Annotated in this window: 194 protein-coding genes, 1 tRNA gene, 9 pseudogenes and 2 riboswitches; of the genes and pseudogenes, 79 read left to right on the top strand and 125 right to left on the bottom strand. The window is 61.7% G+C overall.

Going from position 1 to position 215,955, the window contains the following annotated elements:
* Positions 1-53: 53 nt before the first annotated feature.
* From istB to AB5Y70_RS14580, 5 genes and pseudogenes are all read right to left on the bottom strand, one after another.
* Positions 54-794: an IS21-like element helper ATPase IstB gene (gene istB / locus AB5Y70_RS14600; RefSeq protein WP_010675356.1), complete on the bottom strand. Its 741-nt coding sequence runs from the start codon at positions 792-794 to the stop codon at positions 54-56.
* Entirely contained in the window at positions 781-2,280 is a 1,500-nt protein-coding gene (gene istA / locus AB5Y70_RS14595) for an IS21 family transposase (RefSeq protein WP_368175977.1), read from the bottom strand. The genes istB and istA overlap by 14 nt, the downstream gene beginning before the upstream one ends.
* Before the next feature lie 822 nt (positions 2,281-3,102).
* Positions 3,103-3,882: an NUDIX domain-containing protein gene (locus AB5Y70_RS14590; RefSeq protein ID WP_010676149.1), complete on the bottom strand. Its 780-nt coding sequence runs from the start codon at positions 3,880-3,882 to the stop codon at positions 3,103-3,105.
* A gap of 49 nt (positions 3,883-3,931) precedes the next feature.
* Positions 3,932-4,855 (bottom strand): annotated as a pseudogene (locus AB5Y70_RS14585) (Tn3 family transposase); the annotation flags it as partial.
* A gap of 57 nt (positions 4,856-4,912) precedes the next feature.
* Entirely contained in the window at positions 4,913-6,529 is a 1,617-nt protein-coding gene (locus AB5Y70_RS14580; RefSeq protein WP_319882061.1) for an IS1634 family transposase, read from the bottom strand.
* 167 nt (positions 6,530-6,696) lie between these two features.
* Here AB5Y70_RS14580 and AB5Y70_RS14575 point away from each other — a divergent pair, with 167 nt between their 5' ends.
* Both AB5Y70_RS14575 and AB5Y70_RS14570 read left to right on the top strand, forming a co-directional pair.
* Positions 6,697-7,791, top strand: coding sequence for an efflux RND transporter periplasmic adaptor subunit (locus AB5Y70_RS14575; RefSeq protein ID WP_010676151.1), 1,095 nt, complete (start codon positions 6,697-6,699; stop codon positions 7,789-7,791).
* The gene (locus AB5Y70_RS14570) at positions 7,792-10,860 is read left to right on the top strand and encodes an efflux RND transporter permease subunit (RefSeq protein WP_010676152.1); all 3,069 of its coding nucleotides are present in this window, start codon (positions 7,792-7,794) and stop codon (positions 10,858-10,860) included.
* Between the two features lie 138 nt (positions 10,861-10,998).
* Here AB5Y70_RS14570 and AB5Y70_RS14565 read toward each other — a convergent pair whose 3' ends face one another.
* The 9 genes from AB5Y70_RS14565 to AB5Y70_RS14525 all read right to left on the bottom strand — a co-directional run bounded on the left by AB5Y70_RS14565 (position 10,999) and on the right by AB5Y70_RS14525 (position 15,366).
* The gene (locus AB5Y70_RS14565; RefSeq protein ID WP_003100847.1) at positions 10,999-11,556 is read right to left on the bottom strand and encodes a recombinase family protein; all 558 of its coding nucleotides are present in this window, start codon (positions 11,554-11,556) and stop codon (positions 10,999-11,001) included.
* A complete protein-coding gene (locus tag AB5Y70_RS14560) occupies positions 11,550-11,921 on the bottom strand; it encodes a hypothetical protein (protein WP_003100853.1) in 372 nt (123 codons plus the stop codon). Before AB5Y70_RS14560 ends, AB5Y70_RS14565 begins: the two co-directional genes overlap by 7 nt.
* On the bottom strand, positions 11,918-12,418 hold the full coding sequence (locus tag AB5Y70_RS14555; RefSeq protein ID WP_003100856.1) for a hypothetical protein: 501 nt from the start codon (positions 12,416-12,418) through the stop codon (positions 11,918-11,920). The genes AB5Y70_RS14560 and AB5Y70_RS14555 overlap by 4 nt, the downstream gene beginning before the upstream one ends.
* Positions 12,415-12,741, bottom strand: coding sequence for a hypothetical protein (locus AB5Y70_RS14550; protein WP_003100858.1), 327 nt, complete (start codon positions 12,739-12,741; stop codon positions 12,415-12,417). Before AB5Y70_RS14550 ends, AB5Y70_RS14555 begins: the two co-directional genes overlap by 4 nt.
* A gap of 254 nt (positions 12,742-12,995) precedes the next feature.
* Positions 12,996-13,352, bottom strand: a complete 357-nt coding sequence (locus AB5Y70_RS14545; RefSeq protein ID WP_003465043.1) for a cupin domain-containing protein — start codon at positions 13,350-13,352, stop codon at positions 12,996-12,998.
* A gap of 236 nt (positions 13,353-13,588) precedes the next feature.
* A complete protein-coding gene (locus AB5Y70_RS14540; RefSeq protein ID WP_003100872.1) occupies positions 13,589-13,975 on the bottom strand; it encodes a DUF86 domain-containing protein in 387 nt (128 codons plus the stop codon).
* The gene (locus AB5Y70_RS14535; RefSeq protein ID WP_001247892.1) at positions 13,972-14,262 is read right to left on the bottom strand and encodes a nucleotidyltransferase; all 291 of its coding nucleotides are present in this window, start codon (positions 14,260-14,262) and stop codon (positions 13,972-13,974) included. Before AB5Y70_RS14535 ends, AB5Y70_RS14540 begins: the two co-directional genes overlap by 4 nt.
* Positions 14,263-14,415: 153 nt before the next feature.
* The gene (locus tag AB5Y70_RS14530; RefSeq protein ID WP_001173919.1) at positions 14,416-14,991 is read right to left on the bottom strand and encodes a recombinase family protein; all 576 of its coding nucleotides are present in this window, start codon (positions 14,989-14,991) and stop codon (positions 14,416-14,418) included.
* Positions 14,992-15,117: 126 nt separating this feature from the next.
* Positions 15,118-15,366, bottom strand: coding sequence for a type II toxin-antitoxin system YafQ family toxin (locus AB5Y70_RS14525; protein ID WP_012585400.1), 249 nt, complete (start codon positions 15,364-15,366; stop codon positions 15,118-15,120).
* A gap of 220 nt (positions 15,367-15,586) precedes the next feature.
* Between AB5Y70_RS14525 and AB5Y70_RS14520 the strand changes: the two genes are divergently transcribed.
* Positions 15,587-17,164 (top strand): PAS domain-containing methyl-accepting chemotaxis protein, encoded by a 1,578-nt coding sequence (locus tag AB5Y70_RS14520; RefSeq protein WP_053288181.1) that lies wholly within the window; start codon positions 15,587-15,589, stop codon positions 17,162-17,164.
* A gap of 133 nt (positions 17,165-17,297) precedes the next feature.
* Here the strand turns inward: AB5Y70_RS14520 and AB5Y70_RS14515 are convergent, their stop codons facing one another.
* From AB5Y70_RS14515 to AB5Y70_RS14505, 3 genes are all read right to left on the bottom strand, one after another.
* Positions 17,298-17,741, bottom strand: coding sequence for a hypothetical protein (locus tag AB5Y70_RS14515; protein WP_010673533.1), 444 nt, complete (start codon positions 17,739-17,741; stop codon positions 17,298-17,300).
* Between the two features lie 28 nt (positions 17,742-17,769).
* Positions 17,770-18,165: a hypothetical protein gene (locus tag AB5Y70_RS14510; RefSeq protein ID WP_010673532.1), complete on the bottom strand. Its 396-nt coding sequence runs from the start codon at positions 18,163-18,165 to the stop codon at positions 17,770-17,772.
* Positions 18,166-18,426: 261 nt separating this feature from the next.
* A tRNA-Ser gene (locus AB5Y70_RS14505) sits at positions 18,427-18,516 on the bottom strand.
* Positions 18,517-18,856: 340 nt separating this feature from the next.
* Here AB5Y70_RS14505 and AB5Y70_RS14500 point away from each other — a divergent pair.
* Complete coding sequence (locus tag AB5Y70_RS14500; RefSeq protein ID WP_119197423.1) at positions 18,857-19,774, top strand: L,D-transpeptidase family protein; 918 nt, start codon at positions 18,857-18,859, stop codon at positions 19,772-19,774.
* Positions 19,775-19,796: 22 nt separating this feature from the next.
* Positions 19,797-20,780, top strand: a complete 984-nt coding sequence (locus tag AB5Y70_RS14495) for a DUF481 domain-containing protein (protein WP_202007641.1) — start codon at positions 19,797-19,799, stop codon at positions 20,778-20,780.
* 63 nt (positions 20,781-20,843) lie between these two features.
* Here AB5Y70_RS14495 and AB5Y70_RS14490 read toward each other — a convergent pair whose 3' ends face one another.
* The 3 genes from AB5Y70_RS14490 to AB5Y70_RS14480 form a co-directional block, all read right to left on the bottom strand.
* Positions 20,844-21,569 carry a MaoC family dehydratase gene (locus AB5Y70_RS14490; RefSeq protein WP_010673529.1) on the bottom strand — a complete coding sequence of 242 codons (726 nt, stop codon included), beginning with the start codon at positions 21,567-21,569 and terminating at the stop codon, positions 20,844-20,846.
* A gap of 236 nt (positions 21,570-21,805) precedes the next feature.
* Positions 21,806-22,759, bottom strand: a complete 954-nt coding sequence (gene rlmF / locus AB5Y70_RS14485; protein ID WP_198497318.1) for a 23S rRNA (adenine(1618)-N(6))-methyltransferase RlmF — start codon at positions 22,757-22,759, stop codon at positions 21,806-21,808.
* Positions 22,760-22,910: 151 nt separating this feature from the next.
* Positions 22,911-23,399 carry a C40 family peptidase gene (locus AB5Y70_RS14480; RefSeq protein ID WP_010673526.1) on the bottom strand — a complete coding sequence of 163 codons (489 nt, stop codon included), beginning with the start codon at positions 23,397-23,399 and terminating at the stop codon, positions 22,911-22,913.
* A 277-nt stretch (positions 23,400-23,676) separates the two neighbouring features.
* Here AB5Y70_RS14480 and AB5Y70_RS14475 point away from each other — a divergent pair, with 277 nt between their 5' ends.
* Positions 23,677-24,399, top strand: coding sequence for a 4'-phosphopantetheinyl transferase superfamily protein (locus AB5Y70_RS14475; protein ID WP_279988953.1), 723 nt, complete (start codon positions 23,677-23,679; stop codon positions 24,397-24,399).
* Positions 24,396-25,244: a tetratricopeptide repeat protein gene (locus tag AB5Y70_RS14470; protein ID WP_041214740.1), complete on the top strand. Its 849-nt coding sequence runs from the start codon at positions 24,396-24,398 to the stop codon at positions 25,242-25,244. The genes AB5Y70_RS14475 and AB5Y70_RS14470 overlap by 4 nt, the downstream gene beginning before the upstream one ends.
* A 142-nt stretch (positions 25,245-25,386) precedes the next feature.
* Here AB5Y70_RS14470 and AB5Y70_RS14465 read toward each other — a convergent pair whose 3' ends face one another.
* Positions 25,387-25,629 carry an Lpp/OprI family alanine-zipper lipoprotein gene (locus AB5Y70_RS14465; protein ID WP_010634682.1) on the bottom strand — a complete coding sequence of 81 codons (243 nt, stop codon included), beginning with the start codon at positions 25,627-25,629 and terminating at the stop codon, positions 25,387-25,389.
* 225 nt (positions 25,630-25,854) lie between these two features.
* Positions 25,855-26,508, bottom strand: a complete 654-nt coding sequence (gene ribB, locus AB5Y70_RS14460; RefSeq protein WP_010673523.1) for a 3,4-dihydroxy-2-butanone-4-phosphate synthase — start codon at positions 26,506-26,508, stop codon at positions 25,855-25,857.
* Positions 26,509-26,612: 104 nt separating this feature from the next.
* A riboswitch (FMN riboswitch) is annotated at positions 26,613-26,770 on the bottom strand.
* A gap of 209 nt (positions 26,771-26,979) precedes the next feature.
* On the opposite strand from ribB, the gene purU reads away from it, so the two are divergent.
* Positions 26,980-27,816: a formyltetrahydrofolate deformylase gene (purU, locus tag AB5Y70_RS14455; protein ID WP_029313992.1), complete on the top strand. Its 837-nt coding sequence runs from the start codon at positions 26,980-26,982 to the stop codon at positions 27,814-27,816.
* 58 nt (positions 27,817-27,874) lie between these two features.
* Here purU and AB5Y70_RS14450 read toward each other — a convergent pair whose 3' ends face one another.
* Together AB5Y70_RS14450 and cls are read right to left on the bottom strand one after the other, a co-directional pair.
* Complete coding sequence (locus tag AB5Y70_RS14450) at positions 27,875-29,143, bottom strand: DUF945 family protein (RefSeq protein WP_043152436.1); 1,269 nt, start codon at positions 29,141-29,143, stop codon at positions 27,875-27,877.
* A gap of 109 nt (positions 29,144-29,252) precedes the next feature.
* Positions 29,253-30,734 (bottom strand): cardiolipin synthase, encoded by a 1,482-nt coding sequence (gene cls, locus AB5Y70_RS14445; protein WP_010673520.1) that lies wholly within the window; start codon positions 30,732-30,734, stop codon positions 29,253-29,255.
* A 96-nt stretch (positions 30,735-30,830) separates the two neighbouring features.
* Between cls and AB5Y70_RS14440 the strand changes: the two genes are divergently transcribed.
* A complete protein-coding gene (locus AB5Y70_RS14440; RefSeq protein WP_029313991.1) occupies positions 30,831-31,373 on the top strand; it encodes a DUF1439 domain-containing protein in 543 nt (180 codons plus the stop codon).
* A gap of 4 nt (positions 31,374-31,377) precedes the next feature.
* On the opposite strand, the gene AB5Y70_RS14435 is transcribed toward AB5Y70_RS14440, so the two are convergent.
* Positions 31,378-31,836 (bottom strand): GNAT family N-acetyltransferase, encoded by a 459-nt coding sequence (locus AB5Y70_RS14435; RefSeq protein WP_029313989.1) that lies wholly within the window; start codon positions 31,834-31,836, stop codon positions 31,378-31,380.
* Between the two features lie 324 nt (positions 31,837-32,160).
* Here AB5Y70_RS14435 and AB5Y70_RS14430 point away from each other — a divergent pair, with 324 nt between their 5' ends.
* Positions 32,161-32,901 carry a lytic transglycosylase domain-containing protein gene (locus AB5Y70_RS14430; protein ID WP_069785440.1) on the top strand — a complete coding sequence of 247 codons (741 nt, stop codon included), beginning with the start codon at positions 32,161-32,163 and terminating at the stop codon, positions 32,899-32,901.
* 117 nt (positions 32,902-33,018) lie between these two features.
* Positions 33,019-33,141 (top strand): annotated as a pseudogene (locus AB5Y70_RS14425) (lytic transglycosylase domain-containing protein); the annotation flags it as partial.
* A 105-nt stretch (positions 33,142-33,246) separates the two neighbouring features.
* On the opposite strand, the pseudogene aqpZ reads toward AB5Y70_RS14425, so the two are convergent.
* From aqpZ to AB5Y70_RS14405, 4 genes and pseudogenes are all read right to left on the bottom strand, one after another.
* A pseudogene (aqpZ, locus tag AB5Y70_RS14420) lies at positions 33,247-33,932 on the bottom strand (aquaporin Z).
* Between the two features lie 294 nt (positions 33,933-34,226).
* Positions 34,227-34,748 (bottom strand): crossover junction endodeoxyribonuclease RuvC, encoded by a 522-nt coding sequence (gene ruvC / locus AB5Y70_RS14415; protein WP_010673515.1) that lies wholly within the window; start codon positions 34,746-34,748, stop codon positions 34,227-34,229.
* Positions 34,749-34,982: 234 nt separating this feature from the next.
* Positions 34,983-35,891 (bottom strand): Gfo/Idh/MocA family protein, encoded by a 909-nt coding sequence (locus AB5Y70_RS14410; RefSeq protein WP_049636691.1) that lies wholly within the window; start codon positions 35,889-35,891, stop codon positions 34,983-34,985.
* Positions 35,892-36,174: 283 nt separating this feature from the next.
* Positions 36,175-36,402, bottom strand: coding sequence for a hypothetical protein (locus tag AB5Y70_RS14405; RefSeq protein WP_010673513.1), 228 nt, complete (start codon positions 36,400-36,402; stop codon positions 36,175-36,177).
* A 634-nt stretch (positions 36,403-37,036) separates the two neighbouring features.
* Here AB5Y70_RS14405 and AB5Y70_RS14400 point away from each other — a divergent pair.
* Genes AB5Y70_RS14400 through AB5Y70_RS14390 form a run of 3 tightly spaced genes read left to right on the top strand, consistent with a single transcriptional unit; the run spans position 37,037 to position 41,024 of the window.
* Complete coding sequence (locus AB5Y70_RS14400) at positions 37,037-38,575, top strand: OmpA family protein (protein ID WP_049636690.1); 1,539 nt, start codon at positions 37,037-37,039, stop codon at positions 38,573-38,575.
* A gap of 17 nt (positions 38,576-38,592) precedes the next feature.
* Positions 38,593-40,188, top strand: a complete 1,596-nt coding sequence (locus AB5Y70_RS14395; RefSeq protein WP_049636689.1) for a hypothetical protein — start codon at positions 38,593-38,595, stop codon at positions 40,186-40,188.
* A gap of 2 nt (positions 40,189-40,190) precedes the next feature.
* Positions 40,191-41,024: a hypothetical protein gene (locus AB5Y70_RS14390; protein WP_042017295.1), complete on the top strand. Its 834-nt coding sequence runs from the start codon at positions 40,191-40,193 to the stop codon at positions 41,022-41,024.
* Positions 41,025-42,059: 1,035 nt separating this feature from the next.
* Here the strand turns inward: AB5Y70_RS14390 and AB5Y70_RS14385 are convergent.
* From AB5Y70_RS14385 to AB5Y70_RS14365, 5 genes and pseudogenes are all read right to left on the bottom strand, one after another.
* On the bottom strand, positions 42,060-43,010 hold the full coding sequence (locus AB5Y70_RS14385) for a transposase (protein ID WP_049636687.1): 951 nt from the start codon (positions 43,008-43,010) through the stop codon (positions 42,060-42,062).
* Positions 43,011-43,089: 79 nt separating this feature from the next.
* Positions 43,090-44,058 (bottom strand): annotated as a pseudogene (locus AB5Y70_RS14380) (ISAs1 family transposase); the annotation flags it as partial.
* 316 nt (positions 44,059-44,374) lie between these two features.
* On the bottom strand, positions 44,375-46,780 hold the full coding sequence (locus AB5Y70_RS14375; RefSeq protein ID WP_049636321.1) for a YgiQ family radical SAM protein: 2,406 nt from the start codon (positions 46,778-46,780) through the stop codon (positions 44,375-44,377).
* Between the two features lie 196 nt (positions 46,781-46,976).
* Positions 46,977-50,129, bottom strand: a complete 3,153-nt coding sequence (locus tag AB5Y70_RS14370) for an efflux RND transporter permease subunit (RefSeq protein WP_368176071.1) — start codon at positions 50,127-50,129, stop codon at positions 46,977-46,979.
* Positions 50,129-51,181, bottom strand: coding sequence for an efflux RND transporter periplasmic adaptor subunit (locus AB5Y70_RS14365; protein WP_180911143.1), 1,053 nt, complete (start codon positions 51,179-51,181; stop codon positions 50,129-50,131). The genes AB5Y70_RS14370 and AB5Y70_RS14365 overlap by 1 nt, the downstream gene beginning before the upstream one ends.
* Before the next feature lie 210 nt (positions 51,182-51,391).
* Between AB5Y70_RS14365 and AB5Y70_RS14360 the strand changes: the two genes are divergently transcribed.
* Positions 51,392-52,948: a sensor domain-containing diguanylate cyclase gene (locus tag AB5Y70_RS14360; RefSeq protein WP_049636316.1), complete on the top strand. Its 1,557-nt coding sequence runs from the start codon at positions 51,392-51,394 to the stop codon at positions 52,946-52,948.
* A gap of 34 nt (positions 52,949-52,982) precedes the next feature.
* Positions 52,983-53,852 (top strand): patatin-like phospholipase RssA, encoded by an 870-nt coding sequence (rssA, locus tag AB5Y70_RS14355; RefSeq protein WP_029313973.1) that lies wholly within the window; start codon positions 52,983-52,985, stop codon positions 53,850-53,852.
* Positions 53,853-53,917: 65 nt separating this feature from the next.
* Here rssA and AB5Y70_RS14350 read toward each other — a convergent pair whose 3' ends face one another.
* Together AB5Y70_RS14350 and AB5Y70_RS14345 are read right to left on the bottom strand one after the other, a co-directional pair.
* Positions 53,918-55,279: a sodium-dependent transporter gene (locus tag AB5Y70_RS14350; RefSeq protein ID WP_102948779.1), complete on the bottom strand. Its 1,362-nt coding sequence runs from the start codon at positions 55,277-55,279 to the stop codon at positions 53,918-53,920.
* A 195-nt stretch (positions 55,280-55,474) separates the two neighbouring features.
* Positions 55,475-55,741, bottom strand: coding sequence for a DNA-binding transcriptional regulator (locus AB5Y70_RS14345; RefSeq protein WP_010673503.1), 267 nt, complete (start codon positions 55,739-55,741; stop codon positions 55,475-55,477).
* A 258-nt stretch (positions 55,742-55,999) separates the two neighbouring features.
* On the opposite strand from AB5Y70_RS14345, the gene AB5Y70_RS14340 reads away from it, so the two are divergent.
* From AB5Y70_RS14340 to AB5Y70_RS14325, 4 genes are all read left to right on the top strand, one after another.
* Positions 56,000-56,587 (top strand): hypothetical protein, encoded by a 588-nt coding sequence (locus AB5Y70_RS14340; protein WP_103244459.1) that lies wholly within the window; start codon positions 56,000-56,002, stop codon positions 56,585-56,587.
* 305 nt (positions 56,588-56,892) lie between these two features.
* Entirely contained in the window at positions 56,893-57,912 is a 1,020-nt protein-coding gene (gene ompA, locus AB5Y70_RS14335; RefSeq protein ID WP_010673501.1) for a porin OmpA, read from the top strand.
* A 412-nt stretch (positions 57,913-58,324) separates the two neighbouring features.
* Positions 58,325-59,326 carry a porin OmpA gene (gene ompA / locus AB5Y70_RS14330; RefSeq protein ID WP_039039303.1) on the top strand — a complete coding sequence of 334 codons (1,002 nt, stop codon included), beginning with the start codon at positions 58,325-58,327 and terminating at the stop codon, positions 59,324-59,326.
* 219 nt (positions 59,327-59,545) lie between these two features.
* Positions 59,546-60,604, top strand: a complete 1,059-nt coding sequence (locus AB5Y70_RS14325) for an OmpA family protein (RefSeq protein WP_202006968.1) — start codon at positions 59,546-59,548, stop codon at positions 60,602-60,604.
* A 74-nt stretch (positions 60,605-60,678) separates the two neighbouring features.
* Here the strand turns inward: AB5Y70_RS14325 and AB5Y70_RS14320 are convergent, their stop codons facing one another.
* Positions 60,679-62,373, bottom strand: coding sequence for an NAD-dependent malic enzyme (locus tag AB5Y70_RS14320; protein WP_202006970.1), 1,695 nt, complete (start codon positions 62,371-62,373; stop codon positions 60,679-60,681).
* A gap of 55 nt (positions 62,374-62,428) precedes the next feature.
* Positions 62,429-63,286, bottom strand: a complete 858-nt coding sequence (locus tag AB5Y70_RS14315; RefSeq protein WP_041213342.1) for an AraC family transcriptional regulator — start codon at positions 63,284-63,286, stop codon at positions 62,429-62,431.
* A gap of 120 nt (positions 63,287-63,406) precedes the next feature.
* Here AB5Y70_RS14315 and AB5Y70_RS14310 point away from each other — a divergent pair, with 120 nt between their 5' ends.
* Both AB5Y70_RS14310 and AB5Y70_RS14305 read left to right on the top strand, forming a co-directional pair.
* A complete protein-coding gene (locus AB5Y70_RS14310; RefSeq protein WP_049636310.1) occupies positions 63,407-64,786 on the top strand; it encodes an MATE family efflux transporter in 1,380 nt (459 codons plus the stop codon).
* A 151-nt stretch (positions 64,787-64,937) separates the two neighbouring features.
* Positions 64,938-65,186, top strand: coding sequence for a YciN family protein (locus AB5Y70_RS14305; protein ID WP_010673495.1), 249 nt, complete (start codon positions 64,938-64,940; stop codon positions 65,184-65,186).
* A gap of 30 nt (positions 65,187-65,216) precedes the next feature.
* Here AB5Y70_RS14305 and AB5Y70_RS14300 read toward each other — a convergent pair whose 3' ends face one another.
* Positions 65,217-66,356: a diguanylate cyclase gene (locus tag AB5Y70_RS14300; protein ID WP_049636309.1), complete on the bottom strand. Its 1,140-nt coding sequence runs from the start codon at positions 66,354-66,356 to the stop codon at positions 65,217-65,219.
* A gap of 243 nt (positions 66,357-66,599) precedes the next feature.
* Between AB5Y70_RS14300 and AB5Y70_RS14295 the strand changes: the two genes are divergently transcribed.
* The gene (locus AB5Y70_RS14295; protein WP_041213345.1) at positions 66,600-67,997 is read left to right on the top strand and encodes a nucleobase:cation symporter-2 family protein; all 1,398 of its coding nucleotides are present in this window, start codon (positions 66,600-66,602) and stop codon (positions 67,995-67,997) included.
* Between the two features lie 100 nt (positions 67,998-68,097).
* Positions 68,098-68,811, top strand: a complete 714-nt coding sequence (locus AB5Y70_RS14290) for a protein ligase (protein WP_049636308.1) — start codon at positions 68,098-68,100, stop codon at positions 68,809-68,811.
* 201 nt (positions 68,812-69,012) lie between these two features.
* Here the strand turns inward: AB5Y70_RS14290 and AB5Y70_RS14285 are convergent, their stop codons facing one another.
* A complete protein-coding gene (locus tag AB5Y70_RS14285; protein WP_049636307.1) occupies positions 69,013-70,389 on the bottom strand; it encodes a sodium:alanine symporter family protein in 1,377 nt (458 codons plus the stop codon).
* A 250-nt stretch (positions 70,390-70,639) separates the two neighbouring features.
* Positions 70,640-70,750: riboswitch (glycine riboswitch) on the bottom strand.
* Between the two features lie 506 nt (positions 70,751-71,256).
* Here AB5Y70_RS14285 and AB5Y70_RS14280 point away from each other — a divergent pair.
* Positions 71,257-72,405, top strand: a complete 1,149-nt coding sequence (locus AB5Y70_RS14280) for a type III PLP-dependent enzyme (RefSeq protein ID WP_010673490.1) — start codon at positions 71,257-71,259, stop codon at positions 72,403-72,405.
* 65 nt (positions 72,406-72,470) lie between these two features.
* Here AB5Y70_RS14280 and AB5Y70_RS14275 read toward each other — a convergent pair whose 3' ends face one another.
* From AB5Y70_RS14275 to yfcD, 3 genes are all read right to left on the bottom strand, one after another.
* A complete protein-coding gene (locus tag AB5Y70_RS14275) occupies positions 72,471-73,439 on the bottom strand; it encodes a calcium/sodium antiporter (RefSeq protein ID WP_010673489.1) in 969 nt (322 codons plus the stop codon).
* Positions 73,440-73,563: 124 nt separating this feature from the next.
* Entirely contained in the window at positions 73,564-74,034 is a 471-nt protein-coding gene (locus AB5Y70_RS14270) for a peroxiredoxin (protein WP_049636306.1), read from the bottom strand.
* A gap of 112 nt (positions 74,035-74,146) precedes the next feature.
* Complete coding sequence (yfcD, locus tag AB5Y70_RS14265) at positions 74,147-74,677, bottom strand: NUDIX hydrolase YfcD (protein WP_080767893.1); 531 nt, start codon at positions 74,675-74,677, stop codon at positions 74,147-74,149.
* A gap of 177 nt (positions 74,678-74,854) precedes the next feature.
* On the opposite strand from yfcD, the gene AB5Y70_RS14260 reads away from it, so the two are divergent.
* On the top strand, positions 74,855-75,070 hold the full coding sequence (locus AB5Y70_RS14260; protein ID WP_010673486.1) for a DUF1107 family protein: 216 nt from the start codon (positions 74,855-74,857) through the stop codon (positions 75,068-75,070).
* A gap of 94 nt (positions 75,071-75,164) precedes the next feature.
* Here AB5Y70_RS14260 and AB5Y70_RS14255 read toward each other — a convergent pair whose 3' ends face one another.
* The 21 genes and pseudogenes from AB5Y70_RS14255 to AB5Y70_RS14155 form a co-directional block, all read right to left on the bottom strand.
* The gene (locus tag AB5Y70_RS14255; protein WP_049636305.1) at positions 75,165-75,908 is read right to left on the bottom strand and encodes an amino acid ABC transporter ATP-binding protein; all 744 of its coding nucleotides are present in this window, start codon (positions 75,906-75,908) and stop codon (positions 75,165-75,167) included.
* Between the two features lie 13 nt (positions 75,909-75,921).
* Positions 75,922-77,016, bottom strand: a complete 1,095-nt coding sequence (locus tag AB5Y70_RS14250; protein WP_010673484.1) for an amino acid ABC transporter permease — start codon at positions 77,014-77,016, stop codon at positions 75,922-75,924.
* A 9-nt stretch (positions 77,017-77,025) separates the two neighbouring features.
* The gene (locus tag AB5Y70_RS14245) at positions 77,026-78,213 is read right to left on the bottom strand and encodes an amino acid ABC transporter permease (protein ID WP_223953930.1); all 1,188 of its coding nucleotides are present in this window, start codon (positions 78,211-78,213) and stop codon (positions 77,026-77,028) included.
* Positions 78,214-78,275: 62 nt separating this feature from the next.
* Positions 78,276-79,295 (bottom strand): amino acid ABC transporter substrate-binding protein, encoded by a 1,020-nt coding sequence (locus tag AB5Y70_RS14240; protein ID WP_010673482.1) that lies wholly within the window; start codon positions 79,293-79,295, stop codon positions 78,276-78,278.
* 460 nt (positions 79,296-79,755) lie between these two features.
* Positions 79,756-80,067 (bottom strand): DUF2845 domain-containing protein, encoded by a 312-nt coding sequence (locus AB5Y70_RS14235; protein ID WP_182935988.1) that lies wholly within the window; start codon positions 80,065-80,067, stop codon positions 79,756-79,758.
* Complete coding sequence (locus AB5Y70_RS14230) at positions 80,052-81,065, bottom strand: ABC transporter permease (RefSeq protein WP_202006972.1); 1,014 nt, start codon at positions 81,063-81,065, stop codon at positions 80,052-80,054. The genes AB5Y70_RS14235 and AB5Y70_RS14230 overlap by 16 nt, the downstream gene beginning before the upstream one ends.
* Before the next feature lie 79 nt (positions 81,066-81,144).
* Entirely contained in the window at positions 81,145-82,026 is an 882-nt protein-coding gene (locus AB5Y70_RS14225; protein ID WP_202006974.1) for an ABC transporter ATP-binding protein, read from the bottom strand.
* 137 nt (positions 82,027-82,163) lie between these two features.
* Entirely contained in the window at positions 82,164-82,775 is a 612-nt protein-coding gene (locus tag AB5Y70_RS14220; protein ID WP_202006975.1) for an FKBP-type peptidyl-prolyl cis-trans isomerase, read from the bottom strand.
* A 183-nt stretch (positions 82,776-82,958) separates the two neighbouring features.
* A pseudogene (locus AB5Y70_RS14215) lies at positions 82,959-83,069 on the bottom strand (copper homeostasis protein CutC); the annotation flags it as partial.
* Between the two features lie 14 nt (positions 83,070-83,083).
* Positions 83,084-83,173 (bottom strand): annotated as a pseudogene (locus AB5Y70_RS14210) (copper homeostasis protein CutC); the annotation flags it as partial.
* Positions 83,174-83,211: 38 nt separating this feature from the next.
* A pseudogene (locus AB5Y70_RS14205) lies at positions 83,212-83,301 on the bottom strand (copper homeostasis protein CutC); the annotation flags it as partial.
* Between the two features lie 38 nt (positions 83,302-83,339).
* The gene (locus tag AB5Y70_RS14200; protein WP_049636301.1) at positions 83,340-84,065 is read right to left on the bottom strand and encodes a copper homeostasis protein CutC; all 726 of its coding nucleotides are present in this window, start codon (positions 84,063-84,065) and stop codon (positions 83,340-83,342) included.
* Between the two features lie 41 nt (positions 84,066-84,106).
* Positions 84,107-85,009 (bottom strand): ROK family protein, encoded by a 903-nt coding sequence (locus tag AB5Y70_RS14195; RefSeq protein WP_041214715.1) that lies wholly within the window; start codon positions 85,007-85,009, stop codon positions 84,107-84,109.
* 109 nt (positions 85,010-85,118) lie between these two features.
* On the bottom strand, positions 85,119-85,625 hold the full coding sequence (locus tag AB5Y70_RS14190) for a GNAT family N-acetyltransferase (RefSeq protein WP_223953931.1): 507 nt from the start codon (positions 85,623-85,625) through the stop codon (positions 85,119-85,121).
* Positions 85,613-86,428 carry a M48 family metallopeptidase gene (locus AB5Y70_RS14185; RefSeq protein WP_202006977.1) on the bottom strand — a complete coding sequence of 272 codons (816 nt, stop codon included), beginning with the start codon at positions 86,426-86,428 and terminating at the stop codon, positions 85,613-85,615. Before AB5Y70_RS14185 ends, AB5Y70_RS14190 begins: the two co-directional genes overlap by 13 nt.
* A gap of 152 nt (positions 86,429-86,580) precedes the next feature.
* The gene (locus tag AB5Y70_RS14180; RefSeq protein WP_039039286.1) at positions 86,581-87,555 is read right to left on the bottom strand and encodes a PstS family phosphate ABC transporter substrate-binding protein; all 975 of its coding nucleotides are present in this window, start codon (positions 87,553-87,555) and stop codon (positions 86,581-86,583) included.
* 273 nt (positions 87,556-87,828) lie between these two features.
* The gene (phoR, locus tag AB5Y70_RS14175) at positions 87,829-89,124 is read right to left on the bottom strand and encodes a phosphate regulon sensor histidine kinase PhoR (protein ID WP_042014623.1); all 1,296 of its coding nucleotides are present in this window, start codon (positions 89,122-89,124) and stop codon (positions 87,829-87,831) included.
* Positions 89,125-89,196: 72 nt separating this feature from the next.
* Positions 89,197-89,886, bottom strand: a complete 690-nt coding sequence (gene phoB / locus AB5Y70_RS14170; RefSeq protein ID WP_010673471.1) for a phosphate regulon transcriptional regulator PhoB — start codon at positions 89,884-89,886, stop codon at positions 89,197-89,199.
* 102 nt (positions 89,887-89,988) lie between these two features.
* Positions 89,989-90,399, bottom strand: coding sequence for a VOC family protein (locus AB5Y70_RS14165; RefSeq protein ID WP_049636300.1), 411 nt, complete (start codon positions 90,397-90,399; stop codon positions 89,989-89,991).
* Between the two features lie 68 nt (positions 90,400-90,467).
* Positions 90,468-91,754, bottom strand: coding sequence for a diguanylate cyclase (locus AB5Y70_RS14160; protein WP_049636299.1), 1,287 nt, complete (start codon positions 91,752-91,754; stop codon positions 90,468-90,470).
* 283 nt (positions 91,755-92,037) lie between these two features.
* Complete coding sequence (locus tag AB5Y70_RS14155; protein WP_049636298.1) at positions 92,038-93,714, bottom strand: sigma-54-dependent Fis family transcriptional regulator; 1,677 nt, start codon at positions 93,712-93,714, stop codon at positions 92,038-92,040.
* A 290-nt stretch (positions 93,715-94,004) separates the two neighbouring features.
* On the opposite strand from AB5Y70_RS14155, the gene AB5Y70_RS14150 reads away from it, so the two are divergent.
* Positions 94,005-95,522, top strand: a complete 1,518-nt coding sequence (locus AB5Y70_RS14150) for an aldehyde dehydrogenase family protein (protein ID WP_039039283.1) — start codon at positions 94,005-94,007, stop codon at positions 95,520-95,522.
* A gap of 51 nt (positions 95,523-95,573) precedes the next feature.
* On the opposite strand, the gene AB5Y70_RS14145 is transcribed toward AB5Y70_RS14150, so the two are convergent.
* Positions 95,574-96,368: a helix-turn-helix transcriptional regulator gene (locus AB5Y70_RS14145; protein WP_010673466.1), complete on the bottom strand. Its 795-nt coding sequence runs from the start codon at positions 96,366-96,368 to the stop codon at positions 95,574-95,576.
* Between the two features lie 96 nt (positions 96,369-96,464).
* Here AB5Y70_RS14145 and AB5Y70_RS14140 point away from each other — a divergent pair, with 96 nt between their 5' ends.
* A complete protein-coding gene (locus tag AB5Y70_RS14140; RefSeq protein WP_202006981.1) occupies positions 96,465-97,352 on the top strand; it encodes a DMT family transporter in 888 nt (295 codons plus the stop codon).
* A gap of 95 nt (positions 97,353-97,447) precedes the next feature.
* On the opposite strand, the gene AB5Y70_RS14135 is transcribed toward AB5Y70_RS14140, so the two are convergent.
* Positions 97,448-97,852, bottom strand: a complete 405-nt coding sequence (locus AB5Y70_RS14135) for a carboxymuconolactone decarboxylase family protein (RefSeq protein ID WP_039039282.1) — start codon at positions 97,850-97,852, stop codon at positions 97,448-97,450.
* Positions 97,849-98,832, bottom strand: a complete 984-nt coding sequence (locus AB5Y70_RS14130; protein ID WP_049636295.1) for an aldo/keto reductase — start codon at positions 98,830-98,832, stop codon at positions 97,849-97,851. The genes AB5Y70_RS14135 and AB5Y70_RS14130 overlap by 4 nt, the downstream gene beginning before the upstream one ends.
* Positions 98,833-98,931: 99 nt before the next feature.
* Between AB5Y70_RS14130 and AB5Y70_RS14125 the strand changes: the two genes are divergently transcribed.
* Complete coding sequence (locus AB5Y70_RS14125) at positions 98,932-99,840, top strand: LysR family transcriptional regulator (protein ID WP_049636294.1); 909 nt, start codon at positions 98,932-98,934, stop codon at positions 99,838-99,840.
* Positions 99,841-99,945: 105 nt separating this feature from the next.
* On the opposite strand, the gene AB5Y70_RS14120 is transcribed toward AB5Y70_RS14125, so the two are convergent.
* Positions 99,946-100,638: a response regulator gene (locus AB5Y70_RS14120; RefSeq protein ID WP_049636293.1), complete on the bottom strand. Its 693-nt coding sequence runs from the start codon at positions 100,636-100,638 to the stop codon at positions 99,946-99,948.
* A gap of 3 nt (positions 100,639-100,641) precedes the next feature.
* Positions 100,642-102,207 (bottom strand): sensor histidine kinase, encoded by a 1,566-nt coding sequence (locus AB5Y70_RS14115; RefSeq protein ID WP_041213369.1) that lies wholly within the window; start codon positions 102,205-102,207, stop codon positions 100,642-100,644.
* A 258-nt stretch (positions 102,208-102,465) separates the two neighbouring features.
* Here AB5Y70_RS14115 and slyA point away from each other — a divergent pair, with 258 nt between their 5' ends.
* From slyA to AB5Y70_RS14095, 4 genes are all read left to right on the top strand, one after another.
* Entirely contained in the window at positions 102,466-102,939 is a 474-nt protein-coding gene (gene slyA, locus AB5Y70_RS14110; protein WP_010673459.1) for a transcriptional regulator SlyA, read from the top strand.
* Between the two features lies 1 nt (position 102,940).
* Positions 102,941-103,996 carry an HlyD family secretion protein gene (locus AB5Y70_RS14105; RefSeq protein WP_010673458.1) on the top strand — a complete coding sequence of 352 codons (1,056 nt, stop codon included), beginning with the start codon at positions 102,941-102,943 and terminating at the stop codon, positions 103,994-103,996.
* 10 nt (positions 103,997-104,006) lie between these two features.
* A complete protein-coding gene (locus AB5Y70_RS14100; RefSeq protein ID WP_319872568.1) occupies positions 104,007-105,035 on the top strand; it encodes a DUF2955 domain-containing protein in 1,029 nt (342 codons plus the stop codon).
* A 183-nt stretch (positions 105,036-105,218) separates the two neighbouring features.
* Positions 105,219-105,578: an MliC family protein gene (locus AB5Y70_RS14095; protein WP_010673456.1), complete on the top strand. Its 360-nt coding sequence runs from the start codon at positions 105,219-105,221 to the stop codon at positions 105,576-105,578.
* Between the two features lie 58 nt (positions 105,579-105,636).
* Here the strand turns inward: AB5Y70_RS14095 and AB5Y70_RS14090 are convergent, their stop codons facing one another.
* The 4 genes from AB5Y70_RS14090 to nrdD form a co-directional block, all read right to left on the bottom strand.
* On the bottom strand, positions 105,637-106,029 hold the full coding sequence (locus tag AB5Y70_RS14090; RefSeq protein WP_080988584.1) for an energy transducer TonB: 393 nt from the start codon (positions 106,027-106,029) through the stop codon (positions 105,637-105,639).
* 133 nt (positions 106,030-106,162) lie between these two features.
* Positions 106,163-106,333, bottom strand: coding sequence for a YqaE/Pmp3 family membrane protein (locus tag AB5Y70_RS14085; RefSeq protein WP_010673454.1), 171 nt, complete (start codon positions 106,331-106,333; stop codon positions 106,163-106,165).
* A gap of 57 nt (positions 106,334-106,390) precedes the next feature.
* A complete protein-coding gene (gene nrdG, locus AB5Y70_RS14080; protein WP_010673453.1) occupies positions 106,391-106,900 on the bottom strand; it encodes an anaerobic ribonucleoside-triphosphate reductase-activating protein in 510 nt (169 codons plus the stop codon).
* A gap of 110 nt (positions 106,901-107,010) precedes the next feature.
* Positions 107,011-109,128: an anaerobic ribonucleoside-triphosphate reductase gene (gene nrdD / locus AB5Y70_RS14075; protein WP_010673452.1), complete on the bottom strand. Its 2,118-nt coding sequence runs from the start codon at positions 109,126-109,128 to the stop codon at positions 107,011-107,013.
* A gap of 439 nt (positions 109,129-109,567) precedes the next feature.
* On the opposite strand from nrdD, the gene AB5Y70_RS14070 reads away from it, so the two are divergent.
* Entirely contained in the window at positions 109,568-110,536 is a 969-nt protein-coding gene (locus tag AB5Y70_RS14070; protein WP_049636291.1) for an ABC transporter substrate-binding protein, read from the top strand.
* A gap of 57 nt (positions 110,537-110,593) precedes the next feature.
* On the opposite strand, the gene ligA is transcribed toward AB5Y70_RS14070, so the two are convergent.
* From ligA to AB5Y70_RS14055, 3 genes are all read right to left on the bottom strand, one after another.
* On the bottom strand, positions 110,594-112,600 hold the full coding sequence (gene ligA / locus AB5Y70_RS14065) for an NAD-dependent DNA ligase LigA (RefSeq protein ID WP_049636290.1): 2,007 nt from the start codon (positions 112,598-112,600) through the stop codon (positions 110,594-110,596).
* 99 nt (positions 112,601-112,699) lie between these two features.
* On the bottom strand, positions 112,700-113,830 hold the full coding sequence (gene zipA, locus AB5Y70_RS14060) for a cell division protein ZipA (RefSeq protein ID WP_042864248.1): 1,131 nt from the start codon (positions 113,828-113,830) through the stop codon (positions 112,700-112,702).
* Between the two features lie 15 nt (positions 113,831-113,845).
* Positions 113,846-117,220, bottom strand: a complete 3,375-nt coding sequence (locus AB5Y70_RS14055) for an AAA family ATPase (protein ID WP_202006983.1) — start codon at positions 117,218-117,220, stop codon at positions 113,846-113,848.
* Positions 117,221-117,330: 110 nt separating this feature from the next.
* Between AB5Y70_RS14055 and cysZ the strand changes: the two genes are divergently transcribed.
* Positions 117,331-118,095 carry a sulfate transporter CysZ gene (gene cysZ, locus AB5Y70_RS14050; protein WP_010673447.1) on the top strand — a complete coding sequence of 255 codons (765 nt, stop codon included), beginning with the start codon at positions 117,331-117,333 and terminating at the stop codon, positions 118,093-118,095.
* Positions 118,096-118,229: 134 nt separating this feature from the next.
* Positions 118,230-118,844: a trimeric intracellular cation channel family protein gene (locus AB5Y70_RS14045; protein ID WP_010673446.1), complete on the top strand. Its 615-nt coding sequence runs from the start codon at positions 118,230-118,232 to the stop codon at positions 118,842-118,844.
* A gap of 94 nt (positions 118,845-118,938) precedes the next feature.
* Here the strand turns inward: AB5Y70_RS14045 and AB5Y70_RS14040 are convergent, their stop codons facing one another.
* The 4 genes from AB5Y70_RS14040 to AB5Y70_RS14025 all read right to left on the bottom strand — a co-directional run bounded on the left by AB5Y70_RS14040 (position 118,939) and on the right by AB5Y70_RS14025 (position 122,328).
* Positions 118,939-119,190, bottom strand: coding sequence for a hypothetical protein (locus AB5Y70_RS14040; protein WP_010673445.1), 252 nt, complete (start codon positions 119,188-119,190; stop codon positions 118,939-118,941).
* Positions 119,191-119,293: 103 nt separating this feature from the next.
* Positions 119,294-119,839 carry a DUF882 domain-containing protein gene (locus tag AB5Y70_RS14035; RefSeq protein ID WP_039039271.1) on the bottom strand — a complete coding sequence of 182 codons (546 nt, stop codon included), beginning with the start codon at positions 119,837-119,839 and terminating at the stop codon, positions 119,294-119,296.
* A 148-nt stretch (positions 119,840-119,987) separates the two neighbouring features.
* Positions 119,988-121,469 carry a murein L,D-transpeptidase gene (locus tag AB5Y70_RS14030; RefSeq protein WP_045523555.1) on the bottom strand — a complete coding sequence of 494 codons (1,482 nt, stop codon included), beginning with the start codon at positions 121,467-121,469 and terminating at the stop codon, positions 119,988-119,990.
* A gap of 91 nt (positions 121,470-121,560) precedes the next feature.
* Positions 121,561-122,328, bottom strand: a complete 768-nt coding sequence (locus AB5Y70_RS14025; RefSeq protein WP_202006985.1) for an ABC transporter substrate-binding protein — start codon at positions 122,326-122,328, stop codon at positions 121,561-121,563.
* A gap of 309 nt (positions 122,329-122,637) precedes the next feature.
* Here AB5Y70_RS14025 and AB5Y70_RS14020 point away from each other — a divergent pair, with 309 nt between their 5' ends.
* From AB5Y70_RS14020 to AB5Y70_RS14000, 5 genes are all read left to right on the top strand, one after another.
* Positions 122,638-123,183, top strand: a complete 546-nt coding sequence (locus AB5Y70_RS14020) for a hypothetical protein (RefSeq protein ID WP_010673441.1) — start codon at positions 122,638-122,640, stop codon at positions 123,181-123,183.
* A gap of 57 nt (positions 123,184-123,240) precedes the next feature.
* Positions 123,241-124,299 carry a glycosyltransferase family 2 protein gene (locus tag AB5Y70_RS14015; protein ID WP_041214702.1) on the top strand — a complete coding sequence of 353 codons (1,059 nt, stop codon included), beginning with the start codon at positions 123,241-123,243 and terminating at the stop codon, positions 124,297-124,299.
* Entirely contained in the window at positions 124,296-124,667 is a 372-nt protein-coding gene (locus AB5Y70_RS14010) for a GtrA family protein (RefSeq protein WP_010673439.1), read from the top strand. Before AB5Y70_RS14015 ends, AB5Y70_RS14010 begins: the two co-directional genes overlap by 4 nt.
* Complete coding sequence (locus AB5Y70_RS14005) at positions 124,667-125,833, top strand: membrane protein (RefSeq protein ID WP_029313951.1); 1,167 nt, start codon at positions 124,667-124,669, stop codon at positions 125,831-125,833. The genes AB5Y70_RS14010 and AB5Y70_RS14005 overlap by 1 nt, the downstream gene beginning before the upstream one ends.
* Before the next feature lie 207 nt (positions 125,834-126,040).
* A complete protein-coding gene (locus tag AB5Y70_RS14000; RefSeq protein ID WP_049636286.1) occupies positions 126,041-128,164 on the top strand; it encodes an alpha-amylase in 2,124 nt (707 codons plus the stop codon).
* Between the two features lie 63 nt (positions 128,165-128,227).
* Here the strand turns inward: AB5Y70_RS14000 and AB5Y70_RS13995 are convergent, their stop codons facing one another.
* Positions 128,228-128,854, bottom strand: coding sequence for a glutathione S-transferase (locus AB5Y70_RS13995; RefSeq protein WP_049636285.1), 627 nt, complete (start codon positions 128,852-128,854; stop codon positions 128,228-128,230).
* 158 nt (positions 128,855-129,012) lie between these two features.
* Here AB5Y70_RS13995 and AB5Y70_RS13990 point away from each other — a divergent pair, with 158 nt between their 5' ends.
* The 5 genes and pseudogenes from AB5Y70_RS13990 (at position 129,013) to AB5Y70_RS13970 (ending at position 132,822) form a co-directional block, all read left to right on the top strand.
* The gene (locus AB5Y70_RS13990) at positions 129,013-129,657 is read left to right on the top strand and encodes a response regulator transcription factor (protein WP_041214700.1); all 645 of its coding nucleotides are present in this window, start codon (positions 129,013-129,015) and stop codon (positions 129,655-129,657) included.
* A gap of 30 nt (positions 129,658-129,687) precedes the next feature.
* Positions 129,688-129,768 (top strand): annotated as a pseudogene (locus AB5Y70_RS13985) (DNA-binding response regulator); the annotation flags it as partial.
* Between the two features lie 264 nt (positions 129,769-130,032).
* Complete coding sequence (locus tag AB5Y70_RS13980) at positions 130,033-130,614, top strand: TetR/AcrR family transcriptional regulator (protein WP_048208163.1); 582 nt, start codon at positions 130,033-130,035, stop codon at positions 130,612-130,614.
* Between the two features lie 72 nt (positions 130,615-130,686).
* Entirely contained in the window at positions 130,687-131,544 is an 858-nt protein-coding gene (locus AB5Y70_RS13975; protein ID WP_048208776.1) for an alpha/beta hydrolase, read from the top strand.
* A gap of 117 nt (positions 131,545-131,661) precedes the next feature.
* Complete coding sequence (locus AB5Y70_RS13970; RefSeq protein WP_049636284.1) at positions 131,662-132,822, top strand: patatin-like phospholipase family protein; 1,161 nt, start codon at positions 131,662-131,664, stop codon at positions 132,820-132,822.
* A gap of 27 nt (positions 132,823-132,849) precedes the next feature.
* On the opposite strand, the pseudogene AB5Y70_RS13965 reads toward AB5Y70_RS13970, so the two are convergent.
* Positions 132,850-134,802: pseudogene (locus tag AB5Y70_RS13965) on the bottom strand (cation:proton antiporter).
* A gap of 187 nt (positions 134,803-134,989) precedes the next feature.
* Here AB5Y70_RS13965 and AB5Y70_RS13960 point away from each other — a divergent pair.
* A complete protein-coding gene (locus AB5Y70_RS13960) occupies positions 134,990-135,916 on the top strand; it encodes a GGDEF domain-containing protein (RefSeq protein WP_039039444.1) in 927 nt (308 codons plus the stop codon).
* A 42-nt stretch (positions 135,917-135,958) separates the two neighbouring features.
* Here the strand turns inward: AB5Y70_RS13960 and tilS are convergent, their stop codons facing one another.
* The gene (gene tilS, locus AB5Y70_RS13955; RefSeq protein WP_113977723.1) at positions 135,959-137,293 is read right to left on the bottom strand and encodes a tRNA lysidine(34) synthetase TilS; all 1,335 of its coding nucleotides are present in this window, start codon (positions 137,291-137,293) and stop codon (positions 135,959-135,961) included.
* Between the two features lie 129 nt (positions 137,294-137,422).
* Between tilS and AB5Y70_RS13950 the strand changes: the two genes are divergently transcribed.
* The 4 genes from AB5Y70_RS13950 to AB5Y70_RS13935 all read left to right on the top strand — a co-directional run bounded on the left by AB5Y70_RS13950 (position 137,423) and on the right by AB5Y70_RS13935 (position 142,658).
* Positions 137,423-139,453, top strand: coding sequence for a M13 family metallopeptidase (locus tag AB5Y70_RS13950; protein WP_202006987.1), 2,031 nt, complete (start codon positions 137,423-137,425; stop codon positions 139,451-139,453).
* Between the two features lie 79 nt (positions 139,454-139,532).
* The gene (locus AB5Y70_RS13945) at positions 139,533-139,970 is read left to right on the top strand and encodes a PliI family lysozyme inhibitor of I-type lysozyme (protein ID WP_202006989.1); all 438 of its coding nucleotides are present in this window, start codon (positions 139,533-139,535) and stop codon (positions 139,968-139,970) included.
* 351 nt (positions 139,971-140,321) lie between these two features.
* Positions 140,322-142,049: an ABC-F family ATP-binding cassette domain-containing protein gene (locus tag AB5Y70_RS13940; protein ID WP_279988940.1), complete on the top strand. Its 1,728-nt coding sequence runs from the start codon at positions 140,322-140,324 to the stop codon at positions 142,047-142,049.
* A gap of 72 nt (positions 142,050-142,121) precedes the next feature.
* On the top strand, positions 142,122-142,658 hold the full coding sequence (locus AB5Y70_RS13935; RefSeq protein WP_279988939.1) for a GNAT family N-acetyltransferase: 537 nt from the start codon (positions 142,122-142,124) through the stop codon (positions 142,656-142,658).
* A gap of 43 nt (positions 142,659-142,701) precedes the next feature.
* On the opposite strand, the gene yjeH is transcribed toward AB5Y70_RS13935, so the two are convergent.
* Together yjeH and AB5Y70_RS13925 are read right to left on the bottom strand one after the other, a co-directional pair.
* Positions 142,702-143,982 (bottom strand): L-methionine/branched-chain amino acid transporter, encoded by a 1,281-nt coding sequence (gene yjeH, locus AB5Y70_RS13930; protein ID WP_279988938.1) that lies wholly within the window; start codon positions 143,980-143,982, stop codon positions 142,702-142,704.
* 124 nt (positions 143,983-144,106) lie between these two features.
* A complete protein-coding gene (locus AB5Y70_RS13925; protein WP_049636279.1) occupies positions 144,107-145,399 on the bottom strand; it encodes an HAAAP family serine/threonine permease in 1,293 nt (430 codons plus the stop codon).
* A gap of 496 nt (positions 145,400-145,895) precedes the next feature.
* Between AB5Y70_RS13925 and AB5Y70_RS13920 the strand changes: the two genes are divergently transcribed.
* Together AB5Y70_RS13920 and AB5Y70_RS13915 are read left to right on the top strand one after the other, a co-directional pair.
* Positions 145,896-146,801, top strand: coding sequence for a LysR family transcriptional regulator (locus AB5Y70_RS13920; protein WP_039039436.1), 906 nt, complete (start codon positions 145,896-145,898; stop codon positions 146,799-146,801).
* 106 nt (positions 146,802-146,907) lie between these two features.
* Positions 146,908-148,299, top strand: coding sequence for an MATE family efflux transporter (locus AB5Y70_RS13915; RefSeq protein WP_041211296.1), 1,392 nt, complete (start codon positions 146,908-146,910; stop codon positions 148,297-148,299).
* Between the two features lie 80 nt (positions 148,300-148,379).
* Here the strand turns inward: AB5Y70_RS13915 and accA are convergent, their stop codons facing one another.
* The 17 genes from accA to rpsB all read right to left on the bottom strand — a co-directional run bounded on the left by accA (position 148,380) and on the right by rpsB (position 167,702).
* Complete coding sequence (accA, locus tag AB5Y70_RS13910; protein ID WP_010673419.1) at positions 148,380-149,330, bottom strand: acetyl-CoA carboxylase carboxyl transferase subunit alpha; 951 nt, start codon at positions 149,328-149,330, stop codon at positions 148,380-148,382.
* Between the two features lie 16 nt (positions 149,331-149,346).
* The gene (gene dnaE, locus AB5Y70_RS13905) at positions 149,347-152,826 is read right to left on the bottom strand and encodes a DNA polymerase III subunit alpha (protein WP_039039451.1); all 3,480 of its coding nucleotides are present in this window, start codon (positions 152,824-152,826) and stop codon (positions 149,347-149,349) included.
* A gap of 53 nt (positions 152,827-152,879) precedes the next feature.
* Positions 152,880-153,470, bottom strand: a complete 591-nt coding sequence (gene rnhB / locus AB5Y70_RS13900) for a ribonuclease HII (protein WP_039039433.1) — start codon at positions 153,468-153,470, stop codon at positions 152,880-152,882.
* 78 nt (positions 153,471-153,548) lie between these two features.
* A complete protein-coding gene (gene lpxB, locus AB5Y70_RS13895; protein WP_279988935.1) occupies positions 153,549-154,688 on the bottom strand; it encodes a lipid-A-disaccharide synthase in 1,140 nt (379 codons plus the stop codon).
* Entirely contained in the window at positions 154,681-155,472 is a 792-nt protein-coding gene (gene lpxA / locus AB5Y70_RS13890) for an acyl-ACP--UDP-N-acetylglucosamine O-acyltransferase (RefSeq protein WP_080944202.1), read from the bottom strand. Before lpxA ends, lpxB begins: the two co-directional genes overlap by 8 nt.
* Before the next feature lie 2 nt (positions 155,473-155,474).
* Positions 155,475-155,936: a 3-hydroxyacyl-ACP dehydratase FabZ gene (gene fabZ, locus AB5Y70_RS13885; protein WP_010673414.1), complete on the bottom strand. Its 462-nt coding sequence runs from the start codon at positions 155,934-155,936 to the stop codon at positions 155,475-155,477.
* Positions 155,937-155,960: 24 nt separating this feature from the next.
* Positions 155,961-156,980: a UDP-3-O-(3-hydroxymyristoyl)glucosamine N-acyltransferase gene (lpxD, locus tag AB5Y70_RS13880; RefSeq protein WP_039039449.1), complete on the bottom strand. Its 1,020-nt coding sequence runs from the start codon at positions 156,978-156,980 to the stop codon at positions 155,961-155,963.
* A 3-nt stretch (positions 156,981-156,983) separates the two neighbouring features.
* Positions 156,984-157,496 (bottom strand): OmpH family outer membrane protein, encoded by a 513-nt coding sequence (locus AB5Y70_RS13875; RefSeq protein WP_029313943.1) that lies wholly within the window; start codon positions 157,494-157,496, stop codon positions 156,984-156,986.
* 147 nt (positions 157,497-157,643) lie between these two features.
* Complete coding sequence (gene bamA, locus AB5Y70_RS13870; RefSeq protein WP_029313941.1) at positions 157,644-160,067, bottom strand: outer membrane protein assembly factor BamA; 2,424 nt, start codon at positions 160,065-160,067, stop codon at positions 157,644-157,646.
* Positions 160,068-160,101: 34 nt separating this feature from the next.
* Positions 160,102-161,454, bottom strand: coding sequence for a sigma E protease regulator RseP (gene rseP, locus AB5Y70_RS13865; RefSeq protein WP_043152308.1), 1,353 nt, complete (start codon positions 161,452-161,454; stop codon positions 160,102-160,104).
* Between the two features lie 76 nt (positions 161,455-161,530).
* Complete coding sequence (ispC, locus tag AB5Y70_RS13860; protein ID WP_368176070.1) at positions 161,531-162,727, bottom strand: 1-deoxy-D-xylulose-5-phosphate reductoisomerase; 1,197 nt, start codon at positions 162,725-162,727, stop codon at positions 161,531-161,533.
* Between the two features lie 67 nt (positions 162,728-162,794).
* Positions 162,795-163,652, bottom strand: coding sequence for a phosphatidate cytidylyltransferase (locus AB5Y70_RS13855; protein WP_039039428.1), 858 nt, complete (start codon positions 163,650-163,652; stop codon positions 162,795-162,797).
* Positions 163,653-163,679: 27 nt separating this feature from the next.
* Entirely contained in the window at positions 163,680-164,456 is a 777-nt protein-coding gene (uppS, locus tag AB5Y70_RS13850; protein WP_039039427.1) for a polyprenyl diphosphate synthase, read from the bottom strand.
* A 72-nt stretch (positions 164,457-164,528) separates the two neighbouring features.
* On the bottom strand, positions 164,529-165,086 hold the full coding sequence (gene frr / locus AB5Y70_RS13845; RefSeq protein ID WP_010673406.1) for a ribosome recycling factor: 558 nt from the start codon (positions 165,084-165,086) through the stop codon (positions 164,529-164,531).
* A 95-nt stretch (positions 165,087-165,181) separates the two neighbouring features.
* Positions 165,182-165,916: a UMP kinase gene (pyrH, locus tag AB5Y70_RS13840; RefSeq protein WP_010673405.1), complete on the bottom strand. Its 735-nt coding sequence runs from the start codon at positions 165,914-165,916 to the stop codon at positions 165,182-165,184.
* 71 nt (positions 165,917-165,987) lie between these two features.
* Positions 165,988-166,869 carry a translation elongation factor Ts gene (gene tsf, locus AB5Y70_RS13835; RefSeq protein WP_010673404.1) on the bottom strand — a complete coding sequence of 294 codons (882 nt, stop codon included), beginning with the start codon at positions 166,867-166,869 and terminating at the stop codon, positions 165,988-165,990.
* Positions 166,870-166,973: 104 nt separating this feature from the next.
* On the bottom strand, positions 166,974-167,702 hold the full coding sequence (gene rpsB / locus AB5Y70_RS13830; protein WP_010673403.1) for a 30S ribosomal protein S2: 729 nt from the start codon (positions 167,700-167,702) through the stop codon (positions 166,974-166,976).
* A gap of 358 nt (positions 167,703-168,060) precedes the next feature.
* Here rpsB and map point away from each other — a divergent pair, with 358 nt between their 5' ends.
* The 4 genes from map to AB5Y70_RS13810 all read left to right on the top strand — a co-directional run bounded on the left by map (position 168,061) and on the right by AB5Y70_RS13810 (position 173,220).
* Positions 168,061-168,849: a type I methionyl aminopeptidase gene (map, locus tag AB5Y70_RS13825; protein WP_043152303.1), complete on the top strand. Its 789-nt coding sequence runs from the start codon at positions 168,061-168,063 to the stop codon at positions 168,847-168,849.
* Between the two features lie 64 nt (positions 168,850-168,913).
* Complete coding sequence (gene glnD, locus AB5Y70_RS13820; protein WP_043152301.1) at positions 168,914-171,556, top strand: bifunctional uridylyltransferase/uridylyl-removing protein GlnD; 2,643 nt, start codon at positions 168,914-168,916, stop codon at positions 171,554-171,556.
* A 178-nt stretch (positions 171,557-171,734) separates the two neighbouring features.
* A complete protein-coding gene (gene dapD, locus AB5Y70_RS13815) occupies positions 171,735-172,562 on the top strand; it encodes a 2,3,4,5-tetrahydropyridine-2,6-dicarboxylate N-succinyltransferase (RefSeq protein WP_010673400.1) in 828 nt (275 codons plus the stop codon).
* Between the two features lie 274 nt (positions 172,563-172,836).
* Positions 172,837-173,220 (top strand): DUF3461 family protein, encoded by a 384-nt coding sequence (locus AB5Y70_RS13810; protein ID WP_290433699.1) that lies wholly within the window; start codon positions 172,837-172,839, stop codon positions 173,218-173,220.
* Positions 173,221-173,384: 164 nt separating this feature from the next.
* Here the strand turns inward: AB5Y70_RS13810 and ptsG are convergent, their stop codons facing one another.
* From ptsG to AB5Y70_RS13795, 3 genes are all read right to left on the bottom strand, one after another.
* On the bottom strand, positions 173,385-174,818 hold the full coding sequence (gene ptsG, locus AB5Y70_RS13805; protein ID WP_290433700.1) for a PTS glucose transporter subunit IIBC: 1,434 nt from the start codon (positions 174,816-174,818) through the stop codon (positions 173,385-173,387).
* 428 nt (positions 174,819-175,246) lie between these two features.
* The gene (locus tag AB5Y70_RS13800) at positions 175,247-176,230 is read right to left on the bottom strand and encodes a MalM family protein (protein WP_235656264.1); all 984 of its coding nucleotides are present in this window, start codon (positions 176,228-176,230) and stop codon (positions 175,247-175,249) included.
* 77 nt (positions 176,231-176,307) lie between these two features.
* Positions 176,308-177,561 carry a maltoporin gene (locus AB5Y70_RS13795; protein ID WP_111896780.1) on the bottom strand — a complete coding sequence of 418 codons (1,254 nt, stop codon included), beginning with the start codon at positions 177,559-177,561 and terminating at the stop codon, positions 176,308-176,310.
* Between the two features lie 315 nt (positions 177,562-177,876).
* Between AB5Y70_RS13795 and AB5Y70_RS13790 the strand changes: the two genes are divergently transcribed.
* Positions 177,877-178,017 carry a hypothetical protein gene (locus tag AB5Y70_RS13790; RefSeq protein WP_010673395.1) on the top strand — a complete coding sequence of 47 codons (141 nt, stop codon included), beginning with the start codon at positions 177,877-177,879 and terminating at the stop codon, positions 178,015-178,017.
* Between the two features lie 71 nt (positions 178,018-178,088).
* On the opposite strand, the gene AB5Y70_RS13785 is transcribed toward AB5Y70_RS13790, so the two are convergent.
* The 3 genes from AB5Y70_RS13785 to AB5Y70_RS13775 all read right to left on the bottom strand — a co-directional run bounded on the left by AB5Y70_RS13785 (position 178,089) and on the right by AB5Y70_RS13775 (position 179,824).
* Positions 178,089-178,529: a flavodoxin gene (locus tag AB5Y70_RS13785; protein WP_368176069.1), complete on the bottom strand. Its 441-nt coding sequence runs from the start codon at positions 178,527-178,529 to the stop codon at positions 178,089-178,091.
* Positions 178,530-178,712: 183 nt separating this feature from the next.
* On the bottom strand, positions 178,713-179,492 hold the full coding sequence (truC, locus tag AB5Y70_RS13780; RefSeq protein ID WP_010673393.1) for a tRNA pseudouridine(65) synthase TruC: 780 nt from the start codon (positions 179,490-179,492) through the stop codon (positions 178,713-178,715).
* A complete protein-coding gene (locus tag AB5Y70_RS13775) occupies positions 179,489-179,824 on the bottom strand; it encodes a YqcC family protein (protein ID WP_010673392.1) in 336 nt (111 codons plus the stop codon). The genes truC and AB5Y70_RS13775 overlap by 4 nt, the downstream gene beginning before the upstream one ends.
* 197 nt (positions 179,825-180,021) lie before the next feature.
* Between AB5Y70_RS13775 and AB5Y70_RS13770 the strand changes: the two genes are divergently transcribed.
* The 5 genes from AB5Y70_RS13770 to AB5Y70_RS13750 all read left to right on the top strand — a co-directional run bounded on the left by AB5Y70_RS13770 (position 180,022) and on the right by AB5Y70_RS13750 (position 182,970).
* Positions 180,022-181,050 carry a DUF3549 family protein gene (locus AB5Y70_RS13770; protein ID WP_039039422.1) on the top strand — a complete coding sequence of 343 codons (1,029 nt, stop codon included), beginning with the start codon at positions 180,022-180,024 and terminating at the stop codon, positions 181,048-181,050.
* Positions 181,051-181,118: 68 nt separating this feature from the next.
* The gene (locus tag AB5Y70_RS13765) at positions 181,119-181,415 is read left to right on the top strand and encodes a DUF3301 domain-containing protein (protein WP_039039421.1); all 297 of its coding nucleotides are present in this window, start codon (positions 181,119-181,121) and stop codon (positions 181,413-181,415) included.
* Between the two features lie 59 nt (positions 181,416-181,474).
* Complete coding sequence (locus tag AB5Y70_RS13760) at positions 181,475-181,711, top strand: DUF2789 domain-containing protein (protein ID WP_042877865.1); 237 nt, start codon at positions 181,475-181,477, stop codon at positions 181,709-181,711.
* Positions 181,712-181,869: 158 nt separating this feature from the next.
* Positions 181,870-182,175 carry a DNA-binding protein gene (locus AB5Y70_RS13755; protein ID WP_045523590.1) on the top strand — a complete coding sequence of 102 codons (306 nt, stop codon included), beginning with the start codon at positions 181,870-181,872 and terminating at the stop codon, positions 182,173-182,175.
* Between the two features lie 9 nt (positions 182,176-182,184).
* Complete coding sequence (locus AB5Y70_RS13750; RefSeq protein ID WP_103261456.1) at positions 182,185-182,970, top strand: Zn-ribbon-containing protein; 786 nt, start codon at positions 182,185-182,187, stop codon at positions 182,968-182,970.
* A gap of 73 nt (positions 182,971-183,043) precedes the next feature.
* On the opposite strand, the gene syd is transcribed toward AB5Y70_RS13750, so the two are convergent.
* Positions 183,044-183,592, bottom strand: coding sequence for a SecY-interacting protein (gene syd, locus AB5Y70_RS13745; protein WP_010673386.1), 549 nt, complete (start codon positions 183,590-183,592; stop codon positions 183,044-183,046).
* Positions 183,593-183,697: 105 nt separating this feature from the next.
* On the opposite strand from syd, the gene queF reads away from it, so the two are divergent.
* From queF to AB5Y70_RS13710, 7 genes are all read left to right on the top strand, one after another.
* Positions 183,698-184,546, top strand: a complete 849-nt coding sequence (queF, locus tag AB5Y70_RS13740) for an NADPH-dependent 7-cyano-7-deazaguanine reductase QueF (RefSeq protein ID WP_043152474.1) — start codon at positions 183,698-183,700, stop codon at positions 184,544-184,546.
* Between the two features lie 116 nt (positions 184,547-184,662).
* Positions 184,663-186,933 (top strand): hypothetical protein, encoded by a 2,271-nt coding sequence (locus AB5Y70_RS13735; protein WP_290434019.1) that lies wholly within the window; start codon positions 184,663-184,665, stop codon positions 186,931-186,933.
* An 85-nt stretch (positions 186,934-187,018) separates the two neighbouring features.
* A complete protein-coding gene (locus AB5Y70_RS13730) occupies positions 187,019-188,620 on the top strand; it encodes a diguanylate cyclase (RefSeq protein ID WP_043152479.1) in 1,602 nt (533 codons plus the stop codon).
* Positions 188,621-188,778: 158 nt separating this feature from the next.
* Positions 188,779-190,134: a nucleotide 5'-monophosphate nucleosidase PpnN gene (ppnN, locus tag AB5Y70_RS13725; protein WP_010673382.1), complete on the top strand. Its 1,356-nt coding sequence runs from the start codon at positions 188,779-188,781 to the stop codon at positions 190,132-190,134.
* Between the two features lie 120 nt (positions 190,135-190,254).
* Positions 190,255-191,052, top strand: coding sequence for a flap endonuclease Xni (gene xni / locus AB5Y70_RS13720; protein ID WP_124813281.1), 798 nt, complete (start codon positions 190,255-190,257; stop codon positions 191,050-191,052).
* Between the two features lie 142 nt (positions 191,053-191,194).
* Positions 191,195-192,202 carry an isocitrate dehydrogenase gene (locus AB5Y70_RS13715; protein WP_010673380.1) on the top strand — a complete coding sequence of 336 codons (1,008 nt, stop codon included), beginning with the start codon at positions 191,195-191,197 and terminating at the stop codon, positions 192,200-192,202.
* A gap of 120 nt (positions 192,203-192,322) precedes the next feature.
* Entirely contained in the window at positions 192,323-192,766 is a 444-nt protein-coding gene (locus AB5Y70_RS13710; RefSeq protein WP_041211281.1) for a hypothetical protein, read from the top strand.
* 66 nt (positions 192,767-192,832) lie between these two features.
* Here AB5Y70_RS13710 and rlmM read toward each other — a convergent pair whose 3' ends face one another.
* From rlmM to dinB, 6 genes are all read right to left on the bottom strand, one after another.
* A complete protein-coding gene (rlmM, locus tag AB5Y70_RS13705) occupies positions 192,833-193,927 on the bottom strand; it encodes a 23S rRNA (cytidine(2498)-2'-O)-methyltransferase RlmM (protein ID WP_041211280.1) in 1,095 nt (364 codons plus the stop codon).
* On the bottom strand, positions 193,920-194,306 hold the full coding sequence (locus tag AB5Y70_RS13700; RefSeq protein WP_124813279.1) for a DUF423 domain-containing protein: 387 nt from the start codon (positions 194,304-194,306) through the stop codon (positions 193,920-193,922). Before AB5Y70_RS13700 ends, rlmM begins: the two co-directional genes overlap by 8 nt.
* Before the next feature lie 43 nt (positions 194,307-194,349).
* Positions 194,350-194,985 (bottom strand): alpha/beta fold hydrolase, encoded by a 636-nt coding sequence (locus tag AB5Y70_RS13695; RefSeq protein ID WP_279988932.1) that lies wholly within the window; start codon positions 194,983-194,985, stop codon positions 194,350-194,352.
* A gap of 12 nt (positions 194,986-194,997) precedes the next feature.
* Complete coding sequence (locus AB5Y70_RS13690; RefSeq protein ID WP_029313926.1) at positions 194,998-195,918, bottom strand: transcriptional regulator GcvA; 921 nt, start codon at positions 195,916-195,918, stop codon at positions 194,998-195,000.
* Between the two features lie 286 nt (positions 195,919-196,204).
* The gene (locus tag AB5Y70_RS13685; RefSeq protein ID WP_042015878.1) at positions 196,205-198,340 is read right to left on the bottom strand and encodes a methyl-accepting chemotaxis protein; all 2,136 of its coding nucleotides are present in this window, start codon (positions 198,338-198,340) and stop codon (positions 196,205-196,207) included.
* 67 nt (positions 198,341-198,407) lie between these two features.
* The gene (gene dinB, locus AB5Y70_RS13680; protein ID WP_103858145.1) at positions 198,408-199,460 is read right to left on the bottom strand and encodes a DNA polymerase IV; all 1,053 of its coding nucleotides are present in this window, start codon (positions 199,458-199,460) and stop codon (positions 198,408-198,410) included.
* Between the two features lie 192 nt (positions 199,461-199,652).
* On the opposite strand from dinB, the gene AB5Y70_RS13675 reads away from it, so the two are divergent.
* Complete coding sequence (locus AB5Y70_RS13675) at positions 199,653-199,865, top strand: hypothetical protein (RefSeq protein WP_128343629.1); 213 nt, start codon at positions 199,653-199,655, stop codon at positions 199,863-199,865.
* Positions 199,866-199,945: 80 nt separating this feature from the next.
* On the opposite strand, the gene nqrM is transcribed toward AB5Y70_RS13675, so the two are convergent.
* The 9 genes from nqrM to AB5Y70_RS13630 all read right to left on the bottom strand — a co-directional run bounded on the left by nqrM (position 199,946) and on the right by AB5Y70_RS13630 (position 207,777).
* A complete protein-coding gene (nqrM, locus tag AB5Y70_RS13670; protein ID WP_010673371.1) occupies positions 199,946-200,170 on the bottom strand; it encodes a (Na+)-NQR maturation NqrM in 225 nt (74 codons plus the stop codon).
* Between the two features lie 11 nt (positions 200,171-200,181).
* The gene (locus AB5Y70_RS13665; RefSeq protein WP_029313924.1) at positions 200,182-201,219 is read right to left on the bottom strand and encodes an FAD:protein FMN transferase; all 1,038 of its coding nucleotides are present in this window, start codon (positions 201,217-201,219) and stop codon (positions 200,182-200,184) included.
* A 3-nt stretch (positions 201,220-201,222) separates the two neighbouring features.
* A complete protein-coding gene (nqrF, locus tag AB5Y70_RS13660; RefSeq protein ID WP_010673369.1) occupies positions 201,223-202,446 on the bottom strand; it encodes an NADH:ubiquinone reductase (Na(+)-transporting) subunit F in 1,224 nt (407 codons plus the stop codon).
* Between the two features lie 17 nt (positions 202,447-202,463).
* Positions 202,464-203,060, bottom strand: a complete 597-nt coding sequence (nqrE, locus tag AB5Y70_RS13655; RefSeq protein WP_005303538.1) for an NADH:ubiquinone reductase (Na(+)-transporting) subunit E — start codon at positions 203,058-203,060, stop codon at positions 202,464-202,466.
* Between the two features lie 3 nt (positions 203,061-203,063).
* Positions 203,064-203,696 carry an NADH:ubiquinone reductase (Na(+)-transporting) subunit D gene (locus tag AB5Y70_RS13650; RefSeq protein ID WP_005303545.1) on the bottom strand — a complete coding sequence of 211 codons (633 nt, stop codon included), beginning with the start codon at positions 203,694-203,696 and terminating at the stop codon, positions 203,064-203,066.
* Entirely contained in the window at positions 203,689-204,477 is a 789-nt protein-coding gene (locus AB5Y70_RS13645) for a Na(+)-translocating NADH-quinone reductase subunit C (RefSeq protein WP_029313922.1), read from the bottom strand. Before AB5Y70_RS13645 ends, AB5Y70_RS13650 begins: the two co-directional genes overlap by 8 nt.
* Positions 204,467-205,696, bottom strand: a complete 1,230-nt coding sequence (locus AB5Y70_RS13640) for an NADH:ubiquinone reductase (Na(+)-transporting) subunit B (RefSeq protein ID WP_010673367.1) — start codon at positions 205,694-205,696, stop codon at positions 204,467-204,469. Before AB5Y70_RS13640 ends, AB5Y70_RS13645 begins: the two co-directional genes overlap by 11 nt.
* 3 nt (positions 205,697-205,699) lie before the next feature.
* Positions 205,700-207,043: a Na(+)-translocating NADH-quinone reductase subunit A gene (locus AB5Y70_RS13635; RefSeq protein ID WP_029313920.1), complete on the bottom strand. Its 1,344-nt coding sequence runs from the start codon at positions 207,041-207,043 to the stop codon at positions 205,700-205,702.
* Between the two features lie 419 nt (positions 207,044-207,462).
* Positions 207,463-207,777, bottom strand: a complete 315-nt coding sequence (locus AB5Y70_RS13630; RefSeq protein ID WP_279988930.1) for a BolA family transcriptional regulator — start codon at positions 207,775-207,777, stop codon at positions 207,463-207,465.
* A 201-nt stretch (positions 207,778-207,978) separates the two neighbouring features.
* Between AB5Y70_RS13630 and AB5Y70_RS13625 the strand changes: the two genes are divergently transcribed.
* From AB5Y70_RS13625 to AB5Y70_RS13600, 6 genes are all read left to right on the top strand, one after another.
* On the top strand, positions 207,979-209,112 hold the full coding sequence (locus tag AB5Y70_RS13625) for a methyltransferase (protein WP_049636261.1): 1,134 nt from the start codon (positions 207,979-207,981) through the stop codon (positions 209,110-209,112).
* 24 nt (positions 209,113-209,136) lie between these two features.
* Entirely contained in the window at positions 209,137-209,709 is a 573-nt protein-coding gene (locus AB5Y70_RS13620) for a YajG family lipoprotein (RefSeq protein WP_039040711.1), read from the top strand.
* A 14-nt stretch (positions 209,710-209,723) separates the two neighbouring features.
* Positions 209,724-210,275: a peptidylprolyl isomerase gene (locus AB5Y70_RS13615; RefSeq protein WP_041211273.1), complete on the top strand. Its 552-nt coding sequence runs from the start codon at positions 209,724-209,726 to the stop codon at positions 210,273-210,275.
* A 114-nt stretch (positions 210,276-210,389) separates the two neighbouring features.
* Positions 210,390-210,719: a hypothetical protein gene (locus AB5Y70_RS13610; RefSeq protein WP_103260660.1), complete on the top strand. Its 330-nt coding sequence runs from the start codon at positions 210,390-210,392 to the stop codon at positions 210,717-210,719.
* A gap of 187 nt (positions 210,720-210,906) precedes the next feature.
* Positions 210,907-212,208 (top strand): MFS transporter, encoded by a 1,302-nt coding sequence (locus AB5Y70_RS13605; protein WP_041215845.1) that lies wholly within the window; start codon positions 210,907-210,909, stop codon positions 212,206-212,208.
* A 156-nt stretch (positions 212,209-212,364) separates the two neighbouring features.
* Positions 212,365-213,207 carry an outer membrane protein OmpK gene (locus AB5Y70_RS13600; protein ID WP_041211271.1) on the top strand — a complete coding sequence of 281 codons (843 nt, stop codon included), beginning with the start codon at positions 212,365-212,367 and terminating at the stop codon, positions 213,205-213,207.
* Between the two features lie 102 nt (positions 213,208-213,309).
* Here AB5Y70_RS13600 and AB5Y70_RS13595 read toward each other — a convergent pair whose 3' ends face one another.
* Positions 213,310-213,792, bottom strand: coding sequence for a YajQ family cyclic di-GMP-binding protein (locus AB5Y70_RS13595; RefSeq protein ID WP_010673357.1), 483 nt, complete (start codon positions 213,790-213,792; stop codon positions 213,310-213,312).
* 358 nt (positions 213,793-214,150) lie between these two features.
* Here AB5Y70_RS13595 and AB5Y70_RS13590 point away from each other — a divergent pair, with 358 nt between their 5' ends.
* Positions 214,151-215,098: a ketopantoate reductase family protein gene (locus tag AB5Y70_RS13590; RefSeq protein ID WP_111896962.1), complete on the top strand. Its 948-nt coding sequence runs from the start codon at positions 214,151-214,153 to the stop codon at positions 215,096-215,098.
* Positions 215,099-215,125: 27 nt separating this feature from the next.
* On the top strand, positions 215,126-215,701 hold the full coding sequence (locus tag AB5Y70_RS13585; protein ID WP_279988926.1) for a DJ-1 family glyoxalase III: 576 nt from the start codon (positions 215,126-215,128) through the stop codon (positions 215,699-215,701).
* Positions 215,702-215,955: the final 254 nt, after the last annotated feature.

Genomic DNA, 215,955 nt, shown 5'->3' with positions numbered 1-215,955 from the left:
TGTCAATCAGCATCGAAAAATGACCAGGGTTCAGCGTCCAAAATTGACCAGGGTTAGCTGGCTGATTTCATCCTCTGTTTGAAGCGGTAGGAGTCGTTTCCTGTCTCGATGATCTCGCAGTGATGGGTGATCCTATCCAACATCGCCGTTGTCATCTTCTCATCCGTAAATACCTTGCTCCATTCGCTGAAGGCCAGGTTGGTGGTCAGGATCAGGCTGGTGCGCTCGTACAGCTTGCTGATCAGGTGAAATAGCAGGGCGCCACCGCTTTCGGCAAACGGCAAGTAGCCCAGTTCGTCCAGGATAACCGCATCGACATTGACCAGCCGGTTGGCAAGCTGCCCGGCTTTGCCTGCCGCCTTCTCCTGCTCCAGTTGGTTGACCAGATCCACCACGCCGTAGAAACGCACTCGCTTGCCCCGGCGCACGGCATTGCGCCCCAGGGCGATGGCCAGATGGGTTTTACCCGTCCCGGTTCCGCCTATCAGCAGCAGATTGCGCTTCTGCTCCAGGAAGTCATCTCTATCCAGCGCGGACAGGTGCACGGGGCTGACCGGGGTGTCTGCGGTCTCGAAGCTGTCCAGGTCCCTGGCCAGCGGGAACTTGGCGATGCCCATCTGATAGCGGATCGAGCGGCACTGACGTTCGGATTCTTCGGCTTCGATCATCCGTTTGAGCCACTGCTCCGGCGGTGGTAAGGGACGCTCCCGATGCGCCAGCAGCTCGTCGCACAGCGCCGCCATACCAAACAGTTTCAACCCCTGCAGGCGCTGGTAAATTTCATCGGCTGACATGCTGACCTCCCGGTAACAGGCTGTCATAGCGTTGGCAGTTGGCCTGCGGCGGCTGTGCAAGCGGCACCACCTGAGCATGGAGCTGTGGCACCTCGACGGGGCGGCGCAGCCGCTGCAGGTGGTTGAGTACCAGCTCGGCCGAGCTGCCGCCCAGCAGCAGTACCTGCTGGCAGGCTTGCTCCAACAGGTCGAGTCCGTCCTGCCGGGCAGCCAACAGTAGCTTGACCATGTCCCGGTCACCGCCCTTGCGGCTCAGCAGTTGCTGCTGTAAGCGGCTCAAAGCCGGCGGTAACACCCACTCCTTGAAGGGAGCACCGTGGCGCAGCGCGCCGGGTTTGTGCTCGAGCAGGCCGAGGTAATGCCAGGGGTCGAACTGGGTCTTGTCCCGGCCAAACTGGCGGGGATGCTCGGCAATAAGCTCGCTCTGGGCATACACCTGGAGCCGGTCAGCGAAGACCCGGGCTGTGACATGACGATGGGCGTAACGGCTGTCGACACTGTAGGTGTTGCGGTCGAAGTGGATGAGGCAGGTGCTGTCAACCCGCAGCTCCCGCTCCACATAGCCATTGAAGCGCGCAGCCAGGGGGCGCAGGGTGGTCCGTTCCTGCTCGAAGCGCTGCCACACTGTTTGCGAGGGGTCGTCCGGGTGGGGGCGTGTTTGTGCTGCCTGCTCCAGCTCCTGGATAAGCCGACGGTTGAGCTCGGCCAGGCTGTCGACCTTGCGCCGGGGTGTAAAGCAGCGCCGGCGCACATCCTGAACCTGTTTCTCAACCTGGCCCTTTTCCCAACCCGAGGCAGGGGTGCAGGCTACCGGCTCAATGACGTAATGGCTCATCAGCGCCAGGAAGCGGGGATTGAAGCGGCGCTCTTTCCCCTCAAGTACTTGGTCGATACAGGTCTTGAGGTTGTCGTAGATGCCCTGGCGTGGCACGCCGCCCCAGTAGTGAAAGGCCGCATCGTGAGCGGCAAACACCATCTCCTGGGTTTCGCGAGGAAACACCATGACGAAGGGCTGGCGGCTGTGGGTGAGGCGAAAATGGGCAGCCTTGACCCACTGCACCACGCCGCCGATCTCCACCTCTTCCTCGCTCCAGTCAAACTGATAGGCCTCACCAGCCGCGAACGTCAGGGGGACAAAGGCAGCCACTTTGGCTGACTGCTGTTTATAGTCACGGACGAAGCGCTGGACGCTGTCGTAGGCCCCCTGGTAGCCCAGGCGTTGTAGGTCTTCGAAGAGTTGCCTGGCACAGCGGCGTTGTCGCTTGGGCCGCTTGGCATCGAGGTCCAGCCACTGGGTCAGTGTCGACTCGAATTCACCGAGCTTGGGCCTGGCTGGCTGTGGACGGCGGTACTTGGGCGGTTCGGAGGGAGGTTGGCGAAGGTATTTGCGAACGGTATTGCGAGAGAGTCCTGTGACTTTAGCGATGGCGCTGATGGACTGGCCGTCCACCTGATGCATACGCCGGATCTTCAACACGGTTTCCATGATTAACACTCCAGGTTCTCCGATCCAAAGATCGGATAGTTGCACACACTCCGGGGTGGTCAAAATTGGACGCTGAAAACCCCGGAAACCTGGTCATTTTTGCGCGCTGATCAACAGCTAGTGAAAAGGTAACGCCAAAAACATCCTGCATGCCCACTTTCTGGCACAACGTAGCGAACACCAGTGGTGGTACCCATCAAGATTGGCCGCAACGAGCCGTGTCCCTTTGGCTGCGGCTAGAAGTACAAGCAGTGCTGTTTGCACTGACCAACAACATAGATAGCAAGAGAGGGCCATTGGCCCTCTCTTGCATTAGGCAACATGGGGAGGATAGGTACAGTTATGTGGTCAACGCTGTTCATCAGGCTAGTCCGAGTTGAGTCGTCGACAATGATAACTAGTCTTGTAGGTGTGGGTTCAAATGTGGGTTCAAAACTAAAAAAGCACTTCCATTAAAATGAAAGTGCTTTTGTTTTCAATGGCTTAGCTGCTACGGCTTAGTTCATGCATATTCCGGTCGAAAATGAACACCTATTCCGGTTTAAAATGAACGCTGATTCCGGCTTGCGTGTACACCATTTCCGGACACCTCAGAGCACGAACTCTGATGTCAGATGAACCGTCATGCTCCAATGACCTGGATCCACAACTGCCGCGCTGCGCTTGGCTGCTGGCTTGTTCGGTGAGTCGAAAAGATGCCTCCCCTCAAAGCTCAGCTTCTGCTCGCAGAATCCCTGGCCGCATACTTTCCGGAAATGGTGTTCACAGATTCCGGAATCACTGTTCAAATTCACCGGAATACGCAGTTCATGCCGTAACTGACTAGATGGGCTTCATGAGCAAAAGCAGCTCAAGGATTGTGTTCAATAAAGCCAAATCTTCGCTCTCATCTGATTCAGTGTACTGCCCTGGGTGTCGGTTGATTTCTACCTGGCGAGCCTGCCAACCCGTTGCAACGGGCTGGAAATATACCCGATAAATACAAATGCCTGTCCAGCTGCGGTGACAGTGCAAAACACCATCCTCATAGAAGATAAACCACTTGTCATCCTGACTTATCGGCAATGATCCGCAGACTATCGCGGCCATCTCCGAGGCTGAGTAACACGTATCCAGCGGCACGGCTATCCGGCTTGCGGGCATGGGCCGGCTGTGCCAGTCGGCACAACGCACCACGGGGCGAGTCAATGGCAACATCTTAGGAAGGCTATCTTGAGCGGCCTTGAGGATCGCAAGGTCACGCGCTCGGCCAATAGGGTTGCTGGTTTGTGCGATCAGGCGTTCTGCCTCTGCGGGTGTCGCCCAGCATAAGCGTTCGGTCTCATCGTTACCGTAACCGAGGTTTGGTGCCCCTCGCTCCACCACCATCAAGAAAAAGCGATTGAGCGTGGTGCCGCCTGCAAACTCCCCAGAAATGGGAATAAGGATGGTGGCATTGATACCCATCTCCTCCCAGACCTCCCGCAACGCGGTTTCTCTAGGACTTTCACCCTTGTCCTGCCGACCTTTGGCGAACGTCCAGACATAGCCGTCGAAGTGATTTTTCACTTCACGCATCAACAAATAACCATGGGGATCGATCACCACCCCGCCATAGGCCACTGCTTTGCTCTTAGTCGGGGTCGTCTCAGAAAACGGAAAATAAAGCACGCTAAGCCGGTGGCAGCGGTCGCAATGGCCTGAACTTCCCCGCACCGACCTTGGCACTGCTGCGCCATAGGTAATCGCCGGTCAGGTTGATATGCTCCCACCCCAGCGGGGACAGATATTGCAGCAACGTATCGTCCAGCGCCTTGCAGTGGGCACGCAAAGCACTGGTGGCACGCTCCAGATAGACCGTGTTCCACAACACGATGGCCGCCGTCACCAGATTGAGGCCGCTGGCCCGGTAGCGCTGCTGCTCAAAACTGCGGTCGCGGATTTCACCCAATCGGTAGAAGAAGACCGCCCTGGCCAGCGCGTGGCGCGCCTCGCCCTTATTCAGCCCCGCATGGACGCGGCGGCGCAGCTCCACGCTTTGCAGCCAATCCAGAATGAACAGCGTGCGCTCGATGCGCCCCAGCTCGCGCAGGGCGACGGCCAAGCCGTTTTGGCGCGGATAGCTGCCGAGCTTGCGCAGCATCAGCGAGGCCGTCACCGTGCCCTGCTTGATCGAAGTGGCCAGCCGTAGGATTTCATCCGAATGAGCGCGAATAGCCTTGATGTTCAGCCTGTCGCTGCTAATCATCGGCTTGAGTGCATCGTAGGCAGTATGGCCCTTGGGAATGAACAGCTTGGTGTCGCCCAGGTCGCGGATGCGCGGCGCGAACCGGAATCACAGAAAGTGCATCAGGCCGAACACATGATCGGTGAAGCCCGCCGTGTCGGTGTAGTGTTCCTCGATACGCAAGTCAGACTCGTGGTACAGCAGGCCATCGAGCACATAGGTCGAGTCGCGCAAGCCGACGTTGACCACCTTGGCGCTGAAGGGCGCGTATTGGTCGGAGATATGGGTATAGAACGTCCGCCCAGGGCTACTTCCATACTTCGGATTGATATGCCCGGTGCTCTCTGCCTTGCTGCCGGTTCGGAAGTTTGCGCATCTATTAGACCAATAGCAAATTACATATCAAACCGACATTCCGCACCCGCTTCATGAATAAATCTGCCGGTATCGAGGGCCGAGAACGTCGATGATGGTCTCCTGAACGGTGTTGATGTCGGTCACTTGGGCTGGTTCGCCCCCCAGGCTGTACTCGTGGATCCCGCCAAAGCACAGGAAGATCCAGCGGGCGGTTGGCTTCTGCGTCGGTTTCTTCTTCATGTCCGGCACGCTGCGGCCTTGGGCAACCAGCCCTTTGCGGATACGGTGCTCCAGCGCGGCGTAAATCATCAGGCTGCAGGTCATCACCATCAACAGGGCTTCAATGCGCTCCGGCTTTTTCAGATAGAGCGATGAGGTCAGAAACTCGGGGCTTTTGAGGAAACGAAAGCCGCGCTCAACCGTTTGCTGTGCCTTGTAGGTGGCCAGCAGTTCGGCCATGGTCAGGGTGCCGCTCAGGTCGTTGGTGGCCAGGATGAACACGCCCGTCTGGGCGTTGGCCTCCTCCACCCGTTCCAGGCAGGTAGCGGCCTGACCCTCGATGCGGTACTGATAGCTGTCGGGTTGCTGGCCGCTTTTGGGTCTGCCGGCGCTGGCGTAAACGGGCTCCGTCAGCACGTGGCCTTGCACAATCTCCAGTAGTTTCAGCCCGTTGGCAAAGCGCGCCAGCTCCGCTTCGGCATCGGCCTGACAGGCAAAGCGCCGCGCGCACAGTTTGGTGAACGCCTTGAGCTCGCGGGTGCTGTCGCCCAGCAGGTGCTTGGCCAGCGTTTTCTGCTCGGCATGGTTGGCCTTTTCGCTGCGCACCAGCAGCCAGCGCTGCGGCACATCCGCGTAATCGGCATCCAGCCAGCGCCCCTGGTAGCCATCGCCCAGCGCGGTCAGCGGCGCCTCACCAATGGCTGCCACAGCATTCCGTGCTTCCGTCAGGGTGCGCGGCACGCGGGTGATGAACAGCTGGCGCTGATGATGCAACAGGTGCAGGGTCTCGGCGCAGTACAGCGCTGCATCACCGACCAGATAGCGGCTCTCCTGCGCGGACTTGAGGCTGCGCAGGTGGCGATTAACCGTCTCGCGAAAGGCGCTGTTATCGTTGCTGTTGCCACTGAGCGCTTGCAGGTACACCGGCAAGCCGGTCTGATTCTCACAGATCAGCTCCAGGATCACCTGATTGAGCTCTGGCCGATGGTCACGGCTGTATCCCCGCACCAGTTGCAGCCGGCCGGTCTGTTCGCCATCGGCGCAGTCATAGGCGCCATCGACGTGAAAGCTGGTGATATCAAGATGCACCGCCGTGGGCTTGAGCCCCAGCTTGGCGACCACTTGCTCGGCCATCACCTGATAAAGCGTCGACACATCGGCCGCAAACAGCGCATCCAGACAGCGCCCGAGCACATCATCATTAAGGTCATCGGCGCAGAGCCCGGGGCCGATCAATCGCTCGACCGGCTTGTTGGCGAAGAACCGCGGGAACATGTGCAAGGTGCTGCTATGGAAGCCTAAGCCATTGATGATCATGGCCACCAACGCCTGACCATGAGAGACTTTGAAGGATTGGTTTTTGGGCAGCACCGCATCGATCATGCGGGCGATATCGAGCTCTTGGCACAGGCCGGCGACCAGGCCGAGGTGATCAAGGTTACGGATGGCGATGCGGGGAGCGGGCATGATGAGCGACCTCCAAAAAGCAGTAATAGATCAAAACAGCCGATCGCCGTCAAGCCGCGAAAAAGGGAAAATCAGGTGCGGAATGACGGATTAACGCCTAAACTCTCGGCCACAGGCCCGTAACGGGCTGCCTTTTTATTGATCTCGCCAGATTAGGGATAGCCGCCTTGAACCTTCGTCCCCTGCTTTTTCTGTGCCTGCCGGCCGCCCTGTTGCTAAGTGCCTGCGATCAGGCTCCAGCCCCCCAAGAACAGGCCCCGCGCCTGGTCAAACTCTTTACCGTGGAAGATCCGGCCGGGGCGCGCCTGCGCGAATTCCCCGCGCGCCTGAAGGCCACCGAGGAGGCCGAGCTGTCGTTCCGTATCGGCGGCCAGCTGAAGACCCTCAACGTGCTGCAGGGACAGCCGGTGAAACGCGGTCAGCTGATTGCCAGCCTGGATGACGCCGACCAGCGCCTGCGCCTGCGTGATCGCCAGGCCAGCTATGACTTGGCCAACGCCCAGTTCAAGCGTATTGCCCAGTTGCTGGAGCGGCAGATGATCTCCCGCGCTGAGTATGACCAGCGCAAGGCCACCCTGGATTCGGCCAGCGCAGCGCTCAGCCTGGCCCGTCAGGAGCTGGAATACACCAGCATTCTCGCGCCCTTCGACGCAGTGGTGGCCAGCACCCATGTGGACAACTTCCAGGTGGTGCAGGCCAAGCAGCCCGTGGTCACCCTGCAGAGCGGCAATCAGCTGGATGTGCTGTTTCAGATGCCGGAAAACCTGCTGACCAACCTGCGCAGCCGTGAAGAGAACCGCGACTATCACCCCAGCGTGATTCTCGACAGCCTGCCCGGCCGCGAATTCGAGGCGGTCTATAAGGAGCACAGCACCCAGCCTGATCCCAAGACCCTGACCTATCAGGTGACCCTGTCCATGCCGCGTCCCGAGGGTCTCAACCTGTTACCGGGGATGAGTGCCACGGTCAAGGTTGACTTGGCCCAGGTCAGCCGTGACCTGGGTAGCCGCCTGCTGGTGCCGGTGGAGGCGGTGTTCAGTCCGGACGACAGCGGCCCCGAGGTCAAGCAGGTGTGGGTGGCTCGCGAGCAGGACGGCGTGCTACGTCTGACGGCCCGCCAGGTCGAGGTGGGCCAGCTGAGCCGCAACAGCATCGAAGTACTCAGCGGCATCGAACCCGGCGAGCAGATCGTTGCCGTGGGTGGCGCCGAGCTGGAGGAAGGCCAGGCGGTAAGGCCCTGGGTACGCGAGCGAGGGCTGTAAATGGATATCGCCGGCTACTTTATCCAGCGTCGCGTCACCAGCTGGCTGGTCACTCTGGTGCTGGGCATCGGCGGGCTGCTGGCCTTTCTCGGAATCGGCCGCCTGGAAGACCCGTCCTTCACCCTGAAGAACGCCATGGTCATCACCAGCTATCCCGGCGCCTCGCCGCAGCAGGTGGAAGAAGAGGTCAGCTACCCGCTGGAGAACGCCATCCAGCAGCTGCCCTCGATCAAGAAGGTCACCTCCATCTCCAGTGCCGGGCTGTCGCAGATCAGCCTGGAACTGCACAGCCAATACAAGGCCGAGCAGATCCCGCAGATCTGGGATGAACTGCGGCGCAAGATCAACGACTTGCAGCCCAACCTGCCACCGGGGGTCAACCCGCCGCAGGTGCGGGATGATTTCAGCGATGTATTCGGCTTCTTCCTGCTGCTCACCGGCGAGGGCTACAGCGCCCAGGAACTGCGCGATTTCGCCGACTACCTGCGCCGTGAACTGGTGTTGCTGCCTGGCGTAGGCAAGGTCAGCCTGGCCGGCGCCCGCCAGGAGCAGGTGCAGGTGGAAATCTCGCGCAGCAAGATGAGCACCCTGGGTATCGCCCCGCAGCGCCTGGCCCAGGTGCTCAGCCAGCAGAACGTGGTGTCCAACGCCGGGCGCATTCTGGTCGGCAGCGAGTCGATCCGCCTGCACCCCACTGGCGAGCTGCAGGATGTGCGCGAGCTGGAGCGTCTGATCATCAGCGACCCGGGCAGCGCGCAGCAGGTCACTCTCGGCGATATCGCCCAGGTCAGCCGCGGCTTTAGCGAAACACCGGGCAACCTCTACCGCATGAACGGCCAGCCGGCCCTGACCCTGGGCGTTTCCTTCGCACCCAAGGTCAATGTGGTGGATGTCGGCGCGACGATCAACGCGCGCCTGGCTGAACTGGACGCCCAGCGCCCGGCCGGTATGCAGTTGCAGGTGTTCTACGACCAGGCCGCCGAAGTGCAGGCCTCGGTGCAGGGTTTCGTGATCAACTTCGTCGCCTCGGTGGCCATCGTGATCGTCGTGCTGCTGATCTTTATGGGCCTGCGCAGCGGCCTGCTGATCGGCCTGATCCTGGCCCTGACGGTGCTCGGCAGCTTTATCTTTATGCGCCTGCTGGGCATCGAGCTGCAGCGCATTTCCCTCGGCGCCCTGGTGATCGCCCTGGGCATGCTGGTGGACAACGCCATCGTTATCGTCGAAGGCATTCTGGTCGGCCGTCAGCGCGGCCAGAGCACCCTGGAGGCGGCGCGGGGCATTGTCCGCCAGACCAACCTGCCGCTGCTCGGCGCCACCCTGATCGCCATCATCGCCTTCGCCCCCATCGGCCTGTCGGACGACTCCACCGGCGAGTTCTGCCTGTCGCTGTTCCAGGTGCTGATGATCTCCCTGCTGCTCAGCTGGGTGACTGCCATCACCCTGACGCCGTTCTTCGCCAGCCTGTTCTTCCGCGATAACCAGACCCTGACCGGCCAGGATCAGGGCGACCCCTACGGCGGGGTGATCTTCACCAGCTACCGGCGCCTGCTCGACTTCGCCCTGCACCGCCGTAGCCTCACTCTGGGCGTGTTGGTGGTGCTGCTGGTGGTGGCCATTGCCGGCTTCGGCAAGGTGCGCCAGAGCTTCTTTCCGCCGTCCAATACGCCGATGTTCTTTATCGACCTGTGGCTACCCCAGGGCACTGATATCCGCTACACCGAGCAGCTGGTGGCCGAACTGGATCAGCATGTACTGGAGCAGGAAGGAGTGACCACGGTCAGCAGCACAATCGGTCAGGGCGCCCTGCGTTTTATCCTCACCTACTCACCGCAGAAGCAGTATCCCAACTACGCCCAGCTGCTGGTGCGCACCGACAACCTGGAACGCATCGAGCCGCTGATCAACCAGTTGGAACTGCATGTCGCCGAGCAGTACCCGCAGATCAAGCCCAAGTTCAAGCAGCTGATGCTCGGCCCCGGCAATGACAGCAAGATCGAGGCGCGCTTCAGCGGCCCCGACCCCGACGAACTGCGCCGCCTGGGTGGCGAAGTCAGCCGCCTGATGCGCCAGGATCCGGTAGCCAATGCAGTGATGCACGACTGGCATGAGCGCACCAAGCTGGTTCGTCCACAATTTGCCGAGGCCCGCGCCCGTGAACTGGGGGTGGACAAGAGTGCACTGGATGACCTGTTGCGCATGAGCTTCTCCGGCATGAACGTGGGCCTGTACCGCGACGGCACCCGCCTGCTGCCGATTGTCGCGCGCACCCCGGACAACGAGCGGCTGAATGCCGACAGCCTCAGTGACCTGCAGATCTGGAGCAGCGTGCGTGGCATCTACCTGCCCATCGAGCAGGTGCTGCAGGGCTTTTCCACCGAGTGGGAAGACCCGCTGATCATGCGTCTGGATCGCAAACGCACCCTCACCGTGCAGGCCGATCCAGCCCTGCTCAGCGGCGAAACAGCAGCCCAGCTGCTCCAGCGTATCAAGCCCGAGATCGAAGCCATCCCCCTGCCCGAGGGGTATCACCTGGAATGGGGCGGCGAATACGAAAGTTCGCGCAATGCCCAGGGCGCGGTGTTCGGCAGTCTGCCTCTGGGCTATCTGGTGATGTTTATGATCACCATCCTGCTGTTCGACTCGTTCAAGCGCGCCACCGTGATCTGGCTGACCGTGCCCCTGGCGATGATCGGCGTAACCCTGGGCTTTCTGCTCACCGGCATTCCCTTCGGCTTTATGGCCCTGCTCGGCCTGCTCAGCCTGAGCGGCATGCTGGTGAAGAACGGCATCGTTCTGGTGGATGAAATCCAGCTGCAGCTGGCCAGCGGCAAGGACGCCCTGCAGGCCGTGGAAGAGGCCTCCATCAGCCGCGTACGCCCGGTATCCATGGCTGCCCTGACCACCATCCTGGGCATGAGCCCGCTGTTGACCGACGCCTTCTTCCAGAGCATGGCGGTGGTGATCATGTTCGGCCTGGGCTTCGCCACCCTGCTCACCCTGGTGGTGCTGCCGGTGCTCTATTGCGTGTTCTACGGGATCAAGGCGCAGACCAAGGCAGAAGTCTGAGGGGCGGTTGTCCACCCTATGCTGGCGTGACGTGGCGTAGGGTGGACAACGCGCAGCTTGTCCACCCGCTGTTATTCCCTGCTAAATCTGGCGGGCGCGCCTAAAGGGGTCGTCTCAGAAAACGGAAAATAAAGCACGCTAAGCGTGCGTGGAGGCTGGCACCCAGCGGTACAGCGTCGGAATGGACACGCCGAGGTTCTTGGCCACGTCCTTGGGCGGCACCCCGCTGGCCAGCAGCTTCTTGGCCGACTCGATCTTGCTGTCGGTCATCTTCGGCTTGCGGCCGCCTTTGCGGCCGAGCTGCTTGGCGACTTCCAGCCCGGCGCGGGTGCGCTCGACGGTCAGCTCGCGCTCCATTTCGGCAAGGCTCGCCATGACGTGGAAGAAGAACCGCCCGGATGGTGTGCCGGTGTCGATGGAGTCGGTGAGGCTCCTGAACTGGACACCGTGCTTGTGCAGATCGCCGACCAGATCGACCAGTTGCTTGACCGACCGGCCCAGCCGGTCGAGCTTCCAGACGACCAAAGTATCGCCTTCGCGCAGCATTTCGAGCGTCTTGGCCAAGCCAGGCCGGTCTGCCCGCGTGCCACTCACCTTGTCCTCGAAGACCTTTTTACATCCGGCCTTGCTCAAGGCTTCGCGTTGCAGCTCCAGGTTCTGATCCTGCGTCGAGACGCGCGCATAGCCAATCAACATGGCTTGTCTCGCGCCCGGTCGATGCGTTCCTGCATCGCCTGCATCACTTCTTCGTGGGTGTACGATCTGGCGTTGGCGTCGGTGGCTTGCCGCAGGGCTTCCTCAACCTCGCGCGTCATCCGCTCGTAATCCTCCGGCCACAGCGCTTGCTCCATGCGCAGCGACGCCTGACCCAGCAGGTGCAGCAGGCTGAACAGCCGCATGTCGTTGGTGGCGACGATGCGCTCCCGAATCTGCTCCTGAATAGCTTCGCTAGCCCGATGCGCTTGTGGTGTGGCAGTCCCCTCGTAGTCAGCGGGGAATTCCGCTTCCTCGGCAATCCTTGCCCAGGCGCTGGCCAGCGCCTCGATGGTTGACGTGCTCATTTCCGCCGCTCCTGTGCTCTTTGGCGAATCAACCGGCCAAGGGGCCTCGACGCGAAAACCAGCAGCATCACGCCTATCGGATACCAGGTCGAGAAGACCACCAAGGCATCGAAGGCTGGCCGTCCGGTGTTGGTAGGCAGTACGGCGGTCACAGCCATCAACCCGCCGACCGTCCAGATGATGCGCCACACGTAGGGCATCACGCGGGGCACGTAGCCGTCATCGAAAGCGGTCTGGTAGTAGCGGCGCAGGCCGCGCTCGGCAAGCGCCTGGCGCTGCCGCTCCGACAGCGCATCCGTCCGGCCATACCAGCGCCGGAATGGTGGACAGCGCAGCAGCAAAGGGGTGAAGAGGATCATCACCGCCACGATCGCGACACCCCACGCCATGACGGCGCCGGCATCGGGCCGCTTGGCGTTCTCGATCACGGGCGCGAAGACGCCCGGAGCACCGATCATCCAGAACAGCGCAATGTGCTGATGGAAGGAGAGCTTCATTTGCTCATCCACTTGCGCAGCAGGCGCTTTTTCAGGGAGGCGCGTTCTTGCGGGTTGCGTCCCTTGTGATTGGCGATGCGATCCGCCGTGGCGGCCTGGCGCTTGACGGGCCAGTAGGAGCGGCCATCCTTGCCCATCGACCAGACGCTGCTGGCCTGGTTTTCCAGCAGGGGCAGATGGGCGCTCAGGGCTTCGGGCGACGCGCTGGTCAGCGCCGTGCGCTCACGGGTGCGCCAGCGCTGATGCCAGAGCTTCTTGTCCTCGCGCTCGCTGCCGCAGGTCGTGTGCCCGACGATGGGTGTTTTGCGGCGGCTGCGGCTCATAACGTAGTGGTCTCCAAGAACATTCAGGACTGATCCCAGGCGTCGATGGTCAAGACCTGATCGGCAGGACAGGCGGCTACGCGGTCGGGAACTGGATGGTGTTCAGTCTCATGCCGACCCCATTCGATTGATCGCGTCGCTTGCGGCACGCTGCGACGCAAGGAGGTTTGCGACCTGGTTTAGCAGCCGTGTCCGCTGCATGTCTGTTACCTATCTCCCCGACCGCTCATTGGACCAACTCCAGAGATTGGGCTCTATCGCTCAGCCAATACGAAACCGGCATTGGCTGATGCCACAACCGAGACGAACACAAATGGCTCGGTACCTGTATTTCGCGCCCCGTGCACTTGGCCCGGTCTTGCCACGGCTATCTCACCTTCCCTGAGGGCACGAACAATCCCATTGCCCTGAAAGTAATCAGCCATTCCCGACAAAACAGTCCACGTGTCTTGGCCGTGAGGATGAATGTGAGCCGCAATTTCCTGCCCGGGATGGACATGCCAAACCACGATAATTGAGTCTCGGGTTTCAAGCACAACGGAACGAATAGGCTCGCCTTCGGACGGCTGAACATACTCGGCTACAGAAAATATTCTCGATTCAACAGTCATCGGAGATCCCTCTTTCACAGTGCCCCCAGACAGGCTGGATATGAGTTCTAACTCGAATTTGAACGGGAGGCTGGTCGTGCGGTCGTGCAGTTGCCGATGAGCGTGTCGGCTGCTGCCTCCTTGCCCACCAGCGAACTCACGTCCGTTGCGGCCATCCAGAAGGTCTTGCCCGAGCGCGGCTCATAGGTCGCGGGATCGAACACGCCAGAGGGGCCGAACATCGGCGGCTTGATTGGTCATGGCTCCATGCCTTTGTCGTTACGGTCTTCATCGTCGGCATCCTGACGCACGGCGGGCAATTGCTGGAGCAACGCCGGCAGCCATTCCTGTACCGTCTCCCACACCACATCGAGGTTGATGTCGAAATAGCCGTGAGCCATGCGATTACGCATATTGCGCATGCTGCGCCACGGCACGTCGGCATGCGCCTGGGTGAACTCGACGTAGCCATCCATCACCTTTGTGGCCGCCTCGCCGATGACGATCAGGCTCATGATGACGGCCTGCTGGGTGCGCTTGTCGGCCAAGAAGTCGTCCTTGGCCATCCCTTCCACGAAGCTGCGCGCATCGGTTGCGGCCTGCTGAATGTGGTCGAGGTAATCGGGCAGGCGGTTCTCGCTCATATCGGTTGCGCCTCCGCGAGCACCTTGGCCCGGAACTTCGGCGGCAGGTCGCCGGGAGTCAGCAGATCGACGTCAACGCCGAGCAGCGATTTCAGTTCTTCTTCCAAATCGCCCAAGTCCAACAACGTGGCACCGGGCAGCGCATCGACCAACAGGTCGAGGTCGCTGCCATCCCGGTCGGTGCCATGCAGCACCGAGCCGAAGACGCGCGGGTTCGCGGCGCGAAAGCGGCCTACCGCTTCACGCACTGCGCTTCGCTTCATGTCAAGCACAACAGACGGTCGCATGCGCATCCTTTCTTATCGAAACTCGTTGAGATGATATGCAATCAAGAATAGAATTTCAAGAACTATTTTCGAGAATCGCAATGCCTTGATTCCCGTGCCGCGCTGTTGTCTTGATGTAGTCATGTCGTTTTCAGAAGGCGACTGCACGAAATATCAGGAGTCGGCTGCACTGCCAGAACTGGCCGCCTGCAAGGCAGCGTAGAGAGCGGTTTTTCCTACCTTGAGGCGTGCGGCGGCCTCGCGGACATTCAAGCCGTTGGCGACAAGCTCCCGCGCTCGTTGCAACTTGTCGGCAGTGACAACCGGCTTGCGTCCGCCTTTGCGCCCGCGTGCGGCGGCAGCGGTCAACCCGGCCTTGGTGCGCTCGCGGATCAGGTCGCGCTCGAACTGGCCCAGCGCACCGAACACATGGAAGATGAGCCGTCCGCCCGGCGTGGTGGTGTCGATGTTTTCAGTCAACGAGCGGAAGCCGACGCCCCGTGCTTCCAGCTTGCCGACCGTCTCAATCAGGTGCGGCAGGGAGCGGCCAAGCCGATCCAGCCGCCAGACGACCAGCACATCGCCATCGCGCAGATAAGCCAGCGCATCGGCCAAGCCGGGCCGGTCTGCCTTGGCCCCGGATGCCGTGTCCTCGAAAACCCGTTCGCAGCCTGCATTGCGCAGCGCATCCGTCTGCAAGGCGGTGTCCTGTTCCGCCGTCGATACCCGCGCATAGCCGATGAGTGCCATTTCCGCCAATTTGTCCGTTATACCGTCCGCCTATCTTATTGTCCGTCATCCCGTTGCGCAAGATGTTTTCGGACAGGCGTCCGGTTTGGCCGCCTAATGATCGTTTGGCGGACAAGGCGACTGGCATCAGCCGAACAGCTCGCTATGGGAGCCAAGCCGCGCCAGTCGCAGGGTGTCGGCGTCGGACTTGCGGTAGATCAGCAGCAGGTCGGGCTTGATGTGGCATTCGCGGTAGCCCGCCCAATCGCCGGAAAGATCGTGGTCGCGGTATCGCACATCCAGGGGCTGATCGGTCGCCAGCGCGACCAGAACCGGCTTGAGGTCATCATTCGTGCAGCGGACTCCTGATACTGTTCGTTCAATAGACGACTGCACAACAGCCTTCAAACCGCGTTGTCTGGTGCAGTCGTCTTCTGAAAATGACAGGCGCGGCCCTGCCTGACATCAAGTTAGGGTATAGCCTAGATTGACATGCGCGATGCAACCCTTAACTTGCTTGCACCTATCGTTTCCATGCTAGCTTTATCGTAACGCTCAAGAAATTGGGCTTAATGCCGAAAACAATAAAATAAAACAGCCAACCCTTGAGGTTCTTATGCGCCAGAATTTACCAGTGACGGGTCGAAACTTAGAACTCCCAAAAGATGCCAATATTCTTTCGACTACCTCCCCTCAAAGCCATATCACGTACGTTAATCCTGACTTCATTAAAATCAGTGGTTTCACTGAGGAAGAACTATTAGGCCAGCCTCACAACATCGTAAGACACCCAGATATGCCGCCTGCTGCATTTGAGCATATGTGGAGTACATTAAAATCTGGCCGCTCATGGATGGGGCTAGTAAAAAATCGCTGTAAAAATGGCGACCACTATTGGGTAAGTGCTTATGTAACGCCAATAGCTAAGAATGGTTCGATTGTTGAATACCAGTCTGTAAGGACCAAGCCTGAACCTGAGCAGGTTTTGGCTGCGGAAAAATTATATGCTCAATTGAGAAGCGGGAAGGCCGCGAGGCCGAAATTGGCTGCTAGCTTTTCCGTGAAAATACTCTTGCTCATATGGGGTAGTATTATATCAAGCGCAATGGCTGCCGGCATGCTTACTGATACATCAATAAGCAGCTTATTGTTAGCCACTTTAATGTCAGGAAGCTTAAGCTCTGTTAGTGTTTTGGCTATTCTCTCTCCTCTTGGAAGACTGGTTGAAAGAGCCAGGAATATTTCCAATAACCCATTAAGTCAATCCCTCTACACTGGGCGCACCGATGAGTTTGGCCAAATAGAGTTTGCTTTACGAATGATGCAAGCTGAAACAGGCGCCATAGTAGGTCGCATAGGTGATGCATCAAATCGGCTTAGCGAACACACCCGAGGCCTACTAAAGGATATTGAGTCAAGCAATGTACTTACAGTTGAGCAGCAGGCAGAGACAGATCAAATAGCAACGGCAGTAAACCAAATGGTGGCAAGCATTCAAGAGGTTGCGAGCAATGCACAGCATGCTGCAGATGCGGCCGGAAGAGCAGACACTGAGGCGGCATCTGGCCAGCGTCTGGTAGCCCACACAAGCCAGTCAATCACTGCCCTTGAAGGTGAAATTAGGCAAGCCGCTCAGGTTATTCATGAGCTTGAAGGTCAAAGTAACGAGATATCAAAAGTTCTTGACGTTATACGAGGGATCGCCGAGCAAACGAATTTGTTGGCACTCAACGCAGCAATTGAGGCCGCGCGTGCTGGTGAGCAGGGGCGTGGTTTTGCTGTTGTCGCCGATGAGGTTCGCAGTCTTGCTGCTCGCACACAGCAATCGACAACGGATATTCAAAGCATGATCAGCGCTCTACAAGAGCGAGCGCAATCCGCTGTTACAGTCATGGAGCAAAGTAGTCGGCAAGCGCACACGAGTGTAGCTCACGCAGAGGAAGCAGCTACAGCTCTTGATGGAATTGGCCAACGCGTTAACGAAATTACCGACATGAACGCGCAAATAGCGACTGCGGTCGAGCAGCAGGGAGCAGTAAGTGAAGACATAAACCGCAGTATTATCAATATACGCGATGCTGCTGATACCAATGTACAGACCGGGCAGAATAATTTGCAAAGTGCGAAATCTGTCGCTCAGTTAACTAGCGCTCTGAGCGAACTGGCAAAACAGTTTTGGGAAAAACGAGGATAACGCTTTTCAGTATCTCGACAGGGATAACTTACTTTACCATCGGTTATCCCTTTTAGCCGCACAAATTTTAGCCATGGCTTTTCAGGAAGTCAGGGCTATCAGAATGGCCTTAGAAAGCCTAGTCAAAGAGCTGTCACGAGAACACCGTTAGCTTAGCGTACGATTTTTTCCGAATTCTGCGGTTCCCCCTAGTCGAACTGGGGGACGACCAGGGTAACCCCTCGAAATCGGTCGCATGGGGTTCAAGTAGGTCTTCAGGCATGTCGTACATTGCTGACCAGACCTTACTGTAACGTTTGGCACGAGCATGGCCGGTGCTAAGCCCGACCTCGCTCTTGAAATTCGAGTAATCAATCTCTTGCACTATGGTGCTCATCGCCTCCTTCAGGGCCGCAGCGCTTGCGTTAGCCCGCCAGGGGTAGTCGGTTTCCGACTGTGCTCTGGAAGGGGATAGTGAAGGCAAGTAGTGATTACGCAGACGATCAAGATCGCCCTTGGTGTGACTGCGAATGGTGAGAGTGCCATCCTGATCTTTCTGAACGATGGAAAAAAAACCGAATTTGGTGAACAACCACATTGTCGAGTCCTTCCTTAGTTTTGAATCCTCATTTGGCCTGAAGCACAGTAGGAGGCGTGCGATTGCCATCACAGCGCAGCGTGCCCAGGGAGTCAGCACGACAGACGGTGCCATCAGAAGCACGGAGATTGCCGAGGCTATCCTTGCGCCAGGTAACCGTCTCGCCAGAGCCCGGATTGCTGACACGCACATTGCCCAAACTGTCTTTGCGGTAGGTAGTACCTTCGCTGCTGCGAACATTGCCGAGGGAGTCTTTGCGCCAAGTGGTGCCGCTTTGCGAGTCCCTGACGTTGCCGAGACTGTCCTTGCGCAGGGTACCACTCTTGCTATCGTCACACTGGTAGCGGGTATTGCCGAGGCTGTCCTTGCGATAGGTGCAGTCGGCTGCATGTACCGAACATGGGCAGAGGGCTATCAGTATCATGGACAATAGCCGTTGTGTGGATGTTGAGCGACGCGACATAGAGTCTCCGGCTCTCACTGGTGAGGGAACTGAGAACTTCAGACTAACATTACCCGTCCCACGATTCTTTATCTTATCGCAACAGGGACTTGCCCTTGCTCCTGTCCAAAGAAAGCCAGAGTTGTGTAACCTCAGCCAACATGTAATGGCATACCCAATGGCATACTGAAAACTGACATAAATTAAAAAACCCAACCTATTCAATAGGTTGGGCTTAGTATGTGGCGGAGAGACAGGGATTCGAACCCTGGGTGGCATTGCTGCCACAATTGATTTCGAGTCAATCCCGTTCGGCCACTCCGGCATCTCTCCACGGGCACTCATATTGACCCAACCCTAGCCGGGAAATCAATGTAAATCTCGTTGCAGATCAGACGACTGGCGATAAAACCGCCATCCGGCGATCCCGCCCCTCCCAACGCCAGTGACGTTCACCCGGCAGCGCCTCCTCGCTCACTGTCTCCACCCTGTACCCGGTTCCGGGCGGGCGAATACGGCGAGCCTGATGGGCCAGTGACACCCTGTGACGCGCTCGCCACCGCCCTCCCGGCAGTCATGGTGCCGGACTGGTAATCCCCGCGGGATTCGTTGACAATCTCTGCTCATTTTTTGGAAGGGAACCCGTCCCTCGCCCCAGCCGATAGGAACAACCATGCTCAACACTCGTATCGTCTCACTGCTGCTGGCCGCCGCCAGCCTCTGGGCCGCACCTGTCTGGTCCAACACCTATCCCCTGCCGCCAGCGGACAGCCGTCTCATCGGCGCCCTGGAAGATTACATCGTACAGCCTGGCGATCATCTGGAACTGGTCGGCAAGCATACCCGGACAGGCTTTCTGGCACTGCTCGAAGCCAATCCCGGCGTAGACCCCTATCTGCCCACCCCGGGCACCCGGCTCACTCTGCCGACCCAGATGCTGCTGCCCGACGTGCCGCGAGAAGGCATCGTCATCAACCTGCCTGAACTTCGCCTCTACTACTTCCCCAAGGGCAAGCAGGAGGTGATGGTGCTGCCCATCGGGATCGGTGACATCGGCCGCGAGACGCCGGAGATGACCACCACCGTCATCGCGAAAAATCCCAACCCGACCTGGGTGCCCGGCCCCATGGTCCGCAAGTCCTGGCTGGAGCAGAAGGGGATCGATCTGCCCGCCGTGGTCCCCCCCGGCCCCGACAACCCCCTCGGCAAGTTCGCCATGCGTCTTGGCTATGGCAACAAGGACTACCTCATCCACGGCACCAACAAGGATTTCGGGGTCGGTCTGCGAGTCAGCGCGGGTTGTATCCGGCTGCGCCCGGATGACATCGAAACCCTGTTTGGTCTTGTTCCCGTCGGCACCCCGGTCCGTGTCATCAACCAGCCGGTCAAGATGGCGGTGGAACCTGACGGTCGTCGCTGGCTGGAGGTACACTCTCCCCTCTCCCGCACCGAAGCGGAGATGGCACAGGGGGCGCCGCTGGTGCTCTCCCCCGAAGCCGAGCAGTTCATCGCTGCCTCCGACATCGACAGTGCCCGGGTGACCGCCCTGCTCGAGCACAAGAGCGGCCTGCCCAAGCCCGTGAGCGGCTGAAGGCCTGACCACCATGAACAGAATCAGTCATGTGGTTTGCCTGTTGTTTCTGCTGCCTGGCTCCGCGGCGATGGCGGACATCCTCTGGATGCGCAACGGCGATCGTCTGAGCGGGACCATAGAGGAGATCACGGACGAGCAGATCCGTATCAAGCCCGCCTACAGCCAGGCCATGACGGTCCCGCGCCACGCCATCAAACGCTGGCGTCTGGACAAGCAGGAGAAACCCAAGCCGCTCACCAAGACGGGGATCCCCCTGCTGGACTCTCCTGATGAGGCCAATGCCTGGCTGCTGACGGGGAACGGGGATCTCAACATCAAGCTCAAGGAGAACACCAAGAAGACCAACAACGTCAATCTCAAGGTCTCCACCGAGTTTGCCAATCTGGACTGGCGTTACAGCCTGGATGGCGAGTACATCTACGAAACGGTGAACAACATCACCGACAGCCACGAGTACAAGCTCAAACCCAAGCTCGACTTCTTCTTCGACGATCACTGGTTCCTGCGATCTTCCGTCGACATCGATTACAACATGATCGAGGCAGGCTATCTGGAGATTGACTATGCCTCCGGTCCCGGATACCGCTTCTGGAATGACAGGCAACGCCGGCTGGAGATCATCAGCCAGCTCGGCCTGGAGCGGGCCTATTTCAGGCCGGAGGTGTGGAGCAACTCAGACCTGTTTGACGACAGGATCATCAATTACCCCTTCGTCAGCCTGGGTTGGGACTACCGGCAACCCTTGGCACTCTGGGAAGAGAAGTTCGAGCTGTTTGGCAAGGGCAGTTATGAAAGGTTCGTCGACCAACCATCCCCCTATCTGACCAGAAAGCAGTCCGTCAGCGGCAGCCTGGGCCTCAGGTATTACTTCAGCGATCATTTGCGTCTCTCCTGGTCAAGCGAGCTGGATTGGGACGATGCCTGGCTCGACTACCATGGCCTGAACATGGATGTGAGCGAGAAGGAGTGGCGTCACCTCATCACCCTGGGGGCGAGTTTTTAACCCGCCAGAAACGGCACAGGCCCACCGAAGTGGGCCTGTGTTCATGGACGCAAGACGAGCGCGTCAGAAATAGATCCGGGTGACCGACTCGATGACGCAGCCAGGGCGACGGATCCCCTCGATCTCTATCTTGATCTCCTTGAGGAGCTCGATGCCTCCCTTGATGGGCGTGACACGCGACAGCTTGGTACGGGCGCGGATGTTGCTGTCCACCTTGATAGGATAAGGGAAGCGGACCTGTTCCAGACCGAAATTCACCACCATGCGAGCGGTCGGGAACTCCGGCGTGCTCTCGTCCACCGAACCGGTCAACTGGGGCAGCAGGGCCAGAGTCAGGAAGCCGTGGGCAATGGTGGTCTTGAAGGGAGACTCGGCTGCCGCACGCTCGGGATCGGTGTGGATCCACTGATGATCGCCGGTCACGGTCGCGAACTGGTTGATCAACGCCTGGGTGACCTGCAACCACTCACCTACATGGGTCTCTTCACCGATGCGGGTCTGCAACTCGGCATAGAGTGCCGCCGCTTCGCCTTCGAGCTCCACCACGGGATCCTGCGCCAAGGCAGGCTGGCCATTCGCGACCTGGGTGACTCTGGCAGCCTCTTGCTGGCGGGCATCCTGGGACTCCCCCTGCAGATCCAGCACTCTTCCCAGCAAGGGGTGAAGGTGTGCCTTTTGCTGAAACTCACGCCAGTAGTCGCGGATCGCCGGAGAGAGCCAATCCTTGAGCTCAAAGGGGTGTTGCGCCAGAATTTCGCGCTTGTGCTTCAGAAAATCGACAACTTTCATTTACCGATCCCTATTCGATTCAAAGCCTGTAAAGAGGTCTAACCAGTCCTATTTTATGAAAGTTTCATCAGCAAGTACAAAAAAATCTCGGCGTACACCTGTACCAGGCGCGACAGTGGTCACTAACATGCGAGCAAACACGGGCAGGAAAACGATTGAATGGAAGGCTGCAAACGAATCAACATCTGATCTGAAAAAGAGACAGGGCCCGTGTCGCCACTGAGCCCCGTCCTCGATCATCTCCCCTGGGCTGTCCACCAGGTCTTGCGCTGCCCATCGTCCAGGAAACTCCAGGCGAGGATCCGGCTCACCTTGTTGCCTTGCGCCATCTCGAGCACCCGCACTTCCCGTGCACCGACCCTGACCAGCGCCTTGCGGGCGGCCGGCAGATTTTCCTTTTTCGACACCAGCGAGCTGAACCAGAGGCATTGGCTGGCAAACTCCTTGCTCTGCTCTATCATGGCCGCCAGAAACGCCGCCTCGCCCCCTTCGCACCAGAGCTCGGCCTTCTGCCCGCCGAAATTGAGCACGGGCGCCCCCGTCACCGCCTTGCCCTCCCCCTTGCCCAGGTTGCGCAGCTTGCGCTCCGTCCCCTTGCTAGCCTCGGCCAGGGATGCATGAAACGGCGGGTTGCACAGGGTCAGGGCGAAGTGCTCCTTCGGCCCCAGAATGCCACGAAAGATGTGTTTCGGGTTGCCTTGATGGCGGCACGCAATCTGGCTCCCCAGGCCATTGCTGGCGGCCAGCAAGGTCGCCGCCTTGACCGACACCGGGTCGATGTCTGACCCCACAAAGCGCCAGCCATACTCGCGGGCTCCCAGCAGGGGGTAGATGCAGTTTGCCCCGACGCCGATATCCAGCACTCGAACCTGCTTGCCCGTCGGCACCTTGCCCGCGCTCTCCGCCAGCAGATCCGCGACGCGATGCAGATAATCGACCCGCCCCGGGATGGGCGGGCATAGGTAGCCGGGGGGCAGATCCCAATGCGCAATGCCATAGTGCAGCGCCAGCAGCGCCCGGTTGAGCGCCTTGACGGCGGCCGGATCGGCGAAATCCAGGGTCCGGGTGCCGTGCTCGTTGACGAACACGAAAGGCGACAGCGCCGGGGTGCGCTGGCAGAGCGCGTCAAAGTCGTAGGGGGCCTGATGGCGATTGCGCGGGTGCAATCCGGTTTTCTGCTGGGGTGTCATGCTGGACCTGCCGAGGATCAAGGGGGCCACACTATAGAGAGTCGGCCAGGGAAAGTCTAAAAGAGGGCCATAAAAAAACCGGACCCTGAGGGTCCGGTTCAAGTGAGGTTGGAAAAACAGTCCGTACTGCGAGCCGTTTGTCCAGCCTGACTCAGATATCGATCCGGCGTGCCTGCCAGAACTTGTTGCGCCAATACACATTGTCGAGCTTGGAGCGCGTGACGCCGGCACGGAAGGAGACGTGGATGAATTCACCGTTGCCGACATAGATGCCGACATGGTTCAGACGCGGGTTGATCTTGAAGAAGACCAGGTCCCCCTCGACCAGATCCTGCTTGGAGACGCGAGAGCCTTCGTGGACCTGGGAGCGGGTATCGCGGGGCAATTCGATGCCGATGGCATTGCGGAACACTTCACGGGTAAACGCCGAGCAATCGATGCCTCGTTCTGTGGTACCGCCATAACGATAGGGGGTACCACGCCACTCTTTGTATACGGTCAGGATTTCGTTGACATCCGGGGTAGGCGAAACTTCGGGTTCAATCACGGGTTCCATCATGGAAACCTCGATCTTACTCGCGACCTCGGGTTGGGGTGCCGAAGCACAACCTACCATTCCGAGCGCGACCAGCAGTAGCATCAGGTGGCGCAATCCTTTATCCCCACAAAAAAGAGTGAAACTTGTTAAAATGCAGCCCGACAGGGCAATTTATAAGGCAACAGCACCCGACTATATCCAAGAATTCTATCGAGGCAAGCGAAAATCCCAATCGAACTCACATTTTTGCAAGGAAATGCTCTGTTTAGCGCAATTTATGTGATCATGGCCAAACAATATACAATCTTGAAAGCATCGGTTTCGGCCTCTCCAAACTGATTGTTATCGCTACTTCGACCCCATTTTTAAGTGAAATATTATGCTTTCTGCGGATCTCTATTTGTTAAATACCGCGCTCGTCGATACTGAACAGCTGATCGGGCTGTCATCCGGGCTCTCCCCGGAGGAATACCGCCACTGGCACGAGATCCGCCAACCAGGCCGCCAGCGGGAGTACCTGCTGGGACGCGTGTTGCTTCGCCGCCTGCTGGCCGAACGCCTCCACTGCCCTGCCGGCGCTCTGGCCTTTCACATCGGCGAGCATGGCAAACCGACACTGCTCAGTCATCGCTGGCAGTTCAACCTCAGCCACAGCGGAGAGTGGCTGGTGATCGCCCTCTGTGAGGAGGGCCCCCTTGGGGTGGACATCGAGATGGGATTGCGTCACCGCCCCATACTGCCGCTGGCCAAACGCTTCTATGCGCCAAGCGAATACCAATGGTTGAACGCCCAGCCCCGAGAGGAGCAACATTCGGCCTTCTATCGGCTATGGTCTCGCAAGGAAGCTGTGCTCAAGGCGCATGGCGATGGTATTTCCGCCGGACTCGACAAAATCTGCTTCCTTCCGGAGCAGGCATGGCAGCTCAAAAATCATCTCGACAATCGCCACTATGAAATCCGCGACTGGCCCGCGGGCAGCGGATGGCTCAGCCTGGCTGCCCCGACTCGCCGGGTCGATGCCCATCTGCTGGATGCGCGCTTGAATTCCATCCCGCTGGACCCCATGTTGATCCACACCATTTTTCGAGAGTCAGCCTCATGATCGTCGACATCACTCCCCAGAACTTCCACGCAGAATTGCTCGATGCGTCCATGAAAAAGCCGGTCGTCATCTATTTCCACGCCCCCCAGATGCCGGAGTGCCAGGCCATGACCCCGCAAGTGGAAGCGCTGGTCGGCCCGGCCAATGCGGCGGTGACCCTGGCCAAAGTCGACATGAACGACCCCCAGTTGCAGCCTCTGGCCAGCCAGCTTGCCCTGCGCGCACTGCCCGCGCTGGTGCTGTTCCATCAGGGGCGCCCGGATGAACAGGCCATTCTGGAAGGGCCGCAGGATGAAGCCACATTGCGCCAGTATTTCGCCGCCTTTGCCCCCAAAGAGGAGGAGTTGCTGCTCGATCAGGCAAAGCAGGCGCTGGAGAACGGGCAAGCCGATGTGGCGCACACCCATCTTGGCCAGGCCCATCGCCTCGCCCCCGAGCGTCACGACATCACGCTCTGGCTGATACAGGCGGCGCTGGATCTCAATCTCCTTGACGAGGCGCAGAGCCTGCTCTCGACCATCCCCATGGTGGCACAGGATGATCATTACCAGACCCTGAGCTCCCGCCTCTCGCTGGCGCTGCAGGCCAGCGACAGTCCTGAGCTGCGCGCCCTGGAGCTGCGCCACGCTGAACAGCCTGATGACCATGCCCTCGCCCAGGAGCTGGCGGTGCTCTACAGCCAGGTTGGTAGACAAGAGGAGGCATTGGCCCTGTTGTTCACCATCCTCAAACGTGATCTCGCCTTTGGCGATGCCAAGAAGATCTATCTCGATGTGCTGGCAACCATGGGTGCGCACCCTGCAGCGCAGAGTTATCGTCGCAAGCTCTACAGCCTGCTCTATTGAGCGACAGGAAAATCAGATGAGGGGATGCCGATTCGTAGGCATTGCCTTGTCAGGCGGATATTTAGCGGGAAAAAAAGCGGGTATTTGACGAATTTCAGGCAAAAAAAATGGCGCATTGAAATGCGCCATTTTTTCGCATGGATTACTTCTTGTAGGAAGTAGCCATGTTGTCGATGCGCTGGTTAGCACGCATAGCTTCTTGCTTGGCTTCTGCAACATCAGCAGCGATCTTGGACTGATCAGCACGAACAGCGCTAACATCTTGAGCCAGTTGGTCAACTTTGTTAGACAGATTCTGAACGGAAGTTTCCAGTTCGCTGGTGTTTGCACAACCGCCCAGCAGAGCGGACAGACCAACAACACCTACCAACAACATTTTTTTCATTTTTAAAAGCTCCCTTTAACTCGCCAGACGTTTAGCAAGCGGCGTGATTATGGCACAAAAAAATCATAGTTTGGATAGGCCTCATCACAGATAAATGCGTTAAAACCCTCATTTTTTTTTAGTTGCACACTTTCCGTACAAACTTTAAGCAAAAATGAGTGTCCCTGGATGAGGTTCGCACAAAGCGTAACCAAAATTTGGGCTTATTACAATTTCGTATGAGGCTCAGGCTGAACGTTCTGACAGCAATTGACGATATTGCACCAGATCTTCGATGGTCAGGACCGGCATCCGGTGCTGGCGACCGAAGGCCACCAGGTCCGGCAGCCTGGCCATGGAGCCATCTTCCTTGGTCAACTCGCACAATACTCCGTAAGGTTTGAGCCCGGCGAGCTGCATCAGATCGACGGTCGCTTCGGTGTGACCACGGCGGGTCAGCACCCCACCCGTGCGGGCGCGCAGCGGGAAGACATGGCCGGGTCGATGCAGATCGGAGGGCCGGGCGCCGTCGGCGATGGCCGCGCGGATGGTGGTGATGCGATCGGCGGCGGACACCCCGGTAGTCACCCCCTGCGCCGCTTCGATGGTCACGGTGAAGGCAGTCTGATAGTGGCTGGAGTTGGCCTCCACCATCATCGGCAGCTCGAGCTGGCGAACCCGCTCGTCGGTCAGACAGAGGCAGACGATGCCGGAGCACTCGCGGATCATCATGGCCATCTGCTCGTTGGTCATGGTTTCTGCGGCAAAGATGAGATCGCCTTCGTTCTCGCGATCTTCATCATCGGCCACCAGCACACCCTGACCGGCACGCAGGGCGGCCAGCGCGGCTTCGACGCGAGCAATGGGATCACCGAATTCACTGAGTAGAGACTGATTCATGGTAAGACTCCTAAAAAAGACAAGGACCAGAATCAGGGCATGGAAAGGCAGACAGAAGTAGCCATGCGGCGGCCAACCCGGCAGGGTCTGGCCAGCAATATCTGTCTTATCCTCTTTCATCCGGACTATGACCGTCGGCTCCGGCATCTCACCGGATCTGCTGACCCCGTCCCGGATGAATGCCGGGTCGGGCGCTCGCGGGCTCCCCGAGTCACATCGGGATACCGCCGGTGGGGAATTTCGCCCCGCCCTGAGAATAAGCGCAGACAGCCTAAAGAAAAAAGACGCAGGATGCCAGCCAAAAACCCATCAAAGACAAACCGGGAGCTGGCTGCACTGCAATTTTCGCGCGAGCACCACCCGATACACGGCGCGCTGTCCTTTCTGATTTCGTTTGTGGCATAGTGCCAGCAAAAACGCGCGCGCCCGCGCAGACCGGGTGCCAACATCACAAACGGAATCATGACAGAGATGGAAAAGAAAATACTGCTGACCGATTGCCCCGACGCCAAGGGTCTCATCGCCAAGATCACCAACATCTGCTACAAGCACCAGCTCAACATCAACAAGAACGACGAGTTCGTGGATCACGAAAACGGCCGCTTCTTCATGCGCACCGAACTGGAAGGGCGCTTCAACGACGAGACCCTGCTGGCCGACCTCGATGATGCCCTGCCTGCCGGCGCCCAGCGTCGTCTCGTCAAGGCGGGCAAGAAGCGCATCGTCATTCTGGTGACCAAGGAGACTCACTGCCTCGGCGACATCCTGATGAAAAACTATGCCGGCGCCCTGGACATGGACATCGTCGCGGTCATCGGCAACTACGACACCCTCGCCGAGCTGACCGGCAAGTTCGACATCCCCTTCCACTGCGTGAGCCACGAGGATCTCAGCCGCACCGAGCATGAGGAGCAAGTGCGCACGCTCATCGATGGCTACCAGCCGGATTACGTCATCCTGGCCAAATACATGCGTGTGCTGACCCCAAGCTTCGTCGAAGCCTATCCGCGCAAGATCATCAATATCCACCACTCCTTCCTGCCTGCCTTCATCGGCGCCCGCCCCTATCGTCAGGCCTTCGACCGCGGGGTCAAGCTGATTGGTGCCACCGCCCACTTCGTCACCGACGATCTGGATGAAGGCCCCATCGTCGAGCAGGACGTGATCCACGTCGATCACACCTTCAGTGCCGATGACATGGCCAAGGCCGGACGCGACGTGGAGAAATCCGTGCTGAGCCGGGCGCTGGAACTGGTGCTGAACGAGCGGGTCTTCGTCTACGGCAACAAGACAGTCGTGTTCAAATAAGCGGCTGCGCGCCCCCAGAAAAAAGGCTCCCGAGGGAGCCTTTTTCATTGCGCGGCACTCACGGGTGCAGCGGCAGACCATTGACGGTCACGGCCCCTTTGTCGAGCTTGAGCTCGGCCTGAAGCTGTGACTCCTGCGCCTTCAGATATCCCATGGCAGTGAATTGCTCCAGCATGGGGGCCAACTGGGGAACGGCCTGGCCCAGCTTCTCCCCAAGGTGGGCATGAAGCAGACCGGAGAGTGCCTGCATCCCCTCCTCGCTGCCCATCAACTGTGCCAGGGTGGTGGACGCCAGCTTGGCCTCCCCTTGCAGGCTGACAGGCTCACCGTTCAATCGCGCACTCAGATCCGCCAGTTCCAGCGTGGCCCCTCTCTGGAGCATCTTGTCCAGCGCTTCCTGGATGGCCGCTTCGTCCACCCGTTTGCTGCTGGCCTCTTGCAGCGTCTGATACCCCTCGAGATCCAGCCCCTTGAGGGAGAGATCCAGATTTCCCTGGGTCAGCGCGAGCCGGTCTTCCTCGCTCTCCATGTTGAGGGTCGCCACCTTCATCTGATAGCGAGTGGAGAGCGTCTGAAGATCGTCCCCCGCCAGCTCGGTGGCCGTGGTCAGCCCCTCCAGCGTGATCTTGACGTTCCCCGGCTGGGTCAGGGTGAAGGCCGTGAGGGTCGCATCGCTGCGGGGAGAGAGCCAGAGCCCGCTGATCTCGGCCATGTCGGCACTGCCCTTGAGATCCGCCAAGGCCAGATCTGTCTTGCTCTGGGCATCGTGGACCGTCATCCCCAACCAGTGGGCGGTGAGATGGCCATTGCCGTCGAGATCCCCGCGATAGTCGCCGTTCAAGGGCAGGAAGGTGAACTCGTTGAGCCCCTCCTTGACCTTGAAGTCACTCACCCAGAAGCGGGAACTGTTGCTCATGGTCCAGAGGCTGCTCGCCGATTCGGCCCCCAGTTGCCACTGCTGCATCCCCAGAGAGGTCAGGATGGGCGCCAGCGTGCCCTGTGCGGTATCAAGCTGGAGGTGACTCTTGATATAGAGCGGCAACAGGCGGCTGTTGAACGCGAACTGCATCTCGATGGGTTCGCTTCCCGCCAGCTGGGGATCAAAACTCGCCAGCGTCTGGGGCGGCACCACCACCTTGAGCACGCCGTCGCGGGTGAACAGATTCTCCGTCTCCGGGCTCCAGGTGACTTCGATTCCGCTCTCCTGCTGCGCCCTGGCGATCTGCTCGGCCAGGATCCGGTCGAACGTATTGCCCGTGTACCAGCAGGCGCCAAGCCCTCCCACCACCAACACGGCTCCGACGGCCAAGGCCACTTTTTTCTTCATCAGTTCTGTTTCTCCACAATGGTTCAATGGCGGGTGCATGGGCGCACTCTACGGGGAGGATGGGCATCAACACAAGCCAGACAACGGCTTGGGGCCCACGCTCTGGCTGTCACAGCAGGGGGCTGAACAGGTAGAAGATGTTCTCAAGCAATTTTTTGTACCAGGGGCGGGCACGCCACCTGGTCAGTGACATGGGGGTCGCCTCCAGCATGTAGCCCTGCACCAGCTGGTTCATCTCGGCGACAAACACCGGGTTGTCGATGAGCAGGGTGATCTCGAAATTGAGCCAGAGACTGCGCCGGTCGAGGTTGACCGTGCCCACCAGGGCGAAATCATCGTCCACCAGCACGCTCTTGGTGTGCAGCAGTCCGGCATCATAGCGGTATATCTCCACTCCTGCCGCCAGCAGATCCTCCATGAAAGAGTTGCTGGCGTGGTTGGCCATCAGGGAGTCGTTGCGTGCAGGCAGAACTAACTGCACCAGCACGCCGCGGGCCGCCGCCGAAGAGAGGGCCGCAGCCAGCGGATCGTCCGGCACGAAATAGGGGGTGGTCAGCACCAGATGGTGACGAGCCTGGTAGATGGCGAGCAGCAGGCTCTGCTGGATGCAGTCACCGCCGACGAAGGGGCCTGAGGGAATGAGCTGGGCCCGATAGTTGGTCTGGGGCCAGGCTTCCGGCTCATGTTGCAGACTGTCGAGCAGCCGCTCGCCGGTCTCCATCTCCCAGTCCCAGACGAAGGTGGACCACATCAACGGCACCACGGGGCCCTGCACCCGGATCATGATGTCGACCCACTGGCCGACCCCGGCATCCTGCTTGAAGAAACGGGGATCCACCATGTTCATGGAGCCGGTGTAACCAACCTTGTCATCGATCACCACCAGCTTGCGGTGCATGCGCAAGTCCTGGCGCTGAAACGGGATGCGCCAGGCGCCGACCGGCAACACTTCCACGACTTTGACACCAGCGGCACGCAAGGTTTTGGGCCAGGAGGAGCGGAAGAAGGTCTTGCTGCCGATGGAGTCGAGCAAGACACGACAATCCACGCCGCGTGCCGCCACCTCCATCAACGCCTCGCACACCTCGTCCACATCCCCACCGGGGTGCCAGATGTAGAACTCCAGATAACAGGATTGGGAGGAGCCCCGGATGTCGCGCACTATCTCCTCTACGATGCTCTTGGGCTTGTGCAGCAGGGTCATCCGGTTGCCCGAGAGCATGGGCATGGCCAAGCGCCCCTGGATCAGATCGTGGAGCGGGCGTGCCTTGCTGCCCACCTCGCAGCAGTGCTGGGGGAAGAGGCGCGCGAGCTGGCGGATCCAGATGGCGTAAGGACGGTACATGGCCTGGGCCCGCTCCGCCCGCTTGCGACCGAGGCGTATCTCGCCAAACAGCACGTAGAAACCGACCCCGGCGAAGGGGATGGCATAGATGAGGGCCAACCAGGCAAGAGATACCCCGATGGGACGTCGCTTCATCACCACCCGCAGGGAGATCCCTGCCACGATCACGGTGTGAAACAACAGCAACAACCAGCCGAGAAAGCGGGAAAACAGCAACTGAATGTCGTATTCCAGACCGTCGAGCAAGGCGACTCCTTGGTGTATTGGACAGATGGCACGGGCAGACCCCACAGGGTCGGGATGGTATGCTATGGGGCACACCCATTCTATCAGGTCGTTAGCATGATCCTGCAATCTATGCTGCTGAGTCTGGCCATGCTAGGTCAAGGCTCATATGACATCAATGAGCAGCAGATAAATCAGTACCTGCAGTCACAGGTGCAAGTGGACAAACAGCTGGAATTGCCCGGCATCATCAAGGCCCATGTGCAACTCGAGCAGAGCGATGTGCAGATTGGTCGCCAGAGCCCGGATACCGCCAGGGTGTTTGGCAAAGGCAAGTTGAAAATCGCGCTCCCGGATCAGACCGAGTACGACGCGCGCCTCAACATGACCTATGAGGCGAGGCCCCGCTACGACAAGGCCAGGAGTGCGCTCTTCCTCGACAACATGAAGCTCATCGATTACAAGCTGGAGCCTGCCGCGGCGGAACAGAAGTTTGGTTTCATGCTGAGGATGCTGCTGCAGAGCATGGAGAAACGGCTGGAGACCCAGCCTGTCTACAAGCTGGATGACAAGGATCCCAATCAGGCCTGGCTCAAGGAAAATCTGCTGGGGCTGGAGCTGTCACCAGGCAAGATCCACCTGCTGACCAAACCCCAATAAGACGTCAGTTGAAAACAGGCGCCTTCGCCTGACGCACCAGCAGCTCGATCTGGTAACCCTGTTCGTGCTGCTGGTGATAGAGAGAGTGGAGGGGCCCGTCGAGTTCATGCAGGGGAAGGTGGTCAAATCCCGCCTTGAGGTAGAAGGGTTTCTCGAACGGCAGGGCGTGACAGATCACGGGCTTGTCGGAAAGATCGCGGCAGGCATGCTGCAGCAAGCGGGACCCCAGCCCCAGGGACTGGTAGTGAGGGAGCAGACGAAAGCCACACAAGTGGTAATAATCCTGTTCATCGCGCAGGCGCACCGCCCCCACCAACCAGTGCGCGTCACGGACCACAAAAATCCGTTCTGCCAAATCCGGCACATAGTGGGAAAACGTCGTCTCGTAATAGTCTCTGATGAGGGAAAGATCCGCATCACAGTACTCTTCGAATCTGAGCTCCATCGCTCGCCTGCTTGTCATGCCCATTTCGCTCTGGCCATACCGGCCCTCTCCTGCTCGCTCGCTGGCTCCACGAAGAGATCAGACCAGAGTGGAGCAACAGCAAGATAACACGCCTTTAACTTACAAAAAAGCCAATAACTCGATGGAAAAGACGAGGTTGCGATCATCCGTCCCTTGACGCCATGAGCCGCGCCCCTTGTCCTGAGTGAGCACACAGGCGGGACGTCCCTCTACCATCGCATTTCCAGCCTCCCCTGTTCACGGGCACTTGTTCTGCGCCATCCCGAATGCTTTACTCAACGTGGCTAACGAGGCTTAAGGAGCAAGCCGTTGAAAGCATGGATGTTGCTGGGCATGATGCCGCTGTTTTCCCACGCAGCCCCGGCTCAGATACCGCCACCGGCAGAGGTGGTGATCCTGACCCCGGAGACGGCTGTCTCCTCCCCGGTTCCCACGCCGCGTACCGTGGCACTCACCACGGCGCCGCTCCCCTCCCCTGAACCCGCTAAGTCTGCAAGCCGTCAGATCCAGGTCTACAAGTCGGTACAAAAGAACGGGGTCATACGCTATTCCGACATGATGCCGGAGCAGGGTCACTACGAACTGCTGCTGTTCAACGACTGCTATGCCTGCGATCCGGCGTCCAAGGTCAACTGGCGCACAACAGGCCTCTTCCTCTATGACTACGCCAGCACCATACAGGCGGCAGCCAAGGCTTATCAGGTCGAGCCTGCCCTCATCCGGGCGCTGATCCATGCCGAGTCCGCCTTCAATCCCCTGGCCGTCTCCCGCAAGGGCGCCATGGGACTGACCCAGCTGATGCCCGCCACGGCGCGCGAGCTCGGGGTCGGCAACGCCCTGCTGGCGGAGCAGAACATCTTTGGCGGGGTGAAATACCTGGCGGGGCTGCTCAAGCAGTATGACGGCAATGTGGCCCTGGCCACCGCCGCCTACAATGCAGGCGCCGGTGCGGTGCAAAAACACGGCGGCATACCGCCCTATGCCGAAACCCGGGCCTATGTGGAACGGGTCAAGCTGCTGCATCAGCGCTACAAAGAGATGCTGAGCGCCAAGGGGTTGTAGGACCGGTACGGTACAAGCACGGCGGCATCCCTCATTGGCCGAAACCCGGGCCTATGTGGAACGGGTCAAGCTGCTGTATCAGCGCTACAAGGAGATGCTGAGCGCCAAGGGGCTGTAGGACCGGTACAGTACAAGCACGGCGGCATCCCTCATTGATTGGCCGAAACCCGGGCCTATGTGGAACGAGTCAAGCTGCTGCATCAGCGCTACAAAGAGATGCTGAGCGCCAAGGGACTGTGATCATGCCGCACCCTATCGTCAGCATGGCGCCCTGCCCGGTATTCCTTCAGGCATAAAAAAACACGCCCGGGGGCGTGTCGATACCACACGTTAACTAGCAACACATCACTCTTTCGTGGCGATCACACGATAGGCCAATGCACCCAGAATGGCACCGACAATGGGGGCAACCCAGAACAGCCAGAGCTGGCCCACGGCCCAGTCACCGACAAAAAGCGCCACCCCAGTGCTGCGCGCCGGGTTGACCGAGGTGTTGGTCACCGGAATGCTGATGAGGTGAATGAGGGTCAGGCACAGACCGATGGCGATGGGAGCAAACCCGGCCGGCGCACGGCTGTCGGTGGCCCCCATGATGACAAACAGGAAGAAACCGGTCATCACCACTTCACACACCAGTGCGGCCAGCAGGCTGTAACCACCGGGGGAATGCTCGCCATAGCCGTTGGAAGCAAAGCCTGCGCTCACATCAAAACCCGCCTGTCCGCTGGCAATGACATAGAGCACGCCACCTGCCACGATCCCACCAAGCACCTGGGCCACGATGTAGGGCAGCACGTTGGAGGCCGGGAAGCGACCACCGGCCCAGAGCCCGACGGTCACGGCCGGGTTCAGGTGGCAACCCGAGATATGACCGATGGCATAGGCCATGGTCAGCACAGTCAGGCCGAACGCCAGGGCGACGCCCAGCAGGCCGATCCCCACATTGGGGAAGGCGGCAGCCAGCACGGCGCTCCCGCAGCCCCCAGCACCAGCCAGAAGGTTCCCATAAATTCAGCAGCAAAAGGTTTCACTCTTGTCTCTCCCATGATGACTAACACGCGAACCTGAAAGGCTCATACGGACACTGTTATTGAACAGGCGCCATATTATGGGAGTGTGGCGGAGCAAGACGAAACCGACCCGATTCATCGCGAATATGTGATGAATGTCACAAGTTATTGATAAAGTAGAAAGATATTCACCCGCTCGGTGCGCTTCTCCATGGGAGTCCCATCGAGGGACGCGACAGATTGTGACCCGACCAGCGATTTTGCCAGCAGCTCCCCGCGCTCCCCTGCCAACACCGGATAGCCCTCCTCCAGGGTTCAGCGATAACGGCCGCGCACCGATCCGCTGGCCCGCCCGGCCATGCGAATGAGGCTCTGACGGGTGTGGAAGTGGCAGAGCGCCACCCCTAGAGCATCCGCCGCGTCCGCCTGGGGGGTGGCAGAGAGCTTGAGCAGATGAGTCACCATGTGCTGCACCTGCTCCTTGGCGGCGCCACCGGTGCCCACCACCGCCTGCTTGATCTGGGTGGCCGAATACTCGCTCACCGGCAGCAGGGCATTGACCGCCGCGACGATGGCACTTCCCCTGGCCTGGCCGAGCTTCAGGGCCGAGTCCGCGTTGCGCGCCATGAAGACCCGCTCGATGGCGAACTCGTCCGGCTTGAACTGGGTGATGATCTCGCTCACCCCGTCATAGACCTGCTTCAGGCGAGACGGCAGCTCCCCCAGATCGGTGCGGATGCAGCCCGATCCCAGGTATTCCGCCTTGCCCGCGACGATGCGAATGACCCCGTAGCCGGTGATGCGCGAACCGGGATCGATCCCCAGAATGATGCTCATGAACGGAATACCCCACCCACTGCGGTCAGCCATCTCATCTTCGACACCTTCTTCATTGCGATCTCTTGCCCTGCTGCTCTTGATGGCCGCCAAGATAACAAACCCGCCTTCGCTTGGCTCGCTCGCTGGCACCTTTCCCGGCTGACTGCGCAAGGAGCCACCATCTCATACAGTGCTCTGCCGATTCTCTGGCCAGTGATGCCTGCCGGAGTCACCCAGCCCCTTGCCTCCGGGTCATCCCTTTGCCAGGGCGACGAGGCGCTCCGCCAGTCGATGGCTTTTCAGGTAGCTCTCGACCAGTGCCCCGTCTGCCCGCCCGGCGTCAATCTGCCCATACCAGTGCTCGAGCATGGCGACAAAACCTCGGCTCGCCAGCACGGGCTGCCAGTCGCCCGGAGCCAGAGTCTGCACTGTGTTGTCTCGCGCAAGCAGGCCACGGGTGCAGTTCTCGATATGCAACGAGAGGTTGTCGCCATAGGCATCGATGCGCTCCTCGGTCATGCCGGCGCTGCGATTCATGCTGCCGCTCACCGCCATCTGCCCACTCTGCCAGGCGACGCTCACCCCGGCCAGCAGCTCGGGCTGCTCACTGCTGCGTCGCAGCACCGCATGCAGCTCCCCGTCCGGCTCGCCGCCATAACAGCAGAGACTGTCGAGCACATGGATACAGTCGTCGAACAGAAACTGGCGAGGCACCCCTGGCAGGGCGTGCCTGTGCTTTTGCCAATGGAGCTCGGTCAGCGGCTGGCCACGTGCGGCGGCCATGGCGGGCAGATAGCGACGGTTGAAGCCGACAAACAGCGGGCAGTCCCTGGCGATGGCGAGATTGGCGAGCGCCTCCACCTCTCCTGCGTTGTCACACAGCGGCTTGTCCACAAAGGTGGGAATGCCGGCACGCAGGCACAGCTCCGCCAGTTTGCCGTGCACGGCGGTGGCAGCGTGGATCATCACCGCATCAGGTCGGCTCGCCAGCAGCGCATCGACCTCGGTAAAACACTCGCCAATCCGGTACTGGCGCGCCAGTTTGCCGAGCACCGAGGGACTCCGGGTACAGAGCAGCGGGGTGACTCGCTCGTCGTTTGCAAGCAGCGGCAGATAGGCCTTCCGGGCGATATCGCCAAGGCCAATCAGGGCAATGCGCATGGGCACTCCTCTCAAGGGGATAACCAGATAACTGCCTGCACGATCTCAGGATTTCCCTCGCAGATCCAGCCTTGGCGCCATCTCGCTCCAGGTGCCTTCTGATGCAATGCGGCACCACCCCGCGATATCCTGGCCACCTTCCTCCATCGAAGCGACCCCCGGCGGCGCGGCGCTTGAGCGGCAAACCGCGATAGCAAAACAGGCAGGGCGACAACTGTCGCCCTGCCTGTTACACCCGCACACACCGCCGCACTCGGGCGATTGGCGCTCTTCTCACGTCGAGTTACTCTGCCGATCCGGCCTGCTCTTTGGCATCCCGCCACTTGCCAATCCTGGCGCCCAGCTCGGCACAAAGCATGGCGCTGACCATGGCACCTATCATCCGGGTCATATCCGACATCTCTGTTGCAACCGGAAGCAGGGGCACGATCAGGTTAAAGGCGATGAGCCCCATCACCAGCCCGAGCCCGCTGCCTACCTTCTCTCTTCGGGATCGCGTTGTTATCGCCATCTGATTGCTCCTGACCAAACCCTTTCGACAATATTATCAAACAATGCGTTAAACAGAGGTCTTGCAATGCTTCGCACTGCCTGTGCCCCACTCTATAAACTGTTATCAGACATATTTATCGACAATTAATCCATTATATAAACGGGCTGCCAGACGTTATTCTGCCCATGAACATTATTTCGCCAGCACTGTCAGTGGGGGCAACCACATACTTCCCCCAACAGCCCTCATCCTCAGTAGCGATAATCGGCCTGCACCTTTCACAAATCACAAGAGCGTCACAATAACCCTCTTAGTGTTCAGCGTCGGTGAGATGGGCAAAGATATTGGAAAGTCGATGTTTTCCCTATGGTTGCATCACTTTTCCACTCGCATGATCAGGCTCGTTTGGCTTATCATAGTCACTCGATACCTATTGAACCGCATAGATAATTGCCTCTTCTGACACTCAGGACATATCAGACACAGCCGCTTGCGAGAATGAGCACGCCTGGCGCCGATATTAAACATCAGCCCGCGCTAATATCTTTTATGTCAGCAAGTGTCGATATTTCACTCCGCCCGAAGACGCTTTTCTCTGGCCTCACTGGCATGTCTGAATCTCGCTATTAAATATAAATGGCAAGGAATCGCTATGGATAAATCGTTTCGTCTTGCACCTCTCAGCTGTGTATTGATTGCCGCCGTGGGTTGCAGCTCTCAGCAGATGCAGAATTTCAAATCCACGGTCAATGATATCGGCAAGGATTACGGCATGCCGGTGCTTTGTGGGGCTGGCATGATTGCAGGAGGGGCTGCGGGCTACGCCATCAACGGGAAAAAAGGGGCTGTCGCGGGGGTTGCCCTCGGTGGGGCGCTGGGCTGCGCGGCAGGCTATATGTGGCAGTCCAGGCTACAAGAGCTTGACCGGATAGCAAAGGAAGAGAATCTCAACATCGCGACCGAGAAACTGACCGTTGCCGAGCCAGCCGCAGTGACCGATGTCCCTCAGGACGCCGGCCTTGTGGCCCAGATCCCCGATTCCGGCATGTTCTCGAGTGGTTCTGCCCAGCTCACAGAAAGCGGCCTGCGCGTGGTCACGAAACTGGCCCAGCTCTATGCCAAACCCGCAGCCGCAGACGCCTCGGATCAGCGCCGTATCCTTCTCGTCGGCCACAGTGACGCCACCGGCCCTGCAGAACTCAACCTGCGACTCTCCGAGCAACGTGCGCGAGCCGTCGGCAAGGTCCTGGTCGCATCGGGGATCCCGGCCTCTTCCATTTACTATCAAGGCGCGGGTTCGTCGCGTCCCATCGCAGACAACAGCGACCCCTTGCTTCGCGGTCAGAATCGCCGGGTCGAAATTGTAGAACTGGCGAACGAGCAGGCTCTGGTCATGCGGGCCCAATCCGAAGAGAACAACACCCGCTATCTGCGTTACGGGGCTTCCGATACCGCCAAACCGCGTGTGGCTGCGACCAAACCGGCGGCTCAGTCCGCAAGCGGTTCAAGCAAGGTGGCGGCCACATCGCAAACCGCCCCTCGCCAACCCGCCACCAAGCAGAGCGCCTCAAACACCAGCACGACCAAGGCCCTGCCCAATGCCAAGGCCGCAGTGGACTTCGGCGGCAAGCCTGCCGGCACCTATCAGTGGAACATGGCTCAGAACATCAAGCCCAAGGCGAGTGGTTTTGCACTGATCAGCAGCGCATACGCAAGCGACATGCCGATGTCGAGCTGTGAGGCAGATAAGCCACGCAGTGCAGGCCAGGTACTGAGCATGGCAGACGACAAGCCTCTCCCGCGCCATGCCACCAAGGAGTACATGCCCGGCTATAACAATCGCGTCTGGGCCAATACCGTCAACGGCCACCTGGTGACTGTCTCTCCGGTTTCCATCTTGCGTGATAACGCCCAGGTCGATCGTCAACCGATCCTGCAAGTCGTTCAGGGTTACAAATCCTCGAATCAGAAGAAGCCCCAGACCCTCAAGGCGGTGGCCAACACCTATGAGGGCGAGAGTGAGGTGCTGTACCGCGTCTTCACCAGCGATCCCAAGGCGTCGGTGTCCTGCATGGATCTCGTGTTCAGCAAAGGCAACGCCAAGGTAAGCCAGGGAGCCCTGTTCTACCCGGCAGGTTCCGAGGCTTATGTGGCTTCGTACCTGCCCATTCCCGCCACCCATTCCAAATAAGAAAACGGAGAAACTTAGTGGAAGACTTTTCTTTGGCAGCGCTCAAGACGCTGATCCTCGCCAACCAGATGCTGACCGTTGGCATTGTTTCATTCCTCGTCAGCGCCGTGGTGGTGTGGCGGCATTGGGAGCATGTCTCCTACTTCCTGATCCGGGTATGGCACAGCCTGCCGCTGATCGGCACAGTGGCCCGTCTCGCCCGCAAGCCGGCCTCGGTCGATGGCGATGGCTGGATCAACCATGAAGTGACCCTGTCAAATGTGTACTACCGCGAATACAAGAAACATTTAAAGGGGACAGATGCCTACAACGCCTCCCTCGACTACCTTGCCAAGGCAGGAGAGGCCGGCCGCTCCCCGCGCCCGGCGTGGGTGCTTGCTCTGGTGCTGGTGCTGGTGCTGGTCGAGGCAATGGGCTTTGCCTACGTGCTGGCAGGCTGGATGAACATGGATGCCTCCACCAATGACCGTCACCTGCTGGCAGCCGCGACGGCTCTGCTGCTCGCCGTTGCATCCGCATTCCTGGCTGAAGTGGCCGGACACTCCCTGCATCACAACAGCCTGATCGCCCGGGCCCGTCACTGGTGGCAAGGGGAAGAGCCCTCAAAACGCTCCCGTACCCTCAAGGCAAACAAGGCCATCAATCTGGAAGACTCCTTCTCGGACTCTGACAAACCTGACTACGAGCAGCTGCTGGCACGCCTGAAAGACGTGAATTCAGGTGTCAGCCGCAAGTTTGTCTGGCTGATTGTCTGTGCTTCGTTTATTGCCTGCATGGCTGTGGGCGCCTTCGTGGTGCGTTCAGCCACCCTCGACAGCATCGAAACCGAGATGGTCAACAACATGCGCGCCGAAACAACGGCACAGAGTGACAGCAGCATGGGGTCGCCGTTTGATCTGCCGGAAGAGTCTCAAGCCATCAACAACGAGGCGGAAGAGGCCACCATCGAAGACAAGATGCAGGCCATCCGTGAGGCCAGCCTGACCACCTACGTCATGCTGTCGCTCATCTACATCGCCATCCAGGGGATCAGCATCTGGCTTGCCAGCAAATATCACTTTGCAGGCACCCATTCCAAAACAGCCTGGCGTCTGACACACGAATACGCGACCGCCGAAGAGATGCTGGACGCGATGGACCAGCAACGCACCGCCATTGCCAGCCATGCCGATGACAAGCTCCGCCGCTTGCAGACCCTGTTGTCGAGCCGTGACCATACCAACTCGGGTGTGCTGGGGGCGCTGGAAGGGGAGAAATCCGCCCATCGCAATTTCCTGGCCTTTATCGAGTACAAGGCAGGCACCGTGCCGCCCAAGCCGGCCCCTCAGGCGGCCCCCCAGGTCGCACCGACAGTGCAAGCCGAGCCGGCACCCGCCGTACAACCGGCTGTTGCGCAGGCAAAGGCGGCTCTCCCGCCCACCACTGACGCCCCCGGCCAGACCGACGCTGCCGTCAAGGCCGCCGATTTCCATGATGTCACTGGCCTGCCCGAAGAGAGTCTGGCAGCAGCCAGCCGCGCACTGGGGGTGGAAGAAGCGCAGTTACGTGATATCCGTGAACAGCAGATGGCCCTCAAGACCCTGGGCCTCTTTCCCACCAAGCAGAGTGCCTAATCGTGAAGATCACCCAGGTATTGCTACTGGCGTTGACGCTGCCTTGTGCAGCCTTGGCGGCCGAGCGTAACGACATACAGAGCTGCTATGAACGCAATGGCCTGACCGACATCAAGCCTGCGGGCACCGGTCGCGAACTGGTGGTCATCATCGACCAGACCATTCCGATGCCTGACGATCTGCAACGCAGCAGTTGGGGGCAGATAGAGCGGTTCGTGCAGGCTGGTGATCGCGTCAAGCTCTATACCTTCTCCGCCTTCTTGCCTGGCGAATACCTTCGCCTAGCCTACGCGGGGCAACTGGATATGCCGCTGGAAGGGGAGATCCGGGACGATGTCAGCATGCGCAAATTGCGCGGCCTGGACACCTGCCTGACGACGCAGACCAAGGTCTTTCGTAACGGCTTTGGCAAACAGTTCGTGAAAGCACTGCGTGATGCCCGCCAGGACATCCCCAAGAGCGAGATCATGAACTCGCTGCGCAAGGTGGGTGACGATATGAAGGCCGAGCAAGGCGTCAATGACCGCGTCGTGTTCCTCATTTCGGACATGCTGGAGCACTCCGATTACACCAGCTTCTATGCCACCAACAAGATCAAGCAGCTCAATGTCGGTGACGAGCTCAAGCAAGCCAAGAGCAAGGGGCTGTTTGCCGATCTGCAAGGCGCTCGCGTCTACGTCACGGGCGCCGGGCTGGTGACCGACGCGGTGAAACACGCCTATCGTTCCGGCAAGACCATGGATGCTCTCGGTGACTTCTGGTCACAGTACTTCGAGCACTCCCATGCCACCCTGGTGAACTTCGGCGCCCCCAGCCTGAGCACGGATTTGCAATAACCGTCACGTTCACAGGCAAAGCCCACGCTTCTGCCCATCACACAAGGGCGACCAACTGGTCGCCCTTGTTATTTATTGCCAACGCTGCCCTCCTTCGAGATATCGGCCAACCCGCCCCTTGGCATCAGGTTTGGTCATGTGAGCCAAAGGTGGGTCCCCATATTTGCCGACTCTCGTAAAAGATCCCCAAGGGACGTCGTCATCTCCCCCCTTCTCCATGGGCCTAGCACGATAAGGTCTCTTTTTACTTTTTATTTGGGACAGCCATCTTTATGTACGGATTGTTCCATTGGAGGAACCATATCACCCACTCTGTTTCACTGATGCAAAAATCACCTGCTCAAGCAACACCCACGGTGTCGCAGCGTTGTGAAAAAACGGCCTGATAACAAAGGGCCGATAGTACATCTTCCTTAACCCTTCTCTTCTTATCTGCGACAGCCACCTTTTGGGGACTATATTTGGGACAGCCATCTTTGTGTACGAATTGTTCCATTGGAGGAACCATATCACCCACTCTACTTTTTATTTAGGACAGCCATCTTTGTGTACGGATTGTTCCATTGGAGGAACCATATCACCCACTCTGTTTCACTGATGCAAAAATCACCTGCTCAAGCAACACCCACGGTGTCGCCGCATTGTGAGAAAGGGCCTGTTGACAAAGGACCGATAGCCCCTCTTCCCCAACCCGCCTTATCAGGACAGCCATCTTTTGGAGAAAGCCCTCATCAAGCGCCCAGCACAACTCGTCATCCAGCATGTGCGATGGCATTTGTGAAACTCGGGGGATTAAAAAGAATGTCTTGGCATCGATGACGCCAATTCATGGCGCCTTATCAGGACAGCCACCTTTTGGAGAAAGCCCTCATCCAGCGCCCAGCACAACTTGTCATCCAGCATTTGCGATGGCATTTGTGAAACTCGGGGGATTAAAGAGAATGTCTTGGCATCGATGACGCCAATTCAGATGCGATCACACCGGCGGGGTGATGGCGCGATACCGGACGTTGTTATGATGCGAGCATTCATCACTCAAAGGGATGGTTGATGACACCGTCGCTGGCCACAGTGCCAGGCAAACTGCTGACAATGCTCTTTGTCACCCACCACTCTGATACCCTGGCGCCGAAACAGCGTCACTTGCTTGAGCCAGCGCACCTCGTCCAACCCCAGCCGCGCCAGGATAGGGGCAAGAGAAGCCGGGATATGGCCCCGTTTGTCCACTCGGATGGCGCGGCCTGTCCAGTCCACCAGCATCAGGTAATCCGCAAAGGCATATGGCAGGCTATCGGGTCGCGCTTCGTGCGCGAATGGCAACAGCAACGGCGGCAATGGGGCGGCGGACTGCTCGCCATCGAGACGCTGCTTGAGGCTGGTGTAATCGCTCTGTTCAGGCCGATCGGACAATCCCGCTCGTATCGGGTTGAGGTCAACGTAAGTCATGCAGGCCAGCAGGGCTGATGCGGTGAGCAGGGCCTGGCTCTTGAAGCGCCCTTCCCAGAAATGGCCCTTGCAACCATCTTCCCGATTGGCCTGCCGAGCCAGGTTTTCGTTGAGCAACCGCACAAACCAGCTGATGGAATGCAGGCGCTCCCGCCACTGTCCTATCAGTTGTTGCACCACAGCGAGTTCAGGCTCAATCAGGGATTCCCCCTGATACCAGCGTCGTACCAGCAGCGGCCACTGGAACAGCGCCGCCCAACGCTCGGCCACCTCCCGCTCGCTCCAATTGGCAGCGGTATCCGACTCGACCTTGAGCACCAGGTGATAGTGATTGCTCATCACCGCATAGGCACACACACCGATGGCAAACAGTCGCGACAATTGGCCCAACTTGTCCACTACCCACTGGCGCCGATGCTCGTAACTCTGGCCGGAGTGGGCATCTTCCCCGCACAGAAACGCCCGCCGCACACAGCGACTGACCACATGATAGTAAGGCGTATCCTGCAAACTGATTTGACGTGAACGGGCAATGGTCATGGCTCACCCCCTGGGCAGTGACACCTCAAGCCAAGTACAGGGCTACGCCCCTGTCAAAAAGGTGGGTGTCCCAGATTTCCTCACCTCGATAGATGGGGCAAGCATCTTCGTTCATCGAGACGTCCAGCACCCAATGCAGGCTGTTCTCGATCCGCCAGTGGTCCCGCACTGCGGCAGCGAAGCGAGCCTGGTCCAGTTCCGCCGAACTGATGTAGTAGCGGTATTCGAGGGACTGTTTGCCTGATTTTTCCAGGCGATAGCCGATGGCCACACCCAGGGTTTTCAGGCCTCTCCACTCCGGGAACTGGCTGGCCACGTCACCGGCAGCAAGAACATGGTATTCCCTGGCCTCAATGCGACCATGTCCTTTCTCCACCGTCACATTGACGGGGTCGGTGGCTGCCGAGTGGAACGGTCGGAGTGCTTGCTGAACCGCGCGGTGCAACAGCTCTTGGTTACCCTTGACCGCCAGCAGGTAGTCTCCGCCTTGCTTGACGATGGTGCCGGCGATGTCAGTCTGACAGCCCATGGCATCAATGGACACGAGGCACCCCTTGATATCCAGCAGCTTGAGCAATGCTGGAATGGCCGTGATTTCATTGGACTTGGCATCGGTTTTCAACTGGCCCATGACCACGCCGTTGCCAGTGGCGAAGGCGCTGACCATATGAATGGCGGAGCGGCGGCTTTCCCGCTGGTAAGAGCCCCGTAGCACCTTGCCATCGATGGCAATCAGTTCACCCTCGGTACGCTCATTGACCGATTGCGCCCACTGAATAAAGCACTGTTGGAACTGGGTGGGGTCAAGGCGAGACACGATACGGGCGATGGTGTCGTGTACCGGCAGCCCGTCGGGGAACAGGCCCTTTTGCTGGAACCAGTCCAGGTGGACTTCACCGAAATCCTCGATGTCCTCCCAACCTTCGGCGCCGGCGATGACGGCACAGACCGTCAGGAACAGGACATCGAACAAGGGATAGCTGATTTTGGCGGACTGACGAGGGTCTTCCAGCTCACCGAAATACTGAGAAAATGCATCAAGGCTCATCATGGATCTCCCAAAAAGGGAGTATCAGATCACAACACGATCTGCGGGTCAAATAGAACGAAGTGTCCAAAAAACGTTCGCGATCTCACCCTGGCAATTCGATGGCCCTTACATTGAAGAGTATCAAGATGCGGTATCTCGAGCATCATCAGACAGAGCAAGAAGAGCACGAAGGGAGGAAATTTTGTGGGAATTACTCCGAACGGTGAATGAATGCTGATTAACTTTTAATTAGATTTTCAATAACACGAAGCATTTAAAAAGGCGACCATCCGGTCGCCTTTTTTATTTCTATCGCTTTCCTAATCAGGAAAATTCACCGAGCTGGTCGCTTGGCTCCGCTCCCTTTGGCGCCCGGCTTGGCAGAGCCAGCACGGGTCGGGGTCTTGCCCTTATGGGCGGGTTTGCCAGCCGGTTTGCCTTGAGCTGCCCCTTGCGCCGCGGGTTTGCCGTTGCCAGCCCCTTTACTGAGCTGGGAGCCAACTGGCTTGCCATTGCCCGCCTTGCCGCCCTTGCTGGCGGCAGGGGTGTCGCTGCGAGCCTTGCCTTGGGAGGCGACGGCCCCTTGCGCGCCTGCACCCTTACCGCCAGTGGCCTTGTTGCCTGCCCCATTGCTGCGCTGATGGGTGATGGCGCTATGGCGGGTCAGGGCGGGTTTCAGGCCCTTGTTGATGCTGCGCTCGGCCTTGGCTTCGCCACGGCCTTCCGGCGGCACCAGGCAGTCGGGGCCGTTACCGATGAGGTGGCCTTTGCCCATCTCCAGCAAGGCTTCGCGGATCATCGGCCAGCCAGCCGGATCGTGATAGCGCAGCAGCGCCTTGTGCAGGCGACGGCGACGCTCCCCTTTCACCACGAACACGTCCCCGCCCTGGCGGCTCACCTTGTTGAGCGGGTTTTTCTCGGTGTAATACATGGTGGTGGCGTTGGCGAGCGGCGACGGGTAGAAGTTTTGCACCTGATCGAGCTTGAAGCGGTTTGCTTTAATCCAGAGCGCCATGTTCACCATGTCCTCATCCGTGGTACCCGGGTGGGCCGAGATGAAGTAGGGGATCAGGTACTGCTGCTTGCCCGCCTCTTTGGAATACTTGTCGAACAGCTCCTTGAAGCTGTAGTAGCTGCCCATGCCAGGCTTCATCATCTTGGAGAGCGGGCCCTCCTCGGTATGTTCCGGCGCGATCTTGAGGTAGCCGCCGACGTGGTACTTGGCCAGCTCCTTGATGTAGCGCGGATCTTCCACCGCGATGTCGTAACGCACCCCGGAGGCGATCAGGATCTTCTTGATGCCCTTGAGGTCACGCGCCTTGCGATAGAGGTTGATGGTCGGGCTGTGGTCGGTATCCATGTGCGGGCAGATGGTCGGCCAGACGCAGGAGGCACGGCGACAGGTCTGCTCGGCCTTGGGGCTCTTGCAGCGGAGCTTATACATGTTGGCGGTGGGGCCGCCCAGATCCGAGATGACGCCGGTAAAGCCCGGCACCTTGTCGCGGATCTCTTCGATTTCTTTGAGGATCGACTCTTCCGAGCGGCTCTGGATGATGCGCCCTTCGTGCTCTGTGATGGAGCAGAAGGAGCAGCCGCCAAAGCAGCCGCGCATGATGTTGACCGAGGTCTTGATCATGTCGTAGGCCGGGATCTTCTCGTTGCCATAGGCCGGGTGCGGCACCCGCTGGTACGGCAGGCCGAACACCCCGTCCATCTCGTCGGTCTCGAGCGGGAAGGCAGGCGGGTTGACCCAGATGATGCGATCGCCGTGGGCCTGCGAGAGCGCGCGGGCGCAGCCCGGGTTGGTCTCGTGGTGCAGGATGCGGGACGCATGGGCGTAGAGCACCTTGTCCTCCTTCACCCGCTCGAACGCCGGCAGCTTGACGTAGGTCTTCTCCCATGGCTTTTGCTTAGGCGGCTGCACCAGGATGGGCTTGGCCTCCTGCTCCACCGGCGCGGTACCCTCGTCATCAGAGCAAGGCGCCCCTTCCATATAGGGGTTGGGGATGGGATCGATGCGGCCAATCTGGTCGAGCTTGCTCGAATCCACCCCGCGCCAGCCCGGCAGCGGCTCCTTGCGGATGACGGCGGTGCCGCGAATGTCCTGCATGGTGTCGATGGTCTCGCCGCCTGCGATGCGGTGAGCCACTTCCACCAGGGGTCGCTCGGCGTTGCCGTAGATGAGGATGTCGGCCTTGGCATCGATCAAGATGGAGCGACGGATGGTCTCGGACCAGTAGTCGTAGTGGGCGATGCGGCGCAGGGATGCCTCGATGCCGCCGATGACCACCGGCACCTCTTTATAGGCCTCTTTGCAGCGCTGGGTATAGACCAGGGTAGCGCGGTCCGGCCGCTTGCCGCCCACGTCCCCCGGGGTGTAGGCGTCATCGTGGCGCAGCTTCTTGTCGGCGGTGTAGCGGTTGATCATGGAGTCCATGTTGCCCGCCGTCACCCCGTAGAAGAGGTTGGGCTTGCCCAGACGCATGAAGTCATCCTTCGATGACCAGTCTGGCTGGGCGATGATGCCGACCCGAAAACCCTGGGATTCGAGCATGCGGCCGATCACCGCCATGCCGAAGCTCGGGTGATCCACGTAGGCGTCGCCTGTCACCAGCACGATGTCGCAGCTGTCCCAGCCGAGCTTGTCCATCTCCGCGCGGGACATGGGCAGGAAGGGCGCCGTGCCGTAGCACTCGGCCCAGTAACGGGGATAGGAGAAGAGGTTGGTAACCGGCTGCATTTTGACCACCTGGAACAATTCGGGTCGCGCATTATACCGGCAGAGCAAGGCGGGGGCGACGGCTTTTTGACCCTACAGAACGCGAGGGGAAGGGGCGCCTTCGAGCGGGCGCGACGGGCCGGCGTGACAGACTCAGATCTCATCAGCAAACAGGGCGCCCATTGGCGCCCTGTTTGCTGTCATCCGGGTCGGCACGCTAGGCCGCCGGTTTGTCCCGCCCCTCGGGGGCCCCCGCCCCCGGCACCGTGGAGGGACTGGCCGGAGTTGCCGTGGCCAGTACCTCGTCCACCAGTCGGTCCCGCGCCCCCGTCATCCCCGCGCGCCTGGCGATCAGGTGATAGATGGCGGGCACCACCAGCAGGGTCACCAGGGTCGCCAAGGACAAGCCGAAGAAGACCACGGTTCCCACGGCCATCCGGCTCTCGTACCCCGCCCCCATGGAGAGCATCAGGGGCACGGCGCCGATGATGGCGGTGAGCGAGGTCATCAAGATGGGGCGCAGGCGGCGCACCGACCCCTTGATGATCGCCTCCTCGAACCCTTCACCCCGCTGGCGCAACTGGTTGATGAACTCGACGATGAGGATGCCGTTCTTGGTCACCATGCCGATGAGCATGATCATGCCTATCTGGCTGTAGATGCTGAGTTCCTGCCCCGTGAGCCAAAGGCCGAGCAGGCCGCCGAAGATGCCGAGCGGCACCGTCATCATCACCACCGCCGGGGTCAGCAGGCTCTCGAACTGGGCCACCAGCACCAGATAGACCACCAGCAGGGCCAGGCCGAACACCAGTGCCATCTCCCCCTGGTTGTCGCGATAGTCCTTGGACTCGCCGGCATAATCCACCGACATGCCGGTGGGCAGGTGATCCGCGGCCCAGCCATCCAGGAAGTCGAGCGCCTCCCCCAGGGTGTGGCCGGGGGCCACGTCCGCGGTGAGGGTGACCGCCTTCTGGCGCTGGTAGTGGTTGAGGCGCTGGGGACTCGCCACCTGGGTGACGGTCGCCAGGGTGGAGAGGCTCACCATCTCGCCGCTCGCGGCCTTCAAATAGATGCGGCTGATGTCGGAGATGCCATTGAACTGGGTCTGGTTGGCGCGCAGGTAGACGTCATACTCTTCGCCCCTGTCCACATAGGTGGTCTGGCTGACGCCACCGAGCAGGGCCTGCAGGGAGCTAGCGATGGTGGAGACCGGAATGCCGAGCTGGGTGGCTCGCTCCCGCTCTATGGTCACCTGCAGCTCCGGGGTCTTCTCGGCATAGTCGAGATCCGGGCTCTGCATCAGCCCGCTTTGGGCCGCCGCCTCCTTGAGCGCCAGCCCCTGCTGGTTGAGCTCGCCGTAATCGGAGCCTTGCAGCACGAACTGCACCGCCGCGGTGGAGCCGCCTCTGAACCCCGGCTGGAAGGTGCGGATCATCACGTCGGGGATGCCGGCGAGGCGACCGCTCAGGGAGCGGCCAAACTCGGTGGCCGTTTCGTCCCGCACCGCCCAGTCACTGAGCTGGATGATGGCCATGCCGGTCTGATCGCCGCCGCGCCCGAAGGCCGGGGTGCTGAAGCTCATGGCCTGCACCACCCCCTTGCCGAGCAGCGGCAGGATGGCGGCCTCCACCTGCTGCATGTTGCGCTTCATCCGCTCGATGCTGGTGCCCTCCGCCCCTTTCACGAACACATAGAGCACGCCCCTGTCCTCGGTCGGGGTGAGGCTCGCGGGCAGCTTGCCAAAGAGGGCGCCAATGCCGCCAAGGCAGAGCAGCAACACCAGGGGCATCCAGACGGCGCGGCGCAGCACGGCCCCCAGCACGCGGCGATAACGCTCCTCCACCCAGCCAAGTCCCTTGTCCAGGGTGGCGGTCAGGGCGTTGGGCTTGTCCACGGCACGCATCAGCCAGGAGCCCATGGCCGGGGTCAGGGTGAGCGCCACCAGGGAGGAGAAGAGCACGGCCAAGGAGAGCAGGATGGCGAACTCGGTGAAGAGGCGCCCCACCATGCCATCCATGAAGGCGATGGGCACAAACACCATCACCAGCACGGCGGTGGTGGCGATGACGGCAAAGCCCACCTCCCGGGTGCCGTGCCAGGCCGCCATCAAGGGGGACTCGCCCCGTTGCAGGTGGTGGTGGATGTTCTCCACCACCACGATGGCGTCATCCACCACCAGGCCGATGGCGAGGATGAGGGCCAGCAAGGTGATGAGGTTGATGGAAAAGCCCAGATACCAGGCACCGATGAAGGCCGAAATCAGGGAGACGGGCACCGTGATGGCGGGAATGAGGGTAGTGCGCCCCTGCCCGAGGAAGAGATAGAGCACGGCGACCACCAGCAGGGCGCAGATGGCGAGTGTCTCGTATACCTCGTCGATGGCCTGCTTGATGAAGATGGTGGAGTCGTAGTCGACCTCAAGGGTGGCCCCCTCCGGCAGGAAGCGCTGCATCTCCACGAGCTTCTTCTCGATGCCCTGGGCCACCGCCAGGGGATTGGCGGTGGACTGGGCGACGATGCCAATCCCCAGGCTCTCGCGGCCATTGCGCTGATAGGCGCTGTCTTCGTTCTTGGCCCCCACCTCCACATCCGCAATGTCCGCCAGATAGATGCTCTGACCATTGGTGGCGGTTTTCACCGGCAGGGTGCGAAAATCTTCCGCACTGTGATAGAGCCGTGCGATCTGCACCGCCATGGTCATGGTGTTGTTGCGGATCTCGCCGCCCGGCAGCTCGATGTTCTCCCGCTTGAGGGCATCCTGCACGTCGGCCACCGTGATGCCGCGGGCCGCCATGTCGGCGGGGCGCAGCCGCACGTACATCACCTGGGTCAGGTCCCCGGAGAGAGACACCTCGCTCACCCCTTCCACCAGGCTCAAGGGGTCCACCAGCATGCGATTGGCGTAATCCGTCATGGCGGTACGATCCATCTGGGTGCTGCTGAAGTTGAGCCAGATGGCCACATCCCCGTTGCCGTTGTCCTTGGTCACCATGGGCTCGTCCGCCCCGTCTGGCAGCTTGGGTCTGGCCCGGGAGATGGCGTCACGCACGTCGGAAGTGCCCTCCAGCATGTTCCAGCCGAGCTTGAACTCCACCGTGATGGAGGAGCGCCCCTTGCGGGTCACCGAGTTGATGTTCTTGATGCCGCTGATGCCGGAGAGCTGATCCTCGATGGGCTTGGTGACCTGGCTCTCCATCACCTCGGGGGCCGCCCCCTCATAGGTGGTGGTGATGGAAACGGACGGGGTCTGCACATCCGGCATCTCCCGCACGGTGAGTTTGCTGAAGGCCACCAGGCCGAACACGGTGAGCAGGGCGCTGATGACCACCGCCACCAGGGGACGGCGTACTGAGATATCGGAGAGCCACATCAGCCTTTCACCTCGCCCAGATCACGTACCTGGGCGCCGTCGCGCAGATTGACCAGCCCCTCCACCGCGATGCGATCGCCGACGTTCAACCCCTTGAGCACCCAGACGGCCTCGCCATGGGTGTCGCCAAGCTCCACCGGCACCCGCTTCACCCGTCCGTCCGCCTCCAGGCGATAGACGAAGCGCTGCTCGCCGGCATACTCCACCGACTGGGCGGGGATCAGGGTCATCTTCTGGGGTGGCAGAGAGAGATCCACGTTCATCAGCATGCCGGGACGCAGCTGGCCACCGGTGTTGGACAGGATGACGCGGGCCTTGATGTTCTGGGTGTCGCTGGAGATCCGGCTGTCGAGGGTCTCCAGCACGCCGGAAAAGGATTGGTCCGGCCAGGCCGAGCTGGTTGCCGTCACCGCCATGCCGGGGCGCAGCAAGGAGAGGTAGCGCTCGGGCACCGCCAGATCGAGCCGCAGTTTTGCCAGCTCATCCAGATGCAAGAGCACGTCGCCGCTGTTGACCAGGGCTCCTTCGCTGAGATCGATGAGGCTGACGGTGCCGTCGAAGGGGGCCGCCAGGGTGCGCAGGGAGAGCTCGTAACGGGCCGCATCGACCCGGGCCTGGGCCTGGGCCACAGTCGCCTCCTGCCCCTCCAGCTCCGAGGTAGTGACGGCGCCTCGCGCCACCAGCTTGCGCATGTCCCGCAGCTTGCGGGCCTCGTCGCGCACGCTGGCGCTCTGCTCGGCCAGCTCCGCCTGCTGCTTGCCCGCATCCAGGGCGATCAGGGTCTGCCCCTGTTTGACCTGCTGGCCGGAGCTCACCGCAATGGTGGCAATGCGGCCGGTCACCTCGGGGCTGATGGCCACGGAGCGATTGGCCGCAAGCTTGCTCACCAGCTTGATGGAGGGCTCGGCCAGGCTCTGCCTGACGGTTTCGGCCCTGATATTGATCTCTCTTGGTGAAGGCTTGCTGGCGGGTTCAGCCTGCCGCAGATGCCAGGCGCCCGCCGCCAGCAATAGAAGAAGAGGGAAAAGCCACAGCCACACGCGCGTTTTCATCACAAGATCCATGCAGTCAAAGAGAGAGGAAGAAGAGATAGCTTCATCAAGGATGGCACCATGTTACCCCCTGACTATGCCGTGACTATGTATAAATGTGACAAAACGTAACAGTCCGGTGAGAAGATCATCAAAAACGCATCTTGTCGGCACGCGCGTCAGGGTTCTGCCTTACACTGATGCCGACTCTCGCCATCTTCCGGTACGCCCATGTCCATTCCCTCCCCCGCCTTTGCCAGATACCGATTGCAGTGGCTGCTGCTGGGCCTCGGCCTGCTGCTGTTGCTGCTCGCCCTGCAACATGCGTTTCGCCAGGTTACCGAGATCAACAAGCGTGACACCATCAACGCCGCGACCCAGCTCAGCAGCCAGCACCAGCGGATGGAGACCTTCCTTGAGGCCATGCGCGGCCAGGCGGAGGAGCGCCTGCGCAGCAATCCCCAGTCCGTGCTCTCTCGCCAGCTCTATCAGGCGCTGCAATCCGACGGGGAACACGGCATCAACCTGGATCGCATCCCCGTCGATCTGCCCCCAGCCCTCATCGGCAACCTGACCGGGCAGGGCCCGCTGCCCCACGACGGCAGCGAGCGGCAAGCCAGAATACATCTCGCCCTCAGCCTCTCTCCCCTGCTCGCCACGGCCAGCAAGCTGCTGGACAGGGACGTGGCCTGGATCTACTTCACCGGTACGGACAATTTCATCTACCTCTATCCCTGGGTGCCATCCAGCCAGTTTCGCTTCGATCCCGTGATTTACAGCAAGGCCTACTGGCAGGAGGCGATGGCCAGGTATCCCCACCTGGAGCACGCCATGCTCTCGCGCCCCTACCAGGATTTTGCCGGACGGGGGCAGATGATCACCCTCTCCCAGCCCATTACCCAGGGCGGCCAGATCATTGGCCTGCTCAGCATCGACATCCAGACCGTCACGCTGGCGCAGACCCTGCACCGCCTCGCCCCCCGGATTGGCACCCTGTTCCTGCTCAACGCCCATCAGCAGATCCTCGCCAGCAGCCAGTCCGGTACCGCGCCGCCCCCCGTCAGGACGGCGCAGTCAGCGGAATATGAGTGGCAACAGGGCGCCTTGCAGCTCGTCTATCCCATCCCGGAGACACCGCTCTCCCTCATCCATCGCATCCCGCTGCTGCCTCTGCTGCAGACGCTGTTGTGGCAATCGGCGACGGCGCTCATCACCATTCTCTGTCTGGTGGTGGCGACCGTCTCCAGCCTGCGTGCCCAGCGCCTCAACCGGCGCCTCAACTACCTGTCTCGCCACGATGCCCTGACCGGCGCCTTCAACCGCCACTACTTCGATGCCTTCGAACACCGCCAGGCCCTGACAGGCCGCCAACGCATCGGCGCCATCATGTTTGACTGCGATCACTTCAAACAGGTCAACGACCGTTTCGGCCACGGGGTGGGCGATCAGGTCCTCATCCGTCTGGTGCAGCTCTGCCAGTCCCTGCTGACACGGGAGTGCCACCTGATCCGCTGGGGCGGCGAGGAGTTCCTGCTGCTCGTCGCCGATGAAGCGATCCCTCTGGCCCCCTTGGCCGAGCGGCTTCGTCTGTGCATAGCAGAGCATCCCTGGAGCGCGATTGCGGCCGAGCTGAAGGTGACCGTCAGTCTGGGCCACTGTCGCCAGTCACCGGCCATCTCCTTGCAGGAGGTGATCCGCCGCGCCGATATCGCCCTCTATCAGGCCAAGGCCAACGGCCGCAATCGCAGCGAAGCGTGGCGGGATGACGGGCAGGAGAAGCCGGAGTAAGCTGGACTCCCACTTCATGTCAGGAGACGCAACTGTGTCACGAAAACCCCGTCTGGGATTGGCCCTGGGCAGCGGTGCGGCCCGAGGATGGGCCCACATCGGCATCATCCGTGCCCTGGAGCGACTCGGCGTCAAGCCGGATCTGGTGGCTGGCTGCTCCATCGGCAGCTTTGTCGGCGCCGCCTATGCCGCTGGTGAACTGGACAAGCTGGAGAGCTGGGTGCGCGGCTTCAGCCGCCTGCAGGTCATGGGGCTGCTCGATCCTGCCCTCTCCGGCGGCCTGTTTCGCGGTGACAAGGTATTTGGCATCGCCGCCGGCCATCTGGGGGATCCCGCCATCGAAAGCCTGCCGCTGCCCTTTGCCTGCGTCGCCACCGAACTCGATACCGGTCGCGAGATCTGGTTGCAGGAAGGGCCGCTTCGCCAGTGTGTGCGCGCCTCCTGCGGTATGCCCGGCCTGCTCACCCCGACCCGGGTGGAGGATCGCTGGCTGGTGGACGGGGCCGTGGTCAACCCGGTCCCCATCTCCCTGGCCCGCGCCATGGGAGCCGAGGTGGTGATCGCCGTCAACCTCAACACCGACATGCACCAGCCCTGGACCGACGAACCGGACGAGCCCGTGCAGGGGGGGCTGCTCAGCCAGTGGTTGAACCGGGGCGAGCGCGAACCCAGTACCCCCGGCATGTGGGGGGTGATGACGGGCTCCATCAACATCATGCAGGAGCGCATCACCCGTGCCCGGATGGCCGGGGATCCCCCCGAGATCCAGCTCTGCCCGCGCCTTGGCAACCTCTCCATCATGGATTTCCACCGCGCGAGCGACGCCATCAACGAGGGGGAAGCCTGTGTCGAGCGCAACCTGGAGCAGCTCAAGGAGGAGCTGTCACGACTCTGCCTGATATGAAGGCATATCGGGATAAAAGACAAAAAGAGCGCCAATAGGCGCTTTTTTGTTTCGGGTTACGCGGCTCAGAACAGCCCCAGCCCCTTGAGCATCACCACCAGGATCAGCAGCGGCGACACATAGCGGATGATGAAAAACAGGGGGCTGAGGATGGGCAGCGCCAGCTTGCCTCCATTGGTCAGCGCCGTCGTCATCCGCTCGAATCCCCATACCCAGCCCACAAAGAGGCAGAGGAAGATGCCGCCAAGGGGCATCAGCACGTTGGAAGAGACGAAGTCGAACAGATCGAAGAAGGTTTTCCCGCCAACCTGCACATCCGCCAGCGTGCTGCTCGAGAGCGCACAGGTCGAGCCGACCGCCCCCAGCACCAGCAGGTTGATCAGGGTCGCCCTTGTGCGGCTCATGTGAAAGCGCTCGGAGAGCACCGAGACCGGCACCTCCAGGATGGAGAGCATGGCCCCGGTGGCTGCGATGGCGGAGAGCACGAAGAAGAGCACCATGAAGAGGTGTCCGAAGGGGATGCTGGCAAACACCGCGGGTATGGTGATGAACAGCAGGGAGGGGCCTGCGCTCGGCTCGAAGCCAAAGGCAAACACCGCCGGGAAGATGGCGATCCCCGCCAGCATGGAGACGAAGAGATCCGCGCACATCACCCGTACCGTGGTGAGAGGGATGTGCTGATCATCGCGAAAATAGCTGCCATAGGTCATCATGCAGCCCATCCCGATGGAGAGCTTGAAGAACGCCAGCCCCATGGCCGTCAGCACGACGCCTGCGGTCACCTTGGAGAAATCCGGCGAGAACAGGAAATGCAGTCCTTCGCTCGCTCCGGGCAGAGTCAGGCTGCGCACGCCTATCACCAGCAGCAGGATGAAGAGCAGTGGCATCAACCGCTTGGTGACCGCTTCGATCCCCCTGGAGACCCCCATCAGCAAGATCCCCCCCATCAGGGCCAGCACCAGCCACTGCCAGAGCAGACTCTGCAAGGGATCCGTGATGAGCGAATTGAAGGCAGCCCCCGTGACGGCGGGATCGGTGGAGAGGATCTCGCCGCTGGCCGCCTTGAAGATGTAGGCAAACACCCAGGCCGCCACCTCGGAGTAGAACGACATGATGAGGAAGGCCGCGCTCACCCCCATGGCGGCGATCAGCCACCAGGGTTGCCCCTTCGGAGCCAGCTTGATGAGCCCGCTGACCGCATCCGTCCTGGCCTCGCGCCCCAGCATGATCTCGGAGATCATCACCGGCAATCCCACCAGCAGGGTGGCGATGACATAGACCAGCAGAAAACCGGCGCCACCGTTCTCACCGGTCAGATAGGGAAACTTCCAGATATTCCCGAGCCCGACGGCAGACCCCAGGGTCGCGGCCAGCACGCCAAAGGTGCTGGTAAACCCATCTCTGGCTTTGGTAATGGATTGGCTCATCGTTGTCTCGCTGTGTGGATCACCGCCTGAATTAAAAGGGTCGGAGTGTTCCGTGGATTAATCCAGCCCGACAAGATGATTTAGTGAAAATCGCCGCTGGCCGCACACAACGCATTATTTAATTAAATAATCATCCATTTTGATAAATAAAAAATGCCGCCTCGAGGGCGGCATTTTTATCAAGGTTGAACTGAATCAAGCCTTGGCAATATCGTCCGGACCGATCTGGCCGATTTCGGCGACTTTCTTGTCAGCCAGCAGCCAGAGGGTGAACTTGTGCAGATCGGGGTGGTGGGCCAGGGCAACCAGGAAGGCGCCTCCGACTTCACGGTAACCCAGTTCATAGTTCTTCAGGGTGGTTGGGGGGACGCCCAGCAGATCGGCAAACTTGGGACGGCTCAGGCCTACCGCTTCGCGGATCTGACGGATCTTCTTGCCAACAGTTACGATATTTGAATTCATGTGTTCCATACTCCGTTCGGCGGATTGACTCCACCTTTATTTTTCGCGACGACTCGTAGTCAAGTGTATCAGTTTTGAACGGACTCGTTATGGTCGAGCCTCTATCTATAATCAGCGTCTTTCGACGACAACCCTTCACAAACCTCGGGGATGGTAATCGCTGCGTCGCCTCAGGTAAACAGTCTCGAAAAGAAACCTTTCTTGTTGCCCGGCCATCCCTCGTATAATTCGCCGGTTATTTCCAAGAGAGTCATCAACATGGCATTTCCCGGCATCATTTCCCGTCTTCATTCCGACCCGGACTCCCTCCCCCGTCAGCTCGCCCAGGGTCTGCAGACCCGGGCCGAGGCGTTCTGGTTACCCATGGCCATGCAGGGGGACGCCACCACCGTGCTGGCGGCCCTCCCGGACAGCTGCAGCCTCTATCTTGAAGGCCAGGCGACGCTTCCCCTGCGCAGCCACGACGGCGTCGTGGCAGAAAACGGCACCCTGGCACTGGGCAATGGTCACACGATGACGCTGGCCAGGGAGAAAGGCGATGGCGGCATCGTGCCGGAAGAAAGCCTCGCCGAGATGGCCCAATGGCTGGAAGCAGGTCATCGGCACTTCATCTGCTCCACCGCCGTCCAGCCCGTGGCGCGGGCCATCCTCAACATCTGGCCTCTCGATCCCTACCTCGCCCGTCACTTCTTGCTCAGTTTCACACCCTTGCTGTGCGAAGCAACTGAGGCGGACTATCTTGCTGTCCTCTCAGTCAGGGCGGGTGACGCCACCCCGCGGCACGCTTGGGCTGAGGCTTATATGAAGCTTGAGAAGAAACTGCATCGCGCCTACTTGGATCACTAATAAATCCCAAGAAACAGCCAGTTATCCCTACGACACAATTTGCCCCATCCCTTATCTGTGAGCTTGATCATGTTTTGAAATGGGCATAAAGTACGCCACGTCATCGGAATGACGTCGGCTGTTCGTGGCGGAGTATGCATTGTCGACAGTGCAACCCGCGCACTTGTGCACCCAGATACGTGCCTCCTGGATGGATCTAGGATCCCTGTTCGCACCAACGTCGTTGGTCGACAGAGCCAGCAGCTTACATAAATTACAAAGTGCGAAGCACGTGAACAACGTGCCATCTCAACGAGGATTATTTTATGATGAAAATGGCTCCTTCCCTGATCGCCATCGCTATGGCCACCATGGGTGCAACTGCAGCTCACGCCGCTGACGACATCTACTTCGGCGCCGGTGTTGGTGCAACTCACTTCAACGGTCTGAACAAGATCGAAGGCGTGAACGTTGGCGAAGAAGATGCGGCTGCTGCCAATGCCTTCGTTGGTTACAACTTCAACGAATACTTCGGTTCCGAGCTGGGCTACCAGTACACCGGCCGTGGCAACACCGACGGCAACCGTTACGAGAGCCAGGGTGCCACCCTGTCCGGTATCGCTCGTCTGCCGCTGGGCAACGATTTCTCCCTGTTCGGTGAAGCTGGCGCCTACTGGGGCCACACCGACGGTCTGGGCACCAGCGATACCAAAGTATCCCCGCTGGCCGGTGCCGGTGTGACCTACAAGGTCAACGACGCGCTGGATCTGCAAGCTCGCTACCGCTACATGTGGGACGTGGCTGACCTGCACGCCGACAACGTACGCTACAAGTCCAACCAGAGCGTTGCGACCCTGGAAGCCGTTTACCACCCGTTCCGTACTTCCTACGTAGCGCCTGCTCCGGCCCCGGTTGTTGAAGAAGCACCGGCCCCGGCTCCGCAAATCGTTGAGAAGAACTTCGCCCTGAACTCCGACGTGCTGTTCGCCTTTGGCAAAGACAGCCTGAAGGCTGAAGGTGTGCAAGCCCTGAACGCTCTGTACCAGCAAATCGTTGAGTTCCAGCCGAAAGACGGCAACGCCGTTGTTGTTGGTTACACCGACCGTATCGGTTCCGACGCTTACAACCAGAAGCTGTCTGAAGCTCGTGCCCGCACCGTTGCCAACTTCCTGGTCAGCAAGGGTATGGCTGCCAGCAAGGTTGCCATCGAAGGTCGCGGCGAAGCCAACCCGGTCACCGGCACCAAGTGTGACGGCGTCAAGGCCAAGGCTCAGCTGATCTCCTGCCTGGCTCCGGACCGTCGCGTAGAAGTTCGCGTATCCGGCGTACAAGAAGTTCAAAAGTAATCTGACTTCGCTCAGATAACGTAAAAAAGGGGATGCCACGGCATCCCCTTTTGCTGTCTCTCTCCTCCCCCCAGCGACACTCTCTGTCTCACCTTTTCTCCCCTTTGCCCCCGTATTGCGGCCCCGCGACACCGGTGTCGGCGCTGCATATCTGTGCAGAAACTTGATCACGCTGATTCAAAAGAATACAGTAGCAACGCTTGTAAGACATTGGATGAACTATTAAAAGTGCTCAGTGCCCGGTTAGTTGTCCATGGAGAAACAGCTTCATGAGAATCCAGGTTTCCATCCATTTTTTATTCAAGCCGTCCGTGATCCGCTCACGGTGTCGCACATGAAGTGTCATCTGCGACCGGTATAACAAAGAGTGCGCAGTACGCCCATAGCACGGCAACTCAACGAGGATAAAACGATGAAAATGAAAATGGCACCAACCCTGATTGCTCTGGCCATTGCAGCCATGGGAACCACCACCGCTCAGGCGGCCGACGACTGGTACACGGGTATGGGTGCAGGTTGGGCCTATGGCCACGACCTGGATACCTTCGGCCAGGATGCTGACAAGGACGCCACCGCGCTCTCCCTGTTCGGCGGTTACAACTTCACCGAGAACTTTGCCGCCGAGCTCGGCTATCTCTATGCCGGCAAGGCTGGCGTCGATGGCGTCGACTTCAAAACCCAGGGTGCCACCCTGTCCGGTATCGCACGCCTGCCCATGAATGACATCTTCTCCGTCTTCGCCGAAGGGGGTGCCTACTTCAACCACGTCAACGGCAACGGCCAGAGCGACAACGGGACCTCGCCGCTGGCGGGTCTGGGTCTGACTGCCAAGCTCTCCGACCTTATCGACCTGCAGGCCCGCTACCGCTACATGTGGGATCTGGGTGACGATCAGAAAACCTGGAAAACCGACATGAGCGTCGCCACCCTGGAACTGGTGATGCACCCGAACCGCACCACCTATGTGGCACCGGCCCCGGCACCGGCTCCCGAGCCGGTTCCCGAGCCTGTCATGGTCGACAAGAACTTCTCCCTGAGCTCGGACGTGCTGTTTGCCTTCGGCAAATCCACCCTGAAGCCGGAAGGGGCTGCTGCGCTCAACACCCTGTATCAGCAGATCGTCGACGTCCAGCCGAAAGATGGCAGCGCCGTGGTGGTGGGTTACACCGACCGCATCGGCTCCGATGCCTACAACCTGAAGCTGTCTGAAGCCCGTGCCCGCACCGTGGCCGACTTCCTGGTTGGCAAGGGTCTGCCGGCTGGCAAGGTTTCCATCGAAGGTCGTGGTGAAGCCAACCCGGTCACCGGCACCCAGTGTGACGGCATCAAGGCCAAGGCTCAGCTGATCGCCTGCCTGGCACCGGATCGCCGCGTCGAAGTCCGCGTCACCGGCGTACAGGAAGTGCAGCAATAAGAGGTTGACCACCTGTTGCAAAAAGGGGCCATTCCGGCCCCTTTTTTAATGCCCGCACGGCACCACCAACGCGGGCCGCCCACCTGCCTGCCCCACCGATTCTCCATACAGATGCGTCACTTAAATGGTTAAAGCGCTCACATCGCCTATACATAATGTTGGCTATACATAGCAAAGGGCTGGGAGCCCTATAACACCCAACATCGACGAGGATACGCGATGAACATAAGACTGAAACCTGTGTGGATTGCATTGGCACTGGCGACGAGTGCCGCCCAGGCGGCACCTGTTCACGACTGGTATGTGGGGGCTGGGGGTGGCTGGGCCTTTGCCCATGACATCGATGATTTCAGCCAGGACGTCGGCAAGGACGCAACCGCCATCAACGCCTTTGTCGGCTACAACTACAACGAGAATCTGGGGGCAGAGCTCGGCTACCTCTCCGCCGGTGACTGGGATATTGCCGGCCAGGACTTCAACAGCAAAGGGGCCACCCTGTCGGTCATTGGCCGTTTGCCGCTGGGGGACATCTTCTCTGTCTTTGCCGAAGGGGGCGGTTATCTCTATCACGTCGACTCCGTCAACGGGGGAGATGACAACCTGGCTCCCCTGGCGGGTCTGGGCCTGACCGCCAGACTGAGCGACTGGGTAGACATCCAGACCCGCTACCGCTACATGGTGCGAGTCGGGGACGATCCTGACAACGACAAGGTGGGCAGCGGTACCAAACGCTGGGTCAGCGACATCAGTACCGCCACCATCGAGCTGGTGCTTCACCCCAATCGCACCGTCGCCGCAGTGCCGGTGGCCGCGCCTTTGGTCGTGGCACCGCCACCCCCGGCTCCCGAGCCGGTGGATCAGACCTTCAACCTGAGTTCGGATGTGCTGTTTGCCTTTGGCAAGGCGGAGCTCAAACCGGAGGGGATGCAGGCACTCGACACCCTCTACCAGCAGATCGTCGACGTCAAACCCAAGGATGGCAACGCCATGGTGATGGGCTACACCGACCGCATCGGCTCGGATGCCAACAACCAGGCACTGTCGGAGGCCCGTGCAAGCACGGTCGCCAACTTCCTGATTGGCAAGGGGCTGCCCGCAGACAAGGTGAGCATTCAGGGCAACGGCGAGAGCAACCCGGTCACCGGCACCCAGTGTGATGCCATCAAGGCCAGGGCTGCCCTCATCGACTGCCTGGCCCCGGATCGCCGGGTCGAAATCCGGGTCACCGGTGTCAGCAATCCCGCCGAGCCCGCCCCCGCCGAGCAACCGGCACAATAACCTCCTCTTCCTTCACCGCCGTGCACAAAAAAGGGATGCCGAGGCATCCCTTCTGCATGTCTGTCCCCTTGGGATCAGAAGGAAGTACGACGATAGCGGCGGTACTCGGGGCGCCAGAAGTTCGCCTCGATGGCCTGATCGATCACATCATCGGGGGTCTGCACCGCCTTGCCCTGCAACATGGCGGTCTTGGCCACCATCTTGGCGATGTAGCGGGAGACCTGATGGATGTCCGCCAGATCCGGCAGCAAGGAGCCCTCTTCCCCCTTCACCAGGGGTGAACAATCCGCCAGGGCGCGGCTGGCCGACATCAGCATGGCATCGGTCACCCGGTTGGCACCGGAGGCGATCACCCCAAGGCCGATCCCCGGGAAGATGAAGGAGTTGTTGCACTGGGCGATGACGTAGCGCTTGCCCTTGTACTCCACCGGTGCGAACGGGCTGCCGGTGGCGACCAGCACCTGGCCGTCGGTCCAGCGAATGAGATCCGCCGGGGTGGCTTCCACCCGGGAAGTGGGGTTGGAGAGCGGGAAGATGATGGGACGGGCACAGTGCTTGTGCATGGTCTTGACCACCTCTTCGGTAAACAGACCCGGCTGGCCGGAGACCCCGATCAGGATGTCCGGGCGACCGTGTTCCATCACCTCCTGCAGGGAGATGTTGTCCCCCACCGGCCACTCCTTGATCCGTTCGACCGGCTGGGAGAGCTTGCGCTGGAAGTCGAGCTGGTTGGGGATCTTGTCTGTGATGAGACCGAATCGGTCCACCATGAAGACCCGGCCCCGCGCCTCGGCGTCGGTCAGCCCTTCGGCCTTCATCTGCGCCACGATCTGCTCGGCGATGCCGCACCCGGCACTGCCCGCCCCGAGGAAGGCGACCCGCTTCTCGGAGAGCTTGGCACCGGAGGCCTTGCAGGCGGCGATGAGGCTGCCCAGGGTCACCGCGGCGGTCCCCTGAATGTCATCGTTGAAGCAGCACAGCTCATCCTTGTAGCGGTTGAGCAGTGGGGTGGCATTGCCCTGGGCGAAATCCTCGAACTGCAGCAGGATGTCCGGCCAGCGGCGCTTGACCGCCTGGATGAAGGCATCGACGAACTCGTCGTACTCTTCGCCGGAGATGCGCGGATGGCGCCACCCCATGTAGAAGGGGTCGTTCAGCAACTGCTGGTTGTTGGTGCCCACGTCCAGCACCACCGGCAGGCAGTAGGCCGGGGAGATGCCGCCACAGGCGGTGTAGAGGGAGAGCTTGCCGATGGGAATGCCCATGCCGCCGATGCCCTGATCCCCGAGGCCCAGGATGCGTTCGCCGTCGGTGACCACGATCACCTTGACGTTCTGCTTGGTGGCATTTTGCAGCATGTCATCGATCCTGTCCTTGTCCGGATAGGAGATGAAGAGGCCGCGGGCACGACGATAGATGTTGGAGAACTCCTCGCACGCCTTGCCGACCGTCGGGGTGTAGATGACCGGCAGCATTTCGGTGAGGTGGTTGTTCAGCAGGCGGTAGAACAACGTTTCGTTGGTATCCTGGATGTTGCGCAAATAGATGTGCTTGTCCATGTCGTTGCCAAACGCCATGAACTGGCGATAGGCACGCTCTGCCTGCTCTTCGATGGTTTCGATGTTCTGGGGCAGCAGACCCTCCAGATTGAAGCTGCTGCGTTCTTCGCTGGTGAAGGCGCTGCCCTTGTTGAGCAACGGCGTCTCCAGCAGGGCTGGACCTGCGTAGGGAATGTAGAGGGGACGTTTCTGATTATTATCTTCAAACATGGATCTGTACCTTGACTGTGTGGCCCGTCGATCCTATGGGCTTGAGCCAACAATTTCAAAGGGTTTGCACCTCCCTTGCGAAAGGTTTGCGACCCAGTCGACGAAAGGCCCCCGGAGTCTGACCCGTCAGACGGCGAAAACGGTTGGCAAAGTTGGCGCCGTCGCTGTATCCGACCCGGGCCGCCAGCTCGGCCAGCGGCCAGTTGGTGTAGAGCAGCAACTGGCGCGCCTTGTTCATGCGAAGCCCGGTGAGCCAGGCCATGGGGCCCATGCCGAACACCTGCTGGCAGAGCCGGTGCAGATGGGGCACCGAGCAGGCCATCTGATCAGCCAGCAGGGCCACGCTCCAGGGCTCGTCCAGACGTGCCTCCACCCGCCGAAACAGCGCCTGCAGCCGCAGCTCCGGCGTGCCGCGCACCTCCCCCTGCAGGGTCCGCTCCAAGAGCGCCAGCAGCAGGCTCAGCAGCTGGGGCTGGAGTGGCGAACGTATTCCCTCCCCCTGCATCAGGCTGAGCAGGTGGTAGAGCTGCTCCCCCTCCTCCCCCTGCCAGATGCGATGACCAAGCCGATGCAGATGCTGCCAGCGCGGCACGTCATCCAGCAGGATCCAGCTGGTATGCCAGGCTTCCCCCACCAGCCTGAGGCCCCCCGGCACGGCGGCCGGGAGAAAGACCAGGGCTCCCGCCGGGATGGGCTGCTCCCCGCCATCGGTGAGCAGGGCGCCTCCCTCGTCATGGCTCACCATCAGGATGTGAAACTCCGGTCGGTTGCGGCGGATAAGGTAGTGCTCCCGTATCGTCGAGAGGCCGGTCAGGAAGACGCCCGCCTCCCCAAGCAGGGGCAGCCCTTCGCGTCCCAGCATCCGCTCTTCGCAGGCCGGGGCGATTTCCAGACACTCGCTGATAAATGGCATAGCACCTCAACAGGATAGTTTTGCACAAGAAAGCCGAGAGGGGCTCACAGTGAAGCCTCCCGATATCACCCCTATCATACCCACGACAAACTCTGATTTTTACCAACCCGGTTAACATAAATGAATTATTGGCAAGCGATTTTAAAACAAACCACCGATCGCGAGTTCATGACGCGACTGTGGCGACTGGCCCTGCCGGTTTCGCTGCAATCCATGATGTTCTCCCTGCTCGGCCTCATCGACATCATGATGGTGAGCCAGCTCGGCACCACGGCTGTGGCGGCGGTCGGCTTGGGCAACCGGGTCTTCTTCTTCAATCTGCTGGTGATAGCGGGGCTCTCGGGCGGGGTCTCGGTGTTGGCGGCACAATATTTCGGCCGTGGCGAGATGGCCGGGGTGCGCCGCTCCCTGGCCCTGGCCCTGGTGGGCGCCCTGGCGGTGAGCCTGCCCTTTGCCCTCGTCTATGTGCTCTCACCGGGCAGCGTGCTCGGGTTTGCCAGCCAGGAGCCCGCGCTGCGCGCGCTGGCCGACGAGTTCCTGATGATCACCGGCGCCACCATCCTCTGCACCGCCGTGGTGGTGCCCCTGGAGTCGGCCCTGCGCTCGGTGGGCAATGCCGCGGCGCCGACCCGCATCGGCATCATCGCCATCATCGCCAACGTCATCCTCAACTATGCCCTCATCTTCGGCCATTTCGGCGCCGACGCCATGGGAGTAGCCGGTTCCGCCTGGGGCACCACCCTTTCGCGCCTGCTCCAGACCGCGCTGCTGCTTGCCTATGTGTGGCGTGCCGAGCCCCGTCTCATCCCGTGCAAGCAAGACTGGCTCGCCGCCTTCAGGAGCAAGGAGGTGGTGCGCTTCACCCTGATCGCCCTGCCGCTGTTGCTGCACGACGGGCTCTGGGCCTTCGGCATGCTGCTCTACGGCTTCCTCTACGCGCACCTCGGCACCGACGCCCTGGCCATCATGACCACCCTCGGCACGCTGGAGAGCATCCTCATCTCCCTCTTCTTCGGGCTGGCGGTGGCCTGCTCCACCCTGCTCGGTCACCGGCTCGGGGCAGAGGAGTATGACGAGGCCTGGCAGCACTCCCAGCTCTTCCTGCTGCTGGCCCCCGTCGGCGCCCTGCTGGTGGGGACCGCCGTCTGGCTGATGCAGGGCAGCCTGCTGCAATGGGTCGGCAACCTGCCGGGCGAGCTGATGACTGAGGCCGGCCAGGTGCTCGCCATCATGTGTCTGGGCATGCTGCTCAAGGTGTTCAACATGGTGGGGATCGTCGGGGTGCTGCGCTCGGGGGGGGACGTCAACTACAGCATCTTCATCGACATCGTCGGCATGTGGTGCATCGGCCTGCCGCTGGCCTGGGTGGCGGTCAGCCTGCTGGGCTGGCCCCTCTCCTGGGTGGTGGCCGTGGTCCTGCTGGAGGAGCTCTCCAAGGTGCTGCTGGTGCAGCGCCGCATTCGCCAGCGGCGCTGGCTGCGCAATCTGGTGCTGGGATAAGGGAAGAGCGCAAAGCGGGAAAATGCGGGGTCATATCAATGACAGAAAATCCCGCTTTGCAGTATGCTGGCCCCCTCTTCAATCAGAGGCGGGGTGCGCCGGCCATGCCGACCCTTGTGCCCCTGCCCAGTAGTCGTTTAAGGAGACGAGCATGCAACCACAAAAAGAGCGGATCACCGAGACTGCCCTGCTGGAGATGGCCAACAAGATCATTCGTGAACACGAGGACTTCATCCACGGCATGCGCGCCGACTCGGTGGAGCAGAAGGGGGACATTCTGGTGTTCAAGGGGGAGTTCTTCCTGGCAGAGGACGGCACCCCGACCGGCAAGACCATGGCGGTGTTCAACATGTTCAAGCTGCTGGCCCAGCAGCTCTCCGGCAAATACACCCTGGCCTGACGCCAGCCCCGTCATCACCGGATGCCGCCCTCAGGCGGCATCCGTTTTTGTGCGCCCTGCATCGCCCGCGGGTTTCCCTGCCTCGGCCACCACGCAGTTGCGACCCGCCATCTTGGCCATGTAGAGGCACTCGTCCGCCCGGTTGAGCAGATCCTCCACCCCCTCACCACGCTGGGCCAGGGTCAGACCGATGCTCACCGTCACCTCCAGCAGTTCGTCGGAGGTGGGGCTTTTCACCAACCTCGCTTCCACCGCGACCCGCAGCCGCTCCGCCACCCGCTTGGCCTGTGCCAGATCCGTGCAACCGGGCAACAGGATGGCAAACTCCTCCCCGCCGTAACGCCCGAGCACCATGCCGGGCTCCAGCTGCTCCGACAGGGTGGCCGCCACCTCCTTGAGCACCGCATCCCCCGCCAGATGGCCGAAGGTGTCGTTGATGCGCTTGAAGCGGTCCAGATCCAGCAGCAGCACCGCGAAGGGAGCCTGTTTGCGGATCATGGCGGCCCTCGCCTTCTCGAGCTGCTTCATCAGCAGGCGGCGGTTCATCATGCCGGTCAGCTCGTCCGTGGTGGATTCCCGATAGAGTTGCAGCAGCATGTTGAGCTGGCCGCACTGCACCCAGGCGCTGGCGATGGCAAAGAGCCCCAGCAGCCAGACCTGATTGAGGGTCTGCACGCTCCAAAGAGGCTGGCCCACCAGCAACCAGTTGCCCGCCAGCATGGTGGCCAGAATGCCCCCCGCCAGTTGCAGGCTGAGGGAGAGGGGAATGGGGAAGATGGCGAACAGGCTGATGAGCAGATAGGGGAAGGCCATGTAGCCCGCCTGCATCTCCTGATCCGCGCCGAAGCTGTGCAGGCAGATGAGGGAGAAGAGCATCATCACCGCCATCAGGTAGCCCATCGCCAGCTTCATGCGCTCGCGCTTGAAGTGGATGAGATAGGAGAGGGGGATGAGGGGCGAGAGGGCCAGCAGGCAGAAGATCCTGACCTGGAACAGCGCCTCGAACTGGATGGCTGGCAGGGTCAGCCAGTCCACCAGGGCCCAGCTCGGGAGCCCCGCCATCAGCAGACAGGTGAGCAGCCGCAGCCGCACCGTCATGAAGCCCATCCGGGTCAGGGTAAAATCTTCGGAGTGGGCGCGGGCACTCCAGAACTCCGACAGCTTCAGCATCCAGAGTCTCCATCTTCGAACCGAGGGCTCATTCTACACCGTCCCCATCCTGATGCATCAGCCTCCCTCCCCTTTGTGAGGGATCGGTCTCACACAAACCGGCGGATCTTAATCGCCACAGGAAAACGTTTCAACCCATCGAGAAATAAACGAGTTTGCGCTCAATTAGCGCTGGAAAGCGCGATACCAATCACTAAAATAGCGCCCAATTTTCTCCCATCCCCCCACACATTCGAGGTATTTATGGAACAGGCTGCCGCCCCAAGCGCCATCCGAGAGGCCCATCCCCCCAGGCGAGCCCACAGCGAACTGGTCTACGGCATCGAGGATGTCCCCCCCCTGCCCCAGACCCTGTTCGCCGCCCTGCAGCATATGCTCGCCATGTTTGTCGCCATCATCACCCCGCCCCTCATCATCGCCAACGCCCTCGGCCTCCCTGCCGATGACACCCGCTACATCGTCTCCATGTCCCTGGTCATGTCCGGCATCGCCTCCTTCATCCAGACCCGCCGTTTCGGCCCCCTCGGTTCCGGCCTGCTCTCGGTACAGGGCACCAGCTTCAACTTCCTCGGTCCCATCATCGCCTCCGGCCTCGCCCTCAAGCAGGCGGCCATGCCCACCGACGATCTGCTGGGTACCCTGTTCGGCACCATGCTGGCAGCGGCCCTCACCATCGTCGTCATGAGCCGCTTCCTGCACCTGGTCAAACGGATCATCACCCCGCTGGTGACCGGCATCGTGGTATTGCTCATCGGCCTGACCCTCATCAAGGTAGGGCTCATCAGCATGGGGGGCGGCTATGGCGCCCTGGCGGACGGCAGCTTCGCCAGCCACACCAACCTCTTTCTCTCCCTGCTGGTGCTCGGCCTCATCGTGCTGATGCAGCGCAGTCGCAATCCCTGGCTGCGCCTCTCCGCCATCATGATCGCCATGCTGGCGGGCTATGCGGTGGCGCTGCTGCTGGGCAAGGTGGCAGCCCCCACCTTCGACGGCCCCCTGCTGATGGTGCCTGTTCCGCTCCACTACGGGCTCGGCTTTGACTGGCAGTTGTTCGTGCCGCTCGCCATCATCTTCGTGGTGACGGCGCTCGAGGCCATCGGCGACATGACCGCCACCTCCGACATCTCCGGCGAGCCGCTGGAAGGGCCGGTCTACATGGCGCGGATCAAGGGGGGCGTGCTGGCCGACGGCGCCAACTCCATGCTGGCGGCGGTCTTCTCCACCTTCCCCATGTCCACCTTCGCCCAGAACAACGGCGTCATCCAGCTGACCGGGGTGGCCAGCCGCCATGTCGGCCTCTTCATCGCCGCCATGCTGGCCCTGCTCGGCCTGTTCCCGGCGGTGGCGAGCCTGGTGCAACAAATACCTGAACCCGTGCTCGGCGGCGCCACCATCGTCATGTTCGGCACCATCGCCGCCGCCGGGGTGCGCATCATCTCCCGGGAGGAGCTGGACCGCCGCGCCCTGATGATCCTGGCGGTGTCGCTCGCCATGGGTCTCGGAGTGGCCCAGGTGCCCGAGGTGCTGCAACACCTGCCGGAGCTGGCCAGGAGCGTGCTCTCCTACGGCGTCGCCACCGGCGGCCTCACCGCCATCCTGCTCAATCTGCTGCTGCCCAGGCGCGCCGCCGCACAGGCCTGACACTCCGCCATCCTTGCACCAAAGCCCCGCCACGCGGGGCTTTACCTTGTTTGCCCCCGCGCGTACTGTGCTTGGCAGCCTCTGCCAAAGGATGCCTTTCATGCCTTATACCCTGCTGCCCCCGCCGCTCGCCCACCAGACACCCGACCAGATCCTGGCCGAGGAGCAGCGCTGGCTGCGGGAGTGCGCCGGTGACGGCGAGCCCAGGGCCCTCCTCTGGCAGGGCCCCCAATGCCTCATCGTCACCCGCAAGGACACCCGTTTGCCCCGCTACCAGGCCGCCTGCGAGCAGCTTGCTGCCGAGGGCTGGCCGGTGTTCGTGCGCGACAGCGGCGGCACCGCCGTGCCCCACGGCGCCGGCATCCTCAACCTCTCCCTCATGCTGCCCCGCACCACCCAGGATCTGGCCCACTACTACCGGTTGCTGGGGGCGCCCCTGCTCGCCCTGCTGGAGGAATACGGTCTTGCGGGCAGCTACGACTTCGTGCCCGGCTCGTTTTGCGACGGCCAGTACAACCTGGTGATCGGGGGGCGCAAGGTGACCGGCACCGCCCAGCGCTGGCTGGCGCCGGGCCGGGATCACGACGGCGCCGTGCTGGCCCAGGCCATGCTGCTGGTGGCGGGGGATGTGGACGAGGGCACCCGGATGGCGAGCCGCTTCTACGAACTGGCCGGGGGCGAGCTGCGCTTTGCTCCGGGCACCTCCACCACCCTGGCCCACGCCATTGGCTGGCAGGGGGATGAGGCGGCCCTGGTGAGCCGGGTGAGCAGTGCGCTGGCGCAGCGGCTTTCCGGAGATATTCCCTCTCCCTGACCACCTGGGGGCAACAAGCGCTGCCATTCATTGCGTAAAATGCAAAAAAGCCACGATGAGCGTCGTGGCTTTTGCGTATTTCGCACAGATATTATCAGAAGATCCGGGATCAAGCCCCGGGTTTTGCCATCCCAGCCCGGATCCCGGTTGACGCCATGGACAGGGGCCCGCTGACAGGACTTCCCGCAGGCCCGCTTCTCATCAGGCCGTCTGCGGCTCGGGCTCGGACTCCGTATCCCGGTCCCGGCTGAAGTAGGCGCGGGTCTCGGCAATCACCACGTGGCGCAGGCCGATGAGGCCGATGAGGTTGGGCACCGCCATCAGGCCGTTGACGATGTCGGCCAAGAGCCAGATCAGGTCCAGATGGAGGAAGGCACCGCTCGCCACCAGCACCAGATAGATGAGGCGGTAGGGTTTGATCGCCTTCACCCCGAACAGGTACTCGGTGCAGCGCTCGCCGTAGTAGTTCCACCCAAGGATGGTGGTAAAGGCGAAGAACAAGAGACCGATGCTCACCAGATACTGGCCCACATGGGCATCCAGCCCCTGGGCAAAGGCCAGACTGGTCATGGCCGCACCGCTTGCATCGCCGCTCCACACCCCGGTCACCACCAGCGTCAGGCCGGTCATGGTGCAGATGATGAGGGTGTCGATGAAGGTGCCGGTCATGGAGACCAGCCCCTGCTCCACGCAGGAATCGGTCTTGGCCGCCGCCGCCGCGATGGGGGCCGAACCCAGGCCCGACTCGTTGGAGAAGACCCCGCGCGCCACCCCGGACTGGATCGCCAGCATAATGCCGGCGCCGACGAAACCGCCGGTGGCCGCATGGCCGGTGAAGGCGCTCCCGATCACCAGCATGACCGCATCGGGCAGGGCGCCTGCATTGTTCACCAGCACCCCGGCACAGGCGACGATGTAGAAGATGGCCATGAAGGGCACCACCTTGCTCGACACACTGGAGATGGACTGGATACCCCCCAGGGTCACCAGCGCCACGATCAGGGTCAGCACCACGGCGGTCACTTCACGGGGTACCGAGAAGGAGAGGCTCATGGCATCACTGATGGCGTTGACCTGGGGGAAGGTACCGATGCCGAAGAAGGCGACGCCGATGCCGAACAGGGCAAACAGCTTGGCGAGCGGCCTGGAGCCGAGCCCCTTCTCCAGATAGTACATGGGGCCACCTGCCATCTGGCCGTTGGCGTCCTGCTGGCGATATTTCACCGCCAGCAGGCACTCGGCGTACTTGGTGGCCATGCCGAACAGGGCGGCCATCCACATCCAGAACAGGGCGCCCGGGCCGCCGAGCTTGATGGCGGTGGCGACCCCGACGATGTTGCCGGTGCCGATGGTGGCGGAGAGGGCGGTGCACAGGGCACCAAAGCTGGAGACATCCCCTTGCTTGCCCTGCCCCTGATCGCGGCCAAAGACCAGCTTGAGGGCCAGCGGCAAACGCACGATCTGAAGCAGACCCAATCGCCAGGTGAGATAGATACCGGTCCCGACCAGCAGGATCAGCAGGGGGGGACCCCAGATAAAGCTATCGATGGCGGCGAGCGCCGATTGAATTAATGACATGCATCCTCCTTAAAAAACAACGATTAAGGAGGAGAAGGATGATCTTCCCATAGGTGTCGCGATCGGCCAGAGGCGATCGGATGCGGGCCAAAAACGTGTTCACACTCTTGCTGCGAGGCCGTGATCAAGGCTCATGCGCTGCTCGAAAGCCTCATGTATTTACATACACTCCGGTTCCTGCGCTGCTCTTTACCTTGCTGACGACCTCTCGTTACAGACCGTGAACAGTTTCAAGCTCAGGTACAACCATCCCATCCCCTCTGTCCTTTTGCCTGAGAGTTTCCGGCGCCAGATTGCGATGCAATCACGGTGCCTTGCTCCTTCGGCGCCCGATTCAACGGGTCTCTCCAGAGTATCGTCCAGTAGCAGTCCACACCGGTTGCCCGGTACCTGAAAGATTCACTTCTTCGGTGGATGGTTGCCCATCGCTCTCCTGCTACCTTCATCCGAACTAGTTTGGATTAGGAAGCGGGCATGATAATCCAAAAAATGTGAGCTGTCTCGCACTCCCTGGCCCCGGCGCCCCCTTTTTACCTGGCCTCAACCCCCAGGCCTGATGTTATTAGTTCGTTAACTATCAACAGCTTATCAAGCTCCCTTCGGAGGTGCTCCCCATCACGGCCCTGATCGCTCCCCGTATCAAGAGCCTGTTTCGTCTCGACCAGAAAAACTTGCCGACATATCCAATCAAAATGCTTGCACACAAACTCAATAAGCCGATAATCCCGCGCATAACTAAGCACTTTGCAAGGAACTTATGCAATGTGCCTGGTGGGTCCCTCCGGACCGCTCGCCTGAGCCGGCCGTCGCCGGTTCAATCGCATATGGCTTGGGCATATCACGCCCCCTAAGGACTATCAAAAGAGAATGAACGAGACCCTGGTCGCACAAGATTACCGTCAGTTGGTTGAACAATTCGGCTCCCCCCTGCTGCTGCTCGACAAGGCAGCCGTCCGCAAACAGTATCGGGCCCTGGCGGCCGCCCTGCCCGATGTGCGCTTGCATTATGCACTCAAGCCCCTGCCCCACGAGGCGGTGGTCTCTGTCTTGAAGGAAGAGGGGGCCTGTTTCGATCTGGCCACCAATGGCGAAGTGGATCTGGTGCGCAGCCAAGGGGTTCGCCCGGGACGCTGCATCCATACCCATCCCATCAAGCGTGACAGCGACATCCGTTATGCCCTGGAATTCGGCTGCACCGTGTTTGTCTATGACAACCCGCTGGAGCTGGAAAAGTTCCTGCCCTACAAGGATGAAGTGAAACTGCTGCTGCGGGTCAGCTTCCCGAACCCCGAGACCAAGGTCGATCTTTCCAAGAAGTTCGGCTGCACCCCGGAGCAGGCACTGCCGTTGCTGCAACTGGCCCAGGCCAAGGGGATCAAGGTGATGGGGCTGTCGTTCCACGTCGGCTCCCAGGTGCCCCACGCCCGTCGCCACGTGCAGGCCATCGACGCCTGCCGCGAGATCATGGAGCAGGCCTGGGAGCTCGGGCTCAAGCCCTGGGTGCTGGACATCGGCGGCGGCTTCCCGGTGGACTATGACGGCGGCGAGTTCGACATCGACGGTTTCTGCGCCCCGATCCGCGAGGCCCTGGCCAAGCTGCCCGCCACGGTACAGAAGATTGCCGAGCCGGGCCGCTTCATCAGCGCGCCGGCCATGACCTCGGTCTCCAGCGTGATGGGCAAGGCCCACCGCGGCGACAAGATCTGGTACTACCTGGATGACGGTCTCTACGGCAGCTACAACGGCCAGCTCTACGACCACGTCACCTACCCGGTGAGCACGCCCTATGCCCATGGCGAACTGCACAATGCGGTGCTCTCCGGCCCCACCTGCGACAGCGTGGACGTCATCCGCGACAGCATCATGCTGCCGGATCTCGAGATCGGCGAGCTGGTGGTGGGTCGGGTGATGGGGGCCTACACCTGGGCCTCCGCGTCCACCTTCAACTTCTTCCCCAAGGCGAGCATCCTGATCCTGGACAGCGCCCAGAAGCAGAAGCTGGTTGCCGTGGCCTGAGACCAGGCCCCGCGCACAAAAAAGAGGGGACGCCGCGGCGTCCCCTCTTTCATGTCATCACCAGACTAGATGAACTGGCTCGTCAGCAGCCAGCCGGTGTAGGCGACGAAGCAGGCGAGCAGCACGCCCCCCTCCAGCCGGTTGATGCGCCCCTGCCCCTTGCGGCCCAGACACATCACCAGCAGCAACAGGGTCAGCCCCATCATGATGCTCCAGTCGCGGGAAAGCACTTCGGGCGCCACCTCGAGCGGGTGGATGCCTGCGGCGATGCCCACCACGGCCAGGGTGTTGAACAGGTTGGAACCCAGCACGTTGCCAAGGGCCAGATCGTGCTCGTTCTTGCGGATGGCGATGAGGGACGATGCCAGCTCCGGCAGGGAGGTCCCCACCGCGACTATGGTCAGGCCAATCACCAGATCGCTGATGCCAAAACCCTGGGCGATGGTCACCGCCCCCCACACCAGCAGACGGGAAGCCCCGATCAGCAGCACCAGGCCGACGATGAGCCAGAGGATGGCGCTCTTGAGAGACATACCCTCGGAGACGATGTCCTCCTCGGTATCCGTATCCAGCGCATCCCCCTTGCCGTTCATGCCGGCCCAGATGGACCAGCCCATCAGCACTGCGAACACGGCCCCCAGAATGGCGGCATCCATCCGGCCCAGATTGCCATCGATGAGCAGGGCGCCGGAGAGCAGGGTGATGCCGAGCAGGATGGGGATCTCCTTGCGCACCACCTGGGAGGCGACGGCGATGGGGCTGATCAGGGCGGTCAGACCCAGGATCAGGGCAATATTGGTGATGTTGGAGCCATAGGCATTGCCGAGCGCGAGCCCGGGATTGCCCTGGGAAGCCGCCAGCGCGGAGACCACCATCTCGGGGGCCGAGGTACCAAAACCGATGATCACCATGCCGATCAGCAGCGGCGGCATACCGGCGTAACGGGCGGTGGCGGCGGCGCCGTCCACGAACTTGTCGGCACTCCAGACCAGCAACGCCAGTCCGGCAATCAGGGCAACAAAAGCCAGGGTCATATTGTTCTATCTCATCCACGGCAAACACGAGAGCCAGGCAAGTTGCCTGGCTCCATCCAAACGCGGCCTCAGTGTAACGGGGCCGCTTGCTATTTCAAGGTGTAATCAAACGCCGATTAATCTTTCACAGCGCCGCCAGCAGGCTCTGGGCATCCGACACCTCGAACTTGCCCGGCGCCTCCACGAAGAGCCGCTCCACCACACCATCGTTGGCGATGAGGGCAAAACGCTGGGCCCGCACGCCGCCGAAGGCCCCGGTCTCCTTGGCAAGACCCAGTGCCCGGGTCCAGCTGCCGTCGCCGTCCGCCAGCATGGTGATGTCAGCGGCGTTCTGTGCCTCCTGCCACGCCTTCATCACGAAGGCGTCGTTGACCGACAGACAGCACAGTTCCACCCCCTTGGCCTTGAACTGATCGGCCAGCACCACGTAGCCCGGCAGGTGGGCGTTGGAGCAGGTGGGGGTGAAGGCGCCGGGCACCGCAAAGAGCACCACCCGCTTGTCGGCAAACAGGGCCCGGGTATCCTTCACCTGCTTGCCCTCGGCGGTGATAAAGGTAAATTCCCCTGCGGGCAGGGATTGACCGACCGTGATCATGATGACGCATCCTTCTGTGGTTCAAAGAGGCCCAGTCTACCCCATTCCACCAGAAGGCGAAGGGGTCCATCGAGCAGCAACAACGCGATTGGGGAGCGAACGCCTGTCGCCCCTATTTCTGGCCTGATGGCAGGCGCCTTGCCTGCCAGGTGGCGATGGCGAGCAGGGAGTCAGGCGTGAACTCGTCCGCCCGATCGGCTATCTCGCCCAGGCTCATCCAGTGCACCTCGCTCACCTCTTCGGCCTGCAGTTGCAGCGGCCCCTGATAGTGACAGCTGAACAGGCCGCCCCAGACCCGGTAGCGGCTGCCGCTCGCCTCCCCTTCGGCATAGAAGGTGCCGTAATCCTGCAGGGGCACGTCGCGGATCCCCAGCTCCTCGGCCAGCTCCCGCCGGGCGGAAAGGGCCATGGCCTCCCCCGTGGTCACCACGCCACCGGCGCAGGCATCCAGCATGCCGGGGCAAAAATCCTTGCTCGGGGTGCGCCGCTGCACCAGGATGCGCTCAGCCTCATCCAGCACCAGGATGTAGCTGGCACGATGGCGCAGGTTTTCCTGACGCACCCTGGCGCGCTCGGCCACCCCGATCACCCTGTCCTGCTCGTCTACTATGTCCACCCACTCCACGTGCGGCACCTTTGTCATGTCTGCAATGGCCGCAGTATATCGGGCCCCGGACCCGGACTCTCACTACTTTTTCAACGCCGGGGCTGCACGCCAGTCGATCACAAGACAGATTCATACAAATCTTTATCAAGTGTCACATCAGTGTCACGGTCCGTCGGCATAGTGTGCCCTGTCCAAACAACAGGGTCTCTTGCCATGAAGGTGTTCAAGCAGTGGTCTCCCCGTCGAATTGCTCGCTATATCAAGAGCTTCCATCATGGAAGCTTCATGGTTGAAGCACTGGGGCGGTTTGAGTTTCAAGGGGGGATCATCGATGTGAAGCCGTTGAGCTGTCATCAGGCGCTGAGCCTGGCCCGGCAGATCAACCTGGCCGTGCGCGATCTGCGCACCACCACCCTGTTGCCGGGCTGACATACTCCTTTCTGTCTGTCGTCGACTTCCATGTACACATTTGCCCGCCGCTCATTCGAGCGTGCGGGCTGTTTTTCTAAGGTTGTGCCCTGCCTCAGTGCTGCAGGATCTGGGAGAGGAAGAGCTTGGTCCGATCGGACTGGGGGTTGTCAAAGAACTGATCCGGCACGTTCTCTTCGATGATTTGCCCCCGGTCCATGAAGATCACCCTGTCCGCCACCTGCTTGGCAAACCCCATCTCGTGGGTGACGCAGAGCATGGTCATCCCCTCGTGGGCCAGCTCCACCATCACATCCAGCACCTCCCGCACCATCTCGGGATCCAGCGCAGACGTCGGCTCGTCAAACAGCATGACCTGGGGATTCATGCAGAGACTGCGGGCGATGGCGACCCGCTGCTGCTGGCCACCGGAGAGCTGCCCCGGATACTTGAGCGCCTGTTCGGGGATCCGCACCCGGCGCAGGAAGTTCATGGCGATCTCCTCGGCCTCCTTGCGCGGCAACTGCTTGACCCAGATGGGCGCCAGGCAGCAGTTCTCCAGCACGGTCAGATGGGGGAAGAGGTTGAAGTGCTGGAACACCATGCCCACCTCCCGGCGCACCGTCTCGATGTTCTTGAGATCCGAGGTCAGGGCCGTGCCCTTGACCAGGATGTCCCCGCTCTGGTGCTCTTCCAGCCGGTTGATGCAGCGGATCATGGTGGACTTGCCCGACCCCGATGGTCCGCAGATGACGATCTTCTCCCCTCTGCCCACCTGCAGGTTGATGTTGCGCAGCACGTGAAACTCACCGTACCACTTGTTGACCTCTTTCAGTTCGACAACTGCGTCCGCTTTCATATCAGAACGACTCCTAATGCTTGTGGCCCGTGTTGAGTTTGCGCTCCAGATAGATGGAGTAGCGGGACATGCCAAAACAGAACATCCAGAAGATCATGGCGATAAAGACATAAGCTTCGGTGGAATACCCCAGCCAGGCCGGATCCGCCAGGGCCACCTTGGAGATGGCCAGCAGATCGAACAGCCCGATGATCAGCACCAGGCTGGTGTCCTTGAACAGGGAAATAAAGGTGTTCACCAGGGAAGGAATGGTGATCTTGAGGGCCTGGGGCATGATGATGAGGCCCATCACCTTCCAGTAGGAGAGCCCGAGGGCATCCCCCGCCTCATATTGCCCCTTGGGGATCGCCTGCAGCCCCCCTCTCACCACCTCGGCCACATAGGCCGCCTGGAACAGGATGATGCCGATGAGCGCCCGCAGCAGCTTGTCGAGCTCCACCTCGGTACTCATGAACAGTGGCAGCATGACGGACGCCATGAAGAGCACAGTAATGAGCGGCACCGCCCGCCAGAACTCGATGTAGACGGTACAGAGGCTGGAGATGACCGGCATGTGGGAGCGACGCCCCAGTGCCAGCAGGATGCCGAACGGCAGTGCTACGACTATGCCCACCACCGCCAGCACCAGGGTGAGCATCAGCCCGCCCCAGCGGTTCGTTTCCACCACCTCCAGCCCCGCTCCCCCATGGATGAGGAAGAAGGCGATGACAGGGAACACCAGCAGGGTGAAGAGCGCCAGCCACCCCTTGCGCGGGGTCTTTGGCCAGATGAGCAAGGCCAGCAGCGCCGCCAGACCGGCGAAGGTCAGGTTGATGCGCCAGTACTGATCGGCCGGGTAGAAGCCATAGAGATACTGCCCCAGCCGGCTCTCGATGAAGATCCAGCAGGCACCGCCCTGGACGCAGGCCTCGCGGCTGCTCCCCTGCCAGGTGGCCGAGAACAGCGCCCAGTCCAGTGCAGACCAGATGAGTGGCAGCAACAGATAGGCCAGCACCAGGGTCAGCAGGCCGTTCCACCAGTTGGGGAAAAGGTTCTGCCTGATCCAGGCGAGCGGCCCCCGACGGTGGTTGGGAGGCGGCAGCGCCTCCTGCAATTCATTCACGAACATGACAGCTCCCTAGCGCTCAACCAGCGTCATTCTGCGGTTGTAGATGTTCATCAGCACCGAGGTGGTGATACTGATGACGAGATAGACCCCCATGGTCATGGCGATGACCTCGATGGCCTGCCCTGTCTGGTTGAGAGTCGTCCCCATGAACACCGAGACCAGATCCGGGTAGCCGATGGCGGTCGCCAGGGAGGAGTTCTTGGTGAGGTTCAGATACTGGCTGGTCAAGGGAGGAATGATGACCCGCATGGCCTGGGGAATGATCACCAGCCGCAGCGTCTTGGTGGGCGAGAGCCCGAGGGCGGAAGCCGCCTCCGTCTGCCCCTTGCTGATGGCCAGGATGCCGGATCGCACTATCTCGGCGATGAAGGCCGCCGTATAGATGGTGAGCGCCAGCAAGAGGGCCGCGAGCTCCGGCAGCACCGTCAGCCCGCCCCGGAAGTTGAACCCCTGCAGCGCAGGCACGCTCCAGCTGAGCGGGCTGCCCGCCAGCAGGAAGGTGATGCCCGGGAGCAGCATGACCAGGGCGGCCACACAGCGCCAGAACGGGAAGATCCTGCCGGTCAGGGCCTGACGGCGGCGAGCCCAGCGGCCCAGCCCCCAGCTCAGCAGCACCGCGAGCACCAGTGCCCAGAGCACGTAGCCGAATCCCTCTTCGAACAGGGGCTTGGGCAGATAGAAACCCCGCACGTTGAGGAAGGCGAGCCCGCCTATATCCACGCTCTGACGCGGGGAAGGCAGGGTACGCAGCACCGAGAAGTACCAAAAGAAGATCTGCAGCAGCAGCGGGATGTTGCGAAACGTCTCTATGTAGACGGCAGCGATTCTGGACACCAGCCAGTTGCGCGACAGGCGCGCGACCCCGAGTGCGAACCCGAGCAGGGTGGCAAACAGAATGCCGAGCACGGAGACCAGCAGGGTGTTGAGCAGACCCACCACAAAGGTGCGACCGAAGGTATAGGTCTCGTCGTAGGGGATGAGGCTCTGCAAGATGCCGAAACCGGCCGTGTTGCCCAGAAAATCAAAGCCTGTGGTGATGCCACGGGTGGCCAGATTGGTCAGGGCATTGTTGACGATGTAGAACAGAAACCCGATAACCGCCGCGATGGCCAGGCACTGGAAGAGCAGCGCCCGCACCTTGGCGTCATACCACCAGCGGCCCTGTTCTTTCCTATGGTTTGATGCGTGTAACGCCATGAGGATGACTCCGACAAAGCCAGGGAAAACATGGGGGGCCAGGCCCCCCGGTGACTGTCGACTCAGCGGATGGGTGGCGCGTACATCAGACCGCCCTTGTTCCAGAGGGCATTGATGCCGCGATCAATCTTGAGGGGGGAGCCGGCACCGACGTTGCGATCGAAGGATTCACCGTAGTTGCCGACCTGTTTGACGATGTTGTAGGCCCACTTGTCATCCAGCCCCAGCACAGTCCCTTTGGGCTCTTCCAGCCCCAGCAGGCGACGGATGTCAGGATTGGTGGACTTGAGCATCTCGTCCACGTTGGCACTGGTGACCCCGGCCTCCTCGGCATTGAGCATGGCGTTGAGGCTCCAGCGCACCACCTTGAACCACTGATCGTCACCCTGACGCACGGCTGGGCCCAGCGGCTCCTTGGAGATGACCTCCGGCAGCACCACGGCTTCCTCTGGCTTGGTGAGCTTGATCTTGAGGGCATAGAGCTGGGACTGATCCGAGGTCAGCACGTCACAGCGGCCGGCTTCGAAGCCCTTGACGGTTTGATCCGAGGTATCGAACACCACTGGGGTGTACTTCATGCCGCCATTGGCGCGGAAATAGTCAGCCAGGTTGAGCTCGGTGGTGGTACCGGACTGGATGCAGACGGCGGCACCGTCAAGCTCCTTGGCGCTCTTGACCCCGAGGGACTGCTTGACCAGGAACCCCTGCCCGTCGTAGTAGTTCACCCCGGCGAACGTGAGGCCCAGCGACCCATCCCGGGTCAGGGTCCAGGTGGTATTGCGCGAGAGCAGATCCACTTCCCCGGACTGCAGGGCGGTAAAGCGCTCCTTGGCGGTGAGGGAGACATACTTGACCTTGCTGGCGTCCCCCAGTACCGCGGCGGCCACGGCGCGGCACACGTCCACGTCGAGCCCGGTCCAGGTTCCCTTGGCATCCGGGTTGGAGAACCCGGGCAGGCCGTCACCGACCCCGCACTGCACGAATCCCTTCTTCTTGACGGCATCCAGCGTACCGTCCGCCCACGCATTGGCTGCCATCAGCGACAGCGCCATCACCATACCTGCCTTGTGTATCTGCTTCATGTCACTCTTCCCTGTGGTTTGATTCGAACAGGCATCAAAATCTAGCGAGATGCCATCGTTTCCCTGCTTTTTGGCAGCTTATCCAGCCGCAGAAAAACCTGTCAATCGGTGCAATCCGGCCCAACCATGGTGCAACAGAACAAAATATCTAAACGGGGGAATATGCACTCTCAGAATCAAAAGTAGACCCTTATTTGCCAAATAGCCTGCTGCTTAAAACCCTTCTTGGCATGAGGATTATTTTTCGAAAATAAATCGGCTGCACCGCATTGGGGCAGCCATTTCTGCTGACAACTGACTCATCAGATTCGGTTTTATGCCAAAAGCACCAGAGTGAGGCAGCATGACCCCATATGGAAAAATGGCGATAACAGGCAGGGAAAAGCAACAGAAAAGGAGCTAAAAGGTGGGGAAATGGCGACCTCATCTCCCGCAGGCTGGGCTTCAGAAAACCAGGAGGTCATCCTCCCCGTGGACCATCCGCAATGTCGGTGATGACGCCGTTTTCGACGGTGACAAACTGCATGAATTCCCGCTTGCCGAAGTTGTAGGTCCAGCGCTCGGCATACTTGACCGTCACTCTCGCCCCGAAGCCGTTCTCCTCGAAGCGGGTGAGATCTTCCTTGAGCATCGGCTGGCCACAGCGAACCAGCAGCTCTGCCGTGGTGTCTCCCTCGGTCAGCAAGGCGTTCTTGCAACGCAGGGTACCTGCCTGCACAGGCAAGACCGCCACCAGCAACAACCACAGAACAGGTTTCATTTTGCACTCCATTTGAACAGCATGGCTCCCAGCGAGATGCACACCAGGGCGAACACCATGACCTGACCCAGAGGGCCTGCCACCTCCTGCCATCCCGCCCCTTCCAGCATCACGGCGCGGGCTGCTTCGATGATCTGGCTGAGGGGCAGCCTGGCCGCAAGCTGCTGCAGCCAGGCGGGCGCGCCTTCCAGCGAGAACCAGACACCGGATAAAAACATCATGGGCAAGCTGATGAGATTGAGCAAACCGCTCGCCAGCTCCTCGTTCTGCAGGCGAGCGGCGATGAGCAGGCCAAAGGAGGCCATGGCCGTTCCTCCCGCCAGGGCGATCACCAGCAGCAGCCACCCCGACCCGATGAGGGGCACATCCAGCAGCCAGTAGGCCGCGCAGAAGACCAGCAGGCTCACCACCAGGCTGATCAGCACCCGTGACAGCAACTGGGCGAAGAGAAACTCCAGCGCGCCGAGCGGCGTGGCTCGCAGCCGTTTCAGCACCCCGTTCTTGCGATAACGCACGATGACGAACCCGACCCCGAACAGGCCGGAGAACATCAGGTTCATGCCGATCACCCCGGGCAGCAGCCAGTCGCCGTAGCGGATGGCGCGCCCGCTCAGGGTCTCTCTTTGCAAGGGCACCTGCACCGCCTGGCGCAGCAGATACTCGGCCATGGCCCCCTGAGGAGCGTCCGGGTTTATCCAGTAACGCCCCCCGGCGGGTGAGAGCAGCAGGTCCAGCTGATGGTGACGGACCTTGAACTGGCCTCTCGACGCCTCGTCATAGGGGATGATCTTGAGCAGCGGCACGGCGCGCAGCGGGGCATAGGTTGCGGGCAGTTCCCCCACCACCCCGATCTGCACCAGCGGTTTGGGCGGGCCGGAGAAGATGAGGGAGAAGCCGATGACCAGCAGGAGCGGGAAAAGCAGGTTCCACACCAGGGCCGCGCGATCGCGTACGAACTCGAGGGTGCGGGCATAGAAGAGCGCCCCGATGCGCTTGAGGGATCCCTTCATCGTCCACTCCCGGGATTGCATGTCGGCAAGGCGTACCGCAGCTCGGAGGCCACGGTCAGACAGAACTCGGTCATCCCTCTCATGCGCCGCTCCGCAGGCTATGGCCGGTCAGGTGCAAAAAGAGATCCTCCAGGTTGGGGGAGCGCACCTGCATGCCGGTGAGCGGCACGCCCAGACTCAGCAGCCTTGGCAGCAGGGCCGCCACGTCGGGACAGCTTAGCTCCACCTGATCGCCGCAGGGGCGCAGCGCATAGCCGAGCCCGGCGAGGGCCGGGTGATCCCCGAGGCGCACCAGCACGCCGTCGAAGTGGTGGGCCAGCAGGGCGGCAGGGGTATCCAGGCTGAGCAGGTGACCGTGATCGACGATGGCAATCCGATCGCACAGCTGCTGGGCCTCGTCCATGTAGTGGGTGGTGAGCACCACCGTCTTGCCCTGGGCCTTGATCGCCTCGATGCGCTGCCAGAAGTGATGGCGCGCCTGGGGATCCAGCCCGGTGGTGGGCTCGTCCAGAAACAGCAGCTCGGGATCCCCGAGCAGGGCCAGGGCCAGCAGCAGGCGTTGGCGCTGGCCGCCGGAGAGCTTGCGACTGTCCCTGTCGATGAACTCGCCGAGGGCGCACAGCTCGATGAGCAGCTCCCGCGGCAGGGGGTTGGGATAGAGGCTGGCGAACAGGCGCAGGGTATCGCGCACCGTCAGAAAATCCTGCAGCGCGGTGTGCTGGAACTGGATGCCGATGCGGGAACGATAGTCGGGGCCGCGTGGCGCGCCGTGAAACAGGATCTCGCCGCTGTCCGGGGTGAGGATCCCCTCCAGCAGCTCTATGGTGGTGGTCTTGCCCGCCCCGTTCGGGCCGAGCAGGCCGAAGCAGCTGCCGGCGGGAATGGCAAAGTTGAGCCCGTCCACCGCCTTTACCCCGGGGAAGTGCTTGACGAGATCGACGACCTCGATGATGGCTGACATGGCGTGTCTCCCTCACATGGCCGGAATGGACGACGCTCTGACTATATCCAAATCCCGGGTGAAGGCCCATGGCCCGTCTGCGCGCCACCAAAACAAACGGCGACCCTGGGGTCGCCGTTTGCATCACGCCAGCCGGATCACAGGATGTCCAGCAGCTCCACTTCGAAGACCAGGGCGGAGTACGGCGGGATGGAGCCGGCGCCACGGGCACCGTAGGCCAGATCCTGCGGAATGTAGAGCTTCCACTTGGAACCAACCGGCATCAGCTGCAGGGCTTCCACCCAGCCGGCGATCACGCCGGTCACCGGGAATTCGGCCGGCTGGCCGCGGGCGACGGAGCTGTCGAACACGCCGCCGTGGGTGAAGGTGCCGTGGTAGTGCACACGCACGGACTGACCGGCCACCGGGACGGCGCCATTGCCTTCGACCATGACTTCGTATTGCAGACCGGAGTCGGTCACCTTCACGCCGGCACGCTTGGCGTTGTCGGCCAGGAAGGCTTCGCCTTCGGCGGCAGCGGCCTTGGCGGCGGCTTCCTGCTCTTCCTGCATGCGGGCAGTGATGACCTGGAAGGCCTCGTTGATATCGTCACGGCTGACCGCGAACTCCAGACCGTTCAGGGCATCTGCCAGACCTTGTTGCAGGGCCGGGATATCCAGGCCGGCGAAGGCTTGCTGCGCCAGCTGATCACCCATGTTGCGGCCGATGCCATAGCTGGCCTTCTGTTCGATAGAGTCGTATTGGGACATTGAGAAGTTGCTCCGGGTCCTGAGGGTAAAAGAGTTGGGATGATATCAGACTTTTTCGCGAGGTGCTGCGGGCGACGGTCCTGATTTCCCAGCCTCTGGGAGGGAGTTCACATCCGCCCCTCATCCCCGGGCCCTTCTCCCGCGAGGGGCTAAGGGGGAAGAGACGGCTGCGCCAATCCCTCCTCAGGCCTGAAGCAGGGCCCGCACCGCCGCGACCTTGGCGCCGTCGGTGATATTGACCCGGCCATCGTCCGAGGTCCCCATGTTGACCCCGCAGGGAGGGACACCATGCCGCCGCACGGTCTGTATCAGGCCCTGTCCAACAGAGCCCGCACCGCCGCGACCTTGGCGCCGTCGGTGATGTTGACCCTGCCGTCGTCCGAGGTGCCCATGTTGACGTCACAGAGAGCGGCACCATGGCGCCGCACGGTCTGCATCAGGCCTTGTCCAGAAGTGCCCTCACCGCCGCGACCTTGGCGCCGTCGGTGATGTTGAGCCGGCCGTCGTCCGAGGTGCCCATGTTGACGTCACAGAGAGAGGCACCATGGCGCCGCACGGTCTGCATCAGGCCTTGTCCAGCAGTGCCCTCACCGCCGCGACCTTGGCGCCGTCGGTGATATTGACCCGGCCATCGTCAGAGGTGCCCATGTTCACACCATGGGGCACCATGCCGCCGCGCCAGCCCATGCCGGACATGTGCACTTCATTGACGCCGGTGAATTCGATGATGGTGCGCACGTTGTCGGCGTTGACCCCGGCCCCCGGCATCAGGCTGGCCCGTCCCGCCAGCGCCTGGTGCATGGCCTGCAGGGTTTCGAGCCCCGCCAGCGCGGTCGGCGCATGGCCGGAGCTCAGAATGCGCTCGCAACCCGCCGCGACGATCGTCTCGAGATCCAGCCGCCAGTCGGAGGAGAGATCGATGGCCCGATGGAAGGTGACGCCGAGCGGCCCCGCCGCCTCGACCAGTTGCCGGAGCTTGCCTTCGGGTACCCGTCCATCTTCATCCAGCAGACCGACCACCACCCCTTGCAGGCCCGCAGCACGAGCGGCCGCGATATCCAAGAGCATCATCTCGAACTCGCCGTCGTTGAAGCAAAAATCTCCGGCGCGTGGACGGATCATGGCGTACACCGGCACAGTGGCGTGGCGGGCAGCCAGCTGCATAAAGCCATAGGAGGGAGTGAGGCCACCCAGCCCCAGCGCAGAGCAGAGCTCGATGCGATCTGCGCCGGCTGCTTGGGCGGTGAACAGGGATTCGAGGTTGTCGATACAGATTTCAAGACGGGTCATGATGACTCCTTGTTCGGGGAGATCAGACCCTCTGTCCGATCTCACAGATTGAGCAGGGCTGCACCGCGCACACCGCCGGCTCCACCGAAGCGGGCCTCGCGGATCGCCGGCAGGGCGACACCGGGCAGCAGGTGGCCGGGCAGACGTTTGGGCAACTCCTCATAGAGGGCTGGCAGGGCGCTCAGGCCGCCCCCCAGCACCACCACATCGGGATCAATCACCGAGATGGCGGTGGCGAGGCCGGCGGCGATGATCTCGAGCCAGCAGTCGATGGTCGAGAGGGCCGCCGCCTCACGGGCATCGGCACGGGCGACGATCTGGTGGCCGCTCACCCGTTCCCCATGAACATGGTGGTATAGCCGCTCCAGGCCCGTGCCCGACGCATAGGTTTCGAAACAGACCAGGCGCCCGCAGCCACAGCGGGGACGGGGCAAATCCGGGTATTTCATCAGGATGGTGGCGGGCAGCGGGTAGTGACCTATCTCCCCCGCCAGCCAGTTGCGCCCCTGGATGAGCTTGCCCGCCAGGTAGACGGCGCCGCCGATGCCGGTGCCTATGGTGACGCCGAGGGCGCTGCCAGCACCGTCTGCGGCCCCCTGATGCACTTCCGACCAGAGGAAACAGTTGGCGTCATTGTCGACCTTGACCGGTCGGCCCAGCAGTTCGGCCAGATCCGCCCCCAGATGGCGGCCATGGATGGCGGGCAGGTTGGCCGCCACTATGCTCCCGTCGAGGCGATTGAGTATCCCCGGAAACCCGATGCCGACGACCCCTTTCACCCCGAAGCGCGCATCCGCCGCCTCGACCCGCTCGCGGATCAGCTGCTGCAACCCTTCGTAATCATTGCCGGGAGTGCTCATGCGCTCCTCGTGACAGAGATTCAAGGCGCCGTCATACACAGCGAACGCTATCTTGGTGCCGCCAATGTCAAATCCGTAGTACATGCCACACTCCCTTGCGGTGGACCCGGCCACCTCAGTCTGTCCAAATGGGGTACATTGTATTAATTCGCAAAAAAAATAAAGTGACCGAGGGCGAAAAACGGGAGCCAGCTCAAAGCAAACGGAACATTTGTCGCTGTTGGCAAGGTTGTCCGAGGCTCATCAGGGTGCGCTCCTGACCGTCGAACATGAAGCCGCGGCGCAGGTAGAATCCCTCGCCGATGTAATTGCCATCCAGCAGCCAGAGCCTGACGCACTCGCAACCGGCCCGGCGCATCTGCACCGCCACCGCCTGCCACAGCCGTTTGCCATGACCCTGACGCCAATGATCGGGATGAAGGTAGAGCGCCCGGATCCGCGCCGTCATCAAGCCTTCCTCCAAAGAGGGCTGCCAGTAGAGCAGGCCGATGACCACGTCGTCCTGACAGACCAGCATGGGAACGGGGCCGGGCTCGGCGAGCCGATGTCGCCAGATCTGCAGGTGGTCGGTCACCGCCAGCTGGGCCAGCATGTCGGCCCCCAGCACCTCCCCGTAGGCCGCCAGCCAGCTCGCCCGCTGCATCACCGTCATGGCGGCGGCATCGGCGGGACGCGCCAGGCGCAGGCTTACGCCTTGCACTGGGGAACCAGCCCTGATGCTTTCGCCTGCTGGTACAGGGGCTGCACTTCGGCCTGCTGGGCCTGCAGGTTGGCGATCCGGCTCTGGTCGCTGGGGTGGGTGGAGAGCAGCTGGGGCGGTGCCTTGCCACCGGAGGCGGCGCTCATGTTCTGCCACAGGGTGACGGCTTCGGCAGGGTTGAACCCGGCGCGGGCCATCAGCTCGAGACCGAGCCGGTCCGCTTCGCTCTCCTGGGTTCTGCCATAAGGCAGGGCTATCCCCACCTGGACCCCGAGGCCCAGGGCGGCCATGGTGGCAGCACCCCCGAGGCTGTCGCTGCTGCCGATGGCGGCGTCCGCCACCGCCAGCCCGATACCGGTCAACTGATCCCGGGAGAGGCGCTCGTTGGAGTGCTGGGCCAGCACGTGGGTCAGCTCGTGACCGATGACGGTGGCGAGCTGGTCCTGATTCTTGGCGACTTTCAGCAGGCCGCTATACACGCCTATCTTGCCGCCGGGCAGGGCGAAGGCGTTGATCTCCTTGGAGTCGAACACCACCACCTCCCAGCTGGTGATGCCATAGCTGGCAGGCACCTGGGCGGTCACCGCCTTGGCCACGCAGCCCACATAGGCATTCATCCTGGCATCCGTGCTCACCTTCTCCTGCTGCTTCATCTGGGTGAAGGAATCGGCACCCAGCTGGTTCATCTGCTGGGGGGAGAAAAGCAGCATCTGGTTGCGACCGGTCGGTGACTGGGCGCAGCCGGCCAGCAGGGCGCTGCACAAGGCCGTCAGGGCCAGTCTGGAGAGGGAAGATGAGCGCATGAGAGGGTCCTTTGCCGTGAAGTTGCCCTATTCTCGGAAATGCCGCCGCCCGGCGCAAGCCGGGCGCTGCGCCCTGCGACCAAAAAGATCCTGGGGCGCACCAATGAAAACGAGCCCGCATGGGGCTCGTTTTTCTGCAAGGGCATGTTCTGTTACATGATGCCCAGCTTCTTCAGGTCGGCCTGAACCACCTTGGCCGGGACCGGCACATAGCCGTCCTTGGCAACGATGGTCTGGCCCGCCTTGGAGAGCATCATCTTCACAAACTCCTGCTCCATCGGGGAGAGCGGCTTGTTCGGATGCTTGTTCACGTAGACGTACAGGAAGCGCGACAGCGGGTACTTGCCGGTGATGGCGTTGTCGGAGCTCGCCTCGATGAAGGTCTTGCCATCCTTGGAGAGCGGAACGGCGCGTACGCCGGAGGTGACGTAGCCGATACCGGAGTAGCCGATGCCGTTCAGGGAGGAGGAAACGGACTGTACCACGGAGGCGGAGCCCGGCTGCTCGTTCACGCCGCTCTTGAAGTCACCGTTGCACAGGGCGTGTTCCTTGAAGTAACCGTAGGTGCCGGACACGGAGTTGCGACCGAACAGTTGCAGATCCTTGCCGGACCAGCTGCCGTCCAGACCCAGATCAGACCACTTGGTGGCCGCCTTGGCTTCGCCGCACTTGAGGGTGCTGGAGAAGATGGCGTCGATCTGCGACATGGTCAGCCCCTTGATGGGGTTGTCCTTGTTGACGAACACGGCCAGGGCATCGACGGCGACGCGGATGGCGGTCGGCTTGTAGCCGTAGCGCTTCTCGAATGCCTCCTCTTCACCGGCCTTCATGGCGCGGCTCATGGGGCCAAACTGGGCGACGCCCTCGGTCAGGGCAGTCGGTGCGGTGGAAGAACCGGCGGCCTGGATCTGCACGTTGACGTTGGGATACATGCGCTTAAATTCTTCGGCCCACAGGGTCATCATGTTGGCCAGGGTGTCCGAGCCGACAGAGGACAGGTTGCCCGAGATGCCGCTGGTCGGTGTGTATTCCGGCAGGTCTTTATCCACACCGGCAGCAAGAGCGCTGACAGAAAACAGGGTTGCTGCGGTGAATCCGATGACACCAGCCAGTTTGTTGAGTTTCATCCAATCTCTCCAAGTCCAAGGTTGCAGAAGGCAATCGTCAGGTTGACGTCTAAACGTGGTTGACACCCGATCGCAATGATCCGTGGGCCAGCACCACTCCTTCTCCAGTGTTACAGAAGGTCCGTTCTTTAAGACGGCGCCAGTATCTGGCCTGGCAGTGACAAATTTATGGAATTTATATGACACTTTGATGACATGGGCCGAGAGTGGCCCGGATGAAAAAAGGGCTGCGATGCAGCCCTTCTCTCGTTGCTAACACATTGACACAAAATATTATTTCACCAGCACCATGCGGGCGGGAATGAGAAAGCTGAAGCGGCTGCCCGCACCGACCCGGCTCTCGATATCGAGATGGGCATCGTGATGACTCAGGGCATGCTTGACGATGGCAAGGCCGAGCCCGGACCCTCCGGTGTGGCGCGAGCGGGCCTTGTCGACCCGATAGAACCGCTCGGTGAGCCGCGCCAGATGCTCGGGGGGGATCCCCTCCCCTTCATCCTGCACCGCAAACAGCGCCATGCTCCCCTGCTTGCGCCACTCCACGGTGATCTTGCGCCCCGCCGGGGTGTAGTGGATGGCGTTGTAGACCAGGTTGGAGACGGCGCTGCGCAGTTGATCCTGATCCCCGCGCACCAGCAGATTGGGCTGGACCATGAAGACGATCTCGTGGGCCCGCTCGCCGGAGAGCGCCCGCGCCTCCTGCTCCAGCAGCCCCAGCATGGCGGGCATGTCCACCAGATGGGAGAGATCCACGGTGGGCGCCGCCTCGATGCGCGACAGGGTGAGCAGCTGGTTGACCAGATTGTCCATGCGGATCGTCTGCTCCATCATCACCTTGTGCGCCTTGGCCCACATGGCGGGGGGCGGCGGCTCCTCGGTCATCTCCAGATACCCCTTGAGCACGGTGAGGGGGGTGCGCAGCTCGTGAGAGACGTTGGAGACGAAGTGCTTGCGCGTCTTCTCCAGGCTGCGCAGCCGGGTCACATCCCGCACCACCAGCATGGCCTGGTCCTCCGCATAGGGCATGATGCGAAATTCGAGGAACTTCTCCTCGTTGATGGGGGAGTGCATCTCGAACGGCTCGTCATACTGCCCCTTGCCAAGATAGGCGACGAAGGCGGGGTGACGGATCAGGTTGCCGATGTGCTGGCCGGCATCCTCGGGCCAGCGAAAGCCGAGCAGTTGCTCCGCCAGCCGATTGCACCAGAGGATGCTGCCGTCGGTGCGAAACACCACGGCCGCATCGGGCAGCGCCTCCGCCCCTTCCCGAAAACGGCGGATGAGGCCCGCCAGCTCCCGGCGCCGGGCCCGGTGACGCTGCTGCAACTTGTAGATGCCGTTGAAGATGTGCTCCCAGCTGCCGCTGCCGTGGGGCGGCACCAGGCTGCGATCGTGCCACAGCCAGTCCGACAGCCGCTTCTGGAAGCGGTAGTGCCAGACCAGGTGCAGCACAGTGGCCACCAGCAGGCAGAGAACGAGATGATCGATTAACCAACCTACCAAGACGAAGGGGCTGTAGAAGAACGCCATTCGCCACAACTGTCGCCGCCAGGCGTAAGGTTGCAACATTAAGATCTCCTAGAGACAGCAAAGAGCCGGGTCCAATGCCCGCCGGCAGGCGCTGGCGGCACTGGCCCTGACCTAGAGACGGGTCGAGAAGCGGTAGCCGGCCCCGCGCACCGTCTGGATCAATCTGTCGTGCCCCGTCTCTTCGATGGCCTTGCGCAGGCGGCGAATGTGCACGTCCACCGTCCTGTCCTCGACATACACGTTGGTACCCCAGACGTTGTTGAGCAACTGCTCGCGGCTGTAGACCCGCTCGGGGTGGGTCATGAAGAAGTGCAGCAGCTTGAATTCGGTCGGCCCCATGTCGAGGGCCTTCTCCTCGGCACTGACCCGGTGGGAAACGGGATCCAGCTTTAGCCCCTGCACCTCGATCACCTCGTCCACCGAGGTGGGAGAGACACGGCGCATCACGGCGTGCAAGCGGGCGGTGAGCTCCTTGGGGGAGAAGGGCTTGGTGATGTAGTCGTCGGCACCGGCCTCGAGCCCGCGCACCTTGTCCTCTTCCTCGCCCCGGGCGGTCAGCATCACCACCGGGATCTGGCGAGTCATCTCATCCTGCTTGAGCTGCTTGAGGAACTGGATACCACTGCCACCTGGCATCATCCAGTCCAGCACGATGAGTTCGGGGTAGGGTTCGCGCACCTTTGCCAGTCCATCGGCGTAATCTTCTGCTTCTACTGTTTCATATCCCTTCTGCTCAAGCACGAAGCAGAGCATTTCGCGGATCGGTGCCTCGTCCTCGACCACCAGAATTCGCTTAGCCATATCCCTTCTCTCTCCTCTGTGAAGATGGGTGCGCCAATTATTAGAACTTTCTGTGACACTTTTATGACTTTATGACGGGCGGGATGATAAACGTTTTCAGATTCAGTTGGCAGCAGCGAGTTGCAGCAGGTCCCAGCGATTGCCACTGATGTCCTCGAACACCACCACGGTGCCGTAAGGTTCGAGGCGCGGCTGTTCACAAAAATGAACGCCATAGGCCTGCATCCGCTCGTAATCGCCCCAGAAGTCGTCTGTCTCGAGGAACAGGAAGACCCGACCGCCCCCCTGGCGACCGATGGCGGCGCGCTGCTCCTCGTTGGCCGCGCGGGCCAGCAGCAGGGCGGAACCGGGAGCCCCCTTGGGAGCGACCCGCACCCAGCGTTTGCCCGGTTTGCCCGGCTCGTCGAGGGGGGTGTCTTCCAATAGCTCGAAGCCCATTCCCCGGGTGAAGAAGGTGATGGCCTCGTCGTAATCCGCCACCAGCAGCGTCAGGGCGCCAATGTGTTGTGCCATGGCATCTCTCCTCGGATGGATGATGGGGCGCATGATAGCCCCGCCCGGCCATGGGCTCCAGCGCCGGATCAGTCGGGCGCCACCTCCACCCGGTTGCGACCATTCTGCTTGGCCTGATAGAGCGCCTCGTCGGCCCGCTTGAGCGCCTGCTCCAGGCTATCCTTGCGCCGCTCGGCCACCCCGAAGGAGGCGGTGATCCCGAGCCCCAGCGGCCAGTGCCTGTACCCCTCCAGCGCCCCTCTCAGCCGCTCCGCCAGGGCGGCGGCCCGTCCCTCGTCGTAATGGAGACAGACCAGCACGAACTCCTCCCCGCCCCAGCGCACCAGTCGGCACAGGCTGTCGCAATGGCGCAGCAGCTCGCTCACCATGTGCTTGAGCACCTCGTCCCCCACCGGGTGGCCGTGACCGTCGTTGACCCCCTTGAAGTGATCGATGTCGATATAGATGAAAGAGAGCGGCATCTCGCCGAGCTCCCCGAGCAGCTTTTCGCCGCCGAGCCGGTTGAGGGCCCCGGTCAGGGGATCGTAGCGGGCCTCCTCCTCAGTGCGCCGGTTCTGCTCGCACAGGCTCGCACTCAGGGCTTCAGCCGCGAGGCGCGCCTCCCTGGCCTTGCGCAGCCGATCGCCAAACATCAGATTCTGGACCAGGAAGAGCAGCACGCCGTAGACAAGCCACCCCAGCAGCAGGTAGCGATAGAAGTCCCCCGGCTTGCACCAGCGGCCATAGAACTCCAGACGCTCGAGCCGCAACCGGTACTCCCCCGGCAGCATCTTGTCATCGGAGGCGATCTCGATGGCATAGACATGGTGCAGATCCGGCCCCTGCTGGACCAGCGGAATGTCGTACTGCTGCACCCACCAGGAGCTGGGGGCAAAGACATTCAGGGGGACATCCTGCTCACGACCAAAATCCCTGGCGGTGAAGAGCACTTCGTTGAACTTGTGGGAACTCTCGTCTTCCCGCGTCGAATAGACGGGATCGTAGTTGCGCAGATAAAGGCGCCAGGCCTGTCCCCCCTGCCCTTCTACATCCAGCCTCACCCGCACCCCGGTGAAGCCGGAAAGATCCAGCCCCCGCTCGGGGTCGGTCAGGGTCAGAACCAGCTCGCAGAAAGGATAGGCATATTGGCTTCGCAGGGTGCACTGGATGGCGGGTCTGTCGCCCCCCTGACTCAGGGTGGCGACGGAGGAGCCCTTGTGGGCCCTGTCATCCTGGGCACGCACGGACAAACCGGCCTGGCTCAGGATGTCGAGCCGCCGCTCGGGTCCGAATTCGAATAACACCATGGCCAGCAGGCTCGCCGCCAGCAGGCACCAGAACAACAGCGTCGTCATGCGGGAATAGGAAGGGATCATCGGTATCACACCTGAAAAAGGGCTTTTACCCTACACCTTGAAGCGTCGGACCGCGCTGATCCAGATCCAAGGTTATTACACGCGCCGCACCGGGCGCAGACGGGTGCCGACTAGCCGGCACGGGCCCCATGGGGCGCAAGCGGCATCGGCCAGCAGCCGGGAGAGAGGCGGGGGGCCTCGTCAGTCGTAAGATGGGTCATTGCGCACTCCCTGCGATGGAAACATAACGAAAAAACGTCCTTGCCACCGCAGTCTACACAAGCGCTGGACGGCGCGACACCCTTCACCCCTCCTCCCGCAGCGCCCGATAGAGGGTGGTGCGACTGATGCCGAGGCGGCGCGCCGCCTCGCTCACGTTGCCGCCGCACTCTGCCAGGGTCTGCTGCACCCGCTGCCGGCTCTGCTCGCGCAGGGTACTCCCTCCCAAAGGTGAGCTCGCTCCCCCCTCCACGGCGGGCAGATGCAGATGGGCAGGTTCAATCCAGCCCTGCCCCTCTGCCAGTACACAGGCCACCTCCAGCGCCTGTTTGAGCTGGCGCACGTTGCCGGGCAGAGGGTGAGCCAGCAACCGCTGCTCCGCCTCCCGGCTCAGTTGTAGCGCCGGGTCCATCTGGGCGAGCAGGTTCAGGATCAACCCCTGACGCTCGGGCACCGACCAGGCCCGCAGGGGTGCCAGTTGCTGGCGCCAGCCGCAGATGCGGTAGTAGAGATCTTCGCGAAAGGTGCCGGCCGCCACCATGGCCGCCAGATCCCGATGGCTGGCGCTGACCAGCCAGAAATCCACCGCCTCGGGTCTGTGGCTGCCTACCGGGGTGACGACGCGCTCCTGCAACACCCGCAGCAGCCGGGTCTGGGCCTGGAGCGGCAGCTCGCCAATTTCATCCAGCATCAGGATGCCGCCGTGGGCGGCGCGCAGATAGCCCTGGCTGCCCTGGCTGCGGGCACCGCTGAAGGCCCCCCCCACGTAGCCGAACAGCTCGGCCTCCACCAGCTCCGCCGGCAGGGCGCCGCAGTTGACGCACACCAGAGGCCGCTCCCGACGGCTCGAGCTGGCGTGCAGGGTGCGCACCAGGTGCTCCTTGCCGCTGCCGGTCTCCCCCTCGATGAGCAATGAGATGCCCCGCTCCAGCATCTTGAGCGGCACCTGCTGCGCCTGCGATCCCCCCTCCTCAACCGCGCTCGGCAGGGGGAGCATGGCGGCGCGCTCCCCCGCCTCCGACACCAGCCGCAGGCCGCGGCGCTCGCGCAGCAACTGCTGACCGTCGAAGGGGTGCTGGCCGAGCCAGAGCCGACCGGCCCGGTTGGCCCCGAGCAGCTCGCCCCCCTCCCCCAGCAGCAGGCGGGCAGACCAGAGACTCTGGGGATCGAGATCCACCAGCCAGCCCGGCTGGCGGGCCAGCAGGGCGTTTTCCAGGGTCATGGCCAGGAGGCGCACGGTGCCCAGCATGTCGCCGCCGTGGTGGGCCGCATCGGTGGAGATGTCGAGCACGCCGAGCAGTTGCCCGTCAGGCCCAAGCAGGGGGCAGGCGCTGCAACTGAGAAAACTGTGCTGGGCGAAGAAGTGCTGCGCCCCCAGCACCTGCACCTCGCTCTGCTCGGCCAGCGCGGTGCCGATGGCGTTGGTGCCCTTGCTCGCCTCCCCCCAGCGGGCGCCGCTGCGCAAAAAAATGCGCTCGGCATGGCGGGCAAACCGGTCGTCTCCGCTCACCGCGAGGATGGCCCCCTCGCCGTCACACAGCAGCAGACGACAGGGTCTGCCTGCCAGCAACTGGCCAAAGAGCGGCAGCACGAAGCGCTGGAAGCAGGCGATGAGCGTCCTGTGCTGCTCCTGGCGAGCCGACAGCTCCCCCTGGGGCAGCAAGTCCAGCTCGGCGCTCTGCTGGCGGCTCAGCCCCTGATGCAGGCAGCGCTCCCAGGAGCGCTGGATTGGGCTGGCACCGGATTGAGGCAACTCGCTCATCACACCTCCTTCTACACACTCGCGAATAGGGCCGCCTTGGGGGAGCGCCTTCATCACGTCTCCTGTTCACAAACGGCACAGTGTCACACCCGATGTTCAGAAACGGCACAGTTCGGGGGCCGCCCTGGGGGGCACTGGTTAACCAAGATACCCCTTGGCACCCCGTTTGATAACGTTTTTGCAACCTTTTTGTGTAGAGCGCCGCCCGCTGGCACGCCCCTTGCGATGACAGGAAGCAACCGGACTGCCCGCCAGGCCGGTCAGGACCACACACACATAAGGATGATGAGATGATTTATACCGCTCCCGGTCAGGCAGGTGCCCTGGTCAGCTTCAAATCCCGTTATGACAACTTCATCGGTGGCGACTGGGTGGCGCCGCGCGCCGGCCGCTATTTCGAGAACATCTCGCCGGTGGATGGCCGGGTGTTCTGCGAGGTGGCCCGCTCCGACGCCGCCGACATCGAGCTCGCCCTGGACGCGGCCCACAAGGCGTTCGCCAGCTGGAGCAAGACCAGCGTCACCGAGCGCAGCAACCTGCTGCTGCGCATCGCCGATCGCATCGAACAGAACATTGAGCGGCTCGCCGTCGCCGAGACCTGGGAGAACGGCAAGGCGGTGCGCGAGACCCTGGCCGCCGACCTGCCCCTGGTGGTGGATCACTTCCGCTACTTCGCCGGCTGCATCCGCGCCCAGGAGGGCTCCGCCGCCGAGCTGGACCAGAACACCGTCAGCTACCACTTCAAGGAGCCCATCGGGGTGGTCGGCCAGATCATCCCGTGGAACTTCCCCCTGCTGATGGCCGCCTGGAAGCTGGCCCCGGTACTGGCGGCCGGCTGCTGCAGCGTGCTCAAGCCCGCCGAGCAGACCCCGGTCACCATCATGCTGATGATGGATCTCATCAAGGACATCCTGCCCCCTGGCGTAGTCAACGTGGTCAACGGCTTCGGCGCCGAGGCGGGCCAGGCGCTCGCCACCAGCAACCGGATCCAGAAGCTGGCGTTTACCGGCTCCACCGAGGTGGGCGCCCATATCCTGCGCTGCGCCGCCGACAAGCTGATCCCCTCCACCGTGGAGCTCGGTGGCAAGTCCCCCAACATCTACTTCGCCGACGTGATGCAGCACGAGAGCAGCTACATCGACAAGGCGGTGGAAGGGATGCTGATGACCTTCTTCAACCAGGGCGAGGTGTGTACCTGCCCCTCCCGCGCCCTGGTGCAGGCCAGCATCTATGACGACTTCATGGACCGGGTGCTGGCCCGCGCCCGCACCATAGTGCAGGGCAACCCCCTCGACACCACGACCCAGGTGGGGGCCCAGGCGTCCCGCGAGCAGTTCGACAAGATCCTGAGCTACATGGAGATCGGCCGCGGCGAAGGGGCCAAGATGCTGCTGGGCGGCGGCCCGGCCAAGGTGAGCGGGCTGGAGGGGGGCTTCTACATCCAGCCCACCATCTTCTCGGGCCAGAACAAGATGCGGGTGTTCCAGGAGGAGATCTTCGGGCCGGCGCTCGGGGTCACCACCTTCAAGGACGAGGCGGATGCCCTGGCCATTGCCAACGACACCCAGTACGGGCTGGGGGCGGGCCTGTGGACCCGGGACAGCAATCTGGCCTGGCGCATGGGGCGCGGCATCCAGGCCGGCCGGGTCTGGGTCAACTGCTACCACGCCTACCCGGCCCATGCGGCCTTTGGCGGCTACAAGAAGTCGGGGATCGGTCGCGAGACCCACAAGATGATGCTGGACCACTACCAGAACACCAAGAACCTGCTGGTGAGCCACGACATCAACCCCCTCGGCTTCTTCTAAGCCCATCTCGTGATCCACAAGGGCGCCTGCGGGCGCCCTTTTTCATGCGGTTCAGGCCACGGGTTGGCCCAGCTGCTGGCGATAGCGCTGGGGGGCGCAGCCCTGTTCGCGCTGGAACATGGCGATGAAAGCCGAGGTGGAGGCGTAACCGAGGCGCCAGGCGATCTCCTGCACCGGCATCTCGCCCCGCAGCCAGTCCAGCGCCTTCACCAGCCGCAGCCGGGTGCGCCACTGGCCCAGGCTCATGCCAAGCTCCTTCTGGCAACGCCGCGCCAGGGTGCGCTCCGTGGTGTGCAGCGCCCTGGCCCACTCCACCAGCGTGCGGTTGTCCTCCGGCGCCGCCTGCAATGCCGCCAGCAAGGGTGCCAGCAGGCGATCCCGGCTCTGGGGCAGGTAGCTCGGCTGGCAACGGGTGCGGGCCAGCTTCTCGATGAAGAGCTCACCCTGACGGGCATCCCACTCATCCTCCATGTGGCCGACCCGGCGCTGGGTGAAGTCCTCCAGCAGGGCCCGCAGCAAGGGGGTGAGGGCCAGCAGCTGGGGTTCCCGTGGCAGGCGCGGTGCCAGGGCGTGGCTGACGTAGATGGAGGTGTAATCCAGGGTCTGCTCGTTGAAGGCGGTGTGGGGCAGGTCCGCCGGCACCCAGATGAGGTAGTCCGGAGGCGCCACCAGCCGCTCTCCCCCCACTTCCACCACCATGACCCCCAGGCTGATGAGGCTGAGCTGACCCCAGGGGTGGGCGTGCTCGGCGCAGGCGTTGCCCCCCTGGATCTGGCTGTAGCGAAAGTAGAGGGGGTTGGGGTCGGCCAGCAGGCGATCCTGCTCGGCCAGGGTGAGGGTGCCCATGCAGATTGTCCCAAAGCGGTTATGACATGTCTTATTTACGCTACTTACCTCGTTCAAGACAAGGCTAGACTCTCCCCATCGTACCAAGGAGTGCCTATGCCTTTTCTCTTCCCCCTGCTCGCCATCCTGATCTGGGCCGCCAATACCGTGGTCTCCAAGGCCGCCGCCGGCGTGCTGGATCCCGCTGCCATCTCCTTCTATCGCTGGGTGATCGCCGCCCTCGCGCTCTCCCCCTTCTGCCTGCCGCAGCTCTGGCGCCGCCGTGCCGACATCCGCCCCTGGCTCGGCAAGCTGCTGGTGCTCTCCCTGCTCGGCATGGTGCTCTATCAGTGTCTCGCCTACTACGCCGCCCACAGCACCTCGGCCACCAACATGGGGGTCATCGGCTCCCTGCTGCCCCTGCTCACCCTGCTCATCGGGGCCTGCTGCTTTAGCCAGAAGCCGGGCAAGCAGGCGCTGCTCGGCATGAGCCTCTCCCTGTTCGGGGTGCTCTGGCTGCTGGGTCAGGGCAATCCCCTGGCACTGCTGCACAGCGGCATCAACCCCGGCGACGGCATGATGCTGCTGGGGGCGGCCAGCTATGCCCTCTATGGCCTGCTGATCCGCCGCTGGCAACTGCCGTTCGGCCCCTGGCTCAACCTCTACCTGCAGATCCTGCTGGCGGTGCTGCTGCTCATCCCGGTGGCCCTCTCTGCCGACTCCCTGGCCATTCCCGCCCAGGGCTGGAGCATGGTGCTGTTCGCCGGCCTCGCCTCCTCCATCTTCGCCGCCTACTGCTGGATGCGCGGCCTCGCCACCCTGGGGGCGGAGCGCACTTCGGTCTTCATGAACCTGATGCCCCTGTGCACGGCCCTCATCGCCGTCATCACCCTGGGGGAGCCCATCCACGGCTATCACCTGCTGGGGGGCGGCCTCATCCTGACCGGGGTCATGCTCTCCCAGCTCAAGCCGAGGGTACGCCGTCCTCTGCCGGAAGGGGCTTGAGCCGGCCAGCACCATGAAAGAAGGGAGCCTCGGCTCCCTTCTTGCTTCCCCCGTCAGGGCACGCCCGACCTTTTCGCCAGGGTGGCGTCTCCTCCTTAATCCCTGCCCCCCCGTCCCTTGTCATGGGCGGCGAAGGCGCTGCGGGCCGCACTGATGCCATTCATGCAGGCGGGCACCCCGGCATAGACGGCGACCTGGAGCAGGATCTCGATGATGGTCTCCCGGCTGACCCCCACATTGAGGGCGGCCCGGATATGGAACTCGAGCTGTCCGGGCGCCGTGCCCATTCCCATCAGGGTCGCCACCGTGAGCATCTCGCGGGTGCAGAGATCGATGCCGGGACGGGCGAGCACATCGGCAAAGGCAAACCCCAGCACCAGCTCGGCAAGCTCCGGTGACAGGGCATCCAGGCTGGCGGCGACCCGCGTGGGCGCCTGGGGATCGAGCCGGGCCAGCAGCGCGAACGCCCGTTCACGGCGATCCGTGTGCGAGCCGCTCATGCGTTCATCCCCTTCATCCCCTCGGCGGTATAGCGCTCCCCCGCCACCGGCAGGGTCCGGATGGCCTGTCCCAGGGCCCCGAGTTCTGCTGGGGAGAGGCGCACCGAGAGGGCGCCGAGGTTATCCGCCAGGTGGGTCAGGCGCCGAGTGCCGGGGATGGGCACTATCCCCTCCCATTGCGCCAGCAGCCAGGCCAGGGCTATCTGCGCCGCCGAGCATCCCTTCTGCTGCGCCAGGGCCATGACCGCCTGCACCAGGGTGCGGTTGGTGGCGAGGTTCTCTCCCTGAAAGCGCGGCAGACTGGCCCGAAAATCCCCTTCCTCGAACACCGCCTCCTGCTGGTAACGCCCGGTCAGAAACCCGCGCCCCAGGGGGGAGTAGGCCACCAGACCAATCCCCAGCTCCCGGCAGGCGGGCAGCACCGCCGCCTCCACCTCCCGCGTCCAGAGGGAGTATTCGGTCTGCACCGCCGCCACCGGGTGCACGGCATGGGCGCGCCTCAGGGTGGCCTCGCTCACCTCGCACAGACCGATGCGGGCTATCTTGCCCTCCTGTACCAGCTGCGCCAGCCCGGCCATGGTCTCCTCGACGGGATGGGCCGGATCAAGGCGGTGCACATAGTAGAGATCGATCTGCTCGATGCCGAGGCGGCGCAGGGAACCCTCGCAGCTCTGGCGCGCATAGCGGGCACTGTTGTCGAGGGTACGCCTGTACTCCCCGTGCTGGCGCACGATGCCAAACTTGGTGGCGACCTTCACCTGCCCCCGCCGGGTCGCGAGAAAACGCCCGATCAGCGCCTCGTTGTGGTGGGGGCCGTACATGTCGGCGGTGTCGAGCAGGTCGATGCCCCGCTCCACCGCCTCCGCCAGCACCCGCAAGGACGTCTCATCGTCCCGCGGCCCGTAGAATTCGCTCATCCCCATGCAGCCCAGCCCCAGGGCAGAGACCTGCAGGTTGGCTCCCAGTGTTCGTCGTTGCATCGCATTTTCTCCCTGACAAGTTGCAGGGGAGTATGGTCTTCCGAAAATGAATGAGATATAGAGGTAACTGGCAACCTATCTTCCGATTATGGAAAAGCTATGCACGATCCCCTGCTCTGGGACGACGCCCGCGTCTTCCTGGCCATCGCCCGCAGCGGCACCCTGAGCGGTGCCGCCCACGCCCTTCGCATGGGGGTGGCCACCGTCTCCCGGCGCCTGGACCGGCTGGAGGCGGCCCTCGGCCTGCCCCTGTTCAGCCGCCACCAGCAGGGCTATCGCCTGACCGACGACGGGGAAGCCCTGCTTGAGCGAGCCGAGGCGCTGGAACATGCGGGGCTGGCCTTTGGCGAGGCGGGGCAGTTGCAGGGACAGGTGGCCGGCACCGTGCGCCTCGCCACCGCAGAGAACCTGGCCAATCCCCTCATCATCCCCTCCCTGCCGACGCTCTTTGCCCAGCACCCCGAGCTGAGGGTGGAGCTGGTCACCGGGGTGCAGACGGTGAACCTGCACCGGCGCGATGCCGATCTCGCGGTGCGCATGGTCAAGCCCGATGCCGGCCACCTCACCCTGCGGCGCCTGGGCACCCTGGGCTTTGGCCTCTACGGGACCGGCGCCTACCTGGATGCCCGCAGCCCCGGGGTGGATGCCGCCAGCTTCGATCAGGATGACTTCATCGGCTGGAACGAAACCCAGAGCCACCTGCCCGCCGCCAGATGGATGACCCGCATGCTGCGCGGCCGCCCCTGCCGGGTGGAGACCGGCACCCTGGCGGCCCAACTCGCCGCCGCCAAAGCCGGCCTCGGGCTCGCGGTGCTGCCCCACTACCTGGCCCGCCAGACTGATCTGGTCTGCCTGCTGCCGGAGCTCGGAGTGGATCAGCCCATCTGGCTGGTGCTCCACAGCGATCTCGCCCACTCCCGGCGGGTGCGGGCCGTGGCGGATCACCTCATCGCCCTGTTCGAGCGCGCCCGCTCCGCCCTGCACCCCTTCTCGGGCGACCCCAGATAAAGGGGCCGGGTCGCATCGGGGCAAAACAAAAGGGAGCTCAAAGGCTCCCTTTTATCTGCGCAGCATGGTGTGCGCGGCCTCTTCGGCGTTGTGCCCGCGACGGGGTCACGACTCCCGGCGCCAGTGGTAACGCCGCTCCGGGCGGCCACGCTGGCCGTAGTTGAGCTCCACGTCCAGCCGATCTTCTGACTCCAGAAACTCCAGGTAGCGGCGGGCCGTGGTGCGACTCAGGGAGAGGCGCAGGGCCACGGTGTCGGTGGAGAAGGTGTTGTCCGGCTCCCCCGCCAGCAGATCCAGCACCTGGCGCAGGGTGATGGCGTCGATCCCCTTGGGGGTTTCCCGCGCCTCCCGCCCCTGGTTGCGCGCCTTGCCCATCAGGCGGTCCAGGTCGCTCTGGGCCAGCTCCCCCGGCTCGCACAGGCGGCGATGGAGGACCAGGATCTCCTCCAGGCTCTGCTGGATGCGAAACAGCCGCAGCGGCTTGATGACGTAGTCCTGCACGCCCAGGTTGAGGGCCTGCTGTATGGTCTCCACGTCGCAGGAGGCGGTCACCATCATCACCATCACCTCCCGGTTGTGGCTGCGCAGCCGGCTCACCCACTCCAGGCCCGAGCCATCGGGCAGGGAGATGTCGACCATCAGCAAGCTGGGCTCGCTCCCTGCCATCAGGCGATCCGCCTCGGCCAGGGTGCCGGCCCGCCCCATCAGGGAGAACCCGGCCGTGGAGGAGACCAGCTCCCCCAACATGGCGCCTATCCGCTCGTCATCCTCGATAATCAGCGTGAAGATTGGCTTCATGACTTACACCAATTGGTTTTTATTCAAATAGATACCGAACAGGGTCGTCTGCTCGGCGGTGCGGCGCCATTCTATCACGCCCCCCCGCCTGGCCACCGTCTTCTTGACCAGGAAGAGGCCGACCCCGTGATCCCCGGTCTGGCGGCTGACACCGTAGTCGAACAGGTGATCCGCCAGCGCCTCGTCCACCCCCTCGCCACTGTCCTCCACCTCGATCACCAGCCGCCGCCCCAGATCATCGAGGGAGAGCAGCACCCTGGGAGCGGCGTGCTCGCGGTTCCCCCAGGCGGCGCGAATGCCGTTGTCCAGCAGGTTGCCGATGCAGGTGATGAGATCCGCCGACACCTCGGCCGGATACTCCCCGAGGGCCGACCCCGCATCCAGCACCAGCTCCACCCCCAGCTCCCGCGCCCGGCTGAACTTGCCGAGGATGAGCCCGGCCACCGGCTTGTTCTCGATGACCCGCAGCAGATCCTGCAACATGTTCTGGCAGGCTTCGTTCTCCTGCTGGATGAGGTCTACCGCCTGATCCACGTGGCCGAGCTGGAGCAGGCCGGAGAGGCTGCTGAGCTTGTTGGCGAATTCATGGGTCTGGATGCGCAGCATCTCGCCGTACTGGCGCAGGTGGGTCACCTGCATGCCCAGGCTGCCGGTGCCGTCTGGCCGGCTGAAGATGAGCATGCGCCCCGGCTCGCGACCGCTGAGCTCCTGCCAGTGGCCGACGAAGTCATCCCCCTGCACGGTGAACCTGACCGCCCCCCCTTGCTGCAACGTGGGCACGAGGCCGGGGGCCAGCTCCGCTAGGGAGCGGCCCAGCAGGGCGTGGCGCCCAGTGCCGGGCAGTCGCAACTGATAGAAGGCGGCGCTGTTGAGCATGGTGATCCTGTGCTGGTTGTCCAGGGCCACTATCCCCTCCGAGATCCCCTCCAGCACCAGATCCTGCTGGGCGAAGCGATTGGCGATGGTCTCCGGCTCCAGATCCAGCAGGGTGCGGCGCAGCAGGTGCTGCACCCAGAGCGCCAGCAGCAGGCCGCACCCCAGCACCGCTGCAATGGCGCCGACCAGCAGGGCGATCCGCTCCTGATAGGTGCCCTCCACGGTGCGCATCAGATAACCCACCGCCACCGCGCCGATGGCCTGGCCATCGGGCCCCACCACGGGAGCGAAGCAGCGGATGGCGGGGCCCAGGGTGCCCACGTCCCGGGAGCAGTAGCTCTCGCGCGACTGGAGTGCAGGCCAGATGTCCTCCCCCCGGAAGGTCTGGCCCACCAGCTCGGGCGAGGGGTGGCTCAGGCGCCTGGCATGTTCGTCGGTCACCACCATGTAGGCGGCATCGGTGCGGCTGCAGATCCCCTGCACATAATCCCGCAGCCCGGGATCGCTCCCCTTCTCCAGGGCCTGGACCACCCGGCTGTCCGCCGCCAGCACCCGGGCCAGATCGCTCCCCTTCTCCTTCAGGTTGTTCTCCAGCAGGTGGCGCATGAAGAGGGCGAGCAGACAGCCCAGGATCAGGATCAGCAGCAGTGACAAGCCAAGCGAGAGGGTGACTAGCTGGTGGCGCAGTTTCATCGTTCAACCTTGCAGCGGACGGGAAAGCCCAGGGTGAGGGTGTCGCCCCGCCGGGTCAATGGCCAGCCTGGCGCACCTCAAAGGTGGCCACTCTAACGCCTCCTCCGGCCGTTGTCGGTTAGCTGGCCCGCAAAGCCATATAAAAACTTAAACACCACGGCCCGGGCAAAAAACCTGAACGTGAGCTGTATCACACTATTTACTTAGCCTGCGAAATAAATATAATGCTTCGCAAGCTAAGTAATTGAGGTGCCCGTCATGAAAAAGGATCTGGAGATGTTGCGAGAACTCTCCCTCGCCGAGCAGCTGGGGCGATTGCACCGGCTCTGGCGCACCGTGGCCGATCTCGAGCTGGCGCCTCTGGGGCTCACCCATCCCCGCTGGACCGCCCTGTGGAAACTCAGCCGCCTCGGCGGCCACCTCAGCCAGAAGACCCTGGCCGAGGCCCTGGAGATAGAGCTCCCCTCCCTGATGCGGACCCTGGGTCAGCTCGAGGAGCAGGGGCTGATCGAGCGCCATTGCTGCAGCCAGGACAAGCGGGCCCGCATCGTCACCCTGACCCCGGCGGGCAAGGCGCTGCTCGATCAGATCGAGGGCCGCATCATCGCCGTGCGCCGGGAGCTGCTCACCGGCATCAGCCAGCAGGAGCTGGCCCAGTTTGAAGACATTGTGCACCGCATCTCCGCCAACGCCCTCGGCAAGATAGCCGCACAGCATGAAGAGAGAGAATAAGATGACACCGGATCAACAATTCAAGCGCTGGATAAAGTGGGCCATCGTCTGCTTCGTCCTGGTGTTTGGCTACTTTCTGCTGGCCGACATCAAGATGCCCCTGACCCCCCAGGCCATGGCCACCCGGGTCGTCACCCGGATGGCCCCCCAGGTCAGCGGCAAGGTGGTCGAAGTCGCCGTCGCCAACAACCAGCATGTCAAGCAGGGGGATCTGCTGTTCGCCCTCGACCCGGAACCCTTCCAGCTCGCCGTGGATCAGGCCAGGCTCGCCCTGGATCAGGCCAGGCAGCAGAACCGCCAACTGGACGCGACCCTGACCGCCTACGAGGCGGAGTACAGCTCGCTGCGCACCCAGGCCGACCAGAAACAGCGGGAAGCGGCGCGCATCGACGCCCTTTACCGCCGTCACATGGTCTCTGAACAGCAGAAAGATGACGCCGACAGCGCCGCCCGCACCGCCCGTGCCAACCTGCTCGGCAGCCAGGCCCGGGTAGAGCAGGCCCGCGTCAACCGCGGCTTGCCAGGGGAAGACAATCTGCTGCTGCGCCAGGCCCGCAACCGCCTCGCCCAGGCCGAGCTCAACCTCGCCTACAGCCGGGTTCATGCGAGCCAGGACGGCATCATCACCAACCTGCAGCTCAAGCCTGGCAGCGTGGCCAATGCGGGCTCCCCCCTGCTGGCCCTGGTCTCCGAGCAGGTGGACGTGATCGCCGATTTTCGCGAGAAGAGCCTGCGCCACGTCAGCGCCGGCAGTCAGGCCCTCGTCGCCTTCGACGGCGAGCCCGGTCGTCTCTATCCTGCCCGCGTCGCCAGCCTGGATGCCGGGGTCAGCGCCGGCCAGTTTGACGCCAACGGCCAGCTTGCGAACCCCGTCGAGTCCGATCGCTGGGTACGGGATGCCCAGCGCCTGCGCCTGCACCTGACCCTGGAGCAACTGCCCGCCCACCTGCCGGCCGGGGCCCGCGCCACGGTGCAGCTGCTGCCGGACAACACCCTGACCGGGCTGCTGGCCCGAGGCCAGATCCGTCTGCTCAGCCTGCTGCACTACATCTATTGAGATGACGACCATGAACCTGTGGCACAGACCTCTCACCCCCAACGAACTGCGCCAGTGTCTGCGCATCGCCTTTGGCTGTACCCTGGGGTTTGTGCTGTGCAAGATCTTCGGCTGGAGCAACGGGGTCTTCTTCACCGTCACCCCGGTGCTGCTGCTCGGCCTGGTGCCGGTGATGAACGGTCACGCCGCCCGCCAGCTCATCGCCTCCGCCGCCATGTGCGGTCTGGAAGTGGGGCTGCTCGGCGGCCTGTTCGGCGGCCACCCTGGGCTCATGACCCCCCTGGTCTTTTTGCTCTTCCTCTACCGTTTCGTCGCCATGTCCCGGGGCAGCCTGTTCCTGTTCGGTGCCAACGGGGTGCTCAGCCTCAGCATCATGCTGCACTTTGCCAGCTACCCCGGGATTGATCTGAACGACCTCATCTTCAGCAATCTCTGGGCCAGCGTCCTGTCGGTGCTCATCGCCTATCTGATGACGGCCCTCATTCCGGACGTGGAGGAGCGCCCCAGGCCGGCCCCCTCCCCCAAGGCGCCGCACCGGATGCGCCACGAAGCCCTGCTGGGGGCGTCCATCGCGACCCTCTCGTTCCTGGTGTTCCAGATCTTCGATCTGCGCGACTCCATGTCCGCCCAGGCCACCACCCTGCTGCTGCTCTTCCCCATGCACTGGAACGGCGCCCTGGACTATGCCCGCAAGCGGGCCATGGGCACCCTGCTGGGGGTGAGTTTCGGCATCCTGGGGCAGCTGGTGCTCTATGACTGGTCCGGCTTGCTGCTGCTGGTGACCCCGGTGCTCTGGCTCGGCGCCATGCTGTTCAGCTATGCCCATGTGAAGGAGGCGAGCGGCTCCGGAGTCGGCTTCGGTGCCCTCACCACCCTCGGCATCCTGTTCGGCCAGTACCTGACCCCGGGCAACGACCTAGTGTTCAGCGCCCTCTATCGGGTGAGCAGCATCCTCTTTGCCATCGTGGTCACCCTGCTCGCCTGCTACCTCATCCACCGGCTGCTCAATCGCTTCGAGGCGACACGGTTCGGCCACTGACCCTTTTCTGCAGCCATTGGACGGCTCCCTTTCGCCCCGCTTGCCTGCCGGGGCGTTTTTTTGCCTGCTCCACGGACCGGAGGGAGACGGACGCATCCCGACGCAGGGCTCCCGCCACGAGGTTGCAGTTGTGCCTCATCCTGTTAGGCTCAAGGCCATATGACACCGTTGTGAGGATCAAACATGAAACACGCCAAGCTCTTTCTACTGGGGGCGGGCGCCATCACCCTGCTCGGCGGCTGCGATCTGGGCAGCGGCAAGCTGGGAGTGACCGGCGGCGATCCCGTCACCTATCTGTGTGAACAGAACCAGAAAGTGCAGGTTCGCTACTTCTCCCTCTCGGACGAGAGCCTGAACTTCGTCAAGCTCTCCCTCCCCGATGGCAAGGATTACACCCTGCCCCAGGCGGTTTCCGCCTCCGGCGCCCGCTATACCGACGATCACGAGGTGGTCTGGTGGAACAAGGGCAAGGAGGGGTTCGTGGAGATGCGCGATGACGCCGGGGAGTGGCAGAGCCGCTACAACGACTGCAAGGAGCAGTGAGCCTCGCCGCCATGGCACCTCGCAACAATAAAACACCCCGGCCAGGCCGGGGTGTTTGTCATTTCACTTCCACTTCAAATCGGGCCACTACCCGAGCCGGAATGGCTTGCGGATTCTGCTCCGATGGCCGGTAGCGCAACTGCGCCAGCCCGGAGATGGCGATAAGATCCAGCACGCCGGGCGGCTCGGATGCCAGCACCTCGGGGCTGAACAGCTCGCCATTGGAGTCGATGAGATAGCGAAGGGTCACATAGCCCTTCACCGGCCTCTCCTTTGGCAGCCCGCCGACCGGATTGAAGTCTCTTATCTGCTCCACCTGAACCCAGTATCTGGGCAGCTCTTCCCAGACGATATCCACCGGAGGCTGATTCAGCTTGGCGGTGGGGCTGGCACAGCCCCCCAGCAGGGCCAGGGCGGCCCACAGCAACAACCCTTTCACACGCACTGACATTCCCTCTTCGTTGTATCGCTCGATTCCATGAGCGACGCGCCAGTGTCAGGCAAAGGGGCTCATCCGGGAAGCCCCCATCTGGCAGGCAAAAAAAAGCCAACCCCGGAGGGCTGGCCTTGTGATCTCTCACGGCTCAGGCGCGCTTGTCGCTTACCACCAGCCAGAGGGCATGAACCATGCCGGGCAGACCGCCCAGCAGGGTCAGCACTATGTTGATGAGGAAATGGAGGCTGAAGCCTACCTGGATAAAGGCGCAGACCGGGGGGAGAAAGATGGCCAGCAGGATCTTGAGCAGATTGTTCATCGGGATTCCTCGTGTAAACAGCGCTTGGGGTTGGCCTAACCATAAACACCCAAGGCCTCAACTGCAAACCAGACAGGGGATCCGCTCTCCTCCTTTCCGCCATGCGTTGAGGTCGTGAACCATCTGGTTGCTGCTGCCACGCCAGAGCAGACCGGGATCCGCCAGGGCCTTCTCGAACCTGCCATCCACCAGCACGTCCAGCAAGGCCACCAGCTCCCGCTGGGCCGGGCTGAGATCGGCCAGCAGATAGCCGGTCCAGCACCAGATGTCCTTGCCGGGGCACTCGGCCCGCACCCGCTTCACCAACGCCAGCACATGCGGCACGTTGGCGGGGTGGAGCGGATCGCCGCCGGAGAGCGACAGTCCGCGCCGCTTGATGCGGCTGTCGTTGAGATCGTGAATGATGCGATCGCTCATCGCCTCATCGAACGGCTTGCCCCCATCGAGCCGCCAGGTGCTCTGGTTGTAGCAGCCGGGGCACTGGTGCTCGCAACCCGACACGAACAGGGTGGCGCGGGTGCCGGGGCCGTTGATCACATCGACCGGGTAGTACTGGTGGTAGTGCATTCGAGTTCTCTGGGTTAACGGCCAACCCCCTCCCAACCTCCCCCTTCGAAAGGGGGAGGAGCTTCTTTGCCCCCCCTGCCAAGGGGAGGGCTGGGGTGGGGTCTGCTCGCTTACATATGCTTGACGCGGCGTTTGACCTCTTCCTGCTTGCCCGCGTTGAAGGGGCGCGCATCCGGGCTGCCGAGATAGCCGCACACCCGGCGGGTCACCGACACCTTGGCGGGGTCATGGTTGCCGCAGCGCGGGCAGGTGAAGCCCTTGGAGGTGCACTCGAACTCGCCGGTGAAGCCGCAGTCGTAGCACTCGTCGATGGGGGTGTTGGTGCCGTAGTAGGGCACCTTGTCATAGCTGTAGTCCCAGACGTTCTCCAACGCCTCCAGGTTGTGCTGGATGTTGGGGTACTCGCCGTAGCAGATGAAGCCGCCGCTGGCGATGGGCGGATAGGGCGCCTCGAAGTCCAGCTTGTCGTAGGGGTTCACCTGCTTCTCCACGTCCAGGTGGAAGCTGTTGGTGTAGTAGCCCTTGTCGGTCACCCCGGCCACCACGCCAAACTCCTTGGCGTCGATGCGGCAGAAACGGGTGCAGAGGTTCTCGCTCGGGGTGGAGTAGAGGCTGAAGCCGTAGCCGGTCTCCTCCTTCCACTCGTCGGTGGCCGCCTTGAGCCGCGCGATGATGGCGATGGCCTTCTGGCGCAGGGTCTCGCTGTCGAACAGGTGGACGTCTGTGCCATAGAGGGCGTTGATGGTCTCGTGTACCCCGATGTAACCCAGCGAAATGGAGGCGCGGCCATGTTTGAAGATCTCGCTGATGTTGTCATCGGCCTTGAGGCGCACCCCGCAGGCCCCCTCCATGTAGAGGATGGGGGCGACCCGGGCCTTGACCCCGTCGAGGCGCTTGATGCGGTACATGAGCGCTGTCTTGGCCACCCGCAGGGCGGCATCCAGTTTGTCCCAGAAATCCGCTTCATCGCGGGATTTCAGGGCAATGCGCGGCAGATTGAGGCTCACGACACCTAAGTTGTTGCGCCCCTCGTGGACCAGCTCGCCATTCTCTTCAAAGGCACCGAGGAAGGAGCGGCACCCCATGGGGGTCTTGAAGGAGCCGGTCACCTTGACCACCTGGTCGTGGTTGAGGATGTCCGGGTACATCCGCTTGGAGGCGCACTCCAGCGCCAGCTGCTTGATGTCGTAGTTGGGATCCCCCTGCTTGTGGTTCAGGCCATCCTTGATGGCGAACACCAGTTTCGGGAAGACGGCGGTCTTCCTGTTCTTGCCAAGGCCGGCGATGCGGTTGCCAAGGATGGCGCGCTGGATGAGGCGCGATTCCCAACTGTCCCCCAGGCCAAAGCCGAAGGTGACGAACGGCGTCTGACCGTTGGCGGTGTGCAGGGTATTGACCTCGTATTCGAGGGACTGGAAGGCGTCGTGGCACTCCTTCTCGGTGCGGGCCATGGCATAGGCGTCCACATCCTGGATCCCCCACTCCTCGGCCACCTCCCGGTGCTTGTGCCAGCTGATGGTCACATAGGGTGCCAGCACCTCGTCGATGCGGTTGATGGTGGTGCCGCCATAGATATGGCTCGCCACCTGGGCGATGATCTGGGCGGTCACCGCGGTGGCGGTGCTGATGGATTTGGGAGTGTCTATCTCCGCGTTGCCCATCTTGAAGCCGTGGGTCAGCATCCCCTGCAGATCGATCAGCATGCAGTTGAACATGGGGAAGAAGGGGGAGTAGTCGAGATCGTGGAAGTGCAGGTCGCCGCTCTCGTGGGCCTGCACCACGTCACGGGGCAGCATGTGACTGATGGCGTAATGCTTGGCGACGATGCCCGCCAGCAGGTCACGCTGGGTCGGGATCACCTTGGAGTCCTTGTTGGCGTTCTCGTTGAGCAGGGCCGCGTTGGTCTGCTCCACCAGGCCGCGGATCTCCTGGGCCAGGCGACCCCTGGCCTCGCGGGCCTGATCCCGGTCGTGACGGTATTCGATGTAGGCACGGGCGATGGCCTTGTCGTCGGAGGCCATCAGGTGGTTCTCGACCCGGTTCTGGATCTCGTGGATGTCTACCTCCCCTCGCCCCTCCAGCTCCTGGCTGACAGCGGCGGCAATGCGCTCTGCCAGCGCCGGACTGGCCTGATTGACCGCTGCCGCCGCTCGGCTGACCGCATCGCGGATCAGTTGGCCATTGAATGGTGCACGACATCCATCGCGTTTGATCACTACCGGTTTCATCGATTTTCCCCGTATTGAAAGACCTGGTGGCCACCCTCGGCTCACCCTCGTTGAGTCCCCTTCTCCACGCCCGTCCCCGGCGCAAACAAGGTCAGCCAAGGCTTGAAACACCTGGGCTGACACTGAGAGGGCGACCACTTATGCACAGCTTTATGACACTATATATGGGTGTTTTTTTTATGCTTACCCCTATATGTGGGGTCTATTAGGCACCAAAGCGGTACCCTGTTTCTTGATCCAGAACAGGTTTTGGAAGGAGTGGGGCAGTTCACGACCAGTGCCAAAAGGCGCTCTTTTTGCTCACCCCAGACGGGATGCGGGCTCCCGCCCGGCAAGGGATAAAAAGAGAGGAGCACGCCTTCCGACAACAATTGACCGAGGCACCAGAGAGCGGGAGAGCACATACTGGGGAACAGTCTGTCCCTTGCGGAAAAAACACGTGACCAAGGTCTTGCTCCTGCTCTCCCTCCTCTCCCTCCCGCTGCTGGCCGCCGAGATCCTGGTGATCAGCAGTTATCACCAGAGCAACCAGTGGGATCAGAGCTACAGTGCCGGCCTCGAGCAACACCTCAAGCAGGCGCATCACCTCGGCTATCTCTATCTGGACACCAAGCGCCAGCCCGGCCAGACCCGTGACGAACTGCTCGCCAAGGGAATGGCCGCCTACCGGACCCACCAGCCGGCGCTGGTGATCCTGGGGGATGACAACGCCATCAACGCCCTCGCCCGACCCATCGCCGCCCGGGGAACGCCCGTGGTGTTTCTCGGGATGAACGAGAATCCGCGCCCCAAGGGGCTGGTCGGCCACCCCCTGATCACCGGCGTACTGGAACACCCCCTGCTCAAGCGCAGCATCAGCGAGATGAGTCAGTTGATGGGAGGGCTGGAGCGTGCCCTGGTGCTGTTTGACGAAAGCGAGGTGTCCCGCACCGCCGTCGCCCACGAGTTCAAGGGGCGAGGCGAGCTGACGATCGGTCAGACCCGGGTCAGCAGCCGCCAGTTCACCGACTATGGACACTGGCAGGAGGCAGTGCTCGCCAGCCGGGAAAACGGCTATCAGGCGCTCTTCCTCGGCCTCTACCACACTCTCACCGACGCTCAGGGCCAGCATGTAAGCGAGCAACAGGTACTGGCATGGACCAGCGCCAACAGTCCGGTGCCACTGTTCTGCTTCTGGGCCTTTGCGGTGGGCAGGGAAGCCGCCATCGGCGGTCTGGTGCTCGACGGCCACAGCCAGGGAGAGAGAGCCGCCGAACTGGCCAATGCCATCCTCTCGGGCACGGCGCCCGGCGCCCTCTCCCCCCGCGCCGCATCCCGCGGGGAATACCTGTTCAGCAAGAGCGAACTGGCACGCTGGCACCTGACGGCTCCCGATGCCTGGCAGGACAAGGTGAGCTACGTCGAGTGAGCCCACCAACGACAAACCCGGCCAGTGGGCCGGGTTTGTCTGCTCAAACGTGCATCCTCAGGGCTGAATGGCCGCCTGCAACTCGGCTTCGGTCCAGATGGTGATCCCCAGCTCCTGGGCCTTGGCGAGCTTGGAGCCTGCCGCCTCCCCCGCTACCAGCACGTCGGTCTTGGCCGACACCGAGCCCGCCACCTTGGCCCCCAGGGCCTGCAGCGCCGCCTTGGCGTCGTTGCGGGACAAAGCGGTGAGGGTACCGGTCAGCACGAAGGTCTTGCCGGCAAAAGGTTGATCGCTTGCCTCCTTCTTCTCGATGGCCGGCCAGTGGATCCCGGCGGCCAACAGGGCGTCGAGCACCTCGATGTTGTGGGGCTGGCGCAGGAAGTAGTAGACGTGCTTGGCCACTATGTCTCCCACGTCGGCCACTTCCAGCAACTGCTCCACCGAGGCTGCGCGCAGGGCATCAAGAGTGAGGAAGTGGTTGGCGAGGTTCAAGGCGGTCGCCTCCCCTACTTCGCGGATCCCCAGGGCAAACAGGAAGCGGGGCAGGGTGGTGCTGCGGGCGGCATCGATGGCGGCCACCAGGTTGAGGGCCGATTTTTGCCCCATCCGCTCGAGACCGGCCAGCTGGATGGCGTTGAGGCTGAACAGGTCCGCCGGGGTCTTCACCAGCCCCTTGTCCACCAGTTGCTCCACTATCTTGTCGCCAAGGCCATCCACATCCATGGCGCGACGCGCCGCGAAGTGCTTGATGGCGGCCGCCCGCTGGGCCTCGCAGAAGAGACCGCCGGAACAGCGGGCCACGGCCTCCCCTTCCAGCCGCTCCACCGCCGAGCCGCACACCGGGCACTCGGTCGGGAAGAGGATCTCGCGGGCATCCGCCGGGCGCTGCGCCTCCACCACAGCCACGACCTGGGGGATCACGTCCCCGGCCCGGCGCACGATCACGGTGTCGCCGATCATCACGCCAAGGCGCGCGATCTCGTCCGCATTATGCAGGGTAGCGTTGGAAACGGTGACGCCGCCGACAAACACCGGCTTGAGCTTGGCTACCGGGGTGATGGCACCGGTGCGGCCCACCTGGAACTCGACGTTCTCAAGCGCCGTCATCTCCTCTTCGGCCGGGAACTTGTGGGCAGTGGCCCAGCGCGGCGCGCGGGCCACGAAACCGAGCTCCCCTTGCAGGGCGATGTCATCCACCTTGTAGACCACGCCGTCGATCTCGTAGGGGAGATCCCCGCGACGCGCCAGGATATCATCGTGAAACGCCTGGCAACCGGCGGCCCCCTCCTTGAGCTTCACCTCGGGGCTGAGCGGCAGCCCCCAGGCCTTGAGCTGATTGAGGCGACCGAAGTGGGACTCCCCCAGCTCGTCGCCACCGACTCCCACGCCGTAGGCATAGAAGCTGAGGGGGCGGCTGGCGGTGATGCGTGAATCGAGCTGGCGTAGGCTGCCGGCAGCGGCGTTGCGCGGGTTGACGAACACCTTCTCCCCCGCCGCCAGCGCATCGCGGTTCATCGCCTCGAACCCCGCCTTGGGCATGAAGACCTCCCCACGCACCTCCAGCCGCGCAGGCCACCCCTGGCCGCGCAGGGTCAGGGGAATGGCCTTGATGGTGCGCACGTTCTCCGTGATCTCCTCCCCCGTGGTGCCGTCCCCGCGAGTGGCGGCCTGTACCAGCTGGCCAGCCACGTAGAGCAGGCTCACCGCCAGACCGTCGAGCTTGGGTTCGCAACAGAAGGTGAAATTCACCTCCCGCTTGAGGCGATCACTCATGCGTTGCTCGAACGCCTGCAACTCCTCGCTGCTGAAGACGTTGTCCAGACTCAGCATGGGGATCTCGTGGCGTACCTGCTTGAAGGCGGTCAGCGGCTGGCCTCCCACCCGCACGCTCGGCGAGGCCGGGGTTTTCAGCTCGGGATGCTCGGCCTCCAGCGCAATCAGCTCGCGCATCAGGCGATCGTATTCGGCGTCCGGCACCGTGGGGTTGTCCAGCACATAGTACTGATGGCCGTACTCGGTCAGCAGCTCACACAGTTGACGGTGGCGGGAGAGGATATCGCTCATGAAAAAGTCTCGAAGTGTGATGGAACATTCAGTCTGGGGCAGAAACAAAAATGCGGCACCGGGGTACCGCACTTTTCATTGTTCAAGCCCCATGGCGCATCAGTCGCGGCTGGCCTCGTAGGCCGCCAGCTCGTGACGGTAGCGGGCGATGTCGTCGTCGCTGAGGGGACTGCGCGAGGCGTCGGTCAGCATGGCATCGAGATCGCTCGCCAGCTGATCCGCGGCCTGCAACATGTGCTCGAAGGCGAAGGCGGCATTGCTGCGAAGGGGCAGTTGCATGAAGAGGGACACACCCGGGGTGCTGAACTGCTCCATGCGATAGGGGTTGAAGGTACCCGGCTTGACCATGTTGATCATGGAGAAGAGCACTTCCCCCTTGCCGCCCAGATCTTCGTGACGGTGGAAGATGTCCATCTCGCCAAACTTGAAGCCCAGCGCCAGCAGGGAAGAGAGCAGGGTCGCCCCTTGCAGATCGTGGCCGGGACGGGCCATCAGGTTGATGACATAGACATCCTGCCAGATCTTCTCGACCGGGGCCGGAGCGGGTTCTGGCTCGGCTGCGTGAACCGGCTCTTCATAGGCTGGCTCGTCATCGTAAGCGGGCTCTTCATAAGCCGGCTGGGCGTAGCGGGGAGCCTGCTGGGCAACCGGTGCCGGCTCGCGTGCACCGAAGGTCGGCGCCTGGGCATAGGCCGGCTCCACCAGCGGCTCTTCGTCCAGCGGCTGCATCATGGGCTCGCGCTGCGGACGGGAACGGTGTACCGGGGTACGGCGGATCACCTGGGCAGGTTTGCGCACCGGCGCGGCAGGGGCCTCTTCAACAGGGGCGGCAACCGGCTCTTCATAGTCCTCTTCTTCCTCATACACAGGCTGAGGGGGGACAGGGCGAGCGGCAGGCTTGCGCACCACGGGAGGCGGCAGATCGGCGTCGTCATCTTCATCATCGAAGGCGGGAACGGGGGCGACACGGCGGGGTTCGGGCTGACGGGCCTCGTCGCTGCGCAGTTTGGGCTCGGCACGACGGCCACCGCTCACCACACGCACCTGACCGATGCCATCGCTGTCGAAGGCGTCGTTGTCACGCTCACGGGACTTGGACTCCATCCGACCCAGGGGTTTCTCCTTGATCGGTGCCTGACGATTCTTTCTGTTGCTCCACAACCCGTGAATGAGCAATGCCGCGATGGCAATACCGCCCAGGGCAACCAAGATGTAACGCAATTCCTGCATTAGCTGCTTCTCTTTCTAGTTTTGCTCAGCCAAAGCGACGGCTTCACCGATATCGACCGACACTATGCGCGAAACCCCGGGCTCTTGCATCGTGACGCCAACCAGCTGCTCGGCCATCTCCATGGAGACCTTATTATGACTGATGTAAACGAACTGTACTGTGCTCGACATCTCTTTGACAAGAGAACAGAAGCGACCGACGTTCACTTCATCGAGCGGTGCATCCACCTCATCCAGCAGACAAAATGGTGCTGGATTGAGTCTGAAGATGGCGAAAACCAGCGCAAGGGCGGTTAGCGCCTTCTCCCCCCCGGAAAGCAGGGCAATGGTAGCATTCTTCTTGCCCGGAGGTCTTGCCATGATGCTCACTCCGGCCTCCAAAAGATCATCCGAGGTCAGCTCAAGCCAGGCACTGCCCCCCCCGAACACTTTTGGGAACAGGGATTTTAAATCTTCATTGACCTTATCGAAAGTGTCGCGGAAGCGTATTTGTGTTTCTTTATCAATTCTTTTAATGGCTTGGCTCAAGGTATCGAGGGCCTGCTCCAGATCCTGGCACTGATTTTCCAGGTAGCTTGAACGGGTTTTCGCCTCCTCATACTCTTCCAGTGCCGCCAGGTTGATGGCGCCAAGCGCCTCCACCTGCGCCTCCAGCGTCTGGATCTCCTGGCGCAGCTTGCCGCGATCAGCGGCAATCAGCACCGCCTGATCGAGGTCCACCAGGCGCACGCCCAGCTCTTCGAACTGCTCGTGCAGTCCCTGCCTGCGCGTCAGGTTGCGCTCGCGCTCGAGCCGCAGAGTCGCCAGCTTCTCTTGAATTTTCACCAGCTGCTTGTGATCGGCGCTTCTGGCCTGCTCCAGCTCGGTCAGCTGACGATCCAGCTCCGCGAGCCGCTGGTGACAGGCCAGTTGCTGCGCCTCAAGATTGCGCTGTTCGACCAGCAGGGGCGACAGATCCTGACTCGGAGCGGCCCCTGGCTCCTTGAGTTCCGCCAGCTCCAGGCCGAGACGGGCCAGCTCCTGCTCGCGCAGCGTGATGAGCTGGCGCTGGTTCTGCTGCTCCAGTTGCAACCGCTGGCAGGCTGCCTGCTGCTGCTCCCGGCGAAGGCGCACCTCTTCCAGCGCCCGCTCCGCCCCGCTTACCTGCTCCTGGGCGAGCAGCAGCGCCTCGGCGAGTACCTCCCCCTGCTCCTGCAGCTCGCCAAGGGCCGCTTCATCCTGCTCAAGCCGCTCCCCGGCCGACGCCAGTCGCTGCGCCTCCTCAGCCTGCTCCTTGTCGAGCCGGGTTAGCTCTTCCCCCAGCTGGCCCAGGCGCTGCAAGCGCTCCTGGCGCTGCCCCTCGCGCAGACTCCAGGCTTCGCGCAGTTGCTGCCACTGCTGCTCCTGCTCGCGCAGGGTGCGCTGAGCCAGCTCATGCGCTCCATGCTGCTGGGCCCGCGCTGCATCGGCGGCGACAAGCTGCTCGTCGAGTCTGTGCAGCGCCTCCCGACCCGCGGCCAGCTCGGTGTGCAGCCGTTCACGCTCACCGAGCAACGCCAGCGTACCCAGGGCCATGCCCTCCCCCAGATCCGCCCAGTTGGGGCCGAACCAGTCGCCGGTGGGAGTGAGCAGCGACTCACCGGCAGAGAGGCTGTGCAGGCGGGACAGCGCCTCCTCCCTGCTCTCTGCCAGCCAGATGGCATTGAGGAAAACCGGAATGTGCTCGCCCCCCAGTTGCGCCGCCAGGGTACCGGCCCTGGCTGGCTGGGCCGGGCCAATCCAGAGTCCGGGTTGCGCCAGGTTGCACTCGTCCGCCGGGATTGCGGTGAGCCAGCGGCCGAGCACTTTGTCCAGCCCCCGGGCCCACTCGGGGGAAACCTGCAACCGATCCGCCAGGGTCGCGCCCGCCATCTGCTCCCCCAGGATCTGATCCAGGGTGGCGAGGCGCGCCTCCAGCTCGCGCAGCAGGCCCTGCTGGCGACCCTGCTCTGCCTTGAGCTCTTCATGGCGCGACACACCGGCCTGCCACGCTGCATCGGCTTCCTCATGGCGGGCGCGGGAGAGCGAGAGTTCCGCCGCCAGGGCATCGAGCGCCGGTTGCAGGTTCTCCCCCTCCCCGCCAAGGGGCCCGGCCTGTTCGTCTTCCAGCTTGAGGCGGGCAAGCCGGGTCTTGGCCTGCAGCTCCTGCAGACCGTTCACCTCGGCGCGGGTCTGGTTGAGCCGCCCCTGCAACTGGCCCAGCTGCTGCTGCCACTGCTGCTGACGCTGGCGCGCCTGCTCGAGCCGATCGCCCGCTACCGCACGCACGCTCTGCTGGTCGGTGAGCAACTGCTCACACTGCTCGAGGCGCGCCGACGCCACCTCCCCCTGCAACGTGCTGTCGCCCAGTTGCTCCAGCTGGCCGGCCAGCTGGGCCTTGAGACCGTCGATACGCTCGCCGAGGGACTGCCGCCTCGCCTGCCAGTCGCGGCCAAGCTCGCTCTGGTGCAATTGCTGCTGCTCGAGGCGGGCGATGGCTTGCCCGCCGAGGAAAATCTGCTGCTGGCGGCTCGCCTGCTCGGCCTGCGCCTCCTGGCGGGCCACCGACAGAGTGACGTGGCGTCCTTCGTCTGCGGTGCGCTTGGCATCGAGGGCCGCCAGCGCCTGTTCAGTCTGGGCCAGTTCGGTCTTGGCTTCGCCAAGACGCGTCTCCAGCGCCCACAGTTCCGAGCCGATCAGTTCGCTGCGGGCCGCGCGACTGCGACTCTTGAGCTGCTTGTAGCGCTCGGCGGTCTCGGCCTGGGCCTTGAGGTGCTCGAGGCGTGAGCCCAGTTCGCCGCGGATGTCGCCGAGGCGTTCCAGGTTCTCCTGGGTATGGCGGATGCGCTGCTCGGTCTCCCGGCGCCGCTCCTTGTAGCGGGAGACCCCGGCGGCCTCTTCCATGAACAGCTTGAGATCGGCGGGGCGGGACTCCACCAGCCGGCTGACGGTGCCCTGTTCGATGATGGCGTAACTGCGAGGCCCAAGGCCGGTGCCGAGGAAGAGGTCGGTCACGTCCTTGCGGCGGCACTTCTGGCCGTTGATCTGGTAGTGATTGGATCCGTCGCGCAGCACTTCGCGGCGCACCGAGATCTCGGTAAAGCGGCCGAACTCGCCGGGTACCCGGTTGTGGGGATTGTCGAACACCAGCTCCACCGAGGCGCGGCCATGGGCGCTGCGGTTGATGGAGCCGTTGAAGATGACGTCGGTCATGTTCTCGCCGCGCAGATGGCGGGCGGAGCTCTCCCCCAGCACCCAGCGCACGGCGTCGATGACGTTGGATTTGCCGCAGCCGTTGGGGCCCACCACGGCGGTCATGTCGGCGTTGAGTTCGATGCGGGTCAGCTCGACAAACGACTTGAAACCGGCGAGTTTGATCAATTTCAGACGCATGGCGGCCTATGTGGGTAACGAAATAAAGAGGAGGCGGGCAGGCGACTTTACCAAATCAAAGGCTTGTTTGTAATATGCTGGCACTTTCCCCATTCACTGATGGAGCTCACATGAGCCAATCACCCCACATGGTCAAAGATTCGGTCAGCGGTGCAGACTACTTCCTGCGCGGCTTCTCACTCATCCGCCAGCCCGGCATCCGCACCTTCGTGCTGATCCCCCTGCTGGTCAACTTCGTGCTCTTTGCCGGTGCCTTCTACGCCCTGTTGCTACAACTGGACGGCCTGTTCGCCTGGCTGCACCAGCAGATCCCGAGCTGGCTCTCCTGGCTTGATTACCTGCTCTGGCCCATCGCCCTCATCACCATACTGGTGGTCTTCTCCTTCATCTTCAGTTCGGTGGCCAACTGGATAGCGGCCCCTTTCAACGGCCTGCTGGCAGAGAAGGTGGAACAGATCCTCACCGGTGAAGCCATGAATGACACCGGCATGCTGGATGTGGTGAAAGATGTGCCCCGTACCTTCGGCCGCGAATGGACCAAGCTGAAATACTATCTGCCCAAGGCCATCGGCTGCCTGATCCTCTTCCTGATCCCGGTAGTGGGCCAGACCCTGGCACCCGTGCTCTGGTTCCTGCTCAGCGCCTGGATGATGGCGATCCAGTATGTCGATTATCCGTTCGACAACCACAAGATCGGCTTCATCACCATGCGCGACGCCCTCAAGCAGCGTCGTGGAAAGTGCCTGAGCTTCGGCGCCCTGGTGACCCTCTTCTCCGCCATCCCGGTGGTGAATCTCTTCGTGATGCCGGTGGCCATCTGTGGCGCCACCGCCATGTGGGTGGACCAATACCGCAGCGAGCAACTTGGACGCTGAACCGCGTCATCATGATCAAAAGAGGGGGCGAAAGCCCCCTTTTCATTACTTAATCTAATGCATAACCAAGATAGCTTGTCGCCCCAGCGCAGGGTTGTTAGGATGCGGGCCTTTCTCGCACCCTGGGATATCTCATGTTACATGCACTCTTCTTGCTCGGCCTGGTGGCCGAAGGGATGACTGGCGCGCTGGCAGCGGGTCGGCGACGGATGGATCTGTTTGGCGTCGTGATCATCGCCTCGGCGACGGCCATCGGTGGCGGTACCATTCGGGATGTGCTGCTGGGCCACTATCCCCTGCTCTGGGTCGAGCACCCCGAATACGTGCTGCTGGTGGCGGGCGCCGCCATGGCCGGGGTCATCTCGGCACCGCTGATGCGCTACCTTGGCAAGCTGTTCCTGGCGCTCGATGCCCTGGGGCTCGTGGTCTTCTCCATCTTCGGGGCTGCCCGGGCGCTCGAGATGGGCCACGGGGCCGGCATCGCCTGCATCATGGCCGTGGTGACCGGCGTGTTCGGGGGGGTGCTGCGGGACTTGCTGTGCCAGCGCATCCCGCTGGTGTTCAAGCGCGAGCTCTATGCCGCCGTCTCGCTGATCACCGCAGCGCTCTACTGCTTTGCGCTGCACCATGGGCTGCCCAACGACTGGGCCGCTTTCGGTGCCATCGGCATCGGCTTCGTGCTGCGGCTCCTGGCGGTACGCTTCAAGTGGGGACTGCCCACCTTCAACTATCAGTACGCCACCCATTGATCGCGCCAGTTCCTGGCCATATCGCACGGATAACGAGCATCAAAAAAGCGCCATACGGCGCTTTTTTGTTGGGCATCGGCAAGAGAGGAAAGGGTCAGTTGATCCCTTCCGAGCTGAAGAAGGTCGCCTTGTCGGCGATGAAACGCACCTTGATGTTCTTGCCTTCCCCTCCCCAGACACAGCTCGTGGTGCCGAGAGCATCGTCGCAACGCTCGGCCTTGCCGAGGATGGCACTCGCTTCGGCATAGCTCATCCCGACTTTCAGCTTGTCGTAGCTCTCGCGGTTGAGCTTGCCGCAACCAGTCAACAACAGGGCGATGAGCCCCCCGATCACAATCTGCTTCATCTTTCTCTCCTCTGGCTGGAGTCCAGAGCCTAGCAGCTTGGTCCCCCTCAATGCCAGCGGCAAAAAGACACAATCGGCACTCAACTCTTGAGACGATCCCGACTCACCAGCTGCGAACGGGACCCGTGTCCAAGTGCACGAAGTTGTCGGAAGGGTAATAACCCACACCGCCCACCTTGAGGTTCAGGGCGGCCTTGCGCAGGTGCGCCAGCTGCACGCCGGGGATGCGCACGTCAACCGCCTGCCCCAGGGTGTGGTAGCTGTGCTTGGCGACGCCGCGACTCTTGCGCCGCTTCTGCTGATTGGTGGCCGGGGAGCGATAGCCCGAGATGAGCTGGATTTCGCCGTGGCGTCCCAACTTGTGTTGTAGCAGAAAGAGCTGATCGAACAGCTTGCGGTCGATGTTGAACACTTCGTTGCGACGGTAGTCACGGAAAATATGGTTGAGCTCCGCCAGCCCGTCGCTCAGATAGTGGCCATCTTCCCAATAACTGGCGCGTACCCGCTCGCCGGTATTGAGGTTGAAGAAACTCAGTTCCCGTCCCGAAGTGCTGCGGCTCGCCAGCGCAGGGAACGACAGCAGGCTGGTCCCCATCAGGCAACCCGCCCCCAGCAGCAGACGGCGTCGGCTTATCTCTTGTCCCAGCATCCGTTGTCCGTCCATCTCATGGTGAAGTCACACAGGTGAATGAATTTGATACAAGGGCCGAAACTACCTGCCAGAAAAAGCGCTGTCAAACCCCATTCACCCATGAAAAAGCCCGGCACGGGCCGGGCTTGTCACTCTGTGGCGAGGATCACAGCAAGCGGCTTTGATAGCTGACTCTGTCGAATCCGTAGATATCGTTGCGCAGTTGCTGACGTCCCTCTTCATCAATCCAGCTGCTCCAGTAGACGGTAAACACCGGGATAGGGTTGCTCAGGGGCAGCCACTTGGTCTGGGTCTCTTTCAGGATGCTGGCCACCTTGTCCGGCTGATAGCGGGAGTCCGCCAGCAGCAACTCTGCCAGATCGTCGGCGTGTTCCACCCGGATGCAACCCGAGCTGAAGGCACGGGCCCCCTGCTCGAACAGCGCCTTGCGCGGGGTGGAGTGGAGATAGATGGCATCGTTGTTGGGCAGATAGAACTTGTAGCGACCCAGGGCATTGTGATCCCCCGGCTTTTGCCGCAACCGGTAAGGGAAACCGGAGGCCAGCGCATGGTGCCAGCCATCTTCGCTGAACTGCACCGGATTGCCCTCGCCGTCGATCACCTCGAACTGTTCGCGATCCAGGTAGGCAGGATCGCGCCCGAGCTTGGGCAGAATGTCCTTGCTCAGGATGGAGCGCGGCACGTGCCAAGCCGGGTTCAGCACGATGGAGCGGATCTCGCTGGCGAGGATGGGGGTGGCCCGCTGCTCCTTGCCGACGATGACCCGACTGGTGAAGACCTCGCTGCCAGACTCCACCACGCTCAGGCGGTAGTCCGGTATGTTGACCAGCACATAGCGACCGGCAAGGTGATCCACCAGATCACGGCGCCACAGGTTGCGTACCAGCAGGCTGGCGCGCACCTCGGGGCCGGTATTGAGCCAGCTGCGGGTCTGACGGCCGATGATGCCGTCGGCCGTCAGGCCGTGGCGGCGCTGGAACTGCTTGATGGCCTGTTCGGTCTCGGGATCGTAGAGGCTGTCCTGGTGAGTCGGGGCACTGTCCCCCAGTTCGTTCAGGATGGAGCGGATCTGGCCGAGCTCGGTCGAGCTCTCCCCGGCCCGCAGGGTCGGCATGGAGAGGGTGGGCCAGTGCTTGGCCATGGGCATGGCCAGCAGCTTGCGCACTTCTTCGCGCACGGCGTCGTATTCCGCCACCTGTGGCCTGAGTTGCCTGACCTGCTCCAGCAGATTGTCTCCCTGGGGGGCATGGGCCAGGGGGCGGTTTAGATCCAGCTTGAGGGTCTGCATCTGTTCGCGCGCGACCAGATCCATCCCTCGCCAGGCCTGCTGGAACCGGGCCAGCTTGCCAAAGGCCTCATCGTAGAGGGCACCGCGCCGATCCGCCGGGGTCTTTTGCAACTGCTGCCAGAGGCGGTAGAAATCCGGATGCAGCTGGGCCAGCACCGCTTCCTGCAACTGCTGTTCAAGCTCATGACGAGCCTGCTCGGCCACCTCGTTCTGATACCAGTCATGCTGAATGCTGGGACTGGCCACTACCGCCTGTTCCGTGCTGGCATGAACCATGCTGGCCGGCCAGCAGCCCAGCCAGATGAGATTCGCCAATGCCAACCAATACTTCTTACCCATGCTTCTTACCACGCTTGCCTCAAATCGGTTCATTTCGGCCTGTCAGGCGCGACGGTCAGGTCCCCATGATGCGTGAATGCTGGCGACTTTGCTAGCGGACGGAGGTGTAACGACGCCAGATGAGTTCCAGCTCACCGCTGTCACCGACGGCCACTATCGCCTCGTTGAACCGCGCTACGAATTCCCCGGACAGGGTCTTCTTGCTCAACATGAAAAAGGTGGGCGTCTCATGGATCGCCATGGTGTGGGGGACGACCGCATCCGACAGCCCCTCTCTCTTCAGACCCCAGGGCGTGGCCAGACTATCCCCGAGAAAACCGTCTATCCGCCCAAGCAGCAGCTTGCGATAGTTTTGCACATCGTTGACCTCGCTCACCTGGTTGCGGTATCGCTGCAGAACCTTGGTGATTTCCGGGCCGTAATAGTAGTCCCTGGTCACACCGAGGCGATGCCCGTGGGCCAGCCAGCTCGCCAGATCCGACTCCTCACCGGTACCGGATTTGCGTACCCAGAGCGATGTCCGGCCCGGGTTGTAGGGGATGGAGAACCAGGCATAACGCGCCCTCTCATCAGCAAAATACGCCTCCATCACGATGTCCAGCCGACCCCGCTCAAGATCGTGCAACCCCCGCTTCCAGGGACGCTCCACATAGACCAGACGACAACCCAGCCGAATCGACACGGCATTGAGGTAGTCGACCGCAAATCCACGCAGTTCCCGACGTGCTCCCTCTTGCTGGTAATAGTGGTATGGGGGCCAGTCATCGAAACCGACGCGAAGGGGGGAGGAGCAGAACGATTGCGCCCACAACGGTTGGAGGGGCAGACAGCAGAACACACACAGAGAGAAGAGTCTCATGGGTCATCCTTGACGACGGGACAGGCCATCTTAATTCTGCCTGGGTGAAATGGCGACAGATCCTGCCACAACAAAGCACAATATCAGCCGTTTGCCTGATGCGCCCCAGGTGGCGGCAGACAGGTTGGCGCCGAAAAAGCCACAATCAAGAAGAGGAAGCAAACGACCCCAAAGCCCCTTGGTAAGCAGGGTGATTGAGGGTTAATATGTGAGCAAATATATTTTTGTGATCCACTATGCTTTTTTTGCAATTGGATTAGCATATGCGCGAAATCTGCCTATCAATCTGTCGGGCGTCGAGTGAGTAATATGACCTACAAAAAGTTCGGTTTTCTGGCTGCCATCCTGGCACTGAGCGGTTTCTACCTTTATACCCTCTATCTGGCCGCTCACCCCAACGTGAGCCTGGCTTACAAGCTCTATTACCTGGAAGGCAAGACCCGTTTCTGGGAGCACAACTCCAGCATGACCTACCAGCCCGGCAACGAACTCAACCTGACCAAGCCGAGCCGCTTCCTCTCAAGCGAAGGCTGGGCCAAGAAGCCCAGCGAGCAAGGCACCGAGCTGAGCGGTCAGGGCGGTCTCTATTTCGTGCTGCCCAAGCAGCAGGCCCAGCCGGAGCAGCTCACCATCCAGGCCAGGATCAACAGCCCTCAGGCTGGCGCCCTGCTCAAGGTGGCGCTGGGTCATGATTTCACCACCACGGTCAAGCTGGCCAAGGCGGGCATCAACGAGATCCGCCTCAGCCTGCCGGGCGACTCCCTGACCGCCGATCCCAAGCGTCCCAACTTCCTGGCGCTCTCCGCCCCGACACCGCTCAACGTCCAGTCCGTGCGACTGACCGTGGCTCAGTGAAGCGGAATGCCCCAAGTATCTGTTCCGTAAAATAATTCTTTTAATAAGGAAGTTCCCATGTCCCGTGCCGATTTTCGACTCTCTCTGGTCGTTCCCGTTTACAACGAGGAAGAGAGCATAGACGCCTTCATCAGCGCGATAGATACCGAACTGGCCCCGCTCAAAGACCAGCTTGAAATCGTGTTCGTCAACGATGGCAGTCGTGACCGCACCCGTGAGGTGGTCGAGCAGGCCATCGCCCGGGATCCCCGTGTGACCCTGGTCAACCTGGCCCGCAACTTCGGCAAGGAAGCGGCCATGACCGCCGGCCTGCACCAGGCCAAGGGCGACGCCATCGTCCCCATGGACGTGGACCTGCAGGATCCCCCCTCTCTCATTCTGGAGTTCGTCAAGCTGTGGCAGACCGGCGACTATGACACCGTCTACGGCATCCGGGTGGATCGCAGCGCCGACACCCCGATGAAACGCCTCACCGCCGGTGGCTTCTACCGCTTCTTCAACGCCCTCTCCACCAGCACCAAGCTGCCGGAGAACGCCGGTGACTTCCGCCTCATCGATCGCAAGGTGGTCGAGGCCATCAAGCAGTTGCCGGAGCGCAACCGCTTCATGAAGGGGCTGTTCGCCTGGGCCGGTTTTCGCGCCGTCGGCGTTCCCTACGAGCGCCCGGCCCGCCATGCCGGCGAAACCAAGTTCAACTACTGGAAGCTGTGGAACTTCGCCCTTGACGGCCTGATGAGCTTCTCCAGCTGGCCGCTGCGGGTGTGGAGCTACATCGGGGTCGGTGTCTCCTTCATCGCCTTCCTCTATATCCTCAAGATCATCACCCAGGTGCTCTTCTTCGGCATCGACGTGCCCGGTTACGCCTCCCTGATGTCGGTCATGCTGTTCCTCGGCGGCATCCAGCTGCTGTCGCTGGGCATCATCGGCGAGTACATCGGCCGCATGTTCGTCGAGGTGAAACAGCGCCCCGTCTACCTCATCGAAGGGGTCTACGGCCAGTACGCCAAGCAGGATGAAGAGCAGAAGCAGGAAGTGCCCACCACCAGCAAGAAGGGCGCTGGCAAGAAGGCCGCCGCGAAAGCCGCTGATGATCAGCAGGAGCAGGCGTCTCAATGATCTCCCGCGAGGAATTCTGGCGGCTGGTTCGCTTCGGTTTTGTCGGCGGGGGGGCCACCCTCGTCGATCTGGGTACCTCCATCGCCCTGTTTCATACCTGGCCGGCCATCTCCGAGCACCTAGTCACGACCTTGGCCTTTGCCGTGGCGTTCTGGTTCTCGTTCTTCGGCCATCGCTACATCACCTTTCAGAAACAAGGTGCCGCCAGCAAGTTCCTGCTGGTTGCCCTCTTCTCTCTGGCGGTGCGTAACCTCATCCTGAGCGGTTTGCTGTTTGCCGGTCTCTCCGGCCTGTTGCCGGTGGTGATCGCCACCCTGACCGTCACCGTGCTCACCTACGTTCTCTCCCGTATCTGGGTTTTTGCCTGATGAATGATATGACCAATACCGCCCCGTCAACCGGGGCTGCACTCCCCTATCGCCCGTCACTGCGCATCAGCGGCCGCGACTGGCTGATGATTGTCGCCGCCTTTGTGCTGAGCCGGGTGGCGCTCTATGGCATGGGCTATTTCGGCGTCCAGCTCTATGGCGCCACCGACATCGGGCCGCTGCAGGCCTACTGCCAGTTCGACTGCGTCTGGTTCCAGCGCATCATCGAGAATGGTTACGACCTCTATCCACGCTGGTTGAGCAAGGGCAATGCGGCGAACTGGGCCTTCATGCCCCTCTATCCCATGCTGGCCGGCGGTCTCTCCAGCCTGTTTGACATGGAGAGCCTCATCGGCCTGATGCTGGTGGCCAACATCGCCTTCTTCATCAGCTTGCCCCTGATGCTGCTGGTGCTGCGCCAGCTCAAGCTGGGGGACGACACCGCCCGCTTCGGGGTCTGGCTGCTGGCCTTCTCCCCCTTCTCCGCCTATTTCGTCTCCGGCTATACCGAGCCCATGTTCATGGCCTTGATGCTGGGAATGTTCCTGTTCGCCTACCGCGAACAGTGGCTCATGGTCGCCTTCCTCGGCATCTTCATCTCCGCCACCCGCAACCTGGGGGTGATGATGGTGTTCCCGGTGCTGATCCTGGCCCTGCAAGCCTACGGCTGGCGCGAGTTCTTCCGCTTCACCGAGCGGGCCTTCAAGGTGGTGTTCACCCTCTGGCTCATTCCCCTCGGCCTCTTCTCCTACATGGTCTATCTCTATCACCTCACCGGGGATGCCCTGGCCTTCAAGCACATCCAGGTGGCCTGGGGCCGCTATATGGACAGCCCCCTGGACTGGTGGCTGAGCGGCTTCGAGCTGGGGGGGCGCAAGGCCTATCTCTCCATCATGGTGATCTTCGGCTGGTGTCTGAATGGCTACCTGTTCAGCCAGAAACGCTGGGCCGAAGCGACCCTGATGTTCATCTGCTGCACCATCCCCCTGATGACCGGGCTCAACGCCATGCCCCGCTACATGTTCGGCCTCTATCCGACCCTGCTGGCCATCGTGCTGCTGGCCCATCGCTGGCCTGCCATCCGCCCCGCGGTGCTCTGCATCAGCGGCATGGTTGCCTCCTTCATCGCGGTGGCCTTCGTCAACTTCAAGTTCTTCACCGTGTGACGCCACCCCGAATGCCTACAAGCCGGTCAACTGACCGGCTTTTTTCATGGCCGCGACACCCGGTTCACACTTTTCCATTCTTGAAAACGTAACCATTTGAACTGACGTCACAAATCGGTATTTTACCGGTCCAAGCCTGCCCCAGCGCACCCTAGAATGAGTGCCTCAACGGACCCTGCTCCTCACACTCTGCTCAAGGAATGGCTTATGCGTCTCTCTTCGCGCCCCGCTCTTCGCCCATCACCCCTGTGGCTGGCCGTGCTCGCCACACCGCTGTTCATCAGTCAGGCGATGGCCGCCCCCGAGGTCTATCTCCATGTGGATGGCAAACCGGTGGCCGAGGCGCTGACGCTGGACAAGGGCACCGTCACTCTGACCCACAGACTGGACAAGGGGAGCCACCAGATCCGCATCAGCGATGCGGGCAACAGCTGCGGCACCAGCTTCGGGCCAACCGAGGCCAAGCCCCTTCCCTTCGGCACCGCCCAGCCCATGGACAAGTGCAGCAAGGGGACAGACTTCAATCTGAGGGTGATGCTGGCGGGGGACTACGAGTTCACCTTCAACCCCGATACCCCCAGCCTCAAGGTGTTGCGGGCAACCAAAAAGAGCGAGTTCAAACGCCAGCCCCCGGAAGAGCCCTGCATCAGCTGGGATGGCGGCCCGGTCACGACATCACTCAAGGGCGTCTGGCCCGACGGCACCCGGTTGCGGGATGCCTACTCGGGACAGGAAGCCGTGGTCAAGGGCGGCAAGATCACCCTGACACCGAGCAAGGAGAGCGGCGGCCTGCTGCTGCTCGAGCCGGTCAAGGCCGCCAAGCCTGCTCCCTTCAGCTGGGATCAGGCGAGCGTCTATTTTCTGCTGACCGACCGCTTCCACAACGGCGATCCTGCCAATGATCACAGCTTCGGTCGTCAGAAGGATGGTCAGGACGAAGTGGCCACCTGGCATGGCGGTGACTTCAAGGGGCTGACCGAGAAGCTCGACTACATCAAGCAACTCGGCATCAACGCCATCTGGATCACCCCCATGGTGGAACAGGTCCACGGCTTCATCGGCGGTGGCGAACAGGGGAACTTCCCCTTCTACGCCTACCACGGCTACTGGGCGCTCGACTTCACCAAAATCGACCCCAACTACGGCGACGAAGAGAGCCTGAAAACCCTGGTGGACGAGGCCCACAAGCGCGGCATGCGGATCATCCTCGACGTGGTGATGAACCACGCAGGCTACGCCACCCTCGCCGACTTGCAGGATCTGGGGCTCACCGATCTCACCCAGAACACCGGCAAGCTGCCGAGTCGCTGGAACGAATGGCGCCCGAGCGGCGGCCTCAACTGGCATGGCTACAACCAGTTCATCGACTACCAGTCATCCCACTGGGACAAGTGGTGGGGCCCTGACTGGGTGCGCGCAGGCCTGCCCGGCTACCCGCAACCCGGCACCGACGACGTCACCGGCTCGGTGGCGGGACTGCCGGACTTCCTGACCGAATCCACCAGATCGGTGGGGCTGCCACCGCTGCTCGCTGCCAAAAAAGACACCAGGGCCAAGGCCCTGCCCAACGCCACCGTGACCGATTACCTCATTGCCTGGCACACCGACTGGGTGCGCCGCTTCGGCATCGACGGCTTCCGTGCCGACACCGTCAAGCACCTGGAGCCCGCGGTCTGGGCCAGGCTCAAGCAGGCGGGCACCGACGCGCTCAAGGAGTGGAAGGCCGCCAACCCGGGCAAGGCCCTCGATGACCTTCCCTTCTACATGGTGGGCGAGGTGTGGGATCACGGGGTCGCCAAGGACTTCTGGTACCAGCACGGCTTCGATTCCCTGATCAACTTCGACTACCAGCGTGAATTCGCCCTGCCCCAGGCCCAGTGCATGGCGGGGGCAGAGCCCACCTATGCGAGCTACGCCAGCCGCATCAACCAGGATCCCGAGTTCAACGTGCTGAGCTACATCAGCTCCCACGACACCAAGCTCTTCTTCGGCGACTATCAGGACGTGGCGCTGCAACGGCGGGTGGCCAACAGCTTCATGCTGCTGCCGGGGGGCATCCAGATCTACTATGGCGACGAGTCCGGCCGGGGACTGGCCAAGGATGGCGGCGTGTTCGATCAGAGCGTGCGCTCGGACATGAACTGGCAGGAGCTGGCGAGTGGCGAGAAGGCGGAGCTGGTCAAGCACTGGCAACGGCTCGGCCAGTTCCGTGCCGCCCACCCTGCCATCGCGGCGGGCAGCCACAAGAAGATTTCCGATGTCCCCTATGGCTTCGTGCGGGAGAAAGGAGAAGACAAAGTGGTCGTGGTCTTCGCGGGTCGGCAGAAATAGCGACCTAGCCTGAATAAAAAGGGGAGCCGATGGCTCCCCTTTTTTGTCTTGCCGACGCCCGCATCAATCAGACTGGCGGGCCGCCTTTGGCCACTGCAACCTCGCCCTGAGCAGGGTTTCCTGCCACAGGGGCCAGGCCAGCAAAGCCTGCTGATAGGCGCCAGCCTGACCGGGCAGCGAAATGCCATAGCTTGCCAGTCGATAGGCCATCACCGCATAGAAGGCATCCAGAATGCTCGCCTCGTCGAAATAGAAGGGCCCCCGCGCCTGGGACCAGAGAGTCTGCAACCGGGCCAGCTCGTCGATGACCTCCACCGGCGGTTCACTCTGGGTGGGCGCCCCCAGGAAGAAGGGCAGCAGGGTGCGGATCTGACGAAAACCGGCGTGCAGCTCGGCGCACAGGCTGCGGGCCAGGGCCCGTTCGGCCTTGTCCACCGGATAAAGGTGGCGCTCCGGGCAACACTCGTGGATATATTCGGCGATGGCCAGAGAGTCGTGAATACGCAGCTCACCGTCGTCGAGCCAGGGCACCAGGCCGGCGGGGGCCGTGCGCTTGAGCCGTTGCAGCTCCTTGGCATCTTCCAGATCGAAGACCTGCTCCTGCCACTTGAGCCCGCTCATGGCAAGCACCAGCGCCGTTCTCATTGCCCAGGTGGAGCCCGTGCCCACCGTCAAAACCAGGGATCCCATCGATTGCCTCCTGCATGGGTTGTTTACTGGCCATCCCGCCGGCCCCGTGGCACGACATCCGATGACCACCTCACATTTGCGTACTGGCGGGTTTGACCCACTTGGGTAGCAGTGCTAGTTTGATTTTTCAAAACAATCAGTTAGCAACAATGTGAGCTATGGACAGCCAATTTACCATCGTCATCGCAGATGACCACCCCCTGTTTCGGGGCGCCCTCTATCAAGCGGTGCACATGGCCATCGACGACGCCAGATTGCTGGAGGCTGACTCCATCGACAGCCTGAGCCACCTGCTCGACGAACATCCCGACGTCGACCTGCTGCTGCTGGATCTCAAGATGCCGGGGGCCAACGGCTTCGAGGGGCTGGCCTATCTGCGCGGACATCACCCGGATCTCCCCATCGTCGTGGTCTCGGCCTCCGAGGATCCCGCCATCATCCAGCAGGTGCTGCGCCTGGGCGCGCTCGGCTTCATTCCCAAGTCCGTCCCCATGAAAGAGCTGGTCAGCGCCCTCAATACGGTGATCGGGGGGGACAACTGGGTGCCGGAAGGCATCTCCCTCCATCCCGAGCCCGGCGAAGGGCCCGATTTCGCCACCAAGCTGGCCAGCCTCACCCCCCAGCAATACAAGGTGCTCATCATGTTGCGGGATGGCAGCCTCAACAAACAGATCGCCTGGGAGCTCAACGTCTCCGAGGCGACCATCAAGGCCCATATCACCGCGATTTTCCGCAAACTCGGGGTCAAGAACCGCACCCAGGCGGTCATCGCCCTCCAGCAGATGGATATCAAGGACAGTTGAGCCCCTTGCCACCATCAGAGCCCATATCACTCCGCCTTCCGCAAACTCGGGGTCAAGCACCGCACCCAGGCGGTCATCGCCCTCCAGCAGATGGATATCAAGGACAGTTGAGCACCTTGTCACCATCAGAGCCCATATCACTCCGCCTTCCGCAAACTTGGGGTCAAGCACCGCACCCAGGCAGTCATCGCCCTGCAGCAAATGGGCATCAAGGACGACTGAGCTCGTCCCCGGCTGGCTTGTATCGAGCCAGCCCCCCTCCAACAGACTCTCTGGCACCCCGCGGCAGCCGGAAACGGCCTCCCTGCACCATTTGCGGCTCGACAATTAGCACGGTCGTACTTTATGCTGCCAGCCCAGAGAGAGGAGAGCCGGATGAGCAAGGGACGTCTGACCCGCGACACCATTTTGCAGACTGCATTCGAGCAGGCGAGCCAGCAGGGGCTGGAGAGCCTCACCATAGGCTCCCTCGCAACGGCCTGCGAGATGTCAAAAAGCGGTCTATTCGCCCACTTCCAGTCCCGCGACAACCTCCAAATCGCCGTGCTCACCTATTCCGCCGAGGTATTTCGTGAGCGGGTGATCCAGCCGGTGCGCCAACAGGGGCACGCCACCCAGCAGGAGAAACTGCTCGCCCTGTTGCAGGCCTGGCTGGCCTGGAACCAGAGTTTTGCCGGCCGCTGCATGTTCCTCGATGCCTGGACCTCCGCCCAGGAGGGTGAGGTCCAGCAGGCGGCACGCGAGCTGGTCCGTTTCTGGCTCGACTACCTGGCACGCCAGGTAGTGCAGGGGCAGACCAGAGGGGAGTGGCGCAGCGATCTCGATCCCTGGCGCGCCGTCTATCGTCTCTATGGCCTCTATCTCGGGGATCAGGTGTTCCATGCCCTGGGGCTCAGCGAGGATCCGGCCCGCCACTTCTGGCCCGAGGTGGAACAATTGCTGGCCAGCTGGCGCTGACCCGACGGGCTCTTCTTTTTAAAAACCCGCAAAAAAGCACGACCGTTCGCACACAAAAGACACAGGATGACCATGAGCAGCAAGATCTATTTCAACACACGCCGCTTCAGCCCGAGCAAGTTGCTGCTGGGCCTCGGCACCCGCCTGCATCACGTGCTCGCGCCCACCCACGCCAAGCGCACCGCCAGCAAGCTGCTGCTCACCCCGCAGCGGGCGACCCGGGACGTCGCAGCCCCGGCCGGCCTGGTCGAGCAGGCCATCCACACCAGTGAAGGGACCCTGATGAGCTACCGGCTCGGGCAGGGGCCGGTCTGGCTGCTGATGCACGGCTGGTCAGGCAGTGCCAGCCAGTTCTATCCGCTGATGAGCCATATCGCCGCCCAGGGCTATACGGCCCTCGCCTACGATCACCCCGCCCACGGCCGGAGTGAAGGGAACAGGGGCCACCTGCCCCGCTTCGTGCGCGCTTTCGACGAGATCCTCGAGCGGGTCGGCCCCGTCCAGGGCGTCGTCACCCACAGCATGGGGGGCGCCGTCACCCTCAGCAGCCGTCACCCTGCCATGGATGCGTTGCCGCTGCTGCTCATCTCCCCGGTGCTCGACTACGTGCCCCAGCTCTACGGCATGGTGGCGCGCTCCGGCTACTCCATCCGGCTGTTCGATGCGGTGGTCAAGGAGATAGAACACGAATACCAGCACCCGCTCAGCACGGTTGACCCCCTTGGCCGGCTAGCCCGGCGCAGCGGCGCCGCCCTCATCGTTCACGATGAGGAAGACCGCTTCGCCCCCCACCGGGACTCCCTGCGCGCGGCCCAGGATGGCCGCACCCGGCTGGTGAGCACCCGGGGGCTCGGCCATGGCCGTATTCTGGCAAGCCCTCCAGCCTTCGCCGCCTTCGATCAACTGAGCCAGACGCCCTTGGCAAACTGAAAAGGAAACGGGCCGCAAAAATTGAGCGTGCGGCCCATTTTTATCCGGTATACAACGTCTTATAGTTGAATTGCGCGGTGGCAACCCGCCCTGGCGATCACGATAAGGCGCACCCTCATGGCCAGACCCAATACTGCTCTTCTGCTGACCGGTGGTGGTGCCCGCGCCGCCTATCAGGTCGGCGTACTCAAGGCGGTGGCCGAACTCTACCCCCGCAACATCGGCATCCCCTTCCCCATTTTGTGCGGCACCTCGGCGGGGGCTCTCAACATCACGGCGCTGGCGTGCTACGCCTCCTGTTTCCATCTGGGGGTGCGCAAGCTGGAGTGGGTCTGGCGACGTTTCGAGACCCACCACATCTTCGACTTCCACCCTTGCCAACTGCTGTGGCGCACCCTCTATCAGGGCTCGGCCGGCCTCATCACCCCCCAGAGCAACCGCGCCTTTCACCTGTTTGACAACGCCCCCCTGCGCCGTCTGCTGGATCAGCTCATCGACTATCACCGCATCGATGACAACATCCTCTACGGCAGCCTGGAGGCCATCTCCATCACGGCCTCCGACTACGATGACGGCCTCTCCACTACCTTCTTCCAGGGGCGGGCCGAACATCAGCCCTGGGAGCGCGCCAGACGACGTGGCCTGCGTACCCTGCTCACCTCGGATCATCTGCTGGCTTCGTCGGCGCTGCCCTTTGTCTTTCCCGCCACCCCCATCGGCGATCGCGTCTACGGGGATGGCTCCATCCACCAGCTGAGCCCGCTCAGCCCCGCCATCCACCTGGGGGCGGAGCGGATCCTGCTGGTGACCCTGGACTCCCCTCACAGGGAGAACCCGACTCCCCGCCAGGGGCACCTGACCAGCTCCAACATCGCGAGCCATCTGCTCAACACCGTCTTCTCCGACACCCTTAATTCGGATCTGGAGCGGCTCGGGCGCATCAACCAGACCCTTTCCCTCATTCCGGCACGGGAGCGCAGTCGACTGAAACTGCGCCAGGTGGAGACCTGCGTGATCCGCCCCAGCCAGGATCTCGACCTCATCGCCCTCGAATACCTCCCACGGTTGCCGACCCAACTGCGCCGTCTGCTGCGAGTGCTTGGGGTCAACGGCGAAGAGAGCAGCAGCCTGGCCAGCTTCCTGATGTTTGACCCCGGCTATTGCCAGCGGCTCATCAAGCTGGGATACCAGGACGCGCTGGATCACCGCCAGCGCATCGAGGCCTTCCTCGACCTGCCGGGCAGCGGGAGGCAGGAGCAATTTCGCGAAGAGGCCTGAGGGGCCTTATCTCATGGGAAGGAGATCCTAGCGTCCCTCCAGCAGGCGCTGCTCGGCCTGTTCCATGGCCACGGCCGTGCCGAAGAGCACCAGGGTATCTCCCGCCGCCAGCACCAGCTCGCGCCAGGGATCCAGGCTGCGCTCCCCGCGATGAATCGCCTTGATGCGCACCTCTCCCAGGGCGAGATCCCGTACCCTGTGTCCCACCGCCCAGGCCTGGTCGTGCAGCAGCACGGGATGCAGCCGCTCGAGCAGTTGATCCGTCTCCAGATTGCCCGCACTCTTGCCGCCCCAGTAGAAACCGTGCAAAAAGCGATACTGGCTGCTGCGCTCGTGCTCCATGCGCCGGATCACCCGGCCGATGGGAATGTCGCAGTTGAGCAGCAGGTGGGAGACCAGCATCAGGGCTCCCTCCTGGGATTCGGGGATCACCTCGAAGGCGCCGGCCTGCTTGTAGTGTTCAAGGAAGCTGTCATCCCGGGTGCGTACCAGCACCTTGATCTCCCCCGCCAGCTCCCGGATCAGCGTCAGCATGGCATCGACCCGCTTGCGATCGTCGAAGGTGATGATCACCAGCCGCGCCCGCAGCAGACCGGCCGCCAGCAGGATGTCGCGCCGACTGGCATCGCCGAACGCCACCTGTTCCCCCGCGAGCTTCGCCTCACTCACCCGCTCGGGATCGAGATCCAGGGCCAGGAAGGGGATCTCTTCGAGCTTGAGAAAGCGGGCACAGGTTTGGCAGGTGCGTCCGAACCCGGCGATGATGACGTGCTGGTGTTTGCTCAGGCCCGACTGGGCCACCTCGGCGCGAGAGAGCAGGGCACTGTCGGTGAGGGAGTGGGCAAGTCCCAGCGCCCGCAACACCAGCCAGGGGGTGAGGGCGATGGAGATGACACCGATGCCGATGAGCAGAGAGACCAGCTGGTGATCCAGCAAGCCGTGATGACTCGCCAGCGCCAGCAGCACAAAACCGAACTCCCCGACCTGGCTCAACATGATGCCAGCGGCCATGGCGTCGCGCTTGCGCTCCCCCATCAGGTGGCCCGCCAGCAATATCAGCAGCGACTTGCACAGGATGAGCCCCGTCACACAGGCCAGCACCTACCACCAGGCGTCCGCCACCAGCGCCCAGTCCATGGTCATGCCGATGGTAATGAAGAAGAGCCCCATCAACACGTCGCGAAACGGCTTGATGTCCACTTCGAGCTGATGACGATAGTGGGACTCCCCCAGCATCATGCCCGCCAGGAAGGCACCGAGCGCCATGGAGAGCCCCATCCACTGGGTCAGGTAGGCCGCCAGCAATGCCACCAGCAGGGCACTCAGTACGAAGAGTTCGTCTGAACGTGCGCGCGCCACCTCGAAAAACAGCATGGGCAGCAGCCACTTCCCCACTGCCAGCAGCACGGAGAGCGCAAACAACCCCTTGAGGGAGGCCCAGGCGACCTCCGCCAGCAGGGCGCTGCCCTGCACCTCAGGCTGGGCCAGGATGGGGATCATCACCAGCAGGGGCACCACGGCGAGATCCTGGAACAGCAGCACGCTCACCCCGAGCTGGGCTCGCCGGGTATGGAGCTGCTTGAGCTCGCCGAGCTGCTTGATCACCACGGCGGTGGAGGAGAGCGCCAGGGTGCCTGATACCACCAGCGCCTGGGCCAGGCTCAGCCCCCACCACCAGCCGAGCCCGAAAAACAGCAGTGAGGTGAACAGCACCTGCAGGCTGCCGACCCCCAACACCAGCTTGCGCATGGCGAGCAGACGCGGCAGGGAGAACTCGAGCCCGAGGGAGAACATCAGGAACACGATGCCAAGCTCTCCTATGGTCTGCATCATGGCCTGACCCGTGACGATGGCCACGCCGTGGGGGCCGAGCAGCATGCCGGCAAACAGATAGGCAAGGATCACCGGCTGGCCGAGGCGCCGGAAAATGGCCACCAGCACAACGGCGAAGATCAGCAGGATCAACACATCGGCGTACACCCATCCCTCTCCTTCATCTGCCCGGCACCCTCTTCCCTGCAAGCACAGCACCCGCTCCCCATATGGCACGGCACTCGCTCAGCGGCAGGAATTTCCCCTCCCGTTTCATCCCGTTAAGCCTAGCCAGCCCCCTTGTTTTTCATCGGACATATTTTAGGCACAGGGCTTGCAGGAGCCTGCGCAATGAATGGAGAGGTGTAAGGGCTGTAACGTGGAAAACACATCGTCATTGAACGGCTTCGGACATGGCATAGAGCAGTGGGTACAGCAGATGGAGCGGCTTGCGCCCTTGACCGGGCAGGACCGCTATCAGCAGATAGAGCAGTTGCTGGGGCAACGGGATCTTGACGCCCTGCTGGCAATCTTTGCCGAGCGGGTGGCAAACATTGTCCGGATCCACTCGCTCCAGTTCGACTGTGGCCAGCCCCATCCCCTCATCTCGCACCCGCCCCAGGCCAGGCTGACCCTGCATGCCTATCGCTTCGAGCTGCGGGGACGACACGAGCAGTTGCTCGGCCAGTTGCACTACGAGCTGGAGCACCCTCTGAGCGACGGCCAGAGGCGGTTGCTTGAGCAATATCATCAGCTGTTCAGTCTCCCCCTGCCCCTCTATCTGCGGCTGGATCGGCTGGAACAGCAGGTGCGGCTCGACCACCTGACCGGGCTTGGCAATCGCGCCTACTTCGACGAGGCCATCGGCCGGGCGGTGGAGCAACACAGCCGGGAACCCCACGGCCTGGTGCTGGTGCTGCTGGATCTCGACAGATTCAAGCAGGTCAATGACACCTGGGGCCACCCGGTGGGCGACCTGGTGCTAAGCCGCTTCGCCCAGTTGCTGCAGGGGTGCATTCGCGGGACGGATCAGGCGTTTCGCCTCGGCGGGGACGAGTTTGCCCTGCTGCTGCAACCCGCGGACCCCGAGGCCTGGCGCCCGGTCTGGCTGCGGTTGCAACATGTGCTCCACAGCCACAAGGAGCTCAGCGCCTTCTCGGTGGGGTGCAGCCTGGGAGCCGCCAGCTGGCAGTCGGGCATGGATGTGCAGCGCCTCTACGAGACGGCCGATACTCATCTTTACGCCCGCAAGAAAGCCGGGGGCTCCGGCCTGCCCGAATAGGGCATCACCCTTCCCCTCCCGGCCCCCTGTCACTCTGCGATGTCAATCTGCATCCGGGGTGACGGGGGGCCGCCACTCCCACGCCACCCCCTCTTCTGGCGCCAGAAATCCGTCGCAGACAAAGAGCCCGGCCACCAGTGCCACCTGTTCACCGTAGTAGAGGATGGGAATGCGCCCCCGCTGCCAGGAGGGCACCCCGTACTCTTGCAGCAGCTTCTTGAGCCGCCGGCTGCCCACCCGCCCCACCGGTTTCAGCATGACGCCAGGGGCGACCTGAAAACGCACCGAGAGCGGCTCGTCCCCCCTCGGTGTCCGCAACCCTTCGCCATCCGTTCTCCAGAGCCTGAACTGCCCGAGCCCGTCCGGCAGGGTGAGCGTCTCTTCCATCCGGATGGGCAGCACCTCCTCGCGGGGGGCGAGATCCGGCGCCACCAGGTAGAGGCGCCCCTGATAGCGGCGACACGCCAACCCTTGCAGGCTCAGCCTGGGGTTGGCGTCATCGCGCGCCAGCGCCACCTCCTGCCACAGCAGGCCCAGCAGCTCGCGGGAGGGCATCTCTCCCCCCTGACGGCGGATCCAGTGGCGCAGCAGGTTGTTGCGCCGCACGGGGGAGAGGGAGAGGAGTCCGTCAATGCGCAGCCCTTCTCCCTCACCCACCGCCTGCCAGTCCGCCTCGGCCAGCTCGCTGATGAGCGCCTCCTGCTCGGCGCACAGGGCCATGGTGCGCGCCGTCGTCCGGGCCATGGCGGGCCAGCGGTCCTTGAGCAGGGGGATGATCTGCTGGCGCAGGAAGTTGCGGTCATAGCTCGGGTCCTCGTTGCTCTCATCCTCAACCCAGCCATAAGGAAGTGACTGCGCGGCTTCCGCCAGCTCGGCCCGGCTCATGTCGAGCAAGGGGCGCAACAGATGGCCTGCGGCAAAAGGCTGGCTCGCCACCATGCCCGCCAGCCCGCGCAGACCGGCACCCCGCTTGAGCGCCAGCAGCAGGGTCTCCAGCTGATCGTCCTGATGGTGAGCGGTGAGCAGCCACTCCCCTTCCCCCAGGTGGGCGGCGAGTCGCTCATAACGCGCCGCCCGCGCCTGGGCCTCCATGCTCTCCCCGTTGCCTCGACAGAGCTGCACCCGCTCCACGATGAGGGGCACCGCCAGTTGCCGGCACACCCCTTCGCAGTGAGCCACCCAGTCGTCGGCATGTGGGCTCAGGCCGTGATGAACGTGCAGGGCGTTCAGGGCGAGGCCGTGGGCGCGGGCAAAACGGGCCGCCAGCACCAGCAAGACGGTGGAGTCGAGCCCGCCGCTGAAAGCCACCAGCAGACCGCGGGAACCTTCCGGCGCGGGCAGGGTCTGACAAAAACGAGAATAAATACGAGAAATCATAGGCTTCCCCAATACGACCAGGCCGATCTTAGCAGAGTCGGGCTTATCAAGCGCTAACCCGGCTGCTAGAGTGAATCGCTCCCTGCGTGGGCAAGGAAGCCATATAACCCGAATTGGAATAAAACCATAATGAACAACAAGAAACACATCCTGGCCACCCTCGTCGGGCTGGCCCTGCTGGCCGGTTGCAGTCAGGCACCGAACCAACCGGACAAACACTCCGGCCTTGCGCTGGCCAACATGGACACCAGCGTCAAGCCTGGTGACGACTTCTTCCGCTACGTGAACGGCCACTGGCTCGCCACTGCCAAGATCCCCGATGACAGGCCCGCCGACGGCGCCTTCTACCTGCTACGGGACAAATCCCTGGCGGACGTGCGGGTGCTGGTGGAGGGGCTGGATGGCAAGGCCGCCGCCGGCACCCCTGCCCAGCAGATCCACGACCTCTACCAGAGCTATCTGGATCAGGCCGCCCGCAACGCCAAGGGCACCACGCCCCTGCTGCCGATGCTGAGCGAGATAGAGCAGATCAGCACGCCGCAGGATCTCGCCCGCGCCTTCGCCCAGAGCGCCCGCACCGGTGGCGGCTCCCCCTTCGGTTTCTGGATAGACGCCGACGCCAAGGCCCCTGACAGCTATGCCGTCTACCTCTACCAGGCCGGCCTCGGCCTGCCGGATCGGGACTACTACCTCAAGCGCGACCCCAACAGCCAGGCGCTGCTGCACAAGTACGAGCAACACATCGCCGCCATGCTGACCCGCTTCGGTGAGACGGATGCCCAGGCCAAGGCGAAACGCATCCTGGCCCTCGAGACCAGGCTCGCCCAGATCCAGTGGGACAACGTGGCCCTGCGGGACAGAGAGAAGAACTACAACAAGGGACCGGTGAGCGAGCTGGGGCGCCTCGCCCCCGCCATCGACTGGGACGCCTACCTGGCCCAGGCCGGCCTTGCGGAGCAGCAGAGCCTGGTCATCGGCCAGCCCACCTATCTCTCGGCCCTGAACGAGGTGATGCAGCAGACCCCGGTCGCTGACTGGCAGGCCTACCTCAAGTGGCAGCTCATCACCGATTACGCCCCCTACCTCGACAGCCAGACCGATGCCCAGAATTTTGCCTTCTTCGGCACCGCCCTGAGCGGCACGCCCAAGCAGCGCGCCCCCTGGGAGCGGGCCCTCGGGGTACTGGACAACAACCTGGGGGAGGCGGTGGGCAAGCTCTATGTCGAGCGCTACTTCCCGCCAGCGGCCAAGGCCCGTATGGAGCAGCTGGTGGAGAACCTGCGCACCGCCTACGGCCAGAGCATCCAGGAGCTGGACTGGATGTCCCCGGCCACCAAGACCCAGGCCCTCGAGAAGCTCGCCAAGTTCAGACCCAAGATAGGCTACCCGGACAAGTGGAAGGACTACAGCGCCATCACCATTCGCCCCGACGATCTGGTGGGCAACCTGCAGCGGGCCCGCGCCTTCGAATACGCCGACAACCTGGCGCGCCTCGGCAAGCCGGTCGATCGGGACGAGTGGCACATGTCGCCCCAGACGGTGAACGCCTACTACAACCCGAGCAACAACGAGATCGTCTTCCCGGCCGCCATTTTGCAGCCCCCCTTCTTCGACATGACGGCGGACGATGCGGTCAACTACGGCGCCATCGGCGGGGTGATCGGCCACGAGATGGGCCACGGTTTTGATGATCAGGGGGCCAAATCCGACGGTGACGGCGTGATGCGCGACTGGTGGACGCCGGCGGATCTCAAGGAGTTTCGCTTTCGCACCAGCCGGCTGGTGGCCCAGTACAACCGCTTCGAGCCCATCAAGGGCCAGTACGTCAACGGCCAGTTTACCCTGGGGGAGAACATCGGCGATCTCGGCGGCCTCACCATCGCCCACAAGGCCTACCTGCTCTCCCTGGATGGCAAGGAGGCCCCGGTGCTGGACGGTTTTACCGGCGAGCAGCGCTTCTTCCTCGGCTGGGCCCAGGTGTGGAAGGGCATGTATCGCCCCGAGCTGATGCAGATGCTGCTCGCCTCGGATCCCCACTCGCCGCCGGAATACCGGGTCAACGGCGTGGTACCGAACATCCCCGCCTTCTACGAGGCGTTCAAGATCCAGCCCGGCGACAAGCTCTATCTGGACCCGGCCAAACGGGTCAAGATATGGTGATGACAACCCGGGCAGGGGGCGGCCGACCAGCGGCCCCCTGCCCGTCACAGACACACAAGCAGCAACAAGGGTCCTCTTCATGAAAGCCTTATTCCTTACTCTCGGCCTGCTCACCCTGCCCCTCGCCAGCCAGGCGGCGGACGGCTTCTTCAAACAGCTGACACTCCCCTCCGGCCAGGTGGTGACCGTCAGCGAAGGGCGCGGCGAGCCCGCCTCCACCGGCAGCTACGACGTGCGCCTCTACTCCGGTGCCAACCCGCAGTTTCCGCTGGATCAGTTCATCGACGGCAAGGTGCTGTCGCGCGATGGCAGTATCAAGGAGATCAAGCTGCTGGATCTCAACGGCGACAAGCAGCCTGAAGTCATCGTCGTGGTGGAGAGCGTCGGCAGCGGCAGCTACCTGAGCGCCGACGCCCTCACCATCAATCCCCAGGAGGGGCTGGAGAGCTTCAACCACGTTGAGGGACTGGCCCCCAGTGACGATGTGATTGAGGCCCTCAAGACCCCCCGCGACTGACAACCCCCACGCCCCGTATCACGGGGCGTTTTTTACCCCGCGCCTCCCGATGCGGTGCCCACGGCCCCCCACAGGGCGGATGGACGACTGTTTTTTTCTGTGCCTATAATCGCCGCACCCTGCCATAACGAAACACAAGGAGGTAAAAAATGGTTATCCAAGCGTGTCCGATGTTCTCGGCTCGCCTGTTCGGCACATTCAAGTGCTCTTGCCTGCATACCATCGCGCTGCGATAGCGGGTTCGAGCAAAGCCGACTCCCTTCCATACCGAGACCTTTCTCGACTCTGCCGTTGTCGCCAGCGCTCCTGATGACAGGGATTTCCCATCCCGCGATTTAAGAGAGCAAGAGCATGACAACCCTGATGAGTACCCATTCCCTGCAGATGAGTGCGGGGCACCTTCCCTTATTTGATCACCTCGAACTCGGCATTCGCGCAGGCGACCGACTCGGCCTGATTGGCGCCAACGGCTGCGGCAAGAGCACATTGCTCGCGCTGCTGGCGGGCGAGCGCACGCCCCAGGCCGGCCGGGTCGTGCAGGCCGCCGCCTGCCGCTGCGAGTTCGTGGCCCAGCAACTGCCCGCCGGGCTTTCCACCCTCAGCACCCGCGCCGTGCTGCTGGATGCCCTGGGCAACGACCCCGCCGCCGAATGGCAGGTGGACAAGCTGCTGGCCGAACTGCAGCTGGAGGCACAGGCCACGTTGCCGGTCAGTGCACTGAGCGGTGGCCAGCACAGCCGGCTGCAGATAGGCCGCGCCCTGCTGCGCCAACCCAACCTGCTACTGCTCGATGAGCCCAGCAACCACCTGGACTTGCCCGCCCTGCTCTGGCTCGAGCAGTTTCTGCTGGGCTGGCGCGGCGCCTTCGTGCTGGTTTCCCACGACGGTCGCCTGCTGGACAGCGTCACGGATCAGACCCTGATCCTGCGAGACGGCCAGTTGCACCGCTTCGCCCTGCCCTGCAGCCAGGCGCGGGCGGCGCTGGCCGCCGAGGATGAGCAGGCCCGCCTGCGCCGGGCGGACGAGCAAAAGGAGATAGACCGCCTGAGCGCCAGCAGCAAGCGCCTCGCCATCTGGGGGCGCGAATATGACAACGAGAAGCTGGTGCGCCAGGCCAAGTCCATGGAAAAACGCATCGCCCGCCTGCAGGAGGAGCAGAGCCAGGTGGCGGCGCTGGCCCCCTGGCGGCTCGAGCTGCGCGGAGTGAGCCTGCCCGCCGACACCCTGCTACGACTGGAGGCCCTCGACGTATCGCCGGCACCGGCACTGCCGCCGCTGCTGCGTGCCGAGGGGCTCTGGCTGCGAGCGGGGGATAGGGTCGCCCTGCTCGGTGCCAACGGCACCGGCAAGTCCTCCCTGCTGCGCCAGTGCTGGCGCGAACTGACCATGCAGAGTCCGCAGGCGGGCTGGTACTGCCACCCCGGCGCGAGCATCGCCTACTACGATCAGTCCCTGCAGCAGCTGGCTGACGACGCCACCCTGAGCGACGCCCTCTACCCCCTGGCCCCTCTGCCTGAGGTGACGCGGCGACAGGCGCTGATCCGGGCGGGCTTCCCCTATGCCCGCCACGGCCAGCAGGTGCACACCCTGAGCGGGGGCGAGCGGGCACGGCTGCTGTTTCTCGCCCTGTCCCTCGGCAGCCACCATATGCTCTGGCTCGACGAACCCACCAACCACCTGGATCTGGCGGGCAAGGAGGAGCTGGCCGAGGCGATTGCCGCCTTCCCGGGGGGCGTGCTGCTGGTCTCCCACGACCGGGAGCTGATCGAGCGCAGTTGCAACCGCTTCTGGCTGATACAGGACGGGCGCATCCAGGAGGCCCACAGTGCCGAACGGGCCTATGCCGAGCTGCTGGGCGATGCCCCCTTGCCGCAGGCGGGCAGCCCGGCTCGATCAGGTGACCCGCAGGCCTCGGCCGCCACGGGGGATGACGAAGAGGCGCTGCTGGCGCGCTGGTATGAGCTCGATGCCCTGCTCGCCGCCGATCTGGCCCGCAAGCCCAGGCACCAGACCCCGCGCCTGCAGCAGCAGTGGCGTGACGAGCTGGCGCGCCTTGCCGAGCGGCTCGGATTTGCCTGACGCCAGCCCGGATCATCCATCTCTTATGACGCAACACACGCGGCCAGCCACGGATGGCCGCAAGGAGTCATCATGACATCAGCACCACCCCACATCAGGCTGGATCCCGTCAGCGATACCGACCTGCCTCACATCTATCGCGGCCTCTCCGATCCCCGGGTCGTCGCCTACTACGGCGTCAGCTACGACAGCCTGGCGGCATGCCGGGCACAGATGGATTGGTATGCCGAGCTGACCCGCACCGGCCGTGGCGCCTGGCATCTCATTCGCGACCGACTCTCGGGCGAGCCGCTGGGGGCCATCGGCTACAACAATGCCGACCCGACTCACCGGTGTGCCGAGCTGGGCTACTGGCTCTATCCCGAACACTGGGGCAAAGGGGTGATGAGCGCGGCGCTGCAACTCTGGCTCCCGCTCACTTACCGCACCACCGACCTGCACCGGCTGCTGGCAGTGGTGGAGGAGCCCAACCTCCCCTCAGCCCGCCTGCTGGAGAGGGCCGGTTTTCACTACGAGGGCACGGCGCGGGAGTGCGAGCGCAAGGGGGATGGCTTCATCTCCCTGCGCCACTACGCCATCTTGCGCAGCGACCTGCCCGCCAGCCTGTGACCAGCAACAAAAAGCCCCGCACTGCGGGGCTTTTTTTCGGGAGTTACTTGATGGCGCAGACACCGTCATCGGACGCCGAGCGGCGGCGTCTGCGCCGCCACAGGGAGAAGCCGCCATACCCCAGACTCAGCACGACGGCATAGAGCACCTGGGTGGCGAGGGCCAGCAGCACCAGGGTGCAGAGCAGCACGCTGAGGCCCGCCAACCCCTTGCCGGTCCCCGACAGCAAGCGCCAGCCCGCCGCCATGCAGAGCAGATAGACCAGCACGAAGTTGCCGTTGGCGTAGCGGATCAGCGCATCGAGGGGCAGACGCAGCCAGAGGATCAGGGTGATGGAGACGAAACAGATGGCGAGCACCCAGGCAAGGGCATGCAGGGGAGCGCCCCGGGCCGAGAGGCGAGAGAGGGAGACCGGCAGTTTGCCCTCCCGCGCCATGCTCCAGATAAGGCGCGCAAAACCTTGCAGGTAGATGTTGATGCTGGCGAAGCAGGAGAGATAGCCCAGCACCGCCACCAGCCACTTGGCGGTGGGGCCGAACAGCAGGGAGAGCAGGGCCGGAATGGCGGTGGCATTGGTCGCCTCGTCCCCGTAGAGGTCATATTTGAGCACCACCAGGGAGTGCACCCAGTAGATGAGCCCCGCCAGCAGCACGCCCCCCAGCAGGGCAAGGGGGTAGTCCCGCTCCGGCCGCTTGAACTCCTCCCCCATGTGGGCGAAGGCCTCGAGCCCCACGAAGCACCAGAACATCACCGCCAGCGCCGAGCCCATGGCGGGCCACTCGCTCGCCGTTGGCAGAGGCTGGGCGGCATCGCGCCAGCTGAGATCCCCCTTGACCCAGATAAGCAGGGTGAGCCCCAGAATGGCCAGGGCGATCAGCAGTTGCAGGTTGCCGGAGGAGCGCGCTCCCCGCAGCCCCAGCAGAAAGACCCCGAGCAGGGTGAGCAGCTGGATACCCCAGAGGGTCCACTCCCCCATGTCGAACAGGGCGTGCCAGAAACCGGCGGCGATGGTGAGGGCGGCAGGCAGGCCCACCGGCAGCACCGCCAGAAACAGGAAAGCGGAGAAGCGCTCGGCGCCGTTGCCAAAGGCGAGGCCAATCAGATGGGGGGCGCCACCCGCGTGGGGATAACGCCGCCCAAGGCGGGCGAAGGTAAAGGCGATGGGCAGCACCAGAGCAATCAGCAGCAACCAGGCCCACAGCGACGCCCCTCCCGCCAGCGAGGCGGCGGTGGCCGGTACCACGAAGATCCCGGTACCGAGCAGGGAGGTGGCGAGCAGCCCCATCCCCTGCCAGAGCCCGAGATCCTTTTTCAACCCAGACATATCCTGTTGTCCCGTCTAGAAAAACATCCCGCCATGTTAGGCCGCCACCACCGCTTTGTTAAGCATTTGTGCCCATAAAAAACCGCCCCGGGGGGCGGCTTTCTCACAGGGATGAACGCTGTCATCAGGCAATCAGCTTGTAGATGATGCCGGACATGGCGATGAGGCCGATGAGGGTGACGAAGCCGTTGCTGAGGTTGCCGGCATATTTGCGCATGGCCGGTACCTTGGCGATGGCGTACATCGGCATCAGGAAGAGCAGCATGGCGATGATGGGGCCGCCCAGATCTTCGATCATGCCGAGGATGCTCGGGTTGATGGTGGCCACGGCCCAGGTGGTCAGGATCATGAAGACCGCGGTCACCTTGTTCAGCTGCTTGACGTCGACGTTCTTGCCCTTCTCGCGCAGGGACTTGGCCATCAGGCCGTTCATGCCCTCTTGCGCACCCAGGTAGTGACCCAGGAAGGACTTGCTGATGGCAACCATGGCGATGAGCGGTGCCACGGTGGCGATCACCGGGTTGTCGAAGTGGTTGGCCAGGTAGGAGAGGATGGAGATGTTCTGCTCCTTGGCCGCCGCCAGGTCAGCCGGGGAGAGGCTCAGCACGCAGCTGAACACGAAGAACATTACCGTCATCACCATCATGACGTGGGCGCCCAGCAGGATGTTGCTGCACTTCTTCTCGGCGTTGGCGCCGTAGCGGCCTTTGTTGTCCACCGCGAAGGAGGAGATGATCGGGGAGTGGTTGAAGGAGAACACCATCACCGGGATGGCCAGCCACAGGGTCTTGATGAAGTCGCCGTTGAAGGCCTCACCCAGCGCAGGGGCTTCGGTGATGATGGCACCGTTCCAGTGCGGGATCAGGTAGAGCGCCAGGCCCATCAGGGTGACCACGAACGGGAAGACCAGCACGCTCATCGCCTTGACGATGACCTGGCCGCCCAGACGAACGATCGCCATCAGACCCAGGATCAGCACCAGGGAGAGGATGGCACGGGGAGGTGCCGTCATGCCCAGCTGGTGCACCATCAGGCTCTCGACGGTGTTGGTAATGGCCACGGAGTACATCAGCAGGATGGGATAGATGGCGAAGAAGTAGAGCAGGGTGATGAACTTGCCTGCGGTCTTGCCGAAGTGCTCTTCCACCACCTCGGTGATGTCGCCGTCACGGGTGGAGCCGGACAGCACGAAGCGGGTCAGGCCACGGTGGGCGAAGAAGGTCAGCGGCAGGGCCAGGATCAGCATGGCGACCAGCGGCCACAGGCCACCGACACCGGCATTGATCGGCAGGAAGAGGACACCGGCGCCGATGGCGGTACCGTACAGACCCAGCATCCAGACCACGTCGGCCTTGTTGATGCCACGGGAGGAGGCTTTGCTCAAGCTGCCTTCAACTGCAATGTTCATGTCAGACATAGGGGTGTTCCTGTCATCAAGGAAAGTGGGATCTTAACTTGTCAGTGGGCCTGGGCCCGGTTCCTTTCCCTGGAACTCCAGCTATTCGTCCTGTTTGTTCCTCCGCCCCGGCCATCCGGCCGCCACTCCCTGTGGCAACCTGATTGCAACAAACACGGGCGGGGAGTCGTAATACAGAGGGGATCGTGCTCGCTCGTTAACAACGGGATAACGCTCACCTCATCCGATGAGATGACTCTAGTTAAAAGGCCCTATTAATCACAGCGTTTTTTTGAATTAATCAACCAAAGTTTGATTGGAATCGCCTTTCCGTCGCTTCAGATCACACTTGAATCGCCATATTGCGATTTTTTTTTAACATATAAACTTTTTAGTGTGATCCACCTCACCCTTGAAACGCGAAACAATTTTGTCACAACCCCCTCATTGCCCCCCGATTGTCTCCCGTCGCCCCATGGCGTACCCTTTGTGTCCGCCCCTTTTCTGCGTACCGACCATGACCCTCTCCCGCACCGATCTCGCCGAGCTGGCCGTGTTTGCCGCCGTCGCCCGTCACCGCAGTTTCAGCAAGGCCGCCCTCGAGCTCGGGGTCTCCGCCTCGGCCCTGAGTCATGCCCTCAAAGGGCTGGAGAGTCGCCTGGCCGTCAGGCTGCTCAATCGCAGCACCCGGGCCGTGGTGCCGACCGAGGCGGGCGAACGGCTGCTGGCCCAGGTGCTGCCAACCCTGGGGCAGCTGGAGGCGGCGCTGGCGGAGCTGACGCGCCACGCGGGCGAACCCGTGGGCAGGCTCAGGCTCTGTGCCCCCCGAGCCGCCATCCAGGAGGTGCTGGCCCCGGTACTCATCGACTATCTGGTGCGCTACCCGCGCATGCAGGTGGAGGTGGAGGAGCTGGAGCTGATGCCCCGCCTCATCGAGGATGGCTACGACGCCGCCCTCTTCTATGGCGACCTGCTGCCCCAGGAGATGATCTCGGTTCCCCTGGGCCCGCAGCAGCGCTATCTGGTGGTGGGCTCCCCCGACTATCTGGCACGGCGTGGCACCCCTCGCCACCCCTCGGATCTGCGCCAGCACGACTGCATCGGTTATCGGCTCACGCCCCATCACCACTATCGCTGGGCCTTTGCCGCCGAGGGGGAACTGCTTGAGATCGAAGTGACGGGCCCGCTCACCACCAGCACGCCCGCGCTCTACCTGGGGGCGGCCGAGGCTGGGCTCGGGCTCGCCTACTGCCATGAAGGGGAGGTGTTCGACGCCCTGGCATCGGGGCGGCTGGTGAGCGTGCTGGATGACTGGAGCCCCAGCTTTGCCGGGTTCAACCTCTTCTATCCGGGCCGGCACCAGCTGGGGCAAGGGCTGCGAGCCCTGATCGACATGCTGAAGGAGTATCACAGGATCCGTTGATTGATGAGCCGCATTCAGTAATGCATCAAATGAAGGCCTGATTATCAATTAAACCATAAGAAACTAGACTGTCTGCTCGATTCCGGCCCTTTTCCCGAGTACAGATATGTCCGCCTACTTCCGTCTGCGTCAACGGGCCATGGCCCGCCGTTTCTGGGGCTATGCCCTCCCCTCCGTCATGGCCATGCTGGTCTCCGGCGCCTACTACCTGGTGGACGGCATCTTCGTCGGCCACTACGTGGGGGCCGCCGGCCTTGCCGGCATCAACCTGGTCTATCCGGTCATCATGGTGCTCATCGGCCTCGCCGCCATGATCGCCATGGGGGCCGCCACCGCCATCTCCTTCCAGCAGGGCGCCAGGAACCTCGCTCTGGCCCGCCAGGCTCTGGTCAGCGCCCTCTGGCTGCTGCTGATCCTGGGCACGGTAGCGCCGCTGCTGCTGCACCACTGGCACACCGATATCCTGCAGGCCCTGGGAATGGCCCCCGGCACCGACACCTGGCAGCAGGCCAGCGACTACCTCACCTGGATTGGCGGTGGCACCCTGCTGCTCGCCAGCAACCTGGCGGTGCCCTACCTGCTTCGCAACGACGGCCGCCCTCGCCTCGCCATGGTACTGGTGAGCGGCGGCGCCCTCCTCAACATCCTGCTCAACTACATCATGGTGGGCCGGCTCGGGCTCGGCCTCACTGGCACGGCCCAGGCCACCCTCCTCTCGGAGGCCATGGTCAGCCTGCTCGGCCTGGGGTACTTCTTCACCCGCCACGCCCGGTTGCGGCTGACCTGGTGCCAGCTGGTGCCCCGCTTCCCGGCCATGCCCGGCCTGCTCTTCACCGGGCTGCCGAGCCTCATCGCCCAGTTCAATCTGGGGCTGCTGTTGCTGCTGCACAACAGCCAGCTGATGGTGCACGGCACGGTCAAGGATCTGGCGGGCTTCACCGTGGCGGGATACACGGAGGCGGTCTTCATCGTCATCCTGCAGGGACTGGCGTTTGGCATCCAGCCCCTGGTGAGCCAGGCAGCCGGGGCCGGGCGCCATCGCGACCTCCAGTTCCTGATGGCGATGGGGCTCAAGATCACCCTGGTCTATGGCCTGGGGGTCTGGCTGATTGTCCAGCTGCTGCCGCAGCCGGTCGCCATGCTCTACACCGGTGATCAGGACGCAGAGCTGCTCGCCGCCGCCATCAGCAGCCTGACCCTCAACCTCGCTGCCCTGCCCCTGGAGGGGATCGTCATGTTCGGCATCGTGCTGTTGCAGGCCATGGCCCGCACCCGCCAGGCCCTCGTCATCTCCGTGGCCAAGACGGTGCTGCTACTGCCCCTCATCTTCCTGCTGCCCCTCTGGTGGGGGCGCGACGGGGTCTTGATGGCACAGCCCGCCACCGTGCTGCTGCTGACGCCCCCCCTGTGCTGGCTGCTGTGGCGGGAGTGGCGGGCCCTGAGCCCTGCCGGAGGGCGTGCTTCCGTCCGTATGCAACGGGCGCTGACCGCCCCCTGAGGCCCGCCCCGGCGTCCCCCACAAACGTCGCCCATAAAAAAAGTCCCCGCATGCGGGGACTTTTTATTGGAAGCGGCAGATCAGCAGTAGCCGTAACCCAGCAGACGCTGGTAGCGCTGCTCCAGCAGTTGCTCGCTGTCGAGGGGGCGCAGGGCATCCAGATCCTGCTTGATGCGCGCTTTCAGGTGCTTGGCCATCTTCTCCACGTCGCGGTGGGCACCGCCGAGGGGCTCCTCGACGATGTTGTCGATGAGCTTCAGCTCCTTCAGGCGCTGGGCGGTAATGCCCATGGCATCCGCCGCCACCGAGGCCTTCTCGGCGCTCTTCCACAAGATGGAGGCGCACCCTTCCGGGGAGATGACGGAGTAGGTGGAGTATTGCAGCATGTTGACCCGATCGCCCACGCCGATGGCGAGAGCGCCGCCGGAGCCGCCTTCACCGATCACGGTGCAGACCACCGGCACGGTCAGGCCGGCCATGACTTTCAGGTTGCGGGCGATGGCTTCGGACTGGCCACGCTCCTCGGCACCCACGCCGGGGTAGGCACCCGGGGTGTCGATGAAGGTGATGATCGGCATCTTGAAGCGCTCGGCCATCTCCATCAGGCGCAGGGCCTTGCGGTACCCTTCCGGGCGCGGCATACCGAAGTTGCGCTTGATCTTCTCCTTGGTCTCGCGCCCCTTCTGGTGACCGATGATCATCACGGGCTCGCCGTCGAGACGGGCGATGCCGCCGACGATGGCCTTGTCATCGGCATAGGCGCGATCCCCGGCCAGCTCGTCGAAATCGGTGAAGATCTGCTCGATGTAGTCGAGGGTGTAGGGGCGCTGGGGATGACGCGCCATCTGGGATACCTGCCAGGCACCCAGATCGCCGAAGATCTTCTTGGTCAGCTCTTCGTTTTTCTTCTCCAGCCGGCGAATGTCTTCGCTGAGATCCACGGCACTGTTGTGCTCGCTCACATGGCGCAGTTCATCGATCTGTGCCTGCAACTCGGCGATCGGCTGTTCAAAATCCAGAAAAAGACTCATAGGGACAATAGATCCTCTAATCAAAAACCAATTCAACCCGCTCTCGTCCAAGCAGGACTCGCAAGTCATCTATCAGTTGATCGGTGGGCGTCACCCGCCACTCGGTACCGAGCGTCAATCGCACCCGGGAACCGGGGCGACGATAGTTTACCTGAACCGGACAGACTCCGGCACGGGCGGGCTCCAAAATCTCGCACAAACGCGGGAAAAAGCGCTCGTCAATGCGTTGTTCATCGAGGGAGATGCGGATTGCCCTGGCAAAACGCTCCCTCGCATCGTTGATATCCAGCAACTCGCGGGCCGACATTTTAAGGCCACCGGAGAAGTCATCAAAGCTGACCTGTCCAGAAACCACTAAAATACGGTCTTTTTGCATCAATTCTTCGTATTTTTCCAGCGCTTCACTGAAAAGGGTCACATCCAGACGGCCGGATCTGTCGTCCAGGGTGAAGATCCCCATCTTGTTGCCGCGCTTGGTCACCATGCTGCGCGCCGCGATCACCAACCCCGCCGCCGTGGTCACCGTATCCCGGGAGGTGGGATGCAGATCGCACAGTCGGCCCGAGGTGTAGCGCCGCAGCTCGCTGCTGTACTGGTTGATGGGGTGACCGGTGAGGTAGAGCCCGAGGGTCTCCCGTTCCCCTTCCAGCCACACCTTGTCGGGCCAGTGCGGCACGTTGGCGAACGCCTTCTTGACGTCGTCGATCTCCTCCGTGAGCACGCCGAACATGTCGACCTGCCCCACCGCCTGGGCCTTGGCGTGCTGCTCGGCGGCGCGCATCGCCTCCTCCAGGGTCGCCATCAGGGCGGCGCGGTGGGGGCCGAGCCTGTCCATGGCGCCGGAGAGGATGAGCTTCTCCATCACCCGCTTGTTGAGCTTCTTGATGTCGACCCGGTTGCAGAAATCGAACAGGTCGCGGAACGGACCGTCCCGATCCCGCGCGTCCAGGATCGCCTCGATGGGCCCTTCCCCTACTCCCTTCACCGCGCCGATGCCGTAGACGATGTGGCCGTCCTCGTTGACGCTGAAGCGGTAGCGACCGGTGTTGACGTCCGGCGGGATCACAGTCAGCCCCATGCGCTGACACTCGTCCACCAGGGTCACTATCTTGTCGGTGTTGTCCATGTCGGCGGTCATCACCGCCGCCATGAACTCCGCCGGGAAGTGGGTCTTGAGCCAAAGGGTCTGGTAGGAGACCAGCGCATAGGCAGCGGAGTGGGACTTGTTGAAGCCGTAGCCCGCAAACTTCTCCACCAGATCGAAGATCTTCATCGCCAGTTCGCCGTCGACGCCGTTCTTGACCGCCCCCTCCTCGAAGCCCGCCCGCTGCTTGGCCATCTCTTCGGGTTTTTTCTTGCCCATGGCCCGGCGCAGCATGTCCGCGCCACCCAGGGTATACCCCGCCAGGGTCTGGGCGATCTGCATCACCTGCTCCTGGTAGAGGATGATGCCGTAGGTGGGCTCGAGTATGGGTTTGAGGCTTTCGTGCTGCCACTTCTCGTCCGGGTAGGAGATGGCCTCCTTGCCGTGTTTGCGCTCGATGAAGTTGTCCACCATGCCCGACTGGAGCGGGCCCGGGCGGAACAGGGCCACCAGCGCGATCATGTCTTCGAAGCAGTCGGGCTGCAGCCGCTTGATGAGGTCCTTCATGCCGCGGGATTCGAGCTGGAACACCGCCGTGGTCTCGAAACGCTGCAAGAGGGCGAACGACTTCTTGTCGTCGATGGGGATGGCGGCGATGTCCACCGGCGGCTTGCCCTCTTTGGCAAGACGGGGGTTTATCATGCCAAGGGCCCAATCGATGATGGTGAGGGTGCGCAGCCCCAGGAAGTCGAACTTCACCAGGCCCGCGTACTCCACGTCGTTCTTGTCGAACTGGGTGACCGGGTGATGCCCCTCGTCGTCGCAATAGAGCGGCGCGAAGTCGGTGATCTTGGTGGGCGCGATCACCACGCCACCGGCGTGCTTGCCGGCGTTGCGCACCACCCCTTCCAGGCGGCGGGCCATGTCGATGAGGTCCTTGACCTCCTCGTCCTGCTCGTAGAGCTCCGGCAACTTGGGCTCGGCTTCGAACGCCTTGGCCAGGGTCATGCCGGGGTCGGGCGGGATCAGCTTGGAGATGCGATCCACGAAGCCGTAGGCGTGGCCCAGCACCCGGCCGACGTCCCGTACCACCGCCTTGGCCGCCATGCTGCCGAAGGTGATGATCTGGGATACCGCCTCCCGACCGTACATCTCGGAGACGTGATCGATCACCTCGTCGCGCCTGTCCATGCAGAAGTCGACGTCGAAGTCGGGCATGGAGACCCGCTCGGGGTTCAGGAAACGTTCGAACAGCAGGTCAAATTCCAGCGGATCGAGATCGGTGATCTTGAGGGCATAGGCCACCAGCGACCCCGCCCCCGAGCCCCGGCCCGGACCGACGGGGATGCCGTTGTCCTTGGACCACTGGATAAACTCCATCACGATGAGGAAGTAACCCGGGAAGCCCATCTGGTTGATCACTTTGAGCTCGATGTCGAGACGCTCGTCATACTCGGGACGACGCTCGGCACGCACCGCCGGATCCGGGAACAGGAATTCGAGCCGCTCCTCCAGCCCTTCCTTCGACTTCATGACCAGGAAGTCCTCGGTGGTCATGTCGCCGGTGGGGAAATTGGGCAGGAAATACTCGCCAAGGCGCACCGTCACGTTGCAGCGCTTGGCGATTTCCACCGTGTTTTCCAGGGCTTCCGGGATGTCGGCAAACAGCTCCGCCATCTCCTCCTGACTGCGCAGGTACTGCTGGGGGCTGTAGCGGCGCGGTCGGCGCTTGTCCATCAGGGTGTAGCCGTCGTGGATGGCGACCCGGATCTCGTGGGCATCGAAGTCATCGGCGGTGAGGAACACCACCTCGTTGGTGGCCACCACCGGCAGCTCGAACTCGGTGGCAATGGCCACCGCCATGTGGAGGTAGACCTCCTCGTCCGGGCGGCCGGTACGCAGCAGCTCCAGGTAGTAGGCATCCGGGAAGTGGGTCTGGTAGAAGGCGAGGCAATGCTCCACCATCTGGCGGTTGCCCTTGAGCAGGAACTTGCCCACATCCCCCTCGCGCCCGCCGGAGAGGACGATCACCCCCTTGGCATGTTCGCCAAGCCAGGCCTTGTCGATGACGGGGCGCCCCTGCACATGACCGCGCTGATAGCCGCGGGAGATGAGCAGGGTGATGTTCTGGTAGCCGTCGTTGTCCATGGCGAGCAGGGTGAGGCGAAACTGCTCGTCCCCAAGCTCGTCGCTCTGCACCCAGAAATCCGCCCCGACCAGGGGCTTGATCCCCTTGCCGTGGGCAGAGCCGTAGAAGCGCACCAGGCCGCACATGTTCATCTGGTCCGTCAGGGCCAGGGCCGGCATGTTGTTGGCGGCGGCAGCGGAGACGATGGGACCGATCTTCTGCAGGCCGTCGACCATGGAGAAGTCGGAGTGCACCCTCAGGTGGATGAAGCGGGGATCAGCCATGGTCACGCCCTCTCATTGCGCAAGCAGAAATCGTTCAGACAGATCGGCATCGGTTATTCGATCCCCAGGGCGCGGCGCACCGGCTTGAAGCTCTGACGGTATTCGGGCAGCGGGCCCCGTTCGGCCAGAATGGCGAGGTGCTCCGCCGTCGGGTAGCCCTTGTGGCGGGCGAAACCGTACTCGGGATGGCGGCTGTCCAGCTCGGTCATCTCGGCGTCCCGGGTCACCTTGGCGAGGATGGAGGCGGCGCTGATGGCGGCCACCAGGCTGTCACCCTTGACCACGGCGCGGGCCTCCATCGGCAATCTGGGGCAGCGGTTGCCGTCGATGAAGACCAGCTCGGGCGTCACCTTGAGCCCCGCCACGGCGCGCTGCATCGCCAGCATGGTGGCGTGCAGGATGTTGAGCTCGTCGATTTCCGCCGGGCTGGCGCGGCCGATGGCATAGGCCAGCGCCTTCTCTTTGATCTCGCCAAACAGGGCGAGCCGCTTCTTCTCGGAGAGCTTCTTGGAGTCGGCGAGGCCAAGTATGGGATTGGCAGGATCCAGGATCACCGCGGCGGTGACCACGTCACCCACCAGGGGGCCGCGGCCCACCTCGTCCACCCCGGCAATCAGCTTGTCTTCGGGAATATCGATCGTCATCTCATAGCCTTGAATCAAAACCGGCCCCGCAGGGCCAGTATCAGCACAACATCACGCCTGACACACAGGCAGAGCCCACTAGCGTTCCAGCAGCGCGGCAACCGCTTCCGCTGCCTGCACATCCGCATTGCAGCGGATCTTCTCGTGCAACCGGGTGAAGGTGGCGATGAGCTCGCTGTTGTCATGGTCCAGCAGCTTGCTCACCTCTTCCACCAGGTTGGCCGGGGTGCACTCATGCTGGATGAGCTCGGGCACCAGCATCTTGTCCGCCAGCAGGTTCGGCAGGGAGACATAATCCGTCTTCACCAGCCACTGGGCCAGCAAGTAGCTGAAGGGTTTGAGCTTGTAACCGACCACCATGGGCTTTTTCACCAGCATGGCCTCGAGGGCCGCGGTGCCGGAGGCGAGCATCACCACGTCGGCGGCAATCATGGCCTCGCGGCCCTGGCCGTCCAGCAGCACCATGTCGAGCTCCGGGGCCACCTCGGCCTTGATGGCGAGGAACTGCTCGCGCCGTTTCTGGTTGACCAGAGGCACGATGAAACCGAGATCCGGGTTGTGCACCGTCAGGTGCTTGCACGCCTCGAGGAAGACCGGCGCCATGAAGCCCACTTCCGCCGTGCGACTCCCCGGCAGCACCGCCAGCCAGCGACGGGCGGGATCGATGCCGAGGGCCTCGCGCACCGCCCCTTGATCCGGGATCAGGGGAATGTCGTCCGCCATGGTGTGGCCGACGAAGCGACAGGGGGCATCGAAACGGTCGTAGAAGGCTTTCTCGAATGGCAGGAAGGCGAGCACCATGTCGGTGGCGGCCTTGATCTTGTGAATGCGGCCCTGACGCCAGGCCCAGACGGAGGGGCTGACATAGTGGACCGTCTTGATACCGGCGCGGCGCAGTTTCAGCTCCACCCCGATATTGAAATCCGGTGCATCCACACCGACGAAGATGTCGGGGGGATTGGCGATGAAGTGGCGCAGCAGTTCGCGGCGTACCTGGAGGATGCGGGGCAGACGGCCCAGCACCTCGGTGATGCCCATGACGGAGAGCTCCTCCATCTCGAACAGCGCCTTCACGCCGAGAGCCTGCATCCGCGGCCCGGCGATCCCTTCGAACTGCGCATCCGGGTAGCGGGCTTGCAGTTCGCGCACCAGCCCTGCGGCCAGGATGTCGCCGGAGGTCTCTCCGGCGACGATGCCGATGCGAATGGGATCAGGCACGGATGATCCCGCGCTCGTTGTCCTTGAGGAAATCCACATAGAGCTGGATGGCCGGTTCGCTCTGGGCCATCTCGCTCAGCACGGGCAACACCTCTTCAATGGTCTTGCCGGAGCGGAAGATCTCCTTGTAGGCGCGCTTGACGGCAGAGATCGCCTCGGCGCTGAAGCCACGACGACGCAGGCCTTCGGAGTTGACCCCGAACGGCTTGGCGTAGTTGCCGGCGGCCATCACGTAGGGCGGCACGTCCTTGTTCAGGGCAGCGCAGCCGCCGACGAAGGCGTGGGAGCCGACGCGGCCGAACTGGTGAATGGCAGACAGACCGCCGAAGATCACGAAGTCACCGATGTGCACATGGCCCGCCAGGGTGGCGTTGTTGGCGAAGATGCAGTTGTCACCGATGACGCAGTCGTGGGCCACGTGAACGTTGACCATGAACAGGTTGCCGCTACCCACCTTGGTCAGGCTCTGGTCCTGGGTGGTACCGCGGTGCACGGTGCAGTTCTCGCGAAACACGTTGTTGTCGCCGATCTCGAGGAAGGTGCGCTCGCCGGCGTACTTCTTGTCCTGGCAATCCTCACCGATGGAGGTGTGCTGGAAGATCTTGTTGCCGCGACCAATCTTGGTCGGGCCCTTGATCACCACGTGGGAGCTCACCCAGGTGTTGTCACCGATTTCCACCTCGGCGCCGATGACGGTGAAGGGGCCGATTTCAACCCCTTTGCCGATGACGGCAGACTCATGGACGATGGCGGTGTCGTGGATGATGGCAGTCTGATCGATCACGGTTATACCTCGCGCTTGGCGCACATCAGTTCGGCAGTACAGACCACTTCACCGTCGACGGTGGCGACACCGGTGAACTTGGCGATGCCGCGACGCTCCTTCAGGAACTCCACATCCAGCACCAGCTGATCGCCGGGGCCCACCGGGCGCTTGAAGCGGGCATTGTCGATGGAGGCAAAGTAATAAAGCTCGTTGGGGGACGGCTTGCCCACCATGGTGAAGGCCAGGATACCGGTGGCCTGGGCCATGGCTTCCAGGATCAGCACGCCGGGGAAGACCGGCTTGGCCGGGAAGTGGCCCTGGAAGATCGGCTCGTTGAACGAGACGTTCTTGATGGCGCGCAGGGTCTTGCGCTCATCGCTGATCTCGTAGTTTTCCACCTTGTCCACCATCAGGAACGGATAACGGTGGGGCAGCAGATCCATGATTTCCTGGATGCCCAGGCTCTTCTTTTCAGTAGTCAAAACAGTACCCTATACCAATCGTGATTATTCTTGATCCAGCTTTTTCTCAAGCTTGCTCAACCGCTTGTGCATCTCTTCGATACGCATCACCCGGGCGGCGGTCTTGCGCCACTCTTTATTGGTTTGCAGGGGGATGCCGGAAGAGTAGATACCGGGCTCGGTGATGGGACGCATCACCATGGCCATGCCGGTGACGGTGGCCTGGTCGCAGATCTCCATGTGCCCGTTAAAGACGGAGGCACCACCAATGATACAGTATTTGCCGACCTTGAGACTACCGGCCATCACGGTGGAGCCCGCCACGGCAGTGCCGTAGCCGATCTCGACGTTGTGGGCGATCTGGCACTGGTTGTCGATGATGACGTTGTCAGCGATGCGGGTATCTTCCAGCGCACCGCGGTCGATGGTGGTGCAGGCACCGATCTCGACCCGGTTGCCGATGGTCACGCCACCAAGCTGGGGGATCTTGATCCACTCGCCGCGCTCGTTGGCATAACCGAAACCGTCTGCCCCGATCACGGTTCCGGCCTGTACCAGACAGTCCGTGCCCAGGGTCACGTTGTGATAGAGGGTGACGTTGGCCCACAACCGGGAGCGCGCTCCCAGTCGGGTATCCTTGCCAACGAAACAGCCCGGGCCGATACGCACATCGTCACCCAGCACGACGCCGGATTCGATCACAGCATTGGCACCGATGGCCACTCTCTCGCCCAGTTGCACGTCCGCCGCGATGACGGCGCTCGGATGGATATCCATGGCCGGCTGCGGGGTGGTGTCCAGCAGTTGGGCAACCCGTGCAAAGCCCACGTAGGGGTCCTTGAGCACCAGGGCGTTGGTGGGGCAAAACGGCAGGTCTGCCTCGGTGATGAGCACGGCAGTGGCCTTGCTCTGCTCCAGAAAATGCCGGTACTTCTTGTTGGACAGGAAGGCTATCTCCCCCTCCCCGGCTTTTTCCAGTGTCGCGACCTTGCGAATTTCCCGGGTCCCATCCCCATGGACCTCGGCCCCCAGTTGCTGGGCCAGCTGTGCGAGAGTGAATGCCATCAATTAGTTGCTCTTGCTAACCTGAGAAATAACCTGGCCGGAGATGTCCAGCTTGCTGGCTGCATAGGGCGCTGCATTGCGCTCCAGCACCAGATCGTAGCCATTGCTCTTGGCGATGGCGTCAATGGCAGCCTGCACCTTGGTCAGGATCTTGTTGCGCTCTTCGGACTGACGGCGACCGTTGTCCTGTTCAAACGCCTGACGCTTCTGGTTGAACTCCATCTGCAGCTTGGCCAGCTTCTCCTGGCTCTGCTTCTTCTGCTCGGCGCTCATGAAGGCTTCGTCCTTCTTGAACTTCTCGACCAGTGCCTGACCGTCAGACTCCAGCTTCTGCAGTTCACGCATGCGCGGCTCGAACTCACCCTTCAGCTTCTTGGCAACGGCTTCACGCTGGGGCAGCTTTTGGAAGACTTCGCCCATGTCGACCACGGCAATCTTGGTCTCAGCGAAGGCAGAACCCATGCCGGCAGCCATCAGTGCAAAGCTCAAACCAGCTACTTTCAACGCTTTATTCACACTTACTCCTTGGTCCCTCGGTCGAGGGCTACCTGATTTACCTGATTGTGCAAGCGATCCACGAGATCGTCTTGTTACCTGGTGAGGCGCGCAAATGCGCGACCCATCATGCTTCCCCCCGCCATGGCGGGGGGGCGTCCGCTTCCCTTAGAAGGTACGGCCGATGTTGAAGGAGAAGACTTCGGTGTCGTCCCCTTCGTATTTCTTGATTGGTCTTGCCAGCACGAACACCAGCGGGCCCATGGGAGAGAGCCACTGCAGCGACAGACCGGTCGACATCCGGATGTTGCTCGGGTCGGAGTAGTCCATCAGATAGTTGCAACCACTGAAGCAACGGTTCTGATACTGGCTGTAGTCGAAGTGGGTATCCCACACGGAACCGGCGTCGATGAAGAAACTGGTCCGCAGCTGGGGCTGATAGGTCTCGGAGGCAAAGGGCGTCGGCACGATCATTTCCAGCGAGGCCACCGCCAGGGCGTTGCCCCCGACCGAGCTGTCAGTGCCCTGGATGACGTCGTTGCCGCTCAGGTTGTAGTAGTAGAGCGCCTTCGGACCGACTGTGTTGCTCTTGAAGCCACGCAGGGTATCGAAACCACCGGCGTAGTAGTTCTCGAAGAACGGCAGGACGTGCTCGTAATCGCCATTGGTGCCGTAGCCATCGCCGTAGGAGGCACGGGCCTTGGCCAGCATGACCCACTTGTGATCGGCATCAAACGGGAAGTAGTGGGCATCTTCGGCGTTGAGCTTGAAGTACTGCAGATCCATGCCGGGCACCGTCACCTTGGCGTTCACCCGCTGGCGATCACCGGAGGTCGGGAACTGACCCTTGTTGAGGGTGGAGCGGGTCCAGCCGGCGGTGACGTCCACGGTGTTGAACACCATGCGGTTGTCGCCATCCAGATTGCCGTTGTAGACCTTCCAGAACTCGTCCACCTGTACATAGGGGTTGGGCTGGGACAGTTTGTTGTTTTCGTAGCCCAGGCTGAAGTCGAGACGGTTGTTCTCGTTGACCGGGAAGCCGCTGGAGAGACGGAAACCGACGGTGGTGTTCTCGTAGTCCACGATGTTGGCGTCGGCCGCACTGAACTTGTTGTAGTAGAGACGGCCGCCCAGGCTCACCCCGTCCACGGTGAAGTAGGGGTCGTTATAGCTCAGGTCGACGCTCTTGGAGTAGTCGTTGGTGCTGGCGTTGATGCCGATCTTCTTGCCGGTCCCCATGAAGTTGTCCTGCTGCAGACCCGCCTGCAGGCTCAGACCCGACTCGGTGCCGTAGCCGATACCGGCGTTGATGGACCCCGCCGGCTGCTCCTTGACCTTGAAGTCCAGATCGACCTGGTCATCGCTGCCCGGCACCCGCTTGGTGTCCACTTCCGCGGTCTCGAAGAAGCCGAGGCGGTTGAGACGGGTCTTGGACTGCTCGACGTTGTCGGAGGAGAGCCAGGTGCCCTCCATCTGGCGCATCTCGCGACGCAGCACTTCGTCCTTGGTGGTGACGTTGCCGCTGAAGTTGATGTTGCGCACATAGACCCGGGGACCCGGCTCCACGTTGACGATGAGCTCCACTTCCTTGGTCTGGTCGTTGATCTGGGGGAAGGTGACCACTTTCGGATAGGCGTAGCCGTAACGGCCGAGGAACTTGGAGAGCACCTCTTCGGTATGGGTCACCTGACTGGCGGAGTAGACGCTGCCCGCCTCGATGGGAATGAGGCCCTTCATCTCGCCGCCGCGGTCGATGAGGTCACCCTTGAGCTGGATGCCGGAAACCTTGTACTGCTCCCCTTCCTTGACGTTGAGGGTGACATAGACCCCCTTCTTGTCCGGGGTCATGGAGACCTGGGTGGACTCCTGGGTGAAGCGGATGTAGCCGCGGTCCATGTAGTAGGAGCGCAGCACTTCGATGTCACCGGCCAGCTTCTGCTTCTGGTAGCGCTGATCGCCGGTGAAGTTCCACCAGGGCACGTCGTCCTTGAGGGAGAGCTGGGCCAGCAGCTTCTCTTCCGGGAAGACGTTGTTGCCGACGATGTTGATCTGCTGGATCTTGGCCGCTTCCCCTTCCACGAAGGTGAACTTGAGGTCGACCCGGTTGCGGGGCAGCGGGGTGACGATGGCCTTGACCTTGGCGGAGTACTTGCCCACGCCGTAGTAGAAATCTTCCAGCCCTTTCTCGAGGGAGCTCAGCACGGTGCGATCAAGCGGATCACCCACGCGGATCCCGGAGGATTCCAGGCTCTGGGTCAGTTGCTCTTCCTTGATGTCCTTGTTGCCGGAGAACTCGATGCTGGAGATGGTCGGGCGCTCCTTGACCACCACTTGCAGCACCTGACCGTCGCGATAGACCTTGACGTCCTCGAAGTTGCCGGAGGCATAGAGCTTCTTGATAGCGTTCGCCAGGGATACGGAGTCGACGGAATCACCGACCCGCACCGGCAGATTCAACAGGGCGGCACCCAGGGTCACCCGCTGCAGGCCCTCGACCTGAATGTCTTGCACCACAAAAGAGGCCGGGGCAGCCTGAGCCAGGAAGCTGGCCCCCAGCAGGCAACTCAACACCAATGCTTTTTTAACAGCCATTTTGTTCTTATGTGTCCTTGTTGATGCTCTGGCCTCAGAGGCGAGCGAAATCATTAAACAGCGCAATGCCCATCAGTAACATCAGAATGGCGGCGCCTATCCTGAACCCAACTTCCTGAATTTTTTCCGATACCGGCTTGCCGGTGATCGCCTCGATGAGGAAATAGACCAGATGGCCACCATCGAGCACCGGCAGGGGGAACAGGTTGATGATCCCCAGGTTGACGCTGATGAGCGCCAGGAATCCGAGGAAATAGACCAACCCGTAATCGGCGCTGCTGCCGGCCCCCTTGGCGATGGAGATGGGGCCGCTCAGGTTGTCCAAAGAGACGATGCCACCGATCAGCTTGCCTATCATGTCGAAGGTCAGGGTGATCAGGCTCCAGGTCTTCTGGACCCCATGCCACAGGGCTTGCAAAGGCCCATACTGTAACAGAGTTCGATACTCATCCGGTAATGGAACCAGTTGCGGCGACAAGCCCACAAAACCGACCAGCTGGCCCTTCACTTTCTTCCCGTCCGGGGTCAGGGTCAGGGTCATCTCGCTGCCCCCGCGCTCCACCGTCACCTGCAGCGGCTGCGCCGGTGACTGCTGGACACGCTCGACAAACTGGGTCCATTCGGTGATGGCCTCTCCATCGACCCCCTTGATGCGATCCCCTATCTGAAGGCCGGCCTTCTCGCTGGCGCTCGATGGCACCACGGCCTCCACCACGGGCAGCACCTTGCCACCGAGGGGCACTATCCCGAGGCTCCCGATGGGTGACTCTTTGTCCGGATCGAATTTCCAACCTGCCAGCTGCAGGGTCTTGTCCACTGCATAGCTGGTGTTGGCCGCCTTGAGCTTGAGCTGGACCGAGTCATCGCCAAGGTGGCTGATGAGGGCGTAGGTGACGCTCTCCCAGTCACCGGTCTCCTCGCCGCCGACGCCGACGATCTCCATGCCTGGCAGGATGCCGGCCTCTGCCACGATGGAGGCGGGACGCACCTCGCCCACCACGGGTTTGACGCTCGGCACCCCTATCATGAACATCAGCCAGAAGGCGAACAGGGCGAACACGAAGTTCGCCATGGGGCCGGCCGCGACGATGGCCATCCGGGCCCAGACGCTCTTGTGGTTGAAGGCCTGCGCCTCCTCCCCCGGCTTGAGTTCGTCGACCCGGCCATCCAGCATCTTGACGTAACCGCCAAGGGGGATCAGGGCCAGCACGTATTCGGTGCCATCCTTGCCAAGGCGACGCCAGATGGCCTTGCCAAAGCCGATGGAGAAGCGCTCCACCTTGACGCCGCAACGACGAGCCACCCAGAAGTGGCCAAATTCATGCACCGCCACCAGCAGCCCGAGGGCCACGATGAAGGCGCCGATATTCCACAGAACCCCGCCCATCAGCCGCGTACCTCGCGGTCATGTCCAGTCCTGCGCTCGAGAGCATGGAGAGGGGCTGGCTGCCACCACAGTCCGTTCATACGGCAAGCTCCTTTATCAGTTGCTGGGCACGGGCTCGGGCCGTACCGTCCAGGGCGATGAGATCCGCCAGAGAGCCGGCAGCACTACTGCCCAGCTCGGCCATGACGGATTCGTTGACTCTGGCAATATCCATAAATCCGATCCGCTCTGCAAGAAAAGCCGCGACGGCCTCCTCGTTGGCGGCATTGAGGGAGGTGGTCGCCCCCTGCCCCTGCTGGCACGCGCTCATGGCCAGCGCCAGACAGGGATAGAGCTCATAGTCGGGCCGGATAAAGCTGAACTCTCCGACACTGAAGAAATCCAAAGGTTCCACACCGGACTCGATCCGTTCCGGATAGGCCAGAGCGTGGGCAATTGGGGTGCACATGTCCGGGTTGCCGAGCTGGGCCAGCACGGAGCCATCCTTGTACTGCACCATGGAGTGAATGACGGACTGGGGGTGAATCACCACCTGGATCTGCTCGGGGGCCGCATTGAACAGCCAGCGCGCCTCGATGTACTCCAGCCCCTTGTTCATCATGGTGGCGGAGTCCACCGAGATCTTGGCCCCCATGGACCAGTTGGGATGGGCAATGGCTTGCGCCGGGGTGACATGGTGCAGTTCACCCACATCGGCATAGCGGAAAGGTCCGCCGGAGCCGGTCAGCAGGATCTTGCTGATCCCCGCCCCGGCCAGATCGCAGAAACCGGGCTGGCGCTGCACGTCGACCGGCAGGCACTGGAAGATGGCGTTGTGTTCGCTGTCGATGGGTAGCAGCTCGGCGCCGTGCTCGCGCACCGCCTCCATGAAGAAGGCTCCGGACATCACCAGCGCCTCCTTGTTGGCCAGCAGAATGCGCTTGCCGGCGCGCACGGCAGCCATGGTGGGTGCCAGACCCGCCGCACCGACAATGGCCGCCATCACGCTGTGGGCATCGGGGTGAGCAGCCACGTCGCACAGGGCTGCCTGACCGGACAACACCCGGGTGGTGCTGCCGTGAGCCTTGAGCCGACCCGCCAGATCGCTGGCGGCGCCTTCGTCCATCATGACGGCGAACCGGGGGGAGAATTCGAGACAGTCGCGCAGCATGGCATCCACGCTGCGGGCAGCGGTCAGCGCCAGCACCTGCCAGCGCCCGGGGTTGTGGCGCAGTACCTTGAGGGTGCTCTGACCGATGGAGCCTGACGCTCCCAGGATCACCAGGTTTTGCATCAAGACTCCTGATTGGGTAACAGACTGATGGAGCGGGACGCTCCCGGGATCATCAGTGCGCGAAACATCAAAACTCCGGACCGAGCAACAGGTAGCTGAGCAGGAAGACGGGCAGCGCCGCCGTCAGGCTGTCGATGCGATCGAGAATGCCCCCATGGCCCGGCAACAGGGTGCCGGAATCCTTGATGCCGGCTTCCCGCTTGAACATGCTCTCGGCCAGATCGCCGAGCACGGAGGCCAGCACCGCCAGCAGAGAACAGAGCAGCACGGTGCCCATCTTGGCAGGCACGAAGCCCATGAACCAGGTCACGCCGATGGCCAGCAGGCTGGCGGTAAAGAGGCCGCCCAGCATGCCTTCAATGGTTTTCCCCGGGCTCACGGCCGGCGCCAGCTTGTGTTTGCCGAACGCCTTGCCGAAAAAATACGCGCCAGAATCTGCCGCCCAGACCAGTCCCATCACGAACAGCAGGATCCAGGCCCCCATCATGGGGTCGTGGTAGAAGTTGTAGCCGCGAATGGCCACCAGGGACCAGAAGAAGGGAACCAGGGTCACCAGACCGAACAGGGATTTGAGCCAGATGGATTCACGCCACAGCCTGGCGCTTTGCGGGTAGCGCAGCACCAGCAGCAGCCCCAGCAGCCACCAGCTGACGGCGGTCCAGAGCACGCCCATCACCAGCGGATGCAGTTGGGGGATCCAGAGTTGCTCCACGGGCACCCAGAACAGGCTGGCCCCCAGCAGCAGACAGAACACCAGCGGCAACCACTGTTGCGGCTGGGCAGTGACGAAGGCACTCCACTCACGGCTGGCCAGCAGAAAGACCAGGGCGGCGAGCAGGGCAAAGAATTTCAACGGCAGAAAAAACAGCGCCCCCAACACCAGGGGTACTAACAGTAATGCGGTAATAATTCGTTGTTTTAGCAAAAGAAACCTCTCTCTTGGGAGCGGGGTTTAGCCGGTCTGTTGCGCGGCGATCAATTCCCGGATCTGTTCACCCGTACACCCGAAGCGACGCTCGCGAGCAACGAAGGAGGCAACTGCCCCACTGAACTCGGCCTCGTCAAAATCGGGCCACAGGACCGGGGTAAAATAGAGTTCGGCATAGGCGAGCTGCCAAAGGACAAAGTTGCTGATGCGATGATCCCCGCCGGTGCGGATCAGCAGATCCACGGGGGGAAGATCAGCCATGCAGACATGACGACCCAATGCCGCCTCGTCGACCGCCTCGGCATCCAGTTCACCCGCCGCCACGGCGCGTGCCAGGGTCCGGGCCGCCTGGGCGATGTCCCACTGACCGCCATAATTGGCGGCGATATTGAGGGTCAATCCCTGATTGTTGGCGGTCAGGGCCTCGGCCTTGGCGATCTTGGCCTGCAGCCGCTCGCTGAAGCGGGCAGTGTCGCCAATCACCCGAAGGCGAATGCCGTTGCTGTGCAACTTGCTCACCTCGCGACCCAGCACCGTCATGAACAACTCCATCAGGGCGTTTACTTCCCCTTCCGGACGGCGCCAGTTCTCGCTGGAAAACGCAAACAGGGTCAGCGCCTCCATCTTGGCACGGGCGGCAAAGGCCACGGCCTCACGCACGGATTTCACGCCCGCCTTGTGCCCGGAAACCCGCATCTTGCCGCGGTTCTGGGCCCAGCGACCATTGCCATCCATGATGATGGCGACGTGACGGGGCAAGGACGAGCTGGCGCTATCGCCTAGCGCTGCCAAAAGCGACATTCATTTCTCCCACAAAGACAAAAGCGCCGTGCAGGGGCACTACACGGCGCTCGTAATATACCTGTCGGAGGCTTAGATTTCCATTAGCTCCTTTTCCTTCACAACCAGGGCGTCATCCACCAGCTTGATGAAGGTATCGGTCAGCTTCTGGATCTCTTCCTGGGCGCGACGGTCGTCGTCTTCGGAGATCTCTTTCTCTTTCAGCAGGGCTTTCAGGTCGGCGTTGGCATCGCGACGGATGTTGCGAATGGCAACCCGGGCACCTTCGGCTTCGGCACGGACGATCTTGGTCAGATCACGGCGACGCTCTTCGGTCAGCGGCGGCAGCGGCACGCGCAGAGTCTGGCCGTTGCTGGACGGGTTCAGGCCCAGATCGGAGGTCAGGATGGCTTTTTCCACCGCCTGGATCATGGAGCGATCGAAGATGGAGATGGAGAGAGTACGGGCATCTTCTGCCACCACGTTGGCCAACTGCTTCAGAGGAGTGGCAGCACCGTAATACTCCACCTGGATGCCGTCGAGCAGGCTCGGGTGAGCACGGCCGGTACGGATCTTGGACATCTGGGTCTTCAGCGACTCTACGCTTTTGCCCATGCGGTCCTTGGCGTCGTTTTTAATCTCGTTGATCACAGTGGTTTTCCTTTTGGCGAACGAGCCGACGGGCGGCTCGTATCTATCTTGTTGACTGGCGTAATGGACAAGCGAGCCTAGGGCTCACACTTGCCTTACTTGCTGGCCTGGTGGATCAGGGTACCTTCCGGCTCACCCATGATCACGCGGCGCAGCGCGCCCGGTTTGTTCATGTTGAACACCCGGATCGGCAGATCGTGGTCGCGGGCCAGGGTAAAAGCAGCAAGATCCATCACTTTGAGTTCTTTTTCAAGAACTTCATCATAACTCAGTTCCTGATAGAGCACGGCATCCGGGTTCTTGACCGGGTCATCGGTGAACACGCCATCGACCTTGGTGGCTTTCAGCACGACGTCGGCTTCGATCTCGATACCGCGCAGGCAGGCTGCCGAGTCGGTGGTAAAGAAGGGGTTGCCGGTACCGGCAGAGAAGATCACCACCTTGCCGGCGCGCAGCTGGCTGATGGCTTCGGCCCAGCTGTAGGAGTCGCAGACCCCTTGCAGGGAGATGGCCGACATCAGGCGGGCATTCACATAAGCACGATGCAGGGCATCACGCATGGCCAGGCCGTTCATGACGGTCGCCAGCATGCCCATGTGGTCACCCACCACGCGATTCATGCCTGCCTTGGCAAGGCCGGCACCACGGAACAGGTTGCCGCCACCGATGACCAGACCGACCTGAACACCCAGCTCAACCAGCTCTTTGATCTCTTGGGCCATCCGTTCCAGCACCGCCGGATCAATGCCGAAACCCTCGGATCCTTGCAGGGCTTCACCACTCAACTTCAGAAGAACACGTCTGTATGCAGGCTTGGGATTGGTACTCATGTCACTGATTCCTGGTCATATAAAGACCGCGACATAAGTCGCGGTCTGGGGAAACGGAAAAACCGGTTCGATTAGGCCTTCTGAGCGGCCGCGATCTGGGCTGCTACTTCAGCAGCGAAGTCGGTCTCTTGCTTCTCGATGCCTTCGCCCACTTCGAAACGGGTGAAGGAAACAACGTCAGCGCCTTCTTTCTTCAGCAGCTCGGCAACGGTCATGGAAGGATCTTTCACGAACGGTTGACCAGTCAGGGAAACCTCACCGGTGAACTTCTTCATGCGGCCTTCAACCATCTTCTCGGCGATCTCTTTCGGCTTGCCGGAGTTGATGGCGATGTCGATCTGGATTTCGCGCTCTTTGGCAACGACTTCGGCAGACACGTCTTCCGGTTTGACGAATTGCGGGCTGTTGGCAGCAACGTGCATGGCCAGATCTTTGGCCAGCTCGTCGGTACCGCCAACCAGCTTGGTGATAACACCGATGCGGGAGCCGTGAACGTAGGTGCCCAGGTTGTCACCTTCAACCAGCATCACGCGACGCAGGTTCATGTTCTCACCGATCTTGGCGATCAGGTTGGTGATGGTCAGCTCGACGGACTCGCCGTTGCCGAAGTCGGCGGCTTTCAGCGCGTCAACGTCAGCGATTTTCTGGGTGGCAGCGATCTCGACGATCTTCTGACCCATGGCCAGGAAACCGGCATCCTTGGAAACGAAGTCAGTCTCGCAGTTCAGCTCGATCATGACGGCAACGTTGCCTTCGGTACGGGCGAAGATCACACCTTCAGCGGCGATACGGCCAGCTTTCTTGGCGGCCTTGGCCTGACCGGATTTACGCATGTTCTCGATAGCCAGCTCGATATCACCGTTGGCTTCTTCCAGCGCTTTTTTGCAATCCATCATGCCAGCGGCGGTGCGCTCGCGCAGTTCTTTTACCAGGGCGGCAGAAATGTTTGCCATGTCCAGTATCCTCGGTCTTGAATTGACAAGAAACAGGGGCCACAAGGGCCCCTGCTAACCAATTACATCAGCTTGGTTAATAAGGGCTTTTCAGTCCTTATCAATTACTCAGCTTCAACGAAGCCATCTTGTTCGGCTTGAACAACGATGTCCTGCTCGCGGGCTTCCAGAACGGTGTCAGCAGCAGCGTTCAGGTACAGCTGTACGGCACGGATAGCGTCGTCGTTACCCGGGATGACATAGTCAACGCCGTCCGGGTTGGAGTTGGTATCAACGATGGAAACTACCGGGATACCCAGGTTGTTGGCTTCTTTGATAGCGATGTGCTCGTGGTCGGCATCGACAACGAACAGAACGTCAGGCAGGCCGCCCATGTTCTTGATACCACCCAGGCTCTTCTCCAGCTTTTCCATTTCGCGAGTACGCATCAGCGCCTCTTTCTTGGTCAGCTTGTCGAAGGTACCGTCTTCGCTCTGGGTTTCCAGATCTTTCAGGCGCTTGATGGACTGACGAACAGTTTTCCAGTTGGTCAGCATGCCGCCCAGCCAGCGGTGGTTAACATAGAACTGGTCGCAACGCTCAGCGGCTTCTTTGACGGCTTCAGACGCGGCACGCTTGGTACCTACGAACAGTACCTTGCCTTTCTTGGCAGCTACGGAGCTGATGAAGTTCATGGCATCGTCAAACATCGGAACGGTTTTTTCCAGGTTGATGATGTGAACTTTGCTGCGGGCGCCGAAGATGTAGGACTTCATTTTCGGGTTCCAGTAACGAGTCTGGTGACCGAAGTGAACGCCGGCTTGCAGCATGTCGCGCATAGAAACTTTAGCCATTTTATACCTCTGTATTGGGGTTAGGCCTCCACACATCCCATATAACCGACCCGTTAAGGCACCCCGGCATATGTGTCGATGTGTGTGTGTTGTTGAGTAAGGGTGATGGTATGAGGACACGAGTTCCCCATTCCGGCGCGCTTTATACCATAACTTTGGTCATGACACCACCAGCCCGGGTGCTAAAAATGGATCCCGGACCATGGTGCGACCGCCTGATGACGTTGCGATGACGATCACACTGGAAGTAAACGGGGGTTGGGGATAAAATTTCGCCCTGATTGCAAACGCATCTATTTTTCATTACCTGGTTGTTGGGCATCGGCAGGATGCGCAATCAGGCCCCAAGAGAGATCCCATGTCCATTAAAATCAAGACACCGGAAGAGATTGAAAAAATGCGTGTCGCCGGCCAGCTGGCCGCCGACGTGCTGGTCATGATCGCCCCCCACGTCAAGGCGGGCGTCACCACAGACGAACTGAATACCCTCTGCCACGACTACATCGTCGACGTGCAGCAGGCCATCCCCGCGCCGCTCAATTACCACGGCTTCCCCAAGTCCATCTGCACCTCGGTGAACGATGTCATCTGCCATGGCATCCCGAACCACAAGAAGCTGCGGGAAGGGGACATCATCAATCTGGACATCACCGTCATCAAGGATGGTTATCACGGCGATACCTCCGCCATGTTCATCGTGGGCCAGACCACCCCCCTGCGCCGCCAGCTCTGCAAGGTGGCCCAGGATAGCCTCTATGCCGCCATCAAGCGGGTGCGCCCGGGCATGTGCATCACCGAGATCGGCGCCGTCATCCAGCCCATCGTCGAGCAGGCCGGCTTCTCCGTGGTACGCGACTACTGCGGCCATGGCATCGGTGCCGAGTTCCACGAAGAGCCGCAGATCCTGCACTACCGCAACGGCGGCAAGCTGGAGCTGAAAGCGGGCATGTGCTTCACCATCGAGCCCATGGTCAACAGCAAGAAGTACCACTGCAAGGTCAATCCGAAGGATGGCTGGACCGTGACCACCAAGGACGGCGGCGACTCCGCCCAATGGGAGCACACCCTGCTGGTGACCGAGGATGGCTGCGAGGTCCTGACCCTGCGCCCCGACGACACTATCGAGCGTTTTATCCACCACGTTTGACATTCAACCCCGGCCGCGCGCCGGGGTTGCTCTTTACCCGGCCCGACCGAGAGTGTGACATGCCATGGATGCCAGCCTGCTTTCTCCCCATCTGCTCCCAGACGATCAGCTCACCCGTGACAACTGCAAGGAGTATCTGAGCCGCTTTCTCGCCTGGCTGCATGAGCGCTTCGACGCCGGTGACAACATCATCGAACTGGTGGCCACCCGCTCCGAATACATGGACGCGCTGCTGACCAGGCTCTGGCACAAGTTCGGCTTCGACAGGACCGAGCTCACCCTGATCGCGGTAGGCGGCTATGGCCGCGGCGAACTCCATCCCCACTCCGATATCGACCTGCTGATCCTCTACGAAGGAGATGAACTGGACGAGGTGCTGGGGCTTCGCATCGGCGAGTTCATCACCCTCTTGTGGGATCTCAAGCTGGAGGTGGGCCAGGCGGTGCGCAACGTGGCCGAGTGCATCGAGCAGGGTCGCAACGACATCACGGTTGCCACCAACCTCATCGAGGCCCGTTACATCACGGGTCGCCTGGTGGGATTCGAGCAGTTGCAGGCGGCCACCCAGCCCCAGCACTTCTGGCCGAGCGAAGCCTTCTTTCGTGCCAAACGCGAAGAGCAGGCCCTGCGCCACCAGCAGTTTCTCGGCACCGCCTACAAGCTGGAGCCGGATCTCAAGAACAATCCCGGGGGTCTTCGCGACATCCAGACCCTGGCCTGGGTCGCCCGACGCCACTTCGGCGCCACCACCCTGTTCGAGATGACCAGCCACGGTTTTCTCAACCGGGCCGAGTACCGGGAGCTGCTCGACTGTCAGAATTTCCTGTGGAAGGTGCGCTTCGCCCTGCACATGGCCATCAACAAGGGGGACAACCGCCTCTTGTTCGACCGCCAGCGCACCGTGGCCCAGATGCTGGGGTTCGAGGGGGAAGGAAACGGCCCGGTCGAGCAGATGATGAAGCGCTTCTACCAGACGGTGCGACGGGTGGCCGAGCTCAACGAGATGCTGCTGCAACTCTTTGACGAGGCCATTCTTGGCAACACCGCCATGGACGTGCGCCGCATCAGCGACGAATTCCAGCTGCGCGGCCGCCTCATCGATGCGGTGGACTCCGAGCTGTTCGGCCGGGATCCTGCCGCCATCCTGCGACTCTTCTACCAGATAGCCCAGCACCCGGAGATTGCCGGCATCCACTCCGCCACCTTGCGCCAGTTGCGCGAGGCCAGACGCACCCTCAACTGCTGGCTGCAAGATCTACCCGAGTGCCGCCGTCTCTTCATGGCGCTCCTGCGCCACCCCAACGGCATCGGCCAGCCGCTCACCCTGATGCACAAGTACGGGATCCTCGCGGCCTACCTGCCCCAGTGGAACCTCATCGTCGGCCAGATGCAGTTCGACATGTTCCACGCCTACACGGTGGACGAGCACACCCATCGGCTGCTGCAGAACATCCATCGCTTCCCGAATCCAGCCAGCCGCCAGACTCACCCGCTCTGCCACGAGGTGTTCACCCAGTTGCGCAAGCCCGAGCTGCTCAGCATCGCCGCCCTCTTCCACGACATCGCCAAGGGCAGGCGTGGCGATCATTCCGAACTCGGGGCCGTGGATGCGCTGGAGTTCTGCCAGTTGCACGGGCTGGATCGCTACGAGAGCCGACTGGTCGCCTGGCTGGTGCGCCACCATCTGCTGATGTCGGTCACCGCCCAGCGCCGCGACATCTACGACCCGGACGTGGTCACCGACTTCGCCCAGAAGGTGCGGGATGAATTGCACCTCGACCTGCTCTATTGCCTGACCGTGGCCGACATCTGTGCCACCAACGACAGTCTGTGGAACGACTGGAAGGGCACACTGCTGCGCGAACTCTACTTCGCCACCCAAAAGGCCCTGCGCCAGGGGTTGGAAAACCCGCCGGACATGCGCCTCAAGATCCGTGAAAACCAGCGCCAGGCCAGGCAGATCCTGACCCAGCGCGAGGTGCCACAGGAGGCGGTCACCGCCCTCTGGAACGACTTCAAGGCCGATTACTTCCTGCGCCACAGCCCGGAGCAGATCGCCTGGCACTGCCGCAAGATCATCGCCCACGGTGACAACCCGGCCCCCCTGGTGCTCATCGGCAAGCATCCCATACGGGGCGGTAGCGAGGTGTTCATCTATTGCCGCGATACCCCCAACCTCTTTGCCACCGTGGCTTCGGCACTGGATCAGAAGAACCTCAGCATCCACGACGCCCAGATCATGAATTCGCGCAACGACTACGTGCTCGACACCTTCATCGTACTGGAACCGAACGGCGAGCCCATCAGCCCCAACCGTACCGCCACCATCAAGAAGGCGCTGGAGAAAGCCCTTCAGGAGCCGGGCAAGCTGGTGCTGCGCAGCAAGCCCCTGTCCAGACGCCACCGCCAGTTCAGCGTGCCGACCAGGGTGGTCTTCCTGCCCCACAAGGGGGAAAACCGCCACACCCTGCTGGAGCTGACGGCCCTGGACACTCCGGGCCTATTGGCCCGTATCGGTGCCGTGTTCCAGCAGTGCGGCCTCTCCCTCCATGCCGCCAAGATCACCACCATCGGTGAGCGGGTGGAGGACTTCTTCAGCCTCACCACCCTGGCCGGAGAGCCGCTGAACCCGGAGGAGCAGCAAGCCCTCGAGGAGAGGCTGGTCAATCAGCTCAACCCCCAGGAACCGCTTGGCGAGAGCGCCTGACACGCTCGGATGAAGCCTCGAAAGAGGCTTTTTGACGTATTGATTCCTCAATCAGAACAAATGGTTGGACCACTCAAGTACAATAAATCGCCCTAATTCTGAAGAAATCGGCGAGAGCCCTTAAAAACGATTGGAAAAGTGTGATACAACAAACAGAATTTTATAAAGGAAACCTGTCATGACCCAGTTGCAACAGACCATCGAAGCGGCCTTCGAGCGCCGTGACTCCATCACCCCCGGCTCCGTCGATGCCGCCACCAAGGCCGCCATTCTGGAAGCCATCGACCTGCTGGACTCCGGCAAAGCCCGGGTTGCCGAGAAGATTGCCGGCGAGTGGGTCGTCCACCAGTGGCTGAAGAAGGCCGTGCTGCTCTCCTTCCGCATCAACGACAACGGCATCATCAAGGGCGACGATGCCCAGTACTACGACAAGGTTCCCCTGAAGTTCTCCAACTACACCGAAGAGCAGTTCAAGGCTGCCGGTGTACGCGTCGTGCCGCCCGCGACCGCGCGCAAAGGCTCCTTCATCGCCCCGAACACCGTGCTGATGCCCTCCTACGTCAACATCGGCGCCTTCGTCGATGAAGGCACCATGGTCGACACCTGGGCCACCGTGGGCTCCTGCGCCCAGATCGGCAAGAATGTGCACCTCTCCGGCGGCGTCGGCATCGGCGGCGTACTGGAGCCACTGCAGGCCAACCCGACCATCATCGAAGACAACTGCTTCATCGGTGCCCGTTCCGAGGTGGTTGAAGGGGTGATCGTCGAGGAGGGCTCCGTCATCTCCATGGGGGTCTTCATCGGCCAGTCCACCCGCATCTATGACCGCGAAACCGGTGAAATCCACTACGGCCGCGTCCCGGCCGGCTCCGTGGTCGTTTCCGGCTCCCTGCCCTCCAAGTGCGGCAAGTACAGCCTCTACGCCGCCGTCATCGTCAAGAAGGTGGATGCCAAGACCCGCGCCAAGGTCGGCATCAACGCCCTGCTGCGCTCCATCGACGAGTAATCCACGCCGATGTCATCAAGGGCACCTCTGGTGCCCTTTTTCATGCCCGCTCTCATGGGTGGACGCCAACTCCCCTGCCCCACCAGCACTGCACCCCCCATGAGACGATACCGCTTATGGCAGTGCTGACAAGGCGTTCACCCCTCCCCCTTGGCTCGCTGATTAAAAAAGACCTTTTTGACACCAATTTGAATTTGGCGCGCCTGTCACAGGCAAGGCGTCCGGACTCGGGTAAGATAGAGGGGTCAGGATCGTTTCAAACCAAGGAAGCCCGATGTACGAGAATCTCAAAAGCCTGGGGATCCAGGAACCCACCTCGGTGGACAGCTACACCCTGCGCCAGGAAGCCAACCACGACATCCTCAAGATCTATTTCAAGAAGCAGAAGGGTGAATTCTTCGCCAAGAGCGTCAAATTCAAATACCCTCGCCAGCGCAAGAGCATGCTGGTCGACTCGGGGACCCATGAGTACAAAGATGTCACCGAGATCAACGCCAACCTCAAATACGTGGTGGATGAGCTGGACAATCTGACCCAGGGCGGCCAGCCTTCCGCCGATCCGGACATCAAGCAGAAAATACTGCGCGACTTGCGTCATCTGGAAAAAGTGGTGCAGAACAAGATCAGCGAGATAGAACGGGATCTCGAAAAGCTTTAAGCCGGTCTGATGCAGCAAAGGCGCCCAGGGGCGCCTTATTTCATTGGATCACACCATGCTGGCGCCGCTAGGAAAGCCCCCGCACATGTCCCGCCACCAAACGCAACCCAGCAAAAAGGGAGGCTTGCGCCTCCCTTTTCGGAACTCGGATATCGGAGCGACAATCAGTTGCTCTTCATCCAGATGTCCATTTCAGTTTTCAGGTTGTCGGACTTGGTGCCGAAGATGGCTTGTACACCGGAACCCGCCACCACCACACCGGCGGCGCCCAGCTTCTTCAGACCAGCCTGGTCAACCTTGGCCACATCCTTCACACCGACACGCAGACGGGTGATGCAGGCGTCAAGAGAGGCGATGTTCTCTTTGCCACCGAAGGCGGAGACCAGTGCAGCAGACATCTCGTCCTTGCTTTGACCGGCAGAGGACTCTTGGGCAGCTTCGTCTTCACGACCCGGGGTTTTCAGGTTCATGGCACGGATGACCACGGTGAAGACCACGTAGTAGATGACTGCGTAGACCAGGCCCAGACCCACCAGCAGCAGCATGTTGTCGGCACGCGGAGATTGCACCACGAAGTCGATGAAGCCGTTGGAGAAGGTGTGACCGTGAACGACACCCAGCATGTTGGTCAGCACGTATGCCAGACCGGCCAGCAAAGCGTGGATGGCGTACAGTACCGGGGCCACGAACAGGAAGGAGAATTCGATAGGCTCGGTGATACCGGTCAGGAAGGAGGTCAGGGCGGCAGAGGCCATGATACCGACGATCTTGGCACGGTTTTCCGGCTTGGCAGCGTGTGCGATGGCAAACGCAGCGGCAGGCAGACCGAACATCTTGAACAGGTAACCACCGGCCAGCTGACCGAAGCCGTTACCGGCAGCACGGGACGCATCGTCAGCGGTCAGGAAGCAGGTCATGATGCCGTGCACGGTTTCACCGGCGGCGTTGACACAGGTACCCGCCTGGTAGAAGAAAGGCACGTTCCAGATGTGGTGCAGACCGAACGGGATCAGGGAGCGCTCAACCACGCCGTAGATACCGAAGGCCAGGACCGGGTTCTGGTTGGCAGCCCAGTCGGAGAAGGCACCGATGGCACCACCGATCGGCGGCCAGATGACGGACAGGATCACGCCCAGACCGATGGAGACGAAACCGGTGATGATGGGCACGGCACGCTTGCCTGCGAAGAAGCCGAGGTACTCGGGCAGCTGGATCTTGTAGAAGCGGTTGAACGCCCAGGCGGCAACGCCACCGGCGAGGATACCGCCCAGCACACCGGTATCGATGCTCTCGACACCCATCACAGGGGCCATCACCTTCAGGGTGGCGACCATGATGCCGTAGCCGACGATGGCGGACAGGCCGGATACACCGTCGTTATTGGTGAAGCCGAGAGCGACGCCCACGGCAAACAGCAGAGCCATCTGGCCGAAGACGGAACCACCGGCCTGCTCCATCAGTTGGGAGACGATTTCCGGCAGCCAGCTGAAGTGGGCAGCCCCCACCCCCAGCAGAATACCTGCTACGGGCAAGACCGATACAGGCAGCATCAGCGCCTTACCGACCTTTTGCAGATTAGAGAATGCATTTTTTAACATGTGTGCGCTCCTGAATGGATTTTTTTCCGACAACGCCCCCGTACAGTTTATGGATGACCACCTGCTTCATCCGCGATTGTACTGGAGCGTTTCCCGGGTTGCTTATTTTGACCACCAGAATATAACCCAGCAGATATGGAAATGCCTCTACCGAGGACAAGGGAATAATAAATTTGGAGGAGAGATCACAAGATAATAAATAAGCAGGAAGGGTGTAATCTTGAATATTATTTCGCGTTGTTATAGCAATACCGCAAAAAGAAAAAAACCACTTCAAAATAAATCAATGAGAAACAAAATAATGCACAGAGAAACCCAATGTAACTAAATGTAACCAACCACTGCTTTATATTATCAAGTCTACCGATTTAAAAGGCCTCCAACAAGGGAGGCCTCCAACAAATAGCAATTTAAATAAGTCAGGAGATTTAGTTCTTTTGTGACCGTTTCACCGCATCAATAAAGACGGATTTCGCCTTGGTTGACCCGGCACGTTCCGCTTCATTCACCAGTTGCATCGCCTTGTCGATATCCCCGGCCTTCACCGCCTTCTCGATCTGGGTGTTGTAGAAGCTCTCGGTCTCGCTCAGCATGGCGGGAGCCGTTTTGGCTGCAGTCAAAGTGGTAGCTGTCGCTGCAGGCACAACCAGTTTGTTCGGTGTCGGATCCACAATCGGCGCATTGGCGTCGATTGCTTCCTGGTAAACCGGTTTATAGAAATTATCCCCCGACTTGCTCGCGCTCATGTCTTCTACTTCAAGCGTGAGCACGCCCCATGCGGAGTGAGGTATTAACGGATCCTTGGCACCATAATCCTGCACACTCAGGGACTTGGCCATCATCTTGGAAGGGCTCATGGCTTGCGTGGTCTGACTCAGGGCTGCCTGAGTGGTATAGACAACCATGTAGGTTTCGTTGTTTGGGTTACCTACATAGGAACGATCGATGGTAAAGACGCCCTCTACCCGATCCCCATCCAACATGCGTGCAGGCTTGTAGGTGATGATGTTGGAACTTATGGTTCGGGTCGACTTGAACTGGGAGTCCAGCAGCAACACCGTGGGGTTGAACAAGGTCTTATCGATCAAGCCTGCTATGGTAATTTTGAGATCACCGGAATTACTTGGTAACTTGAAAGCGGCAAAGTAGCTCTTCCCTTCCGGGAAGGTGAACACTGGAGAGTTGCCATCAATCGCCACAATACGCTTCTGGTCAGCTATCAGCGGCTGATACTTCAAACCACTAAGACTGCTACAGCACACTGTTGCGGCGCCAAGCTGCTGTAATGCACTGGCACGACTGTCGAGGATACTCTTGTACTCCTGAGTAGGAGCGACAGTTTCCTCAAGAGATGCACATGCAGTCATCAAAGTGGAACACAAAACCGTCAACGCTACCTTGGTATATTTCATCTGCAAGCCCTACACGCCATCTTGAAAAAAAGAGCCCCCGACAAGCGGGGGCGACTCGGTATCAGGTGATGGTGAGATTACCACCAAGCTTCCGCTTGTACACCAAAGTTCCAAGCATCATCTTGCTTGACCCCGTTGCTATCCGCACGGAAGGCTTCATCTTGCTGAACATAGGAGGCAAAGACTCGAATTTCAGGACGAGCCCAGAAGCCAGACCCCGCAGACCAAGCTTGTGCCAGAGTGAACTTGCTACCATCAGTAGAAGTTTCACTTGCGCCTTTCTTGGTTTCATGATCCTTGAAATAGCCCACTTCAGCGATAGTCTTCATGACATCAGTCCATTTGTACATCGGACGAACGACTACAGAGAACGTATCCTTGTCGTCATACTGAGTTCCCCACTCAGTGAAGTCGCTTGCCTGTGCATAAATCAGTTGATGGCCAAACTCAACCTTCTCGCCAACAGGCAAGACACCCCAGTTGATCAGGCGGAAGCCATCACCGCTGCTGGAGTTAGACTGCAAGCCACTACCAGAGCCGGCACCATAGCTAACGCCTTGAGCCGCGAGACCATCAATGAAGTACTGAACGACAGTCTTGTTGAAGCCGCCCAGCATGGATTGAGTGAGCTCAGCGGTCAACATGTGGCCATCGTTGATATTCGGGTTCAGCTGATCTTGCTCGTCGGTCGGGTTAGCCATTGCAAAGTCATAGCCGACTTCCAATGTCGCATCTGTCCACAGCGGAATGCCAGCATAACGAATATCAAAAACGTTAGTGTCAATAGTGTCATTGCTACCGGTCACAGCTTCCCACGGATCGTTACGAGTAACAGCGACAGAAAGCTTGCCAGGACCAACTGCAATGTTTTCTACACCAGCACCAGCACCGGACACATCCCAGTAGTAAGTATCGGAAATATGGATGTCATGGCGCTGATAGAAACGCTTGCCAGCCCACACGGTTTCATTGCCACCAAACAGATTTTTGGCCTGAACGTTGAACTGACGAAGTGCAAACTCTGCATTATCACCATTAGTGCTTTCCCAGTCACGGCTCTGGAAATTGCTCTTCATAGTGAACATTGAATCAACATAGAAGGTCTGATTGTTTTTGTTGTACACCTCTTGACCCAACTGCACTTCACCATAGGTATCTTTTTCGTTACCCAGACGACCAACTTTGTTTTTGCTGACATCTGTCTGCATGTCACCGTTATCGGAAACACCGACACCGGAACGCATGTAGCCGTGGAAATCAACGGCGAAGGCGGCTTGGGAAGCCAGGGCTGCGGTAACTGCTGCAGCGATCGGGAGCCACTTTGCTTTCATTTTCATTTTCCTTATTCCCGCTGAGAGGAGTGTGATCCTGATATTCAAGTTCTTATCACCGGAAAAACGTTTTGGTGATAACCGAGGTCGATTATAGGTACCCAAATTCCCTGCAAACATGAGCTGATTCACAAAACGATGACAAATCGCACGCCACCCACAACCACAACAACAACAGGTCAATAAATTTGCATTTGTTGGCACCAATCACCCACGAAAAGCACAAAAAAGAAAAACAATAACCAAAGAAAGCGCTTTCAAATATTAATTCGCGACGAGAGTTAAGTGATAAATCCGTGTCGCAGTAGCAAAAACATGACTGAAATCGCTTTCAATGCGGAACTTTTAATTTTTCAATTTGTCGTGGGTGATGATGAATATGGCCAACCGGTTATCATCATTGGCGAGAAAAATAACCGGACGAAAGAGAGGATATATTTGGGGGCTGAGGCGTGACGCCCCAAAAATAAAACACCCCCGTCAGCACACTCACGGAGGTGAATTTATTCTCGGGGAGAAGGGTCTGGCTACAGTCTATTTTCCCAGGTTTTCAACCAGGCCAGCGCTGCCACTTCAGGCTCATCTTCTACCGTCGCATCGATTTCCAGGCGCACAACCAGTGGCTCGGCAGCCAGCTCCTGCAACAGAGCATCCAGCGTTCGCCCCGCTCCGCAGAAGTGTTCATAGCTGCTGTCTCCCATGGCGATGAGGGCATAGCGCCACCCCTTCATATAAGGAGCACGATCGGCCAGGGCACTGGCAAAGGGCTGCAAATTGGGCGGTATATCCCCCTGCCCCGTGGTGGCGGTCACGATGAGCAGAACGCGGGAGGCATCGATGTCGGTCAGCGCCGCGTCATCGAAGATCTGGCAGACATGGCCATTGGCTTGCAGGTGGTCACAGAGGGTCTCGGCCACCAGCATGGCAGAGCCGTAGACGGTGCCGACCAGGATGTCGATCTCGGCCATCAGCGACTCCTCAGGGACAGATATTGGACCCGGCAAGACCGGGATGGGTAGGAAGAGCCCCCTGAACAGGCGGGGGGCACGCGATTGCGCAGGCGATATCTCGTTGAGCCATAAGTCATTCCTCTGACGTACCTGGGCTACAGCATGCCACAGCCCGGTCAGAGGCAACAGATGGAAAGAGGCTCAGGCGCCGTAGTCTTGCTCGCTGGCAGGCCAGCCCAGACGGGCGAACAGACCCAGCACCTCGGGGCCCAGGGGCGCCTGGATCCGCATCGGCACCTTGAGCACCGGATGCTCGAAGCTCAGACGGTGCGCGATCAGCAGCAGGCGGTCGCACCCGTAATGCTCGCGAAAGAAGCGGTTGTGCCGGCCATCCCCGTGGGTGGTATCACCAACGATGGGGTGGAACAGGTGATCCAGATGGCGGCGCAGCTGGTGCTTGCGCCCCGTCTTGGGAAAGAGGCGGACCAGGCTGTAGCGACTGGTGGGATGCTTCTTGGAGACGGCGAAGGGCAACTCGACCTGATGCAGACGACGAAACGCGGTCACCGCCTCCTGGGCGGGGCGATCCGGGTCGCTGAAGGCATCGGCAATCTTGTCCAGCTGCTCCTTGAGCGGATAGTCGATGAGCCCCTCTTCGGGGGCCCATCCCCGCACCAGTGCCAGGTACTCCTTGTGGACCTGACGGGCAGCAAAGGCCTCGGTCAGGGTGCGGGCCACGGCAGGATCGAGAGCAAACAGCAGCACACCCGAAGTGGGCCTGTCCAGTCGGTGCACGGGGTAGACATGACGACCCCCGATCAGATCCCGGGTCATCTGCATGGCGAAACGGGTTTCGGCCTTGTCGAGCCAACTGCGGTGCACCAGGAGACCGGACGGTTTGTTCACCGCCACCAGCCAGTCATCCTGATAGAGCAGAGTTGGCTGCAAGGCATCCGCTGTCCGGGTCTGCTCGTCCATCATTGTTCGACCACTTTGCCGGAGAGCAGCAGATCGAAACGGGCGATCAGACGAAGCAGGGCCTCGACCTCCGCCAGCTCCTCTTTATAGACCTCACTTGCCATGGGATAGAGGGAGACGCTGGTCGGCAGCGGAGCCTGCAGCAGCACCAGTTGCTCCATACGCGGGATCAGCACGAACTGCAGCCATTGATCGAAACTCAGGGTATCGACACAAAACGGCAGCTCGCTTGCCAGCGCCTCGCTCCCCGGATGGTCGGCTTGCCAGCGTTCCAGACGTTGCAACTCGGCAGTCAGCTCTCCCAGCAGACCGGCAACCAGCAGATATTGATTCATCTCGCTCACTTCCTCATCGCGGGCCCGGTCTGCGACGGGGCCCCACTCAATACGGCCATCAAAAAGGGGCGCTACTATACACCGACCCCGCAATGGCTGCCATGTTACCGTCACCTTCATACCCTGCATCACCGCCTCTGGCTATCTGGTGCAGCCCCCTTATAATCGCCCGCATTATCTTCAAGCGGGATCTCTTCATGTCTTCCATCAACACCCTGACCGAGTTTCTGACCCAGGCCGATACCCAGTTCCAGCTGTTCGATCTGGGCCGCCAGGTGCGCCCGCTCCCCAGCGACCTCTTCGTGCGCATCGAGCAGCAGCAGGAGCCCTACCCCTGGCCGTTACAGCAGCACGCCTGGCTCGGCGTGCACTTCTTCCAGCCAACCGAATCTAGGCACTACCTCTGGTTCCTCAAGTTCGCCCTCGATGAACGCGGCCTGCTCATCTCCAGCGGCCCCAAGCATTTCATGGATCAGGTGGTAGAGACTCTGGGCTACAAGCTCACCGGTGAACTGGACGAAGAGAAGGCCCAGCGTCTGGCGGACAACCCCTACACCTTCCGTCCGGCCGAGGCCAAGATGGCCAGTGTGCACGCCAAGCTGGCCCGCCAGCTGGAACAAGCCCCTTCCGCTTACTACGAGGCCCTCTGCCACTATCTGGCGGCGCCGGGGGAAGAGGGGTGGCAGGCACTGGGACTGCAAGGGTTTGCAGATCTCGCGGAGCGGCTGCAGGTTGAACGCAACCTGGCACTGGTCTGCAAGGCCTTGCCCATGCTGCCGCAGGCCCCTCTTTACGCCCTGTGCCAGAGCCTGGAGAACGCCCCCCTGCCCCCTGCCCTGCAAGGCGCATTGCTGGAGCGCATCGGCAAGGAGCAGGAGTGCGCCGAGCCTGACCCCGAAACCCTGGCCTATCTGTGCCGGGCACTGGCCTCCTGCCCGGGCAACGGACTGCGCACCAACAAGCTGTTGACCCTGCTGCAAACCCGGCCAAGTCCCTCCCTGCTCCTCGCCATCGCTGGCCGCCTCTGGCCCGATCTGAAACACCCCGAACTGCTCGGCCTGTTTCTGGAGCAGCTCGCCCTGCAACCCACCCAGTTCTTCAACCAGGTATTTGCCGAGCTCGTCACGCTACCGGCCTTGCGCAATGATATGCTGGCAAAACTGCGTGACCCCGAACGCAGCGAGGCCTTGGGTCTGGCCATCGGTCGCCTGTTCGCTGCCACCTAGGCCCGGCACGACGGCCCTGTTGCCTGGGGTGAACAGGGCCCCACACATATCACAGAAGGAACCCGCTGATGGGAGAAATGCTTGGGATCTTGCTGCTCGGCCTCGTTGGCTGGGCCTTCTGGCAACAGCGCCGCCAGGCGGAGCTGGCCTGGCAATACATGCGCCGCTACTGCCAGCACCACGACCTGCAACTGCTGTCGCTGGCGCGGACACACCGCGCCCTGGGGCACAAGCCCCTGCGCCTGCTCACCTACTACCAGTTCGAGTTCTCCAGCGACGGAGAGAGCCATTATCAGGGACAGCTCTGCATGCAGGGGCTGCATGTCGCCGGTGTCGAGCTGCCACCCCATCGTCTCCCCTCCTAGATTTGAGAGCACGGGGGCTGGCTATACTCTTCCACAGCCCCCTTCCAAGGAGTACCGACATGGAATTGCTCACCCATGACATGGCCGCCCTGTTTGCCCAGCTGGGGCTGGCCAGTGACGACATCAGCCAGCAGCGTTTTATCCGCAACCATCCCATCGATCGCCATACCCAGTTGCCCGACGCGCCGTTCTGGACGCCTTCCCAGGCAGGCTTTCTGCGCGATGCCCTCAGCCACGACGCCGACTGGGCGGAAGCCATCGACCAGCTGGATGTGATGCTGCGCCAGGGGACCTGATCCCCGCACTCCCGGCGGCCAGCGTTGGGTAGACGCGGAGCCGCCAATCCCCTCCCTCTCGCCACCCACGCCCTTCGCTCCGCTTTCCTGATGGACAGGCTTTGATTAAGCTCTGTGCCACTATCCACCCGCAGCAAGACGGCCGTGCAGGAGCCAAGATGTCAGCCCAAGAGATCATCCAGATAGCCAACGAACTCAGTGCCAGGGGGATCACCCCTTCTACCGCCATGGTCAAGGCCCGCCTCAGCCATCCCGTGCCCATGGCCGAGCTGCTCAAGGTGTTGAGCCAGTGGAAGCAACAACCCCAGCCCGCGTCGACAGCGCCCGCCCCCGCCAGTACCCCCGAGGCGCCCCCCTTGGCCACGGAAAGCGTCACTCTTCAGCAACTGAGCGAACAGCTCGCCCGGCTGGAGCAGAAGGTCGATCGCCTCACCGATCTGCTGCTCAACCAGAAGCCGGATTGACCCATCGCCATGTATATCCTCGAACTCACCTTTGAGTGCTACCGCGATACCTCCCTCGGGGAGGCCGAACGGGCCATCGTCCACTACCTCGACATGCTGCGCTATCAGGGTCAGATCCTGGGGCGGGAGTTTCCCACCAGCATGCACGAAGGCTATTTCGTCAGCCGGGTGGTCTGCCCGGAGCAGGACAGCCTGCACCCTGACAACCAGAGCGAGCTGGTCGCCCTTGCCGAGCAAGGTCTGCACCAGGCGGGCCTGCTCGCCCCCAAACTCCACCTGCAAGGGGCGGATCTGCTCTCGGACAGTACGGACCCGTGCGCAGAGCAGGGAGAGCGTCCCAGCTGGATGCTGCTCTACACCAGCTTCCTGCACAGTTGCTCTCCCCTGCGCTGTGGCGATCACTTCGCCCCCATCCCGCTCTATCGGCTGCCCGCCGTCGCCAACGGTGACCACAAGCAGATCATCAAGTGGCAGGAAGATTGGGAGGCCTGCGATCAGTTGCAGATGAACGGCTCCATCGCCGAACACGCCGCCCTGCACGAAATCGGCGAGGTGGGCAGCCGCCTTCATCGCCGGGGCAGCGATCTCGCCAGACGGCTGGAGCTCCTGAGCAGCATTCCCACCTATTACTATCTCTACCGGGTAGGCGGCCTGAGCGCCGCCGAAGAGCGGGCTCGCCCCTGCCCTGGCTGTGGTGGCCCATGGGCGCTGGCCGCCCCCCTGCACGAGATCTTCGACTTCAAGTGCGAGCCTTGCAGGCTGGTCTCCAACCTCTCCTGGGACTTCAAGGAGTAGGTGCCCACCGCGCACAATGGCGCATTAAAAAGAGAGGGCCTTGCCAGGTGGCAAGGCCCTCTCTTTTGGAGCATCACTGGGGCAAGGTTTCCAGTCGCGCCAGAAAGGCCGGCAACGAGGGGGCCAGCGTCAGGCGCCGTCCGGAGTCCAGCCACTCCAGCCACACCTGGCCGCTCTCGTTATCGAGGGACACCAGCGTCATCTCGTTGCGGGTCGTGGCAATGAAGAGTGAAGGGGATCGCTTCAACTTGCGCAGCATCAGCAGGTGGCCGATGAGGTTCTCCTTGAGCAGATCCAGATCGGCATCGTTCCACGGCAGGATGAGTTCGATGCGCAGCCCCTTGAAAGAGCAGGGCAGAGGGCGGCTGAACCAGTGGCCAAACAGGGCGATGGCGCTGGGATGCAGCGTCAGCTCCAGGGCGTTCGCCATGGCCGTGAAGTCGGCTGCCTGCTCCCGCTGGAACGGACGCCAGGCTACCCGACCCTCCCTGGGTTCATCCAGCTCGCAAGGAGAGCGCCAGTCGGCCTCCCAGTCACACAGGGGCAGCCCCCGCCTTCCTTCGCCATCGCGCTGCCAGCGTAAAAAGAACTGCTCCAGGGCAGACAGGACTTGATCCGACATCGATATTCCCCACAATAGCGGCCTCTGATGGCCGCAAGTACCTGATCGAAAAATCGGGCCATTGCACCATCAAACCCTTTATCAGACAAGCGTGAGCAAACCAGCATGAGCAAACAAGAGAGATACGCCGGCGCCAGTGCGCTGCAAGGCCTGAGCCTGGGGCAGCAGTCAGCCTACATCAGCCAGTACACCCCGAGTCTGCTGCAGCCCGTGCCACGCAGCCTGAACCGCGACGATCTTGGCCTGAGAGGTGAACTGCCCTTCCAGGGGAGCGACGTCTGGACCCTGTATGAACTCTCCTGGCTCAATGCCAAAGGCAAGCCCGTGGTTGCCATCGGGGAGGTCTTTGTGCCGGCCACCAGCCCGAATCTCATCGAGTCCAAGTCGTTCAAGCTTTACCTGAACTCCTTCAACCAGACCCGTTGCGACTCCCTGGAGGCGGTGCAAGCGCTGCTGGTTCAGGACCTGAGTGGCTGCGCTGGTGCCCCGGTGAGCGTCACCCTCTTCACCCTCGACCAGGCCACCCACCAGATAGCCCAGCTGCCCGGTGAGTGCATCGACAACCTGGATATCGAGGTGGATGGCTACGAGTTTGACGAGACCCTGCTGCAAGGGGCCGCCGGTCGCGAGATCGTGGAGGAGACCCTGCACAGCCACCTGCTCAAGTCCAACTGCCTAGTGACCAGCCAGCCGGACTGGGGATCCGTGGTGATCCACTATCGCGGCCCGCGCCTCGACCGGGAGAAGCTGTTGCGCTACCTCATCTCGTTCCGCCAGCACAACGAGTTCCACGAGCAGTGCATCGAGCGCATCTTTACCGATCTCAAACACTTCTGCGCCCCGGAACAACTGACCGTCCATGCCCGTTACACCCGCCGCGGCGGCCTGGACATCAACCCTTTCCGCAGCGACTGGGAGCCGGTTCCGGCGAACCTGCGCCTCATTCGCCAGTAATCACCGGCGCCGCCATCCTGCGGGCTGCGGCCCGCTGCGCATCACCTCAGTAAACTCTGGACGGGCGGGGGTGGGCTTGGATAACATGCCTGCACCTCCGTGCCGTTCTTAATCCAATGAATCAACTGTTTTTTCTGGCAATGATGATGTCCTCCTTGTCGGCTCCTGATCTGGATCTGGCCAAGGAGCAGTTGTCCATCGACCTGCAGCAGGCCCAGACCCTGGTGCTGACCGATCCCGCCAGATGTGCCCAGATTGCCACCTCCTTCCTCGAACGCACGGCCAACAATCCCAAGCAGATCATCAGCAACCGTCAGGAGTACGGCTATCGCGAGCCGATGCTGAACTACGGTACCGCCACCCAGACCACGGGCGCCTATCTGCTCAAGGGGGAGTGTCTGCAGCAGCTAGGGCAGTTCGCCCAGGCACAGGAGTCCTTCGAGCAGGGCATCGCCATGGCCGAGAAAGAGCAGCAGTTCGAGCTGCAGGCCCATGGGCTCTATCTGCTGGTTAGAAGCCGCAACCTGCAACAGCATACCCATGGCGCCGCGGCCCCCCTGCTCGACAAACTCGACAAACTGCTGGCCAATCCCGACCTCAAGGAGAGCCAGTTGCAGGTCTACAGCCGCCTGCTGCGCGTCAACGCCAGCATAGAGGAGCGGCAATTCGATCTCGCCAAGCAGCAGCTGGCCGAGACCCGCAAATGGGCGGATCACGCCAAACACCCTCTGGCCAGGGCCTGGACCAGCGCAGTGGGCGGGGATCTCTATCAGGCTCTGGGTCAGCCCCAGCTTGCACTGGGGGAGTACATCGAAGCACAACAGCAAGCCAAGCCCCTGCAGGATCCCCTCTTCCTCGGCCTGCTTTCGAACCAGATGGTCAGCCTCTATCAGGAAGAGCAGGAGCCACAAAAAGCGCTGCAATACGCCAGCGAGGCGGCCAACTATTTTCATGCCCTCGGCAATTCCTTCATGCTGAGCGACGCCCTGATCGTGCTCGCCCGTCTCAACCGGGATCAGGGCGAGATGAACATGGCGCTGGTCTATTTCTTCAATGCCCTCGACCTGCTGGACGAGAGCAGCAACCGTACCCGCATCGCCCATCTCAAGTTCGAGATAGGCAAGACCTACCTGCAGACCGGCAACCTCAACCTGGCGCGAAACTACCTGAACGCCGCACGCCAGTCCCATGAGCTGGGGGATGACAAGGAGTCGCTCATCGACACCCTGCTGTTGCTGGGAGAGCTGCACCTCAAGCAGCAGGAGGCGGGCATCGCCATCCTGCAGTTGGAGAACGCCCTCACCCTGGCCAACCGGATTGGGGACATCCGGCGCCAGTTCGAGATCTTCCGCCTGCTCTCCGTCGCCTATGAGCAGAAGGGTTACCTCCAGCAGGCCCTGGAGAGCTACAAGAATTACCACCAGCGCAGCGAACTGGTTCGCCAGCAACAGCTGGCGCTGGAGCAGGAGGCGGTGCGCGACAACTACGCCCAGGTGGAGCGTGTGCAACAGGTCAAGGAGCTGGAACAGCAACTCGACGTCAGCCAGCACCAGCAGGAGCGATACCTCTGGACCAGCGTCAGCACCGGGCTGCTGCTGGCACTCTTCATCTATCTGTTCTTCACCCTCTGGCTGAAACTGCGGGTCGCGCGCCTTCATGCCAAACAGCTAGGAGAGGCCCTGCTGGTAGAGCCGCGCAGCGGCCTGGCCAACTGGCAGCGACTGATGAGCCGCTGGCCGCGGGAGATGGCAAAGCGCCAGCAAAAATCCGAGCGCTGGTACCTGAGCGAACGCCCCACCAGCGAATTTGACGACAAGCTGCACTACCTGCTGTTCCGGGTTCCCTTCCTGATCAACAGCCTGGAGCAGCACGGCTATCAGGTCAGCCGCGAGATAGAGCAGGCCTTCGGCCGTTACGTCAACGAACTGACCCCGCAGGATGGCCGCATCTACGACCTGCGCGAAGGCCACCTGCTCTATGTGGTGCCCCAGCGCCACGTGGCCCAGTTGCATCAGCTGGCCCAGACCCTGCTCGACACCCTGGCTGCCTTCCCCTGCGAGCACCAGCTGGACAGGCGCATCAGCCTCGGCATCGTCAGTCATCCCTTCCTGCCCAAGGCGGCCATGGCCCTCGATCACCACGGCCTGTTCGATCTCTGCTACCTGGCCCTCTCGGGTGCCATTCAGCTCAGCGAAAAATGCCAGCAGAGCGTCTGGCTTGAGCTGGCCGCCATCGATTGCCAGCAGGCCGCATTTTTTAACGGAGATGTGTGGCAATGCTGCTTGATGGCAATTGACAAGGGACTGGTAAAAGTAAATTCTTCTCATGAAAAGCAATGGGTTAACTGGCTTGCGCTTTCACGGACGAAGGTTGTGGACAATCCGTGACAAAAAGGTACTCAACGGGGTCTTTGATTGGCTTTCTGTTGCTGGACGAAACAAAAACGATAATGACAACAGGGCGACCTGAAGAATGAATGATATGGCTGCCGTAACAGGACAACTGGCAAGACTCAGGGAATCCCTCCAGCAGAAACAGCAGGAGCTTGACGGCATGGCGAGCTTCTCCGATGCCGAACGCACCCGCAGTATCCAGTTCATCGGCAAGTTGATGCAAGCCTGTCGCGGCCACGATCGCGAGCTCGACAACCGGCTCGCCAAGCTCAAGCAGAAACTTGAAGGCAACCCTCCGCTCACCTCCATCGATGCCGATCTGATCGCCATCGAGAAGCTGTTGCAGCAGCACAGCCACACCATGGAAGAGTCCATCAGCCTGACCCGGGCAGCCATCGATCTCGGCAGCAAACAGCTCAAAACCATCAAGGGGTTTCCGGAAGATACCCGCCGCGCCCTCAAGGAGTTTCTCGCCAGCCCGGAGAGTTACGGCATCGGCGATCACCAGAAGAAGGTGATCCGGCTGCTGGAGTTCTACCAACAGGCGATCAAGATCCAGCTGCTGCCGCGCAAACCGCTGATCCCCCCTTCGGCGGAGATCCCCACCGAGCTCTCCAGCCCGGCCCCTACCGACTCCTTTGACATCAAGGCACATGCCCAGATTTCAGACGAGTTGCAGCGTCTCATCACCGAGCTCGACTTTGCCGGCGCCGTGGGCGAGAGCCTCGCAGACATCCGCCGCCAGTTGCTCGGGGGCATCACCCCTGCCCTGCTGGCCGAAGTCTGCCTGCAGATCATCGAACTCATCATCGAGGGTACCCGGGAAGAGCGCAAAGCCTCCCAGGCGTTTCTCAGCACCCTGAACGAGAGTCTCTCCTCGGTCCATTACAGCTTTACCGAATCCCTGGATGAAGGGCGGGCGCTGCAAAATGCCGCCCATCTCAGCGGACAGGCGCTGGAGCGGGAACTCGCCGCCATCGATCGCGCCATGGCAGCCCATGACTCGCCACAGATACTCAGGGGCGCCATTTCTGGGCATCTGGACACCATCCGCCGGCTGCAGCAGGAGCGGGAGGAGATGGCCAACCGCGAGCGCCACCTGCTCACCCACCTCTCCAACATGGAAGCCAAGCTCAGGTTGATGAAGGACGAGACCGCCGAGTACAAGAAGCGGCTCAGCATCCAGAAACACAAGCTCTTCCTCGACAGCCTGACCCAGGTACACAACCGGGCGGCCCTGGACGAGCGGCTCGAGCTCGAATACAAACGCTGGCTACGCTATGGCACCCCCCTGTGCCTGGCCATCATCGACATCGACCACTTCAAGCACATCAATGACAATTACGGCCACATGGCCGGCGACAAGGCATTGAAGGTGGTTGCCAAGGCCCTGCAGAACGCCTTGCGCGACACCGACTTCATCGCCCGCTTTGGCGGTGAGGAGTTCGTGGTCCTGCTGCCGAACATCAATCCGGACAAGTACCAGAAGCCGCTGGAGAACCTGCGTCAGACCATCAAGAGCATCCCGTTCCGCTTTCGCGATGCCAGGGTCGAGATCACCATCTCCATCGGTGCCACCCTGTTTCGGACCGGCGACCATACCACGGATGCGTTCGAGCGCGCCGACAAGGCGCTTTACAGTTCCAAGCACTCCGGCCGGGATCAGGTCAATCTCGCCTGAATCCGCTTTGAGGGGCGGCTAAAAAAGCGGCAAACGCACAGTCCCCCTATTCCCCTGCCCACCCCCTTGCCTCTACTATCGAACCCGAGGGATGCCAAAGCATCCCGTTTTCTCCCCAGGGAAAGCACAACGATAACAAGCGAGTGAAAGGGGAAATTATGATTACACACATCAATCCCGTGGGCAGCATGGACCTGCTGTCCCAGCTCGAGGTGGATCGCCTCAAGCAGACGGCCTCCAGCGATATCTATCAACTGTTTCGCAACTGCTCGCTGGCGGTCCTCAACTCCGGCAGCCATACCGACAGTTCCAAAGAGATACTGGAACGTTTCAAATCCTTCGATATTCACGTGATCCGGCGCGAGCGCGGGGTCAAGCTCGAGCTGTTCAACGCCCCCGAGCACGCCTTCGTCGACGGCGAGATCATCCGCGGCATCCAGGAGCACCTGTTCTCCGTGCTGCGGGACATTCTCTATGTGTCGACCCAGCTCGAGTCCAATCGTCTGGTCAACCTGACCAGCTCCACCCATATCTCCAATGTGGTGTTCGCCATCCTGCGCAACGCCAAGGCGATCCTGCCCGGCGCCGATCCCAACCTGGTGGTCTGCTGGGGCGGCCACTCCATCAACGAGGTGGAATACCAGTACACCCGGGCGGTGGGTAGCGAGCTGGGTCTGCGCGAGCTCAACATCTGTACCGGCTGCGGTCCGGGTGCCATGGAGGGCCCCATGAAGGGGGCCGCCGTCGGCCACGCCAAGCAGCGGGTGCGCAACGGCCGTTACATCGGTCTCACCGAGCCTTCCATCATCGCCGCCGAACCGCCGAACCCCATCGTCAACGAGCTGGTGATCCTGCCGGACATCGAGAAGCGGCTGGAAGCCTTCGTGCGTCTGGGTCACGGCATCATCATCTTCCCGGGCGGGGTCGGAACTGCCGAGGAGCTGCTCTACCTGCTCGGCATCATGATGCACCCGGCCAACGATCGCCAACCCATCCCCATCGTGCTGACCGGCCCGAAAGAGAGCGCCGACTACTTCCGCGCCATCGACGACTTCGTCAAGGCGACCCTGGGGGAAGCCGCCACCAGTCTCTACCGGATCATCATCGGCGATGCGCCCGAGGTGGCCCGCGTGATGAAGGAGGCGATGCCGAAGATCCGCGAATACCGCAAGTCGGTGGGAGATGCCTACTCCTTCAACTGGTCCCTGCGGATCGAGCCCGAGTTCCAGCTACCGTTCGAGCCGGATCACGCCAGCATGGCCAGCCTGGATCTGCATCGCAACCAGCCGCCCCAGCTGCTGGCAGCCAACCTGCGCCGCGCCTTCTCAGGCATCGTCGCAGGCAACGTCAAGGAAGGGGGCATCAGGGCCATCGAGAAGAAGGGTCCCTTCAAGCTGCACGGCGACAAGGAGCTGATGCACCTGATGGACAGGTTGCTGGAGAGCTTCGTCAAGCAGCAGCGCATGAAGCTGCCGGGCAGCCAGTACGTTCCCTGCTACGAGATAGTCAAATAGTCGGGACATCACAATGCACCGGAGGGGCCCATGGGTCCCTCTTTCATTGATGGTCTTCTACGGGGTTAGCAGGAGACGCCACCATTGTTACAATGGCTTCCCCGACGCCCGGAGTGCCCCATGCCACACCTGCTCATCATCGATGCCCTCAACCTCATCCGCCGACTGCACGCGGTGCAGAGCCAGCAGGGACTGACCCCAGCCCAGGCCCTGCTCGCCACCCGAGCCAACCTCATCAACACCTGCAAGAAGCTCCTGGCAGCCAGCGAGCCGACCCACGCCATCGCGGTCTTTGACGGTGAGGTCCACAGCTGGCGCAAGACGCTCTATCCCCCCTACAAGGAGGGCCGCCCCCCCATGCCGGATGAGCTGAGGGAAGGGCTTGCCGACCTGCAGGACGCCTTCTGGGAGTGCGGTGTGGATGCCCTGCTCTCCCAGACCGACGAGGCGGACGATCTCATCGCCACCCTGGCAAGCGGCATTGCCCAGCACGGCGCCAGCGCCACCATCATCTCCACCGACAAGGGGTTCTGCCAGCTCATCTGCCCGCAGATCCGGGTGCGGGATTACTTCAACAAACGCTGGCTGGATGCCGCCTTCGTCCAGCAGCAGTACGGCGTTACACCGACCCAGCTTGTGGACTTCTGGGCCCTGACCGGTATCAGCGGCTCCAACATCAAGGGGGTGCCCGGCATTGGCCCCAAGACCGCCACCCAGTTGCTGCAGCAATACGGGGACCTGGCTGCCATGCTGGAGGCCTGTGAGCGGGAGGAGGCCACCAGACCCCTGCTCAAGCTGCGCCAGCACCGGGAAGAGGCCCTGCTGGCCCAACGCCTGGTCCGGCTGCAGCACGATATCCCGCTCGGGTTCAACCTGCGGGAGATCCGCTACCCTCCCGTCCCTGATGCCGGGGCGTGATCCCCAGCACACCATTTCCCAAGACAGGCCGTACCTGTTGACATAAATGGGTAAAATGTAAAGAAACATGGAGGATGTGGTGCAAAAATGGTATAAAGCCGACGAATCCTCCCCCTCTGTTCCCTAGAAGTGGATACGCCTCATGTCAAAAAGAAAGATTACCGTCATCCCGGGCGACGGCATCGGCCCCAGCATCATCGAATCCGCCATCCAGATCCTGACCCACGCGGGTTGTGACTTCGACTACGAATACGCAGATGCCGGTCTGGTAGCCCTGGAAAAACATGGCGAGCTGCTGCCCCAGGCCACCCTCGACCTGATCGAGAAGAACAAGGTCAGCCTGAAAGGCCCGCTCACCACTCCGGTCGGCGGCGGCTTCACCTCCATCAACGTCTCCCTGCGCAAGAAGTTCAATCTCTACGCCAACGTGCGCCCCGTCCTCTCCTTCAAGGGCACCAAGAGCCGTTACGACAACATCGACATCATCACGGTGCGCGAGAACACCGAAGGCATGTACTCCGGTGCCGGCCAGAAGCGCAGCGATGACAACCAGAGCGCCGAGGCGATGAGCATCATCACTCGGGAAGGGGCCGAGCGCATCGTCACCTTCGCCTTCGAGCTGGCGCGCCAGGAAGGACGCAAGAAGGTCACCATCATCCACAAGGCCAACATCCTCAAGTCCACCTCCGGCCTGTTCCTGGAAGTGGCCCGTCAGGTCGCGGCCCGCTACCCGGACATCCAGAACGAGGAGATGATCGTCGACGCCGCTTGCATGAACCTGGTGATGTACCCGGAGCGCTTCGATGTGATGGTCACCACCAACCTGTTCGGCGACATTCTCTCGGATCTCTGTGCCGGTCTGGTGGGGGGGCTGGGCATGGCGCCGGGCGCCAACATCGGTGAAGGGGCCGCCATCTTCGAAGCGGTACACGGCTCTGCGCCGGACATCGCCGGCAAGAACATCGCCAACCCCACCTCGGTGATCCTCGCCTCCATCCAGATGCTGGAATATCTCGGCATGCAGGACAAGGCGGAGCGCATTCGCGAGGCCGTGCGGGCGACCATCGAGTCCGGTGATCGGGTGACCCGTGACCTGGGGGGCACAGCGTCCACCAGCGAATTCACCCAGGCCATCATCGACCGTCTATAAATAGAGTCCAACCATATGATTTTAAAAGGGAGCTTCGGCTCCCTTTGTTTTATGCCAACGCCTCCCTACCTCCCTCGCCAGATGAATACTATGTTGATATGAGGGATAAGGAGATCCACCATGCGTGCTACTTTCATCTTGCTGATTGTCAGCAGCAGTGCCACGGCATTAGACAGGCCAGTCGACAATGCCTGGTTGACGCCGCCTCCCCAGCACGAGGCGCCAGCCAAGCAGACCTGGCAATCCACCCTGGATACCAACGATCTGCTCAAACAGCCCAAGCCGCTCTCTCTGGGGGTGGATATCACCACCGACAGCAACGGTAATCGGCAGGTCACCCCCTATCAGAAGCTGAACCTCACGGCAGAGAAGAGCGTCAGCCTCTCCTTCGAAAAGCAAAAGCCCAGGATCAAGTTCAACGCTGGCGGCATCAACACCTCGGTCAAGCTTCGCGGGGATGGCGTCAAGATGCAGTTCAACCCCAGTGACAAGACCATTCCCCTGCAAATTGAGCTGAAGATCACCGACGACGAGTCCATGATGCGTCTGGACTACCGCTTCTGATGACCCAGACACAAAAAAACCGGACGTCACCGTCCGGTTTTTTCATGCCCTGTTCCCGATGCTGCTTCAGGACTTGGGTGCCAGCTTGGAGACCCAGAACTTGTTGTAGACATGCACCGTGATCTCTTCGCGATCGTGATAGAGCTGTTTGGCCTGAATGATGAAGCCGCTGTCGATCTCCGCCAGCAGTCCGCGCAGCACCTCGATGTTGTGCACCGCCTCGGCGTAGCGCTTCTTCATCGGCAGCTTGAGGTTGAACATGGCTTCCTGACAGTCGTTCTCCCTGAACCAGTCGGCCACCATGTGGGTCACTCGCGCCGGTTTGTCCACCATGTCGCACACCAGCCAGTAGGTATTCTTCTTGCTCGGCCGCCACACGAAACCATCGTCACGGATGTGCTTCACCTGACCTGTGTCCATCAGGGATTGGGCCATCATGCCGTTGTCCACCGCCGTCACCATCATGCCGCGACGCACCAGCTGATAGGTCCAGCCACCCGGGCAGGCGCCGAGATCCACAGCCTTCAGGCCGGAGCACAGGCGCAAGTCCCACTCTTCCTTCGGCACGAAGACGTAGAACGCCTCTTCCAGCTTGAGGCTGGAGCGGCTCGGGGCATCGGCCGGGAAGCGCAGGCGCGGGATCCCCATGTGGAAGGCGGAGTTGTTGAAGGAGTAGGAGTACCCCAGCATCAGGTGGTCATTGGCCAGGAAGAAGGCGTGGAACACGGGACGGTTCGGGGTCTCCTTCTTGGTCAGGATCTCGTTGCTGCGCAGCGCCTGGCGAAGCGGCACGGTGAACTTGCGGCAGAAGGCGGAGAGCTCCTTCGCCTCGTTGGTGTCGGCCGTCTCCACCCGCAGATCCCCGCAGATGGCGTAGCCACTCGCCGCCTCCAGGATGGGAGAGACCCGATCGCTTATTTCCAGATCTTTCAGCTCGTGGGTCACCACCAGCATCTGGCGAATGAAGATGAGCTCGCGGAACGGCAGCTTGCGCGCCAGCAGATCGGCCTGCTCCTCGTCATACAACTCGAAGATCACATAGCCGCTGTCGTCCTTGACCCGGGCAAAGCCGTAGCACTGCATGTTGCCGGCACGCTCGGTGATCTCTGCCGCCGCCTCTTTCTCAAAACCCGGGCGGCAATAAAGCAGCAGATTATTCATTCTTTCCTCCAAGACGACAGCCGGCCCACATCAGAGCCGCCCATCCCAACATAAAACAGAGGCCACCGGCCGGGGTGATGAGCCCCAGCCCCTTGCTGCCAAGCAGCACCATGGCGTAAATACTGCCGGAGAATCCCAGGATCCCCAGCACAAAGACGGCGCCCGCGAAGGTGATCACCTTGCCGCGCACACCGCACAACCCCAGCACCAGCAGGGCCAGGGCGTGGAAAAACTGGTATTGCACGGCGGTGTTGAACGCCGCCAGCAACGAGGGGACGATGCCGGTCGCCGCCAGCCCATGAGCGCCGTAGGCCCCGAGCATGGTGGCCGTCAGGCCGAAGAAGCCCGCCAGCACCAGCCAATGTCGTTGGATCTGCATCTTCTCTCCTTGCACGCTTCTTCTCTCGACCCGCTCGAGATGGTCAGGAGCGGCCCACCGCCGCGATAAAATCCTTGATCCGCTCCGCAGCCAGTCGCAGGTTCTCCTGCTCGCTCATGCCGCTCGCCTTTCTCGGTTTGAAACCATGATCCCCGTCGGTCAGCCAGTGGACCGATACGGCGGGTGAGAAGGGGAAATCGGCCAGCTCGGCGCGGGAACCGAAGGTATCGCGCTCCCCCTGCAGCAGCAGCGTGGGCGTCGTGATCAGCTTGAGCACCTCGCCCCGCCATGCGTCGGGCTTGGCCGGGGGGTGGAAAGGATACCCGAGAACGATCAATCCTGCAGCATCCATCTCGTCGCCCCCCTCGCAAAACAGCTCGGCCGCAATCCTTCCCCCCATGGACTTGCCCGCCAGAAACAGCCGGGGATGGGCAAACTGGCGCACCATCTCGCGCCAGTGAGCCAGCAGCACGGGTTGTCTGTCCGGCGGCCTGCGTTTGCCGTCCTGAGCCCGTTTGGTCATATAGGGGAAGTTGAAGCGCACCACCTCGATCTCCGGCCCCGCCAACAGTCGCGACAACTCGGCCAGGAAGCTGTGCTCCATGCCCGCCCCCGCGCCGTGGGCCAGCAGAATGCGAACGGGGGCGTCACTCGCCCCCTCTCTTGTCAGGTCAGTCACCAGGTCAACTCCTCAGGCATCGGCAAGGCGGGCACGCCTGCGGGCCTCTTCCTGCTCCACCAGTTCCAGCATCCAGTCACGGAAGGCCACTATCTTGCCCTGATCGGACTGCTGCTCCTGACACACCAGATAGAAAGCGTTCTTGCTCACCAGCACCTGTTCGAACGGGCAGATGAGACGACCCGCCTCTATCTCCGGCTGGGCCAGCACGCTGTGGCCGAGCGCCACCCCCTGACCGTGGATCGCCGCCTGGATCACCATGGTGGAGTGGCTGAAGATGGGCCCCTGATTGACATTGGGGGCGTCGATGTCGAGCTGGCGGAACCAGGCCTTCCAGTCGCGCCGGGAGGTGTCGTGCAGCAGGGTGTGACGGGTCAGATCGTCCGGGGTGCGCAGGGGCTTGGGGCCGGTCAGCAACAGGGGCGAGCAGACCGGGATCAGGTACTCGGTGTGCAGTTTGTCCGAACGAAGACCCGGCCAGTTGCCGCGGCCGTAGTAGATGGCCACGTCCACATCGTCGGTCAGCGACCCCTCGTCCATGTCCACCGCCTTGATCCGCACATCGATGTCCGGGTGGCGTTCGCTGAACTTGACCAGGCGGGGCACCAGCCACTGGATGGCGAAGCTCGGCTGCAGGGAGACGGTGAGCGCCCCCTTGGCGCTGCGGGCCAGCAGCTTGTCGGTCGCCTCGGAGATGGAGGCGAAGATGTCCTTGATGTCGAGGAAGTAGCTCTGCCCCTCCTCGGTCAGTAGCAGGGAGCGATTCTTGCGGCGAAACAGCTTGATGCCGAGATACTCCTCCAGCGCCTTGATCTGGTGGCTGATGGCGGCCTGGGTCACGAACAGCTCTTCTGCTGCGCGGGTAAAGCTCAAGTGACGAGCCGCGGCTTCAAACGCTTTCAGTGCATTGAGCGGAGGTAAACGACGAGACATGGAATCGGCCGACGATGAATTTTTCTAATGAGGCGCATTATAAATTGTCGGTTGCGGGTCGACCAGTGAATAAACATAATTCGCCACGCAATTCGTTGTCATATGGCTCACACCTTCTCTTCCATGTTGGTTTACATGTGGTTTTTGTGAGTGAGTCGACAGTGATTGTGGTGTTGTGTTTCTTCCTCTGCGGGAAGAAGGGCTAAATCAGGTCGATTTAACCCAGTCTGTCATCTGAATGTGTTTGGCGCCTCCGGTTGGATGGCGCCTTTTTTCTTATCCTCCCCTACACCCGGAACTGGCCCACCAGTTGCTGCTGCTTGTCCGCCAGTTGCGACAGCTCGCGCCCGTTGTCGGCGGAGGTCGCCGCTTCCGCCCGAATGGTATGGCTCACATCGCGAATGTTGCTGACGTTGCGATTGATCTCGTCCGCCACTCCGCTCTGCTCCTGCGCGGCCCTCGCGATCTGCTCGTTCATCTGGTGGATGGTGCCGACCGCCTGGATGATCTGCTCCAGCACGCTGACCGACTGCTCCACCTTGGTGAGGGTCAGATCCGCCTGGTGATGACCGGTCAGGATCGCCTTCACCACCGCCTCCGTCCCCGACTGCAACTGGCCGATGAGGTTCTGGATCTCGACGATGGCGTTCTGGGTTCGGCCCGCCAGGTTGCGCACCTCGTCGGCGACCACCGCAAAACCGCGCCCCTGCTCACCGGCTCGGGCCGCCTCGATGGCCGCGTTCAAGGCCAGCAGGTTGGTCTGCTCGGCAATCCCCTGGATCACCACCAGGATGTCGTTGATGTTGTCGCTGTTGGCGGAGAGGTGTTCCACCACTGGTTTGGCGTCGCTTATCACCGTCATCAGTCTGGACATGGCCTCCTGGGTCTGCGCCACCACGGACTTGCCCTCCTGGGCCGCCGTGTCGGCCTCATCGGCCGCCGCCACCGCCGCATTGGCATTGCCGGCGACCTGCAGGGCGGTAGCGCTCAACTCTTCAAACGCGGTCGCCACCAGATCCACCTCCTGATACTGGGACTGCATGCCGGCGCTGGTACGGGCTGCCCCTTGCGCCGCCAGGGCCGCACTGGCCCGGGTGCCCGCAACGGTGTCGATCACCTGGCTGATGGTGGATTGCAGCTTGTCCAGGAAGTTGTTGAACCACTTGGCCAGCTCGCCTATCTCGTCATCCCTGCGCAGATCGATGCGCTGGGTGAGATCCCCCTCCCCGCTGGCGATGTCCTTGAGGCGTGCCACCACGGCGCGGATGGGCGCCACGATGCGCTGGGCCATCAGCCAGATGCAGAGCAGAGCGAGCGCCGAAATCCCGCCACCTATCGTGAGCTGGGTGGCCACGCTGCGCTGGGCCTGATCCTCAAGCTCCCCTTGCAGTTGCAGGGCAGAGGCGAGCACCACGGCGCGGGGCAGCTCGATATAGATGCCCCACTTGCGATCCGTACCGCGCATGCTGACCGGCACGAAGGTCTGCAACAGTGCGCCATCCGGGCTCCAGCGCGTCACCACATCTCCCTTGGTCAGCCACCCCTTGAGATCCTGCGCCAGCCCTTGCTGCTCCAGCAGATTGCCAAGGGCGACCGGGAACCCTTCCACGCCGGCCACCCGCCCTTCACTGCTGAGCAGGAGCACCTTGCCCTGCCCCTTGTAGAGGGTCCGGCCCATCTCTTCCACCAGGCTCTGCAGGGTCCCCAGGGAGATGTCAACCCCCACCATGCCAAGCAGGGAACCCTGGTCCAGCAACGGCACGGTCACCGAGGTCATCAACACCTGCTGGGTCCCCACCTCGTCCACATAGGGTTCGAGCAGACAGAGCGCCTTGCTGCGGATGCTGCAACTGTACCAGTCGTTCTCAAGGCCGCCGTGTCCGGAGGGCTTGTCGTTGGCCAGCATCGCCTCGTCCATCACCTCCAGGTTGACCTTGCCGTCGACCCTGGCCCAATAGCTGGAAAAACGCCCCTTGTCGTTGGCGCCGAGCGCCGTCGACCCCTGATAGTTGTCATCCTCCCCGTCGAGCTGGTTGGGTTCGAATACCGCATAGACACCGAGCAGGTTCGCTGACGACTCAGCCGCATCCTGCAACTGCTGGTTGACGGCATTGCGCAGCGCCTCGGAGTGAACGAAGTTGTCGGCCGCGTTCTTGCGCTGGAACAAGATACCCTCGGCAAGCAGGGTAGCCCTGAAGTAAGCCTCATCGAGGTAGCTGGTCACCCGGGCTGCCTGGGTCGCTCCCATGGCCTGCATCCAGTTTTCTGCCGCGTGCTGCCCCTCCAGGGTGGTGGAGGTGAGCACCTGCTCCTGCATGCGGGCCGCGTTGAAAAGAGAAGAAGCCACCAGCGCGACGGCACTGGCCAGCAGACAGCAACCGGCGATCAGGGTGATCCGTCCCTGAACAGAAAGAGAACTCATGCCACTATTTCCTAACGTCTACAGATGTGAACACTGTATCGGTTTTGGATACAAAAACTTAACTAAATCAGCAGAAATCCAGGCTTAATTGATTGATTTCACCCGCTCCGGGTAAACCAACGACCAGACCGAGCAGGCGAATGGGCTTTCCTTGAGCCCGTTGCAGTCCCTCGTGCAGCAGATCGTGGAAACGTGCCGCCTGATAACTCCCCTTGCGATAGACGGTGGTCTGGTGAAAATCGGCAAACTTCAGCTTGATCCCCTGCCCCATCAGCATCTCCGCAGGGCAGGCCTTGGCAAAACGCTGCTCCAGCTCAGGAATGAGCCGGCTGAGCACCTGCCAGCAGGCGTCCTCGTCCAGCACGTCGCTGGCGAGCGTCGTCTCCACACCGATGCTCTTGCGCACCCGCCTGGCCTGCACCGGCTGATCGTCATGCCCCCAGATGCGGCCGGCCAGCATCTCCCCGAGCTTGCCGAAACGGGCGATCAGCTCCTCGTTGCCGAGCTGACGGGCATCTTCGCACGAATACAGCCCGAGGGACTCCAGCCGCTCTGCCGTCTTGCGGCCGATGCCGGGCAACTTGCCAAGAGGGAGCTGACGCACGAACTCGTCCACCTCCTGGGGGCGGATGACGAACAGGCCGTCAGGCTTGCGCTGCTCCGAGGCGAGCTTGGCCAGAAACTTGTTCGGCGCCACACCGGCCGAGGCAGTCAGCCCAAGCTCGGCGCTGATGGCGGCGCGGATCTCCGCCGCCATCAGGGTGGCGCTGCCACCGCAGCGGGGACTCTGGGTCACGTCGAGATAGGCTTCATCGAGGGAGAGCGGCTCCACCTGCTCGGTGTAGCGCAGGAAGATGGCGCGCAACTGGCGCGAAGTTTCTTTGTAGACGGCCATCCGCCCGGGGATCAGCACCAATGGCGGACAGAGCTTTCTGGCCAGGGCGCTCGGCATGGCGGAGCGCACCCCGAAGCGGCGCGCCACGTAGTTGCAGGTGGAGATGACCCCGCGTCGGTCGGCGGCGCCACCAATGGCGAGCGGCACCTCCCTGAGGGCCGGGTTGTCCCGCATCTCCACCGCGGCGAAGAAGCAGTCCATGTCGATGTGAATGATCTTGCGCATGGCCGTGTCTGTTGCTGTGTCGGTGCCGGTCACGTGGCCACCAGGGGCACGGCCTGCCGACGACACCACTGTATAGATAACCAGTCGATTGAATCATGCTACCCCACCCCTGTCATTTCTACCAGTCTGCGCGCGGGCGCGGCGGCATAGACTCTCAAGGCCACATCCACACGAGACTCAAGGAGGAGAAGCATGAGCATCATCCGGGCGGGGCTCTGCCTGCTGCTGTTGCCGCTAGCGACCATGGCCAAGGATCACCCGACAGCCGAATGCAGCTGGCTGTACAAGCGCATCGAGATACTGGAAACCGCCATCAGGCAGGGGGATGAACTGGGCACCAGGGAAGAGCTGGCAAAGCGAAAGAAAGAGTTCAAAGCAAAGTCGTGCAGCCAATATGACTACTGACCCCATGCCACATAAAAAACGAGCCGACCCAGGGGTCGGCTCGTTTCGTTGCAAGGCTGCCTTCAGAGCGATATCCGCCGTTAGATGATGCGGTTGTCCACCAGCATCTTGCGACGGGCCTCTTCTTTGGCCATCTTCTTCTTGCGGTTGTCGCAAGGCTCGGGGCAGTCGCACTCCTTCTCGATCCCGATGGAACCCAGGCCGCCACAGGAGCCGGAGATGGACTTGCGCTGGAAAATGTAGCCGATGGCCATGGCCACCACGACCATCAGAAACACCCCGAAGGTGATCAGAAAGATCTGCATGTAGTTACCCCTTACTTCTTGACCAGATATGGTTTGAAGGCATCCGAATAGGCCTCTTCGAACCCGTCATCCGTCTTGGTGATGGTGAAGATGGCCAGCCCCCGTTCCTTGGCATAGGCCAGGCTCTTCTCCGGCCCCATGACCATGAACACGGTCGCCAACCCGTCTGCAGTCATGCAGGAGGGGTGGATGACGGTCACCGACACCAGGCGGTGCTGGATGGGCTTGCCCGTCAGCGGATCCATGGTGTGGGAGAAGCGCTTGCCGTCCAGCTCGTAATAGTTGCGGTACTCGCCCGAGGTGGCCACCCCGTTGTCACCGGGCAGGATCACCTCCTGTACTGAACCGGCATTGACGGTCGGCTTCTCGATGGCGACACGCCAGGGATGCCCCTTGCCGTTGACACCGTTGATGCGCAGCTCGCCGCCGATCTCAACCAGATAGTTGCGTGCCCCCTGGGACTCCAGGTACTCGGCCACCTTGTCCACGCCAAACCCCTTGGCAATGGCGGAGAGATCCACGTAGAGGTCCGGGATGTCCTTTTGCAGGGTATCGGCATCGGCAGAGGTTATCACATGCAGATTGCCAAGGCCCGTCTTCTGCCGGGTCTGGGCGATCAGCTCGTCGGACGGCACCTTGGTCGGTCTGGCATCCGGCCCAAAGCCCCACAGATTGACCAGAGGACCGACGGTGACGTCCAGCGCCCCGCGGCTCTCGCGGCCAATGTGAATGGCCTCGGTCACCACCCGCGCGGTATCGCGGGAAACCACCACAGGGGTATTGCTCTTGTGCTGGTTGAAGCGTGACAGCTCGGAATCCGGGCGATAGGTCGACATCTGATCGTTGACCCGCTCCAGCAAGACGTCGACCTCGGCTTGCAGCCTGGCGGCATCCTGAACAGCGCTATCTGCCACCTTGATGGAGTAGTAGGTACCCATGGTGCTGCCGGTGATGTGGATCTCCGGCTTCGATTGGACCGTTTCCTGACCGCACCCAGTCAAGAAAAAGGCTAGCCCGAAGGCTAGCCAGGTCTTTACAACGCTGTGCATGGATTAACCACCGAAGTCATCCAGCAGGATGTTCTCGTCTTCAACACCGAGGTTTTTCAGCATGTTGATGACGGCGGCGTTCATCACGGGAGGCCCGCACATGTAGAACTCGCAATCCTCAGGCGCCTCGTGGTTCTTGAGGTAGTTCTCGAACAACACGTTGTGGATGAAGCCGGTGTAGCCATCCCAGTTGTCTTCCGGTTGCGGATCGGACAGGGCGACGTGCCACTGGAAGTTGTCGTTCTCGGCCTGCAGCATGTCGAAGTCTTCGACATAGAACATCTCGCGCTTGGAACGGGCACCGTACCAGAAGCTCATCTTGCGCTTGGTCTTCAGACGGCGCAGCTGGTCGAAGATGTGGGAGCGCATCGGCGCCATACCCGCACCACCACCAACGAACACCATTTCGGCGTCGGTGTCCTTGGCGAAGAACTCGCCGAACGGACCGGAGATGGTCACCTTGTCACCGGCCTTCAGGCTGAAGATGTAGGAAGACATCTGGCCGGGAGGGGCAGTCCAGTTGCTGGGCGGCGGGGTGGCGATCCGCACGTTCAGCATGATGATGCCGAACTCTTCCGGATAGTTCGCCATGGAGTAGGCACGGATGATCGGCTCGTTGACCTTGGACTCCAGCTCGAAGATCTTGAAGCGATCCCAGTCGCCACGATACTCCTCGGGAATATCGAAGTTCTTGTACTGCACGTGGTGGGCAGGCGCTTCGATCTGGATATAACCACCGGCGCGGAACGGCACGCTCTCGCCATCCGGGATCTGCAGCTTGAGCTCCTTGATGAAGGTGGCCTTGTTGTCATTGGAGATGACGGTACAGTCCCACTTCTTCACGCCGAAGATCTCTTCCGGCAGCTCGATGTCCATGTCGGAACGCACGGTGACCTGGCAGGCCAGACGCTCGCCATGACGGGCTTCGCCCTTGCTGATGTGATCCAGCTCGGTCGGCAGGATGTCGCCGCCGCCGGATTTCACACGCACCTTGCACTGACCACAGGAGCCACCGCCGCCACAGGCGGAGGAGACGAAGATACCACTGCCGGCGAGCACGCCAAGCAGCTTGCCACCCGCCGGGCTGGTCACAGCCTTGGCCGGGTCGCCGTTGATGCTGATTGTCACGTCACCGGCGGTCACCAGCTTGGACTTGGCGAACAGAATGACTGCCACCAAGGCCAGCAGGATCACGGTGAACATGACCACACCCAGAATAATTTCCATCTATATTTCCTTTCCGATTACAGGGAAATACCAGAGAAGGACATGAAGCCCAGCGCCATCAGACCCGCGGTGATGAAGGTGATGCCGAGGCCGCGCAGGCCTTCCGGAACATCGGAATATTTCATCTTCTCGCGGATCCCTGCCATCGCGACGATAGCCAGCATCCAGCCTGCACCCGAACCCACGCCATAGACCACGGACTCAACGAAGTTGTAGTCACGCTGCACCATGAAGGAGACGCCGCCGAAGATGGCGCAGTTCACGGTGATGAGCGGCAGGAAGATACCGAGGGCGTTGTAGAGGGCCGGGAAATACTTGTCCAGCGCCATCTCCAGGATCTGCACCAGGGCCGCGATCACCCCGATGAAGGTGATGAAGCTCAGGAAGCTCAGATCCAGACCGGATACCAGGGCACCGTCTTTGAGCACGTAGTTGTAGATCAGGTTGTTGGCCGGGACGGCCACGGTCTGAACCACGATAACGGCAATCCCCAGACCCATGGCGGTCTTGACCTTCTTGGACACCGCCAGGAAGGTACACATCCCCAGGAAGAAGGAGAGCGCCAGGTTCTCGATGAAGATCGAGCGAATCAACAGACTGATATAGTGTTCCATACCTTAATCCTTCGCCTCCACCTGCTTGGGATCCTTGGTGCGCACGCCCCAGATGATCAGACCAATGATGAAGAACGCACTCGGCGGCAGCAGCAGCAGGCCGTTGGGCACATACCAGCCACCATTGTTCACCAGCGGCAGCAGCTCGATGCCGAACCAGGTGCCGGAACCCAGGATCTCGCGCACGGTGGCCACGGTCAGCAGCACGGCGCCATAACCCAGACCGTTGCCGATACCGTCCAGGAAGGAGGGCAGCGGGGCACTCTTCATGGCGTAGGCTTCGGCACGACCCATCACGATACAGTTGGTGATGATGAGGCCGACGAACACCGACAGTTGCTTGGAGATGTCATAGGCATACGCCTTGAGCACCTGGTCAACCACGATAACCAGCGAGGCAATCACCGCCATCTGGGCGATGATCCGCACGCTGTTCGGGATCTGGTTGCGGATCAGGGAGATGAACAGGTTGGAGAAGGCGGTGACCGCGGTAACGGCCAGCGTCATCACGAACGCTGTCTTCATCTGGCTGGTAACGGCCAGCGCGGAACAGACACCCAGCACCTGCAGTGCGATGGGGTTGTTGCCGAGCACAGGCGTCAACAGCAACTTTTTCATTTCGCTCTTGTCAGCCATTGTTGATTTCTCCTGCACGTACCTTGGCCAGGAAGGGACCGAAGCCCTTGGGGCCCATCCAGAAGTCGAAGGTGTGCTGTACACCATTACCGGTCAGGGTTGCACCAGACAGGCCGTCGATTTCATGCTCGGAACCAGCCGGAGCATGGCCCTTGATCACCCGCAGCGCAGGCTGGCCGTTCTGGTCGAACAGCTTCTTGCCGACGAACAGCTCGCGCCAGGCCGGGTTCTCGATCTCGCCACCCAGACCCGGGGTTTCACCGTGGTCATAGTAGGTGATGCCCTTGATGGTCTGACCGTCGGCCGCGACCGCTACGAAGGCATACATGGTGGACCACAGACCCTGGCCGTAGATCGGCAGGATGATGTTGTCGACCTTGCCTTCGGCATCTTTCGCGAAGAACACGGGAACCAGCTTGGAGATCTGACGCAGGCCGGCCTTGTCGTCGGCCGGGGCCAGACGGATGCTCTTGGCCGGATCCTTGGCGGCGACCTTGGTGTCGAAGTTGTCGGCGTCGCCGTCAACGAACTCACCGCTGGTCAGATCCACCAGACGCGCTTCAATCTTGTCGCCATAGAGCTGGGCCAGGTCACGCTTGGCCACGGCGCTGATGTCGACGCCGGCGACGGACAGGATGTTGCTTTGCTTGTCCAGTGCCTTGTTTTCCAGCTGGGCCGGACGCAGACCCACGGCAGCCACGGAGACCACGATGGAGCAGACCAGACACAGACCGGTCACTACGGCGAGGGTGCCGGTAGTAGAGTCTTTATTAAACGCCACGTGCGATCCTCCGCTTGATGTTCGCCTGCGCCACGAAATGGTCAAACAAGGGGGCAAACAGGTTGGCGAACAGAATGGCCAGCATCATGCCTTCCGGGAATGCGGGGTTCACTACCCGGATCAGCACCACCATCACGCCGATCAGGGCGCCATACCACCACTTGCCCTTGTTGGTAAAGGCAGCGGAGACGGGGTCGGTCGCCATGAAGGCCATGCCGAACGCGAAGCCACCCAGCACTAGGTGCCAGTGCCACGGCATGCTGAACATGGGGTTGGTATCGGAACCGATGACGTTGAACAGCAGGGAGGTCGCGACCATACCGACCATGACGCCGGCGATGATGCGCCAGGAGGCGATGCGCATGTAGACGATCATGGCTGCGCCGATGAGGATCATCAGGGTGGAAACTTCACCGATGGAACCGGGCAGGTTGCCAAGGAAGGCGTCCATCCAGCTGATGGCTTCACCGGTGGCACCGTTGATCAGCGCCATCTGGCCGCCCTGGGCCCACTGGCTCAGTGCGGTTGCGCCGGAGAAGCCGTCAACGGCAACCCAGACCGCATCACCGGAGATTTGACCCGGGTAGGCGAAGAACAGGAAGGCACGACCCGCCAGCGCCGGGTTCAGGAAGTTTTTGCCGGTACCACCGAACACTTCCTTGGCCAGCACCACACCGAAGGTGATACCCAGGGCAGCTTGCCACAGGGGCAGCTCGGGCGGCACGATCAGGGCGAACAGGATGGAGGTCACGAAGAAGCCTTCGTTGATCTCGTGCTTGCGCACCATGGCGAACAGCACTTCCCAGAAACCACCGACGATGAAGACGGTGATGTAGATCGGGAAGAAGTGCGCCGCACCGATCAGCATCTTGCTGCCGATGCCGGCGACGGCCGGATCCAGCGAGGCACCGAACAGGGTGGCCAGGGCGTATTGCCAGGAATCGGCACCGGCCGCGCTGCCCATGTGGGCGATGGCGGCGATGGACTGGTTGCCGACGTTGTACATGCCCCAGAACATGGCCGGGAACACGGCCAGCCACACCATGATCATCATGCGCTTCAGATCGATCGCATCACGGACGTGGGCGGCATTGCGGGTCACGGAACCCGGGGTATAAAACAGGGTGTACGCCGCTTCGAACAGGGCATAGTACTTGGCGTACTTGCCACCCGGCTCGAAGTGATGTTCCATATTTTCAAGAAGTTGCTTGAAACTCATCGCTTAACCTTCCAGTTCGATCTTGGTCAGGCACTCACGCAAGACGGGGCCGTACTCTGTCTTGCCGGGGCAGACGAAGGTACAGAGCGCCAAATCTTCCTCATCCAGCTCCAGGCAGCCGAGCGCCTGCGCGCTGTCGGTGTCACCGGAGATCAGATCCCGCAGCAGCAGGGTCGGCAGGATGTCGAGCGGCATCACACGCTCATAGTTGCCGATAGGCACCATGGAGCGATCACTACCGTTGGTGGTGGTAGTGAAGTTGATGAGTTTGCCCTTCATCAGGTGAGAGAGGGTGGTACGGGTGATGGAGAACTTGTTGGCACTGGGTTTGACCCAGCCCATGAACTCTTTCTCACGGCCTTCGCCCAGCACGCTCACCTGGTTGTGGAAGCGACCCAGGTAGTCATGGACCCCTTCGGCCTTGGCACCGCTCAGCAGGGAACCGGAGATGATGCGGTTTTCGTCCGCACGCAGCTCGTTGTTGGTCAGCTGGCTGAGGCTGGCACCCAGACGGGTACGCAGCAGACGCGGCTTGATGACGTTCGGGCCAGCCAGGGAGATCACCTTGTCGGTGAAGATCTGGCCGGTGGTGAACAGCTTGCCGTAAGCGATCACGTCCTGATAGTTGATGTGCCACTGCACCTTGTTGGCACCGACCGGATCCAGGAAGTGGATGTGGGTGCCCGGCAGACCGGCGGGATGCGGACCGACGAACACGGCTTCCTTGACCTGGGCCAAGGAGGAGTGCGGCAGGCTGGCTTCGCCCTTGCAGACGTGGACGGTACCATCGGTCAGGCGGGTCAGCACGGCCAGACCGTCGAGGAAGGCCTGGGCCTGTTCCTTGATGATCAGCTCCGCACTGGCGGCCAGCGGATTGGTGTCCATGGCGGTGACGAAGATGGCGCGCGGGGTGGAACCCACGGCCGGCACCTTGCTGAACGGGCGGGTACGCAGCGCGGTCCATTGGCCTGATGCGACCAGGATCTCCTGCACCTTGCTGCGCTCGAGCTGTGCCAGCTCGGCGGAGGCAAAATGCTCAAAGGTCACCTGCTCGTCGGACCCATCGATGTCGATGACGACGGACTGGAGAACACGCTTGGCACCACGGTTGATCTCAGAAACCACACCGGTGGCAGGGGCCGTGAATTTAACGCCGGGATTCTTCTTATCTTCGAAGAGCTCCTGACCTTTAATGACGCGATCACCTACTTTGACAAACATAGTAGGACGCATCCCCACGAACTCTTCGCCGAGTGTAGCAACACGGGTGATGGCCGGGCCATCGTAGATTACTTGCTCCGGAGCACCCAGCACGGGGATGTCCAGTCCTCTTTTAATTGTAATCATACTCACTTGCACTACCGTTAAGGGAAGACAGGTTGGTTAGCGCCGAGAAATACATCACGACGAGTTGTTGAATGAGCCCGTCAACATCGCGGAAAGCTGTCGAAGAAATAAACAAATCAGCAACATACAGGATCATTCAAAAGCGCCTGAGTTTACCACCTTAGGCGAGTTAGCCGCCACGCCAAATGGGGAAAATCCCCGCCCTATCACAAAATTAACCTTCACTGAATATTTCGCGCACGTCCTTGCAAGCCGTGGTTTTAAAGGACTTTTCGCAAAACTAACCATATAGAGGTATTTTTCAGGCATAAGGAAAAGGATTAGAAAAAATAATGCTACACCCCTCATCCCTGGCAGCACACCATTCGTGATAGCGCTGTTAATGGCCCGAGGAAGGCGCCATCAGAAGGTCCAACGGCTCACGCAAAGGGGGATTTGCTGACGCAACCCGGCGTCTTTGGCGCCTGCTCCCTGGCCTGCCACTCGGATTCGGTATAGGTATGCAGCGCCAATGCATGAATGGCTCCCGCCAGCTCGTCGGCCAGCACCCCGTTCACCTGACGATGGCGCCCCAGCAAACGCTGTCCCTCAAACGCCTGGCTCACCACGACTACCTTGAAGTGGCTTTCGGAGCCCGGTGCCACCCTGTGCATGTAGCTTTCATTGATCACTTCCAGGTGGCTCGGGGAGAGCGCGGCGGCCAGCTTGGCCTCTATCTGTTGTTGTATGCTCACGGTAAGGACTCCTCGTTGAATATCCGGCCATTGTAGCCAGGGTTGTGCGCCCGATGCATCAGGTACGAAGGATCCGCTCGCTCTCGCCGCACCGGACTGGTGAATTTCTCCGCCGCCGCTAGAATAGCGCCACTTTCACCGCTGCCGGGCAACACGGGGCAGACGGTCGCCATTCATCAATCACACGTTGGACTCTTGCCTATGCAAACCCTGCTCGACACGGCCCACTGCCGCCTGACCCTGTATCGTTACCCACGGCAGAGCCAGGACCCCCTGCAGGCCTGGGATGCGGCGGACGAGTATCTGATAAGCCACCTTGCCGAATCGCAGCAGGTACCTGACGGCCCCGTCATCATCATGAACGACGGCTTCGGCGCCCTGGCCGGCTATCTGCATGCCCACGCCCCCGTCTGCGTGACCGACTCCCACATCAGCGAGCGGGCCACCCTGGCCAATCTGGCGGAAAACGGGCTGGATCCCCACGCCATCACCCTGCAGGATGCCCTGGCCCCCCTGCCCGATGCCCCCGCCCTGGTGGTGATCAAGGTCTCCAAGTATCAGGCGCTGCTGGAGCAGCAACTGCTTGCCCTGCGCGGGGTCGTCACCCCCGCGACCCGCATCATTGCTGCCGGCAAGGCCAAGGACATCCACACCTCCACCCTCAAGCTGTTCGAAAAGTATCTGGGGGAGACCCGCACCTCGCTCGCCTGGAAGAAGGCACGCCTCATTCATTGCACCCCGGCCGCCGAGCGCCCGTCCCTGACCAGTCCCTTCCCGACCGTCTGGCCGCTGGAAGGCACCGACATGCTCATCCACAACCATGCCAACGTGTTCTCGCGCACGAGCCTGGATATCGGCGCCCGCTTCATGCTGGACAACCTGCCCATCCACAGTGCCCGCAGGGTGATCGATCTGGGATGTGGCAATGGCGTGCTCGGGCTCTCCCTGCTCGCGCGGGACAGCGAGGTGGAGGTGACCTTCATCGACGAATCCCGGATGGCGGTGGCGTCCGCACGGCTCAACGTCGAGCACAACCTGCCCGATGCCTTGCCCCGTGCCCACTTCATGGTCAACAACTGTCTCGATGACGTTCCCGTCGGGGCGGCAGACAGGATCCTCTGCAATCCCCCCTTCCATCAATTGCAGGCAATCACCGATCACATCGCCTGGCAGATGTTCAGCGATGCCCACCGGGTGTTGCCTCAGGGGGGCGAACTCTGGATAGTAGGCAACCGTCATCTGGACTATCACAACAAACTCAAGCGCCTGTTTGGCAACGCACAAGTCGTTGCGTCGAACAGCAAATTCGTTATTTTGAAAGCCATCAAACGCTAAAGATAAAGCTAAAGGAAACCCATGATGAAAAAGTCACTCTTGCTGCTGGCCGCTCTGGTATTGGGCGGTTGTGCTACTCACTGGCCCGAGAGCGCCCTGCTCAACCCGCAAGTCATCCCCTCCAACCAGCAGTACTACTCCGGCAACCGCATCACCATGGAAGGGGTGGACAAACGTGAAGCCGCCTATGTTTTCTCCATCAAGAAAAAAGAGAAGGCCCCTGTGCTGGTGAACAGCAGTCAGCCTCTCAACAGCCTGCTGGCTGAAAAACTGGCGGAAGGGCTGCGCAGCCAGGGCCTGGAAGTGGGCAACAGCGGCACCACCAACCTGACGCTGGCCATCTCCACTGCCGCCGTCACCGTGGAAGAGAAGACCTTCACCTATGTCACCAAGTCCCGCGTCAGCCTGCAGGTGATTGCCGACTTCCAGGGCAGCAAGCTGACCAAGCAGTTCAACATGTCCTCCAGCAAGGAGGGCCCGGGCGAGCCGAGCATGGCCGATCTGGAATCCACTCTGAACCAGCAGCTGGGCAGCGTGCTGCAGCAGATCATGGCCGACGAGGCGCTGCGCGGTTATCTCAAGGGTCAGCCGAGCTGAGCGAGGACATATAAATGAAGAAACTCTGGTTACTGATCACCTTGATCGCCCCCCTGGCTTTTGCCGGTCAAAAAGTCCAAATGGAGACCAACCATGGCACCATCGTCGTGGAGCTGGCCCCCAAACAGGCGCCCCAGACCGTGAAGAACTTCCTGCGCTACGTGGCAGACGGCAGCTATGACGGTAGCCTGTTCCACCGGGTGATCCAGAACTTCGTGGTACAGGGTGGGGGCTACAACCAGCAGTTCCAGCCCCTGCCGACCTTCGATCCCGTGGTCAACGAGTCCAGAGGCGGCCTGCCCAACAAGCGCGGCACCATCGCCATGGCCCGCACCCAGGCGGTCGACAGCGCCACTCGCCAGTTCTATTTCAATCTGGTGGACAACGACAACCTCAACGCCAATGCCGGCGCCGGTTACACCGTGTTCGGCCAGGTCGTGAAGGGGATGGAGGTGCTGGACAAACTGGCCCAGGTCCAGACCGGCTACAGCTCCATCCTGCGTGCCAACGACGTCCCCACCAGCCCCATCATCCTGAAGAAAGTGGTGCTGCTCGCGGACAAATAACGCGGCCCGGATCACATTCCACCGCGTCCCTGAACGGGTCACCAATCTCTTTTTCTATACTCTGCTCCCCGATGTGTGCCACGCATCGGGGAGCAGAACCAGAAGGAGGAGCCGGTGACCTGTCATGATTACATAACCCAACACGCCGGCCCGCTGGCCCAGGCGGTTCGCCATTTTCTGGCACGCAAGATTCCCTATCAGCAGCTGGAAGACTTGAGTTGGCAGCTTCTCTCCCATTGGCAGGCGCTCTGCGTGATCCCCATGGACAAAACCCCCGCCAACGCACAGGAAGGGGTGTTCTGGCATCTGCTTCACAGCCTGCACCTGTGGGATGAGCAGCACCTCCTCTGTGATGACGCGCTGCGCCTGCAACTCATGGCCTGCGCCAATTTTCTCGCCGACGAGGGCCCCTGCCCGCACCACTGCATCGGCTCGCGCCCCTGAAACCTGCCGCTCCCCCCTCGGCTTGCCTTGGCTAGGCCTGCCGAACCTGACAAAATGACCCCCTTTTCCCAGAGGAGTCAGGCAGTTGAACAATCTCCGCCCGCCCAGCCACACACCGGGCCGCGCCACCCGCTGGCGAGATGCCCTCGCCGTCTATCTGGAAGCGCGGGTACTCATCCTGTTTGCCATGGGATTCTCCTCCGGCCTGCCCTTGCTGCTGGTCTTTGGCACCCTCTCGTTCTGGCTGCGCGAGGCGGATGTCAGCCTGACCGACATCGGCTACATGAGCTGGGTAGCGCTGGCCTACGGTTTCAAGTGGCTGTGGTCGCCCCTGGTGGATCGGCTGCCCCTGCCCCTGCTGTCACGGCTGCTTGGGCGGCGACGCAGCTGGATGCTGTTCTCCCAGGTGCTGATCGCCCTCTCCCTGGTGGGGATGGCCTATTGCGATCCCAAGACCCAGCTCGCCCAGCTGGCCCTCTTCGCCCTGCTGGTGGCCTTCTCCTCTGCCACCCAGGACATCGTCATCGATGCCTATCGCATCGAATCCGCTCCCGAGCGGCTGCAGGCGGCCATGGCCGCGTCCTATATGACGGGGTATCGACTCGCCATGATCATGGCGGGAGCGGGGGCGCTGGCGCTGGCGGCCTGGCTCGGCAGCAACAGCGGCTATGACTATCGCGGCTGGCAGCTCACCTATCTGCTGATGGGAGGGCTGATGTCTCTTGGCATCCTCACCACCCTGATGAGTCACGAACCGCAGATCGATCTCAAGAGTCAGGACGAGCAGCAGATGGCGCGCAAGGCCACCCTGCTGGCACGGGGTTGGTCACCCACGCTGGCCGGGCTGGGGGCCTGGACCTACGAGGCCATCTGGTGTCCCTTCGCCGACTTCTTCCGCCGCTACGGCTCCTCGGCCCTGCTGATCCTGGGGCTTATCGCCTGCTATCGCATCTCGGACGTGGTGATGGGGGTGATGTCCAACAGCTTCTATGTGGATCTGCAGTTCAGCAAGACGGAAGTGGCCACCATCACCAAGGTCTATGGCGTCATCATGACGCTGGTGGGGGCCGCGCTCGGGGGCGTGCTGGTGATGCGCTTTGGCACCCTGCGCATCCTGTTCCTCGGCGCCGTGCTGACCGCCAGCACCAACCTGCTGTTCGCTCTCCTCAACGAAGTGGGCCACAACCTGGAGCTGCTGACTCTGATCATCTCGCTGGACAACCTCAGCGCCGGCATCGCCACGGCTGCGTTTGTGACCTATCTATCGAGTCTCACCAACGTCGCCTTCTCCGCCACCCAGTACGCCCTGTTCAGCTCCATCATGCTGTTGCTGCCCAAGTTGCTGGCGGGGTTTTCCGGTCGGGTAGTGGAGCAGATCGGCTACAGCCACTTCTTCATCGGCACCAGTCTGCTCGGTATTCCGGTGATGATCCTGATCATCATGGTTGCCAAACGAGGCAGCACCTTGTCACCACAAACGCACAAATAGCAAGCGTTTGCGCATTTTAGGGGGTGATTAGATTCACAAATCCTGACAAAGTTCCCTGGTGCTTGTTTATCCGTTGAATTTATTTGGCTAGAATCCCTCCCGCTCCTTGTGGGCAGGCTACGGAAAACCTCAACTAACGCACAAGAGACCAATAAAATGGCCAAATTTACCAAGACTCTGATCGCTGCCGGTCTACTGGCTGCCTCCGCCACTCCGGCCTTCGCTGCCGACTACAGCGGCGACATCCACAAGAACGACTACAAGTGGATGCAGTTCAACGTGATGCACACCATCGACCAACGTCCTTTCACTGCAGGTGCTGAAGATTACAACGACACCTACTTCGAAATGGAATTCGGTGGTCGCTCCGGCCTGTTTGACCTGTACGGTTACGTCGACGTCTTCGATATCTTCGACTCCCGTCACAGCGACAAGCACAAGGGTCAGAACCTGTTCATGAAGTTTGCGCCGCGTATGTCTCTGGATGCGCTGACTGGTAAAGATCTCTCCTTCGGTCCGGTGCAAGAGGTTTACATCGCCTCTCTGAACAACATCGGCGACAACCAGATGGAAAACATGATCGGTCTGGGTGCTGATGTACAAGTGCCTTGGTTCGGCAAAGTGGGCATGAACCTGTATGCTCGTCACGCCACCGAAAACCAGTTCTTCACCGAAGAAGAGGGTGAGTGGAACGGTTACTGGTTCGCCATGAACTGGTTCAAGCCTTTCTACACCTTCAGCAACGGCAGCTTCGTCTCCTATCAGGGTTACCTGGACTACGCCTTCGACTTGGACACCCACAACCGTGCTGACCGTACCAGCGACAACCTGGCTACCTTCCACGGTATCTACTGGCACTCCGACCGCTACGCCGTCGGTTACGGCCTGAAGTACTTCATGGATGCCTACGGCACCAAAGACGGTTCCACCGCCTACGACGGTACCCCGTGGAAGAGCTCTGGCTTCAGCCACTACTTCTCCGTGACCTACAAGTTCTAATCGAACTCGTCACACGGATACAAAAAACCGGAGCAGCTGCTCCGGTTTTTTTATGCCCTCATGCTGGCAGTGGGGGGAGAGCCGCGCCCTCCCCGTTCGCCATCAGTCGCGGAAGTTCTGGAACTGCATCGGCTGGCCCAGTTCGGCGCCACGCACCAAGGCCATGGTCTCTTGCAGATCGTCGCGCTTCTTGCCGGTGACCCGCACCTCGTCGCCCTGGATGGCAGCCTGCACCTTGATCTTGGAGTCCTTGATGAGCTTCACCAGCTTCTTGGCCACTTCCTTGTCGATCCCCTGCTTGAACTTCACGGTCAGGTGGAAACGTTTGCCGGAGTGGACGCTGTCACCCACATCCATGGAACTGTTCTCGATCTGGCGCTTGAGCAGGGCGCCGCGCAGGATCTCGACCATCTGCTTGAGCTGGAAATCGGCATCGGCTTCCAGCTTCACTTCTTCCTTGTTCAATTCGAAGCTGGCTTCCACACCACGAAAATCGAAACGGGTCGCCAGTTCACGGTTGGCGTTATCAACGGCGTTCAACACCTCGTTCATTTTGACTTCAGAGACAATATCGAATGACGGCATAGCCGGGCTCCTCATGCTGTACTTCAGGTTGTGCTGACAGGTGGGCAAATCTACCAGAAAACGGGCAAATTTGCTGATTTCGATGGGATTGCTCTGCTAGAATCCCCTGCGCACAGGAATGGTGAGACCCGTTAGAACCCGTTTAGGAGCGACCGCGAGAGGTCCGACACTCGGTGAAGTGCAGCCCAGACACCCGCATGTTCATGCATACATGAGGCTCCCTGGCTGCGCATGAACCTTGAGCACGACCCGGCAACCAGCTCATGCACCGGTTCCAGGTATTCACCAAGCGACATCTTCCCTTATCCCGGGTTGGCGGTTGACAGGATGGCAGCCCTTCCCATGATCGAGCCTCTTCATGCCAAGCGGATTACGCGACAACAACCTGAAAACACGCCGTCACCCTGTCTCTCCCGAGTGGACCTTGCTGGGCTGCGGCGCCCTGGGCGGCGTCTTCGCCTCCCTGTTGACCCAAAGCGGCCAAGCAACCCGCCTCCTGCTGCGCGAGCGCCATCGTGCCACCTTGCACCCCGGCGTCGACTTTACCTCCCTTGAGGGGCATACCCAGCTCCTGGCCATCGAACGCGCCTTCATCGACAAGCCGGGCAGCATCAAACGCCTGCTGGTCATGACCAAGGCGGGGCAGGTGATATCGGCCCTCACTCCCCTGGTCGGGCAACTGGCGGCAGGGGTGCCCATCGTGCTGCTGCACAACGGCATGGGGATCGCCGATCAGGTGGTCGCACTCTTCCCCGACAATCCGGTGATCGCCGGCGTCACCAGCCATGGCGCCATGCAGAGCGGCCACTTCGTGTTCCGCCACACCGGCAAGGGGGAGACCTGGCTGGGCCCTGTCAACGAAGCGGCCCGTGCCCATGCCCACCTCGCCGACGAGCTGGCCAGCGCCCTGGGTCAGGCCGGTTGGGATGAGCAGATCCTGACACGTCAGTGGCAGAAACTCGCCGTCAACTGCGCCATCAATCCCCTCACCGCGCTCTACAAGCTCAAGAACGGCGAATTGGCCGGTCCGCGTTTTGCCGATGCCCTGCAGCAAATCTGCGTGGAAGTGGCTGACGTCATGCGGGCCGAAGGTCAGCCCACCGGCAGCGAAGAGCTGCTACGCCGCGTCATGATGGTGGTGGAGCTCACCGCCGACAATTACTCTTCCATGTATCAAGACATGGAACAGGGCCGCGAGACCGAGATCGAAGCCATCACCGGCTTCCTGCTGGGCAAGGCCGCCCTTCACGGTATCGCGGTGCCGGTCAATCAGGGCCTCTATCAGGCCGTCAAAGAGAAGCACTGAGCAGAGCTGGCAAGCAAGGAGTGCAGGATGAGCGTACTGGTACTGGTGGCCCCCGGGTCGGAAGAGATAGAGACGGTTGTCATCGTCGATACCCTGGTTCGGGGTGGCATCGATGTGGTGCTGGCCTCCTGCTGCCCCACCGGAGCGCGCCAGATCCGAGCCTCTCGCGGGGTGCAACTGGTGGCGGATTGCCATCTCGACGAGCTGACCACTCGTGACTTCGATGCCATGGTCGTGCCGGGCGGTCTGCCCGGCAGCGAAGTGATCCGCGACACCCCCCTCGCCATCGACCTGCTACGGGAGCAGGCAGGCCTCGGCCGCTGGCGCGCCGCCATCTGCGCCGCACCCGCCGTGGTACTGCACCATCACGGCTTGCTGGGGAATGCGAGCACCACCTGCCATCCGGGCTTTCAGGCCCGTCTGCCCGCGACACAATTGAGCACGGCGCGGGTCGTGACCGATGAAGCCCATCGCCTGATCACCAGCCAGGGCCCGGGTACCGCCATCGAGTTCGCCCTCGAGATAGTACGGGTACTGCGAGGTGACGAGGCCGCTCACGCGGTGGCCGGCCCCATGATCCTCCCCCCTTCGGTATCGCCATAACCGCATCGGGCACTCCGATGAAAGCGACAGAGCCCCCTTGTCAGTGGCAAGGGGGCTCTGCTTTGGAGGCTCAGACGGCATGGAGATGGTCTTCATGTATGGAGATGGTATTCACCTGACAGTTGCCCACAAAAGGGAGTGGTCATACGGCTTCAAACTGGATAACAAAACGGTACCCCTACCGTGTTATCCGGAGTCACCGTATGACCACCAACGAGAAAGTAGCACGTCGCAAACTCAGCCTGCTAGAGCTC

The organism is Aeromonas sp. s1(2024) (assembly GCF_040908005.1).
In the GTDB taxonomy this organism is placed as follows: Bacteria; Pseudomonadota; Gammaproteobacteria; order Enterobacterales; family Aeromonadaceae; genus Aeromonas; species Aeromonas caviae.
The sequence above is the reverse complement of the archived record's forward strand: the minus strand, read 5'-3'. Positions and strand labels throughout refer to the sequence as shown.

Bases quoted from the DNA above. Each gene is read 5' to 3' on its own strand.
- istB (WP_010675356.1), bottom strand. From the start codon at position 794: ATGTCAGCCGATGAAATTTACCAGCGCCTGCAGGGGTTGAAACTGTTT.
- istA (WP_368175977.1), bottom strand. From the start codon at position 2,280: ATGGAAACCGTGTTGAAGATCCGGCGTATGCATCAGGTGGACGGCCAG.
- AB5Y70_RS14580 (WP_319882061.1), bottom strand. From the start codon at position 6,529: ATGCCCGCTCCCCGCATCGCCATCCGTAACCTTGATCACCTCGGCCTG.
- AB5Y70_RS14570 (WP_010676152.1), top strand. From the start codon at position 7,792: ATGGATATCGCCGGCTACTTTATCCAGCGTCGCGTCACCAGCTGGCTG.
- AB5Y70_RS14565 (WP_003100847.1), bottom strand. From the start codon at position 11,556: ATGTTGATTGGCTATGCGCGCGTCTCGACGCAGGATCAGAACCTGGAG.
- AB5Y70_RS14560 (WP_003100853.1), bottom strand. From the start codon at position 11,921: ATGAGCACGTCAACCATCGAGGCGCTGGCCAGCGCCTGGGCAAGGATT.
- AB5Y70_RS14555 (WP_003100856.1), bottom strand. From the start codon at position 12,418: ATGAAGCTCTCCTTCCATCAGCACATTGCGCTGTTCTGGATGATCGGT.
- AB5Y70_RS14550 (WP_003100858.1), bottom strand. From the start codon at position 12,741: ATGAGCCGCAGCCGCCGCAAAACACCCATCGTCGGGCACACGACCTGC.
- AB5Y70_RS14545 (WP_003465043.1), bottom strand. From the start codon at position 13,352: ATGACTGTTGAATCGAGAATATTTTCTGTAGCCGAGTATGTTCAGCCG.
- AB5Y70_RS14540 (WP_003100872.1), bottom strand. From the start codon at position 13,975: ATGAGCGAGAACCGCCTGCCCGATTACCTCGACCACATTCAGCAGGCC.
- AB5Y70_RS14535 (WP_001247892.1), bottom strand. From the start codon at position 14,262: ATGCGACCGTCTGTTGTGCTTGACATGAAGCGAAGCGCAGTGCGTGAA.
- AB5Y70_RS14530 (WP_001173919.1), bottom strand. From the start codon at position 14,991: ATGGCACTCATCGGCTATGCGCGGGTATCGACGGCGGAACAGGACACC.
- AB5Y70_RS14520 (WP_053288181.1), top strand. From the start codon at position 15,587: ATGCGCCAGAATTTACCAGTGACGGGTCGAAACTTAGAACTCCCAAAA.
- AB5Y70_RS14515 (WP_010673533.1), bottom strand. From the start codon at position 17,741: ATGTGGTTGTTCACCAAATTCGGTTTTTTTTCCATCGTTCAGAAAGAT.
- AB5Y70_RS14510 (WP_010673532.1), bottom strand. From the start codon at position 18,165: ATGATACTGATAGCCCTCTGCCCATGTTCGGTACATGCAGCCGACTGC.
- AB5Y70_RS14500 (WP_119197423.1), top strand. From the start codon at position 18,857: ATGCTCAACACTCGTATCGTCTCACTGCTGCTGGCCGCCGCCAGCCTC.
- AB5Y70_RS14490 (WP_010673529.1), bottom strand. From the start codon at position 21,569: ATGAAAGTTGTCGATTTTCTGAAGCACAAGCGCGAAATTCTGGCGCAA.
- rlmF (WP_198497318.1), bottom strand. From the start codon at position 22,759: ATGACACCCCAGCAGAAAACCGGATTGCACCCGCGCAATCGCCATCAG.
- AB5Y70_RS14480 (WP_010673526.1), bottom strand. From the start codon at position 23,399: ATGCTACTGCTGGTCGCGCTCGGAATGGTAGGTTGTGCTTCGGCACCC.
- AB5Y70_RS14475 (WP_279988953.1), top strand. From the start codon at position 23,677: ATGCTTTCTGCGGATCTCTATTTGTTAAATACCGCGCTCGTCGATACT.
- AB5Y70_RS14470 (WP_041214740.1), top strand. From the start codon at position 24,396: ATGATCGTCGACATCACTCCCCAGAACTTCCACGCAGAATTGCTCGAT.
- AB5Y70_RS14465 (WP_010634682.1), bottom strand. From the start codon at position 25,629: ATGAAAAAAATGTTGTTGGTAGGTGTTGTTGGTCTGTCCGCTCTGCTG.
- ribB (WP_010673523.1), bottom strand. From the start codon at position 26,508: ATGAATCAGTCTCTACTCAGTGAATTCGGTGATCCCATTGCTCGCGTC.
- purU (WP_029313992.1), top strand. From the start codon at position 26,980: ATGGAAAAGAAAATACTGCTGACCGATTGCCCCGACGCCAAGGGTCTC.
- AB5Y70_RS14450 (WP_043152436.1), bottom strand. From the start codon at position 29,143: ATGAAGAAAAAAGTGGCCTTGGCCGTCGGAGCCGTGTTGGTGGTGGGA.
- AB5Y70_RS14440 (WP_029313991.1), top strand. From the start codon at position 30,831: ATGATCCTGCAATCTATGCTGCTGAGTCTGGCCATGCTAGGTCAAGGC.
- AB5Y70_RS14435 (WP_029313989.1), bottom strand. From the start codon at position 31,836: ATGACAAGCAGGCGAGCGATGGAGCTCAGATTCGAAGAGTACTGTGAT.
- AB5Y70_RS14430 (WP_069785440.1), top strand. From the start codon at position 32,161: ATGTTGCTGGGCATGATGCCGCTGTTTTCCCACGCAGCCCCGGCTCAG.
- ruvC (WP_010673515.1), bottom strand. From the start codon at position 34,748: ATGAGCATCATTCTGGGGATCGATCCCGGTTCGCGCATCACCGGCTAC.
- AB5Y70_RS14410 (WP_049636691.1), bottom strand. From the start codon at position 35,891: ATGCGCATTGCCCTGATTGGCCTTGGCGATATCGCCCGGAAGGCCTAT.
- AB5Y70_RS14405 (WP_010673513.1), bottom strand. From the start codon at position 36,402: ATGGCGATAACAACGCGATCCCGAAGAGAGAAGGTAGGCAGCGGGCTC.
- AB5Y70_RS14400 (WP_049636690.1), top strand. From the start codon at position 37,037: ATGGATAAATCGTTTCGTCTTGCACCTCTCAGCTGTGTATTGATTGCC.
- AB5Y70_RS14385 (WP_049636687.1), bottom strand. From the start codon at position 43,010: ATGACCATTGCCCGTTCACGTCAAATCAGTTTGCAGGATACGCCTTAC.
- AB5Y70_RS14375 (WP_049636321.1), bottom strand. From the start codon at position 46,780: ATGCAGCCGGTTACCAACCTCTTCTCCTATCCCCGTTACTGGGCCGAG.
- AB5Y70_RS14370 (WP_368176071.1), bottom strand. From the start codon at position 50,129: ATGTGGCTCTCCGATATCTCAGTACGCCGTCCCCTGGTGGCGGTGGTC.
- AB5Y70_RS14365 (WP_180911143.1), bottom strand. From the start codon at position 51,181: ATGAAAACGCGCGTGTGGCTGTGGCTTTTCCCTCTTCTTCTATTGCTG.
- AB5Y70_RS14360 (WP_049636316.1), top strand. From the start codon at position 51,392: ATGTCCATTCCCTCCCCCGCCTTTGCCAGATACCGATTGCAGTGGCTG.
- AB5Y70_RS14350 (WP_102948779.1), bottom strand. From the start codon at position 55,279: ATGAGCCAATCCATTACCAAAGCCAGAGATGGGTTTACCAGCACCTTT.
- AB5Y70_RS14345 (WP_010673503.1), bottom strand. From the start codon at position 55,741: ATGAATTCAAATATCGTAACTGTTGGCAAGAAGATCCGTCAGATCCGC.
- AB5Y70_RS14340 (WP_103244459.1), top strand. From the start codon at position 56,000: ATGGCATTTCCCGGCATCATTTCCCGTCTTCATTCCGACCCGGACTCC.
- ompA (WP_010673501.1), top strand. From the start codon at position 56,893: ATGATGAAAATGGCTCCTTCCCTGATCGCCATCGCTATGGCCACCATG.
- ompA (WP_039039303.1), top strand. From the start codon at position 58,325: ATGAAAATGAAAATGGCACCAACCCTGATTGCTCTGGCCATTGCAGCC.
- AB5Y70_RS14325 (WP_202006968.1), top strand. From the start codon at position 59,546: ATGAACATAAGACTGAAACCTGTGTGGATTGCATTGGCACTGGCGACG.
- AB5Y70_RS14320 (WP_202006970.1), bottom strand. From the start codon at position 62,373: ATGTTTGAAGATAATAATCAGAAACGTCCCCTCTACATTCCCTACGCA.
- AB5Y70_RS14315 (WP_041213342.1), bottom strand. From the start codon at position 63,286: ATGCCATTTATCAGCGAGTGTCTGGAAATCGCCCCGGCCTGCGAAGAG.
- AB5Y70_RS14310 (WP_049636310.1), top strand. From the start codon at position 63,407: ATGAATTATTGGCAAGCGATTTTAAAACAAACCACCGATCGCGAGTTC.
- AB5Y70_RS14305 (WP_010673495.1), top strand. From the start codon at position 64,938: ATGCAACCACAAAAAGAGCGGATCACCGAGACTGCCCTGCTGGAGATG.
- AB5Y70_RS14300 (WP_049636309.1), bottom strand. From the start codon at position 66,356: ATGCTGAAGCTGTCGGAGTTCTGGAGTGCCCGCGCCCACTCCGAAGAT.
- AB5Y70_RS14295 (WP_041213345.1), top strand. From the start codon at position 66,600: ATGGAACAGGCTGCCGCCCCAAGCGCCATCCGAGAGGCCCATCCCCCC.
- AB5Y70_RS14290 (WP_049636308.1), top strand. From the start codon at position 68,098: ATGCCTTATACCCTGCTGCCCCCGCCGCTCGCCCACCAGACACCCGAC.
- AB5Y70_RS14285 (WP_049636307.1), bottom strand. From the start codon at position 70,389: ATGTCATTAATTCAATCGGCGCTCGCCGCCATCGATAGCTTTATCTGG.
- AB5Y70_RS14280 (WP_010673490.1), top strand. From the start codon at position 71,257: ATGAACGAGACCCTGGTCGCACAAGATTACCGTCAGTTGGTTGAACAA.
- AB5Y70_RS14275 (WP_010673489.1), bottom strand. From the start codon at position 73,439: ATGACCCTGGCTTTTGTTGCCCTGATTGCCGGACTGGCGTTGCTGGTC.
- AB5Y70_RS14270 (WP_049636306.1), bottom strand. From the start codon at position 74,034: ATGATCACGGTCGGTCAATCCCTGCCCGCAGGGGAATTTACCTTTATC.
- yfcD (WP_080767893.1), bottom strand. From the start codon at position 74,677: ATGACAAAGGTGCCGCACGTGGAGTGGGTGGACATAGTAGACGAGCAG.
- AB5Y70_RS14260 (WP_010673486.1), top strand. From the start codon at position 74,855: ATGAAGGTGTTCAAGCAGTGGTCTCCCCGTCGAATTGCTCGCTATATC.
- AB5Y70_RS14255 (WP_049636305.1), bottom strand. From the start codon at position 75,908: ATGAAAGCGGACGCAGTTGTCGAACTGAAAGAGGTCAACAAGTGGTAC.
- AB5Y70_RS14250 (WP_010673484.1), bottom strand. From the start codon at position 77,016: ATGTTCGTGAATGAATTGCAGGAGGCGCTGCCGCCTCCCAACCACCGT.
- AB5Y70_RS14245 (WP_223953930.1), bottom strand. From the start codon at position 78,213: ATGGCGTTACACGCATCAAACCATAGGAAAGAACAGGGCCGCTGGTGG.
- AB5Y70_RS14240 (WP_010673482.1), bottom strand. From the start codon at position 79,295: ATGAAGCAGATACACAAGGCAGGTATGGTGATGGCGCTGTCGCTGATG.
- AB5Y70_RS14235 (WP_182935988.1), bottom strand. From the start codon at position 80,067: ATGGAGTGCAAAATGAAACCTGTTCTGTGGTTGTTGCTGGTGGCGGTC.
- AB5Y70_RS14230 (WP_202006972.1), bottom strand. From the start codon at position 81,065: ATGAAGGGATCCCTCAAGCGCATCGGGGCGCTCTTCTATGCCCGCACC.
- AB5Y70_RS14225 (WP_202006974.1), bottom strand. From the start codon at position 82,026: ATGTCAGCCATCATCGAGGTCGTCGATCTCGTCAAGCACTTCCCCGGG.
- AB5Y70_RS14220 (WP_202006975.1), bottom strand. From the start codon at position 82,775: ATGTCCCAATACGACTCTATCGAACAGAAGGCCAGCTATGGCATCGGC.
- AB5Y70_RS14200 (WP_049636301.1), bottom strand. From the start codon at position 84,065: ATGACCCGTCTTGAAATCTGTATCGACAACCTCGAATCCCTGTTCACC.
- AB5Y70_RS14195 (WP_041214715.1), bottom strand. From the start codon at position 85,009: ATGTACTACGGATTTGACATTGGCGGCACCAAGATAGCGTTCGCTGTG.
- AB5Y70_RS14185 (WP_202006977.1), bottom strand. From the start codon at position 86,428: ATGCGCTCATCTTCCCTCTCCAGACTGGCCCTGACGGCCTTGTGCAGC.
- AB5Y70_RS14180 (WP_039039286.1), bottom strand. From the start codon at position 87,555: ATGAAACTCAACAAACTGGCTGGTGTCATCGGATTCACCGCAGCAACC.
- phoR (WP_042014623.1), bottom strand. From the start codon at position 89,124: ATGTTGCAACCTTACGCCTGGCGGCGACAGTTGTGGCGAATGGCGTTC.
- phoB (WP_010673471.1), bottom strand. From the start codon at position 89,886: ATGGCTAAGCGAATTCTGGTGGTCGAGGACGAGGCACCGATCCGCGAA.
- AB5Y70_RS14165 (WP_049636300.1), bottom strand. From the start codon at position 90,399: ATGGCACAACACATTGGCGCCCTGACGCTGCTGGTGGCGGATTACGAC.
- AB5Y70_RS14160 (WP_049636299.1), bottom strand. From the start codon at position 91,754: ATGATCCCTTCCTATTCCCGCATGACGACGCTGTTGTTCTGGTGCCTG.
- AB5Y70_RS14155 (WP_049636298.1), bottom strand. From the start codon at position 93,714: ATGAGCGAGTTGCCTCAATCCGGTGCCAGCCCAATCCAGCGCTCCTGG.
- AB5Y70_RS14150 (WP_039039283.1), top strand. From the start codon at position 94,005: ATGATTTATACCGCTCCCGGTCAGGCAGGTGCCCTGGTCAGCTTCAAA.
- AB5Y70_RS14145 (WP_010673466.1), bottom strand. From the start codon at position 96,368: ATGGGCACCCTCACCCTGGCCGAGCAGGATCGCCTGCTGGCCGACCCC.
- AB5Y70_RS14140 (WP_202006981.1), top strand. From the start codon at position 96,465: ATGCCTTTTCTCTTCCCCCTGCTCGCCATCCTGATCTGGGCCGCCAAT.
- AB5Y70_RS14135 (WP_039039282.1), bottom strand. From the start codon at position 97,852: ATGAGCGGCTCGCACACGGATCGCCGTGAACGGGCGTTCGCGCTGCTG.
- AB5Y70_RS14130 (WP_049636295.1), bottom strand. From the start codon at position 98,832: ATGCAACGACGAACACTGGGAGCCAACCTGCAGGTCTCTGCCCTGGGG.
- AB5Y70_RS14125 (WP_049636294.1), top strand. From the start codon at position 98,932: ATGCACGATCCCCTGCTCTGGGACGACGCCCGCGTCTTCCTGGCCATC.
- AB5Y70_RS14120 (WP_049636293.1), bottom strand. From the start codon at position 100,638: ATGAAGCCAATCTTCACGCTGATTATCGAGGATGACGAGCGGATAGGC.
- AB5Y70_RS14115 (WP_041213369.1), bottom strand. From the start codon at position 102,207: ATGAAACTGCGCCACCAGCTAGTCACCCTCTCGCTTGGCTTGTCACTG.
- slyA (WP_010673459.1), top strand. From the start codon at position 102,466: ATGAAAAAGGATCTGGAGATGTTGCGAGAACTCTCCCTCGCCGAGCAG.
- AB5Y70_RS14105 (WP_010673458.1), top strand. From the start codon at position 102,941: ATGACACCGGATCAACAATTCAAGCGCTGGATAAAGTGGGCCATCGTC.
- AB5Y70_RS14100 (WP_319872568.1), top strand. From the start codon at position 104,007: ATGAACCTGTGGCACAGACCTCTCACCCCCAACGAACTGCGCCAGTGT.
- AB5Y70_RS14095 (WP_010673456.1), top strand. From the start codon at position 105,219: ATGAAACACGCCAAGCTCTTTCTACTGGGGGCGGGCGCCATCACCCTG.
- AB5Y70_RS14090 (WP_080988584.1), bottom strand. From the start codon at position 106,029: ATGTCAGTGCGTGTGAAAGGGTTGTTGCTGTGGGCCGCCCTGGCCCTG.
- AB5Y70_RS14085 (WP_010673454.1), bottom strand. From the start codon at position 106,333: ATGAACAATCTGCTCAAGATCCTGCTGGCCATCTTTCTCCCCCCGGTC.
- nrdG (WP_010673453.1), bottom strand. From the start codon at position 106,900: ATGCACTACCACCAGTACTACCCGGTCGATGTGATCAACGGCCCCGGC.
- nrdD (WP_010673452.1), bottom strand. From the start codon at position 109,128: ATGAAACCGGTAGTGATCAAACGCGATGGATGTCGTGCACCATTCAAT.
- ligA (WP_049636290.1), bottom strand. From the start codon at position 112,600: ATGAGCGATATCCTCTCCCGCCACCGTCAACTGTGTGAGCTGCTGACC.
- zipA (WP_042864248.1), bottom strand. From the start codon at position 113,830: ATGCAGGAATTGCGTTACATCTTGGTTGCCCTGGGCGGTATTGCCATC.
- AB5Y70_RS14055 (WP_202006983.1), bottom strand. From the start codon at position 117,220: ATGCGTCTGAAATTGATCAAACTCGCCGGTTTCAAGTCGTTTGTCGAG.
- cysZ (WP_010673447.1), top strand. From the start codon at position 117,331: ATGAGCCAATCACCCCACATGGTCAAAGATTCGGTCAGCGGTGCAGAC.
- AB5Y70_RS14045 (WP_010673446.1), top strand. From the start codon at position 118,230: ATGTTACATGCACTCTTCTTGCTCGGCCTGGTGGCCGAAGGGATGACT.
- AB5Y70_RS14040 (WP_010673445.1), bottom strand. From the start codon at position 119,190: ATGAAGCAGATTGTGATCGGGGGGCTCATCGCCCTGTTGTTGACTGGT.
- AB5Y70_RS14035 (WP_039039271.1), bottom strand. From the start codon at position 119,839: ATGCTGGGACAAGAGATAAGCCGACGCCGTCTGCTGCTGGGGGCGGGT.
- AB5Y70_RS14030 (WP_045523555.1), bottom strand. From the start codon at position 121,469: ATGGGTAAGAAGTATTGGTTGGCATTGGCGAATCTCATCTGGCTGGGC.
- AB5Y70_RS14025 (WP_202006985.1), bottom strand. From the start codon at position 122,328: ATGAGACTCTTCTCTCTGTGTGTGTTCTGCTGTCTGCCCCTCCAACCG.
- AB5Y70_RS14020 (WP_010673441.1), top strand. From the start codon at position 122,638: ATGACCTACAAAAAGTTCGGTTTTCTGGCTGCCATCCTGGCACTGAGC.
- AB5Y70_RS14015 (WP_041214702.1), top strand. From the start codon at position 123,241: ATGTCCCGTGCCGATTTTCGACTCTCTCTGGTCGTTCCCGTTTACAAC.
- AB5Y70_RS14010 (WP_010673439.1), top strand. From the start codon at position 124,296: ATGATCTCCCGCGAGGAATTCTGGCGGCTGGTTCGCTTCGGTTTTGTC.
- AB5Y70_RS14005 (WP_029313951.1), top strand. From the start codon at position 124,667: ATGAATGATATGACCAATACCGCCCCGTCAACCGGGGCTGCACTCCCC.
- AB5Y70_RS14000 (WP_049636286.1), top strand. From the start codon at position 126,041: ATGCGTCTCTCTTCGCGCCCCGCTCTTCGCCCATCACCCCTGTGGCTG.
- AB5Y70_RS13995 (WP_049636285.1), bottom strand. From the start codon at position 128,854: ATGGGATCCCTGGTTTTGACGGTGGGCACGGGCTCCACCTGGGCAATG.
- AB5Y70_RS13990 (WP_041214700.1), top strand. From the start codon at position 129,013: ATGGACAGCCAATTTACCATCGTCATCGCAGATGACCACCCCCTGTTT.
- AB5Y70_RS13980 (WP_048208163.1), top strand. From the start codon at position 130,033: ATGAGCAAGGGACGTCTGACCCGCGACACCATTTTGCAGACTGCATTC.
- AB5Y70_RS13975 (WP_048208776.1), top strand. From the start codon at position 130,687: ATGAGCAGCAAGATCTATTTCAACACACGCCGCTTCAGCCCGAGCAAG.
- AB5Y70_RS13970 (WP_049636284.1), top strand. From the start codon at position 131,662: ATGGCCAGACCCAATACTGCTCTTCTGCTGACCGGTGGTGGTGCCCGC.
- AB5Y70_RS13960 (WP_039039444.1), top strand. From the start codon at position 134,990: ATGGAGAGGTGTAAGGGCTGTAACGTGGAAAACACATCGTCATTGAAC.
- tilS (WP_113977723.1), bottom strand. From the start codon at position 137,293: ATGATTTCTCGTATTTATTCTCGTTTTTGTCAGACCCTGCCCGCGCCG.
- AB5Y70_RS13950 (WP_202006987.1), top strand. From the start codon at position 137,423: ATGAACAACAAGAAACACATCCTGGCCACCCTCGTCGGGCTGGCCCTG.
- AB5Y70_RS13945 (WP_202006989.1), top strand. From the start codon at position 139,533: ATGAAAGCCTTATTCCTTACTCTCGGCCTGCTCACCCTGCCCCTCGCC.
- AB5Y70_RS13940 (WP_279988940.1), top strand. From the start codon at position 140,322: ATGACAACCCTGATGAGTACCCATTCCCTGCAGATGAGTGCGGGGCAC.
- AB5Y70_RS13935 (WP_279988939.1), top strand. From the start codon at position 142,122: ATGACATCAGCACCACCCCACATCAGGCTGGATCCCGTCAGCGATACC.
- yjeH (WP_279988938.1), bottom strand. From the start codon at position 143,982: ATGTCTGGGTTGAAAAAGGATCTCGGGCTCTGGCAGGGGATGGGGCTG.
- AB5Y70_RS13925 (WP_049636279.1), bottom strand. From the start codon at position 145,399: ATGTCTGACATGAACATTGCAGTTGAAGGCAGCTTGAGCAAAGCCTCC.
- AB5Y70_RS13920 (WP_039039436.1), top strand. From the start codon at position 145,896: ATGACCCTCTCCCGCACCGATCTCGCCGAGCTGGCCGTGTTTGCCGCC.
- AB5Y70_RS13915 (WP_041211296.1), top strand. From the start codon at position 146,908: ATGTCCGCCTACTTCCGTCTGCGTCAACGGGCCATGGCCCGCCGTTTC.
- accA (WP_010673419.1), bottom strand. From the start codon at position 149,330: ATGAGTCTTTTTCTGGATTTTGAACAGCCGATCGCCGAGTTGCAGGCA.
- dnaE (WP_039039451.1), bottom strand. From the start codon at position 152,826: ATGGCTGATCCCCGCTTCATCCACCTGAGGGTGCACTCCGACTTCTCC.
- rnhB (WP_039039433.1), bottom strand. From the start codon at position 153,470: ATGACGATCGATATTCCCGAAGACAAGCTGATTGCCGGGGTGGACGAG.
- lpxD (WP_039039449.1), bottom strand. From the start codon at position 156,980: ATGGCATTCACTCTCGCACAGCTGGCCCAGCAACTGGGGGCCGAGGTC.
- bamA (WP_029313941.1), bottom strand. From the start codon at position 160,067: ATGGCTGTTAAAAAAGCATTGGTGTTGAGTTGCCTGCTGGGGGCCAGC.
- rseP (WP_043152308.1), bottom strand. From the start codon at position 161,454: ATGGGCGGGGTTCTGTGGAATATCGGCGCCTTCATCGTGGCCCTCGGG.
- ispC (WP_368176070.1), bottom strand. From the start codon at position 162,727: ATGCAAAACCTGGTGATCCTGGGAGCGTCAGGCTCCATCGGTCAGAGC.
- uppS (WP_039039427.1), bottom strand. From the start codon at position 164,456: ATGTCGCTTTTGGCAGCGCTAGGCGATAGCGCCAGCTCGTCCTTGCCC.
- pyrH (WP_010673405.1), bottom strand. From the start codon at position 165,916: ATGAGTACCAATCCCAAGCCTGCATACAGACGTGTTCTTCTGAAGTTG.
- tsf (WP_010673404.1), bottom strand. From the start codon at position 166,869: ATGGCAAACATTTCTGCCGCCCTGGTAAAAGAACTGCGCGAGCGCACC.
- rpsB (WP_010673403.1), bottom strand. From the start codon at position 167,702: ATGGCTAAAGTTTCTATGCGCGACATGCTGCAAGCCGGCGTTCACTTC.
- map (WP_043152303.1), top strand. From the start codon at position 168,061: ATGTCCATTAAAATCAAGACACCGGAAGAGATTGAAAAAATGCGTGTC.
- glnD (WP_043152301.1), top strand. From the start codon at position 168,914: ATGGATGCCAGCCTGCTTTCTCCCCATCTGCTCCCAGACGATCAGCTC.
- dapD (WP_010673400.1), top strand. From the start codon at position 171,735: ATGACCCAGTTGCAACAGACCATCGAAGCGGCCTTCGAGCGCCGTGAC.
- AB5Y70_RS13810 (WP_290433699.1), top strand. From the start codon at position 172,837: ATGTACGAGAATCTCAAAAGCCTGGGGATCCAGGAACCCACCTCGGTG.
- ptsG (WP_290433700.1), bottom strand. From the start codon at position 174,818: ATGTTAAAAAATGCATTCTCTAATCTGCAAAAGGTCGGTAAGGCGCTG.
- AB5Y70_RS13800 (WP_235656264.1), bottom strand. From the start codon at position 176,230: ATGAAATATACCAAGGTAGCGTTGACGGTTTTGTGTTCCACTTTGATG.
- AB5Y70_RS13795 (WP_111896780.1), bottom strand. From the start codon at position 177,561: ATGAAAGCAAAGTGGCTCCCGATCGCTGCAGCAGTTACCGCAGCCCTG.
- AB5Y70_RS13790 (WP_010673395.1), top strand. From the start codon at position 177,877: ATGACTGAAATCGCTTTCAATGCGGAACTTTTAATTTTTCAATTTGTC.
- AB5Y70_RS13785 (WP_368176069.1), bottom strand. From the start codon at position 178,529: ATGGCCGAGATCGACATCCTGGTCGGCACCGTCTACGGCTCTGCCATG.
- truC (WP_010673393.1), bottom strand. From the start codon at position 179,492: ATGATGGACGAGCAGACCCGGACAGCGGATGCCTTGCAGCCAACTCTG.
- AB5Y70_RS13775 (WP_010673392.1), bottom strand. From the start codon at position 179,824: ATGAATCAATATCTGCTGGTTGCCGGTCTGCTGGGAGAGCTGACTGCC.
- AB5Y70_RS13770 (WP_039039422.1), top strand. From the start codon at position 180,022: ATGTCTTCCATCAACACCCTGACCGAGTTTCTGACCCAGGCCGATACC.
- AB5Y70_RS13765 (WP_039039421.1), top strand. From the start codon at position 181,119: ATGGGAGAAATGCTTGGGATCTTGCTGCTCGGCCTCGTTGGCTGGGCC.
- AB5Y70_RS13760 (WP_042877865.1), top strand. From the start codon at position 181,475: ATGGAATTGCTCACCCATGACATGGCCGCCCTGTTTGCCCAGCTGGGG.
- AB5Y70_RS13755 (WP_045523590.1), top strand. From the start codon at position 181,870: ATGTCAGCCCAAGAGATCATCCAGATAGCCAACGAACTCAGTGCCAGG.
- AB5Y70_RS13750 (WP_103261456.1), top strand. From the start codon at position 182,185: ATGTATATCCTCGAACTCACCTTTGAGTGCTACCGCGATACCTCCCTC.
- syd (WP_010673386.1), bottom strand. From the start codon at position 183,592: ATGTCGGATCAAGTCCTGTCTGCCCTGGAGCAGTTCTTTTTACGCTGG.
- queF (WP_043152474.1), top strand. From the start codon at position 183,698: ATGAGCAAACAAGAGAGATACGCCGGCGCCAGTGCGCTGCAAGGCCTG.
- AB5Y70_RS13735 (WP_290434019.1), top strand. From the start codon at position 184,663: ATGAATCAACTGTTTTTTCTGGCAATGATGATGTCCTCCTTGTCGGCT.
- AB5Y70_RS13730 (WP_043152479.1), top strand. From the start codon at position 187,019: ATGAATGATATGGCTGCCGTAACAGGACAACTGGCAAGACTCAGGGAA.
- ppnN (WP_010673382.1), top strand. From the start codon at position 188,779: ATGATTACACACATCAATCCCGTGGGCAGCATGGACCTGCTGTCCCAG.
- xni (WP_124813281.1), top strand. From the start codon at position 190,255: ATGCCACACCTGCTCATCATCGATGCCCTCAACCTCATCCGCCGACTG.
- AB5Y70_RS13715 (WP_010673380.1), top strand. From the start codon at position 191,195: ATGTCAAAAAGAAAGATTACCGTCATCCCGGGCGACGGCATCGGCCCC.
- AB5Y70_RS13710 (WP_041211281.1), top strand. From the start codon at position 192,323: ATGCGTGCTACTTTCATCTTGCTGATTGTCAGCAGCAGTGCCACGGCA.
- rlmM (WP_041211280.1), bottom strand. From the start codon at position 193,927: ATGAATAATCTGCTGCTTTATTGCCGCCCGGGTTTTGAGAAAGAGGCG.
- AB5Y70_RS13700 (WP_124813279.1), bottom strand. From the start codon at position 194,306: ATGCAGATCCAACGACATTGGCTGGTGCTGGCGGGCTTCTTCGGCCTG.
- AB5Y70_RS13690 (WP_029313926.1), bottom strand. From the start codon at position 195,918: ATGTCTCGTCGTTTACCTCCGCTCAATGCACTGAAAGCGTTTGAAGCC.
- AB5Y70_RS13685 (WP_042015878.1), bottom strand. From the start codon at position 198,340: ATGAGTTCTCTTTCTGTTCAGGGACGGATCACCCTGATCGCCGGTTGC.
- dinB (WP_103858145.1), bottom strand. From the start codon at position 199,460: ATGCGCAAGATCATTCACATCGACATGGACTGCTTCTTCGCCGCGGTG.
- AB5Y70_RS13675 (WP_128343629.1), top strand. From the start codon at position 199,653: ATGAGCATCATCCGGGCGGGGCTCTGCCTGCTGCTGTTGCCGCTAGCG.
- nqrM (WP_010673371.1), bottom strand. From the start codon at position 200,170: ATGCAGATCTTTCTGATCACCTTCGGGGTGTTTCTGATGGTCGTGGTG.
- AB5Y70_RS13665 (WP_029313924.1), bottom strand. From the start codon at position 201,219: ATGCACAGCGTTGTAAAGACCTGGCTAGCCTTCGGGCTAGCCTTTTTC.
- nqrF (WP_010673369.1), bottom strand. From the start codon at position 202,446: ATGGAAATTATTCTGGGTGTGGTCATGTTCACCGTGATCCTGCTGGCC.
- nqrE (WP_005303538.1), bottom strand. From the start codon at position 203,060: ATGGAACACTATATCAGTCTGTTGATTCGCTCGATCTTCATCGAGAAC.
- AB5Y70_RS13650 (WP_005303545.1), bottom strand. From the start codon at position 203,696: ATGGCTGACAAGAGCGAAATGAAAAAGTTGCTGTTGACGCCTGTGCTC.
- AB5Y70_RS13640 (WP_010673367.1), bottom strand. From the start codon at position 205,696: ATGAGTTTCAAGCAACTTCTTGAAAATATGGAACATCACTTCGAGCCG.
- AB5Y70_RS13635 (WP_029313920.1), bottom strand. From the start codon at position 207,043: ATGATTACAATTAAAAGAGGACTGGACATCCCCGTGCTGGGTGCTCCG.
- AB5Y70_RS13625 (WP_049636261.1), top strand. From the start codon at position 207,979: ATGCAAACCCTGCTCGACACGGCCCACTGCCGCCTGACCCTGTATCGT.
- AB5Y70_RS13620 (WP_039040711.1), top strand. From the start codon at position 209,137: ATGAAAAAGTCACTCTTGCTGCTGGCCGCTCTGGTATTGGGCGGTTGT.
- AB5Y70_RS13615 (WP_041211273.1), top strand. From the start codon at position 209,724: ATGAAGAAACTCTGGTTACTGATCACCTTGATCGCCCCCCTGGCTTTT.
- AB5Y70_RS13605 (WP_041215845.1), top strand. From the start codon at position 210,907: ATGGGATTCTCCTCCGGCCTGCCCTTGCTGCTGGTCTTTGGCACCCTC.
- AB5Y70_RS13600 (WP_041211271.1), top strand. From the start codon at position 212,365: ATGGCCAAATTTACCAAGACTCTGATCGCTGCCGGTCTACTGGCTGCC.
- AB5Y70_RS13595 (WP_010673357.1), bottom strand. From the start codon at position 213,792: ATGCCGTCATTCGATATTGTCTCTGAAGTCAAAATGAACGAGGTGTTG.
- AB5Y70_RS13590 (WP_111896962.1), top strand. From the start codon at position 214,151: ATGCCAAGCGGATTACGCGACAACAACCTGAAAACACGCCGTCACCCT.
- AB5Y70_RS13585 (WP_279988926.1), top strand. From the start codon at position 215,126: ATGAGCGTACTGGTACTGGTGGCCCCCGGGTCGGAAGAGATAGAGACG.